At 36.3% G+C, this 230686-nt stretch carries 225 protein-coding genes and 1 tRNA gene (2 of these 226 cut by a window edge); 96 read left to right on the top strand and 130 right to left on the bottom strand.

Going from position 1 to position 230686, the window contains the following annotated elements; translation table 11 throughout:
• The 7 genes from BMW64_RS06735 to BMW64_RS06705 all read left to right on the top strand — a co-directional run.
• A protein-coding gene (locus tag BMW64_RS06735; protein ID WP_089999238.1) for a 3-hydroxyacyl-CoA dehydrogenase/enoyl-CoA hydratase family protein crosses the window boundary here: on the top strand, positions 1 to 1899 show its 3' portion. The gene continues 498 nt to the left of window position 1, outside the view; only the last 1899 of its 2397 coding nucleotides appear in the window; its start codon lies beyond the left edge, outside the window; its stop codon occupies positions 1897 to 1899.
• A 101-nt stretch (positions 1900 to 2000) separates the two neighbouring features.
• Positions 2001 to 3182 carry an acetyl-CoA C-acyltransferase gene (locus BMW64_RS06730; RefSeq protein WP_089999237.1) on the top strand — a complete coding sequence of 394 codons (1182 nt, stop codon included), beginning with the start codon at positions 2001 to 2003 and terminating at the stop codon, positions 3180 to 3182.
• A gap of 31 nt (positions 3183 to 3213) precedes the next feature.
• Positions 3214 to 3573 (top strand): four helix bundle protein, encoded by a 360-nt coding sequence (locus tag BMW64_RS06725; protein ID WP_089999236.1) that lies wholly within the window; start codon positions 3214 to 3216, stop codon positions 3571 to 3573.
• 51 nt (positions 3574 to 3624) lie between these two features.
• On the top strand, positions 3625 to 5412 hold the full coding sequence (locus tag BMW64_RS06720; protein WP_089999235.1) for an acyl-CoA dehydrogenase family protein: 1788 nt from the start codon (positions 3625 to 3627) through the stop codon (positions 5410 to 5412).
• A gap of 181 nt (positions 5413 to 5593) precedes the next feature.
• On the top strand, positions 5594 to 5878 hold the full coding sequence (locus tag BMW64_RS06715; protein WP_089999234.1) for a hypothetical protein: 285 nt from the start codon (positions 5594 to 5596) through the stop codon (positions 5876 to 5878).
• Positions 5879 to 5987: 109 nt separating this feature from the next.
• A complete protein-coding gene (locus tag BMW64_RS06710) occupies positions 5988 to 6434 on the top strand; it encodes a phosphohydrolase (RefSeq protein WP_089999233.1) in 447 nt (148 codons plus the stop codon).
• 6 nt (positions 6435 to 6440) lie between these two features.
• Complete coding sequence (locus tag BMW64_RS06705; RefSeq protein ID WP_089999232.1) at positions 6441 to 8543, top strand: M48 family metallopeptidase; 2103 nt, start codon at positions 6441 to 6443, stop codon at positions 8541 to 8543.
• Here the strand turns inward: BMW64_RS06705 and BMW64_RS06700 are convergent.
• Both BMW64_RS06700 and BMW64_RS06695 read right to left on the bottom strand, forming a co-directional pair.
• The gene (locus tag BMW64_RS06700; RefSeq protein WP_089999231.1) at positions 8485 to 9207 is read right to left on the bottom strand and encodes a DUF2490 domain-containing protein; all 723 of its coding nucleotides are present in this window, start codon (positions 9205 to 9207) and stop codon (positions 8485 to 8487) included. The genes BMW64_RS06705 and BMW64_RS06700 overlap by 59 nt on opposite strands.
• Positions 9208 to 9282: 75 nt before the next feature.
• On the bottom strand, positions 9283 to 11094 hold the full coding sequence (locus BMW64_RS06695) for a TonB-dependent receptor plug domain-containing protein (RefSeq protein WP_089999230.1): 1812 nt from the start codon (positions 11092 to 11094) through the stop codon (positions 9283 to 9285).
• A 325-nt stretch (positions 11095 to 11419) separates the two neighbouring features.
• Between BMW64_RS06695 and uvrA the strand changes: the two genes are divergently transcribed.
• The gene (gene uvrA / locus BMW64_RS06690; RefSeq protein ID WP_089999229.1) at positions 11420 to 14212 is read left to right on the top strand and encodes an excinuclease ABC subunit UvrA; all 2793 of its coding nucleotides are present in this window, start codon (positions 11420 to 11422) and stop codon (positions 14210 to 14212) included.
• 517 nt (positions 14213 to 14729) lie between these two features.
• Here uvrA and BMW64_RS06685 read toward each other — a convergent pair.
• The 5 genes from BMW64_RS06685 to BMW64_RS06665 form a co-directional block, all read right to left on the bottom strand.
• Complete coding sequence (locus BMW64_RS06685; protein ID WP_089999228.1) at positions 14730 to 15707, bottom strand: IS110 family RNA-guided transposase; 978 nt, start codon at positions 15705 to 15707, stop codon at positions 14730 to 14732.
• Positions 15708 to 16532: 825 nt separating this feature from the next.
• Positions 16533 to 17711 carry an aminotransferase class V-fold PLP-dependent enzyme gene (locus BMW64_RS06680; protein WP_089999227.1) on the bottom strand — a complete coding sequence of 393 codons (1179 nt, stop codon included), beginning with the start codon at positions 17709 to 17711 and terminating at the stop codon, positions 16533 to 16535.
• An 88-nt stretch (positions 17712 to 17799) separates the two neighbouring features.
• Positions 17800 to 18939, bottom strand: coding sequence for a hypothetical protein (locus BMW64_RS06675; protein ID WP_089999226.1), 1140 nt, complete (start codon positions 18937 to 18939; stop codon positions 17800 to 17802).
• Between the two features lie 12 nt (positions 18940 to 18951).
• A complete protein-coding gene (locus tag BMW64_RS06670) occupies positions 18952 to 19866 on the bottom strand; it encodes a TssN family type VI secretion system protein (RefSeq protein ID WP_089999225.1) in 915 nt (304 codons plus the stop codon).
• A 56-nt stretch (positions 19867 to 19922) separates the two neighbouring features.
• Positions 19923 to 20864, bottom strand: a complete 942-nt coding sequence (locus BMW64_RS06665) for a type VI secretion system baseplate subunit TssG (protein ID WP_089999224.1) — start codon at positions 20862 to 20864, stop codon at positions 19923 to 19925.
• A 568-nt stretch (positions 20865 to 21432) separates the two neighbouring features.
• Here BMW64_RS06665 and BMW64_RS06660 point away from each other — a divergent pair.
• Positions 21433 to 22224, top strand: coding sequence for a S1/P1 nuclease (locus tag BMW64_RS06660; protein WP_089999223.1), 792 nt, complete (start codon positions 21433 to 21435; stop codon positions 22222 to 22224).
• A 561-nt stretch (positions 22225 to 22785) separates the two neighbouring features.
• On the top strand, positions 22786 to 23652 hold the full coding sequence (locus BMW64_RS06655; RefSeq protein ID WP_002979276.1) for a sigma-70 family RNA polymerase sigma factor: 867 nt from the start codon (positions 22786 to 22788) through the stop codon (positions 23650 to 23652).
• A 160-nt stretch (positions 23653 to 23812) separates the two neighbouring features.
• Here the strand turns inward: BMW64_RS06655 and BMW64_RS06650 are convergent, their stop codons facing one another.
• The 4 genes from BMW64_RS06650 to BMW64_RS06635 form a co-directional block, all read right to left on the bottom strand.
• A complete protein-coding gene (locus BMW64_RS06650; RefSeq protein ID WP_089999222.1) occupies positions 23813 to 24286 on the bottom strand; it encodes a DUF3347 domain-containing protein in 474 nt (157 codons plus the stop codon).
• A gap of 126 nt (positions 24287 to 24412) precedes the next feature.
• Entirely contained in the window at positions 24413 to 26632 is a 2220-nt protein-coding gene (locus tag BMW64_RS06645) for a TonB-dependent receptor plug domain-containing protein (protein WP_089999221.1), read from the bottom strand.
• 115 nt (positions 26633 to 26747) lie between these two features.
• On the bottom strand, positions 26748 to 27557 hold the full coding sequence (gene kdsA, locus BMW64_RS06640) for a 3-deoxy-8-phosphooctulonate synthase (protein WP_042720039.1): 810 nt from the start codon (positions 27555 to 27557) through the stop codon (positions 26748 to 26750).
• Positions 27558 to 27818: 261 nt separating this feature from the next.
• Complete coding sequence (locus BMW64_RS06635) at positions 27819 to 27998, bottom strand: SymE family type I addiction module toxin (protein ID WP_089999289.1); 180 nt, start codon at positions 27996 to 27998, stop codon at positions 27819 to 27821.
• A gap of 212 nt (positions 27999 to 28210) precedes the next feature.
• Here BMW64_RS06635 and BMW64_RS06630 point away from each other — a divergent pair, with 212 nt between their 5' ends.
• From BMW64_RS06630 to BMW64_RS06615, 3 genes are all read left to right on the top strand, one after another.
• On the top strand, positions 28211 to 28435 hold the full coding sequence (locus BMW64_RS06630) for a helix-turn-helix domain-containing protein (protein WP_228400864.1): 225 nt from the start codon (positions 28211 to 28213) through the stop codon (positions 28433 to 28435).
• 77 nt (positions 28436 to 28512) lie between these two features.
• A complete protein-coding gene (locus BMW64_RS06625) occupies positions 28513 to 28743 on the top strand; it encodes a helix-turn-helix domain-containing protein (RefSeq protein WP_228400863.1) in 231 nt (76 codons plus the stop codon).
• A gap of 695 nt (positions 28744 to 29438) precedes the next feature.
• Positions 29439 to 29948 carry a pyridoxamine 5'-phosphate oxidase family protein gene (locus BMW64_RS06615; protein WP_089999288.1) on the top strand — a complete coding sequence of 170 codons (510 nt, stop codon included), beginning with the start codon at positions 29439 to 29441 and terminating at the stop codon, positions 29946 to 29948.
• Between the two features lie 897 nt (positions 29949 to 30845).
• On the opposite strand, the gene BMW64_RS06610 is transcribed toward BMW64_RS06615, so the two are convergent.
• The 16 genes from BMW64_RS06610 to BMW64_RS06540 form a co-directional block, all read right to left on the bottom strand.
• Entirely contained in the window at positions 30846 to 31502 is a 657-nt protein-coding gene (locus tag BMW64_RS06610; RefSeq protein WP_089999217.1) for a DUF6766 family protein, read from the bottom strand.
• 10 nt (positions 31503 to 31512) lie between these two features.
• Positions 31513 to 33036 (bottom strand): FAD-dependent oxidoreductase, encoded by a 1524-nt coding sequence (locus BMW64_RS06605; RefSeq protein WP_089999216.1) that lies wholly within the window; start codon positions 33034 to 33036, stop codon positions 31513 to 31515.
• A gap of 21 nt (positions 33037 to 33057) precedes the next feature.
• Positions 33058 to 33225 (bottom strand): hypothetical protein, encoded by a 168-nt coding sequence (locus BMW64_RS20615; protein ID WP_177175246.1) that lies wholly within the window; start codon positions 33223 to 33225, stop codon positions 33058 to 33060.
• 24 nt (positions 33226 to 33249) lie between these two features.
• Positions 33250 to 34002, bottom strand: a complete 753-nt coding sequence (locus BMW64_RS06600) for an SDR family oxidoreductase (protein ID WP_089999215.1) — start codon at positions 34000 to 34002, stop codon at positions 33250 to 33252.
• A gap of 6 nt (positions 34003 to 34008) precedes the next feature.
• On the bottom strand, positions 34009 to 34806 hold the full coding sequence (locus BMW64_RS06595) for an SDR family NAD(P)-dependent oxidoreductase (protein ID WP_089999214.1): 798 nt from the start codon (positions 34804 to 34806) through the stop codon (positions 34009 to 34011).
• Positions 34807 to 34810: 4 nt separating this feature from the next.
• Positions 34811 to 35311, bottom strand: a complete 501-nt coding sequence (locus tag BMW64_RS06590; RefSeq protein ID WP_089999213.1) for a CinA family protein — start codon at positions 35309 to 35311, stop codon at positions 34811 to 34813.
• Between the two features lie 31 nt (positions 35312 to 35342).
• Positions 35343 to 36521, bottom strand: a complete 1179-nt coding sequence (locus BMW64_RS06585) for a zinc-dependent alcohol dehydrogenase (RefSeq protein ID WP_089999212.1) — start codon at positions 36519 to 36521, stop codon at positions 35343 to 35345.
• A gap of 38 nt (positions 36522 to 36559) precedes the next feature.
• Complete coding sequence (locus BMW64_RS06580) at positions 36560 to 38701, bottom strand: catalase (RefSeq protein WP_089999211.1); 2142 nt, start codon at positions 38699 to 38701, stop codon at positions 36560 to 36562.
• A gap of 113 nt (positions 38702 to 38814) precedes the next feature.
• The gene (locus tag BMW64_RS06575) at positions 38815 to 39441 is read right to left on the bottom strand and encodes a ferritin-like domain-containing protein (RefSeq protein ID WP_089999210.1); all 627 of its coding nucleotides are present in this window, start codon (positions 39439 to 39441) and stop codon (positions 38815 to 38817) included.
• 77 nt (positions 39442 to 39518) lie between these two features.
• Entirely contained in the window at positions 39519 to 40367 is an 849-nt protein-coding gene (locus BMW64_RS06570) for a KGG domain-containing protein (protein WP_089999209.1), read from the bottom strand.
• A gap of 216 nt (positions 40368 to 40583) precedes the next feature.
• Positions 40584 to 41198: a Crp/Fnr family transcriptional regulator gene (locus tag BMW64_RS06565; protein WP_228400862.1), complete on the bottom strand. Its 615-nt coding sequence runs from the start codon at positions 41196 to 41198 to the stop codon at positions 40584 to 40586.
• 56 nt (positions 41199 to 41254) lie between these two features.
• On the bottom strand, positions 41255 to 41851 hold the full coding sequence (locus BMW64_RS06560; protein ID WP_089999208.1) for a Crp/Fnr family transcriptional regulator: 597 nt from the start codon (positions 41849 to 41851) through the stop codon (positions 41255 to 41257).
• 459 nt (positions 41852 to 42310) lie between these two features.
• Positions 42311 to 42907, bottom strand: coding sequence for a Crp/Fnr family transcriptional regulator (locus BMW64_RS06555; protein ID WP_089999207.1), 597 nt, complete (start codon positions 42905 to 42907; stop codon positions 42311 to 42313).
• The gene (gene ytxJ, locus BMW64_RS06550) at positions 42907 to 43284 is read right to left on the bottom strand and encodes a bacillithiol system redox-active protein YtxJ (protein ID WP_089999206.1); all 378 of its coding nucleotides are present in this window, start codon (positions 43282 to 43284) and stop codon (positions 42907 to 42909) included. The genes BMW64_RS06555 and ytxJ overlap by 1 nt, the downstream gene beginning before the upstream one ends.
• Positions 43281 to 43742, bottom strand: a complete 462-nt coding sequence (locus BMW64_RS06545) for a DUF1569 domain-containing protein (protein ID WP_228400861.1) — start codon at positions 43740 to 43742, stop codon at positions 43281 to 43283. The genes ytxJ and BMW64_RS06545 overlap by 4 nt, the downstream gene beginning before the upstream one ends.
• Complete coding sequence (locus tag BMW64_RS06540; RefSeq protein ID WP_089999205.1) at positions 43736 to 44272, bottom strand: YfiT family bacillithiol transferase; 537 nt, start codon at positions 44270 to 44272, stop codon at positions 43736 to 43738. The genes BMW64_RS06545 and BMW64_RS06540 overlap by 7 nt, the downstream gene beginning before the upstream one ends.
• A 110-nt stretch (positions 44273 to 44382) precedes the next feature.
• Here BMW64_RS06540 and pncA point away from each other — a divergent pair, with 110 nt between their 5' ends.
• The gene (gene pncA / locus BMW64_RS06535) at positions 44383 to 44988 is read left to right on the top strand and encodes a bifunctional nicotinamidase/pyrazinamidase (protein ID WP_089999204.1); all 606 of its coding nucleotides are present in this window, start codon (positions 44383 to 44385) and stop codon (positions 44986 to 44988) included.
• Positions 44989 to 45057: 69 nt separating this feature from the next.
• Here pncA and BMW64_RS06530 read toward each other — a convergent pair whose 3' ends face one another.
• Together BMW64_RS06530 and gyrA are read right to left on the bottom strand one after the other, a co-directional pair.
• A complete protein-coding gene (locus BMW64_RS06530) occupies positions 45058 to 46092 on the bottom strand; it encodes a tetratricopeptide repeat protein (RefSeq protein WP_089999203.1) in 1035 nt (344 codons plus the stop codon).
• A 27-nt stretch (positions 46093 to 46119) separates the two neighbouring features.
• The gene (gene gyrA / locus BMW64_RS06525) at positions 46120 to 48696 is read right to left on the bottom strand and encodes a DNA gyrase subunit A (protein WP_089999202.1); all 2577 of its coding nucleotides are present in this window, start codon (positions 48694 to 48696) and stop codon (positions 46120 to 46122) included.
• A 148-nt stretch (positions 48697 to 48844) separates the two neighbouring features.
• Here gyrA and BMW64_RS06520 point away from each other — a divergent pair, with 148 nt between their 5' ends.
• The gene (locus tag BMW64_RS06520) at positions 48845 to 49159 is read left to right on the top strand and encodes a DUF4286 family protein (protein ID WP_089999201.1); all 315 of its coding nucleotides are present in this window, start codon (positions 48845 to 48847) and stop codon (positions 49157 to 49159) included.
• 274 nt (positions 49160 to 49433) lie between these two features.
• Here the strand turns inward: BMW64_RS06520 and BMW64_RS06515 are convergent, their stop codons facing one another.
• From BMW64_RS06515 to BMW64_RS06495, 5 genes are all read right to left on the bottom strand, one after another.
• Positions 49434 to 49625 (bottom strand): hypothetical protein, encoded by a 192-nt coding sequence (locus BMW64_RS06515; protein ID WP_089999200.1) that lies wholly within the window; start codon positions 49623 to 49625, stop codon positions 49434 to 49436.
• 123 nt (positions 49626 to 49748) lie between these two features.
• Positions 49749 to 50261: a DUF421 domain-containing protein gene (locus BMW64_RS06510; protein ID WP_089999199.1), complete on the bottom strand. Its 513-nt coding sequence runs from the start codon at positions 50259 to 50261 to the stop codon at positions 49749 to 49751.
• Positions 50262 to 50414: 153 nt separating this feature from the next.
• Complete coding sequence (locus tag BMW64_RS06505; RefSeq protein WP_089999198.1) at positions 50415 to 50549, bottom strand: protein with bacteriocin-type signal sequence; 135 nt, start codon at positions 50547 to 50549, stop codon at positions 50415 to 50417.
• 86 nt (positions 50550 to 50635) lie between these two features.
• Complete coding sequence (locus tag BMW64_RS06500) at positions 50636 to 51547, bottom strand: carbohydrate kinase family protein (RefSeq protein WP_089999197.1); 912 nt, start codon at positions 51545 to 51547, stop codon at positions 50636 to 50638.
• 18 nt (positions 51548 to 51565) lie between these two features.
• Entirely contained in the window at positions 51566 to 52564 is a 999-nt protein-coding gene (locus BMW64_RS06495; RefSeq protein WP_089999196.1) for a LacI family DNA-binding transcriptional regulator, read from the bottom strand.
• A 344-nt stretch (positions 52565 to 52908) separates the two neighbouring features.
• Between BMW64_RS06495 and BMW64_RS06490 the strand changes: the two genes are divergently transcribed.
• Entirely contained in the window at positions 52909 to 53325 is a 417-nt protein-coding gene (locus BMW64_RS06490) for an NUDIX domain-containing protein (RefSeq protein ID WP_089999195.1), read from the top strand.
• Between the two features lie 35 nt (positions 53326 to 53360).
• Here BMW64_RS06490 and BMW64_RS06485 read toward each other — a convergent pair whose 3' ends face one another.
• Complete coding sequence (locus BMW64_RS06485; RefSeq protein ID WP_089999194.1) at positions 53361 to 54065, bottom strand: DUF4294 domain-containing protein; 705 nt, start codon at positions 54063 to 54065, stop codon at positions 53361 to 53363.
• Positions 54066 to 54116: 51 nt separating this feature from the next.
• Here BMW64_RS06485 and chrP point away from each other — a divergent pair, with 51 nt between their 5' ends.
• Together chrP and rpe are read left to right on the top strand one after the other, a co-directional pair.
• Positions 54117 to 55190, top strand: coding sequence for a chryseobasin maturation metalloprotease ChrP (gene chrP / locus BMW64_RS06480; protein WP_089999193.1), 1074 nt, complete (start codon positions 54117 to 54119; stop codon positions 55188 to 55190).
• A 315-nt stretch (positions 55191 to 55505) separates the two neighbouring features.
• Positions 55506 to 56156: a ribulose-phosphate 3-epimerase gene (gene rpe, locus BMW64_RS06475; RefSeq protein ID WP_089999192.1), complete on the top strand. Its 651-nt coding sequence runs from the start codon at positions 55506 to 55508 to the stop codon at positions 56154 to 56156.
• 295 nt (positions 56157 to 56451) lie between these two features.
• Here rpe and BMW64_RS06465 read toward each other — a convergent pair whose 3' ends face one another.
• The 8 genes from BMW64_RS06465 to BMW64_RS06430 all read right to left on the bottom strand — a co-directional run bounded on the left by BMW64_RS06465 (position 56452) and on the right by BMW64_RS06430 (position 64422).
• Positions 56452 to 56868 carry a nucleoside-diphosphate kinase gene (locus tag BMW64_RS06465; protein WP_089999190.1) on the bottom strand — a complete coding sequence of 139 codons (417 nt, stop codon included), beginning with the start codon at positions 56866 to 56868 and terminating at the stop codon, positions 56452 to 56454.
• Between the two features lie 334 nt (positions 56869 to 57202).
• Entirely contained in the window at positions 57203 to 58129 is a 927-nt protein-coding gene (gene rsgA / locus BMW64_RS06460) for a ribosome small subunit-dependent GTPase A (RefSeq protein WP_089999189.1), read from the bottom strand.
• Between the two features lie 122 nt (positions 58130 to 58251).
• Positions 58252 to 59331: a chorismate mutase gene (locus tag BMW64_RS06455; protein WP_089999188.1), complete on the bottom strand. Its 1080-nt coding sequence runs from the start codon at positions 59329 to 59331 to the stop codon at positions 58252 to 58254.
• Positions 59332 to 59756: 425 nt separating this feature from the next.
• The gene (locus BMW64_RS06450; RefSeq protein ID WP_228400860.1) at positions 59757 to 60098 is read right to left on the bottom strand and encodes a hypothetical protein; all 342 of its coding nucleotides are present in this window, start codon (positions 60096 to 60098) and stop codon (positions 59757 to 59759) included.
• A 278-nt stretch (positions 60099 to 60376) separates the two neighbouring features.
• Entirely contained in the window at positions 60377 to 61462 is a 1086-nt protein-coding gene (gene dnaX, locus BMW64_RS06445) for a DNA polymerase III subunit gamma/tau (protein WP_089999187.1), read from the bottom strand.
• Between the two features lie 99 nt (positions 61463 to 61561).
• A complete protein-coding gene (locus BMW64_RS06440) occupies positions 61562 to 62191 on the bottom strand; it encodes a TetR/AcrR family transcriptional regulator (RefSeq protein ID WP_089999186.1) in 630 nt (209 codons plus the stop codon).
• A gap of 6 nt (positions 62192 to 62197) precedes the next feature.
• On the bottom strand, positions 62198 to 63454 hold the full coding sequence (locus BMW64_RS06435) for an aminotransferase class I/II-fold pyridoxal phosphate-dependent enzyme (RefSeq protein WP_089999185.1): 1257 nt from the start codon (positions 63452 to 63454) through the stop codon (positions 62198 to 62200).
• Between the two features lie 206 nt (positions 63455 to 63660).
• A complete protein-coding gene (locus BMW64_RS06430; protein WP_089999184.1) occupies positions 63661 to 64422 on the bottom strand; it encodes a response regulator transcription factor in 762 nt (253 codons plus the stop codon).
• 96 nt (positions 64423 to 64518) lie between these two features.
• Here BMW64_RS06430 and BMW64_RS06425 point away from each other — a divergent pair, with 96 nt between their 5' ends.
• The gene (locus BMW64_RS06425) at positions 64519 to 65166 is read left to right on the top strand and encodes a DUF1349 domain-containing protein (protein WP_089999183.1); all 648 of its coding nucleotides are present in this window, start codon (positions 64519 to 64521) and stop codon (positions 65164 to 65166) included.
• Between the two features lie 399 nt (positions 65167 to 65565).
• Positions 65566 to 65895: a hypothetical protein gene (locus BMW64_RS06420; RefSeq protein WP_089999182.1), complete on the top strand. Its 330-nt coding sequence runs from the start codon at positions 65566 to 65568 to the stop codon at positions 65893 to 65895.
• On the opposite strand, the gene BMW64_RS06415 is transcribed toward BMW64_RS06420, so the two are convergent.
• Complete coding sequence (locus BMW64_RS06415) at positions 65881 to 66123, bottom strand: hypothetical protein (RefSeq protein WP_089999181.1); 243 nt, start codon at positions 66121 to 66123, stop codon at positions 65881 to 65883. The genes BMW64_RS06420 and BMW64_RS06415 overlap by 15 nt on opposite strands.
• A gap of 279 nt (positions 66124 to 66402) precedes the next feature.
• Here BMW64_RS06415 and BMW64_RS06410 point away from each other — a divergent pair, with 279 nt between their 5' ends.
• Entirely contained in the window at positions 66403 to 66822 is a 420-nt protein-coding gene (locus tag BMW64_RS06410) for a hypothetical protein (protein WP_089999180.1), read from the top strand.
• Between the two features lie 63 nt (positions 66823 to 66885).
• Here the strand turns inward: BMW64_RS06410 and BMW64_RS06405 are convergent, their stop codons facing one another.
• The gene (locus tag BMW64_RS06405; RefSeq protein ID WP_089999179.1) at positions 66886 to 67689 is read right to left on the bottom strand and encodes an HAD family hydrolase; all 804 of its coding nucleotides are present in this window, start codon (positions 67687 to 67689) and stop codon (positions 66886 to 66888) included.
• A gap of 205 nt (positions 67690 to 67894) precedes the next feature.
• Between BMW64_RS06405 and BMW64_RS06400 the strand changes: the two genes are divergently transcribed.
• Positions 67895 to 69298, top strand: coding sequence for a tetratricopeptide repeat protein (locus BMW64_RS06400; protein ID WP_089999178.1), 1404 nt, complete (start codon positions 67895 to 67897; stop codon positions 69296 to 69298).
• A 299-nt stretch (positions 69299 to 69597) separates the two neighbouring features.
• Positions 69598 to 70965 (top strand): T9SS type A sorting domain-containing protein, encoded by a 1368-nt coding sequence (locus BMW64_RS06395; protein WP_089999177.1) that lies wholly within the window; start codon positions 69598 to 69600, stop codon positions 70963 to 70965.
• Positions 70966 to 71076: 111 nt separating this feature from the next.
• Here the strand turns inward: BMW64_RS06395 and amyA are convergent, their stop codons facing one another.
• On the bottom strand, positions 71077 to 72555 hold the full coding sequence (gene amyA, locus BMW64_RS06390) for an alpha-amylase (protein WP_089999176.1): 1479 nt from the start codon (positions 72553 to 72555) through the stop codon (positions 71077 to 71079).
• Between the two features lie 167 nt (positions 72556 to 72722).
• On the opposite strand from amyA, the gene BMW64_RS06385 reads away from it, so the two are divergent.
• Positions 72723 to 73325 (top strand): hypothetical protein, encoded by a 603-nt coding sequence (locus BMW64_RS06385; protein WP_089999175.1) that lies wholly within the window; start codon positions 72723 to 72725, stop codon positions 73323 to 73325.
• Between the two features lie 142 nt (positions 73326 to 73467).
• Here BMW64_RS06385 and BMW64_RS06380 read toward each other — a convergent pair whose 3' ends face one another.
• Positions 73468 to 74235 carry a succinate dehydrogenase/fumarate reductase iron-sulfur subunit gene (locus BMW64_RS06380; RefSeq protein WP_089999174.1) on the bottom strand — a complete coding sequence of 256 codons (768 nt, stop codon included), beginning with the start codon at positions 74233 to 74235 and terminating at the stop codon, positions 73468 to 73470.
• Positions 74236 to 74408: 173 nt separating this feature from the next.
• On the opposite strand from BMW64_RS06380, the gene BMW64_RS06375 reads away from it, so the two are divergent.
• The gene (locus BMW64_RS06375) at positions 74409 to 74990 is read left to right on the top strand and encodes a YciE/YciF ferroxidase family protein (protein WP_089999173.1); all 582 of its coding nucleotides are present in this window, start codon (positions 74409 to 74411) and stop codon (positions 74988 to 74990) included.
• Between the two features lie 192 nt (positions 74991 to 75182).
• Complete coding sequence (locus tag BMW64_RS06370; protein WP_089999172.1) at positions 75183 to 75776, top strand: Crp/Fnr family transcriptional regulator; 594 nt, start codon at positions 75183 to 75185, stop codon at positions 75774 to 75776.
• A gap of 106 nt (positions 75777 to 75882) precedes the next feature.
• On the opposite strand, the gene BMW64_RS06365 is transcribed toward BMW64_RS06370, so the two are convergent.
• Together BMW64_RS06365 and BMW64_RS06360 are read right to left on the bottom strand one after the other, a co-directional pair.
• Positions 75883 to 76344, bottom strand: coding sequence for an Lrp/AsnC family transcriptional regulator (locus BMW64_RS06365; RefSeq protein WP_089999171.1), 462 nt, complete (start codon positions 76342 to 76344; stop codon positions 75883 to 75885).
• Between the two features lie 307 nt (positions 76345 to 76651).
• Entirely contained in the window at positions 76652 to 77818 is a 1167-nt protein-coding gene (locus tag BMW64_RS06360) for a cytochrome-c peroxidase (RefSeq protein WP_228400859.1), read from the bottom strand.
• A 175-nt stretch (positions 77819 to 77993) separates the two neighbouring features.
• Here BMW64_RS06360 and BMW64_RS06355 point away from each other — a divergent pair, with 175 nt between their 5' ends.
• Together BMW64_RS06355 and BMW64_RS06350 are read left to right on the top strand one after the other, a co-directional pair.
• Entirely contained in the window at positions 77994 to 80171 is a 2178-nt protein-coding gene (locus BMW64_RS06355; RefSeq protein WP_089999169.1) for an outer membrane beta-barrel family protein, read from the top strand.
• A 190-nt stretch (positions 80172 to 80361) separates the two neighbouring features.
• The gene (locus BMW64_RS06350) at positions 80362 to 80634 is read left to right on the top strand and encodes a hypothetical protein (RefSeq protein ID WP_143052650.1); all 273 of its coding nucleotides are present in this window, start codon (positions 80362 to 80364) and stop codon (positions 80632 to 80634) included.
• Positions 80635 to 80702: 68 nt separating this feature from the next.
• Here the strand turns inward: BMW64_RS06350 and BMW64_RS06345 are convergent, their stop codons facing one another.
• The 6 genes from BMW64_RS06345 to BMW64_RS06320 are packed head-to-tail and all read right to left on the bottom strand — an operon-like array spanning position 80703 to position 87989.
• Positions 80703 to 81065 (bottom strand): response regulator, encoded by a 363-nt coding sequence (locus BMW64_RS06345; protein WP_042721135.1) that lies wholly within the window; start codon positions 81063 to 81065, stop codon positions 80703 to 80705.
• Between the two features lie 32 nt (positions 81066 to 81097).
• A complete protein-coding gene (locus tag BMW64_RS06340) occupies positions 81098 to 81682 on the bottom strand; it encodes a chemotaxis protein CheB (protein WP_089999167.1) in 585 nt (194 codons plus the stop codon).
• Entirely contained in the window at positions 81682 to 82512 is an 831-nt protein-coding gene (locus BMW64_RS06335) for a CheR family methyltransferase (RefSeq protein ID WP_089999166.1), read from the bottom strand. The genes BMW64_RS06340 and BMW64_RS06335 overlap by 1 nt, the downstream gene beginning before the upstream one ends.
• Positions 82513 to 82878 (bottom strand): response regulator, encoded by a 366-nt coding sequence (locus tag BMW64_RS06330; RefSeq protein ID WP_177175245.1) that lies wholly within the window; start codon positions 82876 to 82878, stop codon positions 82513 to 82515. It abuts the gene before it with no gap.
• Between the two features lie 15 nt (positions 82879 to 82893).
• Positions 82894 to 86508: a response regulator gene (locus BMW64_RS06325; protein WP_089999164.1), complete on the bottom strand. Its 3615-nt coding sequence runs from the start codon at positions 86506 to 86508 to the stop codon at positions 82894 to 82896.
• Between the two features lie 5 nt (positions 86509 to 86513).
• Positions 86514 to 87989 (bottom strand): hybrid sensor histidine kinase/response regulator, encoded by a 1476-nt coding sequence (locus BMW64_RS06320; protein WP_089999163.1) that lies wholly within the window; start codon positions 87987 to 87989, stop codon positions 86514 to 86516.
• A gap of 617 nt (positions 87990 to 88606) precedes the next feature.
• Between BMW64_RS06320 and BMW64_RS06315 the strand changes: the two genes are divergently transcribed.
• From BMW64_RS06315 to BMW64_RS06305, 3 genes are all read left to right on the top strand, one after another.
• A complete protein-coding gene (locus BMW64_RS06315) occupies positions 88607 to 89203 on the top strand; it encodes a Crp/Fnr family transcriptional regulator (RefSeq protein ID WP_089999162.1) in 597 nt (198 codons plus the stop codon).
• A gap of 70 nt (positions 89204 to 89273) precedes the next feature.
• A complete protein-coding gene (locus BMW64_RS06310; protein ID WP_089999161.1) occupies positions 89274 to 89603 on the top strand; it encodes a DMT family transporter in 330 nt (109 codons plus the stop codon).
• A gap of 52 nt (positions 89604 to 89655) precedes the next feature.
• Entirely contained in the window at positions 89656 to 90360 is a 705-nt protein-coding gene (locus tag BMW64_RS06305; protein WP_089999160.1) for a T9SS type A sorting domain-containing protein, read from the top strand.
• A gap of 29 nt (positions 90361 to 90389) precedes the next feature.
• Here BMW64_RS06305 and BMW64_RS06300 read toward each other — a convergent pair whose 3' ends face one another.
• The 5 genes from BMW64_RS06300 to gpmI form a co-directional block, all read right to left on the bottom strand.
• A complete protein-coding gene (locus tag BMW64_RS06300; protein WP_089999159.1) occupies positions 90390 to 91157 on the bottom strand; it encodes a class I SAM-dependent methyltransferase in 768 nt (255 codons plus the stop codon).
• A complete protein-coding gene (map, locus tag BMW64_RS06295) occupies positions 91157 to 91966 on the bottom strand; it encodes a type I methionyl aminopeptidase (RefSeq protein WP_089999158.1) in 810 nt (269 codons plus the stop codon). Before map ends, BMW64_RS06300 begins: the two co-directional genes overlap by 1 nt.
• 105 nt (positions 91967 to 92071) lie before the next feature.
• Positions 92072 to 92500 carry a BT0820 family HAD-type phosphatase gene (locus tag BMW64_RS06290; RefSeq protein ID WP_089999157.1) on the bottom strand — a complete coding sequence of 143 codons (429 nt, stop codon included), beginning with the start codon at positions 92498 to 92500 and terminating at the stop codon, positions 92072 to 92074.
• A 92-nt stretch (positions 92501 to 92592) separates the two neighbouring features.
• Complete coding sequence (locus tag BMW64_RS06285) at positions 92593 to 93573, bottom strand: acyl-ACP desaturase (RefSeq protein ID WP_089999156.1); 981 nt, start codon at positions 93571 to 93573, stop codon at positions 92593 to 92595.
• A gap of 141 nt (positions 93574 to 93714) precedes the next feature.
• On the bottom strand, positions 93715 to 95256 hold the full coding sequence (gene gpmI, locus BMW64_RS06280) for a 2,3-bisphosphoglycerate-independent phosphoglycerate mutase (RefSeq protein ID WP_089999155.1): 1542 nt from the start codon (positions 95254 to 95256) through the stop codon (positions 93715 to 93717).
• Positions 95257 to 95394: 138 nt separating this feature from the next.
• Here gpmI and BMW64_RS06275 point away from each other — a divergent pair, with 138 nt between their 5' ends.
• Positions 95395 to 95718 (top strand): translation initiation factor, encoded by a 324-nt coding sequence (locus BMW64_RS06275; RefSeq protein ID WP_089999154.1) that lies wholly within the window; start codon positions 95395 to 95397, stop codon positions 95716 to 95718.
• 297 nt (positions 95719 to 96015) lie between these two features.
• Here BMW64_RS06275 and BMW64_RS06270 read toward each other — a convergent pair whose 3' ends face one another.
• The 3 genes from BMW64_RS06270 to BMW64_RS06260 form a co-directional block, all read right to left on the bottom strand.
• On the bottom strand, positions 96016 to 96915 hold the full coding sequence (locus tag BMW64_RS06270) for a leucine-rich repeat domain-containing protein (RefSeq protein WP_089999153.1): 900 nt from the start codon (positions 96913 to 96915) through the stop codon (positions 96016 to 96018).
• Positions 96916 to 96974: 59 nt separating this feature from the next.
• On the bottom strand, positions 96975 to 99119 hold the full coding sequence (locus BMW64_RS06265; RefSeq protein ID WP_089999152.1) for an alkaline phosphatase PhoX: 2145 nt from the start codon (positions 99117 to 99119) through the stop codon (positions 96975 to 96977).
• Positions 99120 to 100153: 1034 nt separating this feature from the next.
• The gene (locus BMW64_RS06260; protein ID WP_089999151.1) at positions 100154 to 101989 is read right to left on the bottom strand and encodes a cytochrome-c peroxidase; all 1836 of its coding nucleotides are present in this window, start codon (positions 101987 to 101989) and stop codon (positions 100154 to 100156) included.
• A 224-nt stretch (positions 101990 to 102213) separates the two neighbouring features.
• On the opposite strand from BMW64_RS06260, the gene BMW64_RS06255 reads away from it, so the two are divergent.
• Positions 102214 to 103068 carry a nucleoside phosphorylase gene (locus BMW64_RS06255; protein ID WP_089999150.1) on the top strand — a complete coding sequence of 285 codons (855 nt, stop codon included), beginning with the start codon at positions 102214 to 102216 and terminating at the stop codon, positions 103066 to 103068.
• 100 nt (positions 103069 to 103168) lie between these two features.
• On the opposite strand, the gene BMW64_RS06250 is transcribed toward BMW64_RS06255, so the two are convergent.
• The gene (locus tag BMW64_RS06250; RefSeq protein ID WP_089999149.1) at positions 103169 to 104362 is read right to left on the bottom strand and encodes a hypothetical protein; all 1194 of its coding nucleotides are present in this window, start codon (positions 104360 to 104362) and stop codon (positions 103169 to 103171) included.
• A 176-nt stretch (positions 104363 to 104538) separates the two neighbouring features.
• Between BMW64_RS06250 and BMW64_RS06245 the strand changes: the two genes are divergently transcribed.
• On the top strand, positions 104539 to 104838 hold the full coding sequence (locus BMW64_RS06245; protein WP_089999148.1) for a hypothetical protein: 300 nt from the start codon (positions 104539 to 104541) through the stop codon (positions 104836 to 104838).
• 118 nt (positions 104839 to 104956) lie between these two features.
• Positions 104957 to 105772 carry an enoyl-ACP reductase FabI gene (locus BMW64_RS06240; protein ID WP_089999147.1) on the top strand — a complete coding sequence of 272 codons (816 nt, stop codon included), beginning with the start codon at positions 104957 to 104959 and terminating at the stop codon, positions 105770 to 105772.
• Positions 105773 to 105902: 130 nt separating this feature from the next.
• Here the strand turns inward: BMW64_RS06240 and BMW64_RS06235 are convergent, their stop codons facing one another.
• From BMW64_RS06235 to BMW64_RS06205, 7 genes are all read right to left on the bottom strand, one after another.
• Positions 105903 to 107342 (bottom strand): glycoside hydrolase family 30 protein, encoded by a 1440-nt coding sequence (locus BMW64_RS06235; RefSeq protein WP_089999146.1) that lies wholly within the window; start codon positions 107340 to 107342, stop codon positions 105903 to 105905.
• A 67-nt stretch (positions 107343 to 107409) separates the two neighbouring features.
• A complete protein-coding gene (locus tag BMW64_RS06230) occupies positions 107410 to 108216 on the bottom strand; it encodes a glycoside hydrolase family 16 protein (protein ID WP_089999145.1) in 807 nt (268 codons plus the stop codon).
• A gap of 80 nt (positions 108217 to 108296) precedes the next feature.
• On the bottom strand, positions 108297 to 110519 hold the full coding sequence (bglX, locus tag BMW64_RS06225; RefSeq protein WP_089999144.1) for a beta-glucosidase BglX: 2223 nt from the start codon (positions 110517 to 110519) through the stop codon (positions 108297 to 108299).
• A gap of 163 nt (positions 110520 to 110682) precedes the next feature.
• Entirely contained in the window at positions 110683 to 112161 is a 1479-nt protein-coding gene (locus tag BMW64_RS06220; protein WP_089999143.1) for a glycoside hydrolase family 30 protein, read from the bottom strand.
• An 18-nt stretch (positions 112162 to 112179) separates the two neighbouring features.
• A complete protein-coding gene (locus BMW64_RS06215; protein ID WP_089999142.1) occupies positions 112180 to 113040 on the bottom strand; it encodes a hypothetical protein in 861 nt (286 codons plus the stop codon).
• A 12-nt stretch (positions 113041 to 113052) separates the two neighbouring features.
• Entirely contained in the window at positions 113053 to 114600 is a 1548-nt protein-coding gene (locus tag BMW64_RS06210; RefSeq protein ID WP_089999284.1) for a RagB/SusD family nutrient uptake outer membrane protein, read from the bottom strand.
• Positions 114601 to 114613: 13 nt separating this feature from the next.
• Positions 114614 to 117523 carry a SusC/RagA family TonB-linked outer membrane protein gene (locus BMW64_RS06205; protein WP_089999141.1) on the bottom strand — a complete coding sequence of 970 codons (2910 nt, stop codon included), beginning with the start codon at positions 117521 to 117523 and terminating at the stop codon, positions 114614 to 114616.
• A 159-nt stretch (positions 117524 to 117682) separates the two neighbouring features.
• Between BMW64_RS06205 and BMW64_RS06200 the strand changes: the two genes are divergently transcribed.
• The 3 genes from BMW64_RS06200 (at position 117683) to BMW64_RS06190 (ending at position 121002) form a co-directional block, all read left to right on the top strand.
• Positions 117683 to 118888 carry an MFS transporter gene (locus BMW64_RS06200; protein WP_228400858.1) on the top strand — a complete coding sequence of 402 codons (1206 nt, stop codon included), beginning with the start codon at positions 117683 to 117685 and terminating at the stop codon, positions 118886 to 118888.
• Between the two features lie 23 nt (positions 118889 to 118911).
• Complete coding sequence (locus BMW64_RS06195; protein WP_089999139.1) at positions 118912 to 119703, top strand: NUDIX hydrolase; 792 nt, start codon at positions 118912 to 118914, stop codon at positions 119701 to 119703.
• Positions 119704 to 119823: 120 nt separating this feature from the next.
• On the top strand, positions 119824 to 121002 hold the full coding sequence (locus BMW64_RS06190; RefSeq protein ID WP_089999138.1) for an acyl-CoA dehydrogenase family protein: 1179 nt from the start codon (positions 119824 to 119826) through the stop codon (positions 121000 to 121002).
• Positions 121003 to 121091: 89 nt separating this feature from the next.
• Here BMW64_RS06190 and BMW64_RS06185 read toward each other — a convergent pair whose 3' ends face one another.
• From BMW64_RS06185 to BMW64_RS06165, 5 genes are all read right to left on the bottom strand, one after another.
• Positions 121092 to 123785 carry a PD-(D/E)XK nuclease family protein gene (locus tag BMW64_RS06185; protein WP_089999137.1) on the bottom strand — a complete coding sequence of 898 codons (2694 nt, stop codon included), beginning with the start codon at positions 123783 to 123785 and terminating at the stop codon, positions 121092 to 121094.
• Positions 123786 to 123790: 5 nt separating this feature from the next.
• Positions 123791 to 124318 (bottom strand): DUF922 domain-containing protein, encoded by a 528-nt coding sequence (locus BMW64_RS06180; RefSeq protein WP_089999136.1) that lies wholly within the window; start codon positions 124316 to 124318, stop codon positions 123791 to 123793.
• Between the two features lie 6 nt (positions 124319 to 124324).
• Positions 124325 to 124732, bottom strand: coding sequence for a hypothetical protein (locus tag BMW64_RS06175; protein ID WP_089999135.1), 408 nt, complete (start codon positions 124730 to 124732; stop codon positions 124325 to 124327).
• 58 nt (positions 124733 to 124790) lie between these two features.
• Positions 124791 to 125426, bottom strand: a complete 636-nt coding sequence (rsmG, locus tag BMW64_RS06170) for a 16S rRNA (guanine(527)-N(7))-methyltransferase RsmG (protein WP_089999134.1) — start codon at positions 125424 to 125426, stop codon at positions 124791 to 124793.
• Positions 125427 to 125510: 84 nt separating this feature from the next.
• Positions 125511 to 126329 carry a GLPGLI family protein gene (locus BMW64_RS06165; RefSeq protein WP_089999133.1) on the bottom strand — a complete coding sequence of 273 codons (819 nt, stop codon included), beginning with the start codon at positions 126327 to 126329 and terminating at the stop codon, positions 125511 to 125513.
• 128 nt (positions 126330 to 126457) lie between these two features.
• Between BMW64_RS06165 and BMW64_RS06160 the strand changes: the two genes are divergently transcribed.
• From BMW64_RS06160 to BMW64_RS06140, 5 genes are all read left to right on the top strand, one after another.
• Positions 126458 to 127651, top strand: a complete 1194-nt coding sequence (locus BMW64_RS06160) for a pyridoxal phosphate-dependent aminotransferase (RefSeq protein WP_089999132.1) — start codon at positions 126458 to 126460, stop codon at positions 127649 to 127651.
• 35 nt (positions 127652 to 127686) lie between these two features.
• Positions 127687 to 130626, top strand: a complete 2940-nt coding sequence (locus tag BMW64_RS06155; RefSeq protein ID WP_089999131.1) for a M16 family metallopeptidase — start codon at positions 127687 to 127689, stop codon at positions 130624 to 130626.
• Between the two features lie 147 nt (positions 130627 to 130773).
• Positions 130774 to 131406 (top strand): peroxiredoxin, encoded by a 633-nt coding sequence (locus tag BMW64_RS06150; RefSeq protein WP_089855172.1) that lies wholly within the window; start codon positions 130774 to 130776, stop codon positions 131404 to 131406.
• Positions 131407 to 131526: 120 nt separating this feature from the next.
• Positions 131527 to 131832, top strand: coding sequence for a thioredoxin family protein (locus tag BMW64_RS06145; RefSeq protein WP_089999130.1), 306 nt, complete (start codon positions 131527 to 131529; stop codon positions 131830 to 131832).
• Positions 131832 to 132080, top strand: coding sequence for a DUF6952 family protein (locus BMW64_RS06140; protein WP_089999129.1), 249 nt, complete (start codon positions 131832 to 131834; stop codon positions 132078 to 132080). The genes BMW64_RS06145 and BMW64_RS06140 overlap by 1 nt, the downstream gene beginning before the upstream one ends.
• Positions 132081 to 132213: 133 nt before the next feature.
• On the opposite strand, the gene BMW64_RS06135 is transcribed toward BMW64_RS06140, so the two are convergent.
• Genes BMW64_RS06135 through BMW64_RS06125 form a run of 3 tightly spaced genes read right to left on the bottom strand, consistent with a single transcriptional unit; the run spans position 132214 to position 134464 of the window.
• Positions 132214 to 132900, bottom strand: a complete 687-nt coding sequence (locus BMW64_RS06135; protein ID WP_089999128.1) for a Bax inhibitor-1/YccA family protein — start codon at positions 132898 to 132900, stop codon at positions 132214 to 132216.
• Positions 132901 to 132942: 42 nt separating this feature from the next.
• Positions 132943 to 133392: a hypothetical protein gene (locus BMW64_RS06130; protein WP_089999127.1), complete on the bottom strand. Its 450-nt coding sequence runs from the start codon at positions 133390 to 133392 to the stop codon at positions 132943 to 132945.
• 37 nt (positions 133393 to 133429) lie between these two features.
• Positions 133430 to 134464: an acyl-CoA reductase gene (locus BMW64_RS06125; protein WP_089999126.1), complete on the bottom strand. Its 1035-nt coding sequence runs from the start codon at positions 134462 to 134464 to the stop codon at positions 133430 to 133432.
• Positions 134465 to 134523: 59 nt separating this feature from the next.
• Between BMW64_RS06125 and BMW64_RS06120 the strand changes: the two genes are divergently transcribed.
• The 6 genes from BMW64_RS06120 (at position 134524) to BMW64_RS06095 (ending at position 141372) form a co-directional block, all read left to right on the top strand.
• Complete coding sequence (locus tag BMW64_RS06120; RefSeq protein ID WP_034682968.1) at positions 134524 to 134874, top strand: 4Fe-4S binding protein; 351 nt, start codon at positions 134524 to 134526, stop codon at positions 134872 to 134874.
• Between the two features lie 121 nt (positions 134875 to 134995).
• Entirely contained in the window at positions 134996 to 136066 is a 1071-nt protein-coding gene (gene serC / locus BMW64_RS06115; protein WP_089999125.1) for a 3-phosphoserine/phosphohydroxythreonine transaminase, read from the top strand.
• Between the two features lie 109 nt (positions 136067 to 136175).
• Entirely contained in the window at positions 136176 to 137138 is a 963-nt protein-coding gene (locus tag BMW64_RS06110; protein WP_089999124.1) for a D-2-hydroxyacid dehydrogenase, read from the top strand.
• Positions 137139 to 137141: 3 nt separating this feature from the next.
• Positions 137142 to 138386, top strand: coding sequence for a DUF1015 domain-containing protein (locus BMW64_RS06105; RefSeq protein ID WP_089999123.1), 1245 nt, complete (start codon positions 137142 to 137144; stop codon positions 138384 to 138386).
• A 54-nt stretch (positions 138387 to 138440) separates the two neighbouring features.
• Positions 138441 to 139847 carry a M28 family peptidase gene (locus BMW64_RS06100; protein WP_089999122.1) on the top strand — a complete coding sequence of 469 codons (1407 nt, stop codon included), beginning with the start codon at positions 138441 to 138443 and terminating at the stop codon, positions 139845 to 139847.
• A 169-nt stretch (positions 139848 to 140016) separates the two neighbouring features.
• Positions 140017 to 141372, top strand: coding sequence for a M20/M25/M40 family metallo-hydrolase (locus tag BMW64_RS06095; protein WP_089999121.1), 1356 nt, complete (start codon positions 140017 to 140019; stop codon positions 141370 to 141372).
• A gap of 372 nt (positions 141373 to 141744) precedes the next feature.
• Here BMW64_RS06095 and BMW64_RS06090 read toward each other — a convergent pair whose 3' ends face one another.
• The 6 genes from BMW64_RS06090 to BMW64_RS06070 all read right to left on the bottom strand — a co-directional run bounded on the left by BMW64_RS06090 (position 141745) and on the right by BMW64_RS06070 (position 147015).
• Positions 141745 to 142908, bottom strand: a complete 1164-nt coding sequence (locus tag BMW64_RS06090) for an aspartyl protease family protein (RefSeq protein ID WP_089999120.1) — start codon at positions 142906 to 142908, stop codon at positions 141745 to 141747.
• A gap of 213 nt (positions 142909 to 143121) precedes the next feature.
• On the bottom strand, positions 143122 to 143697 hold the full coding sequence (locus tag BMW64_RS06085; RefSeq protein WP_089999119.1) for a hypothetical protein: 576 nt from the start codon (positions 143695 to 143697) through the stop codon (positions 143122 to 143124).
• 247 nt (positions 143698 to 143944) lie between these two features.
• On the bottom strand, positions 143945 to 144982 hold the full coding sequence (locus BMW64_RS06080) for a peptidylprolyl isomerase (protein WP_228400857.1): 1038 nt from the start codon (positions 144980 to 144982) through the stop codon (positions 143945 to 143947).
• Positions 144983 to 145063: 81 nt separating this feature from the next.
• The gene (locus BMW64_RS06075) at positions 145064 to 145573 is read right to left on the bottom strand and encodes an FKBP-type peptidyl-prolyl cis-trans isomerase (protein WP_089999118.1); all 510 of its coding nucleotides are present in this window, start codon (positions 145571 to 145573) and stop codon (positions 145064 to 145066) included.
• A 91-nt stretch (positions 145574 to 145664) separates the two neighbouring features.
• A complete protein-coding gene (locus BMW64_RS20610; protein ID WP_177175244.1) occupies positions 145665 to 145814 on the bottom strand; it encodes a hypothetical protein in 150 nt (49 codons plus the stop codon).
• 130 nt (positions 145815 to 145944) lie between these two features.
• Entirely contained in the window at positions 145945 to 147015 is a 1071-nt protein-coding gene (locus BMW64_RS06070) for a branched-chain amino acid aminotransferase (RefSeq protein ID WP_089999117.1), read from the bottom strand.
• An 84-nt stretch (positions 147016 to 147099) separates the two neighbouring features.
• Between BMW64_RS06070 and mnmD the strand changes: the two genes are divergently transcribed.
• Entirely contained in the window at positions 147100 to 147774 is a 675-nt protein-coding gene (mnmD, locus tag BMW64_RS06065; RefSeq protein ID WP_089999116.1) for a tRNA (5-methylaminomethyl-2-thiouridine)(34)-methyltransferase MnmC2, read from the top strand.
• An 83-nt stretch (positions 147775 to 147857) separates the two neighbouring features.
• Here mnmD and BMW64_RS06060 read toward each other — a convergent pair whose 3' ends face one another.
• Genes BMW64_RS06060 through BMW64_RS06050 form a run of 3 tightly spaced genes read right to left on the bottom strand, consistent with a single transcriptional unit; the run spans position 147858 to position 150524 of the window.
• A complete protein-coding gene (locus BMW64_RS06060; RefSeq protein ID WP_089999115.1) occupies positions 147858 to 148343 on the bottom strand; it encodes a DUF4385 domain-containing protein in 486 nt (161 codons plus the stop codon).
• A 1-nt stretch (position 148344) separates the two neighbouring features.
• Positions 148345 to 149517, bottom strand: coding sequence for an ergothioneine biosynthesis protein EgtB (gene egtB / locus BMW64_RS06055; protein WP_089999114.1), 1173 nt, complete (start codon positions 149515 to 149517; stop codon positions 148345 to 148347).
• 17 nt (positions 149518 to 149534) lie between these two features.
• Positions 149535 to 150524 carry an L-histidine N(alpha)-methyltransferase gene (locus BMW64_RS06050; protein ID WP_089999113.1) on the bottom strand — a complete coding sequence of 330 codons (990 nt, stop codon included), beginning with the start codon at positions 150522 to 150524 and terminating at the stop codon, positions 149535 to 149537.
• 221 nt (positions 150525 to 150745) lie between these two features.
• Here BMW64_RS06050 and BMW64_RS21065 point away from each other — a divergent pair, with 221 nt between their 5' ends.
• Genes BMW64_RS21065 through BMW64_RS06040 form a run of 3 tightly spaced genes read left to right on the top strand, consistent with a single transcriptional unit; the run spans position 150746 to position 152109 of the window.
• Entirely contained in the window at positions 150746 to 150997 is a 252-nt protein-coding gene (locus BMW64_RS21065; RefSeq protein WP_317048314.1) for a hypothetical protein, read from the top strand.
• Positions 150998 to 151006: 9 nt separating this feature from the next.
• The gene (locus tag BMW64_RS06045) at positions 151007 to 151750 is read left to right on the top strand and encodes an SDR family oxidoreductase (protein ID WP_317048313.1); all 744 of its coding nucleotides are present in this window, start codon (positions 151007 to 151009) and stop codon (positions 151748 to 151750) included.
• Positions 151751 to 151788: 38 nt separating this feature from the next.
• On the top strand, positions 151789 to 152109 hold the full coding sequence (locus BMW64_RS06040; RefSeq protein ID WP_089999112.1) for a hypothetical protein: 321 nt from the start codon (positions 151789 to 151791) through the stop codon (positions 152107 to 152109).
• A 55-nt stretch (positions 152110 to 152164) separates the two neighbouring features.
• Here the strand turns inward: BMW64_RS06040 and BMW64_RS06035 are convergent, their stop codons facing one another.
• On the bottom strand, positions 152165 to 154324 hold the full coding sequence (locus BMW64_RS06035) for a glycoside hydrolase family 97 protein (RefSeq protein WP_089999111.1): 2160 nt from the start codon (positions 154322 to 154324) through the stop codon (positions 152165 to 152167).
• Between the two features lie 188 nt (positions 154325 to 154512).
• On the opposite strand from BMW64_RS06035, the gene BMW64_RS06030 reads away from it, so the two are divergent.
• Entirely contained in the window at positions 154513 to 155019 is a 507-nt protein-coding gene (locus tag BMW64_RS06030; protein WP_089999110.1) for a hypothetical protein, read from the top strand.
• Between the two features lie 18 nt (positions 155020 to 155037).
• Here BMW64_RS06030 and BMW64_RS06025 read toward each other — a convergent pair whose 3' ends face one another.
• The 3 genes from BMW64_RS06025 to BMW64_RS06020 all read right to left on the bottom strand — a co-directional run bounded on the left by BMW64_RS06025 (position 155038) and on the right by BMW64_RS06020 (position 158324).
• Complete coding sequence (locus tag BMW64_RS06025; protein ID WP_177175243.1) at positions 155038 to 157074, bottom strand: PAS domain-containing sensor histidine kinase; 2037 nt, start codon at positions 157072 to 157074, stop codon at positions 155038 to 155040.
• A 181-nt stretch (positions 157075 to 157255) separates the two neighbouring features.
• The gene (locus BMW64_RS20605) at positions 157256 to 157417 is read right to left on the bottom strand and encodes a hypothetical protein (protein ID WP_177175242.1); all 162 of its coding nucleotides are present in this window, start codon (positions 157415 to 157417) and stop codon (positions 157256 to 157258) included.
• 142 nt (positions 157418 to 157559) lie between these two features.
• Positions 157560 to 158324 (bottom strand): Rossmann-fold NAD(P)-binding domain-containing protein, encoded by a 765-nt coding sequence (locus tag BMW64_RS06020; RefSeq protein ID WP_089999108.1) that lies wholly within the window; start codon positions 158322 to 158324, stop codon positions 157560 to 157562.
• A gap of 251 nt (positions 158325 to 158575) precedes the next feature.
• On the opposite strand from BMW64_RS06020, the gene BMW64_RS06015 reads away from it, so the two are divergent.
• Together BMW64_RS06015 and BMW64_RS06010 are read left to right on the top strand one after the other, a co-directional pair.
• On the top strand, positions 158576 to 160075 hold the full coding sequence (locus tag BMW64_RS06015; RefSeq protein WP_089999107.1) for a PAS domain-containing sensor histidine kinase: 1500 nt from the start codon (positions 158576 to 158578) through the stop codon (positions 160073 to 160075).
• A 1-nt stretch (position 160076) separates the two neighbouring features.
• Positions 160077 to 160439 (top strand): response regulator transcription factor, encoded by a 363-nt coding sequence (locus tag BMW64_RS06010; RefSeq protein ID WP_089999106.1) that lies wholly within the window; start codon positions 160077 to 160079, stop codon positions 160437 to 160439.
• A 72-nt stretch (positions 160440 to 160511) separates the two neighbouring features.
• Here BMW64_RS06010 and BMW64_RS06005 read toward each other — a convergent pair whose 3' ends face one another.
• Positions 160512 to 161366: a cyanophycinase gene (locus BMW64_RS06005; RefSeq protein WP_089999105.1), complete on the bottom strand. Its 855-nt coding sequence runs from the start codon at positions 161364 to 161366 to the stop codon at positions 160512 to 160514.
• Between the two features lie 203 nt (positions 161367 to 161569).
• Here BMW64_RS06005 and BMW64_RS06000 point away from each other — a divergent pair, with 203 nt between their 5' ends.
• Complete coding sequence (locus BMW64_RS06000; protein ID WP_089999104.1) at positions 161570 to 162166, top strand: Crp/Fnr family transcriptional regulator; 597 nt, start codon at positions 161570 to 161572, stop codon at positions 162164 to 162166.
• A 19-nt stretch (positions 162167 to 162185) separates the two neighbouring features.
• Positions 162186 to 162803 carry a DNA-3-methyladenine glycosylase gene (locus tag BMW64_RS05995; RefSeq protein WP_089999103.1) on the top strand — a complete coding sequence of 206 codons (618 nt, stop codon included), beginning with the start codon at positions 162186 to 162188 and terminating at the stop codon, positions 162801 to 162803.
• A 78-nt stretch (positions 162804 to 162881) separates the two neighbouring features.
• Here the strand turns inward: BMW64_RS05995 and BMW64_RS05990 are convergent, their stop codons facing one another.
• Positions 162882 to 163499 carry a DUF4142 domain-containing protein gene (locus BMW64_RS05990; RefSeq protein ID WP_089999102.1) on the bottom strand — a complete coding sequence of 206 codons (618 nt, stop codon included), beginning with the start codon at positions 163497 to 163499 and terminating at the stop codon, positions 162882 to 162884.
• A gap of 189 nt (positions 163500 to 163688) precedes the next feature.
• On the opposite strand from BMW64_RS05990, the gene xth reads away from it, so the two are divergent.
• The 8 genes from xth to BMW64_RS05950 all read left to right on the top strand — a co-directional run bounded on the left by xth (position 163689) and on the right by BMW64_RS05950 (position 173182).
• Positions 163689 to 164459 (top strand): exodeoxyribonuclease III, encoded by a 771-nt coding sequence (gene xth, locus BMW64_RS05985; protein ID WP_089999101.1) that lies wholly within the window; start codon positions 163689 to 163691, stop codon positions 164457 to 164459.
• A gap of 135 nt (positions 164460 to 164594) precedes the next feature.
• Entirely contained in the window at positions 164595 to 164990 is a 396-nt protein-coding gene (locus BMW64_RS05980; RefSeq protein WP_089999100.1) for a Fur family transcriptional regulator, read from the top strand.
• Between the two features lie 290 nt (positions 164991 to 165280).
• Positions 165281 to 167305: a hypothetical protein gene (locus BMW64_RS05975; protein ID WP_089999099.1), complete on the top strand. Its 2025-nt coding sequence runs from the start codon at positions 165281 to 165283 to the stop codon at positions 167303 to 167305.
• Positions 167305 to 168345: an HlyD family secretion protein gene (locus tag BMW64_RS05970; RefSeq protein ID WP_089999098.1), complete on the top strand. Its 1041-nt coding sequence runs from the start codon at positions 167305 to 167307 to the stop codon at positions 168343 to 168345. The genes BMW64_RS05975 and BMW64_RS05970 overlap by 1 nt, the downstream gene beginning before the upstream one ends.
• A 10-nt stretch (positions 168346 to 168355) precedes the next feature.
• Complete coding sequence (locus BMW64_RS05965; RefSeq protein WP_089999097.1) at positions 168356 to 169309, top strand: TackOD1 domain-containing metal-binding protein; 954 nt, start codon at positions 168356 to 168358, stop codon at positions 169307 to 169309.
• Between the two features lie 8 nt (positions 169310 to 169317).
• Positions 169318 to 170625: a glycosyltransferase family 2 protein gene (locus tag BMW64_RS05960; RefSeq protein ID WP_228400856.1), complete on the top strand. Its 1308-nt coding sequence runs from the start codon at positions 169318 to 169320 to the stop codon at positions 170623 to 170625.
• A gap of 46 nt (positions 170626 to 170671) precedes the next feature.
• On the top strand, positions 170672 to 172699 hold the full coding sequence (locus BMW64_RS05955) for an LVIVD repeat-containing protein (protein ID WP_089999096.1): 2028 nt from the start codon (positions 170672 to 170674) through the stop codon (positions 172697 to 172699).
• Positions 172700 to 172810: 111 nt separating this feature from the next.
• Positions 172811 to 173182, top strand: a complete 372-nt coding sequence (locus BMW64_RS05950) for a response regulator transcription factor (RefSeq protein WP_228400855.1) — start codon at positions 172811 to 172813, stop codon at positions 173180 to 173182.
• A gap of 97 nt (positions 173183 to 173279) precedes the next feature.
• Here BMW64_RS05950 and BMW64_RS05945 read toward each other — a convergent pair whose 3' ends face one another.
• From BMW64_RS05945 to BMW64_RS05930, 4 genes are all read right to left on the bottom strand, one after another.
• Entirely contained in the window at positions 173280 to 174752 is a 1473-nt protein-coding gene (locus BMW64_RS05945; protein ID WP_089999094.1) for a TolC family protein, read from the bottom strand.
• Entirely contained in the window at positions 174745 to 177906 is a 3162-nt protein-coding gene (locus BMW64_RS05940; protein ID WP_089999093.1) for an efflux RND transporter permease subunit, read from the bottom strand. The genes BMW64_RS05945 and BMW64_RS05940 overlap by 8 nt, the downstream gene beginning before the upstream one ends.
• A 15-nt stretch (positions 177907 to 177921) precedes the next feature.
• Positions 177922 to 179007 (bottom strand): efflux RND transporter periplasmic adaptor subunit, encoded by a 1086-nt coding sequence (locus BMW64_RS05935; protein ID WP_089999281.1) that lies wholly within the window; start codon positions 179005 to 179007, stop codon positions 177922 to 177924.
• 95 nt (positions 179008 to 179102) lie between these two features.
• Entirely contained in the window at positions 179103 to 179498 is a 396-nt protein-coding gene (locus tag BMW64_RS05930) for a hypothetical protein (RefSeq protein ID WP_089999092.1), read from the bottom strand.
• A 355-nt stretch (positions 179499 to 179853) separates the two neighbouring features.
• Here BMW64_RS05930 and BMW64_RS20410 point away from each other — a divergent pair, with 355 nt between their 5' ends.
• Complete coding sequence (locus BMW64_RS20410; RefSeq protein ID WP_143052649.1) at positions 179854 to 180249, top strand: hypothetical protein; 396 nt, start codon at positions 179854 to 179856, stop codon at positions 180247 to 180249.
• Positions 180246 to 181058: a class I SAM-dependent methyltransferase gene (locus BMW64_RS05925; protein ID WP_089999091.1), complete on the top strand. Its 813-nt coding sequence runs from the start codon at positions 180246 to 180248 to the stop codon at positions 181056 to 181058. Before BMW64_RS20410 ends, BMW64_RS05925 begins: the two co-directional genes overlap by 4 nt.
• 132 nt (positions 181059 to 181190) lie before the next feature.
• Here BMW64_RS05925 and BMW64_RS05920 read toward each other — a convergent pair whose 3' ends face one another.
• Both BMW64_RS05920 and BMW64_RS05915 read right to left on the bottom strand, forming a co-directional pair.
• Complete coding sequence (locus tag BMW64_RS05920) at positions 181191 to 181685, bottom strand: GNAT family N-acetyltransferase (RefSeq protein WP_089999090.1); 495 nt, start codon at positions 181683 to 181685, stop codon at positions 181191 to 181193.
• A 168-nt stretch (positions 181686 to 181853) separates the two neighbouring features.
• Complete coding sequence (locus BMW64_RS05915) at positions 181854 to 182411, bottom strand: NADPH-dependent FMN reductase (protein ID WP_089999089.1); 558 nt, start codon at positions 182409 to 182411, stop codon at positions 181854 to 181856.
• 186 nt (positions 182412 to 182597) lie between these two features.
• On the opposite strand from BMW64_RS05915, the gene BMW64_RS05910 reads away from it, so the two are divergent.
• The 3 genes from BMW64_RS05910 (at position 182598) to BMW64_RS05900 (ending at position 184442) form a co-directional block, all read left to right on the top strand.
• Positions 182598 to 182682: transfer RNA gene (locus BMW64_RS05910), tRNA-Ser, on the top strand.
• Between the two features lie 424 nt (positions 182683 to 183106).
• The gene (locus BMW64_RS05905; protein ID WP_089999088.1) at positions 183107 to 183631 is read left to right on the top strand and encodes an SLATT domain-containing protein; all 525 of its coding nucleotides are present in this window, start codon (positions 183107 to 183109) and stop codon (positions 183629 to 183631) included.
• A gap of 4 nt (positions 183632 to 183635) precedes the next feature.
• Positions 183636 to 184442, top strand: coding sequence for an SMODS domain-containing nucleotidyltransferase (locus tag BMW64_RS05900; protein WP_143052648.1), 807 nt, complete (start codon positions 183636 to 183638; stop codon positions 184440 to 184442).
• A gap of 65 nt (positions 184443 to 184507) precedes the next feature.
• Here BMW64_RS05900 and BMW64_RS05895 read toward each other — a convergent pair whose 3' ends face one another.
• Complete coding sequence (locus BMW64_RS05895; RefSeq protein ID WP_089999086.1) at positions 184508 to 184774, bottom strand: hypothetical protein; 267 nt, start codon at positions 184772 to 184774, stop codon at positions 184508 to 184510.
• Positions 184775 to 185290: 516 nt separating this feature from the next.
• Between BMW64_RS05895 and BMW64_RS05890 the strand changes: the two genes are divergently transcribed.
• From BMW64_RS05890 to BMW64_RS05875, 4 genes are read left to right on the top strand one after another with little or no spacing between them, the layout of a single operon-like run.
• Positions 185291 to 186754 (top strand): hypothetical protein, encoded by a 1464-nt coding sequence (locus BMW64_RS05890; protein ID WP_143052647.1) that lies wholly within the window; start codon positions 185291 to 185293, stop codon positions 186752 to 186754.
• Positions 186755 to 186759: 5 nt separating this feature from the next.
• A complete protein-coding gene (locus BMW64_RS05885) occupies positions 186760 to 187872 on the top strand; it encodes a hypothetical protein (protein ID WP_089999084.1) in 1113 nt (370 codons plus the stop codon).
• Between the two features lie 10 nt (positions 187873 to 187882).
• On the top strand, positions 187883 to 189061 hold the full coding sequence (locus BMW64_RS05880; RefSeq protein WP_089999083.1) for an RHS repeat-associated core domain-containing protein: 1179 nt from the start codon (positions 187883 to 187885) through the stop codon (positions 189059 to 189061).
• A complete protein-coding gene (locus BMW64_RS05875; protein ID WP_089999082.1) occupies positions 189061 to 189519 on the top strand; it encodes a hypothetical protein in 459 nt (152 codons plus the stop codon). The genes BMW64_RS05880 and BMW64_RS05875 overlap by 1 nt, the downstream gene beginning before the upstream one ends.
• A gap of 352 nt (positions 189520 to 189871) precedes the next feature.
• Here BMW64_RS05875 and BMW64_RS05870 read toward each other — a convergent pair whose 3' ends face one another.
• The 7 genes from BMW64_RS05870 to BMW64_RS05840 all read right to left on the bottom strand — a co-directional run bounded on the left by BMW64_RS05870 (position 189872) and on the right by BMW64_RS05840 (position 195575).
• Entirely contained in the window at positions 189872 to 190687 is an 816-nt protein-coding gene (locus BMW64_RS05870; protein WP_143052646.1) for a hypothetical protein, read from the bottom strand.
• Positions 190674 to 191240: a hypothetical protein gene (locus BMW64_RS05865; RefSeq protein ID WP_089999080.1), complete on the bottom strand. Its 567-nt coding sequence runs from the start codon at positions 191238 to 191240 to the stop codon at positions 190674 to 190676. The genes BMW64_RS05870 and BMW64_RS05865 overlap by 14 nt, the downstream gene beginning before the upstream one ends.
• Before the next feature lie 19 nt (positions 191241 to 191259).
• Entirely contained in the window at positions 191260 to 191661 is a 402-nt protein-coding gene (locus BMW64_RS05860; protein WP_143052645.1) for a hypothetical protein, read from the bottom strand.
• Positions 191662 to 191673: 12 nt separating this feature from the next.
• Entirely contained in the window at positions 191674 to 191958 is a 285-nt protein-coding gene (locus BMW64_RS05855) for a hypothetical protein (protein WP_228400854.1), read from the bottom strand.
• Between the two features lie 354 nt (positions 191959 to 192312).
• Complete coding sequence (locus tag BMW64_RS05850; protein ID WP_089999077.1) at positions 192313 to 193668, bottom strand: hypothetical protein; 1356 nt, start codon at positions 193666 to 193668, stop codon at positions 192313 to 192315.
• Positions 193669 to 193949: 281 nt separating this feature from the next.
• Positions 193950 to 194225: a helix-turn-helix domain-containing protein gene (locus BMW64_RS05845; RefSeq protein WP_089999076.1), complete on the bottom strand. Its 276-nt coding sequence runs from the start codon at positions 194223 to 194225 to the stop codon at positions 193950 to 193952.
• Between the two features lie 24 nt (positions 194226 to 194249).
• Positions 194250 to 195575, bottom strand: a complete 1326-nt coding sequence (locus BMW64_RS05840; protein ID WP_089999075.1) for a phage integrase SAM-like domain-containing protein — start codon at positions 195573 to 195575, stop codon at positions 194250 to 194252.
• 701 nt (positions 195576 to 196276) lie between these two features.
• Here BMW64_RS05840 and BMW64_RS20845 point away from each other — a divergent pair.
• From BMW64_RS20845 to BMW64_RS05800, 8 genes are all read left to right on the top strand, one after another.
• Positions 196277 to 196705, top strand: coding sequence for a phage integrase SAM-like domain-containing protein (locus tag BMW64_RS20845; protein ID WP_089999074.1), 429 nt, complete (start codon positions 196277 to 196279; stop codon positions 196703 to 196705).
• Between the two features lie 751 nt (positions 196706 to 197456).
• Positions 197457 to 197654: a hypothetical protein gene (locus tag BMW64_RS20595; RefSeq protein WP_177175241.1), complete on the top strand. Its 198-nt coding sequence runs from the start codon at positions 197457 to 197459 to the stop codon at positions 197652 to 197654.
• A 280-nt stretch (positions 197655 to 197934) separates the two neighbouring features.
• Complete coding sequence (locus BMW64_RS05820; RefSeq protein WP_089999071.1) at positions 197935 to 198792, top strand: NAD(P)-dependent oxidoreductase; 858 nt, start codon at positions 197935 to 197937, stop codon at positions 198790 to 198792.
• Between the two features lie 46 nt (positions 198793 to 198838).
• On the top strand, positions 198839 to 199702 hold the full coding sequence (locus BMW64_RS05815; protein WP_089999070.1) for a helix-turn-helix domain-containing protein: 864 nt from the start codon (positions 198839 to 198841) through the stop codon (positions 199700 to 199702).
• 110 nt (positions 199703 to 199812) lie between these two features.
• Positions 199813 to 200355, top strand: coding sequence for a YbhB/YbcL family Raf kinase inhibitor-like protein (locus BMW64_RS05810; protein WP_089999069.1), 543 nt, complete (start codon positions 199813 to 199815; stop codon positions 200353 to 200355).
• A 53-nt stretch (positions 200356 to 200408) separates the two neighbouring features.
• Positions 200409 to 200927 (top strand): DinB family protein, encoded by a 519-nt coding sequence (locus BMW64_RS05805; protein WP_089999068.1) that lies wholly within the window; start codon positions 200409 to 200411, stop codon positions 200925 to 200927.
• Between the two features lie 152 nt (positions 200928 to 201079).
• Positions 201080 to 201235: a peptidylprolyl isomerase gene (locus BMW64_RS20405; RefSeq protein ID WP_143052644.1), complete on the top strand. Its 156-nt coding sequence runs from the start codon at positions 201080 to 201082 to the stop codon at positions 201233 to 201235.
• A complete protein-coding gene (locus tag BMW64_RS05800) occupies positions 201216 to 201743 on the top strand; it encodes a hypothetical protein (protein WP_089999067.1) in 528 nt (175 codons plus the stop codon). Before BMW64_RS20405 ends, BMW64_RS05800 begins: the two co-directional genes overlap by 20 nt.
• 90 nt (positions 201744 to 201833) lie before the next feature.
• Here BMW64_RS05800 and BMW64_RS05795 read toward each other — a convergent pair whose 3' ends face one another.
• From BMW64_RS05795 to BMW64_RS05785, 3 genes are all read right to left on the bottom strand, one after another.
• Positions 201834 to 202382 carry a serine hydrolase domain-containing protein gene (locus BMW64_RS05795; protein ID WP_089999066.1) on the bottom strand — a complete coding sequence of 183 codons (549 nt, stop codon included), beginning with the start codon at positions 202380 to 202382 and terminating at the stop codon, positions 201834 to 201836.
• A gap of 224 nt (positions 202383 to 202606) precedes the next feature.
• The gene (locus tag BMW64_RS05790; protein ID WP_177175240.1) at positions 202607 to 203500 is read right to left on the bottom strand and encodes a GNAT family N-acetyltransferase; all 894 of its coding nucleotides are present in this window, start codon (positions 203498 to 203500) and stop codon (positions 202607 to 202609) included.
• Between the two features lie 34 nt (positions 203501 to 203534).
• Positions 203535 to 203909, bottom strand: coding sequence for a VOC family protein (locus BMW64_RS05785; RefSeq protein WP_228400853.1), 375 nt, complete (start codon positions 203907 to 203909; stop codon positions 203535 to 203537).
• A gap of 215 nt (positions 203910 to 204124) precedes the next feature.
• Here BMW64_RS05785 and BMW64_RS05780 point away from each other — a divergent pair, with 215 nt between their 5' ends.
• The 3 genes from BMW64_RS05780 to BMW64_RS05770 are packed head-to-tail and all read left to right on the top strand — an operon-like array spanning position 204125 to position 205501.
• Complete coding sequence (locus BMW64_RS05780; RefSeq protein ID WP_089999064.1) at positions 204125 to 204475, top strand: ArsR/SmtB family transcription factor; 351 nt, start codon at positions 204125 to 204127, stop codon at positions 204473 to 204475.
• A complete protein-coding gene (locus BMW64_RS05775) occupies positions 204447 to 204914 on the top strand; it encodes an SRPBCC family protein (protein ID WP_089999063.1) in 468 nt (155 codons plus the stop codon). Before BMW64_RS05780 ends, BMW64_RS05775 begins: the two co-directional genes overlap by 29 nt.
• Positions 204915 to 204919: 5 nt before the next feature.
• Positions 204920 to 205501 carry a YdeI/OmpD-associated family protein gene (locus BMW64_RS05770; protein WP_089999062.1) on the top strand — a complete coding sequence of 194 codons (582 nt, stop codon included), beginning with the start codon at positions 204920 to 204922 and terminating at the stop codon, positions 205499 to 205501.
• Positions 205502 to 205570: 69 nt separating this feature from the next.
• Here the strand turns inward: BMW64_RS05770 and BMW64_RS05765 are convergent, their stop codons facing one another.
• A complete protein-coding gene (locus tag BMW64_RS05765; RefSeq protein ID WP_089999061.1) occupies positions 205571 to 206284 on the bottom strand; it encodes a hypothetical protein in 714 nt (237 codons plus the stop codon).
• Between the two features lie 275 nt (positions 206285 to 206559).
• Between BMW64_RS05765 and BMW64_RS05760 the strand changes: the two genes are divergently transcribed.
• Positions 206560 to 208902, top strand: coding sequence for a TonB-dependent receptor domain-containing protein (locus tag BMW64_RS05760; RefSeq protein WP_089999060.1), 2343 nt, complete (start codon positions 206560 to 206562; stop codon positions 208900 to 208902).
• Positions 208903 to 209252: 350 nt separating this feature from the next.
• Here the strand turns inward: BMW64_RS05760 and BMW64_RS05755 are convergent, their stop codons facing one another.
• Positions 209253 to 209669 carry a pyridoxamine 5'-phosphate oxidase family protein gene (locus BMW64_RS05755; protein ID WP_089999059.1) on the bottom strand — a complete coding sequence of 139 codons (417 nt, stop codon included), beginning with the start codon at positions 209667 to 209669 and terminating at the stop codon, positions 209253 to 209255.
• Positions 209670 to 209920: 251 nt separating this feature from the next.
• Here BMW64_RS05755 and BMW64_RS05750 point away from each other — a divergent pair, with 251 nt between their 5' ends.
• Both BMW64_RS05750 and BMW64_RS20840 read left to right on the top strand, forming a co-directional pair.
• On the top strand, positions 209921 to 210508 hold the full coding sequence (locus tag BMW64_RS05750; protein WP_089999058.1) for a Crp/Fnr family transcriptional regulator: 588 nt from the start codon (positions 209921 to 209923) through the stop codon (positions 210506 to 210508).
• A gap of 67 nt (positions 210509 to 210575) precedes the next feature.
• Positions 210576 to 211235, top strand: a complete 660-nt coding sequence (locus BMW64_RS20840; protein ID WP_228400852.1) for a hypothetical protein — start codon at positions 210576 to 210578, stop codon at positions 211233 to 211235.
• Between the two features lie 53 nt (positions 211236 to 211288).
• On the opposite strand, the gene BMW64_RS05740 is transcribed toward BMW64_RS20840, so the two are convergent.
• On the bottom strand, positions 211289 to 211660 hold the full coding sequence (locus BMW64_RS05740; RefSeq protein WP_089999057.1) for a winged helix-turn-helix transcriptional regulator: 372 nt from the start codon (positions 211658 to 211660) through the stop codon (positions 211289 to 211291).
• 85 nt (positions 211661 to 211745) lie between these two features.
• Here BMW64_RS05740 and BMW64_RS05735 point away from each other — a divergent pair, with 85 nt between their 5' ends.
• Positions 211746 to 212288: an NAD(P)H-dependent oxidoreductase gene (locus BMW64_RS05735; RefSeq protein ID WP_089999056.1), complete on the top strand. Its 543-nt coding sequence runs from the start codon at positions 211746 to 211748 to the stop codon at positions 212286 to 212288.
• A gap of 53 nt (positions 212289 to 212341) precedes the next feature.
• Here BMW64_RS05735 and BMW64_RS21030 read toward each other — a convergent pair whose 3' ends face one another.
• Entirely contained in the window at positions 212342 to 212467 is a 126-nt protein-coding gene (locus BMW64_RS21030; protein ID WP_262484197.1) for a hypothetical protein, read from the bottom strand.
• Between the two features lie 201 nt (positions 212468 to 212668).
• Between BMW64_RS21030 and BMW64_RS05730 the strand changes: the two genes are divergently transcribed.
• Positions 212669 to 213442, top strand: a complete 774-nt coding sequence (locus BMW64_RS05730) for an SDR family NAD(P)-dependent oxidoreductase (protein ID WP_089999055.1) — start codon at positions 212669 to 212671, stop codon at positions 213440 to 213442.
• 53 nt (positions 213443 to 213495) lie between these two features.
• Positions 213496 to 214416 carry a helix-turn-helix domain-containing protein gene (locus tag BMW64_RS05725; protein WP_089999054.1) on the top strand — a complete coding sequence of 307 codons (921 nt, stop codon included), beginning with the start codon at positions 213496 to 213498 and terminating at the stop codon, positions 214414 to 214416.
• Positions 214417 to 214809: 393 nt separating this feature from the next.
• On the opposite strand, the gene BMW64_RS05720 is transcribed toward BMW64_RS05725, so the two are convergent.
• Together BMW64_RS05720 and BMW64_RS05715 are read right to left on the bottom strand one after the other, a co-directional pair.
• Positions 214810 to 215985, bottom strand: a complete 1176-nt coding sequence (locus tag BMW64_RS05720; RefSeq protein WP_228400851.1) for an MFS transporter — start codon at positions 215983 to 215985, stop codon at positions 214810 to 214812.
• Position 215986: 1 nt separating this feature from the next.
• Positions 215987 to 216991, bottom strand: a complete 1005-nt coding sequence (locus BMW64_RS05715; RefSeq protein WP_228400850.1) for an alpha/beta hydrolase — start codon at positions 216989 to 216991, stop codon at positions 215987 to 215989.
• Positions 216992 to 217082: 91 nt separating this feature from the next.
• On the opposite strand from BMW64_RS05715, the gene BMW64_RS05710 reads away from it, so the two are divergent.
• Positions 217083 to 217463, top strand: a complete 381-nt coding sequence (locus BMW64_RS05710) for a winged helix-turn-helix transcriptional regulator (protein ID WP_089999053.1) — start codon at positions 217083 to 217085, stop codon at positions 217461 to 217463.
• Positions 217464 to 217528: 65 nt separating this feature from the next.
• Here the strand turns inward: BMW64_RS05710 and BMW64_RS05705 are convergent, their stop codons facing one another.
• The 3 genes from BMW64_RS05705 to BMW64_RS05695 all read right to left on the bottom strand — a co-directional run bounded on the left by BMW64_RS05705 (position 217529) and on the right by BMW64_RS05695 (position 221831).
• Complete coding sequence (locus BMW64_RS05705; RefSeq protein WP_089999052.1) at positions 217529 to 218767, bottom strand: erythromycin esterase family protein; 1239 nt, start codon at positions 218765 to 218767, stop codon at positions 217529 to 217531.
• Positions 218768 to 218832: 65 nt separating this feature from the next.
• Positions 218833 to 219729: an alpha/beta hydrolase family protein gene (locus tag BMW64_RS05700; protein WP_089999051.1), complete on the bottom strand. Its 897-nt coding sequence runs from the start codon at positions 219727 to 219729 to the stop codon at positions 218833 to 218835.
• 104 nt (positions 219730 to 219833) lie between these two features.
• On the bottom strand, positions 219834 to 221831 hold the full coding sequence (locus BMW64_RS05695) for a M4 family metallopeptidase (RefSeq protein ID WP_089999050.1): 1998 nt from the start codon (positions 221829 to 221831) through the stop codon (positions 219834 to 219836).
• A gap of 359 nt (positions 221832 to 222190) precedes the next feature.
• Here BMW64_RS05695 and BMW64_RS05690 point away from each other — a divergent pair, with 359 nt between their 5' ends.
• Positions 222191 to 222631, top strand: a complete 441-nt coding sequence (locus BMW64_RS05690) for a DUF305 domain-containing protein (RefSeq protein WP_089999049.1) — start codon at positions 222191 to 222193, stop codon at positions 222629 to 222631.
• Positions 222632 to 222844: 213 nt separating this feature from the next.
• Here BMW64_RS05690 and BMW64_RS05685 read toward each other — a convergent pair whose 3' ends face one another.
• Both BMW64_RS05685 and BMW64_RS05680 read right to left on the bottom strand, forming a co-directional pair.
• Complete coding sequence (locus tag BMW64_RS05685) at positions 222845 to 223273, bottom strand: GNAT family N-acetyltransferase (RefSeq protein WP_089999048.1); 429 nt, start codon at positions 223271 to 223273, stop codon at positions 222845 to 222847.
• Positions 223273 to 223725 (bottom strand): carboxymuconolactone decarboxylase family protein, encoded by a 453-nt coding sequence (locus BMW64_RS05680; RefSeq protein WP_089999047.1) that lies wholly within the window; start codon positions 223723 to 223725, stop codon positions 223273 to 223275. The genes BMW64_RS05685 and BMW64_RS05680 overlap by 1 nt, the downstream gene beginning before the upstream one ends.
• A gap of 110 nt (positions 223726 to 223835) precedes the next feature.
• Here BMW64_RS05680 and BMW64_RS05675 point away from each other — a divergent pair, with 110 nt between their 5' ends.
• Positions 223836 to 224270, top strand: coding sequence for an Lrp/AsnC family transcriptional regulator (locus BMW64_RS05675; protein ID WP_089999046.1), 435 nt, complete (start codon positions 223836 to 223838; stop codon positions 224268 to 224270).
• 15 nt (positions 224271 to 224285) lie between these two features.
• On the opposite strand, the gene BMW64_RS05670 is transcribed toward BMW64_RS05675, so the two are convergent.
• The 5 genes from BMW64_RS05670 to BMW64_RS05650 all read right to left on the bottom strand — a co-directional run bounded on the left by BMW64_RS05670 (position 224286) and on the right by BMW64_RS05650 (position 227717).
• Entirely contained in the window at positions 224286 to 224909 is a 624-nt protein-coding gene (locus tag BMW64_RS05670; protein ID WP_089999045.1) for a histidine phosphatase family protein, read from the bottom strand.
• A 45-nt stretch (positions 224910 to 224954) separates the two neighbouring features.
• On the bottom strand, positions 224955 to 225596 hold the full coding sequence (locus tag BMW64_RS05665) for an alanyl-tRNA editing protein (RefSeq protein WP_089999044.1): 642 nt from the start codon (positions 225594 to 225596) through the stop codon (positions 224955 to 224957).
• A 63-nt stretch (positions 225597 to 225659) separates the two neighbouring features.
• Positions 225660 to 226292: a type B chloramphenicol O-acetyltransferase gene (gene catB, locus BMW64_RS05660; protein WP_089999043.1), complete on the bottom strand. Its 633-nt coding sequence runs from the start codon at positions 226290 to 226292 to the stop codon at positions 225660 to 225662.
• Between the two features lie 114 nt (positions 226293 to 226406).
• Positions 226407 to 226874 (bottom strand): YbaK/EbsC family protein, encoded by a 468-nt coding sequence (locus BMW64_RS05655; protein ID WP_089999042.1) that lies wholly within the window; start codon positions 226872 to 226874, stop codon positions 226407 to 226409.
• Positions 226875 to 227027: 153 nt separating this feature from the next.
• Positions 227028 to 227717, bottom strand: coding sequence for an HAD family hydrolase (locus tag BMW64_RS05650; RefSeq protein WP_089999276.1), 690 nt, complete (start codon positions 227715 to 227717; stop codon positions 227028 to 227030).
• A gap of 77 nt (positions 227718 to 227794) precedes the next feature.
• Here BMW64_RS05650 and BMW64_RS05645 point away from each other — a divergent pair, with 77 nt between their 5' ends.
• Complete coding sequence (locus tag BMW64_RS05645) at positions 227795 to 228373, top strand: Crp/Fnr family transcriptional regulator (RefSeq protein WP_089999041.1); 579 nt, start codon at positions 227795 to 227797, stop codon at positions 228371 to 228373.
• Between the two features lie 179 nt (positions 228374 to 228552).
• On the opposite strand, the gene BMW64_RS05640 is transcribed toward BMW64_RS05645, so the two are convergent.
• The 3 genes in view from BMW64_RS05640 to BMW64_RS05630 are tightly spaced (at most 17 nt apart) and all read right to left on the bottom strand, a layout consistent with a single transcriptional unit that may run on beyond the window.
• Positions 228553 to 229467, bottom strand: coding sequence for a helix-turn-helix domain-containing protein (locus BMW64_RS05640; RefSeq protein ID WP_089999275.1), 915 nt, complete (start codon positions 229465 to 229467; stop codon positions 228553 to 228555).
• A gap of 17 nt (positions 229468 to 229484) precedes the next feature.
• The gene (locus tag BMW64_RS05635; protein WP_089999040.1) at positions 229485 to 230222 is read right to left on the bottom strand and encodes an SDR family oxidoreductase; all 738 of its coding nucleotides are present in this window, start codon (positions 230220 to 230222) and stop codon (positions 229485 to 229487) included.
• A 10-nt stretch (positions 230223 to 230232) separates the two neighbouring features.
• Positions 230233 to 230686: the 3' portion of an aldo/keto reductase gene (locus BMW64_RS05630; RefSeq protein ID WP_089999039.1), read on the bottom strand. It continues 524 nt past the right edge of the window; 454 of the gene's 978 nt are visible here — the last part of the coding sequence; its start codon lies beyond the right edge, outside the window — the gene reads right to left on this strand; the stop codon is at positions 230233 to 230235.

Genomic DNA, 230686 nt, shown 5'->3' with positions numbered 1-230686 from the left:
TATTTACCTCTTTTAGAAATTATACCTACTCACGATACGCTTCCTGAAGTGATTGATTTCTATATGAGTTACGGAGCGAAGTTCTTAGGAAAAACAACCGTTTTAGCCAAAGATACACCAGCATTTATCGCTAATAGAATCGGGGTATTCTCCATGATGGATTTACTTCATAATGTTCAGAAATTAGGATTAACCGTTTCTGAAGTAGATAAATTAACAGGTCCTGTCATTGGCCGTCCGAAATCTGCGACATTCAGAACTGCGGATGTTGTTGGTTTGGATACATTGGTCATGGTTGCCAACGGTGTTCGTCAAAGCGGTGCAGAAGCAACAAATAATTTCAATGATGTTTTTGCACTTCCGGATTACATCCAGAAAATGGTTGATAATAAATGGCTGGGTTCTAAAACTGAACAAGGGTTTTACAAAAAAGTAAAAAATGCAGAAGGAAAATCAGAAATTCACGGGCTAAATCTTGATACTTTAGAATATGAACTTCAGGGGAAATCTTCATTTCCAACTTTAGAATTAACTAAAAATATTGACAAGCCGATTGATCGATTTAAAGTATTAATTGGCGGAAAAGACAAAGCCGGAGAGCTTTACAGAAAATCATTGGGAGCATTGTTTGCCTACGTTTCGCATAAAGTCCCAGAAATTTCAGATGAAGTTTACAAAATTGATGACGCAATGAAAGCCGGTTTCGGTTGGGAAAACGGACCGTTTGAAATCTGGGATGCAGTCGGAGTACAAAAAGGTTCTGAATTGGCTAAAGAGGCAGGTTATGAAGTTTCAGACTGGGTGAAAAATGTAGAGTCTTTCTATAAAGTCAATGAAGAAGGACAAAGTATCTATGTTGATAAAGATTCTCTAGAGTACAGCAAAATTCCGGGACAGGACTCTTTTATTATTTTAGATAATATCAGAAAAAATAAAACGCTTTGGAGTAATTCCGGTGCTGCCATCGAAGATTTAGGTGACGGAATCATCAATTTTGAAATCCGTTCTAAAATGAATTCTTTAGGAGGCGAAGTGTTGGATGGATTAAACAGGGCAATTGATTTAGCTGAAAAGGAATATGACGGTTTAGTGATCGGAAATCAGGGAACCAATTTCTCTGTAGGAGCCAATTTAGCCATGATTTTAATGATGGCGATCGAACAGGATTGGGATGATCTGAATATGGCGATCGCCTATTTCCAGAAATCCATGATGAGGGTTCGTTACTCTTCTATTCCGGTGGTGGTAGCTCCTCATGGAATGACCCTGGGCGGTGGTTGCGAAATGACCATGCATGCCGACAGAGTGGTCGCTGCTGCAGAGACTTACATCGGACTGGTAGAAACCGGAGTTGGTGTAATCCCTGGTGGTGGTGGAACGAAAGAACTGACGCTGAGAACATCAAGAGAATTCCATAATGACGACGTGAAAAATAACAGGCTTCGTGATGCTTTCATGAATATCGCTATGGGTAAAGTGGCAACTTCTGCTTATGAAGCTTACGATATGGGAATTCTTGAGCATGGTAAAGATATTGTTGCCGTTGACAAGAGAACTCAGATTAAAACCGCGAAGATGCTGGCAAAAAGTCTTGCAGAACACGGTTATACGCAGCCAATCGAGCAGAAAGTAAAAGTGTTGGGGAAAGATGCATTGGGAATGTTCTATGTCGGAACCGACCAGATGCTTACCGGAAATTATATCTCTGAACACGACAAGAAAATTGCTGACAAATTAGCCAACGTTATGGTGGGAGGAAATCTTTCTGAACCTACAGTTGTTACCGAACAGTATTTATTGAATCTTGAAAGAGAAACCTTCCTATCGCTTTGTGGAGAAAGAAAAACACTGGAAAGAATTCAGTACATGTTACAAAATGGAAAACCTTTGAGAAACTAATAATAAAGGTAAACTAAAAGTAACCAGGTTTTTGAGCCCTGAAAGGGCGAAAAATAATAGAATCGGGTAAAACCCGGTTAAAAACAAATAAAAAACAAAAAATGTCAAAAACAGCATATATCGTAAAGGGTTTTAGAACTGCCGTTGGAAAAGCTCCAAAAGGAAGTTTAAGATTTACAAGACCCGATGTAATGGCGGCAACCGTAATTGAAAAATTGATGGCTGAGCTTCCGCAATTAGATAAAAACAGAATTGACGACCTTATCGTAGGAAATGCAATGCCTGAAGCTGAACAAGGCTTAAATGTGGCGCGTCTGATTTCCCTGATGGGTTTAAATACAGACAAAGTTCCGGGAGTTACGGTAAACAGATATTGTGCATCGGGAAGTGAAGCGATTGCTATTGCTTCTGCAAAAATTCAGGCCGGGATGGCAGATTGTATTATTGCCGGAGGTACAGAATCCATGTCTTATATTCCGATGGGAGGTTACAAGCCGGTGCCGGAAACGGATATCGCCAAAACAAACCCTGATTATTATTGGGGAATGGGCTACACGGCAGAAGAAGTGGCCAAGCAATATAAAATCAGCAGAGAGGAACAGGATCAGTTTGCTTTTGAATCTCATATGAAAGCATTGAAAGCCAATAAGGAAGGCCGATTTGCGAGCCAGATTGTTCCAATTCCTGTGGAATATAATTTTTTGGATGAAAACCAGAAAATGCAGACAAAGAAATTTGATTTCTCCGTCGATGAAGGTCCAAGAGCAGATACTTCATTGGAAGGTTTGGCTAAATTAAGACCTGTTTTCGCCAACGGAGGAAGTGTGACAGCTGGAAATTCTTCTCAAATGAGCGACGGTGCAGCTTTCGTCATGGTAATGAGTGAAGAAATGGTAAAGGAATTAGGTTTACAGCCCGAAGCAAGATTAGTAGCTTATGCAGCAGCAGGTCTTGAGCCAAGAATTATGGGAATGGGGCCAATTTATGCCATTCCAAAAGCATTGAAACAGGCGGGTATGGAGTTGAAGGATATTGAATTAATCGAATTAAATGAAGCATTTGCTTCCCAGTCTGTTGCTATTAAAAAAGAATTAGACTTAAATCCTGATATTTTGAATGTCAACGGAGGAGCCATTGCTCTTGGTCACCCACTGGGATGTACCGGAACAAAATTGACTGTCCAGCTTCTTGACGAAATGAGAAAGCGCGGAAACAAATATGGAATGGTTTCCATGTGTGTAGGAACAGGCCAAGGAGCAGCGAGTATTTTTGAACTACTTTAATTAATTATAGATTTTAAATTATAAATTTTAGATGAATAGCTACAAGGAAGATAATCTAATTCAATTAAAAACATTCAATTTTGCGCTAAGAATTATTAAATTTTATACTCAGTGTAAATCTCAAAATGAATTTATTTTATCCAAACAAATACTTCGCTGCGGAACTTCAATTGGAGCAAATGTAGAAGAAGCAATTGCAGCGCAGTCAAAGAAAGATTTTATTTCAAAACTTTCAATTGCAAATAAAGAAGCAAGAGAAACCAGATATTGGTTAAGACTTTATCAATTATCAGATTTAGTTCAAATCGAGATTGATACTTATTTGAAAGAAATTGAAAGTATAATTAATATTTTAACTAAAATCATCAAAACTTCATCCGAAAATTTATAACCGGAAATCAATAATTTAAAATTTATAATCTAAAATTTAAAATCATAAATAATGACTACAATTAATAAAACACTTAAAGGCGGTGAATTCCTCATTAAGGAAATTCCTGCCAATGAAATTTTCAGTCTTGAAGAACTGAATGAAGAACAAAAAATGCTTCGCGATTCTGCGAAAGAATTTATAGACAGAGAAGTTGTACCGCAAAAAGAGCGCTTTGAGAAAAAAGATTATGCATTTACGGAAGAAGTAATGCGTAAGCTCGGCGAAATGGGACTTTTGGGAATTTCTGTTCCTGAAAATTATGGTGGTCTTGGGATGGGATTCGTGACAACCATGTTGGCCTGTGATTACATTTCAGGAGTTACAGGTTCATTGGCAACGGCTTATGGTGCACATACCGGAATCGGAACATTACCAATTGTACTTTACGGAACAGAAGCTCAAAAGCAGAAATACCTTCCGGATTTAGCGGCAGGAACAAAATTCGGAGCATACTGTTTGACTGAACCGGATGCAGGTTCTGATGCCAACTCAGGTAAAACAAGAGCAAAACTTTCTGAGGACGGAAAACATTATATCATTAACGGACAAAAAATGTGGATTTCCAATGCTGGATTTGCCGATACTTTTACTTTGTTCGCAAAAATTGATGATGATAAAAATATCACAGGATTTGTAATCAATCGTTCGGAACTTGAAAATCCTGAAAGTCTGACTTTCGGTGAGGAAGAACATAAGCTCGGTATTCGTGCCTCTTCTACCCGACAGGTTTTCTTCAATGATATGAAAATTCCTGTTGAGAATCTTTTAGGGGAAAGAAATAACGGTTTTAAAATCGCTCTGAATGCATTAAACGTTGGCCGTATCAAATTAGCAGCTGCTTGTCTTGATGCACAAAGAAGAATTTTAAATCATTCAATTCAATATTCAAACGAAAGAAAACAATTTGGCGTTTCTATCTCAACGTTCGGAGCGATCAGAAAGAAGATTGCTGAAATGGCAACCGGAGTTTTTGTGAGCGAAGCAGGTTCGTACAGGGCTGCAAAAAATATTGAAGATAAAATTGAAGAATTGGTTGCCGGAGGAATGGATCATCAGGCTGCAGAACTTAAAGGTGTTGAAGAATTCGCTGTTGAATGCTCAATCCTGAAAGTTTTTGTTTCCGATCTTGCTCAGCATACGGCAGATGAAGGAATTCAGGTGTACGGCGGAATGGGATTCTCTGAAGACACCCCAATGGAAGCAGCGTGGAGAGATTCAAGAATTTCAAGAATTTATGAAGGGACTAATGAAATCAACAGATTACTTTCGGTAGGGATGCTGATTAAAAGAGCAATGAAAGGTGAATTAGATTTATTGTCTCCTGCCATGGCAATCAGCAAAGAGCTGATGGGAATTCCATCATTTGATGTTCCTGACTATTCGGCTTTCATGAGTGAAGAAAAAGCAATTATCGCTAATCTTAAGAAAGTTTTCTTAATGGTTTCCGGTGCTGCGCTTCAAAAATACATGATGGATATTGAGAAACAGCAGCATTTACTATTGAATGCTTCTGAAATCCTGAACCAAATCTACATGGCAGAATCTGCGGTTTTAAGAGCTGAAAAACATTTTTCTCCTGATTCTGTTGAAGCGGCAATGGCTCAGCTAAACCTTTATAAGGCGGTTGAAAAGATTATTGCGGCTGCAAAAGAAGGAATCGTTTCTTTTGCTGAAGGTGATGAGCAGAGAATGATGCTTTCGGGATTAAGGAGATTTACAAAATATACAAATCATCCGAATGTAGTGGCATTAACTGAAAAAATTGCAGCATATTACATCGAAAAAGGAGCTTATTAGTCTTTTATATATAAATTTGATTTCAAAGCGTCTCATTTTTGAGGCGCTTTTATTTTTGTATTTTAATTAAAATTTCATTCTTCAATTTAATAAAAAACTAAAATGTAGTAAGTGATGTAATATAATTGAATCCTGAATTGTCTTGTTATCACAATGGCTATCATTTAATGTAAATTTTATTATGAGAATAGTATTAGTTTCAGTTATATTTATTTCAACTGCGGTTTCAGCACAGCAAAAAGACAAAAAGACTGTCTTGCCTAAAATGGATACAACAAAGGTAAAAACATTTACTTTGCCTGATCAGAATCTTAAACCTAAAGATCTTCAAAAGGAAATGTATAAAATGCCTTCTGCAAAGCCTGATGAATCGTTATATTCCAGCCTTAAGGACAACAGAAAAGACTCCACCGATTATAAAATGCTTAATGCAATGATTCCAGAAAAGAAGGAAGATGATAAATAATTGTCTGTAATTATTTTAATGTCTTAAGAATTCGTATTTAACAAAATTATTATTAAAAAATGTCTCAAATCTTGGGGCATTTTTTATTTTTGTACTCTACTTATTTACGATGACAAAAGAAGAACTGCTCAACAGAGCAATAAAAATAGCCGATAAGGCACACAAAGGACAGACAGACAAATATCATGCACCGTACATTGCCCACGTTATGCGTGTAATGGAATACGGAAAAACCCTGGATGAGAAGATTGTAGGGGTATTACATGATGTTGTTGAAGACCATCCACAGGAATTCAGCCTTGATTATCTTCGTAGTGAAGGTTTTCCGGAATATATTATTTTTGCGATCAGTTGTCTAACCAAGTTTGATCCAGATGAAGATTATGATGATTTTGTAAGAAGAACTGAACGTTCTCCATTAGCAGTTGCTGTAAAGCTTAATGACCTGCGTGATAACATGGATCTCCGCCGTGTAAACAGAGAGTTGACTCCAAAGGATATCAAAAGATTTAACAAATATCTTAAAGCGTATCGTTATCTGATTGAAAAATATTAAGACCTTATGACTAATAACCTACCTCCTATTTCCAGAGCATACCAGTCTAAGCTGATTTCAGCCATTGTATCGATTTTAGTATTTTTCACTGTATATTTTGTATTGATTCTGATTTCGCTCGGGTTGATATTTCTTTTGGGATATGCAGCGGTAAAGATTATTGCTTTGCATGCAAATTATCTTACGGTCCTTCTTGCCCTTGGATTATTCAGTGTCGGACTTGTCGTATTCTACTTCCTGATTAAATTTATTTTCATCAAAAATAACTATAGCACAAGACATCTTATTGAAGTCAACCGTAAAAATCAGCCTGAACTTTTTGCTATTATTGATGAGATTGTTGCAGAAACAAAAGTAAAGATGCCCGGTAAAGTATTTTTCTCTCCCGAGGTAAATGCAAGTGTGAGCTATAATTCCCTATTCTGGAGTATGTTTCTCCCGGTGAAAAAAAACCTCACAATCGGAATCGGCCTGGTAAATTCCTGTACGGTCGGCGAGCTTAAATCTGTTCTTGCTCATGAATTCGGACATTTCTCCCAGAGAAGCATGAAAATCGGCGGATACGTCAATCAGGCAGAGAAAATTATTTTTGATACCGTTTATAACAATAATGATTATGAACAAACCATAAAACATGGTTCGGGTCATTGGGCATTTCAGCTTACAGGTATGATTTCCGTTGGCTTTATCAATGCATTTAAATATATTCTGAAGTTTTTTTCAGATTTTATCTTTAAAAATAATGCATCTCTCAGAAGAGAAATGGAATTTCATGCAGATGCCGTTGCTACATATGTTACCAATCCTGAAGAGCAGATTTCATCTCTTTTGAGACTTGAGCTCAGCAGTACGGCATTTGAAAGTGCTTTTAGTTTTTACACCCAGAGTGAGGGAAAATATCTTCCCGAGAATCTTTTTGATAATCAGACGGCTTTGATGAAAGTCTTTAGTGAGAGAAATAATCACGTTTACGAAAATGATTTACCTAAGATCACTGAGGATGAACTGACCCGCTTCAACAGGACAAAGCTGGAAATTGAAGATCAATGGGCATCTCATCCCGAGACTACGCGTAGAATTGAGATGATCCGTAAAAATGAAACAAAGAACCGTCCGAAAAATAATAATCTGGCCAAAAACATTATACGGGGTTTTGATGAAATAGGTAAGGCATTAACAAGCAAATATCTGACCCTTTACGAGGTTAAAAATGTCGGTGAAACCATTCATAACAACGAACTTTTCGCAGAACTTTATAAGAAAAAGTATCCGCTCCACATGATGAGTATCTATAATAATGGTTATTATGAAAGACATAATCCGGTTTTGGAGAATATTGAGGGTTTGCAAATAACCTCAGAAGTTTCATCCGAAAAGCTTTTCAGTGATGCAATGGTTTCTCTCGTCTACGAAAAGACTGGTCTGGAGAACGATCTTTCGATACTTAAGGAAATCGTGGCAAATCCGAAAGTGGTTAAGACATTTAAGTACGATGGAGTACTATATCCGTCAAAAGATGCGAGAATTTTAACTTCAAGACTTACTAAAAAACTGGAAGAGATGAAACTGGCATTGTCTGACAATGATAAGCAGATTTTTAGTTATTATTACAGCTTAGCAACAGATGCGGATAAGGAAATTCTTAAAAACACATATCTCACATTTGCCTCAATTAATCGTGAATACGATATGTATGAAAATGTACTAAATCATTTCGCTGAAGGATTAGCGTTTATGACGGTAACTTTACCTGTAGAAGAAATCCGTAAAAAAAGAAGCATTTTACTTAAAAAAGAAAAAGCTTTTAAAGATGTTCTGAAGAAATTTAACGAAGAATCATCATACAAAGATTTTTTAACGTCCGAAAACAAAAAACTGATTATAGATTTTATAGATTCCGAATACATATATTTTAATCATGATAAATACATTATGAAAGAAGTAGAATCTTTATTCTCTTTTGTTGGAGAATATCGCAACCTATTAAATAAAGCGTACATCTTCAGCAAAGAGCAACTCATCGGTTTCCAGGTGAAACTTGAGAAATCGGTTAATCGGCTCCCGGAAAATGGTAAGTTTTGGCAGGAGGATTTGTATCATCAATATTGATATTTAAAGCAAGGTATACAAAATGAAAGTTTTTATTGCCTTTTGCATCAAATTCTCTTTGCCACAAATATCCGCCCAGAACACCGAAGTTTTCATCGATCTGGTATCCTAAACCTCCATATACCCTGTTTCTTGCAAAAGCAGGTTTTATAGGAGATACAATGAATATTTCATCATAAGCATTGGCAAACAAAGTTTTAGGGCCTATTTTTTTCGCATTTAAAGGAACCGAAATATTCAGACGATAACGGTAACGCATTCTCTGCGAATTTTTATCTGTTTGAGGCTCGTAAAACCACGATTTTTCCGCACGGAATCGGTTTTCAAATTTCACAACACCTTTTTTGAAATCAATGACATCCTGAAGCCAGATTCTGAATTCCTCTTTATTGATCGCGTGATCTTTATAGGTGGCATATCTCCCCAACCCGACAAAAGGCTTGTGGTTTTTGGTAAGATTATATCCCAATCCACCTTTTATTTCGTAATAATCAGGATACGTATATTCTTCAATCCCTCTCGATTGGCCTTCTGCATATAGAAAAAACTTCGGATGAAATTTATAAGTTATCGTCAGTGCATTAAAGCTGGAAATATGTTCCTGCGCTTTGATAAATATTGTACTTAAAAATAAACTCAGACCTAAGGCTACTGACAGTTTCATTCAAAAAAAATTTTTGCAAATGTAAATGAATTAACAATTTCTTAATATTAACTTTAATTCATTATCAATTAACAATTATTTAATATTGATATTATAAGATAACCCAATATGGAACCATCTTTGAGGCATTGCAACACCAAATGTTTCTGTATATGAAGTATTTGTTAAATTATTAATAAGAATATATATCGAAAAGTCTGTTTTAACAAAACTTAATTTATCATCCAAAAGGTTATAACTGCCGCTATTCAATCTTTCATTATAACGATAAATAACTTCATTAGTAAAATTTTTCAAAAATCTTGTTTCCAGTTTTGTAATGAACTGATGTTTTAAATTATCCAGAGCATACCTTGCCAAAAAATCACCGGGTTTATTTAATTTATTATCCAGATAAGTATAGCTGACCGTGTATTTCAGCCAGTTGTTGATGCGATGATTTATCTCTGCTTCAATCCCTTTGATTGTGGTTTCTCTGATATTCTGGGCATACCATACCGGGTCGTTGTTACTTATTTTGGTCCAGTCGATGGCATTATCAGAATCTCTCAGGAATCCGCTCAGTTTTGCCAGTATATTTTTTGTCTGAAACTGATAACCTATTTCGGCATAAACCGCATTTTCAGGCAATAAATTCTGATTACCTTGCTCGGTTTTGCTTACATAATACAGATCTGTGAAGGATGGAATTCTGTGAACTTTTGCAATGTTTCCATAAATTTTATTGTTCTGGTCAAAGCTGTAGCCAACGTCTAAACCGGGATAAAAAAAGTTTCCTTCATTAGAATAATTTGCCCATGAAATTCCCGGACTGATGTTTAGTTTGTTGTTCAGCAGTGAAAAATGATGTTCAAAGAAAACCTGGGAAACAAACCGGTTTCTCTCTCCAAGGTTATTGCTTGCAAGAAATTCCTTTCTTACCTCTACGCCAATTCCTGTAGTTCCCAATCCCCATTGATAGCTGGAATTCACTTCTCCGCCCACATTATTACCAATATGCATATTTCGGTAGACTTCAGGTTTTTCCCTGTTATAGAGATACATATCCTGCCCTCTTCTCCAATATACGTTTGAGTTTAATTTTAATTTTCCAAAGGTTTGTTGATGAGCCAGACTTACGATGGAAGCCTGTGTTTCTTCATATTGTTCTGTGGCAGCTTTTGAGGAATAAAAGCCATTGGCACCGAATTTCTTTTCAGAAAAGCCCGCCTGAAGTCTTATATCTCCATCTTTAATGTTAAGCTTACTTTGATAAAAAACATTTCTGATTTCATAATCGGTATTGTACATATATCCCTGCGAACCGGAAGAATTGACCTGTAAAGAATTTGAGAATTTTTCATTTCCCAGCTGGGCATTCAGGCCTAAACCATACGTTTCGTAATCTCCGGCTTCAGCTTTTACTCTCACTCTTTTTCCCGGATCTGTTTTTGTAATAACATTGATAACGCCCGCATAGGCATTTTGTCCGAAACGTCTTGCTGCAGGACCTTTAATAACTTCTATTCTTTCTACATCATCAAGGTCGACAGGCAGATTCATGGTGTTGTGACCGGTTTGTGAATCATTCATCCTGATTCCGTTCAGGAGTAAAAGAACCTGTTCAAAAGAACTTCCCCGGAAACCAATATCACTTTGTACGCCGTTAGCACCTCTCCTTCTGATGTCCATTCCGGCAATCTGTTGCAGCACTTCGTCGATACTTTGCGCAGGAGAATTGAGAATTTCCTCTTTGGTGATAACGGTAATGTTTTGATTCGCGCTTTTATACGGCGTGGAAAAAAGTTTTCCCTGAATTTCAATAGTTTCTATATCAGTTGATTTTTCCTGTGCGTGTGCGAAAAACAATGTTCCGAGAAAAAAAATACTTCCTGCTTTTTTGATCATACCTTAAAATTATACCGGTTATTTTTACTGAGCCCAAAAGTAGTGGAGTTCGCTAACACCTACAAATGATAGTTGTCATAAAAAAATGCAGTTGGGTAAAACTGCATGTGGGAAATATCGTTGTTAGCGCTTTCTCATCAAATGTGCAATCAGATCTCTGAAAAACTTTCTCATTCTGTTGCAAATTTATCTGTGCAATTTAAATAATTCTATGGTATCAAAACAATACATGGAGAATATAATGATGATAACGTGTCGTAATTTAGCTTTAATTGCATAAAAAAATCCATCAGAATTTCGTAATTTTGTTAGTCTTAATTTTACTATGGCTAATACAACAGATATAGATATTAAAAAACAGATTTTCGTTAAGAATGCACACCTTAACAATCTGAAACACATCGATGTTCTCATCCCTAAAAATAAACTGATTGTCATCACAGGAGTTTCCGGAAGCGGAAAATCTTCATTGGCTTTTGATACGATTTATGCGGAAGGACAAAGAAGATATGTAGAGAGTCTCAGCTCTTATGCACGTCAGTTTTTAGGCAAGCTCGAAAAGCCTAAGGTTGATGATATTAAAGGGCTCGCCCCTTCCATTGCTATTCAGCAGAAAGTAATTTCCTCAAACCCGAGGTCAACGGTGGGGACTTCAACGGAAATTTACGATTATCTGAAGCTTCTTTTTGCAAGGATCGGGAAAACATTTTCTCCCGTTTCAGGTGAAGAAGTAAAGAAAGATTCGGTTTCTGATGTGGTAGATTTTATTAAAGATTCAAAAAAAGATTCATCATTTTTACTCACGGCTCCTTACGAATATGATGCAGAAAACTTTGCAGAAAATCTTAATATTCTCAAGCTTGCCGGATTTACAAGACTTGAGATCAACGGTAATGTAGCAGGAATTGAAGATCTGGAAAGCTTCGGATTTACTCCCGAAAAAGGAATGGAAATCAATCTCATGATCGACCGTTTTTCTTACGAGGAAGATGAAAGCTTCCTGCAGCGTCTTGCGGATTCCATACAGATGGCATTTTATGAAGGTCGCGGATACTGTTATCTGAAAAATACAGATACAGGAGCAACAAAAGAATTCTCCAACAAATTTGAACTTGATGGCATAGAGTTCCTGGAACCGAATATTCACTTTTTCAGTTTTAATAATCCTTATGGTGCCTGTCCGACCTGTGAAGGCTACGGTAAAGTGATCGGTATTGATGAAGATCTGGTAATTCCCAATAAAGCTTTATCTATTTTCGAAGATGCGGTAGCTTCATGGAGAGGAGAAAGCATGAGCGAATGGAAGAAAGATTTCATCAAAAAAGCAAAAGATTTTCCGATTCATAAACCTTATCATCAGCTGACTAAGGAACAGAAGAAATACCTTTGGAAAGGTGACGGCAAAAGCACATTCCCATCCATCGACAACTTCTTCAGAATGCTGGAAGAAAATCTTTATAAAATACAGTACCGGGTGATGCTTTCCAGATACCGTGGAAAAACCCTCTGCCCTACCTGCGAAGGATTAAGACTGCGTGAAGAAACAACCTGGGTAAAGATCGACGGACATAATATCCAGTCGATGATTGAGCTTCCTTTGGATGAACTGTTCCCTTTGATTAACAGTTTAAAATTATCAGAACATGATCAGGAAGTAGCCAAAAGATTGCTTTATGAAATCACTACCCGTATTGAATTTTTATTAAAAGTTGGGTTGGGATATTTAACGCTTAACCGTACCTCCAATACCCTTTCGGGAGGAGAAAGCCAGAGAATCAATCTTGCTACAAGTTTGGGAAGTTCGCTGGTGGGTTCCATTTATATTCTGGATGAACCTTCGATCGGACTGCATTCCAGAGATACGGAAAATCTTATCGGAGTTTTGAAAAATCTGCGCGACTTAGGCAATACCGTAATTGTTGTGGAGCATGATGAAGATGTAATGAAAGCCGCAGATTATATTATTGATATCGGCCCTGAAGCAGGATATTTAGGAGGTGAACTGGTATTTGCGGGAGATTATAAAGAGCTTAAAAATGCTGATACTTTAACATCTAAATACCTTACCGGAAGACTGGAGATAGAAATTCCCAAGGACCGAAGGAAAGCAAAAGAATGGATTAACATCAGAGGCGCCCGACAGAATAATCTCAAAAATGTAGATGTAGATGTTCCGTTGGAAAATCTTGTTGTCATTTCAGGAGTTTCCGGTAGTGGAAAGTCGACTTTAATGAAAGAAATTCTTACCAATGATATCCAGATTCAGCTGGGTATGGGCGGAAAGAAAGGAGATTACGATTCGGTTGAGTTTCCAAAAAAGCTGATTAAGCATATCGAACTGATCGATCAGAACCCCATAGGAAAATCTTCACGTTCAAATCCTGTTACCTATCTGAAAGCATACGATGACATCAGGGATTTGTTTGCCAAGCAGAAAGTAGCAAAAATGATGGGATATAAGCCTAAACATTTCTCCTTCAACGTAGATGGCGGAAGATGTGATGAATGTAAAGGCGAAGGAGTCATCAATGTATCGATGCAGTTTATGGCTGATATTGAGCTTCAGTGTGAAGTCTGTAAAGGAACCCGTTTTAAGAACGAAATTCTTGAAGTCAAATATGACGAAAAGAATATCTCCGATATTCTTCACATGACGGTAGACGATGCCCTTGAGTTTTTTAAAGATAATCATGAAGATAAAATTGTAACCAAGCTGAAACCGCTACAGGAAGTAGGACTCGGATACCTGCAGCTGGGACAGAGTTCTTCGACTCTTTCCGGAGGTGAAGCGCAACGTGTGAAGCTGGCCTCATTCCTGGTAAAAGGGGTTACTACTGATAAGACGCTGTTTATTTTTGATGAACCTTCGACAGGTCTGCACTTCCATGATATCAAGAAATTACTGAAATCTTTGCAGGCATTAATTGATCTTGGACATTCTGTCATTGTGATCGAGCATCAGCCGGATATCATCAAATGTGCAGATTACATCATTGATATCGGTCCTGAAGCGGGAAAACATGGTGGTGAAGTGGTATTCACCGGAACACCGGAAGAGCTGGCAAATGACAAAAAATCTTACACAGCCAAGTATATCAGAGAAAAGCTGGAACAATAAATTTAAAAAAGGCTGTCCTAAAAGTTGGGGCAGCCTTTTTTTAGCATTAAAGATGGATAAGTAAATTTTGCTCAGTATGAGCAATATCTGTGTAGCAGAAAAAACGATAGAACATACAAGCACGCCGGAGGTGTGCTATAATGAGATAGAACTCCTCCGGAGTTCTCATATTACAAGAAACTGACGAAGGTCTACACAGATATTGCTCCTTCCGGAGCAAATTAAAATCATGACTTCACGCCATTTGCTGTAAAATGATAATTAAAAAAGGAGCAAAGTTTTAAAATAGAGACTATCCAAAATTTTAGGATAGCTTCTTTTTTATTGGTAGATAATGTATAGCTTTTGTAGGCGTAACTTTCGTCAATTCGAGTGAAATTCTGAAAGAATTTGTATCGGAAATGGAGGTTTTCATTACAGGTTCTCGATACGGTTTTCTCCATTACATTTCGAAAAACCTACTCGAACTGACGTGCTGATTAGAGAATTGATGATAAACATGACGTCAATTCGATTTCTATGACATCTGCAAGTTATTTTCATACACAGAATTATTTTTTATCAAAGCATAAACTCTGTGTATGATTTTATTTCTAATTGCATTTAAAACAGACATCTTATTCTTCCCTTCTAAAACTTTTCTTTGAAAATATAAAGCGAGATCATTCTTTAATCTTATGGAACTCAAGGCAGCTAAATGTAAAATCTTTTTTAGTTCTTTATCAGCCATTGTAGAGATTCTGGGTTTATAATAAATTGACGAACCAGAGCGATGATCAAATGGAACTACACCAGAATAGCAAGCCATCTTTCTTGCCGATTGAATTTCCGTAAACCCATTGGTCTTAACAATGAGCATAGTGGCCAATACTCTCCCAACACCCGGAACGGTCTGGATTCTTATATATTGATCCTTTAGTTCTGTGTTTGATTCAATAATCTCTACAATCTTTTTTTCAATTGTTTTAATCTGTTTATCTAAAAGTAAAATCAATTGCTTGTTAAGCTTTATAATTTCCTTATCTGTATGATTTTTAAGAAAGCTTAAATCTTTCATCTGTCTCAATAAACCTGCTCTTATTTTCACTCTGTGTCTGCGTTCCGTATTAAGTAAGTTTATTTTTTGAATATCCAAGGATTTAGGGATCCACGGTTGTAGATCCATGTAATTTTTCTCCAAAAACGCACAGATTCTTTGACTGTCCAATTTATCATTTTTACCTCTTAAAAGACCGATGCTTTTCTTTAAATGAAGTGGGTTTATAACAAAAACCGGAATGTTCATACTACTTAAAACTTCGTACAGTTCAAAATTGTATCTTCCTGTATTTTCCATGCCTACAACGGTATTTGCATCATTGGAGAAGCTTTTAAAAAACTTTTTAATCGCTTTTGAACAATTTTTAATTTGATAATGTTGTGTTTTAGAGCAACTGTTAACAAAAACATCCAGAGTTAGCTTACTAATGTCAATTCCAATAAAAACTTTTTCCATAAATTTGTTTGATTAATAAAGAGAAACTTATCATCATCTCAACTCCTTAATAATGGGCTCCAATCCCGAATTTCTATCTGAGTTTTTGATAAGAAAGTGTTTAAGTCTTAATCGAACTATGAGTTTTTCTCTGAGTGAATCTTAGTTTACTTAAACACTTTTCTCTTGTTAATAAATGTATTGATTTCTTTTACAAATCTAAAGGAGTGAAATTCTGAAAGAATTTTGTATCGAGAATGGAGGTTTTCATTACAGGTTCTCGATACGGTTTTCTCCATTACATTTCGAAAAACCTTCTCGAACTGACGCTCTCTAATTAATAGAAAAATTAAACAGTTTGTAAATCTTTAAAATTCTTAAGCTGTAATTTCAAAAAATAATTCTTTTTCTCTGATTAATTTTAGGAAGCTTGCGATCTCCGTTTTTAATTCATACCAATCGTTGAAAAAAATGATCAGGATAAATCTGGAAAATTATGCTGGTAATTTTCCCAATTCATCCTGATAATTTGTTCAGTTTATCCTGATAAATTTTAGAGCTATCCATTTTTAAAGTTTAAAAATGAATATATATTATTAAAATACAATGTGTTATAAATATTATTAATGTCTTATTTATATTAAAGAATTATATTTGTTTCGCATTGTAACAAAATCACTGCTAAGAAATTATTTTTCATCAGTTCTTGATCTTCTTTTAAGTATAAGTATTAAAGAAAGATTATGATTTTCTGACTTTATGAAAATTAAACAGTGAAATATATTTTAAGTTGAACCGATATTATATGTATCAAGGTTGTATCTTAAAAACGGTTTATTTATGCATCTAAAGCAGACTTTGCTTTAATAGCTCTGATACTGTTTCAATTTCCTCTCGTGTATTGAAATAATGTGGTGACAGCCGTACAATTCCACTGATATTTTTCCTGGTAAAATCAATTAATGCTGAATTTTTATAGGTTACCGAAAAGAATATATTATTCTCTTTCAAAACTTTCTGAATGTTCTCAAGATCTCCTCCTGGACCGGAGAATGTTATTATACTGCTTAAATGATTACCCAAATCCCAGACGTGAAATCCACTGTTTTGAAGATTACTGCGGAGCGTTTGTGACAGTTTTTTATTGTATTCTTCAATATGATTCATGCCGATGGTATTGGCATATTTTAAAGCTTCGGTAAATCCGAGCAAAGAGGCATAGGAAAGTTCCCAGTGCTCGAATCTTTTGGCGGAATCAAAAAGCTCATAATCGTCAAATGCTGACCATTTTGCGCCCCTCATATCTAAAAGCAGAGGTGCATAGTTTTGTTCAAGCAATTTATCAGAAACATACAGAAATCCTGTTCCCCTTGGGCCTCTCATGAATTTCCTTCCGGTTGCCGTAAGAAAATCACAGCCAATTTTTTGTACATCAACAACCATTTGTCCGACCGACTGACAAGCATCAACAAGATACAGAATGTCATATTGCCGGCAGATTTTCCCTACCCCTTCCACATTCTGAATCAATCCTGAATTGGTAGGAATATGAGTCACGGCAACAAGTTTGGGATTGTATTTTTTAATTAATATTTCCAGATCGTCGAGATCAAGCTCATAATCCTGCAGATTTTTCATTCTGATGACTCTGATGTTCATTTTCTTCTGCAGGAAAATAAAGGTGATCTGATTGGAAATATAATCATCGGCCGTCGTAATAATAACATCCCCTTCTTTAAATACAATACTTGACAATGCCATCGTATACGCTTCGGTAGCGCTTGTGGCAAAAGCAATATTGGAAGGTTTAGAATGAATTAATGTTGCTGTTTCATCATAAAATTCTTCCAGGTGCTTTGCGTTCCGATCCGCAACTTCATAACCTCCCAGTTGCTCTTCCTGCTGTAAATAATTGATCATAGAATCAACAACTACGGATGGCATTAACGATGATCCTGCATTATTAAGAAAAATTTTCCCGTCTGAAAGTCCTCTGATGTCTTGTCGTATTTTATCTGTATTCATTTTTTGGTTTATCCTTTATGAAGCAACAATTTTACATAAAAAATCCCGAATAAAAATTTCGGGATCAGTATTTTTAAAGTTTTTTAAATTAATCTAAAACACTCCAGCCTCTTTTCGGGTTGTTGTTATTCGAAACTTCCTGTTCGTTGACAATGATATTTTCTTTTCGCTGTCCGATATAATCCAGTTCGCTCAGCTTGGAGAAAATCGTTTCGAGGCTTCTCAGCATCTGCTGGATATATAATAAAGGCTCGCCACAGTTGTGATGATCATAATTTGTTTCTGCCACAATAGACAGTTGATTAAGTAACGTATGTGGAGCAATCTCACTCCATTCAAGGCTGTAATTAAGCATTTCCTCAAGCTCTGCAGGAATGAGAATCTGGGTCGCATTATAAAGACGTAGCGCCAGTTTTGCAAAAGATTCGATCAAAAATACCGGTGGCTGATAAGGAGTAATATTTCTGAATTGAAAATACATATCTCCAAAGGTATTGATCATGGTATTGCACAAAAACTTTACGTTCTGTGCCAATGCGGTATTCTGATTTTTATGCGAAGCTTTCTGAACAATTTTGAAAGCATATTGCTGAAGATTACCGATAGATCTCGCAAAATTGTTATAATAATCAAGCAGCGCCGGATGGCTTTGGATGGAAGTACACGGTGGAATAAAATTAGAATCTACCTGTGCGATATTTCCTTTTAAGTCTACTTTACCGATGATCAGGTAATTTCCTCCGGAATAGCTGCTGTTCAGAGAGGTTACGGGTAGAAGTTCAATATGATGATTGGGCTGTGTATTCGGATGACGCGGCGGAATTTCTTCTGGATCAATATCTCCGAATGGCACTTTATCAAAAGGATTTACTGAAATTAAAATATAGTAATCTCCGTCTGCCTGCTCATCATTCATCAGCTTCGCAAGTGATTTGACGCTGACTCTTCTGTCATTTAGCTCAATTCTGTAGCCCGCAAGGGTAACAGCACTGCAATGCTTGATAACGAGCTGTACATCGTTGGTTGCCGTATTATGAACATCAAATATCGTACGGTCTGTAAAATCATTCGATATCGGCAATAATCCGTAATTATATGTGGTAATGCCTAATGAATTGGAGTCTCTTATATTATCAATCAAAAAGTTATCCTGATCGTTAAGATGTCTCTGGGAAACTTTCATCCCGTCAACCCAATTGATGGCAAAATGCTTAATAGGCTGTATCATATTTAATATTTTTTAAAATGGGTGTGTTTGTGTTCTTCGTAGTCCTTCTTCTTCGTGCTGTATTACTCTTTTGCAGATAACAACATCATTTTCCGCGATTCTGTTTTCTGTAATATCCTGGTCAAAATCAATATACTTCCTAAAGCTGAAGAACGATTTTTTAGTGTAAAAAATCCAGTAATAAGGCTCGCTTTCCTGATCAGACAAATGAATTACGGAATTCGGGTTCTTGTGATTATAGTCATCCACAACCCTGTAAAACCAGTCACCGAAAGTCACTCCTGTTGGTAGTGTCTTCGCTTTAATTCTAAATCTGTTGGCGTCTTCGAGATTTTTGCTGAGTTCAACATTAAGTACCATCAATCTGTCGAAATCTGCGCCTTCAAAATCAGGAAGCTTCTGATCCGGCGAATATCTCCAGGTCTTATAAATATCTACAGGAATACTGATCAATTGTACATAGCAGTAATGGAATACCAACGGAACGAGAAAAGTTAAAATACTCGTGGCCGCCATTATAGGATATCCGGTTCCTTTACTCATCCAGTTAAAGATAAGATAAAACAGATACCCTCCAAAGCCGATACACGTTATAGATAATATAGATTCAAACAGGATACTTTTTGTAAGAGAATTAAAATGCTTTTTAAAATATCTGTCTGAGAGGTTTACATGGATGATGCCCAAAATAAGATAAATGATTTGCGCAATAAGGTACCAATACGGATTAAAAAGATTTCCCGCAAAGCCGAAAATCCCCGGAATGGCCAGACACAAACTGCACAACAAAACATAGATGATAATGGTTTTGATCTTTATGGCAGGCTTATTTCTTCTGATAATTCCCAGAATTACCATCATTATAACCGCAAACAAAGGCATCAGAATATACCTTAAAAAGATTCCCTTTACTGAAGAAATTTCCATGTGTCTTTTTTCGAATTAATATTTTTAATTGGTGAAGTAAATATAGTTAAAAATTTTCAGAGGAATGTTGAGTATCCAAGCCTGTTTGCATTTCTTTCATCATCTTCTAAAGCGAAAGAATATTCTTTTTTTTCAGTGATGAAATTTTCTTCAATATCAACACTTACCGGCAGGAAATAATCATACATCGCCTGAAGCACCTTCCGGAAAGGACTACCGTTGATATATTTTTTCATTTCCGCATAAGGAATCGGCCCAATGTTGACGACCCAGTTTCGCTGTCCGTCCATGTGATTTCCGCTGGGAATATAAGTGACTCCCAGCCGTGAATTACCCAACAGCATAGAATCATTTTCCTCTTCAATACCTGCGATGATATTCGGTGCGAAAGTTATCTGCACAGGAATTTGAAGAAAGGCGGTCATGCATCTTTCAAACCAGGCTTTATCACCGCGTATCTGATGAAAAAAGGGCAAAATATAAATGAAAATATAAGCATTCTGCTGATCCATCATTTTAATCAGGGGCCACAGTTCGCTTACTGTATCCAGCAGCGCATCTGTATCGCTGGCAATTTCAAAATCGAATTCTTTAAGAAGAGCGCTTATTTCAGTGAAAAATATTTCCAGTTCAAAAGGCTTGAAAAATTTTCGGGCGTCTTCTTCTACTCTTTTCTGCTTACGGATTTCCCGGACAACATTTTCTACATTTTTCCTGGTTGCACCTAGTGAAGGCGGATGGAAAAGTCCTTCCGGAAGATAATCGTAAATACCTTCCCTATATGTTTCTATAGTGAAAACCTCTTCATCGAATCCGAGGTAGTCACTTGTGATGCCCTTAATATCCTTAAGATAAGCACGGTCGTTAATGCCGATCCGTTCGATAAAAATATTGCTTACTGCTCTGTGATATTTCAAGAGATTGACTGCTACAGCTTCCGCTTTGAAGTCTGTCTGCAGTTTATTGTAATGCATTTCTACAATATTATTCTCATACATAGTGTTTGCTGTGATTTTGGCCTGTAAAAATAATATTTCTCAAATTCTTGAAAAAATATTTTACAATTAATTTTATTCTAAAAATAGTAAATAATTGTGATTAAAAGAAGAAAAAGAGAAAAATATGGTTGAAGGTAAGGCTGAGACTAAGATTAAGGTTGAGGTTAAGGCTGAGGTTGAGGGTGAGAGTCTGTTTAAATTTGATTAAATGTTACAAAATCATCATTCATTTTTGGCGCAAAGATTTTATTTGAAGACTTAATCTTTTAAGTGAGCAAAGAAGAATCAACAAATTAATTGATAAAGCTGCGTTTCCAAGGCTTAGCAATTTTTAATTTGCTTTGATTTCTAAAAATAATATATAAGGTTGAATTAGAACTTTACACTATAAATAAAGAATTATTAAATGAATAAATCAACGTTACAACCTGACTAAACCTTAGTCTCGGCCTCAACCTTTCCCTTCTCCACTGAAATTAAGATTTGATTAAATTTCCTGATCCTTCTTTCAACCTTAATCTGAACCTTAAAATTAACCGTATCTTTGCAGCCTGAAAATGTTATTACAATGAAAAGTATGTATTCAAAAATCCTGGTTATGGCGTTCATCGCATCTTCCCTTTATTCATATGCATGGGGGTTGACAGGGCACAGAATTATTGCAGAAATTGCGGAGAACCATCTTTCCGGGAAAGCGAGAAGAGAGGTTAGAAAAATCATGGGGAAAGAACGTCTTGCGTACTGGGCCAACTGGCCGGATTTTATTAAATCTGATACTACCGGCGTATGGAAACAGGCTTCTTCATGGCATTATGTGAATATTGACCCGCAAACAGATTTCAAAGTTTTTGAAGAGAAGCTTAAAGCTCAGGCAGGACCAAGCTTGTATACTCAGGTGAATGTTCTTTCCAGTCAGCTCAAAGACCAAAAAACTTCTGAAAAAGACAGAAAAATTGCTTTGATTTTTCTTATCCACATCATGGGAGATCTTGCCCAGCCTTTACATGTAGGAAGAGCTGAAGATTTAGGAGGGAATAAAATTAATGTCACGTATTTCGGAGAAAAAACAAATTTACATTCTGTATGGGACGGGAAACTGGTGGATTCTCAAAAATACAGTTATACAGAATATGCAAAACTGTTGGACATTAAATCTGATGATGAAGTAAAGCAAATCCAGAAAGGAACACTGGAAGACTGGTTGTATGATTCACACAAAATTGCCAACAAGATCTATGCACAGACACCGATGGATTCTAAGTTGTCTTACGACTATCAGTACAAATTCAACGATACGATGGAAAGACAGCTTTTGTACGGCGGCTTAAGACTTGCAAAATGGTTGAATGAGCTTTTTTAAAGAATGAATCATGAATTGTGAATAGTCAATTTTACTATTCATTATATATTATAAGCGGAACTTCGGTTTCGCTTTTTTTTGTTAAAGAATTAGTAAATCGGTGAATGAGCTAATAATCAATAGCGACTCGATCGGAAATAATAAGTTAATTTTCAGCGGTATTAAAATTCCCCTCCTCTGGAGAGGTGGCGAAAATTCGAAGAATTTTTGTCGGGGTGGTTTTATGAAAGCGAATATGCTACGCAATTGAATGATGAATTCTTTATGACGTCTAGTTGTAATATTTTTGACCTCTATCCTAGCCCCGATTGCAGTGAAAATCCTTTTTTGAAAAAAAAGATTGCAACGGAAAGCGGGAAAAAGCTTCAAATAAAAAAAATATTGCTTTTCAATTAATAACTCCTTATAAAATAAAACCTGCTATTTATGTTGTAAGAGCGATAATTTACAACTAATTTTTCAGATCCGATTTAATTAAATAAAAAATTATTGAAAAGATTGTAACCTTTTTGATATCTCATACGTATAATATATAGAAACTCTTTTTTGAGGAAATAATAGATGAGACAATTAAAAATCACTAAGCAGGTAACCAACAGGGAAACTGCTTCATTAGACAAGTATTTGCAGGAAATTGGTAAAGTGGAACTAATCACTGCGGACGAAGAAGTAGAATTGGCACAAAGAATCCGTGCGGGCGACCGAGCAGCGCTGGAAAAATTAATCAAAGCCAACCTTCGTTTCGTAGTATCGGTATCCAAACAGTACCAAAATCAGGGTCTTTCTTTACCGGATTTAATTAATGAAGGTAACTTGGGACTTATGAAAGCGGCAAAAAGGTACGATGAAACTAGAGGTTTCAAATTTATCTCTTACGCAGTTTGGTGGATCCGTCAGTCGATTTTACAGGCTTTGGCTGAACAGTCGAGAATTGTAAGATTACCATTGAACAAGATCGGATCGATCAACAAGATCAATAAAGCTTACGCTCACCTTGAACAGGAAAATGAAAGACCACCTTCACCGGAAGAATTGGCTGAAGTTCTTGACATGAGCGAGGAAGATATCAAGGAATCAATGAAAAACTCTGGAAGACATTTGTCTATGGATGCGCCTTTGGTAGAAGGTGAAGATTCCAATCTTTATGATGTATTACGTTCAGGAGAATCTCCAAGCCCGGATAAAGATCTAATGCTTGAATCTCTTCAAATCGAAATCGAAAGAGCATTGAATACGCTGACTCCAAGAGAAGCGGATCTTGTAAGATTGTATTTCGGTTTAAACGGGAAACATCCAATGACCTTGGAAGAAATCGGTGAGACTTTCGACCTTACGAGAGAGAGAGTACGTCAGATCAAAGAAAAAGCGATCAAGAGATTGAAACACAATACCAGAAGTAAGATTTTGAAATCTTATTTAGGTAAATAATTTTTAAGTTAAAAATAATAGCGGAGCTTGATTTTCAGGTTCCGTTTTTTTATTTTGTAAACAAGAAAAGAAATCCAAAACTGAATTTCTTTTTATATTTTATTAAAGTTATTATTGTTTTAAAATATGTAAGTAGCAAATAATCTATAATTTATGGGGTTTATTTAATTGTAGACTTTACACTTCCGCAAGACAGCATCGATTTTCCATAATAAGGATTAATAATCTTTGATTCATCGCTCAGCCAGCTTCCATCAGCCATCGGGCAATATTGAACGTAAACTGGATTTTGTGATAGCTTAAACTCCTTTGCAAGTCCGATCATGTGGTCAGAAAGTTGATGAAAAGTCTGCCTTTGTGACGAGATATTCTTATTGTCTGCAATAGTTTTAGCATCTTTTCGAAGAATATTTAATTCCTTTTCAGAAATAATCTTATTGTTGATTTTAGAAGATGTTTCGACAAATTCTGAAGCCGCTTTTGACGTTTTAGCAGCATCATCAGAAGCCAAAGCAGATTTAATAGCAATATAATGGTGATACAATTCTGAAACCTGAGCATCTTTTTTAGTTTGTGCTGATATCGAAATTATTGAAAATACAGACATTACTGCCGTAATAATATACTTTTTCATTTAAACGGATATAAAATTATTTAACACACAAATTTAAAAATATATGTGATATTGTTGTTATAAAATTCTGGAAGGTTGTTACAGAATCAAAAAGAACCTCTGAATATCCAGAAGTTCTTTTATTATTTATTTAATTTTAAATTCAAGCTTTACATTGAAAAATCGTCCTGTAAGACGTACCGGAACAGGATACATAAAATTGGTATTTGCATCCGTAATCCACTGGTTGGCTACTGTATTTCTGATGTTAAACGCATTAAAAACCTGTACGCCTAAAGTCAGCTCATCAAAATTACCCCAGAATCCATATCCTCCTTTCTTTTCCTTCGGATCTATAAATACATATGATAATCCCAAATCCACCCTTTTGTAGGAAGGCAATGTTTTCTGATATTGATAAGGATCTGTAAGCACCGGTGCTCCTGTAGGAAGTCCCATCGCATAGGTTAATGTAAGGTTGACACGCATTTGTGGAAATGCCGGCATATAATCCTGATAGAACATCGCGAATCTGAACCGCTGATCGGTCGGTCTAGGGATATTCCCTTTATCATCAATGTTTTCGTATACTCTTGCATAACTTGCCGACAGCCAGGAATCTATACCCGGAACAAATTCCCCGAAGAGTCTTGTGTCAATTCCATATGCATATCCGGAAGCATTGTTTTTACCGGTATAGCGGATTCTGACATTATCCATATAATACGGAATAAGGTCATTCATCTTCTTATAATAAAGTTCTGTCGTCAGTTTAAAAGGACGATCATACATATAAAATTCGTAGTCATTGGCCAAGATAGCCTGAATGGATCGCTGAGATTTTATAGAGGAATTGAAATTTCCATCAAGATCTTTTATTTCTTTGTAAAAAGGTGCCTGATAATAAACTCCTCCTGAAAGTCTGAACAACATATCTGTATCCCAATCCGGTTTGATGGCAAACTGAGCTCTTGGTGAAAAGATCGTTTCATTGTTAAAGCTCCAGTGGGCAACTCTCGCTCCGGCATTTACGAAAACTTTATTGCTGCCCCAGAAAAACTTCTGAGAATATTGAGCATAAGCAGAAAATCGTGTCGGCTGTATATGGTTTTTGCCTGCAATGTTGTACATCAGTCTAAGATCTTCAGCGTCCCGTGGAACTATAAATTCCTCATGCGGAAGACTATATCCTGCGGAATCCACCAGTTTCCATTCGTTGGTAAGATCCTTTAAATTTTCTTTTTCATATTTAAAGCCAAGTTCGATATCGGTATTGATGTTTGGTGAAAAACGTGTCCTGAACTGTGCTCCGTAAGTTTTTACATATAAATCGTTTCTTGCATGCTCTATCTGGCCTCCTGAATCATACGAAGTAACGGGAGCGCCGGTTACCGGATCAAAAGTTTCTAAAGAATACCTGGAATTTATAGTATAATATTCTCGTTCACGATTCTGATAAGCAAAAGCATCAAGGGTAAAACGCCATTTATCCGACGGTTTAAAGTTCATCGATGCTGTTCCCATCATATTCTTATACTTATCGTCTTCGCGCCCGATGTATCCTACATTCAGTTTAAGCGGCTGCAAAAGACTTCCGAAATCAACTTCTCTTGTTTTCGGAATCATTTCGTAGTCATTATTTGAATAATATCCTATAAATGACAACGTTAGTTTTGGACTGAAATGATAGTTGAGATACGTCTGAAAATCCATATACTTAGGATTAAAATCTGTATCTTCTTTTAACGTGTTGAGAACAAGGTTTGTATTTCTGTATCTCCCGGAAAATAAGGCAGTAAATTTTCTGTTGTCATCTTTATCTTTGCCTGCTGCAAACCCTGTGGTAAGTCTTCCGCCAATTAAGCTTCCTTCTCCTGAAAGCTCAAATTTTTCAGGTTCGCGATAGTAGATATTTAATGCTGAAGACATTTTATCGCCGTATCTTGGTTCAAAACCTCCGGCAGAGAAATTCACCGTAGAAACCATATCCGGATTAATGATACTCAAACCTTCCTGCTGGGAATTCCTGATCAGGAAAGGCCGGTAGATTTCAATATCATTAATGTAGATCAGGTTTTCGTCATAGTTTCCGCCACGAACCATATACTGTGAAGAAAGCTCCGTATTGGAGTTTACGGAAGGTAAGGTTTTGATAATTCCTTCAATACCTCCGGAAATGCTCGCTACATTCTGAGCATCTTTAGCTGAAATTTTCACAGTGGTAAGATCATTGGTTCTTCCTGTCACCTTTTTCTGAAATACCACTTCTTCAATCGTGGCGGTTTTCATTGTATCCTTCTTTTTTCTTACCTGGGAGAATACTAATGCAGGAACCATAAGGCTCAATGGTAAAACTAGTTTTTTCAAAAGAAATGTTTTAGAATTTCAAACGTGAATATATAAATTTTATTTTAACTTATTTAAACTTTATTAACATTTGTTAAGATACCTGCAAAACGTTTAATAAAAATAAAAGAATAAATTAAAGGATTGCTTCTCTTACTCTGGTTAATTTTTGCAAAAGATCTTCCAGCAGATCAAGTCTCAGCATATTGGCACCATCGGATAAAGCGGTTTCCGGAGTCGGGTGTGTTTCTATGAAAATTCCGTCTGCTCCTACTGCGATTCCGGCTTTAGCGACAGTTTCGATAAGATCCGGTCTACCTCCTGTAACGCCTGAGCTCTGATTGGGCTGCTGTAAAGAATGGGTCACGTCAAGAATCACCGGAGCATAATTTCTCATCGTTGGAATACCCCTGTAATCTACGATTAAATCTGTATATCCGAATGAATTTCCTCTTTCGATGATGGCAACTTTCTGGTTGTTGGAATCAGTAATTTTCTGAACGGCAAACTTCATGGATTCCGGAGAAAGGAATTGTCCTTTCTTTAAAGTTACACATTTTCCTGTTTCTGCAGCAGCCACCAGAAGATCTGTCTGACGAACGAGAAATGCAGGAATTTGCAATACATCCACATATTGTGCAGCAAGGGCTGCATGCTCATTCTCATGGATATCCGTTGTGGTAGGAATATTGAATGTCTCTCCTACTTTTTTAAGGATTTCAAGAGATTTTTCCTCACCGATCGTCGTAAACGAATCTACCCTGCTTCGGTTGGCTTTTTTAAAGCTTCCTTTAAAGATATAAGGAATATTGTATTTATTAGTCAGTTCAACTACCTTTTCGGCGATTTTAAGCGCCATATCTTCACCTTCGATGATACAAGGTCCTGCAATCAGGAAAAAGTTTTTGGAATCTTTGTGATGAATATTATCTAAATACTGGATCATTTTCTTTGGTATTAAAAGTTCAGTAAAAATACTGAGAAAGTTTCAGAATCAGAAATAATTTAGAGCAAATACCGAATTCACCTGCTTTTGGTAAAAATTTGCGCACCTTTTAGTCAAAACTTAACGAAGGAGGTCTTACCGTAAGCCGCGGGAAACCAAAAGCACTTGCAGGAGGTTACAAACACACTTGTTTTAAACTTCCGGAGGACTACGGAAGTCTTGCGCAACATGTGGGAAACCAAATACTGTTTCTAGGTTTTGCTATTTCGCAACAGTGATCGTCAGTTTGTTTTTATTTTGTTTGATGTTTATTGTTTTCCCTTTTTCGAAACCGAGCTTTTCAAGCCATTTCCCTTTAAGCCGGATTTCGGAAACCGTTATCATCCGGTTACTGCTTTTCTGGTACGTTGTGTTGATTTTAATTCTTCTTGAATTCATCATGATCATGTTTTTTAGTTTTTGTTGGCTGTAAAGGAGGAAGTTTGAAAATGCCTGAACTTCCTGCCTATACAAGCCAAGGTAATATGATAGATTGTGTTTTATCTGACTGAGTAATTTATGTGACAAATGTAAAATAATTTTCGATATGTAGGTTAATTAAACTACAATATTTTATGATAAACTTTCCAAATTGCTTTTATAACATATCTATAATGGATAAAATTGAATTTAGAGTAGCTTTTGGAAAAAGAGTCGAAAATTTTAGAAAGAAGTTGGGATTGAGCTATCGGCAGTTAGCTCAAAAATGTGACATTGACCATAGTAATATCAGTAAAATTGAAAAAGGAGAAGTTGATCTAAGAATTTCAACTATACAGGAACTGGCTAAAGGCTTAGAAGTTCATCCGCAAGAATTGTTTGATTTTAAAATGGATTAGTAATCTAATAAAAGTTGGACTATGTCTTACAGACAATTATTATAAAAATGGATAGTAAGCACGTTTTAAAATTGTATATGAAGGCTTTTTCTGAACATCTTAAAGAGATCAGGAAGGATAAGTATAATTCTATGGATGCTGTTGCGCAAAATTCTGCTTTTGATTCCAGCAATTATAATAAGTATGAAAATGGAAAAGGCAATCCAACGATAGAAACTCTTCTTAAAATGGCTTCCGCATTTAATATTCCGCCGAAAGAATTATTTGATTTCGACTTCGATATAGAAAAGTATAAAATTGATGAATAACTTAGCTGTTTTTTGTATAAACTGTTAATAGATGGACGTTTACAAGATGAATTATTAAAGAAATTTGGTGAGCATGTCAAAGAATTAAGGCTTAAATCTCGGCTTACTCAAGATGATGTCGTTTTAAACAGCTCAAAAATTACTAAAGCTACAATAAGCGACATCGAAAATGGAAAACGAAATTTTGCATTTACTGCTCACCTTTTACCTAAAACCTAGGCAGCTTTTGATCAAAACCTAAGCACCGATTAAGTAAAACCTGCGCAGGTTTTTTATAATACTTCCGCATCCTTAATATGCTAAAATTATTTATCAATGAATTAATGCTTCAAGCTAAGGGCCTGTTTAAATTTATAATATATTTTTAACATTAAGGAATTAAGCCCGTTTAGCTTAAAAAGCTTAATAAAATTAATTTATTGATTCCTTAACTTGAATAAGTCTAACTCGCTAAAACCCTAATTTTAAATAGAAGAATAAACAAAGTTTATTTAATTTAGAAAAATTAAGGAAGAAACTATAAAGTTATTTAGTAAAATTTAAACAGGCTCTTAGTATTTCAATTTTTAATTGAAAAAGAATATTTATAAATGCTTACTTATCGTATGTAAATTTTGAATACACCGTTCACTATGGTCGGATTTTTGAATAGTAATCAGTACTTTTTATTTATCAAATCACTAAAATATAAAATTATGTCAACAGAAAATCTTACACATCATGACGCTGTAAAAAAAATTAAGGATTTATCGGAAAGTGCAAAAATCTGTATGTTCTGTACAGAACTGGAAACACTTCCTATCAATTCAAGACCGATGACCTTACAGGAAACCGACGATGAAGGGAATCTTTGGTTTATCAGCAGCGATACAAGCAACAAAAATTTTGAAATTAAAGATGATAAAAGAGTCCAGCTGTTTTTTATGAACAATGGAGACTATCAGTATCTTTCGGTATTCGGGGATGCTACCATCTATAAAGACCGATCAACCATTGAAGATAAATGGTCGCCAATGGCAAAAGCATGGTTTGAGGACGGAAAAGACGATCCAAACGTTTCCATCATTCGTGTGGAACCAAGAGAATCTTATTATTGGGATACAAAAGTGGGCAAACTGGTAAGTCTAGTTAATTTTGTCACAGCAGCCGTTACAGGAAACACCACCGATAATTCAGACGGTGTGGAAGGAAAAGCAAAAATTTAAAGATCTTTAGATAAAGAATTGATAGACTGTCCGAGAGTTTGGACAGTCTCTTTTTTTTATCCGGAATGAACAAAGTAATCTTATGCTCCGTAGGAGCAATATCTGTGTAGCAGAAAAAGTAAATAGGATAATCACAAGCACGCCGTAGGTGTGCTATCATAGGATAGAACTCCTATGGAGTTCCGGTATTACAAGCAACTAATAAAGTTCTACACAGATATTGCTCCTTCCGAGCAAATTAAAAATATACTTCACTCTTTATGCTGTAAAATTATTATTAAAATAAAACTCAAAAGAGCCAGTCCAACTTTTTTGGACAGGCTCTTTTTTTTCTACCAGAAATAAACAAAGTAATTCTATGCTCCGTAGGAGCAATATCTGTGTAGCAGAAAAAGTAAATAGGATAATCACAAGCACGCCGTAGGTGTGCTATCATAGGATAGAACTCCTATGGAGTTCCGGTATTACTGGCAACTATAAAGTTCTACACAGATATTGCTCCTACGGAGCAAATTAAAATATATTTGACTCTTTATGCTGTAAAATTACGATTAAAAGAAAACTTAAAAGCGGCTGTCCGAACTTTTCGGACAGCCGCTTTTTTTCTGCCAGAAATGAACAAAGTAATCTTATGCTCCGTAGGAGCAATATCTGTGTAGCATAAAAAGTAATAGGATAATCGCAAGCACGCCGTAGGTGTGCTATCATAGGATAGAACTCTTATGGAGTTCCGGTATTACAAGCAACTAATAAAGTTCTACACAGATATTGCTCCTTCCGAGCAAATTAAAAATATATTTGACTCTTTATGCTGTAAAATTATGATTAAAAGAAAACTCAAAAAGGGCTGTCCGAAATTTTCGGACAGCCCTTTTTATGGTATGAACTCAAATGGTATTAAGGTGTCTCGTCGTGAGGCATATCTACAGGTTTAGATTCCGGAGAGCCTTTTTCCCGAAGCCAGATGGAAAGAATTACCAGAGATGCAACGGCGAGAAATTCGCTTTGCCAGTTCTGAAAAGATTCAAACCAGAAACGGGATTCTGTGATATACTGTGATGCACTGATCGTGGGTTTTTCTTTTGAAATCTGTTCTTCATTATAATCCTTCAAACTTCCGTAGAAATGAAGGGAAAAACTGAGGATGAACAAGATTGCAAAGGCTATTGATAAAGAATGCTTATAAATGGTAAGCCATATTCCCCCTTTTTTTACCGGCCATGGTGCATCAGGATGAGGAACAGGTTCTTTGTCGACATCTTCTTCCTCTTCCAATGATTTTGATTCACTGGAACCTTTCTGACGAAGCGAAATCGTTAATAACACATACAGCATCATCTGAAGAAATTCACTTTCCCAGTTTTCAAAAGTTGCCTGAATAAAATGCCCGCTGTGAATGTATTGTCCCAGACTTAATGCCGCATCCCCGTTCTCCATAAGTTCTTTATTTTCTGTTTTCCAGCCTGTAAAAAACTGTGCGGCAAGACAGGTAATCATGAAAATAATCAGAACAATGCTTAAGCTGTTTCTGTATAAAAACCCTTTTTTAGACATAACTTTAGAATTAAATTTCTGAATCGGTATCTACACGGGGAAGATCTCTGACCGTAGGCCCTGTAAGCAATTTCCCGTTAACATTAAAACGTGACCCGTGACATGGACAGTCCCAGCTGAGCTCTGCACTGTTCCACCGTACTTCACATTTAGCATGTGGACAGGTACTTTTTACGAGATGTACTTTTCCATTGGATTCTTTATATAAAGCATAGGATTCGCCTTCATATTTCACCACTTTTGCTTCTCCTTCTTTCACTTCTGTAAGTGAATTGATTTTTTCAGCAAAAAGTTTGTCTTTAATGAAATCATAAGCTACGACCGCATTTTCTTTTACAAAATCGGCAAAGCCTGCAATCGGCTTAATTCGTGACGGACTGAAAGCATCTTCATACTTACTGCTTCCTGTAACGATCAGATCAGACAAAATCTGTGACGATATGGTTCCGAATATCATTCCGTTTCCTCTGAAACCTGTAGCAGTAAATATTTTACCATCACTTCCTGGAAGCTTGCCGATATATGGAAATCCATCCACCGGTTCGTAATACTGGCTTGACCAGCTGTAATAAACCGTTTCTACATCAAAATATTTTCTGACATAATTTTCAAGTCTCGAAAAACATTCTCCGGTATCTTCTTCGTGCCCGGTTTTATGGTCTTCTCCTCCGGCGATCAAAAGTTTTTGTCCGTCAATTTCCTGAACCCTGTAATAATGATAAGGATCGATGAGATCGTATCCCAGGCCCTCCGGATATTTGCCGTCTTTCAGACTGAACGCCAGAGCATAGCTTCTGTAAGGTGCATTGGTGATATGCAGAACACTCATTCCCGGAGGAATATGAGTAGCATAGATCACATTTTTGGCTTTAATTTCTCCTCCTGACGTTTTCAGGATAACATGATTTTGCTGCTCATCATGGCTTTCACTGCGGCAATCTTCGATGATAACACCGCCCAAACCAAGAAAAGCTTCACATAAACCTTTAATATATTTTACAGGATGAAACTGAGCCTGATCCGGAATGCTTACCGCCTCCTTAAACGGAATCGGAAATGGTATTTCTTCTACGTAAGTCATCTCATGGCCTACTTCAGCTGCCCCTTCTACAATATCTTTCAGTTGCTTCTGTTGTTGTTCATCCAAAGCAAAAAGATAGCCTGTTTTTCTTTCAAAATCACAACCGATACCGAATTGTTGAATATTGTTTTCTATGAGGGCAATAGCTTCCCTACCTGCATTGGCAAGAAGTTTTGCGTTATCTAACCCAAAATCGTTAATTGCTTCTTTAAAGGTGGTGTCGAAAAAATCGTTAAGATGTGCGGTTGTTCCGCCGGTTGTTCCGAAACCGATATTGGCAGCTTCCAGAAGGATGCATCTTTTACCTGCCTGTTGTAGTTTCAGGGCAGTAGAAACGCCGGTGATCCCCCCACCAACTATTGCTACATCATATAGCTGGTGGAGGTCGGCTTCCGAGGAAAATTTCCTTATTTCTTCCTGCCATATACTTTTTCTTGCGCCGTCTCTGTGCATGACTTAGAATTTTAGTTAAACTTACTTGATCTGCAGCGTATCACTTTCCGGTGTTCCGGTTTTGTTCTGGCTGCTGTCGGAATTATTTCCGTCATATTTATTTCTGGGCTCGTCTTCATCAAAGCCGCATCTGCAAGATGAGAATACGAAAAGACTTAAAATTCCCAAAACCAATGTGGCTGTTTTCATAATCATTATATTGTTTTTTTTAGTTTATCCATTAACGACAATTCCGCCATTAGGATGAAGAACCTGCCCGGTGATCTGGGCTGCATCATCACTTGCCAGGAATAGGAAGCTGGTTGCTACTTCTTCCGGAGTTGCATTTCTTTCGAAAGGTGGTTTGTTCGGATCGTCTTCTTCCTCACCAAAAGTCTCTTTTGTCAGTGGTGTGGCTACAGGGCCGGGTGCTACTGCATTTACGCGAATACCTTTTGGTTTAGATTGTAATGCCAGCGAACGGGTGAAGGAAACAATTGCTCCTTTTGTAGCCGAGTAATCCAATAATTCCTCATGCCCCTGGTAAGCAGTTGCCGAAGTAGTATTAATAACAGAGCTTCCCTGTTTTAAATGAGGGAAAACAACTTTTGTAAGAAGAATCATTCCTATAATATTAGAATTGAAGGTTGCTCTGATATTTTCTTCTTCCAGATCAAGGATATTATCAGCAGGGAACTGTACGCCGGCATTATTCACCAAAATATCAATACCACCAAATTCGGATACAACTTTCTTTGTTGTTTCTTCGCAGAATTTATAGTCATTAACATCTCCCTGAAAAATCGAAGCTTTTCTTCCCAGGCTTTCAATTTCTGATTTTGCTTTTTCAGCATCTTTATCGTCGGAATAATAAATGATTGCAATATTTGCTCCTTCTTTTGCAAAAAGTAAAGCGACTGCTTTGCCGATTCCGCTGTCTGCTCCTGTGATCAGTACAGTCTTATTTTCTAATTTTAAGTTCCCCATAAAAATCTATTTTTCATTTACCGGTTTTTGCATTTCTGCCATTCTGTGTGCAGCCATACTGTCTGTTGCGATATTCGACATGGCTACGGTCAGTTTATTTTTTAATCCTGAAACCACTTTATCATCCCCATTCATTAAAGCATTGTATCCATCAAGCGCCACTTCTTCGGGCGAAGAAAAATTGTCTTTATCTTCCATGATTTTGCTTTCATTCATGTCGGCTTTATTAAAGAAATCGGTGTCGGTAGGTCCCGGCAGAAGTGCCGTTACCGTAATTCCTGTATCTTTAAGCTCTTCACGTATTGCCTCAGACCAGGATAGGATAAATGCTTTTGTCCCGTGATATACCGAATGCCAAGGACCGGGGGCTTTACTTGCAATAGAAGCAAGATTCAGGATTTTCCCTGATCCTTTTGGTAAACGGTCTTTCAAAAACATTTTTGTCAGAATAATGACAGAAACAATATTTAAATTAACAATATCAACTTCTCTGTGAATGTCCGTATCCTGAAACTTTCCGTACACGCCCTGTCCTGCATCATTGACAAGGATGGAGGGACTGATTCCGTTGAGTTTCAGTTCAGAATATAAAGCGTAGGCATCTTCTTCGATAAAGAGATTCTTAGCAATGGTAATTACATTAACTCCACAGCTTTTGAACTCATCTGCCTTGGTTTTCAGTTCGTCATGATTTCGGGCCACCATGACAAGATCATATCCGTTCTTTGCAAACTGTTTTGCAAGCTCATAGCCGATCCCGCTGGTTGCTCCCGTAATCAGCGCGTATTCATTTTTTTTATTCATCACCTTATTTTAAAATTAATAATTGATTAATTTCACTTTTAAAGCATCCCAGAATAAATTCCGTATAATAAAGCTGGGCATTTAATGCCTGGGTTTTAGGATGCAGTTCCAGTTTTTTCGTCAAAATGATTTCGCCTTTGTAAGAGAATGAAAAGAATGCAAAAATTTTATATGAAGAATTGCGTATTGGTGTACAATAACCGGTTGTAGCAATTGACCAGTCGGACTCGAAAAGTTTTGCTACATTCAGGGCCATTGTTTCCGCAATATTTTCTGACACACAGTCGCATTCTTCTGCTTCGTGTGCATCAACATTCAGTAATTTTACTTTTTCCTGCAATGTATAGGCTGTAAGTCCGCCTTTATAAAACATTGAGGCATTCGGCATCTGTGAAAACGCCAGCTGTAAACAGCCGGATGTAACGCTTTCTGCTACTGAAATGGTTTCATCTGTAGTCATTAAAGACTGGCTGATATATTCCAGAAGATTTTTTTGAAATTCCATACTTTTAATATTTATGTGTTTGTGTGTATTTTTAGAGACTTGAAGCCTTCCACGGATCAAGAACAACCTTTACACATCCGTCCTGTTTCTTGTCAAAGATTTCATAACCTTTAGAAACATCTTCAAGAGAAAGACGATGGGTAATAATGTCATTCAGCTGTACCCTGCCGCTCTGTACATGATCCAGCAATTCATCAATGATTGCGTGAACATTGCATTGTCCGGCCTTTATAGTAATTCCTTTATCAAAAATCTGTCCAAGTTTAAAATTATCATAGTTTACAGGATAAACTCCAAGGATGGACACGATTCCGCCTCTTCTTACGGCACTCATGCAGGCTTCCAGAACTTTAATGGAACCTTTTTCAAAATTGATCACGGCTTTCGCACGGTCGATGAGGTTTCTGTCCGGTTCAAAGCCTACAGCATCAATACAAAGGTCTGCTCCTCTACCATCCGTCATATCACGGATCTGGTCGATAACGTTCTGGCCGTCTTCCCATAAGATGGTATCGCAACCGGTGAGATTTTTAATTTGATCAAGTCGGTATTGTTGGGTATCTACAACGATTACTTTTTTTGCATTATGCAGAATCGCTGATTTTACCGACATTGAACCAACCGGTCCGGCTCCAAAGATGGCCACTGTTTCGCCTCCTTTTAATTCTCCCCATAAGACACCCATGTATCCGGTAGGGAAAATATCGGTAAGGAAAAGAACCTGCTCATCGGTAAGATTATCCGGAACTTTCCGAGGACCGAAATGTGCATAAGGAACCCTTACATATTGTGCCTGGCCACCGTCATAGCCGCCGTAAAGATCTGAATAACCAAAAAGTGCTCCTCCTTTATCGGTAAGAATTCCGCCTTCTGGGCCATAATGTTCGGGATTACTGTGTTCGCAGGCTGTTGGCAGATCGTGCTGACAGAAATAGCAGCTTCCGCAGGAAATCGGAAACGGAACTACCACCCTGTCTCCTACTTTAAGATTGGTGATGTGCTGTCCCACTTCCTCAACAATCCCCATGAATTCATGCCCCATCACCATAGGTCTTACCTGGGGAATTCCTCCTGAATACATATGCAGGTCGCTTCCGCAAATGGCTGTTGAAGTTACTTTCAGAATAATGTCATTTGATTCTTTGATGATGGGATCGTCGACGGTATCACATTTGATAAGGCCTGGCCCGTGGATAACTGCTGCTTTCATAATTTTAATATTTAGTGTGTTGGTGTGAAGGTGCTTATTTAATTCTGGGCATTTCGCTCTAATTCAAGATCCCAGACTCTGTGATTGGCAATGGCCGTAATGAACTTATCGGAAGGATTTTCGTCTTCTGCAATAACGATAGCGGGGTCGATGTGACTTTTCATGCTGACATTACTGTTCATATAAAGAGGTTCCGTTCCTTCTCCGAAGTAAATAGCCTTACAGTGTTTATACGCTTCGTTTACGAAACTTAATGCATGAGGCTTATTTTCCGGAGTAAGAAGCTCTTTCGTTGAGTTTTCTCCTGCCGCTATATAAAGTGCATCAAAAGAGACGCTGGAATTGCTTGTTAAAGAGTGTTTGGGAGTCAGTAAAGATCCATCATCCGTTTTCACAGGAGCCATACTTGTACCGATAATTTCCACGACGGCATTTTCAGCTTCCAGTTTGGTTTTTAAATCATTAACAGAACCGGTATCAGCGCCATTTGCCATAATGAAGCCTATTTTTCTACCCATAATGGTATCTTTAACGGTATTCTGCATGCTTAACGCTTCTGAAATTTTAGTATCAGGCTCTCTTTCTTCACTCTGCAAATCTTTTGGATCTGCATCTGCAGGAATACTTTGATTCGGTAACTGAAGTTTTTTGACTTCAACGCCTGTTTTTTCTGCAACTTTTGAAGCAAGATCTTTATTAATGAAAGCAAGTTGACCTACCACTCTTTCTCTGATTTCAGGAATTGTTACCTTCGAAAGCTCAAAGATCAATGCTTTCTGAAGGTGCATCTTTTCCGGAGCAGACTGGCTGTTATAGAATAATTTTGCTTGTGAATAATGATCCACAAAACTTTTGCTTCTTTCTCTCACTTTTGCTCCCGAAACTCTTGATTCCTGGGATACAAAACCTCCTTCTTTCATCATTGCCTGGAAAGGGCATCCTCCACCGATAGAATTCGGTTCGTAGCTTACTTTTCCTTTAGCAATCTGCTGTCTCATGTAACCGTCTCTCTGGTTGTTGTGAACAGTATTTACAGATTTATTAATCGGAATTTCATGGAAATTCGGGCCTCCAAGTCTAATCAGTTGTGTATCTGTATAGGAAAATAGTCTTCCCTGCAGCAACGGGTCATTGGTGAAATCGATTCCGGGAACAATATGTCCGGGGTGAAACGCAACCTGTTCTGTTTCTGCAAAAAAGTTTTCCGGATTTTTATTTAATGTTAAGGTTCCGATAAGCTGTACCGGTACCACTTCTTCAGGAACAATTTTGGTTGGATCGAGAAGATCAAAATCATATTTAAATTCATCTTCTTCAGGAATCAGCTGTACTCCAAAATCCCACTCAGGGAAAATGCCGTTTTCAATAGATTCCCAAAGATCTCTTTTATGAAAATCGGGATCTACCCCGGAAATTCTCTGCGCTTCATCCCAGGCAACCGAATGTACACCCAGTTTTGGCTTAAAATGGAATTTAACGAAATGAGCTTTTCCTTCATCATTAATCAATTTAAAGGAATGTACTCCGAATCCTTCCATTCTTGAAAAGCTTCTTGGGATTGCCCTGTCGCTCATCAGCCACATGATCATATGCATGCTTTCAGGCATTAGAGATATAAAGTCCCAAAATGTATCGTGAGCAGACTGTGCCTGCGGTATTTCGTTGTGTGGTTCAGGCTTTACGGCATGAACAAGATCAGGAAACTTAATGGCATCCTGAATAAAGAATACGGGAATATTATTCCCTACAAGATCGTAATTTCCTTCGTCTGTGTAAAATTTTACGGCAAATCCACGAACGTCTCTTGCGAGATCGGTGCTTCCCCTGTTTCCGGCAACAGTTGAAAATCTTACAAAAACAGGCGTTTCTTTACCTACTTCCGACAGGAAATTTGCTCTTGTATATTCTGCAAGACTTTTAGTTAATTTAAACACTCCATGTGCGCCGGAGCCACGGGCATGTACTACCCTTTCAGGAATTCTTTCGTGATCGAAATGTGTAATTTTTTCTCTAAGAATAAAATCTTCAAGTAAGGTAGGACCTCTGTCTCCTGCCTTCAGTGAATCCTGATTGTTGTTGATTTTCAGTCCCTGATTGGTTGTCAGTTTTTCATTTTCATTGGAAGTCATGTGAGATTCCAACTGGTTAAGTTTTTCGTTGGTCGGTTTGTTGTCTTTCATAATTCTTATTGTTTGTGATGTAGTGATAAAGTAAATGTCGCGGGAAACATAACTTTGGTTTGATATTTTAAAAAGCCATATAGACAAGCACTACATGGCTTTATATTTTAAAATTAATCTTCCTGTTCTGCATCAAAATTGATGTAGGTTTCGGCGATTTCTGTCAGATCATAATCTGTATCTTCTTCCTCCTGTAATGTTTTTTCGAGAAGATCGGCCGCCTTATCATGTCCCATGGTGATAGCCAGTTGGGCAAGTCCGCCGTAGGTTGCGATTTCGTAATGTTCAACTTTTTGGGCGGCAATGATCAATGCTGCATCACGCGTCATAGAGCCTTCTTCTGTAGACTTTATGATTTCTTCACCTTCTTCGATGATTCCTTTGATGGCTTTGCATTCTTTTTTCTCAGGGGTTTCATTAATCAGTTTGAAGACTTTTTCAAGTCTGCTTACATGTTTCTGAGTCTGAAGCTGGTGGTCTTCAAATGCTTCTTTCAGCTCTTCCGTAGTGGCAGCTTCCTGCATTTTTCCCAATGCTTCAATGATCGCGTTTTCTGCGTAGTAAATATCTTTAAGAGCAGAAACAAAAAATTTATGTAAAGGTGAATTGCTCATCTCGTTTTTGTCTACCGTAGCATTATCAACGGATGCTGTTTTTTTTGATGAGCCTGTCGTAGATGTAGATGAGGTACCTGTACCTGTTGTACTGTTGTCTTTATTATCTAATGTTTTCGTTGCCATAATGTGAAAGTGGTGTTTGGTTTTATAAAAGATTACCCCTTTACTTAAACAATAAAGAGGTAATCGTGGAAAAAGAATTATGAATTATTACGTCTGCCTCCAAATCCGGATCTGCCGGAACCTGAAGATCTTCCGCCACCATGAGATGCCTGTCCGCCCATACGAGCAATTCTCGTACGTTCAGATTTGCTCATTGATGCAAAACCTCTTCTAGATGTTCCTGAACCAGAACCTGAGTTGGAACTTCGACCTGAACCGCCGTTATTTCCTGATCTGGAGCCGCCTCTGCTGCTACCTGATCCTGATCTTCCTGAATTTGAATTTGAGCTGGAGCCTGATCCTGAAGATCTTCCACCTCCGTTTCTGCTTCCTCTCGGTCTTCCCGGATTATCATGTCTGTGATCATAGTTGTCACTGTTTGAATTGGATGATCCTCTCGAAGACCTGCCTCTTCCTCCAGATCTTGATCCCCCGGATCCTCCTGAGTTTCTTCCTCTTCCTGAGCCAGAGTTTGAACCCGAACCAGAACCACGTCCTGATCCTGATCCTCCACGTGAACCACCTCTGCCGCTTCCGGAAGTAAATCTTCCCTGGCTGTCTCTCTGCTGGTTTCCGTTACCTGATCTTCCTCTGCCTCTTCCTCTATTATCATCTTCGTCGTCATCATAGTCTTCATCGTCATCATCATAATCATCGTCGTCGTAATCGTCATAATCTTCATCATCATAGTCGTCGTAATCTTCATCGTCATCATCATAGTCTTCGTCGAAGTAATCTTCATACTCGGAGAAGTCATCGTCATATTCTTCGTCCTGTGACGCATCGTTATAACCGTGGTCATAACCTAATTGATAAATTTCTTCAAGATTGCTTGATGAATCTGAGTTTCCTCTGGAACTACGATTTCTTGAATTTCTAGTGTTCATAACTGAATTTTTTATATTAATATTATAGTGATGGTATTGCCGGCCGTGACTAGTATTAGACAGCAATGAGTTTTGGTTAATTGATATTGAACAAAAAGCTAAAAGAGCTTAACATGTACCTCCTGCCGAGGCTTTAAGAAATATGGATGAATTATTTAACTCAAATTTACGTTAGAATATATCACCAATTTATGACCCAAATCATGTTGGAAGGTATTAATATAAAATTTTCCGGTCTTTTATTTTAAGCTTGCCTTCTTTTTCCATCTTTTTGAGAGTCCTAATAACAGTTTCAACTCTCAGTCCCGTAAGATTGGCAATCTGCTGGCGGGTAAGTTCTACGGGAAAGCACTGCTCGCAGTCACCGTCATGATAACTTTTTAAATAATTGAGTAAACCTTCCAATCTTACAGCCGGATTTTGAGAAGACATATTTTGAAGCATGATAGCCTTGAAGTATAACCTCTGTGAAAGGCAGGCATTCATTTCAAGAGAAATTTGAGGATTGTTTTGTAGCAGCTCAAGAAAATTGTTTTTGGGAAGCCTTATCATTTCAGTTGCTGTAAGGCATATGGCATTCATTACATAAAATTTTTCGATAAAAAGTAATGAATCTCCGAAGCTTTGTTTTTCGCCTATAATATTATGGATGAATTCTTTTCCTTCTTCATTATAACTGTTCAGCTTGATTTTACCTTTTATAATCTGGTAATAAAAGGCTGCATGATCTCCTTCTCTGTATATGATTTCATCTTGATTATAAGATTTATTTTCGGCTCCGAATTTATAAAGAATTTCGGGATCGATATTCATGCAACTGATTGTTTTCATTTTCTACAGTTATTTTAGGATTAAAAAGTTCGTAAAAAATTAGTACTGATGCAAGATTAATATAAAATTTTACGATCTTTAATTTTTACTATTTTTTCTTTCTCCATGACTTTTATAGTTCTGATTGCCGTTTCCACCCGAAGTCCTGTAAGGCTTGCCATTTGTTGTCTGGTCAAAGGAATCATAAATGAATACGGAGACTGTTCTTTCTGAAAGCTTTTTAAATAATCCATTAAAACTTTAAGTTTGGCGGTCGGGCTCTGTGATGCCATGTTTTGTGCCATGATAAGCTTAAAATACAGTTTTTGCGAAAGCGTTTTATTCATATTAAAAGATACTTCCGGGTAAAGCTTTATAAGGTCAAGGAACATAGCTTTAGGAAGTCGTAAAACCTTACATTTTGTAATGGCGACAGCATTCACGGGATAGAGTTTGTCGATGAAAAGTAATGACTCACCTATGCTTTGTCCTTCTTCCAACAGTGTTTGTATAACTTCTTTTCCATCGTCAGTATAATTGTTCAGTTTTGCTTCTCCGGAAACGATCTGGTAATAGTATTTAGGAATATCCCCCTCATTAAATATAATTTCCGAGGGTTGATAATGTCTTATAATTGCTCCTACTGAATGCAAAATTTCTTCTTTAATAACCATGTGAGTTGATTTTGATGTTTTAGCATTCCTAATAAAATAAAATTGATAGTTTGTTTTGTGAATGCAAATTTCACACCTTGCTATATTCTAGACAGATAATTATAATTATCTTTAAAGAACTTTAACTTCTGACAATGTAATTAACAAATTAGTATTTTATAAAAAAATGTCCCGTTACTCAAAGATAAACGGGCATATAAATCTATCAGAATTGTAAAATAAGTTTTGAGTTTATATCAGGACATCTTGCATCTGATATAAGTGAGATCGTCAATGCAACGGACTTTATAGGTCTGGAAATCGGCTTCGCATGATATTGGAGCCTTCAACGAGTTAGAATTTGAAAATTTCATAATATTATGTGTGTGTGTTTAACAAATGTAAACCAATATTATGAATATAAACATGACTACAGTCATATTTAGACTTAATGTATGTTAAATTAAAAATAAAGTATTCTTATTTACTGTCCGGAACGAAATTTTTTCTTGCAAGCTCCTTTCTTACACGGCTAAGGCTTTCCGGAGTAATTCCAAGATAAGATGCAATCATCCATTGGGGAACTCTTAACAGGAGATCAGGATACATTTTGATAAATTTCATATAGCGTTCTTCCGCTGTCTCTCCCAATAAAGAATTGATCCTGTCCTGAAGACTTTTGATATGTTTCTGCAGAAGAATATCACTTTTTTCAAGACTGTTTGGAAACTCACCGATCAGCTTATTGATAAAATCAGGATGCAGAAGCAAAACTTCAGAATCTTCTACCGCTTCAATATAATAAATGGATTTTTCGTTAAAATAAAGACTGCTTCGATCCGAAATAAGCCAGCTTTCCGGGGCAAACTGAATGATATGCTCCTTTCCGTTTTTGTCGATAGAATACATCTTAAGAAGTCCTTTTTCAACAAAATAAATGTACCTGCAAATTTCGCCGTACTGCAAAAGAAACTGATTTTTCTGAATTTTCTTTACTTCATAATGCAGGCTGCACATGTTTACTTTATCAACGGGAACATCCAGAACTTTGGATAAATAATTATTGATATTCTTCATTATACAATTTGTTCTGCTGAAATATGTTGGTGAGATGCATTGTTAATTACCTTTCCGTTTTCAATAACCAGAAATTGAGGGCTTTCATGTCGTATTTGCAGATCTTCAGCAATTTTATTTGAAATTGCTCGGTAAGCCAGCAAATCCAGAAAATATAATTCAGGCTTTTGGGCCAGGTTTTGAATTTCTTTTTCAAAATTCCTTAATACTGTTTTACTGATAAAGCAACTTGTGGAATGCTTAAAAATTCCAATTTTCTGAGTGAAAGAGCTTTCAATTGCTTTTTTCAGATCTTCCTCAGATTCTATATATTTCCAGACCGGACTCTTTTCAGATTCTTCTTCTTTTCCTCCGAATATTTTGTCAAAAAAACTCATACGCTAAATTGTTTTAGATGATGATGAAGATGTTTGTATTCCAGAAATCCCCAGTCTTTGCTTTGCATTTTACCAAAAAGAACATGATGATCCGGGAGATTTTCATTTTTAAAGCATACATGGTACTCTTCAAGTGTTCTTAAAAGGCTTTCCTTTTCTTCTTCAAAATCACACTCAAAATTAATAATAAGTTTTTGAAAAGTCGGCATATTTCGGGGAATTCCGTTATTAAAAACCTGAATCTCCCATTTGGTTATAATTCCGATTGCTGTAAACAGACGATTAATTTCAGGAAGCTCAATTTTTCTGAGAGGTACCTGAAGAACATGATTACAATGTCTCATCATCTGACAGACATTCATTTTTCCCCATCTTGGCTTTGAATGTTGCTGTAAATTGTGAATTCTATTTATAATCTCGTCAAAAAAAACCGGATTATGAAGACTTTTTTTTACCAACCCTTTTCTTTCTTAAGATTTTCTATATGAGCAAAATGATGATTGCAATGCCAGACATAAATGGCAAGACAATGTCGGAGATCGTAGTTCTTATTGTGCTCGGGATGATGAAATGTTCTTTCAAACTGTTTATTCGTCATGCTTTTCAATAATACCGTCCATCTTTGATGAGTTCCTTTGATCATTCTCATTGCGGGTTTTACAGGCATATTCTGGCTGTCCTGAAGTTCCGCCCATTTTGCTTCATCATAAGGCTTTATTGTTGGATTGTCTTCCGTTAAAGCCAATTTAAATCGGGTAAAGCTGTTAATATGGCTGTCTGCAATATGATTTACGAGCTGGCGCACTGTCCAGCCGCCTTCTCTGTATTGTGTGTCAAGCTGATCATCTGAGAAATCTTCAATTAAATTTTTCAGTCTTCCGGGAAAATCTTTGATGACTTTTATATATTCATCCAATTTGATATCACAGATATTTTCAGGCACCTCAAACCTGCCTATTGGATACTTTTTTTGTTCTATAGTGTTCATTTTTATTTTTAAAAGATTTTCGTAATGTCTATTTGTCCGATAAATGTTATTTGGACAATTTTTTGAATATTAGTTTTTGTAAATTTATCAAAAATTCGAGAATATTAAATATGAAAAAAGCGTTAATAATCGTAGACGTACAGAATGATTTTTGTGAAGGAGGAGCATTGGCAGTTCCGGATGCAAATGAGGTAATTCCATACATCAATGCATTAATGGAAGAAAACGAATACGATCAGATTGTTTTGACTCAGGACTGGCATCCTGCTAATCATAAAAGTTTTGCCAGCAATAATGGCAGAAAGGTTGGTGAAAGTATTATTTTAAATGGCATTCCACAGTTTATGTGGCCGGATCACTGTATCCAGGGAACTTTCGGAGCTGAGTTTCACAAAGATCTTAACAGAGATAAAGTAACTCATATCATTCAGAAAGGGAAAAATGTTGAAATTGACAGCTACAGTGGTTTCCAGGACAATAATCATTTTATGAAAACCGGATTGGATGATTTTCTGAAATACCACGATATTCAGTTATTGGAAATTGTCGGTCTTGCAATGGATTATTGTGTGAAATTTACCTGTATTGATGCGGTAAACAGCGGATATATCACCTGTCTTCATTTCAACGGAACAAAAGCGGTAAATGTAAAACCGGATAATGGCAGAGACGCCATTTATGAAATGATTCAGAAAGGAGTAACCGTTCTTGGTTAGGAGATTAAATCTTATCAGGATTTTAAACATAAAAAAACCGGAACTTAAATGTTCCGGTTTTCTATTAATTTATTTTGGCTGCTTTGCCTGAAGTTCAGCTTCTTTAGCTTTCATTTCATTGTATTTAGCCGTATTTTTTGTCGTGTTATAGACATCTTTCATTACCTGAACAGCGGTAATATCATTTGGCATTGCCTGAAGCCATTTTTCTCCGTAAGGTACCGATTTATTGAATCTTTCTTTTCTCGCTTCAATAAGTTTGGTTGCTTCGTCCGGCTTTGTCTTTCTCAATGCATTAATTTCACTGACAGCTTTTTCATCATCACCAATTACCGTGTAAACTAAATTTTGGTAAGCATTCGCAAAATCAGGTTTTAGCTCAATAGCTTTTTGGAAAGAAGTGATCGCGTCATTTACCGTTTCCGGATTTTTAGACTGAAGAACCCCAAGGTTGTACCAGTTGGTCGCATCATTAGGATTTTTTGCTAATTGCTCCTTCAGGTTTTGCATAAATTTATCCGTATTACCGGAAGCATATAATGCACTACCCTGATATTCTTTCAATTTAGCATTGTTAGGAAATTTCGCAAGTCCTTTTTCAATAATCGCTAAAGCTTCGTCATTTTTCTTCGCATTCAACAGAAGAGTTGATAATGTTTCGTAAAGATCAGCTTCAACACTTTTAGACTGTTCTGTTTTGAAATCAGAATAATCTTTTGAGGAAGTTTTCTTTAAAAGTTCCCAGGTATTTTTGTCGTAGCTTACAACCTGTCCTGTTTTGTTCTCTTTAGCAGTGTAAGTTGTTTCAACGCCCGTGTATCCTGAATTGATAAGGTCTGTATATATTTTTGTAGCCTGAGGAATATCGTTTGCCAATGCATAATTTAAACCTGCATAATACATATATACTTTATTATCCTGTCCGCTCGTTTTTAGTAAGTTATAAACTTCCATAAACTTAGGGGCTGCTACAGCATAGTTTTTCGCGTTGTACGCATCCATTGCTACTTTGTTGGCTTCTTGTAGCTGAGCGTTCACATCGCCTTTTTGTCCGAAAACCAAAGCTGATGCTACGATAGCCATACCTAAAATTAGCTTTTTCATAATCACTATTTTATATTAGTTATACAATTATTCTTCCGAATCAGAATTCTCATTTTCCTCAGCATGATCTGTCTGCGGAGTTTCTGTATCGTTTTCTTGGTTATCAGCTACAGTTCCTTCTATTTCTTCGATTTCTTCAGAATCTTCTACTTCTTTGTCCATTTCAACTTTGGCAATGGCGGCAATTTCATCGTTTTTCTTAAGATTGATGAGTTTTACACCTTGTGTATTTCTACCCATTACTCTCATTTCATCCATTCCCATTCTGATGGCAACGCCAGATTTATTGATGATCATTAATCCGTCTTCATCTGTTACGTTTTGGATGGCAATCAGATTTCCTGTTTTTTCAGTAATGTTTAAGGTGATTACTCCTTTTCCTCCTCTATTGGTAATTCTGTAGTCTTCAACGGCTGTTCTCTTTCCGTATCCCTTTTCAGATACTACAAGAACGGTTTCCTTTTCTACATCATTTACTACAATCATACCGATTACTTCATCATTATCATCCATGGCAATACCACGAACACCAATGGAACCTCTTCCTACTTCTCTTACTTTTTCTTCTGGGAAACGGATACATTTACCATTTTTAGTAGCAATCATGATCTGTGATGTACCATTCGTTAAGTATGCTCCTAACAACTGGTCATTATCCCTGATTTCGATCGCATTTACCCCATTTACCCTTGGTCTTGAATAAGCTTCCAATGAGGTTTTTTTGATCGTACCATTTTTGGTTACCATCACGACACTCATTTGATTCACATATTCAGAATCTTTAAGGTTATTGGTTCTGATGTAAGCTTTAATTTTATCATCAGGTTCGATGTTAATTAAATTCTGTACCGCTCTTCCTTTTGCTGTTTTAGAGCCTTCAGGAATTTCGAATACCCTCAGCCAGTAACATCGTCCTTTTTCAGTAAAGAACAGCATATACTGGTGGTTGGTAGCAGAAACAATATACTCAAGGAAATCTGAATCCCTTGTTGTTGCCGCTTTATTTCCTACACCGCCCCTACTTTGAATTTTATATTCTGAAAGTGAAGTTCTTTTGATATATCCGGCATGTGAAATGGTCAATACTACAGATTCGTTCGGGATGATATCTTCGATAGACATTTCACCTCCGGAATAATCGATTTCGGTCCTTCTTTCGTCGCCGTATTTTTCTTTAACTTCAATCAATTCATCTTTAATGATCTGGAATCTTCTTGGTTCATTAGCCAGGATATCTTCAAGATCAGCAATTTCTTTCATGATCGCATCGTATTCATCACGGATTTTATCAAGCTCCATTCCTGTAAGACGCGCAAGACGTAGATCAAGAATTGCCTGAGCCTGAATTTCAGAAAGTTCAAAAGCTTCAATTAATCCTTCTTTTGCAGCCTGCGGATTAGCAGAGTGACGAATGATAGAAATTGCTCTGTCCAGGGAATCCTGAGTTCCGATCACCTTCATGAAACCTTCCAAAATATGAGCTCTTTCTTTTGCTTTTCTAAGCTCAAATTGGGTTCTTCTTACAATAACTTCATGTCTGTGCTCCACAAAATGGTGGATAATGTCTTTCAGATTTAATTGTTCCGGTCTTCCATGTACCAAAGCAATATTATTAACACTGAAAGAGGTCTGAAGCGCTGTATATTTATATAATAAGTTCAGAACAACATTCGGAATTGCATCATTTTTCAATTCATAAACAATACGAAGCCCCCTTCTATCCGACTCATCTCTGATTTCGTAAATTCCCGGGATTTTTTCTTCCTTCACCAATTCTGCGGTTCTGGCAATCATCTCGGCTTTGTTTACCTGATAAGGAACTTCATTGACAATAATGGCATTTCTGTTTCCTATTTCTTCAAAGGCAACTTTAGCACGAAGCACTACCCTTCCTCTACCCGTATGGAATGCATCTCTTACACCGTCATATCCGTAGATAATTCCACCTGTAGGAAAATCCGGGGCGATGATGTGCTGCATTAATTCATCAATGGTAATCTCTTTATTATCAATATATGCGCAGATTGCATCTACCGATTCAGATAAATTGTGCGGGGCCATGTTTGTGGCCATCCCTACGGCAATACCGGAAGTCCCGTTTACCAGAAGATTAGGAATTTTAGAAGGCAAAACAGTAGGCTCCTGTAAACTGTCGTCGAAGTTATTCTGAAAATCTACCGTTTCTTTGTCTAAGTCTGAAAGCACTTCATCAGAAATCTTTTTCAATCGTGCTTCGGTATAACGCATAGCCGCAGGCGGATCACCATCCATTGAACCGAAGTTACCTTGGCCGTCTACCTGAGGATAACGAAGACTCCAGTCCTGAGCCATTCTCACCATTGCATCGTATACAGAAGAATCTCCGTGAGGGTGGTATTTACCTAAAACGTCTCCAACAATTCTAGCAGATTTTAAATATTTTCTATTAGAAAAAACCCCTAATCCATACATACCATACAGTACTCTTCTATGAACGGGTTTCAAGCCGTCTCTTACGTCAGGTAGCGCTCTTGAAACGATAACAGACATTGAATAATCAATATAAGACGACTTCATTTCATCAACAATATTGATGGGAATCAGTCTTTCTCCTTCTTTTTGCATAAACAAATTTTATTATAATGACAGTCAGACCCTTAGCTGTACGTCTGAAAATTATTTTTTTTGAATTTTTATTAACGGGCTAATTTACGAAAAATTTGCCGATTTTTGCCTTAGAATTTTACTCAAAATATTAAAAAAATCATAAAATATGAGCGTATTAAGCATAACTTTCCACTGTACGAAAAGCAATCTGGAGGAATGGGAAAATTATATCGACGAAACATTGATTTTAATGGCTGAAAACTTAATGGATGTCAATAAATATATTCTTTCGGAAGTGGATAGCGACTATATTGAAGAAGGGAAAAATTATAATCTGCTGCTGGTTTTTGATAATGATGATCTTAGAGAAGATTTTGTGAAAAGTGAGCTTCAGAATATTGCTGAACGTGTAGAAGATAAATTTGGACAGGAAGTAATGATCTTTAATACTTTTTTAAATCCAAAGAAATCAAGATTTTGAACTAATTTTTTAAAATATTTTTTTCTAAATAAAAAAGCCCGGAAAATTCCGGGTTTAATTTTTACCTTCTGTGCGGAGGTGCAGGCGGTCTTGGCGGAGCCGGCGGTCTGTGCAGACAAGAAGATAGCACAGCAAACATAGCCAGTGCCAGTAACATTTTGGATAAGTTTTTCATAAATTTTTGTTTGTGATTGTAATATATTTATCAAGCTGGATGCCAAATATTAGTTAAAAAACAAAAGCACCGAAAATTCGATGCTCTCTATTTTTAATTTTACCTGTGACGTCCATGTCCATGTCCTTTATGGTGACCATGTCCTGGTCCGTGGCCTCTCTTTTCATAGATATACACTTTTTTTGCATGTCCCGGAGGCATCCCTCTTCTCCCATGATGTTCATGAACAATACATGAAGTCATCATCAGCATAACTGTTGCAACCCCAACAATTTTAATCAAACTTTTCATTTTTTCACTTTTCAAATTTCCGGATATATGGAACAATGTTGATGCCAAAAAAGTGAATTAAGTTATTTAAATCTTTTGAAATATGCTTTAATACTGACTTTATACAAATATTAATTTTGAAAATTAATGGTATTTGCGTTTATATTTTCTTTTAATTCTGGAATAATGTGTTTGCTTATTTTGTTCGTCTTCGGATACTACGCTTATATTTCCATCAACTTCAAGGATGGAAAGCTTCACTTTATCTATACTGTCAACACCATGCTCGCGGATGGCTTCTTCCAGTTCATCTTTGTTGATTTTTACCTTATCTAAAGCATCTTGATCTACTTTACCGTCTTTCACTAAAATTACAGGATTATCCTCAAGAAAACTGCTTAATTTTCTGTTGGAAAACATTAATCTTTTAACAATAAAATTGGCAATAAAAAGTACAAGTGCTGCAACAAGCCCACCTTCAAGAGAAGTGTTTTCTCCAACCATAGCATTCTGAACAGCGTTGGAAATAAGCAAAAGCAGAACAACATCTCCGGCATTCAGCTGTGAAAGCTGATTTTTACCAAAAAGCCGAATCGCGACTACCATAAAAAGATAAACGCAAAGTGATCGTACAACGACATCTAAAATAGGGTTCACAAGTTTTTATTATACCATCAAATGTATTAATTTTTGTTGTATAATATATGGTTATTGCCTTTAAGTTTTAACAGAATAGAATTATTAAACAATAAAGAATTATAATTAAATAAAAAATGAAAAACCGCCTCAGAAAAGCGGTTTCATAAGTTGTTAAGGACATTGTGCGATCGGGACTTCACTGCAAACTGTTTTATTTAATCTTTCACAGTATACGCAATACTTTTTTGGTTGTCCGCCGTACGTTGACTTAAGTTCTGTTTTTGTCAGTTTCTTTAAATTTTTCATATCGCTTTAATTTTGTTGGTTAAATATAAAACGAAGTTTATTCATGAATATTACAGTTTTTTAGTAAAATATTCCATGATTTTCATTTATGTGGTAGAAGCATTTATACTCTTTTTAAATTCCTGAAAATCGGAATACTCATATTCAGGACACGCGCCTGATTTTGAAGTAATAAAAGCTCCTAATGCGACAGCTTGTTGAAGGATTTCTTCAGGACTTTCATCATAAATTCTTTTTGATATAAAACCTGAAAGAAATGAATCCCCGCTTCCTACGGTATCGACAACCGTCACTGGCACAGCATCTGCGGTGTACACTTTTTCACCTACGAAATATTTTGCTCCTTCACTTCCCTTGGTTAAAACAACTTCTTTAATCTGAAAACGTTTCTGAATATATTGTACAGCCTCTTCTTCCGTCGTATATTTTTCGCCGGTAAAATCCAAAATTTGTTGTAGTTCGGATTTATTGATTTTTACAATGTCGGCTTTATGTAAAAGTGTTTCAATATGCTCTGTATCAATAAAAGGAGGCCTGAAGTTGACATCAAAAATTTTGAGTTGAGCCTTTTCCAAAAGCTGGAGCAGTGTGTTTTTTGTCTTTTCATTTCTTGAAGAAAGACTTCCGTATACAAATGCTTCAGCGTTAGAAATCAAATCATTGTGTTCAGGAAGATATTCAATATGATCCCATGCAACATTATCAATAATTTCATATGTTGCTTCGTTATGTTCATCAATTTTAGCGATTACAATACTGGTCGGGTGTATATTGTCGTTTTGTATGAAATCTGTTGAAATACCCCAGTTTTTTATTTTCTGTTTTAACTCGCCGCCCAGCTCATCATTTCCTGTTCTGCTGAGTACTTTTACATCAATCCCCGCCTTATGAACGTGATAAGCTACATTAAATGGCGCCCCTCCTGCTCTTGAACCTTCTGGGAAAATATCCCAAAGAACCTCCCCAAAACATACGATATAAGCATTTTTATCTTTCATATTGTCATTTAAATATTATTATTCTACAGAGTTACGTTCCATAAATTTTGCCTGCAAAATCATTCTTTCTCCTTTCGGATTGTAATTGTTAATTTGGTTATCAAGAAGTTTAACAGACTCTCTTGCCATTTCGGCCAGCGGCTGTTGTACAAAACTTACTTCACTAGGAAAAAGATAATAAGCTTCTGTCTCATCAAAAGCAACCAGTGACACATCTGCAGGCACCTTTATCTCATTGTCGATAAGATATCTCAGCCCGGCAATTCCCAATTTATTACTTGAAAAATAAATGGCCGTTTTTTTAGAAAGATCGAGGTTTGCTTTCAGCTGATGGTGCACTTCTTCCGTAATATTATGAATGCCCGTTAAAATTCTTTTTACTTTAACATCTGATTTTTCAATTCTTTTTTCAAAACCATTTTCTCGGTCAAGCAAATGTGGTAATTCAGTATCATATCCGACATAAATAAGTTCTGTAAAGTTTTTCTTTAGCAAATAATCACAAATCTGTTCCGAGATTTCTGAATTATTGATCATTACCCCAGGAAGATCTATATTTTTAAGATACCTGTCAATCGTTACAATAGGATATTCTTCTCTGATCAGCTTGTTGATGGCTTCATCTGAATCTACTACAGGAGCAATGATCATCCCATCTACCTGCTGCTCGGAGAACAATTCCGTAAGTCTTTTGAATTTTTCCGGATTTTCGTCGCAGCTTCCGATCAGAAGAGTGTAACCAAGTTTCATGGCTTCGTCTTCAATGCTGCGGGCGATATTAGAATAAAAATCATTGGAAATATCCGCCACAATAAGGCCTATCAATTTGCTTTTTCGCATTTTAAGGCTTTTGGCAATTTTATTGGGTGTATAATTGATGTTTTGTGCGACTTCCAAAATCCTTTTTCTAGTAGCTTCACTTATTCGGCTTCCCTCTTTCTGATTGAGAACATAGGAAACAGTCGCGACAGAAACTTCTGCCAATCTTGCAATATCTTTTATAGAAGCTCTTTTCATTATGGTTGACTTTACCGCAAAAATATCTCATAAAAGCACTAAAAAACAATAGCATTATTTTTTGGACATTTAAAAAATAATTGTAGTTTCGCGGCTTTTTAAATAATTATTTTTTTGTTCCTTAAAGTTTTGATTATTACATATTTAAATTTTAAGTATTATGAATCGTTATAATGAAATATTCGAAATTATGATACTTTCTTGCTTTTTTGGTTAAACGTTTATCCATCTTAATTTAGTTAAAATTATTTTTAATTCAAAATTATATTCAAAATTGGATTATCATTCTGTTGTATTGTCCTTTTAACCATAATTGCTTATTTTAGCTTTACAAATTATTATATATGATAGACAAGATAAACATTAGGGTTTATGCATGTGCTGTAAAGGACAAAAAAGTTTTGGCTTTATTTGAGGAATATGCAGGTGAGCCACTAATGAAATTTCCGGGTGGTGGCCTGGAATTCGGTGAGGGAGTAATAGAATGTCTTCATCGTGAATTTGATGAAGAACTAAACGTAAAGATAAACGTGGTTGAACATTTTTACACACAGGAAAATTTCCTGGTCTCACGTTTCAGAGAAAATGAGCAGCTGCTGACGATTTATTATCTCGTAGATATCATCAATGAAGAAGATTTTCTGATCCTTGATCCGTGCATCGAAAAGACCGAATGGACTGATATTGATACCCCTGAAAATCCTTTTGTTTTGCCCGTCGATAAAATCGTTTTTGATAAACTGAAAGAAAAATTCCTGTAAGAAAATACTTACAGGAATTTTAATTATGCTGATTATTATTTGTAAACTTTGAAATTATTTGCTCCCGGATAAGGCTGAAGGTAGCCTGAGTTCCAGTTTGACTGAAGCAGTGACTCAAGGTATTGATCGGTAGTTTTATTGTGCGGATCATATTTGTCTTTGAGATCGATATCTGCCATTTTACCTTTAAGATTCCACCAGAATGCACTCCAGCCGCCTCTTAGCTCCTTAATAATTTCATACACATTTTTTCCGGTAGCTCTGTTCATCAACTTCGCAAAAATCTGTCCTTCTGTTGTGGTCAAATCCCGAAGCTGCTTCTCATATTGGTCCGCAAGGATATTCTGACGATCTTTTATGTATTTTCTTTTTGCTTTACTGTCAAGATTATTCATTTCTCCCTGAATGTCTCTATATTGCTGCAGAGCAGTTACAAACAGTGGATAAACCCTGTATAGTTTTTTATTTAAAAAATAGTAATAATTCCTATCGAGCTGATTGTTGAATTTCGGTTTGTTAAGCAAAATCAATTCATCCATTACAACCACCGTCTCGCCATTTATTTCATAGATTTTCGCTTTCTGCCGTTCATCATAAAAATATTTATTTCCGAATTCGTCTACCTTTAAAAGTTCCTGAGGGTATTGGCTTAATGGCTTTGCAATAACAGAATCTTTCTGACCAAAAACACTCACCCCAAAAAAGAAAAGATAAAGACAAAAAATCTTGCTAAATTTCATTATTTTTACACCTATTATAAAGAAAATTAAACGCAAAAATCATTCCTTTTTATGAAATTTGATAAGAAATCTTTGAAATTTTTAGAAAAATATTTAAATACTTCTTCCCCTACCGGATATGAGCATGAAGGCCAGAAAATCTGGATGGATTATATAAAATCTTATGTTGACAAAACTGAGGTCGATCATTATGGTACATGCTATGGTATTATCAATCATGAAGCTGAATTTAAAGTGGTGATCGAAGCCCATGCAGACGAAATTTCATGGTACGTGAATTATATTACAGATGACGGATTGATTTATGTAATCAGAAACGGCGGTTCAGATCAGACGATAGCTCCTTCCAAAGTTGTTCACATTCATGGAGAAAACGGAATTGTAAAAGGTGTTTTCGGATGGCCGGCTATTCATACCAGAACGAATCAGAACGAGCCTACTCCTAAAATTGAAAATATTTTTATCGACTGTGGGGCAACTTCAAAAAAAGAAGTAGAGGAAATGGGAATCTATATCGGGTGCATGATTACTTATCCTGATGAATTTTTTGAAATGAACAACAGGTATTTTGTCTGTAGAGCTTTAGATAACAGGATCGGAGGTTTCATGATTGCTGAAGTGGCACGTCTTTTAAAGGAAAATAAAAAATCACTTCCTTTCGGTTTGTACATTACCAATTCTGTTCAGGAAGAAGTGGGATTGTATGGTGCTGATATGATTGCAGATACGATAAAGCCAAATATTGCAATCGTAACAGATGTTACCCACGATACTTCTACTCCGATGATCGAAAAGAAAAAAGAAGGTGATCAGAAATGTGGTGACGGACCGGTTGTATTTTTTGCACCAAGCGTTCATCATACGATCAGAGAATTGATCATAGAAACAGCAAAAACTGAAAAAATTCCTTTCCAAAGAGCTGCTGCAAGCAGAATGACCGGTACTGATACGGATGCTTTTGCACACTCTAACGGTGGAGTTCCAAGTGCACTGATTTCATTGCCGTTACGGTACATGCACACGACGGTAGAAATGGTTTCTAAAGAAGACGTAGGAAATGTGATTAAGCTGATTTATGAAACTCTTCTTAAAATTCAACCGGAAATGAAACTTAAGTATCATTAAAATGAGCAATTTCTTGAATCATCTTGTCAGTAAGCCGACATTTGTATCCGTTTTGACAGCATTATATTTTAGTTATGTTCTTTTTTTGATCGTATATAAATGGTTTGATCCACCGAAAATAGGTTCGGCATATAAAATGATTCTCGAAACTTTACTCGTGTGCAGCGTAGTACCTTTGGTATTATTCATCGTTGACCGATTACTGGTGCTCAAATTCAGTAATATTAAGTTAACAGTCATTGAAACAATTATTTTAGGAAGTGTTTTTGTGTATTGTTTGATTCAATAATATAATAGAAAAGTATAAAAGTAAAAATGAAAACAAAACTTATTGCTCCTTCCCTGTTGGCTGCAGATTTCGGAAACCTGCAGAGAGATATAGAGATGATAAATAATTCACAGGCCGATTGGCTTCATGTGGATGTAATGGACGGAAGATTCGTTCCCAACATCTCATTTGGTTTTCCTGTGATGAAGACAGTTCAGCAGCATGCCAAAAAGTTTGTTGATGTGCATCTCATGATTGTGGAACCTGAAAAATATGTGGAAGAATTCATCAATCAGGGCGCTGATCTTGTTTCTGTACATTATGAAGCTTGCACCCATCTTCACCGAACCATTCATCATATTCAGAGTTTGGGAGCGAAGGCTGGCGTTGTCCTGAATCCTTCCACTCCTGTACTGATGCTGGAAGATATCATTGCAGATGTTGACCTTGTGTTGCTTATGAGTGTAAACCCAGGTTTTGGCGGACAAAAATTCATTGAGAATACATACAAGAAAATTGCAGAAACCAAAGATCTTATTTTAAGTAATAATTCTACCGCTCTTATTGAAATTGACGGGGGGATAAATATCGATAATGCAGCTAAACTTTTCGAGGCCGGAGCAGATGTATTAGTAGCTGGAAATGCTGTATTTTCAGCAGAAAATCCGGAAAGGACAATAGAACTTCTTAAAATTTAAATCCGACCAAAAAATATGACAAAAAGGCAGCTTATTAAGCTGCCTTTTCCTTCTTCACTGAAATTAAGTCCTTACGGTTATTAGTTTTAAATTTTCCTTGTTGTTTTAACACTGTAAAATTGCAAAAAAATACCACAACAAACATCCGTATAAATACTGAATTTATCATTGCGTATAAATACGGAATCTTAATTGTTGATCGATGCTTTAGCATGATTTATAGTTAATTATTTATGGACAAAAAAAATCCGGAGAAATATTTTTCTCCGGACATATATTGTTGAGTGAATTTTTCTTAGAAAATTTCTCTTCCTGAAAAATGAAATTTAGCTTCAATAAGAGCGTTTTCATCAGAATCAGAACCGTGAACAGCATTCTCTCCGATGCTTCTTGCAAACATTTTTCTGATTGTGCCTTCTGCAGCTTCAGCAGGGTTTGTAGCACCAATTAAAGTTCTGAAATCTTCAACAGCATTATCTTTTTCAAGAACTGCTGCAACGATTGGTCCTGAGCTCATAAATTCAACCAATTCTCCATAGAATGGTCTTTCAGCGTGAACTTCGTAGAATTTTTTTGCATCATCAACGGTAAGCTGCGTTAATTTTAATGCTTTAATTTTAAAACCTCCTTCTGCGATTTTCCCTAATATAGCACCGATATGTCCGTCTGCAACAGCATCTGGTTTAATCATGGTGAATGTAATGTTAGACATATATGTATATTTTTTTAATGGCGCAAAAATACAAAAAAAATCTGTTACTTATATTTTAAACAAATTTTAACATAAAAATAACATTTGTTAAGAAATAGTAAATAAAACTTTGGCACAGTAATTGTTTCTAATATTCCGATTCTCATGTTTAATTTGAGTTTTCATGGTTATTAGTTTTTACCCAGCTTCGGCTGGGTTTTTTATTGTGCATGTTTCAAGGATTTCTTATCATAAAAAATAATAAGGAGAATATAACGTTAATGAAATCAATAGATTATTGCTTCATTTTAAATCAATGAAGGTTGAAATGAATTATTTTTAACTAAATCTTGAATTATTTCTGAACGGATTCTTCGGCTTCCTCCATCAACTTAATATAAGTGGAATATCTGGAGTGCTGAATCTCTCCTGTTTCAAGCCCAGCAATTACAGCGCACTTTGGTTCATTAATGTGAAGGCAATTATGAAATTTACATTCTTCTCTTTTCTTGAAGATTTCAGGGAAGTAATGTTGTACTTCTTCTTTTTCTATATCAATCATTGCAAATTCCCTTACTCCTGGCGTATCGATCACATTACCGCCAAAATCCCAGAAATGCATTTGGGCAAAAGTTGTTGTATGTTTTCCTTTTAGATGAGTATCGGAAATTTCGGATGTTTTTAAATTTAATCCGGGCTGCAATGCATTAACCAGCGTAGATTTACCACAACCGGAATGTCCGAAAAAAACAGAAGTTTTATCTTTTAGCAATTCCTTTAGCTGGTCGAGGTTTAATTTAGAATATGAAGAAATTTCAAGAGATTCATATCCTATTTCGCTGTAGAGAAATTCAATATCCTTTACAATTTCTATTTCTTCTTCATGAAGAACATCAATTTTATTGAATAAAATAAGTGGTGTAATATTGTAAGCTTCACAACACGCCAGAAATCGGTCTAAAAAACCAAGAGAGGTTTCTGGGTGCTTTAAAGTAAAAATAAAACAAGCGAGATCAATATTGGAAGCGATTATATGAGCTTCTTTTGAAAGGTTTACAGATTTTCTGATCAGATAATTTCTACGGGGTTCAATTTTTGTAATCCATGCGATATCATCCTGTTCAAGCTGAAATTCCACAAAATCACCTACAGCAAGTGGATTGGTAAGTCTTGTTTTTATCAGTTTAAATTTACCGCGAATCCTGGCTTCAAAGATTTTGCCGGTTTCCGTTTCCAAAACCTGATACCAACTTCCCGTAGATTTAATAACTTTTCCTTTCATATCGTAACTTGATGCAAATATAACGAATTAGGGCTTAGAATTTAGAATTTAAGCAATTTACAGCGAAATGTAAAAGTTAATTTCTAAGTTCCAAGCCCTTGAAAAATTTATAAACAGTGCTTTTATCTGTTGATCATAATATTATTCTGAACTTCAATAGATTCTTCGTGAATGGCTTTAAAAACCTTTTCAATAAATTCTTTAGACATTCCTGTTTCTACAGCTTTCTGTATTGCATATTCGGTAATCACTTTCCAGCGTTCCGGTTGAAATATGGCAATATCATTTTCTTTTTTAAGTCTTCCGATTTTCTCTGAAATTTTCATTCTTTGTGACAGTAATTCAATAAGTTGAAAATCAATGTCGGAGATTAATGTTCTGTGTCTTCCCATATCACCTTCAAAGCCCGCAAGATCTGTATTTCTCATTTTCAGATTACCAATTAGCTCTGCCAGAATTTCCGGTGTGATCTGTTGTGCAGCGTCGCTCCATGCCTCATCAGGATTTGCATGCGTTTCAATAATAGCTCCTTGGTAACCTACATTCAGGGCTTCCTGAGTAATATCTGCCAAGCCTATTCTATTTCCACAGATGTGAGAAGGATCGATAAGCATCGGGATATTGGGAAACTGGCTCTTAAAATCCAGGGCAATCTGCCAGTTTGGATTATTTCTGTATTTTGTTTTCTGATACGTTGAAAATCCTCTGTGAATAACTCCCAGGTTTTTTATTCCCTGGCCTAAAAGTCTTTCCAAAGCACCGATCCATAAAGCAAGATCCGGATTAACAGGATTCTTTACCAAAATTGTTTTTTCTGTACCTCGTAATGCCATAGCGATTTCCTGAACAGTAAATGGATTCACAGTAGAACGGGCGCCGATCCAAAGAATATCAACATCTGCTTCCAGTGCTGCAAAGACATGGTGGGCATTGGCAACTTCGGTAGCTGTTTTAAATCCGTATTCTTCTTTTACTTTCTTTAGCCAGTTTAGACCGATCACTCCTACCCCTTCAAATCCGTTTGGCTTGGTACGTGGCTTCCAGATTCCAGCACGGAATATCGGAACATTAGCATTAGTTTCTTTAATTCTTCGGGCTGTTTCCAGCATCTGAGATTCGCTTTCCGCACTGCATGGCCCCGCAATCATCATCGGTTGCGAAAAAGCGTTGATCCAGTCGTTCTGTAATTCTTTTAGATTCATTTATTCTTAATTATTTTATTCTTATTTGTTTATATACATAGCAGTAGCATTATAAATTTACTTTATAATTCTTTCTAAAAAATGCCGTTAAAATTTTTATTAAGGAATCAGGAAATGGAAGCCATTGATCCTGTTATTTTTTGGAAAGAAATTCAGTTAGCAATACCAATAAAATCGATAATTTCTTTCTGAACTTCCAAAATAAGTTGAAGAAAAGCTAAAATAACCGCTAAAATATTCAGCGGGCGCAGAAACAGATATAAATGGTTTTACCAGATTTTCCACTATTGATCGTTTATTTATGAGCTTTTCTTTTTAATTTGCTATTATTGAAAAAAGATTTTCTGTGCAAATGTTTAGCAAATATATAAAATTTATTTATATGGTAGATTGAATTTTATAAAAATCTGTTTTTGCATTGGGGCCTATGTAAGATCAAATCTCATGAGATCATCAAGATCTTTTAATAAAGGATTTTTCTGAACAAATTTTTCAAAGATTTTTCTTTTGGTCATCACTTCGATCTTCAGATTTTCAACGTCACGCTGATAAACAATCTCAATGGAAAAATTATGAACTTTAGTTTTAAAATGATTAAAAAATTCGCGGCTCACTTTGTCAAATTCTATCTTGGCAGAATCTGAAGGGAACATTACTGTAATCTGGTTTTCACCTGATTTTACAAGCTTAAATGATTTAATGGCATTAAAAACAAAGGTATCTTTCTTTTGCAGCTGCTTCAGTAATAAATTCCATTCTGCCTGCAAATCTGTATCCGTAAAATGGTTTTGAGGAAGACTTTCTGTTTTTATAACGACAGTTTCCTCTTCTTCAGATTTTTCATCCTTATTTAAAAAAGCATTAATGCTGAATCCGGAGGAAACTACCTGCCTGGTTAATGGCTTCGTTGTCTTTTTTATTTCCGTTTCGTGAGGTTTATTCAGCTCTTCTGTTTGCGATTGGCTGATTTTTACCTCTATTTTTTTTTCAATAGCTTTTTCAGGAAGTTTTATTTCCTGCTTCTCATTGAGAAACGGAGCTAATATTATAAACTTTTTTTTTTAGAAATATCAGAATTCGATGTAATAGAAGTTAATTGCATTAATGCAATTTCTATGGTAAGTCTTGGATTTTTAGAATTTTTATAATTGATATCTGCATGGTTACAGATTTCAATAGCATCGATGAGCTGTTGAGCGTTCCAGTTCTGAGCCTGCTGTACAAATTTGGATTTAGTTTGTTCTCCAACTTCAATAAGATCAATTGTAGCCGTATTTTGGGCCATCATAAGGTCTCTGAAATGACTTCCAAGTCCTGCTATAAAAATATGGGGATCAAAACCTTTTTTCACGATTTCGTTGAATGCCGCAAGCACTTCCGGAATCTTATTTTCTTTGGCAAGATCTACAATTTTCAGATATTGATCATAATCCAGAATATTCAATACTTCAGCAGCTTTTGCCAATGTAATATTTTTCTGCGAAAAAGTGGAAAGTCTGTCAAAAATAGACAAGGCATCTCTCAATGCACCATCAGCTTTTTGAGCAATCAGATAAAGAGCATCGTCTTCATATTGAATGTTCTCTTTCTGAGCGATGTTTCTTAAGTGTCCCTGAATATCTTCAATTGTGATTCTTTTAAAATCGTAAATCTGACAACGTGATAAGATGGTAGGAATGATCTTATGTTTTTCGGTTGTTGCCAGAATAAAAATGGCATGCGCAGGTGGTTCTTCCAGTGTTTTAAGGAAAGCATTAAAGGCTGCAGAAGATAGCATGTGTACCTCGTCAATGATGTACACTTTGTATTTACCAACCTGAGGAGCAAAACGTACCTGATCTATCAGTTCGCGGATATCATCTACGGAGTTGTTTGAAGCAGCATCGAGCTCATAGATATTATAGGCAAAGCCGTCCTCTGAAACGGAACCGTCTTTTTCATTGATTTTTCTGGCGAGGATCCTTGCGCAGGTAGTTTTACCTACACCTCTTGGTCCGCAAAATAGCAAAGCCTGAGCGAGCTGATTTTCTCCGATTGCATGTTCTAAAGTATCCGTAATGTGAGATTGCCCGACAACAGTGTCAAATTGTTGTGGACGATACTTTCGTGCAGATACGATAAAATTTTCCATTGGCCAAAAGTAAGAAATATAGTTGTAATTTGAAAATTTTCAATTTCAAGTTATCCACAAAACTCATTATTGGTCAATAGGAAAATTTTTTCTCATCATTTATCTTTCAGAATACGCAAAATCAATGATCTCACTAATCGCTTTTTCGATCTCATTTCTACCTTCATCAGATTTCAGATCAATACCACAGAACGTACTTGCGTTATAAGCTGTATAAAGATTCAGATAATAGGCCCCTGATACCAAAAGCGCTGCTATGGCACGATATCTTGTTGATTTTTCTTTAAAATGCGGATCTACAATGTTTTTAAACAGCAATTCACCCATTTCTTCTCTTTCATCTGCTATCTTTTTCAGGAGTGGCTTACTTTCTGAAAGTCCCCATAGAATGATCTTCTGAAGTTCTTTGTTCTTCTTGATCTGCTCATATTGATTTAAAATTGCCATCTTGGAAAGTTCTTTTCCGCCATCAGAAATATCTACTTCGATATTATCCTGATTCATTTTGCTCCAATAATCCTGAGTTCTGATATATTCATCAATCAGTTTATCGGTGCTTCCGAAATACTCGTAAATAAGTTTTTTGTCAAATCCTGCTACAGCGGCTATCTTGCTGACTTTCAGTCCGGCATAGCCTTTTGTTCTTAAAATTTTTCCAACTGCTCCAAGCAGCTTTTGTTTCGTCTTTTCTTTATCCCTAATAGGGCCTTGTACAACTTTTCTAGCCATTTGTAATTATTTTTTTGCAATATGCAACTTTTTATTGATATCCTCAAATGCATTGAGTGTTTGATCAAGATGTTCCTTTTCGTGTGCTGCCGTAACACTCATTCTGATTCTTGCATCCTTTCTTGATACTGCGGGATACATAATCGGATTTGTATAAATACCTCTTTCTAAAAGCATTTTACCACAATCCATAGTGACATGCAGATCTCCAATTTTTACAGGAACGACCGCAGAGCATGTTGTTCCTGTGTCTAATTTCAAATCATTGAGCCCTTTTTTGAAATAATTAATATTTTCCCAAAGTTTCAGGCGCCAATGCGGTTCTTCGTCAATTAAATCAATTGCTTTAATAGTGCCTGCTGCAGTTCCAGGAGTGATTGTAGCTGAAAATATCTGCTGCCGAGACTGGAATCTGATAAAATTTGTAAGTTTTTTGTTTGCAATGACATATCCACCGAGATTCCCAAATGTTTTACTGAATGTTCCGGTGATAATATCAACTTTATCCAACAATCCTGTGTCTTCAATAGTTCCTCTTCCTGTTTTTCCTAAAATCCCTACTCCATGTACATCATCAATCATAAGGTAGGCTCCGTATTTTTGCACTAATTTATAAATTTCTTCAATAGGTGCAATGTCTCCATCCTGAGAATATACACCATCAATCACTACCAATTTTGTACGAAACTGATTTTTAGATAGTTTTAAAATCTGTTCCAGTGCTTCTAAGTTATTATGAGGAAATGTTTTTCTATTGGTAAGCAGACATCCTTCATAAACGCTTGCATGTACCGCCATATCAATAATTGCAATATCTTCTTTTTGCAGTAAAATTTGCAGAGTAGCGCTATTTGCAGTATATCCTGTAGTAAAAGTTACCGCTTCATCTGCCGAACGCCCAAAAAAACTTGCTATTTTCGATTCGAGATCATTATGATATGAATAATATCCTCCGATAAGAGGAGTTGCAGCAGAACCTGTACCAAACTTTCTGACACCTTCTATTGCAGCTTCCTTTACTTTTGGATGCTGCGTAAACCCTAAATAATCACTTGTAACGAAACTTATGAATTCTTTTGTTACATTTTCCGTGCCGACCTTCATGACAGAGCTACAGCCAGTGTTGTTCTGTAATCTATATCTGTGACCGTTTTTTTTCATATATTCCAGAAAATCATAATAAATATCCGCTCGTTCCATCATATCCATTCCAGGGATATTTTCGAAATCTTTAAATGTTGCCGTTGTAAAATTAATATTCATCCTTTAAATGTTTGTTGTTGTTATAACAAATATAGGATTTATTTAAAATAAAATCAATTTTTCATTAAAAAAAATACAATGATTGAATTATTTTTTATTAAAAAGTCATAAAAGTGTACCACATTCTCAATATTCACCACTAAATAGAATAAAAAAGGCAAATTACGTAATATTTGTTAATATATTTTAAATAGTTATTAATCAATTTAGTATAAATTTTTATCTTTTTTTATTTCATTGACGGCACTTACTGAATTTTTAACCTTCAGTTTTTCGAGAATATTCTGTCGGTGTCGATGTACCGTATTGATACTTATGGATAGATGATCTGCAATTTCTTTACTGGTATAGCCTTCGCCAACATACTTAAGAACTTCAACTTCGCGTTTAGAAAGAATACTATTATAATCCAATTTATCATCAATTACAATTTCCCCTTTTACGGAGTTTATAATTAAAAATTCAGAGGATGACAGCTTTGATTGATCCAGATCGATGTCATAAAGGCATAGGGCAAACCTAAGCTTTGCATTATAAGATGAGAAAAAATAAAACATTCTATGCCTTATAAACTTATAGATTTCATTTTTATCTTTCATTCTGATCTTTGAAAGAACGCTGAATTCAGAACGTTTTTCATGCTGTACTGATTCTGAAAATTTAAAGAATCTGAGTTCATGAACATATTTTTTCAGTTTATCATCCGGATGAATTTTTTTAAGAATTTCTTCTTCCCATATAGAATTGATAACCGTTGGATAATGCGTAAAACTTAATCCAAGCTCCGATGCTGTCCTAGAACTAAAAATATAGCTTTTATTGAGCTGCATATCACTCAGAACTGCAAGTGAATTTTCGGCTTTGGTGTAAGCTTCTGCAATAGACTTATATGTTTCAACATCCATCAGACAAAGTTTATCTTCTTGATGTTGCAGCAGAGTCTCACTAAGTTTCTTTACAATTTTCATAAAATGGTTATTTTTCAGTATTGAACCAAATACCTTTAAATAATATTTTTGCTAAATTAATAATAATTACACGTGGATTAATCCGTGAGATTTAAAATGAAGAAAATATTTTTAAGTTTTTGTGTATTGGGCATGGTTAATAAAATCGCTGCACAGACATTAGAAAAAATGATATGGTTTAATGAGCCTTCGAAATGGGAGATTAAAAATAATACGTTAAGCATGTTTGTGACCCCTCAAAGCGATTACTGGAGGATCTCACATTACGGATTTACAGTAGACGATGCTCCATTTTTATACTCAACGTATGGTGGAGAGTTCGAAGCTAAAGTGAAAATAAAAGGAAATTACAAGGCAAGATTTGACCAGATGGGCATTATGCTGAGGATTGATAAGGAAAACTATATAAAAGCAGGAATTGAATTTGTAGACGGGAAATACAATCTCAGCACAGTTGTTACCCATACGACCAGTGACTGGAGTGTGATAACATTAGATAAAACACCATCCGATATGTGGATAAAAGCGGTAAGAAGACTTGATGCCGTGGAAATATTCTATTCTTTTGACGATAAAAACTATATCATGATGCGTAATGCCCATCTTCAGGATAATTCTCCTGTTATGGTGGGCCTTATGGCTGCCTGTCCGGATGGTGATGGATTTAATGCTGTTTTTGAAAATTTCAGTGTGAAGCATCTACCTGATGAACGACGACTCAAATGGCTGAAAAACAACAAATAGATTGAATTAAATTCAATATACAAGTCAATTTTATTAACCTCTCCTGATCAGAGAGGTTTTTTATTTTTTTAGTTTACGATTTACAGATACCACAAAATTGCATTTTTAAATAAATAATTGCATTTTTCGGTAGTTTTATTACAATTATTTAATATTTTTAAAATAAAATTAATATTTGGTTAGATATTTGAATGAAAAGTTTTGAGTATAAAATCAAAGATATTTTATCATTTCACACACCAACCATTAAAATTTATTATGATGTCAACTCACTTTATAACACCGAAAGACAGCCTTATCAAGGTATTGAGGAAGTCCTTTCCTATTCCCGTCAATTGATTTTTTACAATCATTAAGTGTTTTGAACCATTTTTTAAATTATTAACACCTTTAACGATCATGATTTTTGAAGATGACCATTCTGTAATGCAGGATAATCACAACCTTTCTTTTGTAAAAAACGTTGTGAATTTTCACGGTGATAAATCCTTTATTCTTAATTCTTTACAAAAAATAAAGAACAATACCTTGTGTAAAATGAAGAGAAAAACGATTAATAAACTTATTAAAGATTATACTCGTCATCTCAATTACATTGAAAATGAGGATATTAATTCTAAGCCTGACAATTATGAGCTTTCTCCTGTCTATGCACGGCAGTCATATAATAAAGTCCTTAAAGAAGACGAATATCTGCAGAAAGTCCTGGTATTTTTAATGAATCAATAAAATCCTTTCTTCCTCCAGATCAATTTTCATGAGGTGCTTTCGAATAAGATCTTCATCGAAATATTGCTTTTCATCATGATTTTGCTCTATAAGCCATGCCCTTTGAGCATCAAGCAGCTTTAAGTATGCCTCTTTGGTCTCGGAAGAAAGTTTTATATCAGAATCTTCATTTATTTTAGCCCCTGAACAACGAGAGTTGTAAGGATAACAAAAATTAAATAAGTCCATATTCCATATATCATAATTAAATAAGTCACTTTAAATTGATAAATAATAAAAAGATTAAATCCTAACATACCACACGTGTACCACATTTTTAACTTTTTAAATATTGTTTAGTTATTGCTGTTAGCCTGTTTTAAAGGGATTATAAGGCTTACAATCGTAGAATAGATTAAAAAGTATTATCTGTTTAATTTGTATTCAAAACATAAGGCATAGTATTTGTAAATATTAATACACAACATATCACCCAATTTGGATAATAACTCAAACACACAAAATATCATGAACGTTGCAGATTTAAAGATCAAAAATTTAGTAGAATACAAAAATCAGATTTATAACATCACTGAAATATTTCAGGATCATAATGAAAAAGATTATTTTGTGAAAATTGAAAATGACATTCATAGTTTTTCTGTTCCGGCAAACTCTATAAAGCCGATTCAGATTACAGAAGAATGGCTGGAAAAATTCGGTTTTTTAAGAACTTACAGCTCTGATCAGCGTATCAGATATGAAAGACCGGAAGCATTTATAAAATATGATATTGATCTTAGCTCAAAGAAGATCGTAGAGGGATTGAAAATCTATGGAAATTCTATCAGATGTAAATACATTCACGAATTTCAGAATATCTTCTCTTGCCTGTTTGGCAAAGAACCGGCAACTATGAGCTACGGATTAGTAGGCACCGAATCTTAATTATAATATATTTTCCAATCAGAAAGATGCTGCTTCATAAATTGAACAGCATCTTTTTTTTGCCTAATTACTACTATTAAGATAGTCTTTAATAATTTTTAAAACACCAAAATTATCATTTGAGCAGGCTTCAAAATGGGCTGCCTTTTTTACAGACGGATGTGCATTTTTCATCGCGTAAGAATACTTGGAATTTTTGAGCATTTCGATATCATTCATATAATCGCCAAACGCCATGGTTTGTTGAGGAGAAATATTCAAGGCTTCCTGCAGTTTTTCCAAGGCATTTCCTTTATTGATATTTTTATTCATGATATCCAGCCAGTACTGGCCCGAAACGACAACTTCAAGATTATATTTTTCAAATTCTTTCAGAAAAGGATAAACGTTTAATTCAGAACCATCGGGATGATAAACAGCAATTTTAAAAATACTGTCATCGTTTTCAGCAGTAAGGTCTTCTACCACTTCATTGTCGGTATAAAACTGTGATATATAGTTAATGAAATCCGGATTGTATGTTTCTACATAAGCTTTCTTCTTTCCTGATAAGACAGCTGTTGCACCCGAAATGTTCCGGATGGCTGTAATAATTTCAGCGATATATTGCTGATCCATCTTATCTGCAAAAAGTTCTTCGTTTTTATAGATCACATAGCCGCCGTTTTCCGCAATAAAAGCCATTTCGTTTTCAAGATCTCCGAAGTATTTTGTAATTCCGAGCATCTGCCTGCCACTGGCGGGTACAAATAAAATATTTCTTTTTTTAAGTTCTTCATAAACCTTCGGAAAGTCCGGGCTTACCTCATGTTCTGAATTGAGAAAAGTTCCATCCATATCCGTTACAATCATCCTGATTTCATCCATAAAAATATTTTTCAGTGTTTAGAAATTCATCACAAATATATAGTAATAATTTTTAATGTGACTGTCCTGATCATATTTAAGTATTTATTATTAATGTTTAAAAGTGTTGTGTTTATGCCTGTTTAATATAGAAATGTATGCAAAATAATAATTTTTTGACTACATTTACATAGAATTCCTAATCTAAAATTGTTGTATCCAAGAAATGAAAAACGTCAGGCTGGCATTTTTGTTTATTTTATTTTTTAACTCTCTGATATACTCTCAGTCACAAAAAAATCATGATGAATTTAAAAATAAAGTAAAGGCCAATTCAAAACTTTTCACTTCTGATATCAATAAAGCTTACAGCGAACTTAACTCACTTATTAAAGCTTCCAGAATACTTAAAGACTCCCTTTCGGAGATGCAACTGCTGGAAAAGAAATGCAGATATTTTTACAATAAAAACCTGGTTGATAGTCTTATAATTTCTTCAGAAGAGCTGCATAAAGCTTCAGACAAATATAAAAATGTATATTATGAAGCGATGGCTAATGTTTATATTGCTGAAACCTATTCGGTGAATAAATTATATGATAAAGCAATTATTCATCTTAATAATGCCTATTCCATCCTTAAGCAGGATCAGTCTGACAGTAAAAAAATATTTTACGCAAAGGCCAATGTGCTCAGCAGTTTTGCTAATGTTTATCTGGATAAGGGTGAACCCAGAAATGCTGCAAAAAAAATTCTGGAGGAAATAAAAAGTGGAAAGCAAATAAAAGAAAAAAGTGAATTCGAAGAATTTCAATATCTGAACTATTCTAATCTCTCCAGTATTTATGCTGAATATAATCTCGATTCTGCATTTTACTTTGCCAAAAAATCTATTGAAATAAGGCCAACAGGTATTTCAGAAGAAAAATCTATGATTTCTAATTTTACGGTGATTGGTAAATATTATAAGAAACGAAAAGAATACGAAAAATCAATAATAAACTTTCATAAAGCCCTGAAAATAAGTCGGCGTACAGGTATTGAACTGAATATCAATGATACTTACAAATCTCTTCATGAAATTTATCGGGAAACAGGCAGAAAAGACAGCGCAGATTTTTATGAAAACAAAATTAAACAGAATGATCTGCAGATGCTTCAGAGTAAATATAATTCCCTACAGGAAGTTATGAATAAGGATGAAGAGGAGCAAAATAAAAAATTGACGCTAAATTTTTTCATTTTGGGAATTTCAATACTTATAGTTTTGGCTATTTCAGTTTTCTTTTATGTAAGGTTAAAAAAGAAAAAAGTGGTTGAAAACAATCAGAATCTTCACGATCTGTATCAGCATCTGATAGCTCTTCTACAAAATAACGACCCAGGATTCATGTTTGCTTTCGAGAATGCTTTTCCCGAGTTTTCTGATAAACTGCTAAAGATTAATCCAGAACTTCAACAATCGGAAATAGAATTTTGTGCACTCCTGAAATTGAAACTTACCACCAAAGAGATTGCAAAATACACTTTCATAGAAACCCGGACAGTTCAGAATAAAAAATACAGAATTAGAAAAAAACTTGAAATTCCTCAATCGGTTGATATTTATAACTGGATTGATAATATTTAAAATTATTGGTTTAGTTTTCATTAAAACATATATGGGCTGGAAATTTATTTTCAGTCTTTTTTTATTTAATTTCAAAAATTGATACCAATTTAATATTGTTAATAATTCAAATATAACGACATATAATAGGGTAAAGTATCAAATGAGTACCTTATTTTTTATCATATATTCAATTAATCGATCATTTCCTTAAATCAATTCATAAATTTGTTCAAGAAATTTAATCCTTCAAAACACCATAAACCCACATCATATTAAACTAAAAACTTAGAATTCAGATTTATTAAACATTATTAATTATGGTAAAAAACTCTTCTTTTAATTTCAAAAAGGCTATTGTGCTGTTAGGATTAGGACTTTCTTTTTTAGCAAATGGCCAGTCGTGGGAATACGTAGGTTCGTCGGCCGCTATATCAGCGGGAAATTCCAGTTATAATAATTTAGCAATTGATGCTGCGGGTAATTATTATATTTCATATTATGATGTTTCTGTAATAAAAGGATCTGTACAGAAATTCGACGGGACTTCATGGTCATATCTCGGTGGATCTGCCGGAATCACAACCAGCTTTGCCACTTTCAGTGCATTGACAACAGATAATCAGGGAAATGTGTATTACAGTAATCAGGCCAGCTACCCTTCTACCGGTATGGAAGTCAGAAAATTCAGTACAGGATCATGGAGTCTTATGCCGCCGGCTAGTACAACCAGTCTTACTTATCAGGCTTTAGCTGTTTCATCTTCTAATACTCTTTTTGCTTATGGATCAGACGGATCCGGAACGGTAAGAAGGTACAATAACGGAGTTTGGGAGCAGGTAGGAAATGCAGGCTTTGCAGGTGGAGCTACCTTTGCAGAGATGATGGTTGGGTCAGATAATAATATTTACACCTGTCAGGTTGCCAACGGCTCTGTGAGTGTCTATAAAATCAGTGCGAATGCTTCATCTACAGATTCATGGACATTAGTTGGAGGAGCTCCTGTAGGAAGTGCTTACAGTTCAGATAATTCTTATTCAGATATTGCATTATACAACGATACACCTTTTGTGGTTTACGTTTCCAGCACAGCAGAGGGAAGAAAACTGAATGTAAAAAAATTTGACGGAACCTCATGGGTGCAGGTTGGAAATGCCAACTTTTCCGACACTGTAGTCAACAACACAGCGATTGCAGTTTCACCAAACGGAACGCCATATGTAATTGCGGGCATCTGGGACAGCTCTTATTCAGATCATGGAAGAAACTTCGTATATACATTTAATTCATCTACAGGAAATTGGGAAAAGTTGGGGGGTGATTTTATTTCATCAGGAGTTTGTACTTTTAATGATATTGCCGTAGATCCTGTTAACAACTATCTTGTTGTCGCATATACACAAAACGGAACTGTTATAAAAAGAATTTCGTTAAATTCTTTAGCTGTAAGTGACGTTAAAAATAAGGATACATTCACGGTATACCCGAATCCTACAATGGGAGTAATTAACATCAAAAATGACAAAAAAATAAGATCTGCAGAAGTAACAAGCGCTTCAGGACAGACGATGAATGCTAAAATTACGGATCAGAAAGTTGATATTTCCGGTGCTCCAAAAGGTGTTTATTTCCTTAAAGCAACTTTTGATGATGGCAAAACCTCAGTAAAGAAAATTATAAAACAGTAAGAAATAAATTTAAAAAGTAAAAAGTAGATTTGGTAAATTAAAGAAATCCTGGAAACCTCGAACTGAAGTTTTCAGGATTTTTGTTTTTGGAAAAATCATTTTAAATTTGGCTTATATCGTATCAACCTTAACCCAAACACTTACCGAACATGGATTTACCCTGAAGATGGCTTTTCCATCTTCATCGGTTTTTATTTCTTCTTGTCTTTGATTAAGGAAATCTTTAAATGTTGAGTTTGCATTTTCCTTTCCAAGGCTGATTTCTTTAAAACCCTCATCGCTGTTTGAAATTATTGTTACACAACCGAAAACATCATCATTTCCTTTTCTTATCCATGCAATACAGTTGGGATGATCAAAGTATCTGATCTGTTCTCCGACAGCAAAATGTTGTCTGGCTTCTAGCAGTTTAGGTAAAAGCTCAATTTTAGGCATATTGATTTTAACATCTTTATTGTCTACAGTATCGGTATATTCGGCTCCGAAAAGATCCGGGTAAAATATACAGGGATATGCATCTTCCGAAAGTAAAATAATCGCATAAGCAAGAGGCTTGAACCAATTTTTAACAGCAGATTCCAGCGCCTGCAGTTTTTGGGTATCATGATTTTCAACAAATGAAACTGAAAACACCGGTTTTTGATCTAAAAAGCTTCCTTTCAAAATTTGTGAAAGATCATAATCCCTTGCCTCTTGAGATGCCTTAAAGAAATTATAGTGCAACGGTGCATCAAAGCAGGATATCAGATCATTCATTTTATCAGAAAAATCAGCGATTTTTTCTACATCATCTTTCCAGAATTCGCCTAATACAAAACATTCAGGATTTACTTCTGTTTTTATATACGTAATCCACTCTTTCAGGAAATCAGAAGAAAGGTGTTTCAGAGCATCAAGTCTTAGTCCATCTGCTTTGGTCGTTTCAAGATACCATTTGATCCAGTTTTTCATTTCCTGGATTACATGGGGATTACGGTACTCCACATCTGCTCCCATCAGGTAGTCGTAGTTTCCGAACTGGTGACTTACGGCGTCTGTCCATTCCGTACCATATTCATTGTGAATTTTAAAAATTCCATGGAGTTCTTCACCATTTTTTTGAACGACATCAATACCGCTGAAACAATGATAATCCCAAATAAATTCTGAATATTTTCCCTTCCGTGCAGGAAAAGTAAACTTTGTCTGAGCCAAAACTTCAAATGTATCGGAAACAACAAGGTTACGATTTTCCTCATCTACTTTATGAACGTTTATTTTCTCGGCTTCATCACCACCCATTCTGTGGTTAAGCACAATATCGGCGTATACCGCAATTCCCTGTTCATGAGCTTTTTCAATAGCATTGATATATTCTTCTTTTGTACCATAACGGGTTGGAATTCCTCCCTTCTGGTCAAATTCTCCAAGATCATAAAGATCGTATACATCATATCCTCTTCCCTCAAGTCCCAGATTGCATTTTGTAGCAGGCGGAAGCCATGCTGCTGTTATTCCAAGATCTTTTAAATAGCTTACATTTTCTGCAAATTCATTCCAAAGATTACCGTTATAATACCAGTGGAAATATTGAATGATTACTCCGTTCATAATTAATAAAAGTTACACTTATTCATTGATCTAAACGAATTTCGAGAATAAAGTTAACAAAATATATGATTACACTCAATTGTGAAATATGGTTTATTGTGATTCTGCTCATAACAATTGTATTCTATACCAACTATCTTTGTTAAGCACCTACATAAGATTATCATATGAAACCTAAACAGATTCCGGGAGTTCCTGCGCAAAAAAGCGGAGGGTTTCACGATACTGAAAGCAAAAAGCAGTATAAAGCTACTGAGATAAATGCCAAATTTGAGATCCTCAAAAAGCGTCTTTTTTCTATTAATGAATGGAAAGACTACTGTGGGAAAGCATCATCTGAATTTAAACATTTTAGTGAATCCGGGCAGCCGGTTAATAGAACTCCTCAAAGGGGAGATTTTATAAGAATCGGCATTCCTAGCCCGGGTACAAAAGAAGCAAATGGGTACGACTGGGTAGAAATTACCAATATTGCTCACAGGCAGATTGATAATTACGAATCATATCTCATAACCTGCAAACCATCAAAAGATCCGAACCAGCCGAAAGGGCGTATTGCTCACTTTTATAGAATTTCTGCTACATCCAACATCATGATTGCTAAAGAAGGAGATTTATTAAAAGCAGGCGTTTATGGAAGAAATGAGAAACCTAATTTCAATGCCGGACTTCTGGATAAAATAAGAAATTTTATGATTGCCATTGGTGGGATGATCGGCATTGCCAAAATCCAGTGGAAGCTGCTGACAGACGGGCTTCTTGATTTTTAAAATAGAATAAAAAAATCATAGTTTTAATATTAATTGTTTTTCACTCCATTTTACTTTCCTGACTCCTCATCATTGAGGAGTTTTACATTCATATTAAATCTTTTAAAATAGTAGCATAAGAAGCCGATTATGAAAATGTGGATTATTTTGTAGTGATCCATGCATTCATGTATTCCCTGTTCATCCTGGCGATGTTGTCGAGTGAAATGTTTTTGGGACACTCCACTTCGCAGGCCCCGATTACAGAACAGTTGCCGAAGCCTTCCTCGTCCATGGCCTTCACCATATTCAGAACTCTTCGTCTTGCTTCTACCCTTCCCTGCGGAAGCAGTGCAAAATGAGAAACTTTAGCACCAACAAAAAGCATTGCAGCACCGTTAGGACAGCAGGCAACACATGCACCACAGCTTATACAGGCAGCTGCATCCATAGCTTTGTCTGCATTTTCTTTAGGAACGGGAATAGCATTGGCATCCAGCGTATTTCCTGAAGTATTCACAGAAATAAATCCTCCTGCAGCCATAATTCTGTCAAAAGCACTGCGATCGGTAATCAGATCTTTAATCACAGGAAAAGCAATACTTCTCCACGGTTCTACGACAATTGTTTCGCCGTCCGTAAACATTCTCATGTGAAGCTGGCAGGTGGTAATTCCTGTATCAGGTCCGTGCGCTCTTCCATTAATGTATAAAGAGCACGTGCCGCAAATTCCCTCACGGCAATCGTGATCAAAAGCTATGGGTTCTTTGTTTTCATTGATGAGTTGCTCATTAAGAATATCCAGCATTTCCAAAAAAGATGAATCAGTGGATATATCAGAAACTTTATATATTTCAAATTGTCCTTTGGTTTTTCTGTTTTTCTGTCTCCAGATTTTCAGGGTAAGATTTAAAGTTTTTTTTGTACTCATAAAACTATTTTAAATTGGTGATTTTAAATATACAGTTAAAAGTAAATTCATTTTATGAGTCACATCATAGAACATTATAATTCTTTTAGATACCACATATCAGGTTTTTAATTAAAGATGGTCTTATAGTTGCAGATTCATCACCAATCAATAATCACTAAATACAATTTATTATGGAAACTAAAACACCAGCTAAAAAAACGGCGGCAAAAACAACAGCTTCTAAAACTACATCAAAATCAACTTCAAAGACTCCGGCTAAAAAAAGTGCGGCAAAAGAATTAAAAGACCTGTTTGAAGATTCATTAAAAGATATTTATTGGGCTGAAAAAGCGTTGGTAAAAGCATTACCGACCATGATGAAAAATGCTACTGATGAAAAGCTGAAAACGGCGATAGAAAATCACCTTGCTGAAACAGAAACCCATGTGGAAAGATTGGAAGAATGCTTTAAAGCATTGGGTAAAAAAGCTCAGGCAAAAAAATGTGATGCTATGCAGGGGCTTCTTGATGAAGGGAAAAGCATCATTGAAGAAACTGAACCCGGAACAGTAAGAGACGCCGGTATTATAGCAGCGGCCCAGAAAGTGGAACATTACGAAATTGCAACGTACGGAACACTTGCTGCTTTCGCAAAAGTATTACAAGAAGAAGATTGTCTTAAGTATCTTCTGGAAACGTTGAATGAGGAAAAAAAATGTGATGAGTTGCTGACAAAAGTTGCTGATACAAATCTTAACAGCAAGGCAATGTAAGAACAATTTTTAAAATAAATTTGAGAGAGGTCATTAAAGGCCTCTTTTTTTATAATTTTTGGTTGGAATTCTATAAAATTTACAAAATGTGGTATTTTTTTAAACATAAATAATCTTTTATGGTTTATTATTTGATTTTAAATAATCAAAATTCAACTAAAATATTCATTGTTGAACCATAATATTTAATATATGATAATTAGTGAAGATTTACTACTGGCATATGGAGGTTTTTATGAAACCTATGAAACGAATGATACCATCTTTTATGAAGGCACTATGCCGAAATTCTATTTTCAGATTATCACCGGTATCGTAGAGCTTAACAACTATCACGAAGATGGAAAAGAATTTACACAGAATATTTTATCAGATGGGCAGAGCTTCGGAGAGTCTTTTTTATTTGATGATAAATATTATCCTACCAATGCAACAGCAAAAACAACCTGTAAAATCCTGAAGCTTCCTAAAGGTGATTTTTTCAATCTTATGGATCATAATCCTGAAGTCTCTCTGAAAATGTTTCAGTGTCTGGCAGATATTCTGCATAATAAATACATTATGCTCTTCAATATTTCTTCTTCCGATCCTATTTTCAAAATTAAAACGGTTATGGATTGCCTGAAAGGTAACAATGACGATCACAAATACTCTTATCAGGTCCCGCTTACGAGACAGCAGCTTGCCAATCTTACAGGACTACGGGTAGAAACCGTCATCAGAACAATAAAGAAAATGCAGGATAATAATCTTGTAAAAATAGAAAACAGAAAAATTTACTATTAATCTATTATCAAAAACAGAATTTTACTTTTTTATAATTAATGTAATTAATGAGATTTCATCATCAGCATGAAATCTCATTATGATTTTTACAGAACAAAACTATTATTTAAATAGTCAGTCCGTAAGTATTCTTTACCTGAGCCATTACAAAAGTACTGTGTGTACTTCCTATAGAGGGTACAGCTCCCAGAATATTAAATACAAAATTCTGATATTGTTTCATATCGCGTACATAAACTTTCAGTAAAAAATCAAAATCTCCGGAAATGCTGTAACATTCAGCTACTTCTTCAATTTCAAGGATTTCACGTTCAAATTCTATAGCGAGATAGCTGTCATTGCTTTTTAACTTAAGCTGGCAATATACCGTTAATCCAAGATTGAGTTTTTCAGCGTCAAGTAATGCGGCATATTTTTTTATATATCCTTCCTGCTCCAGTCTTTTTACTCTTTCAAAAACAGGCGACGGTGAAAGGTTTACTTCCTTTGCTAGTTCTTTAACCGTTAATTTTGCGTCTTTTTGAAGAAGTCTTAGAAGCTGCAAATCTTTATCATCAAGGTTGTCCATAGAATAATATTCTTTAAATGCTGATATTTCAACAAATATAGAGAATTTTATTCTAGACAGGTTATTGTAAAAAGTATTTTTAACTTAATTTTTAATGATCTGTCAATATATTATTCTTTATTTCTATTTTTACTCAAGACAAAGGCTATTAATTAGCTTTTGACAATAATAAAAAGTAAAAGGGAATATTTTATATGAGAGACGCTCCTATCTTGGAGTGCTCTCTTTTTCAAAGAATTAAAATTACAATTAGTATATTAATCTTAGGGGAAGCAGTTTTACAATGTTTTGTATAGCTGCTTTTTATTTATTGAGGTAACTCAGGAATAGAAACTTTTTCTGTCTTAGACGATAATGTCCTTAAAAAAGCTTCCAATTGTGAAATTTCCAGATCTGACAACTCCAGCATCCGTACCATTCCGGATTTTTCTGATTTTAATGTTTTACCATCATAGACTGTTGAGCGCTTCTGGGAATGTTCAGGATTTCCTTTGCTGTAAAATTGGATTACTTCCTCTAACGTAGTCATTGAGCCATTATGAAAATAAGGTCCGGTACGGGAAACTTCTCTCAATGACGGAACACGAAACCTTCCTGCATCATCAGGGTCTTTAGTAATGAGATATCTCCCAAGATCCTCTCCTTTTTCACCCAATAAAGCCGTCCCTATATTTTCAAATTTATTATTGGAGAAGTATCCGGAATTATGGCAGTTGATACACTGGGCTTTGGTTCTGAAAAGATGTAATCCCATCAGCTCATCATCGGTATAGATTTCGGCATTTCCATTAATAAACTGATCAAATTTACTTGCCGAGCTTCTGACTTTTCTTTCAAAAGTCGCAATAGCTTTTGAAATACGCTCTTTCGTAACAACCTTATCACCAAATGCTTTTTCAAATAAGATTTCATAACCTTTTATGTTAGCAATTTTACCAGCTGCCATATCCATATGCTCTCCCATTTCACGATGATCCTCAATGGGCATTCTTGATTGCTCTTCCAGTGATTTCGCCCTGCCATCCCAGAATAAAGCTTTGGCATAAGCAACATTAAAGATACTCATTGCGTTGCGATTTCCTAATTGACGGTCGTGTCCAAAAGAAAAAGTTCTGCTGTCGCACCAACCCAATTCAGGATCATGGCATGATGCACAGGCAATCTGATTTGATTTTGAAAGTCGGGGATCAAAAAAAAGAGTTTTTCCCAAGGTCTCTTTTTCGACAGAATACGGATTATCAGAAGGAAAAGTAATTTCCGGTAAATGACCAATTTCAGCATATGATGAAACAGATTCCGGATCAAGAATAGGTTTCGGCCATTTTGAAGAATCACCTGAGGAATATAATTTCCTGAGGTTTTCCATTATCGCAAGTTTTTGTTTCATTTCTTTCTTTACTGAATTGTTCAGGCAGTTATTTAAAACTGAAACAAGAAGAAATAAAACAAGAATCCAGCTTAGTGCATTCTTCATAGCCATTATAATTTTAGCAAAAATATAATATTTTTTACATTTGATTATAAATGGGTGTTTTAAAATAAATAAACAGGCTATAAATCAGGCATAAAGAAAAAATGTGGTAGAATTAATTCTAGTAATGTAACAATAATACACTCCGAAGTGTCTTATATGTAAAACCTAGTTTTAAATGAAAACCATTTTAACACCTATCGCCTTACTGGCAGGAATTCTGACTTTTGCACAAACAGAAAAAGATACTATAAAATCTAAAGAGAAGGAAATTGAAGGAGTAACGCTAACCGTAAGAAAGCCCACTGTAGAATCTAAAGTAGACCGTACTGTATTTAATGTTGCCAACAGTTCGATCCTGGCAGGAAATACGACATGGGATGTTTTAAGAATGACACCTCTTGTAAGTATTGACAACAATGATGCGATAAAAGCGGAGGGAGAATCGGTCACCGTTTATATCAACGACAGAAAATCTGTTTTCACTGGTAAGGAGTTAAAAGAATATCTAAAGACAATTCCAGCCGACAACCTTATGAAAATTGAGGTGATCACCAGCCCTTCTTCACGGTATGAGGCAACAGGAACCGTTATAAATATTGTCCTGAAAAAGCGTGATGATGAAGGAATGAAAGGAAGTATAACGCTCAACAACCGACAGAATACAAAAAATTCACAATACACCAATTTTAACCTGAATTATCATAAAAAGGATTTCACCCAAACGCTTATCGGTAGCTACAGTGATAATACGTATGTTCAGAAAGATTCAAGTTTTTATTCTTGGTATGCAGACAATTCTACGAACCAGATCGACAGCTATGTGATTGGAAGAAGCAAAAGTCCGTCTTTATCTTCCACATCAGAATTTGAGATTGACAATAAAAATACTGTAGGGGTAATCCTTGAATATTACCAGAGTAATTCAACTTCCAACTCCGAAGCCAGTGGAAGCGATTATCTTAATAATGTATTCAAAAGTTCTTTCGATCAAAACCAGAATTCAACAGGACTAAACCGTAACCTGGGTACCAATATTTTTTATAAATGGTATGATAAAGAAAAGAATAGAATTCTGGATGTAAATCTTGGGACAAATTATTACGGACAGTCGGAAGATAGCTATTTCAACAGAGACATTCTTTCTGTAGAAAATGGTGCTTCAACCCAGACTCTCGGAGCTTTCACAGATACAGAAAATCGAAATTATTATGCAAAGATCGACTACACGCAGCCTTTGGGAAAATCAGGAGCAAATTTTGAAGTCGGTGCAAAAATTAATTTTAACAATAATGTTGTACCAAATAATTTAAATGGAAATATGCTGAGCGGACTGAGTGATCATGATATTTTCCATTATGAAGATAATATTACATCAGTGTATGCAAACTACAGCAGAACTTTCTTTAAAAAGCTCGAAACGAGGATCGGGCTTCGTTACGAATATATTGATTACAAAATGCGCCAGGATATTGCGGGAGCTTCAAGAAAAGATTCTTACGGCACCTTCCTTCCTAATATTTTGTTGAAATATACATTCTCTGATAAATATGATTTAAGCTTAACCTACAACCGTAATATCTGGAGACCCTGGTATGCGGAGTTTAATCCTTTTATGACGCCAAATACCAACGGAATTTACAGCCGGGGAAATATTGATTTGGATCCTAATCCAAGTGACAGGCTTTACATGAAACTCGGGATTTTAAAGAAATATTTTATTTCTGCGAGATACATGTATACGGATCAGGATTACTGGACGGATTATCTTAAAGAGGATATTGTTGTTAATGGGAAAGCGCAAACAATTAATATCACCCAGCCTTCCAATTTCAATGGAAAAGTTCACAAATATTATCTTTATGCCAATACGAACCAGACGTTCTTTAAGAATAAATTTACAGTAAATCTTGGACTTGGCTGGTATTATATTGACAACAGTGATTTTAATGCAAAAAATGATATTAAAGGAGATCCTTACATTAGCTACCTTAGTGCTTCCACCAATCTTTCCTATACCAATCTCTTCAATAAAAATATTAATGTAAGCGCATGGATGGAAATATCCAATCAGAATAATGGAAATTCTACCACCAATAAAGCCAATGTATTTCATAATATTTCGGTGACGAAGATATTTCCTAAAACCCAAATGGAAGTCAGCCTTCAGCTGATGAATATTTTCCAGAGGCCAAATTATAACGCAACAACATATAATCAACAAGGATTTGTAAGAAGTTCCTCAAAATGGGACTGGTACGGGGCTTCGATATCTTTCGTAAAGCGTTTCGGAAACCAGAAAGTAAAAGAAAATACGAAAACCGATGTTGAGAAAAACGGCGGTGGCGGAAAATAAAATATAACATTCCTCATTTAGCAAGCGGACGATACAGCCTTACAGCTTTATTGTCCGTTTTTTATTTTAAGTAAAGATTTAAATATAATAAAAAATGCTAAATATTTCATATCAGATCATTTGTGGCACAGATATTTTATATTGATTAATAAAATACCAAACGATGACAACAAGCACCGAAATAAGAAAGATGATTAAAAAATATTTAACGACTAGTGTAAAAGCCCAGTTCAATATTGACATAGATTTAGAAAAGGAATATGCATTAACAGAAAATATCGTTTCGAAAAAGCCAGTTATAGCGCCTACCTTTACACAGAAAATATTGTCGAAACCAGCAATTAAATTGTTTTTAACTTCCTTAATAAATGAAATTAATTATGAAAAATGCAGTTGGGATTTCATTAAATCAAAATTAAGATCTCTGCAAAACTCAGATCCTCAAAACATACAGATGACATAAAAATATATCCCGGTAATTTTATACCGGGATTTTTTGTTAATTAAGTTGGTAGATATTTTTCATAGTTTTTACTGTAAAAAATTGGCTACCTTATTTTCAAGATCTTCAAGATTGAATGGTTTAGCAACATAATCATCGGCCTGTGCCTGCTTTGCCAACGCTACAATATCGTTGTTAGCCGTCACATAAATGACCGGAATGTGCTTAAATTCCTCATGATTTTTCAGGAGTTTTGTTGCTTCCACCCCACCGATTTTTGGAATCCAGTTATCCATAAGAATAACGTCAGGCTTATATTGAGCCACTCTCTCCAAAATATCATGTGAGGTTTCTGAAATTTCCACCTGATAACCATTTTCTTCAAAAATGATGCTGATCACTTCAAGGATAGTGGTGTCGTCATCAAAAATCAGGATTTTCTTTTTGTTCATATTCTTACGTAGTTGTTAGGGATTACTCTTTTTTATTTATATAGTTGATTGATATATGTTGGCAGATCACCTGGCTTGATGATCATATCATAGGCTACTTCTTCAACGGCATGTCTTGGCATATAATCTACTTCAGCTGTCTCAGGATCCTGGATCCATACTTTTCCGCCGTTTTTTTTAATGTAGGAAAGTCCTTCCACTCCGTCAGCATTAGCACCTGACAAAAGGACTCCGATAAGATTTTCCTGGAAGATCTCAGCTGCCGATTTGAAAGTAACATCAATTGACGGACGTGAATAATTCATTTTTTCGGAACTGTCCAGCGACATTGTTTTTTTATCTTCAAAAAGCAGGTGGTAATCTGCGGGGGTAATGTATATTTTATTAGATTCAATTTCTGTTTTATCATCTATTTCTATAACTTCCAAAGGGGTAAGCTGCTGAAGCAGTGCCTGAAGAATATTATTAGAATGTGCTTTACGATGCAACACCAATAAAATGGGCACGGCTATTTTATCGTCAAGTTTTTTGATCATTTCAAGAATGACCTGAAGACTTCCTGCAGAACCTCCGATGATTATCAATTCTGTTTTTATATTTTCTTTTTCCAATATCATTAATTATGATCCAATTTTTTCCATATTCGCTGATCGTCGACCTGATGATAATTTTCATCTAATTTAGAAAATCTTAGTGTTTCTTTCGCTCCTAATGCTAAAAAACCTAAATTTTCTAAACTATTATCAAACAATCGGAAAACTCTTTCCTGCAGGCCTCGATCAAAATAGATCAGAACATTTCTGCAGATAATCAGTTGAAAGCTGTTGAAAGAGCTGTCTGAAACCAAATTATGGGTTGATAAAATTAATTTTTCCTGTAAGCTTTTGTCAAATTTTACACTGTCATAATTTGCAGTATAATAATCCGAAAAATCTTTTTTTCCTCCTGATGCAATATAATTTTCAGAATATAATTTCATTTGCTGCAGTGGAAATACTCCTGATCTTGCTTTTTCCAATACGGAAGGATTGAGATCTGTTCCGTATATCAGTGATTTATGGTAAAGGTTGGCTTCTTTTAACAGAATCGCTATAGAATAAGCCTCTTCCCCTGTAGAACAGCCCGCTACCCATATTCTTATCAAAGGATAAGTTCCCAGCTGAGGCAGTATTTTTTCTCTTATAGCTTTAAAAAATAGCGGGTCACGGAACATTTCCGTCACGTTTACCGTAATTTCCTCGATGAAACGTTTCAGATATTCCGGATCATTGAGAATGGTATACCGAAGCTCGGCAAAGCTGGTAAAACGGTCGATAAGGCAGATGCGATTTACCCTGCGTTTGAACGACGCCCTGCTGTATTCGGAAAAATCGTAGCCATACATATCATAAACATCTTTAATCAAGTATTCTACCTCCTCATCTTTTATGATACTAGGCTCCAGCATTTACGGTAATTTATGTAGTGCTTTAATTAACTGATCCACATCTATAGGCTTTGATATATAATCATTCGCCCCTGCATCCAGGCATTTCTGTCTGTCTTCCGGCATCGCCTGTGCGGTCACGGCAATCACAGGCACTTCGCTGATGGAAGGTGTCTTTCTTATTATTCTTATGGCTTCATAGCCGTCCATTTCGGGCATCATCATGTCCATAAGAACAGCACTGAACTCATTATCCTTATTCAGAATATCAATAGCTTCCTGGGCCATTGTACAGCTTTCAATCTGATATCCCTTTGATTTAAGAGTCAGCTTGAGGGCAAATATATTTCGCGGATCGTCGTCCACTATTAAAACTTTTTTATTCATCAGAATTTTAGCTGTTTAAATTTCATATAACCAAACTCTTAGCAAGGACAATAATTGATCTATATCCACAGGCTTCGAAATATAATCTGAAGCTCCTGCGGTAATGCACTTCTCACGTTCTCCGATCATCGATTTTGCGGTGATGGCAATAATCGGTAATCTCGTAAACATTGGCATTTTTCTGATCTGCTTTATCGTTTCGTAGCCGTCCATTTCTGGCATCATCATATCCATCAAGATAACATCTACATCAGGATGTTCTTTTATCTGCTGTAAGGCGTGTTTTCCGTCCATGGCAACCACCACTTCCACCTTATATTTCTCCAATGCTTTTGTCAGAGAGAATATATTCCGTACATCATCGTCGGTGATGAGTATTTTCTTGCCACTCAATACTTCCGTTAAAGACCCTAAAGTTTTACTTCGCACCGTTTCAATAGAGTTGTTTTTTTCCTCAACAAGATGTAAAAACAAACCTACTTCATCCAGAATTCTTTGGTAAGAATGTGCCGTTTTTACTACGATGGAATCAGCATACTGCTTTATTTTTAGTTCTTCTGACTTAGACAAATTCCGTTCCGTAAATATGATGATCGGAAGATTTTCCAGGCCATCATAGCTCTTGATTGATTCAATGATTTGATATTCATCTCCTTTTAAAGATCCAATATCCAGAATTACACAGTCTACGTGATCGGCCGTAAGAGCTTTCACACTATCTTCCACGTTATTCTCTACCGATAATGAAATATTGAAATTACCTAAGAAATAAGACAGTGCGCTGGCATGCTTTGCATTTTCTTCAACAATTAAAACTTTTTGTGGAGATTTGCTGAGTACTTCTTCAATCTTTCTAAATACTTCAGTCATCTTATCAAGCGCTACCGGCTTGTTGATAAAATCAATAGCACCTTTCATAAGACTTTCCTTCTTCACATGCAATACGGACATCATATGTACCGGGATATGCTTGGTTTTAGGATTTGATTTAAGATCATCCATTACCTGCCAACCATCTTTTACAGGAAGCTGGACATCAAGTAAAATAGCATGCGGACGGTATTGCAACGCCGCAGAAAGACCGTAATCTCCTCTCACAACTACTACTGCTTTATAGTTCTGCATGCGTGCATATTTCAGTAATGCTTTGGCAAAGTTAATATCATCTTCGATGATTAGAATTACTTTATCGCCGTCCTTAATACTTTCTCTGTCATCTGCGACATTTTCAGGGATTTCCAGCGTGATATTATTATAATATTCTTCTTCTCCGTCATCAAGGATATTTTTTATTTCCACGACATCTTCACGGATGATTTCCACAATATCCTGATCTGTCTCTATATGCTCAATTTCAGATTCAGCAATCGCTTTTACCGGAATAATCAGGCTGAACTCACTTCCTTCATTAACCTTACTTTCTAATGTAAGTTCACCACCCAGAAGTCTCGCAATTTCTCTGCTGATCGAAAGACCAAGACCGGTACCCCCGAATTTTCTTCTCGTAGAACCGTCTGCCTGTTGGAATGCTTCAAAAATAATTTTCTGCTTGTCTTCCGCAATACCAATTCCTGTATCTTTCACAGAGAAAATGATGAAATCTTTCTTTTTTGGATCTTTTTTAATATTTAGATTAATGCTTCCTTCTCTTGTAAACTTTAATGCGTTTGACAATAAATTTCTTAAAACCTGATCAACCCTTAAACGGTCGGTTTCAATTGTTTTATCTAGATCATTGTCAATCTGTACATTAAACTGAAGCCTTTTTTCCTGGAAGATAGGATTAAACAAGCTTTTTAGATCTTTCACAATATCACCGATTGGGACTTCCTGATATTCAAGCGTCATTTTACCGGATTCAATCTTCGCAAGATCCAGGATCTCATCAATCAACGTCAGCAAACTGCTTCCGGAACTCTGAATAACTTTTGCTGATTCTATCTGATCTTCGTTCAGGTTTTCTTCAGGATTTTCAGCCATCAGACGAGACAGCAGAAGAATTGAATTCAGTGGTGTGCGCAGTTCGTGAGACATATTTGCCAGGAACTCCGATTTATATTTTGTACTTAAAGCAAGCTCTTCAACTTTTTTCTGGATCTCATTATTCCGTTCGGCGATCAGGTGATTCTTTTCTTCCAGTAATCTTGAGCGTTCTTCCAGTTCTGCATTGGCCTGCATCAGCTCTTCCTGCTGCACTTTCAGTTCCTCCTCGGAAGCCTGTAACTTCTGAGTCTGTGCTTCAAGCTCTGTATTCAGGTTTTCAAGTTCAGAATGCTGTACCTGAAGCTCTTCAGATTGTGCCTGGGTTTCTTCCAACAGCTGCTGTTCTTTTTCACGACTTTTAGCGGCACTTAGTGCAACACCAATATTTCTGGTACATTCGATGAAGTAGTCAATTCTGCTTTCATCAAAATTATGGGTAGATCCTAATTCCAGAACACCTATGATGTTACCATCGGCAAAGACAGGAAGCAATAAGATTCCATAAATCTTTATGGTGCTGCTTGCAAATGTCACAACAAAATCATCTTCATGAAGATTGTTATAAACCTGGGTTTTCTCACTGATGAAAGTCTGACCAACCATCCCTTCTCCCGGTTCAAAAACCTTTTTCATATTATTTTCAAGACCGAAAAAAGCTTTCAATTTCAGCAAACCTTCATCATACATATAAAGTGACCCATTAATGCATTTTCCATATTCGATGATTTGGTGAAGTGCATTATCTGAAACTTCCTGTACAGATTTATTGCCCATTAATGATTCATTAAGTAAGGCTAATCCTTTCTGGCGCCAGTCACTGGCATTTATTTTATCAAAAGATATTTTCAGGGATTCGGTCATGTGATTTAATGATTCTGCTAAATCTCCAAGGTCATCCTGAGAATTATCGGTGGCCCGTTGACTGTAATCTCCGTTGGCTACTCTGTTGGCAATCTGTTGGATAGCGCTTACGCGTCTGCTGATCTCAATATCTTTATTCTGAAGTGCTTTTTCAAGCTTATCTCTTCGGATAAGGTCTGCTCTTAATTTAAGATAAAAGAATGTTGTAACAACAATCGCGGCAATGGCAGAAAATAGAATGAATAAAACAGTCGTATTTGAGGATCTGTTCAGATCTTTATTTTTCAATGCAAGCTGAACTTCTTCATATTGTACGAATTCCTGAACAATCTTCCGGCATCTGTCCATATAGATTTTGCTGGAAAGGACTTGTTCCTGAGTCATTGCAATGCCTTTCTTCCTGTTGTCTACAAAGTGTTTCAGATTTGAAATATTGGTATTGACATTTCTTTCAAGATCATGAAGACGACTGAGCTGGCTTTTATCAGTTATGTCTAAATTTTTAGCACTTTCAATAGCTTTAGGAAACTCGATCAGGCTTCGGTTGTATGGTTCAAGGAAATTTTCTCTGCCTGTAAGCTGATAGCCTCTGTTACCCGTTTCGGCATCGAGCAATGCAACTAATACATCCTTTACTGCGGTAATTGCTCTGCGGCTTTTTGAAAGGCTCTCCCGGTTATCCATCTGTTTTTGTATACTTACATATGAGGCAATTGAGCTCGCAATAAGGATAACTAAAGAAAGTCCTACTCCAAACTGAAGATTTCTTATGATTTTTTTCGGCATTGAAATTAATTTAATGGTAATGTGAAATAAAACGTAGATCCTTCATCTACTTTACTGGAGACACCAATATTTCCATGATGCTGTTTGATGATTTCTGAACATATGAATAAACCTATTCCCATGCCCTGGAATTGCAGCGAAGATTCTTCTACGCGGTAAAATTTGCGGAAAACGGCTTCTTGTTTGAAATCAGGAATTCCGATCCCGAAATCAGTGACATTTACTTTCACTTCCTGCTCTTCTTCGTCTACAAAAGTGGTTACAATAACCTGATTGTTTTTAGGAGAATATTTAATAGCGTTTGTTAAAAAGTTGATTAATACCTGTTCTATACGAATCTCATCAAGTGGAATAAGAATGTCGGGCTTAATACCGTCTCTTTTTATTTTAACACGGTTTTCATCATGGGTCTGAAGAATGGTATCAATGGCATTGCTGATGACATTTTCCAGATTGGTAGGTTTTTTATTGATCTTTAATTTACCGTTTTCGATCTTGGAAACATCAAGCAAATCGGTAATCAATGTATTGAGTTTTTCGATCTGATCCTGAACTTTGGTAACAAAACCTGCTTCGGCACTTTCTTTATCAAGTTTCAATTTCCTTTCCAGAAGCTGAACGTACGCCTTGATACTCGTTAAAGGTGTTTTTAATTCATGGCTTGCAATACTCAGGAATTCATCCTTTTCCTTTTCAACTTTTTTCTGATCATCAATATCTGTAAAAGTACCTACCCAGTTTTTAATTATATCTCCGTCATAGACTGGTGTGACACGAAGAAGATGATATCGGTAATTTCCGGATTCAATATTTTTGATTCTGATTTCCAGCTCCAGGGCGGTCCCTTTTTTTCTGCATCGCTCAAATTCTTCTCTGATATTAAAGTCATCAGGATGAGTTTCCGGAAATTCTTTTGCCGATTTAGAGTATTGATACCATTTGCAATTCACAAAATCTACAGTACCTTTTTCCGTAAGGGTGAAAGCAATTTGCGGCAGAGATTCCAGCATCAGATGAAAATAATCAATCTGAGACTTCATAGTCACCTGAGATTCTCTTCTTCCTTTTACTTCCAGTTCCAAGCTCTGCTGCGTTTTCTTCATCGCGAGATTATGCTCCTGAAGGTTGTAAAATGTTTTTACTTTCAGCAAAAGAATTTCAGGATCTACGGGTTTTGTTACATAATCCTTCCCTCCTGATGCATATCCACGGGTAATAAATTTCTTTTCCGTATTTACGGCGGACAAAAATATAATGGGTACTTCTTTTGTTTTGCTGTAACCTGCGAGTGTTTCTGCAACCTCAAAGCCGTCCATGTCAGGCATCTGTACATCTAAAATAATTAAAGCATAATCATTTTTCAGTGCTTTTCCCAATGCTTCCTCTCCAGAATCGGCTGTATCTACCTGAAAATCTTTTGATTCCAGCAGTTTTTTCAGGGAATAAAGGTTGCTCTGGTTATCATCAACAATTAAGATCATAGAAATTTAAAAATCAATAATTAATTATATTTAGTTTAACCTCAAAAATACTCACAATATTCCGAAAAACAGTAATGTTTTCACGATTATAAATACACATACCACATTAATATGATTATATTTTTAAGGCTAAAAAAAATTTCTAAACACGCAGCAATATTTATTCCACTAAATCAATCTTTTAGAAATAATATTAACAAAAATTAAAAAGATACCACATATTTTTCTTTCAAGATTATAATTCACGGCACAGTGTTTGAATAAAGATTGACAACACTTTTTCACTTAAATATATACTTTCAATTTTTAAACCTCTGTATTTTCAGAGGTTTATTGTTTCATATCTAAAAAATACTTTAAGCCAATATTTTAACTTCTAAATTGTTGTTTAGCATCACTCTGGCTTTTTATTTAAAAGCATTAAGTATTTTGAAGATCTCTAAACTTACCGAATAATTGATAATAACTTTATCACAAGGATCACAAGTAATTTGTTAAACATAAGGTTTTATTGCCTATCTTTATGATCTAAATCATAATGAACCCATAATTCAGATGATTGTTTTTACATTATAGTATGTGTTTTATGTACTGTATAACAAAATCACTACATTTTTATGTTAATTGAAGAAGAACTTTTACTTTCTTACGGTGCAGAAATAGAAGATTTCAAACCCTCGTACATCATTTTTGAAGAAAATAGTACCCCAAAATATTACTATCAGATAATAAAAGGCAGAATAAAACTTAATCATTATAATGATGAAGGCAAAGAACTTATTCTCGCTATTTTGGGTAAAGGATTGAGCGTATGTGAACTTTTATTATTTATAGATGAAAAATATCCTGTCAATGCTATTGCATTTGAGGAAACAACCGTATTAAAATTACCCAAATCAGATTTTGTGCGGCTTCTTGATGAAAATCAGCAGACTTCCAGGGATATCAACAAATTCTTGTCAGAACGTCTTTATCAGAAGTATATTATGCTCGAAAACAATGCTTCCCTACGTCCTGATGTGCGGATAAAAGGTGCTCTTAACTATCAGAAAAGTTTCAGTGATGACGGCTCCAAATTTTCTTTTGAAGTACCGCTTACAAGACAACAGATCGCATCCATAACAGCTTTACGGGTAGAAACAGTAATCCGTACCATTAAAAAACTTGAAAAAGAAGATTTTCTGAAAATTATCAACCGGAAAATTTATATTTAATTTAATATTTTTCATTCTGTGTTGACTGAATTGTTTTTAAATTCTGAACTTTGCATCAGAAAATAAAAAAATGAATTGGATTATCTTAATTATTGCCGGACTGTTTGAAGTAGCCTTTGCATCATGTTTAGGAAAAGTGAAAGAAACTTCCGGAACGACCATGTATCTTTGGTTTGCCGGCTTTCTCATTTCCCTTACAATCAGTATGCTTTTGCTTATTAAGGCGACACAGACATTGCCCATCGGTACTGCGTATGCGGTCTGGACAGGTATCGGCGCTGTAGGAACTGCTTTAATGGGAATTTTCTTTTTTAAAGATCCGGTGAGCTTTTGGAGAATATTTTTTATTATAACGCTGATTGGCTCCGTTATCGGGTTGAAAGCAGTTTCTTCACATTGAGTTTAAATTTGAAGAAATTAATTTTAGTATCTTAGTAACAAAATTAATAACTATGAAAAAAGCTTTACTATTTCTACTGTCGGGCGTTTTAATAGCTGCACAGAATACCTCCCAATTACTGAATACCAATTGGTATATTTCACAGATCTCAATAGGAACCCAAGCAACTACAACTCCAATTATGGATCAATCACTTCAGCCGTCTGAATTCATGTTTGTAAGTGATAATTACGTTTTCAATTCTAAATATTTTAATTCAAGTGTTGTGCCTATTACATTTTCTACAGCAGCAGACTCATTTTCGAAAACAAGTTCCGGAGGATGTACACTGTTAGATTATTGGGGAAATAATATGGCCGCTGTACAGACCTATGACCAGAAGAATTGTGACTTTTATGGAAAGCCTATTGGTCATGTGTTTAATTATCAGGTTATTCCAAATGGTTCTGGTAAAACACTTATTATTACAGACAGTGCAAACGGTGATAAAATTTATTACAACAGCTTTTTCTTAGAGAACAAGGAAGTTTCCGGAAAAGATTCTTTTTTGATTTCACAAAATCCTGTTAAGGAAAAACTTATAATGAAAAATTTAGAAAAAGGACTTTCTTTTCAAATCATAGATGTCGCGGGGCATGTGATTTTTGAAGGAAAAACTTCAGGAAAGGAAACTAGTATTGATACAGGTAGTATTGTTAAAGGTCAATATTTTTTGATTGTGCAAGGAAGAAAGCCTCAGAAATTTATCAAAGAATAAAAAAACGTCTCCATAATCGGAGACGTTTTTTATTTTTTATAAACCAAAGGCAGAATTTCATTTTTTCTCAGGCCGTATTTTATTATTTCGTCATCAGAAAACTGTTGTGAATAGAAGTTGATTTCCGTTTCAAAACCGGCTTTCCGCAGCCTGTCAAAGTAATCCATCCCATACCATCGGACATGATCATATTGACCGAAATGCTTCTGACGTTCCTTTGGATCTTTTATTGTAAAATCCTCATACGTTTTTTCAAGAGAATTCTTCATAGGAACCTGCAGAATGCCCCATCCGCCGGGCCGTAATACCCTATATAACTCACTCATGGCCTTTGCATCATCTTCAATATGTTCCAAAACATGATTACAGAAAATAATGTCAAAACTTTCATTTTCGAAAGGAAGATCCAGAATGTCTGCTTTCACATCAACAATAGGAGAAAATAAGTCAGCAGAAATGTAATTGAGATTTCGCATTCTCTTGAATTTCCGAAGAAATTCCTGCTCGGGAGCGATATGAAGAACTTTATAATTTTTAATGAAAAATTCGGTTTCATTTTGGAGATACAACCACATCTGACGGTGTCTTTCCAGGCTTAAAGTACCCGGCGACAAAGCATTTTCTCTTTGCTTTCCGTAGCCGTAAGGAAGAAATTTTCTGTATGATCTTCCATCGATAGGATCAACAAAACGGTCACCTTTAAAAAGCTGATAAATCAGAGGTCTCGCCCAAATGCTTATTTTAATCAGCATAGGACGTGGAATTTTATTTAATAAAAGTTTAGCAACCTTTTTCATTAAAAATCCAATTGAAAAGCTTTCTCTTCATCACTTTCAATACCTAATGCATCATAAATATACTGGAAGGTCGAAAGCAATACTGGTTTTCCGTTAATTACCGCCACATCATGTTCAAAATGTGCTGAAGGCTGATTATCAAGAGTTGTAACCGTCCAGCCATCATTATGGAATTTTACTTTTTCGGTACCCAGATTGATCATCGGCTCAATAGCGATTGTCAGTCCGTCTTTAATCACCTTTCCGCTTCCCTGTCTTCCATAATTAGGAACCTGCGGATCTTCATGCATTTGTCTTCCCACTCCATGTCCTACAAGTTCTCTTACTACCCCATAGCCTTCTTTTTCACAGTGAGCCTGGATGGCATGAGAAATATCGCCGATTCTTTTTCCTCTGATGCATTGCTCAATACCTTTATAAAGTGATTCTTTAGCTACTTTTAGAAGTTTTTTGGCTTCCGGTTTTACTTCACCGATTTCAAAAGTATAAGCATGATCTCCTACAAAACCATTTAAAACGGCACCGCAATCCACGGATAAAACATCTCCTTCTTTAATTTCCTCTTTACTTGGAAAACCATGAACAACCTGCTCATTTGGTGAAATACACAATGAATACGGAAATCCTCCATATCCCAAAAATGCAGGCTCTGCACCATGATCTTTAATGAAATCATGTGCCAGTTTATCTAAATACAAAGTGGTAATTCCCGGTTTGATTTCTTTCGCCAACATTCCTAATGTTTTGGAAACTAACTGAGCACTTTGCTTCATAAGACGTAATTCGTCTATTGTTTTTAATTGAATCATTTTTTAATTATAAAATGTAACAATATAACAGTATATCAGTGTAACAATGTCCTGTATATTCTGATTGGTAGATTGTTATATTGGTAAATTGTTACATCGGATATTCTACCAGAACAATCCTTTTTTCTTTTCTTTTTTAAGTTTTGAATATGCCAAAACCTCTTTTCCTTCCACACGGAATTCTATTCTTTCCTGAATAATGTTATAGATTTCACCCCAACCTGGAAAACCTCCCAGATTCCTGTCATCGATAAACCAATCAGCATCAATTTTTCTTGATTGATTTTCAGAATCAAAAATTTCACCTTCAAAACTGGAATTCACGGCATAAAATTCAACACCGTGCTTTTTGCAAAATTCTACAGCTTCGTCCAGTGTTTTCCCATGACGGTATGTCCAAAGTATCAGTCTGTATCCTTCAGCCTGAAGTTTTTTTAATGTTTCAAAAGCAAAAATTTTTGGTTTGCCAATCGCCGGATAAGTATCATCAACAATAGTCCCGTCGAAGTCAACAGCAATTTTTTTATTATTCATTCTGTGAATTTGTTTTAAAAATGCAAAGATACAAATAAAAAGAGTGCCAGAAATAATTCGGCACTCTTAACTTTTATAATTTAAGGTTGAAATTAACTTTTTACCCAGCTGAACTGGAACTGAAGGTCAGGCGTTGAAATCCTGTCCGTAATTTTCTGAAGTCTTGAAGGAAGTTTCATCAGATATTCCTGAGCTTTTTCCGCTTTTTCATTAAGACCTTTTACGTGTTCAATTTTCCACTCATCCAAAAGATCTTTCAGAATATTGATATAATCCTGTCCTGTATACACCATGCATCTTTGTGCAGCATCTGAAAAATGTCCCCATAATTCTCCTGCTTTCTGCCCTGACTGCCTCATCATGTGAGCAGGCATTACAATTTTCTTACGCATCATATCTTCAAAGGCAAGGATCATTTCAGAAGGATCGATCTCAAGAATTTTGGCTACAAAATGCTTGTAGGCTTTTGCATGTCTGGCTTCATCTGCTGCTATTACACCACACATTTTAGCCAGTTTCCCGTTACCGGATTGTTTTGCAAGAGTTCCTACTCTTCGGTGGGAAATATTGGTAGCGGTTTCCTGAAAACTTGTATACACGAAATTTCTGTACGGATCCATACTTGTTCCTAAGTCGAAACCATCGTTGATAAGATATTGAGTCGTTACCTCAACTTCTCTCATATTCACTCTTCCGCAAAGATAAAGATACTTGCTCAGAAGATCTCCGTGTCGGTTTTCTTCAGCGGTCCATGCTCTTACCCAATGTGCCCAGCCGACTTCTCTCTGCTCCTGGTCAACACCATCTACGCCCATCAGCCATGATTCGTAAGAAGGTAATGCTTCTTCCGTAATACAGTCTCCGATCAAGGTTACAAAAAGATCGTAAGGCATTTCCCGTGCAAATGTCTGGATCTCTTCCAGATCATATTTGAATTCAGTGCTTGAAGGATCTGGAAGATAATCGGAAGGCTGCCAGATCTTTTCGATTGGCGTTAAAAATTTATCCAGAAAAGAGCCCACTTCCTTTTCCAAAATTCCCATTACTTCTTTCCTTACAAGCTTTTGATACATTTTTTAAATTTAGGTTTAATTTGCAAATTTAGAGTTTTATTTATTATTTAAAACATAATATTCTGTTAATTCTTCTGATATTAGTCATAAAAAATTGCCGTCATAATTATATAACGGCAATTAATATTTAATATTCTCTTATTAGCTCACTAATATATCTCCGGTCATAATTTCAGGAATTTCAATTCCCATGACCTTTAAAATGGTTGGTGCTACATCACCCAGTTTGCCTGGTTTCAGATTCCAGGTATGATCTTTATCCATTACAATAAAAGGAACAAGATTCGTGGAATGCTGGGTATTCGGCGTACCATCCGGATTGATCATGACATCAGAATTTCCGTGGTCGGCCAGAATGAAAACGGCATACCCATGCTCATAAGCGGTTGTCGCTACTTTTTCAATACACTTGTCTACCGTTTCTGCCGCTTTTACTGCCGCTTCAAAAACACCTGTATGGCCTACCATATCAGTATTTGCAAAATTTAAACATACAAAATCTGCTGTTTCGTTTTCAAGTTCCGGAACGATGGCATTGGTAATATCGTAGGCAGACATTTCAGGTTTAAGGTCGTATGTAGGAACATCTTTCGGACTCGGGCAAAGTAATCTTTTTTCCCCGTTGAAAGGTTCTTCTCTTCCTCCCGAAAAGAAGAAAGTTACGTGAGGATATTTCTCTGTTTCTGCAATTCTGATCTGTGTTTTTTGATTTCTTTCTAAAATTTCCCCCATGGTTTCATGCAGAACCTCTTCATCAAAAACTACGTGTACATTCTGGAAGGTTTTATCATAATTCGTCAGTGTCACATAATACAATGGCAGCTTTCTCATGAAATATTCCGGGTGGTCATGTTGTGTGAGGACCTCTGTGATTTCACGACCTCTATCTGTACGGAAATTGAAGCAGATTACCACATCATGATCAGTGATTTTAGCTACGGGAACAACATTTCCGATGGCTGTAGAATCGATCATAATGATCGGTTTCATAAACTCATCAGTGATATTTTCGTCATACGACTTCTGAATTTCCAGTAAAGCATTGGTCGTCTGAGCTCCTACGCCTTCTACCATGGCATCATAAGCAATTTTCACACGCTCCCATCGCTTATCCCTGTCCATGGCGTAATATCTTCCCACTACGGAAGCCAGTTTACCCACTGTTTTTTCCATATGCTGCTGAAGATCTTCAATAAATCCTTTTCCGGAATGCGGGTCACAGTCACGGCCATCAGTGAAAGCATGAACAAAAACGTTTTCGTGTAATCCAAATTCATGGGCAGCGGTTAAAAGACCTTTCAGGTGATTGATGTGAGAGTGAACTCCACCATCAGAAACAAGCCCTATGAAGTGAAGTTTTTTGTTTTCTCTTTTAGCATATTCAAATGCATCCTGAATGACTTTCTGTTGACCTAATGAACCATTTTCAACAGCCATATTCAGCTTTACAAGATTCTGGTAGACTACCCTTCCTGCACCGAGGTTCATGTGTCCTACTTCAGAATTTCCCATTTGCCCTGCAGGCAATCCTACGGCAAGTCCACTCGCTTCAAGCGTAGTATGTGGAAAATTTTTAAGACAGTTATCTATAAATGGAGTGTTTGCTTTGTCAATGGCTGAAACGTCCGGATTCATTCCCAATCCCCATCCGTCAAGGATGGCCAATATTGCTTTTTTTGACATTTTGTATAAACTTTTGTATTACAAATTTATCTATTTTGAAATGAATTGAAGAATTGAAGGGCTTAAAATTTGTTTAAAATCAATTTCCGCAGAACTTTATAGAGAGAAAGTTTAGATAAATATTTATAATTTTGCGATATGGATTTAAGAGATCAACTAAAAAACCTTTTTCCTGAACATGAGGAGCAGGATTTTGAAATGCCTGAAGAAGAATTTAAGCAGAAAGAACCTCTGGTGTGCAAATTTGAGAAGAAAGGCAGAAATGGTAAGCCCGTGACCATTGTTGAAGGCTGGGAAGGAAGTGAAGAGGAACTTAAGAAAATATCGAAAAAAATAAAAACCACCTTAGGAATCGGTGGTTCAGAAAAGGATGGGACGATCATTATTCAGGGGGATAATCGTGATAAAATAATGAATATCCTTAAAGAAATGGGGTATAAAACCAAAAGAGTTGGTGGATAGGTTTGCTTTAGTAGATAATTTTGTTTCAAACGCAAGGATCGCAAAGATTTATTTAACTCTGAGTATTTATTGCGTTTGCAAGGGCACTTCGTTCAGCAAATGATAATAGAAAAGAAGTTTTTGCGGTTTAAATTTTAAGAGTATCCGTATTTGATTACGTTGAAGTCTCTAGTTTCACTTGATTTTAAGTATTCTGCTATCATTTGCTGAACGAAGTGCCTTCGCGATCGAAATGTACGCAATCATTTCAACTTAAATCCTTGCGCTCCCTGCGTTAAAAATATATTCCAATATTTTTCAAAAATAAATCTGCGTCTCCGGCATTATTTTTTTCAATCTTTCAATGGTTGCTTTTTCCATCGGATTTCCAGTTAATATCAATGTTTTAAGATTTTTCAGCTTTGAAAATTCATTGGGGAGATCTTTCAGATTATTGTTTGCCAGATTCATGCTGACAACGTTCTTCAGTCTTTTTATTTTGGGAGAAATTTCCTGAATATTGTTCTGACTGACATTTAAAAACTCAAGATTTTTTAATCTGAATAATCCGTCAGGAAGTTTTCTGATGGAATTCTGCTGTAATTCCAGGTATTTTAACTGTTTCGGAAATTCCAGTTCGCCCAGATCGTTTAGCTGGTTGGCCGCAAGATTTAATGATCTTAAATTTTTAATTTCATCAAGATCTTTCGCAATAAAACTGATCTGGTTTCCCTGTAGATTAATTTCTTCCAGACTCGGTATTTGTAATAATGCCTCCGGAAAAATATTCAGATTATTAGCATCCAGATGAATGACTTTTAATTTCCGGAGTTTTGAAAGATTAGGGTTAATGCTTGTCAGACTATTCAGATTAATCGAAAAACTCTCCAGTTTCTGAAGTTCTGCAATCTCATCGGGAATGTATTTGATGCTGTTTTCATTCAGATTTAATATCGATAATTCTTTCAGCTTAAAAATAGACTCATCCATTTTCTCAAACTTATTTTCCATTACATTTAAAAAGAAAATAGAATCCAGCTTCTGAATTTCGGAAGGAAGATTAAACATCGTTTTCCCACGGAAACTCATGCTGTATATGGTTTTCCCGCTTTTCAATGCATCATCAATATTGGTGTAAGTAGGATATTTCACTGGATCAATCTGCGCTTTTACCAGTGAAAGGATAAGTAACGAAATAGAAAAAAATAACTTTTTCATAGAATAGAAAAAGCTACCGGCAACATAATATTACCGGCAGCTGTATAAATATTAATAATTTATTTTTTCAACAGTTTTACGGTCTGTTGGAATCCTCCTTCTGCTTCGATGTTTAAAATCAATACTCTGGAAGTTTCAAGCTGTTTTGTAAAATCCAGATCTAACATTTTGTTCAACCCTGAATATTTCTGAGTGAAAACGATTTTACCGTCAATGCTGTAGGCCGTTACTGCAATATTCTTTAATCCTTTCGGAGAATTGATTTTCACGATTCCTGAGGTAGGATTTGGCGCAACAGTTACTGTATTCTCAGCATGGGTATCGATAGTTCCCAATGTTCCGGCAGTTCCTAAATTGTTTTTCAGAGCGATTACTACCGTTGCAGATTTTCCTCTGTAATCAATGGTGTTTCCTGTAGCATCAATATCGGTAGAAATGGTAGCATCGGGATGTTGCACAGAGAAGAATCCGAATTTATGATCCGGTGTAAAGGTAAGGCCTGTCGGTTCCGAACCTGCCGGCATGGAAGCAAATAATCTCACTTTAGGATTAGCCTGCGTATGATCCGGAGCAATTACCCAGATGTAATTTTTACCTCCATCCTGCAACACCCAAAGATTTCCAAGCTCATCAAAAGTAAGGTTGTCGTTTCCGTCTCCCCATGCTTCCGTTTTTGTTCCCTCTGCAGTATCGAAAGAGTAATTTGTTGTAAGACCTCCTACGAAAGTTTCCACTTGCGAAGCGGTCATTCCGTCGTCTTTTAATCTGTAAACTTTATTCAATCCTTTAGCTGTAAAATATATTTTACCATCAATCGGACTGATATCCACATCTTCAACGCCGTTGAAAGAAGTTCCTCCTAATGATAATGCAAGAGAAGCCGTATTATTCTGATCTGCTTTCATTTTATTAGGAACCTGAACCCATGTTGCCGTTGTTGCCACAGGATCTCCACCGCTTAATCCCTGATCCAGTTTTAATACATAAAGATTTCCTGAAGAAAGATTGTTCGGCGTATCCATTACATATTTGTATACCATGTGCGTTCCGCCATCTTCACCGTAATAGGCTATGGTTCCGGCGTTGTTGATTACAACATTTTCGTGATTCATGATACCCATCTGCCAAAGTTTTCCTTTAGAACCGTCTGTATTCTGAGAAATAACCTGAGCCGTTGCAGGATCGATTTCTACCAGCCATCCGTAGTCCTTCATTCCATCTGCATTCACGTCATTGGAAGTGGTCTGCTCTTCTGCCGTAACGATGGTTCCCCAAGGGGTAATACCTCCCGAACAGTTTCTGATCGTTTGCACAAGGCTTGGCGCTGAAAAGCTTACTGCTCTGGATCGTGTCAGCTCCCAAAGTTTAGTCGTCGCATTGTAGTTGATCTCAGCCATCGTAACACCACCAGGATTGGTTTCATGGTTTACGGAAAGATAACCGTTGGTACTGCTTGCGTTTTTCGCAACGTATGCTGTGAAGTCATTCTGTCCGCCTACTAATCCTCCTCCTTCGGTATAGTTGTCTCCTTCTTTAAGGATCAACTGATATTTATGTTCAGTAGGGATGATCAGTTTTCCGGTTTGTGCTGTTGGTACGATAGAGGTAAAGCAACTAATATGAGTAGCATTACAAGAAACAGGATTCACTGTAGTTGTAGTCTTAAGATAGGCATCTATTCTCAGATCCGAACTTTCAGCACCTCTGTTGTGAAGCTCTATAGAGATTCTGTTATTTCCGTTTACAAATTTAGATTTAGGAATTGTAAAAACATTATAAACATTTTCTGCAGAGCCGCTGATGGTCGTACTTGACCAGGTAGTGAAATCGACTGCTCCTGACGGCATATTGTCTCTTACGACTTCTTCACCGTTAAGATAAACAATAATACCATCGTCTCTCATTACTCCCAATTCCATATTTGATGACAGATCATTAAGATTTACGGTAAAATCTTTAGCAAAATAAGCTGTTATAAGCCCGTCAGCTGTCGTTGTTGTTACAGGATCACCATACCCCAACGGGCCGTTACCCTGTGACCATGCAGATACATCATAATTGGCATTTTTCCATTGTGAAGCCAATGCGGTGTTGGTGTCATTGTATCTCCAGGAAGAATTCTTGTTGAAGATAAAGGTCTGTGCATTCAATAATGAACCCGTGACCATTGCAAGAGCTGCAACTGTTAGTAGTTTTCTTTTCATTTTAAATTTCGATTTATTAAACACGACAAAGCTATTTTTTTACTGTGAATCCCCTATTAATAGGAGTTTAAATAAACCTGTACAAATATTAATTAATGGAAAACTTAATGTTAATGGGGTTAAGTTTGTGTTAATGATGTTCCTGATTTTATGGTTTTAAACAAATGAGTCACATTGGATTTTAGATTGATGGCAAAGACAATAAGAGAACACATAAAAAAAGTCCATTTAAAATGTTTGGGCAACCTCTTTTTCTACGGCTGAAATTAAAAAAGTAAATTTTTATGCTCCAGGAGGAGCAATATCTGTGTAGTAGAAAAACATTGGCATATCGCAAGCACGCCGTAGGTGTGCTATGATAAGATAGAACTCCTCTGGAGTTCCGGTACAAGATGCTGATATTGATCTACACAGATATTGCTCCGACGGAGCAAATCCTACACTGCACGTTGTTGATGGTTGTTTTTTATGAATTTTGCTTTCTTCACATGGCTAATGTCGTATCTCACTTGGATTTCTCCTTACTTCATGTGGATGATGGCTCTTTTTCATCAATTATTCCTTACTGCATATGGATAATGGCATTACTTTACCAGGATTATTGTCTACTTCACATGGTTAAAGTTGATTTGCACCAGGTAAATAACGTTTTGCAGTAGATTAATGGCAATTACGCAAGGTAAATAGCTGTTTGCAACAGGTTAATGGCGTTTTACATATGATTAAAATCGATTTGCAGTAGATTAATGGCGATTATTCAAGGTGAATATGGCTTTGCAGCAAGTAAATGGCGTTTTAAATATGATTAAAATCGGTTTGCAATAGGTAAATGTTCTTTATATCTAGCTAAAATGGAGATGAATGTGCGTCCGTCTGTTCGAGTGTTTTTTGGGGTGAAGCGGAGAAAAATGTATCGAGAACTTATGGGTGCTACCGATAGGCAGTCCAATTTCTCGATACGATTTTTTCAAAATCTACTCGAAGTGACGAAAATAACTGGATACACTACTATGTAATCTTAGAGGTATGTATCATTAATTAACCTTCGTTTTACTAATGTCGGTAAGTGAATTTAGAAATGCGATGATTTGTTTAATTTCAGTCTTTGAAAGATTCAGCTTTTCGGAATCGAGGGTTTGATTTTTCATTTTTAAACCCAGGCCTTCTCCCCCACCTTCGTTGTAAAAATCCAATACTTCTTCCAACGTATTGAAAGCTCCATTATGGAAATACGGTTTTGTGAGGGCAATATTTCTTACGGTAACCGTCTTGAAAGAGTTTTCATAAATCCATGAGTTTTCTTTTCTTACCGGACTGTTTATTCTTCCTTTGTCAGCATCGAGCTCAAGTGGTTTTTGATTAATAGGTTTTGCGGTTACGCCAAGCACTTCAGATTCATTTTCATTAAAGAATGGTGGAACCAACCCAGAGAAGTTGGGTGCAAAGTGGCACGTAGCGCAGTTGGCTTTTCCCATAAACAAATTGAACCCTTTTTGCGCATCTTGAGAGATTTCTTTTTCATTTCTCATGAACTTATCAAAACCACTTTCGTAAGAATATAATGAAGCAACATATGAACTTAATGCTTTAGAAAAATGCTCGCGGCTAATGTCACTTTTTCCGAAAGCGGTTGTAAAGGCTTTCTTATATTCCGGTTTAGATTTTAATTTTTTAATGATATTTTCGTAGCTGGTATTGAATTCATCTTTATTATAGATGACATGTTCGGCCTGTTGTTCGAGGTAAAAAGCTCTTAGGTCATAAAAGAATCTTTTGGCAAAAACGGCATTATATAGTGTTGGCGAATTTCTCAATACGGTCTTTCCATCGACATTGCTTTGGGATTTTGCTTTAAGATCTGTGAAAGCATTTTCTGGAAGATGGCACGTGGCACAGCTCATTTTTCCATTGTCACTGATGGCCTGATCATAGAAAATCTTTTTTCCCAGTTGTCTTAAGGCTTCGTTGTCTTCTTCTTTTTTCAGCAACTTATAAAAGTAAGGATCAAGGAAATCACTGCTGAAAAATTCTGTGCTTCCTGCATTCCATCCGGAAAATTCTTTGAGATCGTCGCTTCTTCCATCCCAGCTTCCGAGTTCTTTGTACAAAGGCTGGATATATTTTTTGTAAAATTCTATCCGGTCGAATGTTTCAAAATCGGTATGGACTGAAAGATATTGTATTCCTGAACTCAATAACTGATCGGCCTTTTCAGTATTATAATTTTTAAAATAGGAATCATCATTAATATATTTTTTCATTCCTGAAAAAGCGTGGCTGGCCTCTTCGGAAATATTAAGGGAGCCGGGCGTATCAAAACCGGTGACACCTAAACTGTATATCCGGATCAGTTCGATTCTTAAAGGCAAAGTCTTATTGTTTCCCTGGCTTAATCCATTTTTTATTGAACTTAAATAAAAGCTTGCATAGCTGTTAAACAGAAAGTCAGTGATTGTTTTAATTTCTTCTTTATTTTCTTCTGCTTCGTCGGAAAATATCAGTTCATCCAAAACCTGGAGACCTTCCGGAGGAAGTGTGTAGGAAGTTGTACCCGCCGCTTCAATATGAAATAAAGGAGCCGCATTGAGATGTGTTTTAGTGAATTCGGGATAATGGTAGGCAACATAGAATTCTATTTCCTTGAAAGCGTTTCTTGTCTCTTTTAATGTTTTGCGAAGATCTTCAAGGGATATTTTATTTTCAGAAAATCGATAAGCATCTGATTTTAAATGATCAAGTTTTGTTTTAAAATCCGTTAAGCCCTTTGTGATTGTGGAATTTTCGATTTCAACACCTTTCTGCACAGGATTAAAAGACATTACGGCAATGCCCAGCAAGATAAAAATAACAGCTAACGGATAAAACTTCATTTCATTTTTTGCGCAAAACTATGGATAGGGAAACATTCGTAGGTTACCACAATTTTAAATTTGAATTAAATAATGTTTACGTTTCAAGTAAAGGAATTTTTATTAATTTTAAACCCCAAAATCACATTCATGATTAAATGATCCGTTTCTATACGATCTTTTTAAATGGAGGGGGATATTTGGGGAGGATTTATTCAAATTTTTAATTCAAATAAAAACATAATATGCTTAATAAACTTGCTGCTTCAGAACTTGTTCTGAACGAAGACGGAAGTGTTTATCACCTTAATCTTCTACCTGAAGATATTGCTGAAAAGATCATTCTTGTAGGAGATCCGGACCGCGTTGCGAAGGTTTCAAAATATTTTGACACGGTTGAAATCCGTAAAAACAAAAGAGAATTTTATACTCACACAGGAACGCTTCGTGGGGAAAGAATCACAGTAATGTCTACCGGCATCGGTACGGAAAACATTGATATTGTCATGAACGAGCTTGATGCTCTGGTGAATATTGATCTTAAAAATAAAGAATTCAAAACTGAACATTCAAGTCTGCAACTGTTCAGAATGGGAACCTGCGGAAGTGTAAATCCGGATGTGCAGGTTGACAATATGCTTGTAACGCAAAACGTGGTAGGTCTTGACGGACTGATGCATTTTTATCAGGATTATAAATTTGAGAACGAGTTTTCAAAAAACTTTCTGGAAAAGTTTCCATATTCTACAATTAAACCGATGCTTTATTTCTCAGAATGGTCTGAAGAACTGGGAAACCTATATAAGGATGCCAGGTATCACGGAAATACGGCGACATTCCCGGGATTTTATGCTCCACAGGGAAGACAATTGCGTTTAAAATCCTTAGATGATCAATTCCTGGAAACCTTAAACGATCTTGGTATTACCAATTTTGAAATGGAAACTTCCGCTATTTATGCTTTTTCTAAACTTTTAGGTCATAAAGCCATCACCGTAAACAATGTGATTGCTAACAGAAGACGCGGAGAATTCTCTGCCGACCATCATGCTTCTGAAAAGAAATTGATTGAATGGGTTTTAGAGAGAATCATTAAGTAGACTTTATATTTAAAAGAAGATAATAACGAAAAAGGATTTCAATTTGAAATCCTTTTTCCATTAACAAAAAAACAAAAACAATTATTATTAACAAATCCTCCTAAAATTCATTAATTGTTACATAAAAATGCGCGGAATTTAAACTCTCTGCGTTACCGGCTATATTTGTCAGATTAATAGTGATATTGGAAGTCGACGTTAATCTCGGATTTGATATTGAAAAGGTAGAATTTCCTGCAAAGTCATTCGCAGGTGTAACATTAATTGTAGCTTTTGTCGTGGAAGGAATAAACCCTGTTGGAATGGTAATATTCAAAGTTGTCGTTTTGCCTGCCGGGAGATTGTTGATTGAAACACCTGGCCAGACTTCAAAACTGATCTGATTTTTTTGTACCGTTCCTAAATTCCCCAGCTTATACTGTCCATTAACATCCAATTTTGCAGTAGTGTTGGGTGTGCTGGTACCAATACCAACATTAGCATTGTTATCTCCTATAACAATTGCATTATATTGAAAGGTTGATGCATTATAGCCTATTGCACTAGAGTTCTGACCCTGAGCTGTTGCTCCTGAACCTAAAGCAGTGGAATTCTGTCCTGAAGTTTTAGACTGAAAACCAACAGCAGTTTCGCCGTTGGAAGCTGTTTGTGCTCCATACCCTATCGCAAGAGACTGGTAGCCGCTAGCAGTTGTATTTTTGCCTATAGCTGTAGCTTCATTATTATCTGCTTTCGCTGTATATCCTATAGCAGTTGCCTGATAAGCCGCATTAGAATTATTACCAATAGCAATAGCATTTTGCGATGCATTTGACGAACTTCCGAAACCTATGGAATTATTAGCTCCCAATCTTCCGGCAATCGCTGTATTTACTTTAAAAATAAGATCATCATTAGTAGAGGTTCCGAGTGATAAATTGGTATTAGCACCACTATAAGTTCCTGCGTTATTTCCTGAAGTACTCCAGCTGCCAGAACTGGGAGGTGCTGTAGTAACTGTAGCCATTTGATTCCATTGGGAGTTGTTCCAGAAATAAAATCCTGTTGCAGAAACACCGCCCAACCCGTTATTCCATATTAATAAACCATTGGCAGGTGATGGAATTGTAGCAACATCTGTTGTGGAAGTCAATGCTATCCTTGGTATGAGAAGGCCTTTGTTTCCGGCAGTAATATCCAGCATTGCAGAAGATACCGGATTTGGAGTGCCTATTCCAACCTGAGCCTTATTTAAATTTGAAAATAAAAACAATATACTTGTTAATATTATCAAAAGTTTGGTTTGTTTTTTCATCTTTCGTGTTTATTTTGGTCTGATTCACAAATATAATAATTGCTAACAAATAAAAATTAACTGAATAAAAAAAATTAGCTAAAAATCAGATTATTTTTTATGAAAACTTTAACAGTGCAGTATGGGTTTAGGAATAGTTATTGTTAAATTATTATCATCACTAAAATATTTTTATTATGAATAATTCAGAATACAACAAAGCAGAAAATGCAGTAGATCATACTGAAAACTCTTTAAAAAATGCAGCCGATAAAACAAAGTGGAAAGTTGAAGAACTTGCTGACAGAGCTAAAGATTATATCAATGAAAAAAGAGCAAATGATGAAGAAGCAAGACATGAAGACTGGCTGGACAGAGCAAAGAATAATGTATCAGACGCATGGGAAAATGTAAAAGATAAAGCAAATGATGCATGGGAAAAAACCAAAGATGCAGCAGAAGATGTGAAGGCAGAATGGAACAAAAAAACAAATTAAATTTCAGTCATATAAATATTTTCAAGAAAAACGGGGTCTTTTTATAGAAGGCTCCGTTTTTTATTATGTAATAAACACAAATATTGCTACATTTGTACATTAATAAACATTAAAAAATATGTCATACGGTTTACTTAAAGGCAAAAAGGGAATTATATTTGGAGCCCTTAATGAACAATCGATCGCTTGGAAAGTTGCAGAAAGATGTCACGAAGAAGGCGCTGAATTTATCTTGTCTAATGCTCCAATTGCTTTGCGAATGGGAGAACTAAACGGATTAGCAGAAAAAACGGGTTCTGAAGTAATCGGTGCAGATGCAACTTCTTTAGAAGATCTTGAAAAACTTTTTGATGCCGCTGTTGCAAAATTTGGTAAAATCGATTTCATTCTTCATTCTATCGGAATGTCTATCAATGTAAGAAAAGGAAAACATTATACAGAAATGAACTACGACTGGTTAGAAAAAGGATGGGATATTTCTGCCGTTTCTTTCCATAAAGTAATGCGTGTGGCGTGGGAAAAAGACTGTATGAATGAATGGGGAAGCATTCTTGCTTTAAGCTATATTGCTGCTCAAAGAACGTTCCCTGATTATAATGATATGTCTGACAACAAAGCTTATCTTGAAAGCATTGCAAGAACTTTCGGAGGTTATTGGGGAGAAAGAAAAGTGCGTGTAAATACGGTTTCTCAATCTCCTACTCCCACTACTGCCGGTAGCGGTGTAAAAGGCTTCGGAGGTTTCCTAGGATATGCTGAAGATATGTCTCCTCTGGGAAATGCCACGGCTCTTGATTGTGCCAACTACTGTGTAACGCTTTTCTCTGATCTTACGAAGAAAGTAACGATGCAAAACCTTTTCCATGACGGAGGTTTCAGCAGTTCAGGTGTTACTCAAAAAGTAATCAGCAAATATGATTCTGAAAACAATTAAAAATTGTTTTAAAGTATAGTAAACCGGGAATATTCTTCCGGTTTTTTTTGTTTTAAATTATAGAATAGAAAATAATTTCGGCGGCATCTTCGATGCCGCCGAAACATTAAAAATAATGTTAATATGAAGTTTATAAAATTACGGTCTGTATAGAGTGTGCAGGTGCTGCCAGTTTTGCAGACATTCCTTCAATCCAGAGATTGGCATCAATATCATTATCGGAATCATTCATAATTACCGTTACCAATTGTCCGTTCTCATTCATGAACGTGGTGGAAGTAAGCGCTACCCTATTTGATGAACTTCCGATTCTTTGCGCATTAGGCTTAATGAATTTTGAGACGTGCCCAACATAATAATATTCATAAGTATAGTGCACTTCACCTGTTTTTGTATCGGCAATAATGGGTGCAAAGCAGAAATTTCCTACATGATTTGGCCCTCCGGTTTCATCGAGAAGAACATTCCAGTCGGTCCATAAAGCGGTACCTTTGTTAAAGTCATTCAACATATTTCTTCCGTACAGCTCACCCAATTTTACGTCATAAATTTTAGACATATCAAACTGTTCTTTACATCCTTCTGTAAATGCCAGAAATTTGTCTGGGAAGGCTCTTTGGGTTTCAGAAAGGTTATCAAAAAGTTGTGTTTTATTGTTCCAGGTTTCATACCAGTGGTATCCTATTCCGGAAGCATATTTTGAAGTTTCAGGATCACTCAAAGTTGTGGTTGCTCTTTGATATATCAGGTCACGGTTGTGATCCCAAATCATTACCTTTTTATCTTTAAATCCGTTCTTCCAGAGCGTCGGTCCTAAATTATTTTTAAGAAAATCTCCTTCCTCTTCGGCCGTGTAGATACATGACTCCCAGGTCTGCGTTGCCATGGGTTCATTTTGAACTGTCAATCCCCACACATTTATTCCTCGTTTTTCGTACTCTTTTATGAATTTAACATAATAATCTGCCCAGGTCTGATAAAAAGCATTTTCAAGTCTTCCGCCTTTCAGCATACTTTTATTTGATTTCATCCATGCAGGTGGACTCCATGGCGAAAAATATAACGTAAAATCTTTTCCTATTGTTTTCTGAGCCTCCTTAATCATGGGTATCTTATACTTCTCATCATGAGAAACATTAAAGGTCTTCAAAGAAGTATCATTATCCTGCACATAAGTATATGAATCACTTGAGAAATCACATGAATTCATATTCGTACGCACCACAGTATATCCCAATCCGTTCTTCCCGTAGTAGGCTTCAATGATTTCTTTCTGTTTATTTTTTGGAAGTTTATAGAATGTTTCGGCTGCAGCATCCGTAATAGCGCCGCCTATACCGATTAATTTCTGGTATTTAAAATCCGGATCTACAAAAATACACGCATCAATTTCTTTAGGTTGAGCCATTTTTTCAAACTTCACATTTCCTTTATCAACCATTTTTTCATTGGTTTTAGAATTGGTAAGAAAAACTTTTGCTGTTTTCCCTGCATTCTTTTTCCAATAATTTTGTGCATTGGCATTAAATGCAACACCTATCACAAAGCAACTTACAATTAGCTTTTTCATTTATTTCTTCTTCTTTTTTCTATTCTTTTTATTGTAATTTATGTGGTCTAAATCTTAACCTTTCACCTTATTTATTTTGGTAAACCCGTACATAATCGATCTCAAACTTCTGAGGAAAAACAGTATCATCGATTCCTTCTTTACCGCCCCACAATCCTCCTACGGCGAGATTTAATATTATAAAATAAGGTTGGTCAAAAGGCCAGGCACCATAGGTTTTCTCCTTATTTTCATAAGTGAAAAATTTCTTATCATCAACATAAATATCGATCTTTTCAGGCGTCCAGTCTGCTTTGTAAACATGAAAGTTTTCACTGACATCCTTTACGAATATTGTATCTGTTTTCTGGGTATTAATTTTATGGTTATAATTTTTGGTATGCGCCGAAGCATGGATGAATCCCTGGTTATATCCCACATGTTCCATAATATCCAACTCACCGTCATCCGGCCATCTTTTCATTTTTTCACTCATCATCCAAATGGCTGGCCATGTGCCACGGCCTTTAGGTAATTTAGCTCTAACTTCAACAGTTCCGTATTCAAAAGAAAATTTACCTTTTGTAAGAAGTCTTGCTGAAGTGTATTTGTTTTCTTCCCAGTTTTCTTTTTTTGCTTCGATAATAAGGTTTCCTTTTTCTACTCTCGCGTTTTCGAGACGGTTTTTGGTATAAAACTGTAATTCTTCATTTCCAAATCCGTGACCTCCGATATCGTAATTCCATTTGGTGGAGTCAGGTAATCCTTTATAATTAAACTCATCCGACCATATCAGTTTCTGGCCAGGATGCTTGTTAGCAGTGCAGTTTAATAAAGAGAAGGCAAGACTTCCTCCGATGACTACATTAAAAATATATTGAAGTTTAATTTTCATATTGAAAGTTTTGTTAAAAACATCTGTTTTTTACCACCAAAAGCGGGTATTATCCCGCTCTTAGTAAAGTAAACTATTTATTATTTAGACCAATTAATTCTCTTTGTCTGGACTTCCTGTGAATTGGTTCCTACCATGATGTCGAAGTCGCCACTTTCCCAGTCGAAATTTAATTCATCATCATAAAATTTCAGATTTTCAGGTGTTAAAGTGAAATTTACTGTTTTGCTTTCCCCTTTTTTAATGAAAACTTTCTGAAAGCCTTTCAGTTCTTTCACCGGTCTTACCACTTTTCCGAACAAATCTCTTATGTATAGCTGAACCACCTCTTCCCCATCGTAATTTCCGGTATTGGAAACTCTTACACTGATGTTTAATGTCTGATTGCCTTTAAGATTCGTTGAACTTACACTCATATCCGAATAAGTAAATTTAGTGTAGCTTAGGCCATATCCAAAAGGGTATTTCGGATCATTGTCCAAATCAATATAAGCAGAAACATAATTTCTGTCTGTATTGTTCTTGGCTGGTCTTCCCGTGTTGTAATGATTGTAGTAAACAGGTATTTGCCCTTCTGTTCTTGGAAAACTCATTGGAAGTTTTCCTCCTGGATTCACTGCACCAAAAAGGACATCTGCAATAGAATTGCCTGCTTCCGTACCCAGCCACCATGTATACATAATTGCCGGGATATTGTCTGCAGCCCAGTCAAAAACCAAAGGTCTTCCTGCATTGATCATTAAAACAATCGGCTTTCCTGTTTTTGCAATTTCTTTTAAAAGATCTTCCTGAACTCCGGAAAAATGGATATTGCTTCTGCTTTTCGCTTCACCGCTCATTGCATGACCTTCACCTAAAGTCATAATGACAACATCTGCTTTCTTAGCCGTTTCCACAGCTTCTGCAAACATGGATCTGTCCTGATCATCAACATTTGCACCTTTTGCATACAGTAATGTTGAGTTTTTATCAAGTTGATTTTTAATCCCGTCAAATTGTGTTACAATTCTTTGATTATCATCTTTAAATGCAACCGACCAGAATCCGTGGTTGGCAGTAGTTTCTTTCCCGAAAGGACCAATCAGGGCGACCGTTTTTGTTGATCTCGAAAGAGGCAGAATATTTTTTTCGTTCTTTAATAAAACAATACTTTTAGATCCGAATTCTCTGCCGAATTTTCTGTTTTCATTATTATTGGTCTGCTCTTTTTGTCTTTTTTCGTTGCTGAAACGATAAGGATCATCAAATAATCCCATTTCGAATTTCTTAACTAAAATTCTTCTGGCAGCATCATCAATGAATTTAGGATCAACTTTTCCTTCCTGAACTAATTTTGGAAGTTCAGTCATATAGGCACGGCTTTCCATATCCATATCACTGCCTGCCGTAATTGCTTTTTCTGCAGCTTCTTTATTGTCTTTTACATATCCGTGGTTCACCATTTCGCCAATACTTCCCCAGTCAGAAACGACAAATCCTTTGAAGTTCCATTTTCCTTTTAATAAATCTCTTAAGATATATTTGTTGGCCGTGGCCGGTATTCCGTTGATGTCATTAAAAGAGTTCATGAAAGTTGCAACACCGGCTTCTGCCACAGCTTTGAAAGGTGGTAAATAGGTTTCGTTTAATTGTCTTAAACTCATATCTACCGAGTTGTAATCTCTTCCTCCAACAGCTGCTCCGTATGCCGCGAAATGCTTAGCACACGCCATGATGGCATCGAGATTTCCAAGTCCTTTTCCCTGAAAGCCACGAACTCTTGCCAGACCGATCTGTGTACCAAGATAAGTGTCTTCACCCGAGCCTTCCATTACTCTTCCCCATCTCGGATCTCTTGCGATGTCTACCATTGGTGCAAAAGTCCAGTGGATTCCGTAGGCTGATGCTTCGGTGGCTGCAATTCTTTCAGATTTTTCGATTAATCCTAAATCCCAGCTTGCCGCCTGTCCAATATTTACGGGAAAGGTTGTTCTGTAACCATGAATTATATCTAAACCAAATAATAATGGAATTTTTAATCTTGAGTTTAAAGCTAATTCCTGAAATTTCCTGGTTTCTTCTGCTCCCGCTACGTTGAGCATCGAGCCCACTTTCCCTTGTTTTATTTCATTTAATACATTCGCAGAGTTGGAATTTTGTGGTCCTGTGGCATATTCAAAACCACTGTACTGAACCAACTGTCCTACTTTTTCTTCCAATGTCATTTTCGACAACAATTCGGAAACCTTTTGATCGATGGTCTTTTGTCCGAATGCATTCATTCCAAACGCTGTCATTGCCAATAAGAAATAAGCTCTTTTCATTTATAATTTTATTTTTGATTATCCGCTTTTGCTGTTTTGTTAATACAAAGTTCGCAAAGATTCTTTTATTAACTGATTGTTTTAAAGTTTACAAAGACATTCTATTTAACAAAAGAACAAGAAGTTTTTATTCTTTACAAATTTCAGATAATCATATTTTAACTTAAAAAATATAAGTTGCTGTTGAACTTGCCGGAATTGTTACCGGAGCTGTTTTCTGATTATATTTAATATTAAATGCTTTATCCGCTGAATTGCCATTTTGAACGATCAATACAGTTTTTCCAGCCGGTGTTTTGAAAGCTACTGTTGAAAGATTATCTCCTTGTGTAGATTCAATTCTCTGAGAATTTGCCGGAACAAATTTCGAGGCATGAGCGATAATATAATAGGCCACATTTTTTTCATAGTTGCCAGATCCGTTTATGGTAACAGCGCCCTTACATTGTGTACATCCGCCTGGTGTATGAGGACCGAATGAAGCATCATTTGCCACATTCCACTCCAATGCTGTTCGGCTCCAGTTTCTCATAGATCCAATAATAATATTTTTAGTATGCCAATCCAAATCTCCTCCGAAATTTCCTGTAGAGCTTGTCCATTGTTCTGTAAAATACACATTTTTACTAGGAAATAAGTTGTGAACTGTACTTAAAGCCGAAATATCCCCCGCATATAAATGAAAAGCTGATCCGTCAACATATGGATTTGCACCGGAATCATTTAAAACAGCCAATGGATAAGCAGGATTGTCACAGTTGTGATCGTACGCAATAATTTTTGTAGTAATATTCGCAGCCTGAAAAGCTGGGCCCAAATTATTTTTAATAAAAGTTGCCTGCTGTGTAGCTGTCATATACATACTCGGATTATTTCCCGGATGCAAAGGTTCATTTTGAGGCGTAATCGCATCAATTTTAATTCCCTGCGCCTGCATGGCTTGAATGTATTTTACGAAATATTGTGCATAGACACCATAAAATTCAGACTTTAGGCTCCCTCCGACACTATTTCCGTTATCCTTCATCCAAACCGGTGGCGACCACGGTGTTGCCAATATTTTAATATTCGGATTGAGTGCAAGAATGTCTTTTAGCATCTGAATTACCGCCTGATCTTTCGTCAAACTAAATTGAGCTAATGTAGGATCTGTCTGTCCTGCAGGCATATCATCATAAGAGAAAACTTCACTGTTAAGGTCAGAAGCTCCGATACTTATTCTCAGATAACTGACACCAATACCTGAACTGCTGAACAGATCGTTAAGTAATTCTTGCTTTTTGGCAGCGCTTAACTGATTAATTACCTGCACACTTCCGCCCGTCAAAGTATATCCGAATCCATCAATCGTCTGGAAAACCTGTGAAGCATTCACTTCAATAGATGTTCCTGAAGCTGAATTTCCGGAAAAATATGCTGTATTCTGTTGCTGCAATTTTATTGACTGATCTCCTTTCGTGACCCAAACCTGTACAGGATCTCCGGATGTATTTCCACCTCCGTTACTTCCTGAATTATCGTTATTATTGGCCAGATCAGAAGACGTACTGCTGCAGTTTAAAAAAGAAAGAAGCGCTACACCGCAAAGTGCAGCACTTCTAAGTACGAAACTATATGAATATTGTGAATATTGTAATTTCATTAATTTAATTTAGGTTGATTAAGTAGTTTTTCTTATTTCAACTTTATCAACACTTAAGCTGTTGACTGTTTTTCCACCACATTTAATTACTAAATAGACTGTTCCAGTAGTTGTTGCAGTATAAACACCGCCGTTCTTACTAGCATTACAACCTATTGCAGAAACTTTCCCTCCAAATGCCGTTTTGCCACATCCGTCCCAAGTATTAATATTTCTGTAAACACTACCACTAACGTCATTCCCCGGCGCTGGTAAGCTGTTTAACATATAAACCTCAAACCATGTATCTTCCAGACCCGTTGCAGATGAAGCTACCATATCTATAGCATACTTCTGTCCTGCTACGACATCTATGGCCTGATAAAAAGCTTGCTGATTACTATTTGAAGCAACAATTATAGCTTTTCCATTGGCAAAAACCCATTGCGCGCCGGTAGAGCTTATTGGAAAAATAGTCCATTTTGAAACTTCATCAGGAGTATCAAATCTTCCACCTTGGATAATATTTCCCGCAACAGGATCTGAAGTAGGAACTACAATAGTTTGGCTAGTCATACCCCCAGACTGTCCGCCAATACCAACAGCACTATGCTGAACGACATACGTACCGGCATCTGGCAGGAAAATATCCATTTCATTTTTTCCATTTACAAAACCATCACCATCAATATTCCATTGTGAATTGATAAAACCAACATTATTATCATTCACTCTTTTTAAATGATAATGATTCTCACTTGTTTTAGTAATGGTAAACTTTGCATCAACGGCTGGCTGTGTCAATCCGTTTCCCTCTTCTACCGAATCAGGAGTACAAGCCGCCAGAAAAAAAGCAGCAGAACCTATTAAAAGACTTTTATTGATATATTTAGTTATCATACCTTAATTTTTTTAATATCCAGGGTTTTGTTTAAGTTGTGTATTTGTAAGTTCGTTGAAAGGAATTGGCAAAATTTCATTCTTACCTGCCGTAAATCCTCGTGATCCTAATACTGCAGGAGCATCACCCCATCTTACCAAGTCAAACCATCTGTGACCTTCACCTGCTAATTCCCTTCTTCTCTCATCTTTAATCGCCTGCATTGAAACGGGAACAGAAGTAAGTCCAACTCTTGCCCTAACTGCATCTAATAGCGCCTGAGCCCTGGAGCCTGAGCCTCCAAGCGCCTCTGCTTCCATTAAATAAGTATCTGCTAAGCGTATTGCTATATAATTTTGACGGAAATTTAGTTCTACAACTCCTGGTAAAGTAGTCTCATCTTCTGTTCTTGGTAGATATTTATTTAAAAAATATCCCGTATCTCTGAATCCCGGTGAGTAAGTAACCTTGTTTTGCTGAACCAATGCTTTTGCATTAAAAATCGTAGCATCTAATCGAGGATCCCCTTGCATAAATGTGAATAAAGCTTCTGTTGCGGGATTGAACCCCCAGCCTTTATGGATACTTGGAGCCGTATTTACAATTGGCGAAGTATCTACTTTGCCATAAGAAATAATTCCTACCATCTGATTTACAGAATTTCCTTCATCTTTTCCTGAACCCCAGAACCCCCAATCTGCATTACTGCCATTCGTATGCATTACTTCTAGAATGGATTCTGACGTGAATTTATTATCGATTACCCAAAGATCTGCAAAGTTCTTTACCAATTTATATCCATATTGACTTGTACTTCCAGGAGTTCCGTTAACTTGAGCAAATTCTGCAGCAGCCTGTGAAAACTTTTTATCATAAAGATAAATTTTTCCTAAAATAGCCCTTGCTGACCCTTGTGTAATTCTTCCCAACTCAGCTTTATTAGCTACAGGAATAGTCATCGGAAGATCATTAATAGCTGAGACAATATCACCTTCTATCTGGGTGTAAACATCTTCAGGTTTCGCCTGAGGAATGTTATAATAATCATCTGTTACTAAAATCGGCTTTAAAACCAATGGGATATTTTTGAACATTCTAAGCAATTCAAAGTAGTATAATGATCTCAAAACCTTAGCTTCTGCAACGAATCTTTTTCTTGTTTGATCATTCATGTTTGCATTAGGAATTCTATCTAATAATAAATTAGCCTTAGCAATTCCTTGATAATAATCCTTCCAGTAACTTGCGGGCATAATAACAGAATTGATTGAATAATTAGAAAATCCTTGAATCCCTGCACCATCTGAAGAATTTCCACCTCCTGAATAGAAGTCATCTGAAGCACCATTAAAAAATGTTACCATATTTTCAAATCCGCCGGAATACTTTCTCAGCATATCATATGTGGCAACAAGCCCAGAATAAGACTGTTCTTCATTTTGAAAATAATTACTTGAATCAAAAGTTCCTGTATTTTGCACATCTTCCAGATTGCTGTTATTACAAGAAATTGTTCCTAAACCAATTCCTGCAAGCATTAGAACTGAGACACTTTTATATATAAATCTTTTATTTTTCATTTTTCTCATTTAATTAAAATTGGACATTAGCACCGAAAAGAAAGGTTCTGGCTTGAGGATAATAAGCTCTATCAATACCAAATGTATCCCCTCCTGCAATTTCAGGATCATAGCCTGTATACTTTGTAAATGTCACTAAGTTTTCTGCCGTTACATAAAATCTTATCTTGGAAGCACCAATAGTCTTTGCTACATCTTTGGAAAGTGTATATCCTATTTGCACTAATTTTAAACGAAGATAATCTCCTTTCTGAAGATAATAGTCAGACATTCTTGTATAATTTTGATTAGGATCGTCTTTTGTAAGTCTTGCAATTGTATTAGAAGTACCTTCACCTGTCCAGCGACCAAGAATTGCGGTCTGATAATTAGCTTCAGGAATGTCAAGTCTTCTTAGTCCTTGGAAAATCTTATTACCTGCTTGCCCTTGCGCAAATACCATAAGATCGAAGTTCTTATAATTCATATTTAGCGTAAAACCAAATGTATATTTTGGAACAGAGTTACCAAGATTAACATAATCATTTTCATCTATTTTGCCATCTCCATTAGCATCTAACCTTTTAAAATCACCAGGTTTTGCATTAGCTTGAAGTAATCCTCCATTAGAATTTCTGTAAGCATCAATTTCTGATTGATTTTGAAAAACACCTAAGTTCTGATATCCATAGAAAGAACCGTAGGATTGACCAACCTGTAATCTTGAAACAGTTCCTAGAGTTTGGAATGAAGCAAAATTAACGTATTCTTTTCCACCTTCTAATCTCGTGATCTCGTTCTTTAAATAAGAGAAGTTACCGTTTGCTGAAATTCCAAAATCTCCCCAATTCTTTTTATATCCTAAAGTAACTTCAATACCATCATTATTCATATCCCCGATATTTCTCCATGGATTATTAATTAATCCTAAATAACCAGGCACCTCAACCTGTCTTAAAATATCTGTACTTTTCTTTCTGTAAACATCAATGCTCAAATCAAAATTTCTGAACAACTTAAGATCTGCTGCAATATTAAATTGAGAAGTTCTTTCCCATTTCAAATCTGGATTTTCTAAAGTACTTGGTGCATACCCGACATGAATAATGTTATCCCCGAAAGTATAATTACTTCCTGCAACCAGGAAGTTAGCAAATTGGAAATCTGAGATTGCATCATTTCCTAAAACTCCGTATCCACCTCTAAGCTTTAGACTGTTTAATACATTATTTTCTGGCCAAAAATTTTCATTAGATACATTCCATCCTAATGACATTGCCGGAAAAGTTCCCCAATGATTATTTTTTCCAAATTTTGAAGATCCATCTCTACGGACAGTTCCTGTAAAAAGATATCTATTATCGTAATCATAAACAACTCTTGCAAAATAAGAAGCTTTATGTGTTTCTTTTCCATCCCATGCGTTTGATGTTTTGTCTGATGGAGCTATATCAAAGTTGAAAGATGCTTCTTGCCAATCATTTGTCGGAAGATTTTTATACGTTGTATTTTGTCCGTAAGAAATATTGTACTCATAATAACCTTGTCCCAATAATACGTTTAGGTTATGTAAACCAAATTTGTTTTGGTAAGTAAGTGTATTTTCTGTATTCCATTCAAATTTCTTTTGGATTTCGCGGAATAAACTATTTGTAGAGTTTGAATTAGCAGAACTCAAATAAGATTTAGGGGTAAATGCCTGATTTCCCCAATAGGACAGTTTACCATTTATACTTGATTTAAAATTGAAATTTTTATTAATTTTTAAATCACCAAATACGTTAGCAACAATGTCATCGGACCATCTGTATCTTCCTCTTTGTGTTTCTTGAAACGCCAAAGGGTTTGTCATTTCCTTACTTACGTAGTGTGATATTCCATAAGGGTTTCCATTTGGATCTCTTATAATATTGGCATTGTTTGTATAGTCACTTGGAAAAGGCTGGCTAGAAACATTATCAACTATAACAGGAGTCGTAGGATCTAGGTTGATCGCAGAACTCAAAGGGCCTCCAAACTCGTTATTATCACTAATCCCCTGTGCTTTTACATGGGTATATGCAAAAGTTTGACCTATAGTTAAAAAGTTGAAAACTTTGTGTGTTGAATTAAATCTAGCATTAATTCTTTTGTAATTTGAAATGTCTCTTAATACAATACCATCTTGGTCATAGTAACCAAATGACGTATAAAATGTTGATTTATCATTTCCTCCATTAAGACTAAATTCATGTGACTGACGTTGAGCACTATTGAAAATTTGTTTTTGCCAATCACTCCCTACTCCATAAGAGTTTGGATTGGAGAACATTGGTGAATGATTATCATTTACATTTGCCTCATTCATAATGGTTGCATATTGGGTTGCATTTAATAAATCTAGTTTTCTCGCGGCACTTCCTACTCCAAAAAAACCGTTATACGCAATATTCATTCTTCCCTTGGCACCCTTTTTAGTAGTAATTAGAACTACACCTTTTGCTGCAGAAACACCATAAATTGCAGCAGAAGCACCATCTTTAAGAATTTCCATTCCTTCAATATCAGATTGATTTAACCATCCAATATTATCTACTACAATACCATCAACTACCCATAAAGGATCATTACTTCCTGCCCCGAAACTTGTGATCCCGCGAACACGTATTGTAGGAGCACTTCCTGGTTGTCCAGAATTTGAAATTACAGAGACACCTGCTGCCCTACCTTGTAGCACCTGTTCGGGTCTGCCAGCTACGGGCGCATTGTCAATATCGCTGGCTTTAATACTTGAGATCGCACCTGTCACGTTACTCTTCTTCTGGGTACCGTAACCGATCATTACCACTTCCTCGATTTTCTGCTCTTTCGGAAGGGTGTCACTCTTTGTGTTCTGGGCATTGAAATTTGCAGTAAAATAGAGCACTGCAACCATTCCCAAACTTCTAGATATTCTTACATTCATATACAGTTAGTTTTTTAATTCTCAAATTGAGACAATAAAAATATATTTTTTTTCTTTTATTTAACATTTTATTAATAAATATTTTAATTTTTCGTTTATTTTTGGGGGTTTAAAGGCATAATTTTTATCTTTAAAACTGCAAATTTTCCTCAAAATTTAATGATAAGAGTCCCCAAAATGATAAGCAACCATTCCAAAATATCACTTCCTTTGAAGCTTACTTTCCTGATTTTTTCAATCGTGCTCAACTGTATGGGCATCGTGATTCTCCAGCTTTCGGAGGCAAAAGTTACGTATGAGAAGCTTGGATTTCTGGAATCATTTAAGGATCTTCCGATAGCTCTTATTTCACTTTTTGCAGTGAACTTTATCAGCAGATTCGGAACAAAAAAGTCACTTATTCTCGCTTTAACAATTGTTGGGATTTGTTCCCTTATTTTACCCTTCGTAGAAGTTTTCTGGTTTTATAAGTTATGGTTTGCCATTATCGGAACATGTTTTGCCATCGGAAAAATATGTGTTTTTGGTATTATCCGGAATAATATTTCAGAGGAAAAGTCGCTGGCAAAAACGATGAACAATGTCGAAGCATCCTTTATGATAGGGATTTTCTTGGTCAATACAGGTTTCGGATGGTTGATTTCGAGTCAGTTTTCCCAATTCTGGAAATTTGGTTTTTTATCTGTTTCGATATTATCTGCCATCGCGATTTTTTTGTTTTTGAAACTTCCGATAGCTGAACCGGCAAAGATTGAAAAAGAAAATATCATAAAAGATCTTTCAACATTATTCAATCCGTTATTGATCATTTTTTTAGCGATCATCTTTTCAATCGTTTTTCTCGAACAGAGCTTTAATTCCTGGCTGCCGTCCTTTTATAAAAAACACTTGAAAGTAAATTCATTTTTTGCACTACAGGCTTCTTCTTTTCTGGCATTGTTTTCATATATAGGAAGAACGATCACCGCAAATATTATTCATCGGTTTTCATTATCAAAATATTACATTTTTTGTATATCATTAATTGTGATAGTATTAGCAATCATCATCGGAATACAGTTTGTAGATACACAGGATTCAAAAGCGTTACTCTTTCTATTTCCCGTTATTGGATTGTTTTTGTCGCCACTCTACCCTGTTATCAATTCTAAAATGATTGCTAAAATTGATAAATCTAAAGCCAATCTTTTTACTTCCCTAATTGTTATTTTCTCTTCACTGGGCAGTTCTGTGAGCTCAATTATGATGGCTGCTTTGTTTGGAAACCAATTATTAAGTTTTTATTCTGTATATATTTTATCTTCTGTGCTTGTGATATTTATAATTAGCTTAATTTATTTTAGATTTGCAGATGAAAAAATTTAGAAAATAATTTTATTTTTACTCCCATGAAAATCAATACCGAAAAAAACAAAGAAACACTTCAGGAACTCATTGATACAAAAGACTTTGTTGCCCATGTATCTGTAGACTGCACTATATTTGGTTTTCATAATAACATTCTGAAAGTTCTGCTTCTGAAATACCACGATCTCAATTTATGGGCCCTTCCCGGAGGTTTTGTATTCAACGATGAAGATCTTCGGGAAGCAGCAGCACGTGTTTTATACGAAAGAACGCATTTGAAAGACATTTTCCTGAAGCAGTTTCATACATTCGGGAGAATCGACAGAACAGAGAATAATATCCACCAGATTTTATTAGAAAATAAGGGAATAGAGGTTCCTAAAGACCACTGGATCTTTCAGCGATTTATTACCGTGGGATACTGCAGTCTCATCGATTTTTCAATTGCCAACACTTTCCCCGATGCTTTCAATGAAACCTGTGAATGGGTGGAAGTCAACAATTTACCCAATATGGCTTTTGACCACGACAGAATTATTGAAACCGGATTGGAATATTTGAGAATGAACATCAATACAGAGGTTGCAGCCAGTAATCTTCTTCCTGAAAAATTCACGATGAAAGATCTTCAGTGTCTGTATGAGACGATTTTAGGTGAAAAATTCCGAAGAAATAATTTCCAGCGTAAAATACTTAGCTTAAATATATTAGACCGACTTGAGAAGCTCTATGACGGTTCTGCCAATAAGGCACCCTATCTGTATAAGTTTAAAAACAGAATTTATAATCCTACCAGCCAATATCCTATTTCCAACGAAGCGGCGGAAAACTGATTTTTAATTAAATGATTAAGTTCTACATTTAAAATGCTAAAAATCAACAAATAAACGACATCGAAAAAAAATTTTTCTGAATACCTTAAAAGTCTTATTTTTAGAAAAATTAAAAATATAATGTCATATTATTCCCTTACAAGCATTCCCGATTATTACGGGATTGATTCCTTACTTACCGAAGAACATAAACTTATCCGACAGTCAATAAGAGACTGGGTAGAAAGTTTTGTAATGCCTCAGATAGATCATGCTGCACAAAACCATACCGATATTCCTAATTTAATGAAAGAATTGGGACAAATCGGAGCTCTTGGTCCTTACATTCCTGTGGAATACGGAGGTTCCGGGCTTGATCAGATTTCCTACGGATTAATCATGCAGGAGCTTGAAAGAGGTGACTCTGCAGTGCGCTCTGCTGCTTCTGTACAAAGTTCTTTGGTGATGTTTCCCATTAATGAATTTGGTTCTGAAGAACAAAAAAGAAAATATTTGCCTAAATTGGCTGCCGGAGAAATGATCGGTTCTTTCGGCCTTACCGAGCCTAATCACGGGTCAGATCCCGGTTCTATGGAAACGAATTTCAAAGATATGGGAGATCATTATCTTTTAAATGGTGCTAAAATGTGGATCACCAATTCGCCACTTTGCGACATAGCAGTAGTCTGGGCAAAAAATGAAGAAGGTAAAGTGCAGGGACTTATCGTAGAAAGGGGAATGGAAGGCTTTACCACTCCTGAAACCCACAATAAATGGAGTCTAAGAGCTTCAAAAACAGGGGAATTGGTATTTAACAATGTAAAAGTGCCTAAAGAAAATCTGCTTCCTGGTGTTACAGGCCTTAAAGGCCCTTTATCTTGTTTAAATTCAGCTAGATATGGAATTTCCTGGGGTGTAATCGGAGCTGCTATTGATTGCTATTGTACAGCAGTTCAATATGCTAAAGAAAGAAAACAGTTCGGAAAGCCAATCGGATCTTATCAGCTTCAGCAGAAAAAACTGGCAGAATTCTTAACAGAAATCACTAAAGCCCAGTTACTTTGCTTACAGTTAGGTAATCTTAAAAATGATCATAAAGCAACACCGGCACAAATTTCTATGGCCAAAAGGAACAATGTAAAAATGGCGATTGATATTGCAAGAGAATCCCGTCAGATCCTTGGTGGAATGGGAATCATGGGCGAATTTCCGATGATGAGACACGCGGCTAATCTTGAGTCCGTGATCACGTATGAAGGAACGCATGATGTTCATTTATTGATCACTGGTCTTGATATTACCGGAATAAATGCATTTTAATTATAAATGGTGATTCGAGAAACTCACTGTAACTCTCTGTAAATCATATTACACACAAAAAGGTGGCTGAGGACTTCGAAGTCACCTTTTTAATTGGAATATGCTTTAATCTCCTCTACAAAATTAATCTCCGGATTCAGGATTTCTTCAATCAAACTTTTAACAGATTTCATGGCATCCTCAATATTTCCTTTTTCAAACTGTAACGAAACAACGCCTTTTTTTGCTTCAGCAAAACTCCATATTCCCGTTTCGACAGGCATGCCCCAGAATTCGGGTAAATTTTCGACCACATATTGATAAATACAAAGCTGTAAAGCCTGTTTTCTATCACTGTTATGAAAATATTCGTCGATTTTATCTTCGTCAATTTTCACAATAAGATTTTTTATTTTAGCCGTTTTATAATCAATAATTCTTAGCGTTCCGTTCAGTCTGTCGATTCTGTCAATAAATCCGAAAAAAGAAATTTTATCTGTTTCATTTAAATAAAAATCTACCCCTTGAAAACGCTTTTCGATATCAATAATCTCTAATATATTACCTGCTTTTACCAATTCTAAATCATGATTAAGAATTGTTTCAATCACTTTTTTAGCTATCGCTTTATGAATGAAATTCATGCCTTTATCGTAAAATTCAGGCTGGTGTTTTAATTTGTCAATAGCGATTTCAATATATTGATCTATAGCTTTAATTGAGTTCTTTAAATCATTCTCTTTTAAAATTTTACCTTTTAAAGATTCATATACTTCTTGAAGTGAATAATGAACCAGATTGCCATAATTTCTGACGGAAAGTTCTTCCTCAATTTCATCAGTTTCTGAAGTATTCAATATCTTGGAAAGATAAAAATCAATCGGATTATAAAGATAGCTCGTAAGATGTGAAGCAGAAACTTTTGATTTCCATTTTTCAAGTCTTTCTAAAACAATTTCTGTCTTCTTAATTTCGATTGGTTGCGTAATAATTGGTTCAGATGAATTTTCAATGATCAGGTGCTCAATTTGATGGGAGCTTTCCATTTCGATCTGGGTAATAAATCTGCTTTTTTCCCCTGTATTAACTCCTGAACTCAACGCATTAAACAACAAGTGAACATTCTTAGAATCCTGGATTAGACGGTAAAAATGATATGCGTATATGCTGTCATTTTCTAAAAAAGTATGAAGATCAAAAAACTTCCGTACATCAAAAGGAATATAAGTATTCTGCGAATTTCCCAACGGAAGCTTTCCTTCATTCACAGATAATAAAATGACATTTTCAAAATTCAGAAGACGCGTTTCTAAAAGCCCCATAATTTGAAGTCCTCTTAAAGGTTCGCCTTGAAAATCAATACTTTCAGAATTGATATGCTGATTAATAAGAATTTCCAGCGTTTCCATTCGGATCTCAAACTGATACGGAGCCAGCTGGTTTTTAATGATCCTGAACGCATTTTCAAAATGAGATACATTTTCATATTGAATATCATCAATTTCAAGCCATTTTATCTGTCTGCAAAATGCAATCAGTGCATCTAAATAGTCATTAGTTGAAACAGCTTTTTGAAGCAGATTAAAATAAGAAAGGTTGTCTAAAAGCTCATTCATAAGCTTTTTAGAGATATAAACTATATTTCTTTCTTCAATTTTAGTTTTAAAATTATTGATAATCAGCTCATCCTCAGTAGATTTCGGAAGCTCTTCAAGGATAGGGAAAATATCTCGGTAGTAATAGGATGATTTGTTTTTCTCCAGTTGTTTCTGAAGATAAAAAAGCTGTTTGACAGCATTTGAAAAGGAAAGATTTTTCAATGGAAAACCCATTGTAATATTCAGATTCTGAATCCCATACATGACATCTAAACTTGCAGGAAGCAAATTTTCGTCCAATAAAACAACGGCTGTATTCGAATATGTTTTATTCTCGATCTCTTTAAAAATTTCAGGCAAAATTTTCGTCTGGGTAATATTTCCTGAAACTTCGTAGACTTTTATATTTTTAGGTTGATTAAAATCGTCTTCAATCCAATTGAAAAGACGGCTGTCATTAAATTCTTTCCAGGTTTTATGATTTCTGAGAAATTTTCCTGCTTCCTGCCTTTCATCATCAAAATAGTATCGGTCGGCCTGGAAAAAACACTGTCCTTTATTCCATTGTAAAAGGGTTCTTACCAGCTTTTCTTCTACTGGAGTAAAGGCATTGAATCCACAGAAAACGAATTGTTCTTTTGTATTTTTGGCAAATTCTTCAATTCTTTTTTTCGCTGTTTCATGAATCATTCCGGAAGTTCCCCACTCTTTTTCCTGCAGTTTTTTCTTCAATACCGGAAGAAAAACATTCATATTTTTCCAGAAATTAAGGAATTTTTTTCTCGGCACATCATCGTTTTCTCCAAGATTTTGTGCCCAGTCTTTGATCCTTTCTTCATCAAACATATATTGCAGAACAGCCTGATCATTTTCCGAAAATTTCATCATGTCATCCCAATCTTTCTGCAAGGTAGGGAACCACTTCAAGAATTCAGAAAAATCATCATTTGGGATAAGGTTCAGACTTTTATAGACATCAAAAGCAAAAAGCCACAATGAAATCCCCTGAATTTCCTGTTTATCTGCAATCCGGTGAATTAATTCCTCAACTGTAAGAAAATCAGGAAGAAAGCCCGAATAATTTCTTTCTTTTAAAATCTCACGGATAAAAACAATTGGTCTTTTTCCGGGTAGAACGATACTGAACCCTGAAAGATCAGTGTTTTGGGCAAGAAGTTCATCAATAATTTTGTTCAGGAATTTCAAGACGATTAATAGCTTTTATATTTTTCCAATCCTTCAGCAATAATACGATTATATTCCGACTGTTTATCTTCCAGCATTCCATTTTTTGTTTCGCCGTCATAGGTCCTTTGAAAATCCTGATATTCTTTTAGATTCCTATTATAAATCGCTTTAAAATATTTATCAAAATCTGAAGATGTTTTTATTTTTTCCGCCACTTCCTTGCGAAGTTTTCGGGCGTATACTTCAGCCACATCAAAATGCTTTTGCTCATGCAGAAGTACATAATCGTTGATTCTTTTTACATCTTTCCAAGACTTATCTTCATTAAAAACAGTCTGAATTTCTATCTTGATTGGTGCTTTGGGATTGGAAGATTTTACATAAGAATAAATCCAGCCGCAATTGGTATATGCTACAACATTGGCACCCCGCTGGTTGTTTATTTTGCTTTTGAAGTTACTCCAGTTTAACTTCACGTTTTCTGCCCAGTATATTTTCTGCCCGAATACAATATGGGAAATCAGAAAACAAGCTAAAAAAATCCATTTCATTTGCTTCTATTCAACTACAATTGTTCTGGTAATCCAGTTATTTCCACCATTCCAGAATTTAAAAGTATAAGTGCCAACCTGTTGCGGACTAAAATTAATCTGGTTGGCAGAGGTATAATTTGCCTGTGTACAAGGTCCGCTGGTAGTGTATTTATATGATGTAACCGTTCTTGTCAGATTATCATTCGGAACATAATCATACCCGTAAAAACCCTCGCAGTGAGATGGATACGTAGAATATGTTTTGATACTCTGAATACTGAAAACATCCATCGTGTCATTAACAATCTTTACACTGTCAATTTTGATTTTATCAATTGATTCAATGGTTTGGTAATCATCATCGTCATTACACGAAATAAAAAATAATCCTAAAAAAAATGCAGAAAAACCAAAACGGAAAAAATTTTTCATAACTACAAAATTTTGATTATTACTATATTTTCATCAAATGGTATTCCTTAACGCTAATTTAAGAATTAAAATTCCCTTTTGATACATAAACTACTTTTTTCGTATCAAAAAATTCTTCATCAAAATAGTTTTTAAGATTAAAAATCTCACATTTGAGTCCGGCGAGTTCTTCAGCAAGGTCACCGCCTTTTAAATATAAAATTCCGTTATGCTTGACATTAAACTGATCTTTTTCAAATTTTCCTTTCAGCCATCTCAGAAATTCCGGCATCTGTGTTACTGCACGGCTTACTACAAAATGAAATTTCTCTTTCAGTTTTTCGGCTCTTCCGTGAACTGCCGTTACATTTTGCAATCCGGCTCCTTCAGCAACTGCTTTTACAACATTTATCTTTTTTCCGATAGAATCAATCAAAGTAAATTCTGCTTCAGGAAATAAAATCGCCAATGGAATCCCAGGAAAGCCGCCGCCCGTTCCGATGTCCAAAACTTTTGTTCCGGGAGCAAATTCCATTACTTTCGCGATTCCGAGAGAGTGCAGGATATGCTTTTCATACAGAGATTCCATATCTTTCCTTGAAATTACGTTGATTTTTTCATTCCATTCATGGTATAAATCTTCCAGTTTCTGGAACTGCTCAATCTGTTTTTCTGTAAGATCCGGAAAGTATTTTAGTAGTAACGTTGTAGACATGTGAAATATTATAGAAAGCAAAAATAAGTTTTTATCGGCTTAATTCAAATTCAAAAAAAATAAGATTGCACCATACTGTCATTTTTAATTTCTTTCAATATAATTATTCGTCCTTTTTAAACGCTGAAGAATTTTTTCATCCAACTTTCCTGACTTCATTTCATCGAGTCCAATCCTTACAAAATATCCATCCTTTACCTGAATATCTGCTTTTCCTGTTTGCTTGTTAATGCTCAGGCTTTCAATATCGTCTGTGGTAAAAGTAAAACTACCCATCGTCTTTTTATAATCAGCAAAAGTCATTTCTTTGGTAGATTTCGGTAAAAGTGAAAATATTTCGTTGATTTTTTTGATTTGAATTAAATTAAAAATATGATTATTTTCTGAATCTTTTATACTAACAATAAGTCCCGGAAGTCCGGAAAACTTGTACGGTCCGTCATTTACAGGATAATCTTTACTGAACCAGGCTTCCCAACTTCTCCCTTTAAAATTTGCGGTGGCTTTTTGGCAGTCAATATTATTGATCTTTAAAAATTCTTTCTCAATTTTCCATTCAGGAATTTCACGCTCGCGAATCAGCAGGTTGACAGTCTTGAATTTATCATAGAATTTTACAGTCTTTGCAACATAATCTTTTTCAACAATATAGCTGAGATTTTGGTCGTAATTTTTAGACAAAAGCAAATCCTTGTAACTTTTTGTTGCAGCGTACGTCGAATCTCTTTCATATTTTACAGCATTATAGAAATAAGACTTCTTACCATCGGTATCAAGATTCATAACATCGGTAATGATAGAATCTTTTTTGTTGACATCAGGCTTCATTCTGTATTCGTACACAAAACGGTAATGCTGAGCGGAAACAAATGACATTATAATAAGAAAAAGGAATTTGTACATTTTCAGGTATTTTATTTAAAATTACATTGAATAACTACAAACATAGTGATAAACTTTAAACTGAACAAAACCTTTTAATTTCCTTCAAATATTTTTTATTAATATATTTGTTAAAATTGAATAATTAAATGGAGAAACTTTCAGAAAGAGTAAACAGACTTGGTTACTCACAAACTTTTGTTATGTCAAATAAGGCCAGAGAAATGAAAGCCAACGGAATAGATGTCATCAGCCTTACTTTGGGCGAGCCTGATTTCGATGTTCCGGACAATATAAAGCAGGCTGCTTTCGATGCCATCAACCAGAACTACAGTCACTACTCCCCTGTCCCAGGATTTCTTGAGCTGCGTCAGGCTATCGCTCAAAAATTAAAAAGAGACAACAATTTAGAATATAAACCTGCACAAATTTGTGTTTCAAACGGCGCCAAACAGGCGATTATAAATGTTCTTGCGGCACTTCTTAACGATGGTGATGAAGTTATCCTTCCAAATCCATACTGGGTAAGCTATGATGAAATGGTAAAGATGATGGGCGGAGTTTCCGTAATGCTGCCGACTTCATACGTTACCGATTTTAAAATTACGGCAGAACAACTGGAAGAAGCCATTACCGATAAAACCAAAGCTATATTGTTCAGCTCACCTTGTAATCCTTCAGGTGGATACTATACCTATGATGAATTGAAATCCCTTGCTAAAGTTATCGCTAAATATCCTCACGTAACCGTCATTTCAGATGAGATCTACGAATACATCAACTACGAAACAAAAACAACTTCAATTGCCCAGTTTCCTGAAGTGTATGAACAGACGGCTGTAATCAACGGAATGTCAAAGGCTTTTGCGATGACAGGATGGAGAATCGGTTATTCTGCATGCCCGGAATGGCTGGCAAAAGCCTGCGAAAAAGTTCAGGGACAAATGACAAGCGGCGCAAATACTGTCGCTCAAAGAGCTTCAATTACCGCTTTACAGGCAGATCCTTCAGAATACAAATATATGATCGATGCCTTCAAAAAAAGAAGAGATCTGGTATATGATTTAATGAAAGATATTCCCGGATTCAAAGTATTGTTGCCAAAAGCTGCTTTTTATTTCTTTCCGGATATATCATTTTACATAGGAAAAACGTTAAACGGAACAGAAATCAAAGACTCTGACGACTTTGCCATGTTCCTTCTTGAAAATGCACATGTAGGATGCGTAGGCGGCGTTTCATTCGGAAGCCCTGAATGCATCAGGTTTTCTTACGCTGCTTCAGAAGAAGAGCTTACTGAAGCCATGAGAAGAATTAAGAGTGCCTTAGAAAAATTCAGCTAATAAACATTTATAAATAAAACTAAAAACTCCGACAAATGAATTTTTTAAAAAGAATTACCATTGTAACGAGCATTGCCGCAGCCAGTTATTGCGGATATGCTTACGGGCAGGATTTCCAGTGGAAGGAAGCAAAATCAAATGGCTACACCTATAAATATGTAACCAATGATCCTACTGCTGCAAGATATTACACCTTAAAAAATGGTCTTACCGTTATTTTAAGTCCGACAAAAAAAGATCCGAGAGTACAGACTTTCATTGCTACAAAAGCCGGAAGTAAAACCGATCCTTCAGATCATACAGGTTTGGCACATTATCTGGAACATATGCTTTTTAAAGGTACAAATCAGTTTGGTTCTAAAGACTGGGCAAAGGAGAAGCCTCTTTTAGACCAAATCGATGCGCTTTATGAAAAATATAACCAGACCAAGGATGAGGCAAAAAGAAAGGAAATTTATAAGGAAATTGACAAAATCTCAGGAGAAGCCGCAAAATATGCCATTGCCAACGAATACGATAAAATGATGTCTGGAATGGGTGCAGACGGAACCAATGCATTCACCTCTTACGAACAGACAGTCTACACGGAGGATATTCCTGCGAATGTGACCGATAAATTCCTGGCAGTACAGGCTGAAAGATTCAGACAGCCAATTTTAAGGCTTTTCCATACGGAACTGGAGGCTGTTTATGAAGAGAAAAACAGAGGCTTGGACAATGACGGAAGAAAAGTTTATGAAGCGATGTTCGCCGCTATTTTCCCAAATAACAATTACGGAAAACAAACGACGATAGGAACAATTGAGCATCTTAAAAATCCTTCTCTGAAAGCAATCCGTGAATATTACAATAATTATTACGTTCCGAATAATATGGGAATTATCATGTCGGGAGATTTCAATCCTGATGAGATGATTGCCAAAATTGACAAGGCATTTTCTTATATGAAGCCAAAGGCTATTCCTGAATATAACGTTGGACAGGAAAAACCTATTACAGAGCCTATTTCAAGAGAGGTTTACGGGCCAAATCCTGAGAATATAATGATTGGATTCCGTTTTCCGGGGGCTACCACAAAAGATGCAAGAATGCTGAATTTCATCGGAAGCATGCTTACGAACGGACAGGCGGGATTGATCGATCTTGATCTCGTTAAAAAACAAAAGCTGTTGAGCGCTTATGCTTATCCGTATGTTTTAAAAGATTATTCTGTTCTTTTGTTACAGGGAAATCCTACGGAAGGACAGTCTCTGGATGATGTGAAAAGCCTGCTGATTCAGGAAATTGACAAACTGAGAAAAGGCGAATTTTCTGATGATCTGATGCAGTCAATCGTGAATAACGAAAAAAAGAATGTGATTCAGAAATACGAAAAATATACATCACGTGCTGAATCTCTGATGGATGAATTCACTTCTGAAGTAGATCATAAAACACAGCTGGAATACATAGAAGAAATTTCAAAGCTGACGAAAAAAGATATCATGGATTTTGCTTCCAGATATCTTAAAGATAATAATTATGTAGCAGTTTATAAAAGGAAAGGCGAAGATAAAAACATCCTAAAAGTTGAAAAGCCAGCTATTACTGAGGTTTCAGTAAACAGAGAAGATCAGTCTCCGTTCCTGAAAAAGATTGATCAGATGCCGGAAGCACCGATCTCTCCCGTTTGGCTGAATTTTGATAAAGATATTGCGAAAAGTAAAGTAAAATCCGTCGATGTTCTTTCTGTAAAAAATACCGATAATGATCTCTTCAGATTATATTATTACTTCGATTCAGGTAGATGGAATAATAAGATATTACCTCTTGCCGCTGAATATCTGCAGTATTTAGGAACAAAAAACAAATCTTCAGAAGAGATCAGTAAAGAATTTTATAAACTGGCGTCAAGCTTTAATGTAAGTGCCGGAAATGAAGAAACTTATGTTTCGCTGGAAGGTTTAAATGAAAACTTTGATAAAACGGCTGCTTTGTTTGAAGATTTAATTAAAAACTGCCAGCCTGATCAGAAAGCGCTTGACTCATACAAAGCAAGATTGAAAAAAGCGAGAGCCAATGCAAAACAGAACAAAGGCTCTATCATGAGCGGACTCAGAAGCTATGCACAGTATGGTCCTCAAAATCCGTTTAATAATGTGCTGAGTGATGCAGAATTAGATGCATTAAAAGCGGAAGACCTGGTGAATGTGCTGCATGATTTATTTAACTATAAACATAAAATACTTCATTACGGTCCGAAGTCTGCGAATGAGGTATCATCTGCTTTAACCGTGATTCATAATGTTCCGAGTTCACTTAAAGAAATGCCTAAATCTAAAACATTCAAGCAAATTGCAACGGATAACAATAAAGTGTTGTTTGCTCATTATGATATGGTACAGGCAGAAATTTTCTGGGTGCGAAACAGTGATCCTTATAATGTGAGTATTACGCCTACAGTGAATTTGTTCAACAACTACTTTGGCGGCGGAATGGGTTCTGTAGTTTTCCAGACCATTAGAGAATCAAAAGCTTTGGCCTACTCTACATATTCTTATTTCTCGCTTCCCGGCAAGAAAGAAGATAAGGATATGATCATGGCTTATGTGGGAACTCAAGCTGACAAATTCAACGATTCGACAACTGCTATGAACGAGCTGTTGACAACGCTTCCAAAATCTGACCAGTTATTTGAAACAGCAAAAAGCGGATTGAAAAAAACAATTGCTGCGGAAAGAATCACGCAGGATGATATCATCTTCACCTATCTGCGCGCGCAAAAACTTGGAAACAGTACTGATATTAGAAAAGATGTTTACGAACAGGCTCCAAAGCTTACCTTTGCAGATATCAATAGTTTCCACGATAAGGAAATGAAAGATAAAAAATATACCTATTGTGTAGTTGCTTCTCAGGATAAAGTGAATGAAGCAGATATGCAGAAACTTGGAGAAGTGAAAAAATTAAACTTAACCGAGATTTTTGGTTACTAAAAATAACTTAAAGCCCTGAATTCAGGGCTTTTTTATTTATTATTAAGCTAAAACAATAATAGATTTTATTAATCAATAATGATTTGTTTGATAGATAAATCATTTCTATATTTGCATCAGAAAATTTAAATATAAAAACAAGAAATTATGTCTTTAGTAGGAAAAAAATTCCCGAATGTAACCATTGACGCAATGTCTGAAATGGGTGATGATCTTAGAATTAACGTTTTTGAAGAGGCTACTGCAAATCAGCAAAAAGTTCTTTTATTCTGGTACCCGAAAGATTTTACTTTTGTGTGCCCTACTGAGCTTCATGCTTTCCAGGAGGCTTTAGGTGAATTTGAAAAAAGAAACACTAAAGTGATCGGTGCATCTTGCGACACAAACGAAGTGCACTTTGCATGGCTGAATGTTTCTAAAGATAACGGCGGTATTGAAGGAGTTACTTATCCGCTTTTAGCTGATACACACAGACAGCTTGCTAATCTGTTAGGAATTGTTGATCAGGATTTTGAATATAATGACGAAGGAGAAGAGGTTTTCACAGGTTCAAACGTTACCTACAGAGCAACATATCTTATCGATGAGACAGGAAAAATTTTCCACGAGTCTGTAAATGATATGCCTTTGGGAAGAAATGTAAAAGAATATTTAAGATTAATCGACGCTTATACTCACGTTCAGAAGCATGGTGAAGTTTGCCCTGCCAACTGGGAAGAAGGAAAAGAAGCAATGAAAGCTGACAGAAATTCTACCGCTGAATATTTAGCGAAAAACTAAATTTTTAATCTAGCAATGTATCAATCTAATAATGTAACAATGATGCAGAAGAAGATGATTGGTAAACTGTTACATTGTTTTATTGGTACATTGTTAAATTTTAAAATAAAAATTTAACTTATGTATACAGAATTAACAGAAGATACGCTGCAGAATATTGTAAGCGAAAATGAAAAAGTAGTCGTTCAATACGGCGCAACATGGTGTGGAAACTGTAGAATTATGAAGCCAAAATTCAAAAAATTAGCTTCTGAAAACGACAGTATTCCTTTCCTATATGTAGATGCTGAGAAATTGCCGGAAAGCAGAAAACTGGCTAAAGTAGATAACCTGCCGACTTTTGCAATTTTCAGAAACGGTGAACTGGTAAATCAGGTTCAGACCAATCAGGCAGACAGTTTAATTAACTTATTTAACGAATTATAATGAAACTACCGGTAATAAGACAGTTTTATCAGAATCAGACTTCTGAAAACCTTGAAAAAACACTGGAAGTCCTGGAAAGTTTTTCAGAGTTCAGAGGAGTAAGTGAAGAAGATTTGAACGTTGTCGGAGAATTGATCACTAACATCTGCGGCGCACTTGAAGTTCATGCCAACGTACAAACAGGAATGAGTGAAAAAGACGCTTTAAATTCTTTTGCACAAAAGGTTTTAGGATCGATTGACAAATAATGTTTAACACAATTCCATGGAATTAGTGTTTAAATAATCAAAAATAAAATCCCGATGAAAAAACATCAGGATTTTTTGAATTTATGAAAGTTTTGAAATTCTTAACTCAAAACTTGTAATTTATAACTTACATTTAGTTTCTTCTGCTCATCAAAATACTTAAGATATACCAGAATAAAAGCATAATCGAAGCAAAAAGCTGTAAAGAAGCGCCAACATATTGATTGGTACTGTAAGAATCTTTCAATTTGCTCGTCTGATACAGAATCGTTGCAGAAGCAAGAATTACCATTCCTACAGAGAACCAGAGGCCGAGATTAAAGCTAAAAATCATTCCTCCTACAATTAATCCAAGAGAAATAAATCCTCCGATAACAATGATATTTCTAAGGAAAGAAAAATCCCTTTTAGAAGTGAAAGCAACTGTTGAAATCCCTGCAAACATCGCAATGGTAAGCATTGCTGCCTGATAGATCACCTGTGGTCCGGCATACAATGTTGCGATCTTGATCAGTGGAAGAAAAATAACCGCTTCCAGCAAAATATAAAATCCTAAGCCAAAATATTGCGTTGATTTACTCAATGAAAGTGACCATTTTGTAGCTAAAACTGAAGCCAACCAGAATACTCCGATAATTAAAAGCCAGATATACCGCTGGGCAAACATGGCAAAGATCAACTGATCCGGAACGGTTTTCAACAAAACACTTTCTACTCCAATAAATGCAAGAATAGACAATGCTACATGCAAATACGTTTTTTTGTAAAAGTCAGCTTTCTCCACATCAGAAGAATGCGCAACCAAAACATCTGTCATCATAGTTTTAATATTATTTTTTTATAATTGTTTATTGCTCATGGGCTATTCCGCGTATTCAGGCTTTACTCCGAGAATCTTTCCGTCGTTTTCAAAAATTACTGTAATAATATCCCGTGGCGGATTCTGTTGATCATCGGAATATTTATATTGAATAATCGGATAGGTCTCGTTTTCATACAATTTCTGATATCCCGATTTGTATACGTCCATTTTCCGGTCAAAACTGATTCCCCCTGATAATTTTGAGATGATATCGTCAGACATATAATACGCTATCTTATCCGAAACAAGTGTTTTAATTTTTTCTTTATCAGAAGATTTCAATGCAGCGACAAATTTCATAAATGCCTGATTGTATAGATCAATTTTATCCTTGGGAAGTTCGGAGGTTAGCTCAATTTTCTTGCTTTCAACTACTTTTATTGTACTTTTCTGCTGGGAAATTGCCCAGTGAAAAGCAAAAAATGCACATATCAGAAGTATTTTTTTCATATGAATCAATGATTGGTTGACAGCAAGATACGAAGAATTATATTACCGATAAAAATTTCATAGTATCAACATTATCAGCATACGTGTCGAGGCCAGGATTCTGAGCTTCGCCAAGAGCTATGGAATCCAATCCAAGTTCTTCTTTTGCCACGATACACTGGATATTTTCTTCATTTTCAGCAATAAAATTTTTAACTTCATCCAATGAAGAATATCTACTAAAATTAATAACCGAAAGCGGACTGAAAAGCTTTTCATCTTCTTTCAGCATTACAAAATTATTATCCCAGAATGTTTCCTGATTGAGAAGATAAACCGCTCTGTTGTAATCGTAATTATTGGCATATTTATTATGGTTAATAATATCCTGGAAACCAATAAAACTCTCAAACAATCTGTCAATAACGTAATTCTGAGGAATAAAAAGTCTCGTTACATTCCGGCAACCCAATCCGAAATACCTGAAAATATCTTCCGCAAGAAGTTTCAGTTCTTCTTCGGTTTCATCCCCTTTTAAAACTGCTACTGAAGTTCTGTTTTTTCTGATGATATGAAGATGATTCTTAAAGTAATATTCCAGATATCTTGCGGTATTATTACTACCTGTAGCGATGACTGCATCAAAATTTTCAAGCCTTTCCACAAATTCATACCTGACATTTCCCCCGGAGAATTCATTCCATTTTTTCAACAGAAAGGGGATCATGTATCGGTCTTTCGATGATAATTTGATTATTGGAATATGATTGCTCAACACTACCGAAATCACATCATGAAATCCTACCAAAGGAATATTTCCCGCTAAAATAAGCCCTACTCTTTTTGATGTTTTGGAGATAGAATATTCTTTAAGCCAGTTATTTATATTTTGTTCGGTAAGAAGATTCGTCCACTGTCGTAAAGCAAATTTCTGATTTTCAACCGTAAACCACGGATTCTCAATTTCAGACTTTTTAATTAAAAGTTCAAAATCAACATCATTTTCATTGTAATCTTCGCTTTTCTTTGCCAAAAACTCCGATATATAACGACTAAGTTCTATAAGTCCTAAAACTTGATTTTCAATATTCATAAGTACTGTAAAATTGGGGAATATTTTGTAATTTTGTGCAAATTTAAAAAAAATTAGCGATGGCTATTAAAATAACTGATGAATGCATTAATTGCGGGGCCTGCGAACCAGAATGTCCAAATAATGCAATTTATGAAGGAGCAGTAGATTGGAAAGCTTCAGAAGGTACCGAATTAAAAGGAACCGTAACATTGCCATCAGGCCTTACAGTTGATGCAGATGCACCACAGGAGCCTGTAAGTGACGATGTATATTTTATTGTGACAGATAAATGTACAGAGTGCAAAGGCTTCCACGAAGAGCCGCAGTGTGCAGCAGTATGTCCTGTAGACTGCTGTGTGCCAGATGAAGATCATGTGGAATCTGAAGAAGCACTGCTAAATAAAAAAGCATTCTTACACGGAGAATAAAAACTGCCGTCTCATACATCATGAGGCGGTTTTTTATATACGAAATCTGTATTTATTTACCAACCAACTATAAATGAAGCCGTAAGGATTTACTATACGGCAAAGCAAAAAAATAAATGATATGAGCAAAAAACACAACTTTAGCGCAGGACCATGTATCTTACCTCAGGAAGTTTTCGAAAAATCAGCACAGGCCATTCTGGATTTCAACGGAATCGGGTTATCACTTCTTGAAATTTCGCACAGAAGCAAAGATTTTGTTGCGGTAATGGACGAAGCCCGCGCCATCGTAAAAAGACTGATGAACTTAGGTGATGATTACGAAGTTTTATATTTAGGAGGCGGTGCAAGCCTGCAGTTTGCAATGGTTCCATACAACCTGATGAAAGTAGGCGGAAAAGCAGCTTATCTTGATACAGGAACATGGGCTGCGGGAGCTATTAAAGAAGCAAAAAAAGTAGGAACGGTGGATGTTGTAGGATCTTCAAAAGAAGAAAATTATTCATTTATTCCTAAAGATTATAAAGTAGGCTCAGAATATGATTATTTCCATTGCACTTCCAACAATACCATTTATGGTACTCAGATGAAATCTTTTCCTGAAGTGGATACGTTAATGGTTTGCGACATGAGTTCTGATATTTTCTCAAGACAATTGGATTTCTCTAAATTTGACCTGATCTACGCCGGAGCACAGAAAAATATGGGACCAGCTGGAGTGACGTTGGTTGTTATTAAAAAAGAAATCCTGGGTAAAACAGGAAGAGAAAATATGTTCTCTATTCTGGATTATTCTCAGCATATTGCCAAAGAATCGATGTATAATACGCCGCCGGTTTTCCCTGTGTATGCATCTTTACTTACATTACAGCACCTGGAAAACAACGGAGGAATTGCCGGTGCAGAAGCAAGAAATGAAGCTAAAGCAAAACTTCTTTATGACGAGATTGACAGCAATCCCCTGTTTGAAACTTTCTGCGTAAAAGAAGATCGTTCTTTAATGAATGTTTCCTTTAAAATTACCGATGAGAACAAAAAAGAAGAATTCGACAATGCATGGAAAGCTGCAGGTATCAGCGGTCTGAACGGCCACAGAAGTCTTGTAGGTTACAGAGCAAGTCTTTACAATGCCTTACCAATTGAGAGTGTTCATGTTTTGGTAGATGTAATGAAGTCGTTCAATAAAAATTAGAAATACGGAATTAAAGATCACGATCATTATTTTAAATTTTCTTAATTTGCGCAACTATTTAAATTTTTAATAATTCATCTTTAACTATTTAAATTAAATAAAAAGATCCATGAAAGTTTTAGCTAACGACGGTATTTCCAAAGCAGGAGAAAAGGCATTGAAAGATGCCGGGATAGAAGTTCTGGACAACAGAGTTGCACAGGATCATGTTATCAGCTTTATCAATGACAATAAAGTTGATGTTCTTCTTGTAAGAAGTGCCACCAAGGTGAGACAGGAACTCATTGATGCCTGTCCGGGGCTTAAAATCGTCGGGAGAGGCGGCATCGGAATGGATAATATTGATGTAGAATATGCTATTGAAAAGGGACTTTATGTTATCAATACTCCTACTGCTTCATCAAAATCCGTTGCAGAGCTGGTTTTCGGGCATTTCTTTTCACTGGCGAGGTTTCTTCATGAGTCCAACAGGCTGATGCCTTTGGAAGGAGAAACTCATTTTGATGCCATGAAAAAATCCTTTAGCAAAGCATACGAACTTTCAGGAAAAACATTAGGGGTGATCGGCTTTGGAAGTATCGGTCAGGAAGTTGCAAAAATGGGAATTTCCTTAGGAATGAAAGTAATTGTCCTCACCAGAAAACCTCAGAAAAAAGTCCTTACGCTTGAATTTTTCGATGGGCAATCCCTGAATTTCGAGATTACTTCCACCAATGATATGGATGCATTTCTTAAAGAAGCAGACTTTATCAGCATCAATACCCCTAAAACAAATGAATATATCATAGACACTCCTCAGTTTGAAAAAATGAAAGATGGAGTCTATATTGTTAATACTGCAAGAGGCGGCGTGTTGAATGAAGTAGCCCTGATCGATTTTATCGAATCAGGAAAAGTAGCCGGTGCCGCACTGGATGTTTTTGAAAAAGAACCCAATCCTGAAGTACTTCTGCTGATGAATCCTGCCCTATCACTTTCACCGCATGTAGGCGGAAACACCGTAGATGCCCAGGAAAAAATCGGAGTAGAGCTTGCAGAACAAATTATTAAGATAAAAGAAACTATAAAATAAAATATGCCTGTTTTTAAACCTTTTCGCGGAATAAGACCTCATAAAGACTATGAGAGCACTTTCCCTACTCATCCTCTGGACAATTTCACGCAGGAAGAGATAGCGGAAAAAGCTCAAGTTGAAGATACTTACATCAATATGATCAAGCCATACGTTGTCAGTAAATCTAAAGATATCGATAGGAATTTAAGAAAGATCCGGTCGACGTTTGAAGAATTGATGGATGAGAACAAACTCGTTCAGGACAATTCGGCGTATTATCTTTATGAGCAAATCTATCCCGATAAACAGGTTTTTAGAGGGCTGTTGGGGCTTGCCAGCATCGAAGATTTCTGGAACGGAAAGATCAAAAGACACGAGAGTACCATTCCGCAGAAAAAAGAAAAACTGGCCCATTATCTTGAAAAGGTAAATCTGCAGGCAGAACCGGTATTGCTTACCTATACCGCCAACTCCAAAATTGAGTTGCTCATGAATCATGAAGAGAAGAATGTTCCGATCTTCAATCATGTAGATACAAAAGGAATCAGGCATAAGATTTGGAGAATTGACAATCGCCTTAAATTACAGCAGTTTAAAGAAGTAATCGACCAGATCGATTCATTCTACATTGCAGACGGTCACCACAGAATCGGGTCTACCGCCCTGAACGCCAAACATCAGAAAGATAAAAACAAAAGACATAACGGAACAGAACTTTACAACTTCGTCTACAGCTTCATCGTATCCAACCAGTCTATTAAAATCCATGATTACAACAGAATCGTGACTGATCTTAACGGACTTTCGAATGAAGAATTTTTAAGCGAACTGGAAAAATATTTCCTCATCCACGAGAAGGGAGAAACGGCATATTTCCCATCCCAGAAGTTTCACATATCAATGTATATGGATGGTAAATTTTATTCACTTCACGTAAAACATGATCTCCGTTCCCAGGAAATGTCACTGGATAATCTTGATCATCATCTTCTTGATAAATATGTGTTTAAAAATATCTTAAAAATAGAAGATCCTGACAGTTCTGAAAAGATAGATTATATAAAAGGTACCTCCAACATTGAAGGAATTAATCAGCTTAAGGAAAGAATAGACAGCGGAGGAGGCAAAGCAGGATTCGGAATCTACCCTGTAAGTTTCAATGATATGATTAAAATTTCCGATCTGAAACTGAGTATGCCGCCAAAATGTACATTCATTGAGCCAAAACTTGTTACCGCCCTTCTGATGTACGATATGAAACAGTAAAAACTAACCAATTTTTCCTTACTTTTAGCATAGAAAAAGAAAGGTAAATAATAAATGAAAAAGATCTTCATTATCATTCCACTCTTTTTGGGTGGATTTTTATTTTCTCAAAAAAAGCCGTTGAAAAAGCCGGTAAAGAAAACAGGCATCACTCAGAAACTCAACTATCATGATGAGTTTAAAAAGATTTCGGATGAAATCATGATGAACGGAGCCGCCTACAACAATCTTGGCGAACTTACCAAAGGGATCGGCCCAAGATTCAGTGCTACACCGGGATATATGAAAGCCGTAGAATGGGCCGAAAGAAAGCTTAAGGAAATCGGTATTGAAATGATCTGGAGACAGGAAGCCAGAGCACCGGTATGGATTAGAGGAAAAGAATCACTTCAGATAAAAGCAGGCAACGGTGAATGGAAAAATATCAGGATGCTGTCTTTCGGAAACTCTGAAGGGACAGGAGGAAAAGATCTTACGGGTGAAATCGTTCTCATCAACACAACTTCTGAGCTCAATGCAATGTCCGTCGGGCAATTGAAAGATAAAATCGTTTTTGTCAACCTTCCTATGGATCCAAGGATTATCAATACCAGTTATTCTTACCTGATTACAGCAAAATCAAAGCTGATCTCCCCTTCCGTAATTGCTAAAACGGGTGCAAAAGCTTTAATCATACGATCATTAACCACAGCAAATGACGACACGCCTCATGCAAAAATGATCTATTATGAGCCTGATGATAAAGTAAAAATTCCAGCCTTGACCATCGGCGCAAGATCTGCAGATGAGCTTGAAAAACTACTCAAAAAGCAGAAAGTGACCGCAAAAATTAATATGACCGCCGAATCGAAGGGCGAAACAACCAATCCCAATATCATCGCTGAAATACCGGGAAAGAAAGATTCTAAAGTGATTGTTCTCGGCGCCCAGCTCGACTCTTGGGATTTCGGGGAAGGAGCCATTGACGACGGAACCGGTGTTGTGCAATGTATAGAAGTACTAAGAACAATAAAGGCACTTGGTATCGAAAATAATCACACGATCCGTGTTGTGCTGTATGCCAACAGTGAGAATGGCGGACAGGGCCGGGAAATGTACGCAGCTTATGTAAAGAAGAAAGAAGAAAAGCATATTTTTGCGCTCGGAACGGACGCCGGAGGGTATTCTCCAAGAGGGTTTTCGCTGGATATGTCACCTCAAAGAAGAAGGCAGATCTTTGAATGGAAAAATTATTTTCTTCCGTATGGGGTCTATGATTTTGACCAGACCGAAGCGATTCAGGATATCTCTCCGTTAAAAAAGCTTGATATTCCATTGGCTGAATTGGTCGTTGATACACAACGGTATTTTGATTACCATCATTCCGTAGAAGATACTTTCGATAAGGTGAATAAACGAGAACTTCTTCTGGGCGCAGTCGCGATGACACAGATGGTGTTTATGATCGACAAAAACTGGTAGTGTACTTTCGTTTATTCAGGCAAAACAAAATACTGTTTATCATACGTATTCAAAAAACAATATATAGATTCGTATGAACTATAATAGATATGATTGTCAAATTTAAAATAATCGGCAAACTTAGTATTTCTTTATTAAAATTTAAACTAAAGAATAAAAGGAGAAGAAAATGAAAAACATTATAGCAGCTGCAATATTGCTGGGTACTATGGCAGTTTCTGCACAGAAAAAAGAAGATTCATTACAATTTGCAGAAATTTCTACGGAGATATTAAATAAAGGAAAAAGCTATACCGAACTTCGGGAGTTGACAAAAAATATCGGACACCGTCTTAGTGGTTCTGACTCTTATGAAAAGGCTGTCCAGTGGGCCGAACAGAAATTACGTGATGCAGGAGCAGATAAAGTGTGGCTTCAGGAAGTAATGATTCCGGTCTGGGTAAGAGGAAAGGAATCGTTACAGATCAAGACCTCCAACGGAAAATGGAAAAACCTGAAAATGCTTTCCCTCGGAAATTCGGAAGGAACCGGCGGAAAAGATGTATCCGGAGAGATCATTATGGTACGTTCGATGGATGAGTACGAAAAGTTGTCTCCTCAACAGGTAAAAGATAAGATTGTTTTCTTTAATTATCCATTTAGTCAGTCTTATATTGAAACATTCAAAGGATATAGTGATGCTGCGAAATACAGAACCACGGCCGCTACCTTAACGGCAAAAAAAGGCGGTAAGTTTGCTATTATCCGTTCGCTTTCTTCTGCTTTTGATGATGTTCCGCATACGGGAGCCATGCGATATGGAGACGATAAGAAAATCCCTGCGGTGGCTATCGGAAGTACAACGGCTGATGAACTGGCAACTCTTTTGACTTCACAAAAAGTAACCGCCAAATTAAACTCTAATTGCGGAATGAAAGGTGAAAGACTCTCCCACTCTGTTATCGGAGAAATTACCGGCAAAAACGATCAGAGTGTAATTGTCGTGGGTGGACATCTTGATTCGTGGGATGTGGGTGAAGGTGCTCATGATGACGGAGCAGGAATTGTTCAGAGTATTGAGGTATTGCGGACTTTCAGAAATTTAGGAATCAAAAACAATCATACCATTCGCGTTGTCTGTTTTGCTAATGAGGAAAACGGCGTAAAAGGTGGTGTTCAATATGGGAAAATGGTCAAAGAGAATAATGAAAAACATCTTTTTGCCATTGAAACAGATGCCGGTGGATTTACTCCGCGTGGAATTTCTTTAGACATGGACAATGAAAAAAGAAAGCAGATTCAGAGTTGGTCAGAGCTGTTCCTGCCTTATGGTATTTATGATTTTAAAAACACCTATTCCGGAACAGATCTTTATCCCCTTCATGATCTGGGAATTCCGGCCGCAGAGCTGGTTCCCGATTCTCAACGGTATTTCGACATCCATCATACGGAAGAAGATACTTTTGAAAAGGTAAATCGACGTGAACTCCTTTTGGGAGCCGTTGCGATGACACAGCTTATTTATATGATTGATAAAAACTGGTAATATACTCAACCGTTCCTTTTTGGAGCGGTTTTTTTATGAAATGATCGCAACCTTGTATTGCTTTCCGAAAAGCTGTCGCAACCTTGCAATGACTTTTCTGGTAACCCAGAAAGTGTGTTGCACCTCGCAACAAGGTTTCCCGATAAAGTGCAATACAATATAAAGAGAGTACAAATTCTGGTTACCTCTTTAAGTTTAAATTTTTAACGCAACGTTCGCAAGGTTTTATTTTGAATGATTGCGCATATTTCCGTTCGCAAAGGCGCAAACGCTCAGCTAATGACAGCGATGTTTTAAGCATCAATTAACGAAAGCTAATACATACGATGACTTCTCAAACTTCTTTTTTCCTTGCGTTTAAAGCAAAATATCCTACGTCAAAAAAATTTTTTTATCAAGCTTGACATCGATGATACTCCCACCCCTCTTGATCTTTATACTGAGAGTATTCTGATCTTTTTCCACGCGGTTGATAAAATAGCGACAGACCATATCTTGATCGAGGTTCTCAAGCTTTATACCGTTGATGCTGATAATTGCGTCACCCATTTTAAGTGGAAAATTTTCTTCTTCAAAAATAAATGTGACCATCGCATTTCCATTCACAAAGCGATAACTGAAACCAAAAGATTCAAGGGTAGATGGACTTGTACCTATCCTTTTCATGTAAATTTTGTTATTGTTCCAGTCCAGTATAAAAACAAAGTCTTTAAAAAAATCGTTGCCGATATAATCTGTTTTTCCGGTAGCCATTATTTCATCTTTAAACATTGTGTTTCCCATCTTCATAGTATCTACGCGGAAAATATATCCCGATGCAGGCATGGCTGTTCCGAAAGCGCCGGTGGTACGGGTTCCGAAAGTCTTTACTAAATGCTGAAGTGTCTTCGGATCTATATTATTACTCACTACTTCCAACCTGCCGGAAAAGCCAGTGTCGAAAGTAAGTTTTATTTCTTTGTTCAGTACTGAAGTCTGCACTATCGGAGTTTTCTGTAGCTGGCTTTCAAAAGGAATTACAATCTCATAATCCCTGATATCAAAAAGTGAAAGATCTTTTGATGCTTCCAGAGAATTCTGTGAATAATTGACTTTCCAGAACAGTTTAGCCATCTGATTGGCTCCGATAATACCATCGACTTTCAGGCAGTTAAGTTCCGCAGAATTGAGATCGAGAACAACAGCACCTACATTTTTAAAAACCAACTCATCGATCTTCATTTCCGGAAGTTCGGTGAAGATCTGCTGCTGCACCTTTTCATCAGAATCTTTGATTGATTTTTTATACTTTTTCTTAAGATTGAGTTCGTTGTAGATCGCTTGGGAAATCACGGTCGGTGCTCCGGTATCAAAAAGAAAATTATAGAATTTTCCGTTGATGCTCACCTTCACAAATGGCAGATTATTTTCAAACTTCAGGTTTACTTTTTCTACCGCATGCGGCATCTGCACCTCTCCTTTTTCAAAAAACCTTTTAGGTTGTCCGAAAACTGTAATTGCAGAGAATATGAAGAGTGCGTATAGGATTTTTTGCATAGACTTATTTTATGGCTAAAATAAGGGTTTTTATGGTGATAAGAAAATGAAACAGTACATGTGGAGGAAGCTTAAAGCATTAAAGTCTAGTTAACTTATATTTTTTCAAATATAAATGTAAAGTAACATCCTCTTACGGCTCTCCATATTTTCCCTGATTTTTTTAACAAAAAAACCATCCAACAGACGGCTTTTTATAATACATTAAAAATTCTAAATTTTATCCAGCACCTTTTTCGGGAGCACTTTTACCAGCTGTGGTTTATATTCTTTTTCGAGGACCACGAACTTCCATGATTTACGGTCTTTAGAGACAGCGCAGGCTTTCATAGCGGCATTGATGATATAGACGCCTTCTTTCGAAAGATACTGTACATTGTTTTTTCCGTATTTTTTTGAAAGCATGGTATTGATCTGTTTTTTCATGTCGTCATTCAGAGAACCCATATTGCACTTCATGGTAAAATAATAATGGGCTATGGAAAAATATTCACCGTTGATGAGTTCCGGTTTTTCAATATTTCCAAACTTTAGATTATTAACTTCGATCTTTATGAATGGATTATTGTATGTCATGTTAAGGATCTGCGTCATCTGGTCTTTCGGTACGATCGTGAAGAATTTAGGATAAATACAATTCACTGCCTGGTCGATCTTTTTAGTTATGACCGAATTCATGAAATAAGTAAGATTTTTTTTGATGGCTGCATCATCGGGGTTGACTTTGCCCTGTGCAAATGACAGGAAAGAAAGCAGTGAGAACAGCAATAGAAATGATCTGATTTTCATAATTTAATTTTAAACTGTATTTACGGCAGGTTAGAGTATTTTTCGTAATAAAATGAAAATTATCGAGATATTTTTTGAGCTTATTTAAATAAACTTTTCGATACGATTTTCTTAAAAAATCTACTCAAGTGACGTTGTTTCTGAATCTGTCGCTTGATTTAGTGAAATCGTTACAAAAGTATTTTTTACGCTGTGAAAATTGAAAAGCCATCCTTGCGGACGGCTTTTCAATATATTTCAGGTCTGATTATTTAACTTTCACAAGCTCAACATCGAAGATCAACCATGCATTTGGCGGGATCACGCCTCCTGCACCTCTTTCTCCGTAGCCCATTGCAGGCGGAATCAATAACGTAGCGGTTTCACCTTCTTTTAACAAAAGAATTCCTTCATCCCAACCTTTGATTACTCTTCCCATTCCGATAGGAATTTCGATCGGCTCATTTCTTTTGAATGAAGAATCGAATTCAGTACCGTCAACCAACTTCCCTGCATAATGTACAGAAACATTATCACCTGCTTTAGGAGCTTTTCCGTCAGTGGTTTTAGTAATCTTGTAGTAAAGTCCGGATTCTGTTTTCTGCATTCCTGCTTTTAAATCTTCTACCATTTTCTCCTGGTTTGCTTTAAACTCTTCTTCTTTTTTCTTTTTTTCAGCTTCTTCTTTCGCTAAATAAGCTTTGTTATTTTCTGCGATTTTTGCTTTTCCTTCTGTGAAAGTCTTAGCAGCATCGTAATTTTTGTACTCGTCTCCTTTGCTGAAAACAGAAACTTTCTCCAAAACAATATCCGTTTTAGGTTTATCCTGAGGGCCTTTTTCTACATTGGCAATCGCATCGATTACATCTTCTCCTTTTACCACTTTTCCGAAGATCGTATGTTTTCCATCCAACCAAGGTGTGGCTACTTCAGTAATAAAGAACTGGGAACCATTGGTATTCGGTCCTGAATTTGCCATAGAAAGAATTCCTTTTCCAGTATGTTTAAGGTCGTTTCTTTCGTCCTCGAATTTATATCCAGGATCTCCCATTCCCGTCCCCTGAGGATCACCTCCCTGGATCATAAAATCTTTGATTACTCTGTGGAAAATCGTTCCGTCATAGTAAGGAACTCCTTTCGCTTTTGCCTTGTTGTCGATTTTCCCTTCTGCAAGACCAATAAAATTGGCTACAGTTACAGGTGCTTTTTTGTCTTCAAACTTCACGATCATATTTCCTTTCGTTGTCTGAAGGTTTGCATAAAGTCCGTCATTAAGACCTTCGTAAGTTTCTTTGTCTACGTTCATTTTTTTATAAATTGGTGTACAACTCATGAGCGAAATACTTGCCGCTGCCAGAATTATATTCTTGTTAAACAATTTCATTGATTATAATGCTTTTAATTTTATGATTAACGGGATATCGTTGTCTATTTTCTTCTCATCTCCATACGTACCATATGCAAGAGCTGACGGAACCAAAATTGTAACTTCCTCACCATCATGGATAAAACGCAAAGCATCTTCTACCGCTTTCAATTCGTCAAAGTGCCCGAATCTGGCATCTCTTCTCTCGATCGGCTGATCGTAAATTTTAGTCTGATCAAAGTCATAAAGATCATAAGAATAAGAAATAAAGCTTTCATCCTGTCTTCTCTGTCTTTGATCAAATCCCTGAATATTCACCCAATAATTAAGCTGGGTAGGATAAAATTTCACAGGCTGATTATTGATCCATTCCTGAATATGATATCTTTCCTGCGCATTCAGGTTTTTCATCCGTTGCCTGGAAACATCAAGATCATTCTTGCTGAGAACTCCGCCAACTGGTGGATGTGTCTGCGTATTCTTACTGCAGCTTAAGAAGCTGAGAACCGATATGAAGAGTATTTTTCTCATAAACTTTTGCGAAAATACACATTTCGGGAATGATTAACAAAACTTGTAAACTAAAGTTTAAACATTTTCGCCCTCATTTTAAGCCGAACTTTTAAATGTGCCAGTCTGTTTTTCTTTGAAGCTTTATCCGGCTTTCCGCACTCGCTATTTTCTTGGTTTTGGTTGCGGCGGCTTCGCCGCCGCAACCAAAACCAAAAATGAGCTCAAACAAAGCTGCAATCCGGGCTAGGGTTGAGATCATCTTTTGTTATTATGATCAAAAATATCATCAGTATGTTGTTTGTCACTACACTATGTTTTGTTCAGCGAGATATTAGTTAAACGGAAAAAGCCGGGAAATCCCGGCTTGTATATATTTTTAAGTATTAAAATTAAACAGTTTCCAATACATGATCTACCTGAACTCTCCATCCGAAAGGATCTTCTGAAAGATTACTCTGGATGCTAACAAGGTCATTTTTAAGTAATTCTGCATAGCTTTCTTCATCAGATAATCTTGGCAGTTGAAGTTTTTCACCATTGTATCCCAAAGCCTGGAAAACAGTTGTCACCACAGCTGTTCCAACGCCCCAAACTTCTTTTAGGGTTCCGTTTTTCTGAGCTTCAATAACGTCTTTTACTTTAATAGGCTCAACTTTTACTTCAATTCCTCTCTTTTTAGCTAACTGAATAAAGCTGTCTCTGGTAACACCATCAAGAATTTTTTCTGATGTTGGCGGTGTATAAATAGTATCGTTGATTCTTACAAATACATTCATCGTTCCGCTTTCTTCAAAATATTCGTGGGTAGCATCATCTGTCCAGATGATCTGCTCATATCCTTCCTCGATTGCCAATTGTGTAGGATAAAAAGATGCAGCATAGTTTCCTGCAGCTTTTGCAGAACCTACTCCACCGCTCGCAGCTCTTGAATAGTGATCTGAAATTTTCACTGACACAGGCTCTGTATAATAACTTTTTGCCGGTGTTGCCACTATAGCAAACATATATTTATTAGAAACCCTTGCTTTAAGTGCTTCTTCAGTAGCAAAAATCAATGGTCTGATATACAATGACATTCCTTCTCCGTATGGGATCCAGTCTCTGTCAATGTCTACCAATGCTTTTAAACCGTCTAAAAACATTTCTTCCGTTACTTCCGGCATTGCAAGACGCTTCGCCGATTTGTTGATACGCTCAAAATTCTTTTCAGGCCTGAAAAGGAAAACCTGTCCGTCTTTGTCTTTGTAGGCTTTCATACCTTCAAAACAAGCTTGTCCGTAGTTTACACCCATCATAGCAGGAGTAAACATCAAAGGACCATAAGGAACCAATTTTACATCACCCCATTTTCCATTTTCGTACTCACATATAATCATATGATCAATAAAAGTATTTCCGAAAGAAAAATTGTTTGGGTCGAATGTAGAAATTCGGGAGTTTTCAGTTTTTTGAATTATCATTTCTAAAATTTTTTATGATGTTCTACAAATTTAACATAATTTTCTAAATATAAAAATTTTAAAGTAAATTTGTAAAAAAATAGCTTGAAAAGAGAAATTAAAACCACAAACGACGGTAGTAAAACACTATATATCAATGATTTAAATGAAAACTACCATTCGCATCACGGAGCACTCCAGGAGGCAAAACACGTGTTTATCAAAAATGGATTAAATCTTTTAAATGATTACGAAATTAATATTTTAGAACTCGGTTTTGGAACAGGTTTGAACGTTTTGGTGACAATTAATGAATATTTAAAAACTGACAAAAATCATATCATCAATTATTTTACGCTCGAAAAATATCCAATAAATGAATCAGAAATGAACAATTTGGCATATGATGAGCTTTTTGATGACCCGGAATTTAAAAATATTTATCAAAAAATTCACAAAGCTGACTGGGAAAAGCAGACTGAAATTATTAGTGGTTTTACCTTAAAAAAAATACAATGCGACTTTTTTGATCTGAAAAACATAGACTTACCAAAAATAAATCTCGTATATTATGATTGTTTCGGCGCAAGAGTACAGCCTGATCTTTGGGAAAAACCGTTGTTTGAAATGGTTTCTGACAAAATGGCGGTTAACGGATTGTTAACAACCTATTCTTCTAAAGGAAGCGTGAGAAGGATTCTTCAGGAACTTCATTTTGAAGTGGAAAAAAAGCAGGGACCGCCGGGTAAAAGAGAAATGATCAATGCGGTGAGGAAATGAACTTATAATGTATCAATCTACCAATGTACCAATTTAACAACGATGACTGGATAACTGTTACATTGGTACATTAATAAATAGATTTATCCAAAATTCTTTTTCCAGTCTTTTTTCATCCGTGTATATTTCTTATCAGATTCGGCTTCCTTCCATTTTTTAAAGAATATATCCGCTGATTTTTCTTTTTCGGGATCACCTGTCCCACGTTTCATCATTTTATAATTATCCTCTGCATCATATTTTTTGCCTCCTTTATAGTTGAAATATCTTCTTGCTCTCGTAAAGCCCATCTGCAAATATTTTCTAGCCATATCGGCTCCGACAAAATCATTTTTACGAAGATATTCTTTAAATAGGTCAAATATTTTCCCTGAACTTTCTTCCGCAATATCGGCAGTTTTGAAACGCCAGAATTTTCCTATTTCACTTTTATAGGGCTCGCATATCAAAACTCCTTGCTCTCCTTTGCCCACACGGTATCTTTCGGGATGCTCACGATAATCAATATCAGGCTTCCAGAAGTATTTTTCTGAATCAAAATTGAGGTAAGTAGGTTTCTGGTCTTTCATTTTATTTAGCGAGCCTTATCCCTGTAAACTGCCACTTCAGATCGGGCTGAAAAAAATTACGGTAGGTATCCCTGCTGTGTCCCGGTGGTGTAGCGACAGATGCGCCTCTTAGCACCATTTGATTAACCATGAATTTACCGTTATACTCACCTACTGCTCCGGCTTCTTTTTTGAATCCGGGATAAGGGAGGTATGCACTATTGGTCCATTCCCAACGTTTTCCCCATTCAAAATGAGGAGAAGCCACTTCCCATTCCTGTTCGGTTGGAAGGCGCATTCCTTTCCAGGAAGCATAAGCTGAAGCTTCATAGAAATTTACATGGCAAAGTTCACCGTCAGGATCAATTTCTTCCAGTCCACCCAAAGTATAACACATCCATTTTCCATCGATTTTATGCCAATACAAAGGAGATTTAACCTTATTTTCTTTCACCCAGTTCCAACCGTCAGAGTGCCAATATCTAAAATCAGAATATCCTCCGGATTCCATAAATTCAAGATATTCTCTGTTGGTTACCAAACGATTTGAAATTCCAAAATCATGAAGATAGACTTTATGCCTGTTTAGTTCATTATCAAAGCAAAATCCCAGACCCTCGAAGCCAATTTCATAAATTCCTTCCGAGAATCTGAGCATCCTCTTCTCTACCGTTGTTTTATGAGTATTTTTAATTTCTTTTTTATAAATAGGAAAAAGTGGATTATGACCAAGAATATATTTTATGTCAGTAATTAAAAGTTCCTGATGCTGCTGTTCGTGATTGAGGCCCAGCTCTAAAAGCGGTAGAATGCTGTCATTCATATGATGGCTGTTGAGGAATTCAGTCATTTTTTCATCTACATATGCTCTGTATCTGTAAATATCAGAAACTGAAGGCCGGCTGAGATTTCCACGATCGGTACGGATTACTCTTGCCCCAATAGTTTCGTAATAGCTGTTGAATACAAAATTATACTGATCATCAAAAACTTCATAAGAAGGAAAATTGGGAATAAGAATAAATGTTTCAAAAAACCAGGTGGTGTGGCCTAAGTGCCATTTGGGAGGACTTACATCAACAATTGGTTGAACAACATAATCTTCAATTTCAAGGGGCTGACAAATATTTTCCGAACGTTTTCTGATGTCACGGAATTTTCTTACCAAAGGATTTATAATTGTATTGGCTTCCATTTTTTTACATTTAATTATTAACTCACCTTCCAGATACTATCAATGAACCAGTCTTTAGAATCAGCAATTTCACCGGTGATTCTAAAACCAGTTTTTTCAGCCAGTTTTCGTATTTCTGATCTTGAAAACTTCTGTGATACTTCCATGTCAATAACTTCATTTTCTTCAAATGAAATGAGTTGGCCTGCAATATTTACTTTCTGATCTCTAAGGCTTATAAGAAAACTTTTGCATGCACCCGTAATTGGGTCATACGATTCGTAATGCTGAAAGTCAGCAATATTAAAATTACCGTCAAGCTCACGATTGATTCTTGATAAAAGATTCAGATTAAATGCTGCCGTGATTCCTGACTTATCACTGTATGCGTTCAAAACGGTATAAGGATTTTTTTTAAGATCAAAACCAATCAGAACAATATCTTCCTTATTTAATAACTGGTAAAGAGCTATGCAAAACTTTTCAGCTTCTTTCCTGCTCATATTTCCTATGTTTCCTCCTAAAAATAAAATGACTTTTCTTCGTGACGAAAGTGTCATGGCTTTTTCAAGCATCTCAAAATATTCTCCTTCTAAAAGCTCAATATCTATTGCCGGAAGCTGCCTTTTCAAATTTTTCTCCAGTACCGAAAGAATATTTCCTGAAATATCGATTGGCATATAGGTAAAATCAGTTCCTATTTCACTAAGATGTTTCAGAAGATATGTAGATTTCATCGCATCTCCCGCTCCGAGCTCAATAAGATCAAAAGGTTCCTGATCTGCCCTGATACCCTTTGCAATTTCTGAAGTTTTATTCTTAAAAATATCAAGTTCACATCGCGTAAGGTAATATTCAGGCATTGCCATTATTTTCTGGAACAATTCGTCACCTGTCTTATCGTAAAAATATTTGGATGACAAATGTTTCGGGGTACTTTGCAGTCCTGTAAGAACATCATTGAGAAAATGATCCGTATGATCTTTTTCACTACTTTTTTTTGATTCTTTGATTAATTGCAGATTCATATAAGTTGTCATTTGGTTTTAAAAATTCTACAACTATCTTGCCGCTATTATAAAATTTTTAACAAAATACTTCTTTACATCGATTTTATTTCACCTCATAATGTAAAATAATTATCATAAATCTTTTTAAAAAACAAAAGTTTTCAAAGCTTGGAATATTCATTGCTATATATTCATCAGAATGGCTTCCAGAGCCATACCACACCACAAATCTTAATATTATGGAAAAATCAATCACAAGACGAAATGCTATCGGTAAAATAGCAGCAACCCTTGCTGTTGCCGCAGTTTCACCATCAGCATTCGCACAATCTCAAAATCAAAAACCTCAGAATTCTACAGGCCCGGATCTTACGGATCCTACGACAAAATATCCACGGCCTCCTTTTAAAAGCCAGTCTCAGCCTTTTCCGGGCTTAGCAAGTAAGATGGACCCGGTTCCCGATCATGGAGAAAAAAGCTATGTAGGTTAAGGAAGACTGATGGGAAGAAAAGCTTTAATTACGGGCGGAGATTCCGGGATAGGTCGTGCCGCTGCGATTGCTTATGCCCGCGAAGGAGCCGATGTTGCCATCAATTATTTGCCTGAAGAAGAACCCGACGCAGTACAAGTTATTGATCTTATCCGGAAAGCCGGCCGTAAAGCCATAGCAATTCCCGGGGATATCAGAGATGAGTCATTCTGCAAGAAACTCGTATCACAGGCTGTACAACAGCTTGGCGGACTTGATATTCTTGTTAACAACGCGGGTCATCAGAAAACCCATGAATCGATTCTGGATATCAGCACAGAAGAGTTTGAAAGAACGATGAAAACCAATATATATGCACCATTCTGGATTATTAAAGCAGCACTTCCCCATCTGAAACCAGGCTCCAGCATTATCGGGCTTTCTTCAGTTCAGGCTTATGATCCTTCTGAAAACCTGTATGATTATGCGCAAACCAAAGCGGCAACAACAAGTTATGTTAAATCATTAGCCAAACAGCTTGGCCCAAAAGGCATAAGAGTAAACGGAGTGGCGCCGGGACCCGTGTGGACAGCACTTGAAGTAAGCGGTGGACAAACTCAGGAAAATCTTGTTAAATTCGGAGCCGATACCCCTCTTGGCAGACCGGGACAGCCTGCCGAACTTGCCTCGATATTCGTACAGCTCGCTGCCAATGACGCCAGTTTTGCTACAGGACAAATCTACGGTGCCGCCGGAGGAAGCGGACAGCCTTAATTAATAAAATATCTTTAACCAAATTAAATTACAATATTATGAATAACAAAATAAAAGTTGCTCTAGCACTCATAGGAGCAGGAACAGTAGTAGCCTGGAGAATGAACAGGAAAAGCAAAGGAAAGCTGAAAAGCTTTACAGCTCCCGATGGAAATACTTATCAGGAAAACCAACTTTACAGGACTTTTGATAATAAACTTTATAAGAATGGTAAACAAATCCATTTTGAAACTCCGGAGACGAACCAGAACAGTGCCGGAAATCACACATTCGATGAACATGCTGATCATCTCCCTAAAAACTACGAAACGGTAAATAAGGATATCACTTATCATCAGAAAGGTGTAAGACATCATTAAAGTTTAAAAGGCTCAGGTTATAATGCCTGAGCCTTTTATTTTATATGAATTAATATTACTTTACGATTGGTTTAATCGTAATTGCAAAACCGCCGCTTCGTGCCATTTTAAAATTGATTTTAGACTTGCTTGTAATCTGTTTTTTATAGATATGATAGCTTTGAGGATTGTCGATGTAATCTGCATCTTTACCGTCTTCATAAATTGTCGCTTCATATTTTTTGCCTTTATCCAGGAAAGAAAAATCTACGGAATAATCACGTTTATCTTCATCCGTAATACCGCCTACAAACCAGTTTTCTGTTCCTTTCGCTTTTCTTGCAGTGATGATATAATCTCCGGGTTCAGCTGATAAAATTTTAGTATCGTCCCAATCGGCCGCTACATCCTTAATAAACTGGAAAGCATCCATATGTCTTTTATAATTCTCTGGTAAATCAGCAGCCATCTGGAGTGGCATGTACATCACCACATAGAGCGCTAACTGCTTTGCTAAAGTTGTTTTTACAAAACGTTTATCTCCTGGAAAATAGTAATCCAGTTTGGTCTGGAAAATCCCTGGTGTATAATCCATTGACCCGCCTATCCATCTTGTAAAAGGAAGAATAGTTTGGTGGTCGGGATTGTTTCCCTGAAAAGCTTCATGTTCTGTTCCACGCGCTGCTTCTGCTGAAATCCAGTTCGGATAGGTTCTGCTCTCTCCTCCCGGCCTTACCGATTCGTGAGAATTGACCATAATTTTATACTCATTGGCTTTTTCTGCAATTCTATAATAATGATTAATAGTCCACTGAGAATAGTGATGTTCTCCACGAGGAATCATGTCTCCTACATAACCGGTTTTCACGGCATCATAACCATATTGATTCATTAGCTGAAAAGCTTTATCGGCCCATCTTTCATAGTTAGTTGCCGAAGCAGAAGTCTCGTGATGCATGATCAGCTTGATGCCTTTTGAATGCGCATATTCATTCAGCATTTTGATATCAAAATCAGGATAAGGGGTGATGAAATCAAAAACAAATTCTTTATTGTGCCCAATCCAGTCTTCCCAGCCGATATTCCAACCTTCAATTAAAAGCCCCTGGAAACCGTTTTCTGCGGCGAAATCGATGTATTCCTTAACTTTCGTGTTGTTGGCACCGTGTTTTCCGTTAGGTGTTAATTTAGAAAAATCCGTCACTCCGATATGAACATTATCAGCCGTAGAATAAGCCCACTGTGATTTACCGATGATCATTTCCCACCATACGCCCATGTATTTTGTAGGATGAATATAGGAAGTGTCGGTATATTTTGTAGGTTCATTCAGGTTAAACATCATTTTAGAATCGAGTATTTCTTCTGCCTTTGGAGAGACAATAATCGTTCTCCACGGAGAAACTGTAGAAGTCTGAATATATCCTTTTGCACCTTGCTTGTCAGGAGTCAGATGTGTTTTAAACTTAAAATTAACAGCATCCACTTCAAGATGAGAAGCCGAATAATCCAATACAGCAGCTTCTCCAACATTTACATATAAAGGATTTTTTCCTTCTTTTTTCAGCATTAAAGGGGTCTGAACCGCATTTTTTATTAGTGTTTGGGAAGAATGCTTATCAAATGCCTGATCCCAACGGCCCGGAATTTCAGAGATTTTTGTTGTTTGGGGCTGATATTCCTGCGAATCATAATCGGCAACGATCCACCAGGCTTTCATATCGGTCGGGAAATCAATCTCAGAATCTTCTTCACGGATCACAAAATAATTCAGGTTTTTTTGCTGTGGGAATTCATATCTAAAACCTAATCCATCATTAAAAAGTCTGAACTTAACGATAATATTTCTGTCAGTAGTATCCTGATGAAGCGTAACCGCTAGTTCATTATAGTTGTTAATATAATTTTTCTTTTCTCCCAGAACCGGCTGCCAGGTTTCATTTTTAGAATCCCGCTTTTCTTCTGTTTTTGTAAAGCCGTTATTCAGGTCAAATTTTACATCTTCAGGTTTAGCAATTTCAGACGCAAATTTGATGGAAGTATCTTTGAATAATCTCAGTCCCAGCTTTGAATCTTCAACGACAATGTCGCCATTGTATTTCAGATTGTAATACGGAACACCCTGCTTGAGCTGGAAATTCATTTCAAATTTTCCGTCCGGCGATTTTAAAGATTGTGCACTAACGCCCGCAAACATCATTGAGAACAATAATGCTCCAATTGTATATTTTTTCATATAAGTAATTTGGTTTTATAAAGTTAAAGAAAGTTTTACCGAACAACAATGTTTTTACGCATAAATCATTTACAAACAGATTTAATCATTTATAAATAAGATTTCATTAATAATTAATATTTTTTTCGCAAACCGTTACACATTTTGATTATTTTTAAATTAATAAACCATATCAAAAAATATTATTTATGAAAAAACTAATTTCACTTTCAATTTTTTCTCTTTCAATGGCATTTTCTCTCATTAGTGCACAGAAAATCAAAGATGGTGAAACACTTGATGTCAATGGTCTTTCGGTTACATTTAATATCCTGAATAAAGAATCGGTAACTGTTGGCGGCAAAGACTTTGACCGCTATAAAGTATCGGCAAAAGCAGTAAATAATTCCCAGAAAAGCTATAATATACGCTTGAGTAATGCTCCCCAAATTGTGAGTAATATAACGCTTGTGGAACTTAACTGCATTAATGCTACAGGATCTAAGCTTACTTCAAAAAAAATTGATCTTAAGCTTAAACCACAAAATGTGAATGTTACATACTGGGCTTATACAAAAGATGGAAAATACCAAAGTTTTGTAATCCCAATTGTAACTGGATATTATTTTGATAACGGCGATTCGGTGAATGATGATGCCATATTTATTGTACCAAAAGGAGAAACGCCGGATGTTACAGTCAGAAGCTTACAGTAATTATATTTAATTCAAATATCAGCTGGCAGCAACTTCTGCTTTCTCATATTCAGCATTTTTCGGAATGGTAAACCAGAAAGTACTTCCCTCACCTATTTTGCTGTTTACCCCGATTTTACCGGAATGTTTTCTGATAATCTCCGAACAGATATATAAACCAAGACCGAGCCCTGAATAAGATGTTCCCAGATAATCAGCGCGATAATACCTGTCAAAAAGATGAGGAATTACAGATTCAGAGATTCCCTGTCCGAAATCCTGTACAGAAATTTTCACATGGTCATCAAATGATTCGGTCAGAATATGAATTTCCCGCGAATCTTTTGCGTATTTCACGGCATTGCTGACAAGATTTACCACCACTTGCTCTATTCTGTGCTCGTCTGCATATACCTCAAGATATTCATTGCCTTTCAGAATCAGCTGATATTTGTCTTCAAGTCTTATATGATGGCAGCTTTTACTGAGCATTTCATGTAAATTGAACGTATTATATTGTAACATGAGCTGATCTTGTCCCAGCCTGCTCATATTTAACAGATCGTCGATCAGCATGCACATTTTCTCTATGCCTTTGTCAGATTGTTCGATCAGCCTTACATGAGTTTGTGAGTAAGGTTTATCTTTAATCCTGTTCAGCAGTTGAATAGAAGCCTTTACAGCCGTAAGAGGAGTTTTGAGTTCGTGGCTGGCAACACTTAGGAAATCATCTTTACGTTGCTCTGCGAGTTTTTTATCGGTAATTTCCGTTGTCATTCCCACCATTCTGTCTGCTACTCCATTATTGTCGTACCTAGGACGGCCGTGTGCCTGTATCCAGTGAATTGAACCGTCTTTCCATTTCACGGGATATTCTGCCTTGTAAATTCCGTTGGTAAGGATGGCTTCTCGTACCAACTCCCGGATATGTTCTCTGTATTCCGGAAGAATAGCATTGTAAAGATCAGAATAATTAAATTCTTCATCTGCCGAATATCCAAAATTATATTTAAACTGAGGAGTACTTTCCATATTGCCGGTTGCCAGATTTACTTCTGTTGATCCCATTCGGCTTGCATCCATTGCAATTTCAAGACGGTTTTTGAATTCCACGACAGATTCTCTAGCCTTTACCTGTTCGGTAACGTCACTTGCAACGACGAGAATGGAGGTACTCTTTTTATTCTCATCAAAAATAGGCTGATATGCAAAATTGAGATAGTGCTCAACTAAATCATTCCCGTTTTGAATCAATGCTTTAATTTCTTTACCATAATAGGGCTGTCCGGAGGTATAAACTTCTGTAAGTATATCAATAAATGCCTGTCCCTTTATTTCAGGCAGAGCTTCCTCTAAAGGTTTTCCGATGATCGAACGATCTTTATTCCAGATCTGAAGTACCATATCATTCACAATATCCACCTCAAAATTTTCACCTCTTAACGAAGCCATTGCAACAGGTGATTTTTCAACCAACGTTTTAAATCTTTTCTCATTTTCCGCTAAAGTGTGATTTGCCGTAAGTAATTCTTTTCTGATTTTAAGAAGTTCGTTGTTGGCAATAAAAAGTTCTTCATGCTTCGAAACAAGATCTTCATTAGTTGTAAGATATTCTTCATTTAAAGCCGAAAGATCATCGATAAGTTTTTGTTCAGATTTCGATTTTTCCTCCACCATACTCAGGGCGTTTTGCCTTTCTGTAACTTCAAATGCTGTATGAAGAATATATTCAGTTTTTCCTTTATCATCCAAAATCGCTTTATATTCGAAATCAAAATAAAATGTCTGAAAGGAACCATTAACCAGCAGATCCGCAGGATAATCTTTCGCAGTGAAGGTTTCTCCCGAATCCCAGACGTTTTTCAAAATATCAAAAAAAGGCTGATCATTAAGCTCAGGCAGTACAGTTCTGAAATCTTTTCCTATGATGCTTCTGTCTTTTCCCCAGAAATCCAGCATTGCCTGGTTGGCAGTTAAGATTGTAATATCACCACCTCTGTAAATGGCAGTAGCATTAGGAGAATAAAAAAGTACAGACAGTAACTTTTCTGCATCTATTTGTTCCGGAGAGTTCATATTCATTAATATTCAAATATAATTATAAAATATTCTGTTATTCGGCATAATAAGGTATTTTTTTAAAATTCTTTTCTATATGAATAACCATTAAAAATAAACCATAACAGAAAACTGCTATGGCTTAATTTATTATTTGTATTCCTAGTCTTTATGTTAAAAAGAGTATTCAATACATTTATTAAAAAAGATCGTTAAACTTTGTGCTTCCTGTAGCTCCTTTAGGAAGAAAAACAACTTTTCTTTTAATCATTTTTGCTTTCTCAAGAGCTTTAAGGGCTTTCTGACGTTCGATCTCTCTATTAAGCGACGGGGAATTTTCCCATTGAATAAATTCTTTCATAATTTAATATTTTAAGGTGTTTGTGTAAGTGTAAGTTTTAAAGTAACTTATTATTGTCTTAGCATAAAGCAGACCATTTTTAACAGAACCTCAATAAATTTTGATTAAATATTAAAATAAATTATGAAATTAATTCATATCACTATATGTGGAAATATTTTGGATCAGGATGTTCAAATGTAAAATCGAGTTCTGAAATCAATTTTTCTGAAGAAATAATTCTCTGTTTTTTATCATATTGAATCTCTTTTAAAGAGATATTATTCTGAGCTGCTATCACCTCCCGTTTTGCAGGATGAAGCGGTGCAACAACATTATAAATCTTTGAGTGAACTTCTCTTTCAATCATCAATTGGATTATTGTTGAAATATCTTTAAAATGAATGTGGTTGACAACAGCGTCAAGATCTGAAATGTTAAAATTTTTCAGAAGCCGAGAATCTCCCATTAAACCGCCAAGTCTGAGAATATTAATCTGTGGAAATGCTTTTCTCATTAAATTTTCAATAAAAACATTCTGAGGCAAAACCATTTCTTCTGTGAAAGTTCTGGGTTCATCGGGATAAATACTCGTCGAACTTGTAAAAAAAATCTGCTTTTTATAGTTTTCTATGAATGAAAATAGTTTTGAAAGCTTCAACTGCAGTGATTGACGAGATGCTCTCCTTTCTGAAAAAGGAACTGTTATAATGATCGCATCTAATTCAGGAGCAATACTCCAACAACGACCGGGAGAATTTTTTTCAGCATCATCGAAAACTGCGAGTTCAACATAAAACCCTTCACTCTCAATCTGTTGGAGCTTTTCCTGCGATCTTGTTGTTGTATAAATTTCAAAATTTTCTTTTATATCTTGTGCAATCCTGGAACCTAACCACCCAAATCCGATAATGCCAATTTTTCTCATATCATATTATTATGGAAGAATATTTTCAATATGTCTGATAAAGGTATTGGTTTTATTAACTACCCTAAAAGATTGAGATCTAGAAAAAATACTATTTTTTTTAATAAATTGATTAATAATATTTAGTGAAGGCATATTATTTGCGTCTGATATTTACTGAATATGCAGATTTGGAAAACATGATGCTTTTTCCCATATTTGTATATCAATGAAAGTTTAAGTTTGGAACTTGACAAAACAGCTATAATCCGATGAATAACAACATTGAACTATATATACAGGCACTGGATTCGGCTAACTGCGGTATTATTATAACGGACAATACGCAGCCCGATAACCCAATTGTCTATTGCAACAGAGCCTTTGAGACAATTACAGGATATTCGCACGACGAGATCATCGGGCACAACTGCCGGTTCCTGCAGGGACAGGACAGATCTCAGCCTGAAAGAAGTTACATCAAAAAATGCATCAGCGAAGGAAGAGACTGTAAAATCGAAATACGAAACTATAAAAAGAACGGAAATCTCTTCTGGAATGAACTTTACGTTTCTCCCGTAAAAAACAGCGAAGGTGTAGTCACGCATTTTATCGGGGTTCAAAATGATATTACAGAACGTAAAAAAGCCGAACATGAACTGAGGGAAGAAAAATCTTCAGTGGAAAGAAAAATACAGGAAAGAACTAAAGAACTTGTAGACAGTGAAGCGTTTCTTTCAAGTATTGTTCAGACTGTAAGAGAAAGTTTATTGGTTCTTGATGCAGATTATAAAGTACTTAGTGCCAACACACATTTTCTAAACTCCTTTAAAGTTACTACAGAAGATACGGTAGGGAAAGTTCTTTTCGAACTTGGAAATCATCAATGGGATATCGAAACCTTGAGAGAGCTTTTGATGAAAATTTTACCGACCAATAATCCGGTAATTGATTATGAAGTAGAGCATGACTTTCCACATATTGGTAAAAAAGTAATGTTACTCAATGCTTACCGTATTGAATTTGAAGGTCAATATAAAGACAGAATACTGATCGCTATTGAAGATATTACAGAGAAAAAAGAACTTGACCGCAGAAAAGATGATTTCTTATCAATCGCAAGTCACGAGCTCAAAACCCCTCTTACCACGATTAAAGGCCTTGTACAGCTTCTTCAAAGAATGATTCCTAAAGATTCACCGGAAAGATTTAATGAAACCCTGGATAAAGTTTCGGTGTATGTCGACAGGCTTAATGTTCTCATTTCAGACTTATTGGATACTTCTAAGATACAATCAGGAAACATAGAGCTGCATGTAGATCCGTTTGAAATTGATAAAACCATTCGTGATACTGTCGAAAACTTATCAGTATCAGCACCGAATCATAAAATATCATTATCAGGATCTACCAACGCTGTTATTCTTGGTGACGAACTTCAGATTTCACAGGTCATTAACAATCTGATTTCAAATGCCATAAAATATTCTCCGGGATCAGATAAGGTTGATGTATATATTAACAGGGTCGGAAGTTTTGTAAAAGTTTCGGTAACCGACTACGGAATGGGTATAAGTTCACAGGATAAGGCAAAAATATTTGACCGTTTTTTCAGAGCGAGAGATATACAGAAAAAATTTCCGGGGCTGGGAATCGGCCTTTATATTTCACATGAAATCATTGCCAATCACAACGGAACCCTTTGGGTAGAAAGCGAGGTGGGCGAAGGATCGACATTTAGTTTCACATTACCCATAATGAAAAATCACTGAAATGAATAGCAAAAAGATAATGGTTTGTGATGATGATCAGGGTATACTGGATGTCCTCCAAATGCTTCTGGAATCAGAAGGTTTTACAGTTTTCACCGAAATAAACAGTACGAATCTCATAAAGCAGATTCAGGTTGATCACCCTGATTTGATATTATTGGATCTGTGGATGCCGCTTCTCTCCGGAGATCAGGTATTAAAAGCAATCAGAAGTACACAAGGTATTAAAGATCTTCCTGTCATTGTACTGTCTGCCAGCGTAGACGGTGATGACATTGCCTCCGATGCGGGAGCAAATGATTTTGTAGCCAAACCTTTTGATCTCGATGTCATTGTTTCAAAAATCAATGGTTTACTCGCTTAAAATTCAGACTCACTCATATATGATAAAGGAATATGCAATATTTTTAAGCATATTCCTTTACTATTTAATCATTTAATGATCGGCAGCGGTAAACTTGCCGGACTGAAGATCAACTGAACAGCCTTCAGTTATAATATGTACCGTTAAATTTTCTCCATATACAGGATGTCCCTTTTTTACAGTGTCTGTATTGGTTTTACCAAGATGCTTGGCATTTATTCCAATAACCATTCCGGAGCCTTTGCAGATTGCTTTGTGACCATTTTCAATTAAAAGCGCCGTATCTTCTCCCAAACCGATTCCGAAACATTCCCGTTTAATCATTACAGCGTGCGCCAATCTTCCGAATCTTCCTCTGTGAATGAAATGCGTATCGACAATAAAACCGGATAAAAGGCCCAGTCCTGATGCCAGTTTGATATCATTTTCCAATATAGCCTCATCCTTTTCAGCCTCATCGATAATGATTTCAGGCATACACATTGCCCCTGCACTTGTTCCTGCAATAAGAAAATCTTTCTCATTAACGTATCTTTCACGTAAAATTTCGAGTATTGAAGAATTATTAATTTCATTGCAGATTCTATTCTGATCCCCTCCTGTAAAGAAAATAGTTTTACTGTGTTTGATTCTTTCAAAATACTGATTTTCATCCTTGTCTGTTAAATGAATAAATCCAAAATTGGTAAATCCGATTTCTTTAAATGTTTTCGTGTATGTTTCTCTCATACTTTCAGGTTCGGAACTTGCTGTGGTAATCACTTCTATCCTATCGCGCTTATCAGATACGAGCAGCTTTAAGATTTCATGTGGCGAAAACTCTTCATTTTTATTTTTTATTTCAACTTTTGTCCCGTTTCTGTCTTCTTTTCCTCCGATGATCAATAATTTACCTTTCGGGCTTACAAATTTCTCCTGCGTATTCATATTTTGTTTGATGTATTCTGTGAATATCGAATTTAAAAAAGATATTAAGAATTCACATTGACTCAAATCAACAACAATAAATTTATTTTCAATATGATATGGGTCATAATTTTTTATTTTTTATAATGATAATTTCGGAATGAGTAATGAATTTTAAAAGATCATCCGACTAGATACACCATCTTTAAAACCTAAACAAACTTATGCTAATCGAAGAAAAACTTTTACTGTCTTATGGTGCCGAAATTGAAGATTTGAAGACTGCCGATATTATTTTCAACGAAGGCGACACCCCGAAAGCATTTTATCAGATAAAGAAAGGAAGAATAAAATTAAACCATTATAATGAAGAAGGTAAAGAACTTATTCTTGGAGTTCTGCATAAAGGACTCAGTGTATGTGAGCTGCTGCTTTTTATTGATAAAAAATATCCCGTTAATGCCATTGCCATAGAACCTACAACCATCGTTACACTTTCAAAAGGAAAGTTCATGCAACTTCTGGATGAAAATCCTGATATTTCCAGAGATATTAACAGCTTTTTGTCTGAGCGGCTTTATTTTAAATATATTATGCTGCAGAATAATACTTCGCTTCATCCCGATGTAAGAATCAGAGGGGCTTTAGAATATCATAAAAGCTTCAGTGATAATCAGGCAAAATTTTCTTTTGAAGTTCCTTTTACACGGCGCGAATTAGCTGCAATAACCGGATTGCGGACAGAAACAGTAGTAAGGGTTATTAAAAAACTGGAACAGGAAAATTACCTTAAAATTATTGACCGGAAAATATATGTTTAAAGTTAAATTTGTTATATAAATGAATGCAAAAAAGCTTCAGAAACAATACTTTCAGAACCCTAATGTCATTTTTCTTGCCAAAGATTTATTAGGTAAAGTGATATTTACAAATAAGCATGGAGAAATCACGGCCGGGATCATCACAGAAACAGAAGCCTATTTCGGGATAGAAGATCGGGCTTCTCATGCTTACGGCGGTCTTCAAACAGCACGTACTGCAGCAATGTATCAGCCGGGAGGGATTGCTTATATTTATTTGTGTTACGGTATCCATCATCTTTTAAATATTGTTGCTTCAGATTATGATGATCCTAAAAGCATTCTTATAAGATCCGTTCAGCCCTATAAAGGAATATCGGTTATTGAGCAAAGGAGAAATAAACCCTTATCCGACCCTTCCATTTCGTCAGGTCCAGGATCAGTTTCAAAGGCGTTGGGAATTGATCTTTCTTTCAATAAAAAGTCCTTAGCCGGCGATGAGATATGGATTGAAGATTTAGGAATGAAATACAATCTCAATGAAATAGTTTCCGCTCCGAGAATTGGTGTTGCCTATGCAAAAGAGCATGCATTGCTCTCACTACGGTTTTATGTAAAAGAGAGCCAATATGTTACTCATCCATTAAAACCAGTTTAGTTATCAATAAAAATTCCGGAGATATGTTCAATCTTCCGGAATTAATTGGATTTATATAATGAATAAATAGTATTCTGATTACTTTACGGCACTCTTCGCTTTTTCAGATTCCATCAGATGGTGTTCCAGTGTAGGAAGCGTGCTGCTCGCAAATGATTTCAGAGAGGCTTCTGATCCTTCCGATGCCTGCTTTTTGAATGCAGCAATATCTTCTTTATGATCTGCTACCATAAGATCAGCATATGCACGATCAAAATCAGCTCCTTTTTTTGCTTTCAGATCATCATATTTTTTCTGTTTATCAGCATCCAGGCTTGTAGGCAAGGTATATCCTGAAGCAGATGCCCATTTTTTAAGTTCGTCATTTGCTTTTCCGTGGTCTTTTACCATCATGGCGCCTAATGATTTTACAGTTGCATTGCTGGCATTCGTAGCGGCAAGCTGGCCAAGCATTACTTCCATCATTCCACCTTTTGCTGCTGCATCTGCAAATGATTTATCCTGCGCACTCAATGTAGCCGTTGCTGTGTTCGAGCTTGAAGCAGTAGTTGCAGAATCTCCTGTTGCCATAGAAGTATCAGCCGGTGCAGACATTGATGTTGTAGTGTCTGAAGACTGATCGGCAGTCGTAGTTTCATTTTTCTTGCAGGCTACCATAGCGGCAACTGCCAGAATAGTTAAGATTGAATTTTTCATAATATATTGTAAATGGTTAAAAATAAATAGCAATCATTATTGCTCACGCAGATAGTAACAATTTATTTGCCAAAGTCTTACCAAATCAATCTTTATAATACCACATCAGCTTGTATTTTATTATTAATGCTTCATTTTCCCATCCATGGAACGGATATTGTGTAGTTTTTAAAAATTAAATAATAAACAATGAAGATCGCAACTTATAATGTAAACGGGATCAACGGCAGATTGCCCGTATTGCTCCGGTGGCTTGAAGAAGCACAACCTGATATTGTTTGTCTTCAGGAGTTGAAAGCCCCACAAGAACGTTTTCCTATAGACGCGATCAATGCTGCAGGCTACAATGCGATCTGGCACGGACAAAAAAGCTGGAACGGTGTTGCCATACTTGCCCGCGATATGGAGATCACAGAAGTTCAGAGATCGCTGCCGGGTGATCCGGAAGATCAGCAGAGCAGATATATTGAAGCGATCATTAACCAGATTGTAATCTGTTGCCTTTATCTTCCTAACGGAAATCCTTATCCGGGGCCAAAATTTGACTATAAACTTTCTTGGATCAAACGCCTGAAGAAAAGAACCAATCAATTTATTGATATGGATCTTCCGGCAATCCTGATCGGAGACTTTAATATCATTCCGACGCCTCTCGATGTCTATAAGCCAGAACGTTGGGAAGACAATGCATTATACCGGATAGAAGTAAGAAAAGCATACCAACAGTTGCTTAAAAAAGGTTGGCTGGATTCTATTCGCTCACTCTACCCTGACGAACAAATTTTTACTTTCTGGGATTATTTGTATAAATCTTATGATCGCAATGCGGGTATGCGTCTGGATCATATTTTATTAAGTCCTTATATCGCCGGTCGGCTTAGCGGAGGAAATGTAGATAAGCATGTTCGTGGTTGGGAAAAAAGCAGTGACCATGCTCCGGTATGGATTTCGCTTGAATGATATTTAATAATTAGCTTCGGCTTTAGATAAAAAGTTAGACATAACTCAAAACTATGAGTGAAACATGGAATTAAAATCTTATTGTAACTTTGTTGCACAAATTATCCGAATTCATTAAAGCATTATATTCTTATCATGAAGCAAACACGAAACACCCAGGCAAAAACAGAAATTTTAAATCTTTTAAGCACTGCCGGCACTGCCTTATCGCATCATGAAATAGAACTGAAACTGAACGGACTTTGTAATCGGGTTACTATCTACAGGGTTCTCGAACGTCTTGAAAATGAAGGAAAGATCCATAAGATTGTTAATGTAGACGGAGTTGTTAATTATGCTAAATGTCATAATTGTAAAAAAGAAAATCATTCCCATAATCATTTACATTTCAATTGTGAAAATTGCAAAGAGGTTACCTGTATTGAAAACGTAGTGCCTGAAATAAGCCTTCCGGAGAATTTTATAGCCTATCAATACAATGTTGTCATCAGCGGAATTTGTCCGAAATGCAAATCTATTTTAGGATTATAATGAAAAATTAAAAAGATAAAATACGCGCTTCTTTTTTAAATAAAGTTTAAAAAAGAAATTTACACATCAAATCAACTATAAAATAAAATGTTTAGATAAAATCTATAACTATCACAAAACCATTACATAATTAATCAGAATAATTATCAATACCTTACATAATCAATATTTAAGCTTTTTTTCACACATTAAAGACCTTTTAAAAATTTATTAAAATTTACGTAACATAGCAAATAAACAGTAATAATTTAAATTCAAATCTCTAAATTTGCAAAAATTACCCACACCATATGCGAAAAACGTTACAGATTATTCTATTATTGAATTTTTTTATTTTCTTTAATGCTCAAAACAAATCGACATTAAGCATAAGTTCGAAGTCTTTGAGTGTTCTTACTGCAGAATACAATAAAATATACGAGGCTGCCAAGGAAATTATGGCGAATCTTTTAGATGATAGAAAAAATCACACGGAAAATAGCCATTTGGATTTTTCAACTAACAATGCTTCACTGAGCAAAAGCGAACTTAATATTGATTCAAAAAATACGGAATATAAAAACAAATTGCACCTGAACTGGGTTTCGGATATGAGCTATAATTTCAGTCCCGGTTTTAGTGATGACGACAATATCTTTTACCGTGCCAGAGTATCTTCAGGGATAGACTGGCTTGCTTTGGGAGAAGGAAGTCTGAAGAACCTGAAAATCCAGAATTCTTTAAATGAAAAATTGAGAAGAATAGATCTTTTAGAAAAGGTAAAATATAAAAAAGAACTTGATTACAGAGCAAATATTGACAAAGTAAGATCAGCTTTTGATGAGAAAAAAATAAAACTTTTATCAGATTATGAAAGACTTTTAAAATTACAGAATGAATTCACTGTAAACCAAAATAAAGTCGGATTGAAAAATGACGCTGAAACTGCACAGTCAAAATACCGTCTTGACAAAATTGCCATTGAAAAAAAATCATTGGAAAGCCTTCATAAAACCAATGAAAGAAATCCTTTTACTGGTGAAATCCTAAATTCTGATATTCCGGATCTTACACCCGTTGAAAATATTGATCTCAGCCCTTTAGTAAAAGATAAGGAAACCGCTTTGAAAATGGAGAAGGAAATCGCAGATATGAAACGTAAAAGAGACAAGCAACTGGATCTTAGATTAAAATTGAGATACAATTATTATTCTGCTTTGTCAAGAGACCGCAATTTTGCAAGTGTAGGAGCCACCATCAATCTTCCTGTAAGCAGAAGCAAGACGGATTACGAATCTGAAAGCGATCTTAAAGTAAAGGAAAATGCTCTGCAGGATATGCAAATGATCTACCGCGACAGACTTACAACATTATTCAGAGAATATTATCTTCTGAAATCTGAAATCGAGGTGTTGGAAAGTGAAGTAAATTATCTTGAAGCTGAACTTAAAGTGAATTCCAGCAACGAGAAAAGCAATACTTTCAGTCCTGCAGCTTATCTTGCTACGGTAGAAAAACTTTTAAATAACCAACTACAGATCTGTGATAAAAAAACTGATCTGTATGAAAAATATCTTGAATATAAAATGATATCAGGAACCGACACCCCAACAAACACTCTTCAGAGTAAGCTGAATGATGATAACGCAGGTAATGAAACGTATATCTGGAGCAGTTTCTTTACGAACTATTCCAATTCGTACATCATCGATCTGATGAATCATTGGCACATCAACAGGGTTTTCCTGTCTCCCGGTAAAGTTTATGATCTTGCGAAAGTAAATGACTTTATGGCGCTGGCCGCTCAAAACAACATCCAGGTATACCGCCTTATCGGAGAAAACTCATATGCTAAAACGGATGATGGTTTTACAGATCTTCAGGTTGCATTGCAATCCGCGAAAGATATGGGATTCGCAGGAGTTCATCTTGATATTGAGCCTCATACTTTTGATGATTATAAGGCGAATGTTGATCTTTATGCACAAAGACTTATCAACTTGTTTACCAATTCAAAGACATGGTGCGACCAGAACAATATGGATCTCGGAGTAAGCGTTCCAATGCAGCTTCCGGCAGAAGTAGCAACCGCTTTATATGACAACAGCATTATGGCTTATATCATGGCCTATGATGTCTTAACTCTTGATAAAAAATTAAACAAAACAGCCCTCATAAGAAGCATATTAACCACAGACTATTATGTATGGGTATTCCGTATTAACGATTTTCAGGCTTTCGGTGATCTTTTGGATGCAGAAGCTTATGTACAGGCTGCTGGAGTTACAAAAATCGGATATTACGACTTATCACAAATGAATAATTTTAAACCATAATGGAAATCAATTTTAACGACGATAAAATAACAGAAGAATCGTACGAGAAGCCGATAAAAAAACGCAGATGGGATCGCTGGATTTACTTCGCCGTTTTACTTTTGATTGCATTTTCCGTACTGAAATGGCTCATCTCATCCTGGATTTTTGACTATGCCGACGGATTCCTGAAACAGCAGCAGTTTGATGTGAAATTCACTACTGATATAAGAATTTTAAACTACTACGCAAAGGAAGGTTCGCCCATAAAAAAGGGAGATACTCTTTTCAGTTACGAATTTTACGATACCAATATTCGTAGAAACAGCCTGCAGGATTCCCTGAAAAATCTTGTTGATAATACCACTTTTGAAAATCACCTGGCATCGATCAGCGCTCAGGTTTTAAAAAAGAGAGGTCTTGTTGCTGATCTCAAAAAAAGAGTTGCGTTCTGGGAAAGTGAGAAAAAAAGAAAGGAAAAACTGGTATACATTGATCAGATCACTCCTAACGAACTGGCCAATGTAGACCGATCTATCGACGACCTCAAATATGAAATTGCATCCTTAAATGCTGATATTAAAGCATTAAATGATGAAATTGAAAAAACATCGCTGATTAACAATCATAAAAATCTTCTGGCAAGCGAGGAAAACAGAGCTTCCACGATACAAAATTATTATGTTTCTCCGATCAATGGAAATACAGACCGTTTTCGTGTAACCGACGGGCAGGTTGCTTATAAATCAGACATTATAACATCCATAGTCCGTAAAAGACAGTTTGTACAGGCGTACATTGACATCAGCGATCTGGATGAGTTTCACGAAGGGGATCATGTAGCCATTAAACTTCCTTATGGATTTAATAAGACGCTTACAGGACAGGTAAAAAAAATCTACTCTATATCAGAGATAAAAGATAATACCTTGATTAATAAAACTTTAAATGATAATAAATACGGAGTTGTGATCGATATTGTACCCATAGACGGAAAGTCTTGGGAAGCAGTAAAAATCAGTAATATCCCGGTGAAAGTTAGAAAATTGAAATTTACATAAAAAACACATTATGCCTGAAAGAATATTGAATCTCGAAAACGGGATCATCGCACAACTTTTAGAAGATTGTGTGGACAGAAATGAAATCCCTGATCCCACTAAAGCAAGTATATGGATCATCAATAATGATAATGCAATAAATGTAAGAAAATTCTTAATCTCCGTGATCAGACATCCTGATCCTAAGGTTTTTCTAAAACCCGTTTTCCTGCAGAAAAGTTTGAAAAAACATTATAAAGAATATAAAAGCTATAATCTCAAACATTTATGTGATGGCTATATTCAGGATGTAAATATTCAAAATAAAATACCTTATATAAGATTTATTTTAAATTTTATACAAAAACTGAACGGTTCTTTGCTTCTTCAAGATGATGAACTATTGAAGAGAACGATGTTGTATTATTATTCAAGAAATAAAAATATTGAATTTTATGAGAGTGCCGGTTCGCTCAACGGATATTCTTACCCGAGAATAGAAGCATATTATGACAGCTCCGAAGATTCATACATGTATGGAAGAGCTTTGCTCAATGGGGCTTACAAAAATGATTATCTCCGCAGGAATTATGTGGATACCTCTCATATATGTAAAAAATGCAGTTCGGGTTTTTTGAACTATCGGGAAGAATGCCCTAAATGCAAACAGCACAACCTTCAGGTGAGGGTTCTTATACATCATTTCAGATGTGCCTATGTAGCTACGGAGCAGAGTTTTCAGCAGGGAGACAGACTGATTTGTCCAAAATGCAGCATGGAGCTGAAAAACCTCGGCGTAGATTATGATAAGCCCGGAAAAGTGTTTTATTGTCTGAATGATAGATGTAGAAACGAATTTCAGAAACCTTTGATCGGTGTACACTGTATCAACTGCAAAACAGAACAAATGCCTTATGAACTGAAACTGGAAAAGATCTACAACTACGAGCTTACCCAGAAAGCAATCAATGAAATCCTCAATTAAGACCCGACGTGGAAAATTTTTGGGAAATCATTTACTCTAATTTAAAATATTCGGACTGGTCTACAATTCTGAACTGGGGATGGTATGTTTTTATCATCGATATTCCGAGATTTCTTATTCTGGAGATTATTGTACTTTTTGTGACCTTCAGGAAGCGGTTTATCAATGAAGACAAATGGAAACTGGCACACGGAAAACTGATGAGAGAATTTCCATTGGTTACAGTTTTGGTTCCGGGACACAACGAAGGCAAACATCTTCACAAGATGGTAGTTTCCATGCAGAAGCAAACGTATAAGAATATTGAAATTATTGTCGTTGACGATGGCTCTACCGATCATACCGGAATTATCGGAAGATCTTTTGAAAAGAAAGGTTTTATCACCAAATTTCTTCGTTCCGAAATACGGGGCGGAAAAGCATCAGCGGCCAATCTTGGCTTAAAATATTCAAAAGGGAAATTTGTAGTTCACATTGATGCAGATTCATCTTTAGATAATAATGCCATTGAAAAAGCACTGCTTCCTTTCTATGTGCGTAAGAATATCGGTGGTGTCGGCGGAAACCTGATGGTAAGGAACGATGAGGACTCCCTCACTTCAACGATGCAGTATCTGGAGTATCAGCAATCGATCAGCATTTCAAGAATTGTCCTTTCCAGTCTTGGAATTTACAAGATCATTTCGGGAGCCTTTGGTGTTTTTCCGAGAAAGGTTCTTGAAAGAGTTGGAGGCTGGGATGTAGGCCCTGGTCTTGATGGAGATCTTACCGTAAAGATTCGTAAGATCGGCTACCAGATTCATTTTGAGCAAACAGCAGTCTGCAATACGCACGTTCCTGTAAAATGGGGAAAACTTGCCAAGCAGCGTTTACGCTGGTCACGTTCGCTTGTACGTTTCAGGCTTAGAAAACATTATGATATATGGATTCCGAACAAGAATTTCCGATGGTCAAACTTTTTCTCTTTTTTTGAAAACGTCTTTTTCGGACTTGTGCTTGATATCACCTGGCTGATTTATATGCTAAGAATAATAATTGAGAACCCCGAATTCTTACTTTTTTGGCTGCCATTCAAATATTTAGTATATTTGCTGCTGTATTTTACACAGTTTCTGATTTGCTTGTTAATAGTGAAAAATAAAAAGAAATATTTATCAAAAATAATCTATGTTCCGCTTTACCCATTGTACATGGGCTACTTTATGCGTATTGTAAGAACGATTGCTTATTTTGATGAATTATTTTTTTACGATTCCTATAAAGACCCCTGGAACCCTCAGAAAACCTCTAAAAAAGCCCGTGAGTTCGGTGCATAATTACTTTGCTAACAACAACCCCTTATAAAATAAAACTTAACCCTTAATGACAAAAAAACTAAGCGTAGCAATGGGATTTTTCCTTCTTGTTGCTGCAACCGGATGTTCGTCTGAAGACAATCTGCTTCCTGAAAACAGTGAAAGTTCACAATCTATTACCAATGGTGACATCACACTCCGTTACGGAAGCGGAGATCTCAGCAAAAGTATTGAAATGAAAAATTCTGCGGTGGACTTTGTAAAATTTGACCCAAACAGTCAGAAATTCTCAGCCGCTCAGAAAACTGTTACTTATACCCCAAACCTTTCAGGTGCAATTGCTGCTACAGGAAGTAACTGGTATAACATTAACAACGGAGAAACTTACTACATTCCTGAAGGAACTACTTTTACAGGAGGATTCAACTTCAATTCTGCCGGAAAAATCATCGTTCTCGGAGAACTTGGCGGATCAAACTGGATCAATGTTCCTAACGGTGGTAAAGTAGAGGTCGGAAACTACGGTAAAATCTCCAGTTCGGCTAACTTTCACCTGAATTCAGGAGGTAGATTAGACAACTATGGATTTGTAACGTATACTACAGGATCTGTTGATGGTATTATCAACAATTACAACAACTTAAACTTTAACAATTCTGAGAGTCTTAACGGAAGTTCTACGGTGAATAATTACTGTAGAATGGTATTTAATGCTCAGAATAATTATCTTAATGCAAACCTGAATAATGAAGGATATCTTACATTTGAAAAAGGTTTCCATATCAATGGTTCAGGAGTACTTAATCTGAAACCTCAGTCATACACTGAAGTAACTGGCGGAAGTGTATCTATAGACGGTAAGGTAAGCAACAGCGGAAGCAGCTTTGCGAGAATGGATTTTTCTAATATGTCTTTCAGTAACCTTAATGCATCTCCTGCATTTACAGGGCTTATTGATATGAACTTTGTTAATACTTCTTATGCTGTATTACAAAGCAATAATAAGATCAACAATCAGGTTACTTTAAATACAAACACGTATATTGCTGCCGGAGAATGTACACCTCAAAAAGGTATTGCGCCTTGTTCGGACAACCAATTACAATTCACATTGGTGGCGAATGTGGTAAGTCCTTCCATCAGTAATACGACATTAAGTGCTACAGGTGTTACCATAAACAACGGTTTCGCTTACGTATCTTATCATACCAATGATGCCGTTGCAGGAAGTACTACAAAAGGTGCAATCAGAATCTTTAATGTTACTGATTATAATGCTCCTTCTTTGGTAAATGAAGCATTATTCAATAATATTGAGTTCAATAATGTTGATGTTGTCAACAATAAGCTGTATGCTGTTGGTGGTGATAAAAACGGAGCAAAATTAGTTACCTCTCCGCTTACGAATAATGTATTCAATACTCAGGATCTATCTTCATTCCTGAACTATCAACTTCCTAGCTCTACAGCAAAAAATTCTTATTTCTATAATAATTATTTATACGCTTCAACAGGAACAACCGGTGGAGGATTCTTTAAACTGGATCCGAACAATGGATATTCTGTATCTGAGCAGTTCAATTTTGCAGGAGAAAGAGCTAAATATGTTGCCCACAATAATACATACCAGGTATTCTTTGCAACTCAGGCAAATGGTGCATCTCTAAGAGTTGCCAATAACGACGGATCAAATCCACACGTATACAACTATCCAACCCTTACACAGTCTGTTACCGATGGTAAAAATGTGATCGTTCTGGATAATGAATATGTTTACCTTGCATTAAGCGATAAAGGGGTAGCCAAAATCCGATTAAGTGACGGACAGCTGATGAACAGTTTCGTTCCAAGAAACTTCAAAGTGAACGATCAAAATGTATTCAGTCAGACAGGTCTTACCAACGCTGTTGCAGTAAACAACTGTTACCTGTATCTTGCGAATGGTACCGATGGCGTTATTGTATTAAACAAAAATACATTCAAAGTAGTTGGATATTACAAGCTTAGCGGTTCTGCCAACTATATCTACATCAATAATAATTTGGCGTTTGTTGCTACAGGACAGTCAGGATTAAATATCCTTAAGATAAATTAAGTCTCAGATAAAATTTATTAATCATATATAAATCCGGAAGTTTTTCCGGATTTTTTTGTTATTTAATGTAAACGTATAACAGATTGGCTTTGTTTTTGCGATGCAAGAATTATGAAAACAATTTTTATACTTGAAGATGAGACAGGCATCAGAGATGCATTACAGCTACTCCTGTCATTTGAAGATTATGATGTTCGTTCTTTTTCTACCGTAGAAGCATTCAACAACAGAGATCGCTCGGTTGTTCCGGATATCTTCATATTGGATGTAATGATGCCTGACGGCTCAGGAATTGACGTATGCAATGAATTAAAATCACAGCCTGAAACGGCCAATACTCCTGTAATGATCATGAGCGCCCATGCGAAAGATCATGAAGTGACCAGCAGATGTAACGCAAATGAATTTGTAAGCAAGCCTTTTGATATTGATGCGGTTTTGCTACAGATTGAAAACCTGTTAATACCCACTAGTTCAAATTAACATTTTATAGATTACTTGTCTATCAATTTAAAATATATCAAAAGAGCTTACCGGTTTTCGGTAAGCTCTACGATTAAAGAATTGGTATGAAAAGATATTATTTTTTAATAATGTCAGGCGGTACCAGAGGATTCTGATCCCATCCTCCACCGAGTGCTCGGTAAATCGCAACACTGGCTTTTAGCTGATTCACTCTTTTCTCTACAAGCTCAAATTTTGACTCAAGAGCGTCACGTTGCGTCAGCAGAACTTCCATATAGTCAGCCCGTGCATATTTGAAAAGATCATTGGAGATGTCAATAGATTTTGTTAAAGCATCCACTTCCCTAGCCTTGATATCATAGCTGCTGTTCAGGTTTTTAATTTTAGAGATCTGATTGGCTACTTCAATATAAGCACCCAAAACAGTCTGCTCATAATGGTATACAGCCTGCACCTGTTTTGCATTTGCGTTGTAATATGCGGCTTTTATAGCATTCCTATTGATAAGTGGTGCTGTAAGCTCTCCGGCTAATGAAAAAAGAAATGATTCAGGTTTAATCAGATACGTCGGATTAAATGCCTGCAATCCAAAACCTGCGCCTATATCCAGTGATGGATAAAATCTTGCTTTCGCCGACTTAATATCGAGTTTTGAGGCGGCAAGTTCATACTCAGCCTGCTTGATATCCGGACGGTTTTCGAGCAGCTCAGAAGGAATCCCCGTATAAACAACCTGCGGAACCACTTCATCAAAATTATCATGACTGCGTTCTACCGGCTGTGGAAATCTTCCGACCAGGTAATTGATTTTATTTTCAGTTTCTACAATTCTCTGCTGAATATCATACTGCATTCCCTGGGTTTTCAATACCTGGGCTTCAAATCTTTTCACAGCCAGCTCGTTAGACCGGGCATTCTTTTTTAATTCCTTAATAATGCTGAGTGCATCATTTTGAATTTTAATATTCTGATTCAAAATAACCAACTCATTATCCATAGCAAGCAGCTCGTAATAAGAATCGGCGATTTCTGAAATCAGGTTGGTCATCATAAAGTTACGGCCTTCAATACTGGCCAAATACCTTTGCACCTGAGCTCTGGTAGCATTATGAAGCTTTCCCCAGATATCCGTTTCCCATTTAGCCTGAACACCAACCCCAAAATCAAAAAGAGGATCCGGCATTTCTCTTCCCGGCTCTATTTCCGTATTGGCCTCCATGGCTCCGATATTGGTATACCGGCTTACCTTGTCAACCCCTGCACCGGCTTTCAGGCCTACCGATGGGAGGTACTCCCCTTTTCTGCCTCTGATCTCATTTTTTGAAATTTCAATTTCCTGAAGCATGATATTCAGCTCCTGATTATTTTTCAGGGCTTCATTGATAAGTGCCTGAAGATTTGGATCACTGAAATATTCATTCCATTTCAGTTTTCCTGAGTTGCTGGTATTTTGATCTTCAGAAGTATATTTTTCAGGTACGGTTCTGTTTTCGGCACGTTGCTGTATTTCTACCGGTTTACATGCCGCAACGCTGAGCAGCAGCAAAACTGCTGTATACTGATATATTTTATTTTTTCTCTTATTCATAATGGATCATATCTTCGCTTAATGGTGATTCGTCTTCATCTTTAATCATCTTTCTGCCATCTGATAGCTTGGCAAAAATGTAATAGAGTCCCGGGATAACAATTACCCCGAACAGCGTTCCGATAAGCATTCCTCCTAATGCAGAAGCTCCGATGGTATGATTTCCGATCGCTCCGGCACCGCTGGCAAAAACCAAAGGAACCAATCCTGCAATAAAGGCGAAAGATGTCATCAGAATCGGTCTGAAACGAGCTTTTGAGCCTTCAATTGCTGCCTCAAGGATAGAATCTCCCGACTGCCGCCTTTTAACAGCAAATTCCACGATAAGCACGGCATTTTTTCCTAATAATCCGATAATCATAATGAGTCCTACCTGCGCGTAAATATCATTTTCCAGTCCCATCGCCTTCAATAGTAAGAAAGATCCAAAAACCCCTACCGGAAGTGATAACAATACGGCAAAAGGAATGATAAAACTTTCATACTGGGCGGCAAGCACAAGATATACGAAAACAAGAACCACCAGGAATACATAAATAGCTTCATTACCACGCTGTGCTTCGTCATAAGATAAACCTTCCCACGCTACTTTATAGCCGTGAGGCAGACTCTTGGCAGCGGTTTCATTAATAGCCTGAATAGCGTCAGCGGTCGTATATCCCTCAGCAGGAAGTCCACGGATGGCTGCTGAATTATACATGTTGTACCGGGTAATCTCATTCGGTCCCTGGGTTTTCTTTAGGGTCATAAATGCCGAATAAGGTACCATCTCGTCATGATCATTCTTTACATAAAGATTCATGATATCCGAAGGAAGCCTTCTGAATTCCGGAGATGACTGAACATAAACTTTAAAGAACTGTCCGAAACGGATGAATCCCTGTTCGTATGTACTTCCGATCAATATGTTAAGATTATCCATTGCCTTACCGATAGAAACGCCTTTCTGCATGGCCGCATTGTTATCAAAAACAAGCTCATACTGAGGATAATTGGCAGCGAAGAATGTAAAAACCCCGGTGAGTTCCTTACGTTTTTTAAGCTGAGCAATAAAATCTTTATTGACTTTATCAAAATCCTGGTAATTAGTGGTTCTGTTGAGATCAAGCAATCTTACGGAAAACCCTCCTGATGATCCGAATCCGGGAACTGCCGGCGGTTCAAAAAACTCTATGGTAGCCCCGAGATTCTTAGATTTTTCCTCAAGCTCTTCCATAATTTCTTTCACATTATGCTTACGGTCGCCCCAGCTTTTAAGGTTGATGAGGCAGGTTCCGGCATTGGAACCACGTCCTTCTGTCATGATCTCATATCCGGCCAGCGAAGAAACAGATTCAACGCCGTCTACGCCCTGACATATTTTCTGTAAAGCTCTTGAAACTTTATTGGTCTGCTCCAGTGTAGATCCAGGAGGTGTCTGAACGATTGCATAAATGGTTCCCTGGTCTTCGTTAGGAATGAATCCTCCCGGAAGTGTTTTATTAACGATGAAAATACCTACACAGAAAGCAGCCAGAATTCCCCAGGTAACTACTTTACGGGTAACAATCTTTCTCAGAAAAGATGCGTATTTACCCGTAATCTTATCAAACCCTCTGTTAAATGAATCCATCGATCTTGTAAACAGGTTTGATTTTTTAGGTTTTCCATGGTTATTTTTCAATAACATCGCTGCAAGAACCGGCGTCAGGGTAAGAGCAACGACTGCAGAAATTACAATAGAACTTGCCATCGTGATAGAGAACTGACGATAGAATGTTCCCACAGGTCCCGTCATAAAAGATATAGGAATGAATACCGCTACCATTACCGCGGTAATAGCAATGATGGCTCCTGCAATCTCGCCCATTACTTCTTTTACAGCCTTGTACGGAGAAATATCGCTTTCTTCCATCTTGGCATGCACGGCTTCTATTACCACAATGGCATTATCCACTACAATACCGATGGCCAATACAAGCGCAAAAAGCGTTACGAGATTTATGGATAATCCGAAAAGCTGGATTACAAAGAAAGTCCCGATCAGGGAAACCGGAACGGCAATAATCGGGATTAATGTCGAACGCCAGTCGCCCAGGAATATAAACACAACAATCGCTACCAGAATGAAAGCATCCCTTAAAGTGTGCATCACCTGCTCCACCGAAGCATCCAGGAATTGAGAAACGTCATAACTGATCTTATAATCTACTCCCGGTGGGAAGTTCACTTTCATTTCTTCCAGCTTTGCTTTTACATCTTTAATGACGTCATTGGCATTACTTCCGTAGTTTTGCTTTAATACAATTGAAGCAGAAGGATGCCCATCCAGATTTGAATAAATATCAAAAAACTCGCTTCCAAGCTCTACTTTCGCAACATCTTTCAGCTTAATATTTTCTCCCTCTGAGTTGGAGCGGACAATGATGTTTTCATATTCTTCGGGTGTATTATACTGACCTTTGTATGTGAGTACGTATTCCAGCGACTGTGCGGCAATTCCCGAACTCTGCCCGATCCTTCCGGGACGACCGATGATACTCTGCTCGCCGATCGCTTTCATGACTTCATCCACCGAAAGATCATAAGCACGCATCCTGTCGGGGTTTAACCATATTCTCATGGCATATCTTCTACTTCCGAGAATCTGTGATTTGGCAATCCCGTGAATACGGTTTATTTCCGGGATGATATTTACCGTCGCATAGTTATACAGGAATTTTTCATCCATGTCCTTACTGGTACTGTACAGGTTGACATACATCAGCATACTGGGCTGAATTGGGTTTACCACTACCCCTTCTTTCTGTACCAGCTCAGGAAGCAATGGCATTACCTGATCGACTCTTGTCTTTACCAATACTACCGCAGCATTGGGATCTGTTCCGGGATCAAAAACCACGTTAACTGTCGCTTCCCCGGCACTGGTAGCATCCGTCGTGATATACCGCATCCCCTGCACCCCGTTGATGGCGTTTTCGATGGTAATTAATGATGATTTAACCAAAACATCGGCACTCGCACCCGGATATGCAATGGAAACAGCTACGGTAGTCGGTGCAATTTTAGGGAATTGTTCTGTAGGCAGCTGTTTGATTGCCAACCCTCCGATAAATAAAATAACTACCGAGATCACAATCGCAAAAACCGGTCTGTGTATTACTTTTTTAAACATAATTCAGCTTTTGGGTTATTCTGCGTACAGATCCAGATTAGACATTACTTTTTCAGGCTTCTGGTATTTTGACGTGATCTTCTGGTTTTCCTGAACCAGTCTCAATCCATCCAGAAGTATCTTTTCATCTTTACCTAGGCCAGAAGCTACGACATAGATATGGGGTAATTCAGCAGCGATTTTAATTTCGCGGGCTTTTACTTTATTGTTTTTGGTAATTACGTAAACATACTTTTTTTCCAATTCTTCAAAAGTGGCTTTCTGAGGAATCATAACAGCGTTTGCATATGGTGAAGTGATGAGAATATTTCCTGTTTCACCATATCGTAAAAGTCCGTTAGGATTTGGGAAGGTGGCCCTGTAAGCAATATTTCCGGTCTCATTGTCGAAATCAGATTCTATAGTTTCTACGACACCGTCCTGACTGAATTCTTTCCCGTTTGCCATTTTTAAACGAACGTGTAATGGTTCATTACCTTTTCTCTGATCCATCTGATTCAGATATTCGGCTTCAGGAACATTGAAATAAACCCACATTTTGCTGTTGTCAGAAAGCTCTGTGATAAGTTCTCCATCATCAACAAGACTTCCTTTACGCACATGGAGCTTTCCTACGATTCCTGAAAATGGTGCGCGGATTTCTGTGAACTGAAGATGGGTATTGGTAGATGACAGTTCCGCTTTAGCCTTTTCGTAACGGGCTTTAGCCATCGCCATTTCCTGTGGGGCCACAATATCTTTGTCGGAGAGATTTTTGGTATTCTGATATTCAATTTCGGCATATTTTGCTTCTGCTCTGGCACGGTTGACATCAGATTCGTAAAGATTAGGCATAATCTTAAATAACAATTGTCCTTTATGAACAAATTGCCCTTCATCTACATAAATGGACTGAATATATCCTTTCTCCTGAGCGCGAAGCTCAATATGGTTGATGGATCGGATCTGCGCTACATATTCTTTGTCTATCAGTGTATCTTTTACCAGAGGATTGGTAACGTTGAATGTTGCTGATTCGGTTTTTTCTTTTTTCTCGGAATTACAGCTTATGCACCAAAGAATAAGGCACAGGTTTACATACATGAGACTTTTCTTGACCATGATCATAATGTTTTATAATAATTTAAATTTGAAAAATAGAATTACTGGCCTTCAGTATGAAAGCCGTTATATTGTTCGTAAAAAGAATTATAATCTCACAGTCGGATGACCCTGTACTGAAGGTACAAGTCATCATGAGGGGAATTTAAAAGTTCAGTATTTAAAAGAGAAATTGCAATTTTCCTGTCGTGGAATATGGTGACACAATCTGCGAAGGAATGACCAAATTCGTCTCTGGCGATCTTAAGCAGATCCGTTGATCCCGATGATTCTGTATTATCATCGTTATCATTGTCACTTTCGGAAAGGTTTGCTCTTAATTTATTGTAACGGGGATGGCTGCTGTTATAATGAAATGCGGTATTTTTTTCAGTAAAAAGAAATGAATCTGTTGTTTTCTTTTTTACACTATGAATATCAGTAAGGAATTCTATATCAGAAGTATTATCATCAGAAATATACTGCTGGACCTGTCCGTAATACCAACTCATAACGGTTGACAGGACAAACAGTACGCTGTATAAATATTGATAAACCCTTGCCTTCATTGCTGTGACAAAGGTAATAACTTAAAAATAATCTTAAATATAAAATGAGATTAAAAAAACGTTAAAAATAATATTTTAATTCAAGACTAACCCTCGTACAGCCTAACTTCTCTTGAGTATTATTCTACTTTTCCTGGATAACATTCCACTGATCTTAGGTAACGGCTCACCTTGGGTAATGGTCTACTTCACTATGGTAACGCTCTACTTCACTACGGTAATACTCTACTTCACTACGGTAACAGTCTACTTCACTACGGTAACAGTCTACTTCACTACGGTAACAGTCTACTTCACTATGGTAACAGTCTACTTCACTACGGTAACAGTCTACTTCACTATGGTAACGGTCTACTTCACTACGGTAACAGTCTACTTCACTACGGTAACAGTCTACTTCACTATGGTAACGGTCTACTTCACTATGGTAACGTTATACTTCACTACGGTAACAGTCTACTTCACTACGGTAACGTTATACTTCACTACGGTAAAAGTCTACTTTACTATGGTAAATGCTTTACGGACCTTGAATAATATTCTACTTACCGTGAGTCATTTAAACAAATTATATATATTTGCAACATCACAATTGTTTCTTAAATATCATGAGACGCTTCTGCGTCATTCTCATCCCGGTTTTTCTTATGACCGGATGTTATTTTATTTAATACTATCAAAAGAAACAAAATGAATCTTATTGACCCATCTATAGATCGCTTCTATACTAAAAAACAGGAAGAAGCAAGACTTTCAGTAGGCCTGGGACCACTGGAATTCGAAAGAAATAAACTAATCATTCAACGTTACCTGAATAAGCATTCCCACATCGCTGATATCGGCGGCGGTCCGGGACATTATGCGGAATGGCTTGCCGGTTTTGGCCACGATGTTGTATTGATTGACCCGGTAAAAAAACATATTGATCTGGCCAGGAAACGCTCAAGACAAAATAATCGTTTTACATGCATTCTTGGCGAAGCTTGCAACTTACCATTAGATGATGCAAGCCAGGATCTGGCCATTTTACACGGTCCTTTATATCACTTACAACAGCAGGAAGACCGATTGGCGGCGATGGATGAGGCTAAAAGAGTTTTGAAAAAAGACGGAATTGTTTTAGGATTTGCGATAACGCATTCTGCTTCTGCTATTGCAGCTTTGCACAGTGGACTCATTCACAACACTGAAATATTTGCTATGTGTAAAGAAGAATTATCTTCCGGCATTCATCATCCCCCCGAAGAGTTTCCTTTTATGCTCGCAGATGCCTTTTATCACAGGCCTTCGGAATTAGTTTCAGAATTTGAAATGGCAGGCTTTGAGCCCATTGAATTACTTCCCGTAGAAGGAATTGCATGGCTGGATGGCAATTTTTTTGAAAGCTGGGCAGATCCTGTTAAGCATAATCGACTTTTACAATTGGTTAAATTCACGGAAAAGGATACTGAATTACTCAGCTTCAGTCCACATATTGTGCTTGCAGCCAGGATTAAAGATTGAAGATATTAATTAATAAAAAAGCTAATTATGAATCAGAAAACTGAACGATTTTATTGCTAATGAAGCTTTATTTTGTTCAGTTCTTCTGGTATATTAACTATTTAAAATTTAATATAAGCAGATAAATTCAATCTAAAGATCATCAAGACTACGAATCATCCATAACGTACATGAATGATGCCCGGAATTACCCAATGGTTTATCCAATAGCTTAAAACCCATGTTTTCATACATTTTCACAGCTTTAGAAAACTCCGGCAGACTTTCAAGGTAAAGATCATGATATCCGAATTCTTTTGCACTTTTTATACTTTCATTCATGAGCATTTTTCCTAAACCTTTACCCCTGGACGAAGGTTTAAGGTAAAATTTTACCAATTCAGCACAACCGGCAGGCAAACCTTCTGTAGGATAAACGCCACAGCAACCGGAAATAACACCGTCGATCTCTCCTACCCAAAGTACAGAACCCGAAACTCTAAACAATTCGTAAAGCGCAAATGTTGTAGGGTCTGAGTACACGGTTCCCTCCTTTGGTGCATTATGTTCTTCAAAAGTATCCCTGATCAGTTTTGCGAGTGCTTCGTTGTCTGATTCCTTTACTTTTCTTACCGTTATATTTTCCATATTATAATATTGCAATAAAATTAAACATATAAATTAATTTCATGTGCAATCAATTTTATTTTAAAACATATCAATCAGTTCTTTTTCTTAAAAAAATGAATTGATTTAAAATCTTTTTTGACTTGTAAATAAAAAATCCTGTTAACTAAAACAGGATTTATAAATTGATTATTCTTTTAATCTGTTAAACCATTTTACATAAGCATCTACAGACGATTTCAGAAATTTTTTGTTTTCTTCATCTTTTATATTGTCATTATCATCAAACCATTCTGAAATATTGGCTATATAAACCTCCGGCTGCTGCATGGTCAGTAAATTGAGGTAAACAAAACATTGCCTTAAATGATGATTGGCACCAAAAGCTGAAATACTTCCGGGCGAACTGCTAAAAATAGCTGCAGGTTTATTATCCCAGAAACTTTCTCCTGTTGGTCTAGATCCCACATCGATTGCATTTTTCAGCACAGCAGGAATAGAACGGTTGTGCTCAGGAGTAATGAAAATAAAACCGTCATATTCCTTCATCTTTGTTCTAAAAGTCTTGTAAGACTCAGGCACGTCATTCAAATCGTCAAAATCCTGATTGTAGATCGGAAGATTATCAATGGATACAATTTCGAACGAAATTCCTTCCGGTTGTAAATCAGCCACTGCTTTTGCAATCTTTTTTGAAAATGATTCCTTACGAAGACTACCTGCAATAATTCCTATTTTGTTGTTCATAATCTGTATAATTTATTTGAAATTCTTTCAATAACCAAGCCATAAAAACCTGACGATGAATTACAATCTGAAAAACTTTACATAAAGATTTTTATTTATCAATTTGCTTTAAAAAATTATTTTGTCGGTATTAAAAAATATTTCTATATTTGCACCACTGAAAACGACGATATCATCGGAGTTTCTGGAGAGTTGGCAGAGTGGTCGATTGCGGCAGTCTTGAAAACTGTTGACTGTAACAGGTCCGGGGGTTCGAATCCCTCACTCTCCGCAATAGTTAAATATAAACCTACTGATAATCAGTGGGTTTTGTTTTTTATTAAAGTTTTCTTCCCCACATTTTCCCTACATTTCTTATATAACAAAGATAATGATTTCTTATCTCAGTACCTCATTTAGTAAATTTTCAGGAGCAAAACTTACTGCTGTAGCTCTCGAAAAATCTCCAAACTAAAAATATTTTATCTTTTTCCAGATAAACAGAGGTAAGCCCGATTTCAAAAAGAGGGGGTACTACCAAAACTAAAACAAAAGGAGGGGCTTGTTGTTCATATAGGTAGTTGAATTACATATAAAAAGCTACTTCCTGATTTAAAATAAGGTTTCATATTCTGGATAGACTCGGATTTAGATTAATGAAATAGGATTTGTGTTCTAGAAATTTTTTTTTTTATATTTAGAGTTTAATAAACAAGATGATGCAAGATACAATAGCACTTATAAAAAGAATTAAAGTTGATGCTTTATATGGCAAAAAGAAACACTTTAATGCAGCAGACCGTAAAGAAAAATATCATTATTGGATTGGAATACCACTACTAGTATTAAATATCATTTCGGGTTCGATTCTTTTTTATGTCCTTACAGATGGAGTTGAAGGATGGATTAAGTATGTGCCATTATTCATCACTTTGCTTACAGCTTTACTTTCTGGTTTTCAAACATTTTTAAATCATGAAAAGAAAGTTGAGGGACATAGAAGAGTTGGTAATAAGTATCTATCTATAATGAAAAAAAGTAAAAGACTTGAATCTTATTTAAAAGATAACGTTCTACCTAAACCAGAAATAATCAAGAGATTAGATAGTCTTGCAGATGAAATTGAAAGTGTAAACATTGAGGCAGAGGTATTTCCAACCAATCAGCAAGATTATAATGATGCAAAAAAAGGGATTGAAGATGGTGAGGAAACATATACAGTTGATGAGTTAGATACATAAAAAAATGGCAGTAACAATAAATAATTATTTAAGGCAATTATCCTCTGATATTTATTTGAAAAATGATTCTATAGAGGTAATCAAAATAGAAAACTCAATAACCAATCTTTTCAAAAATCTTAATACAGATTTAGGCTCCCTAATGAATAGGAGTTTTATTTTTGGTTCGTATGATAGAGATACAATTTTACCAAGGAAATATGACTCCAAATCTGATGTGGATGTTATGGTTGTTTTCAATCATACTGATGATGAGAGGACACCAGAAACATATAGAAGTTGGCTTAAGCTTTTTGCAGATAAATATTACAAGGATAGATATGGTTCAGAAGTAATTAAAGATTTTCCAACTGTAACTATTAAGTTAAATAATATTAAGTATGATTTAGTGCCTGCCAAAGAAGAAAAACTTATTTATTCATCTATTTTATATATACCAGGAGATTATGGGTGGCAAACTACAGACCCTACCGATGTTAAAAATGAATTAACTCGTGTGAATAAACAATATAATAGCATTGTTAGACCTATAATTAGATTATTAAAGGCTTGGAATTGTAAAGCTGGATACCCTATGGAATCCTATGATTTGGAATTACAAGTAACTAAAATGAACTTTTTTGGAGACAATATTGAAAAAGGTTTTTTGTGGGCAGCTAATAGACTGTCTATATCTTCTTATTCAGCACAATGGAAGAAAGATAAATTAACAACTCTTTCAAATAGTTCTTATAAAATAGAAAAATTTTTAGAGAGTGATGATGTATTTAATGCTATAGGTGAATTACATAAGTTGCTACCATATTCATAATTGTTTTGATGTAAAAAGGTTAGCATAAAAGTAAGTTAAAGAGCCACAATTAAGTGGCTCTAACATTACAGATTCTTTTTTAACCAATCACTGACTGTAGGGTCTAAATTTCTCCAAGCTCCTTCACCACCTGATTTTACAACAAAAAGCCCATCATCACTATCCATCACTGAAGCTAAGTGGTTTCTTACTTCAGCAGCAGTTTTTGTTGTTACAATTGCCCAGCAGGATTTTAAAACCTTTGCCCATGTCCCGTAAGACTTTATGGCTTTAAACAGGCTTTCATAATCTTTGGAGTTATTCAAATCGTAGTTAATTATATAACAACTCATATATATTGATTTTTGTACCTCTCAACAAAACGGGTGAGATTGAAATCCCGTTTGCTAGAACCTTTAGAAGTTGTATATTTGCTTTGCTAATTAAAGATACCTTCAAGGTTGTCTGCAACTCAACCACCCTTGTTCTGTCAATAGTGATACCATTTACAATTTGGCTTAGTGGTTGAGTTATTTTTCTTGCCCGTGTGACATAATGTCTTTTAATTTTACTTTTGTATGACAATGTTTCTGGTTTTAATTACTCTACCACTTAGTGAGATAATGAGTGATTTTTTGGTTGATACTGTTAAAATGTATTCTCACATTCTGGATAAAATAAATGCTCTCAACATATAATTTTCATAATAACTTTAAATTAAATTTAAATGTGACATGTTTTGTCGCACCCTTCACATAGATTTGCCTAATAATATCATAAATAACTATATGAAAGGTTTTAATTTTCACAATTCATTGAATTTTCGTAAAATTGCACACCTTTAATAGGCATAAAAACTAATATGTACGATGAAAAAGCTACAAGTTTTGCCCTTGTTGTGTATCAGTATATGTGGATTGGGACAGATTCCGAATTTCCCTACTTCCCAAGCTGCTATCCCAAGCAATCTGGGAAACTTTTCAAATTCAAACTACGGAAGTTCAGCAAGGTCTGTTGTCCCCTCTGTTCCTCATGGTGGCTTATACAATCAAAGCAGTTCAGAGATAGAACAGCAGAACATGAAAATGGTTCAGGAAGATTTTAAGAGAGCAGCCCAAGAACAGCAACTCAGAAATAAACAGGAGAACTATGACAGGCAACAAGCCTTAGAAGATTCTTATTATAACCTCCCTTCATTTTCAGGAAAAACAGGAACACAATCCTATTATGATGCTTACAGTCAATTAGCCTCACTCAATACTGACAATTACTCCGTAAGTGAAGCCAATTTTATTGTGGAAAATGCTTACTATGGGAATAAGCAAAATTATAATCAGTTCAAATCTGGTATTCAGAAAACAGCAAAACAGCTCTTGCAGAAAATGAAAGAAAGAAATCAGGATACTGAAAGCAATCCAGATAAGAACCTGATGATTTTTGAGTACCTATCTAAAGGTATGAAACTGGGGGGAGTCCAGCACAAAGCCATCAAATATGATTTTGAAGATTATATGGGAGCAAAGGATTGGAGCAAAATGTTTATTTCCAAACTTCTTAAAACAGGCTCTGGGCAATGCCATTCCATGCCTTTGTATTATTTGATGCTGGCAGAAGAAATGGATACAGAAGCCTATTTAGCTGTTGCCCCCAATCATACGTATGTCAAGTTTAAGGATGAAGAGGGAGAATGGCAGAATTTGGAGCTTACCAATGGTATTTTTACAGCCAATTCCTTAATACTGGAATCGGGCTACATCAAATCTGAGGCTTTGCAAAACGATATTTATATGAAAGAGTTGAGCAAAAGAGAATTATTAGCCCAGTTCTATGCAGATTTAGCCAATGGCTATGCTCATAAATACGGAATGGATGAGTTTGTAGGAAAGACTTTAGACAAAGCTCTGGAATATTCACCCAATAATATTTATGCTAACCTGCTAAAATCAACTTTCCAACAAGTTAAGTTAGGATATGTAGCAGGACAATTGGGAATTAAAAACCTTGAAAATCCTGAGGAACTGCAAAACATTAGATTTTATCCAAGAGCATTAGCATTACTACAGGAGACTAAAGCCCAGTTCAATAATATTGATAATTTGGGTTATGTTCCGATGCCTGAGGGTGCTTATGAAGAATGGTTGGGTAACATGAAAGGTAAAGCCAACAGGCAAAAAAGTGAAGCTCTTGCTGAAAGAATGAAACAGATTAATGCTGAAAAGCAAAAGCAGAAACAACAGGAAGCTTTAAGAAAAGCCCAAGAACAAAAGAAAAGAGAATCCGAGCAGTCTAACGAGAAAGCCCAGTATTTCCCTATAGACCCAAAACATTTATAACCATAATGAAAAGATATTTATCCCATAAAATTATATCCCTTTTATCCTTAGCATTGGTATGGCTAAATTCAGGAATAGTTAAAGCCCAAAATAACCAGTTTTATAATGATGCCTATCAGACCATTGACAACATGCTGAATGATAAGCAAAAATATAGCTTTAAAGATGCTGTATTCAGTGTAGAGAATGCATATTATCAGGGAAAACTGGATACTGTACAACTCAATAATGAAATCAGGTTTTTAACAAAATTTGCCAAAGCTATTGTAGCTAACAGGGATTTAAATTACAAACAGTCTGATAAAGACAAAGTAAGTAAATATGCAGCAGTGTATTCCATTATGTGCCAGACACTGCCTATTGCTATAAAAGACACCGTAATACAGTATAAGCCTTTTAATTATGATTTTAACGATGTATTTGGGCACAACGATATTACCAACTTATTTGTATCAAAATTATTGGCTACAAAGAAAGGGAATTGCAACTCTATGCCTTATCTATACAAAATATTAGTAGAAGAATTGGGAGAAACAGCCAATTTAGCCCTTGCCCCTAACCATGTATACATCAAACACCAGATTAAATCTGATGGGTGGTATAATACTGAGCTTACCAGTGGGATGTTTCCTCAGGATTCATGGTTGATGGCTTCGGGGTATATCCATTTGGATGCTATCAAAAATGGTGTGTTTATGAAAGCTTTAAATGATAAGGAAAGCCTTGCACTATGCCTATTTGATTTAGCACAGGCTTACAACAGGAGTTTTCCTGGCAATGATGGGGAGTTTGTTCTAAAAACAATCAACAGGGCAATAGAGATTTATCCCAACTTTGCCAAAGCTCTTATCCTTAGGGCTGAAACTCACAAACAACAGTTTGAAAAATTGATGGATAAACAGAATTTGAGTTCCACTAATCCTGAAAACATAAAAAAAGCCCAACAAGACCCAAAAGCTAAGGAACTCATGGAGCTAATGACAGAGGAATACGGACATATTTATGATATTGGTTTCAGGCAGATGCCAGAGGAAATGTATTTAGACTGGCTTGTTTCTTTAAAAAGAGAAAGGAATAAATATGAAAATAAAAAACTAATGAATAACTTTACTAAATAACCAAATGACTATGAAAAGAATTGTATTGGCTGGTTTTGTTCTTCTTACTGGAATTACACAGGCTCAGGTCAAGAAAACTCAAACCAAGCCCAAAGCTGAAAAGAAATGGGTAAATCCTGTAAAACTTACTAAAGAAGAAAGAAACAGACCCTATATGGATGAGGTTCTAAAGACCAGAGATTCGATTACTCCTGAAGAAGCTGAAAGAAGAAGAAAGAATATTGCTATTGGGAATCCTTTTAAAGACCGTGGCTATTATCCCAAAATTGCTACACTCAGCAAAGGGAAATACTTAGAATTTCATGACATGGATGCTGTTGTTAACATAGGTTCTGTAAAGTACAACAGGAAAACCAAAGAAATTACAGAGTTCAGGGAAATAGATTTAAGTGACCCAGATGCACAACCCTACTTAGATACAGCAGGTAGATGGTTTTCACCTGACCCTTTAAGTGAAGAGTATTCGAGCTGGTCTCCTTATAACATGGTTATGAATAACCCAATAAAAAATATTGACCCTGATGGAAGAGGTGTTCTTGATAATTTCCAGTTACTTCAAAATGGGCAGGTTAAGTTAATAGAAAAGACAAATGATAAAACTGATACATTGTTTGCATCAGATAGTAAGGGTAATGTAGATAAAAGTAAGAGTGTTACGGTACAAAAAGGAATTGTTGGACAGTTACAATATTATAGAGATGGAAATACATCAGACAGTTACCCAGCTTATCATCAGGCTATAAAAGAACATACTGCATCTACTGAGAGTGATATGACAAGTCTGTTTGATTTTTCAGCTAAGAATTCTAAAGTTGAATTTTCATTGACTGACTTTAATATAAACGATAAGAGGTTTATATCTCTCCAAACATACAATTCAGATGAAAAGTCACCAGGCATGAGCCAAATTGGTGTTGCAGAAGGAAGTGAAAGAAGGCTAACACATAATCATCCTAGCAAGGATACTTATGACAGTAGTTTTACAGAAATAAACTCAATGGGTTATAAATCACAAAATGGAAGAACAAAAATTTCTGGAGATTATTACAATGTAAGAGGAAATGGTACTGGTGAGCCAATCAATTACAAATATCAAACTTATTTCCCTAATTCAGGGAATCTTTACAATATTACTCCTCAAGGTATTAAACTCATCAGAAAAATTAACAATAGTAAAGATTTACAATAATGAGAATTACAATAATTTTAGCTTTTATTTATTTCTTGTTTACATCATGTGAAAAGAAAAAAAACAAGACAGATTTAAATGATAATTTGTATAATGTTTTAATAAATTATCAGAAAAAAAATCCATTTAAAGAAACTCCTGAGAATTCAATTTATGTTTATGAAGTTTATTTTTATCAGGACAGCACTCTATCTGTTACTCTTAGTCCTATTGGAGTAAATCGTGAGGAGAAAAATCTCTATGGTATCTATAAAGATGAAACTTTAAAAGCTACCTACATTATAGATAACAGCAGAATTGGAAAAAACTTTGTAAAAAAATATTTTCAAAAAGACTTGGAAAAATTTACTCAAAAAGATTTTGTAATTAACGATGCAATATACCAAGAATATATTTATCAAATTAATGGAAAAAATCTAATATTGAAAGACTCTGTAAGGGGGAATGTTCACAGGTAAAATTGTATTAAATATTTAGATTGATAATCAGAAGCTTGATATTAGTGCAAATAGTAGTCAATAAGAGATAATTAATAGTAAGTACTTTACTTAATCTTTGGGGTAATTATTCTCTCTTATAGAACTTAACAGTTACATCATTTGAGTATATTTTAATCAATTAAACAGTTAAAAAAGTGGCTGAAATCTGAATCTTCCTTTTGTTTTTAATAAGTCACTGAAAATCAGATTTTTAATATACAAAATAACGAATGTATGTCATTACATATATAGAGAAATAAAAATTCCCTCCATTTTTTGAGGGAATTTCTCTTTTCTAAAAACCTCATATAAGGTCTATGCCTGTTTCTATTTATAAAGAATTTTGCTCGGTTACAGTGACTTTATAGTTTGGAATAGTCTGAATTTCTTTAAAATATTTGTCATACCTACGATTTAAAGGAACCATTTTTACAAAGTCTTTCATTTCACCATTAGCCAACTCAGCAAAATGTTTTTCAACAGCATCTCCTAAAGATTCCCCTACAAGTTCTCTGAGATGAGGATTTATAAAATAATTAATACTTAACTTGCCAAAAGTATTAACATTTAAACTTAACTTTGTAAAAGAAGTTATGAATTCCTCTACTCTGAAACGGTTATTCCAATTTTCAGTTTCAGTAAAATTACACTCAATTCGGGTTCTTAAATCAAGAGCCTCAAAATAACCTTGAATTTCAATTAAAAAACCCCTTGTGGTATCGTAGTATTCCTTTGTGATTTTATTCGATTTCTGAGTTTCTAAAGTGGCAAATTTGGCTAGTTTAATATTATGGTACTGCTCTTCATAAAAATTAGCAAACATTACTGGATTCAAATCAGGAATATTTAATTTCATTTCCAGAAACTCAGAAACTATAAGTTTTTCAATATACATACCGTTTGCAAAACCACACTCTCTAAGTGCTGTTCGGTTTTCCTGTATTTCAGTAAGGGCTGGATAAGCCTTTTTATTGGTCACATTTCCTTTTTTATCAATCCCATTCCAAGTTAAATAATCTAACATTACCTTTTGAAAAGGTGAAGGATTGTAATAATGGCACGATGAAACGGGTAAAATGTCACTTTCGTGTTCATCTACTGGAAACAACAAATTTTGAAGCTTGTTATAAAAACTATTCCCTGTCATGGCTATTGTTAGTGTTTTTCTGGCTGTTGGTAACTAATGCTCCGATAATTCCAGCACCAACAATAAGAATAACTACAATCAAAACTGTATTATCGTTACCTTGCTTTGGTGTGTCTAAATCTTTTCTGATGTATGACCCATCTTTTTGCTGGTTGTAATACTGGTCTACATCAATTCTTTCACCCTTAAAAGAAGGTGTATTGTCATCTGGAGAACTAAATGGGTAAACATCACTATTTTGATTGCTGGACTGTACGTTACCAGATTGGTTGTAGTTTCTGTTTTCAGAAGGTTGTGTAGGTTGGTAAACATCATCAAATTTTGGTGTTTCCAGATTTTCAACCATTTCCTGAGACTTTTCTAATTTTTGTCCAATTTTACTCGGTTTATTATTTTTCAAAATCTCATCATCAGCCCTCACACTTTCACTCTGGGTTTCTTTCATTCCAATTACTGGGTCTATTCCAGAAGGTGACTGATTGTAATAATCCTGCTGTGTTTGTGCTTTAACAAGGGCTGTAAACAGCAGTATAGGTAATAATAACTTTTTCATATTCAGTGATTTTAAATTATTATTCTTTGTCTAAAGTAATGTTATTAACCCCATTCAGCCATTGAATTTTAGTAGCACTAATCTTTTTGAACTTATAAGAACCACTGGAAGCACCTGCTGTAATGATAAAGTTATAATCAGTATTTGTTATTGTCTCATCAACTTTGGCAGTTTGTCCCGTACTTGCTGCTTGTTCTAAAACAGTTTTGTAACTGGTGTATGGAGTTACCAGAATAAAGTCATCATTTTTAAAAATAAAATAACTTGTTGTAGTTCCAGTAATCCTCCATGTGCCTACATATTCCTGAGGAACGTGGAAGTATTGAACTGTGGTATTCTGTTGAACTGTACTGTCATCATCACTACTGGAACAACTAATAAAAGACATTCCAATGAAAAGTGTAAATAAAATCTTTTTCATTTTGTTTTGATTTTAGTTACCTGAACTTTGCATTATCGTTTGCATTTTTGAAGATTCCATAAAGGTAGTTCCAGCCTGTTTGTAAACCATTCTCTTACCACAAACCTCTAAGGCATAAGAACCACTTCCTAAACCTTTAACTTTGTCAATAATCTTAATGTTTTCAACAGGACAACCCTGTTCAACTGATACGATTTTGATTAGTTTACTTTCAGTAGTTCCTGTTGTTCCTCTGGAAATTGCTCCACATGAAGTAATAACGAATGCAGTTGTAACTGCAAGAAATAAATGTTTCATAAATTGAATTTTATTGTTCATAATTTTTTAGTCATAAACAACAAAAAAAGCAAGGGAAAATCCATGCTTTAGTTTAGAGGGCTCTGCAAAGCCTGACACATAAAACAGGACACCCTTGCCAGATATGACAGGGTGTTAACTGTTTCCTTTTTTGTGTCAATATGAATTTGCAGATTCTCTAAACCAAAAGGTAACCGTTTACACTTTTTTCGTTGAAGTAAGCAACAAAGATAATCAATTATTCAATTCAATTTTTATAAAATAACTTTTGTGTTGTTTTCAGAATGATAGAAACCTTTTCATGGGAATTTCTTAATACTGGAATCCAGCAACAGAAAACTTAATAATCATGTTTTAACTGTTTATTTGAGGTTTAACCCCGTTTGCTTCCAGCATCATGGATTGAATGAGTTCTTTTAAATGGGTTCTTTCAGCCCAGTATTCAGTTGTCATAATGCTGTCATGTATTGTAAATAAAGGCATTTTGGGGTATAGCTGGCTTAGTTTTTTGGTTACTACATCTAAAATGCAATGAGCTTCCTCGTTTTGCATTAACTTGCTTAGATACTTGTAGTTGTTCTTTTTCAACTCTTTCAGGAAGGCTGAGAAATAAGGAAATTTTTCATCAAATATTTTAAGGTCTGAATCATGCTTGTACAGGTGACTGTTGGTATCTATGTAGAATAATCTCAGGATAAGTTTCTTTGTTAGCTCCCTTTCATTTTCATAGGTAACTGTTTTCTTTTCCCTGTTTTTACCTCTTCCAACCCACTCATTCCTTGTCAGTGCTATTTTTCTTCCCTCAAATAATACTTTTGATATTTCAGTGTAAAAGTCCTCATTAAGAATCCAGTTTTTAATCTTACTATACTCCTTTTTAAACCCTGATAAATAGAGGTGGTTTTTAACATTCTCGAACATTAGGGTATCTATTGTAGAATATAACCTCTCCACAAGTACTACCAGAAAGTAGGGCTGGCTACACCTAATATCTAGGTTAACCAGCTTTTCTCCATCAAATTTAAGGAAAGGTCTTAATTTTTTTGACAAATTTGTCAAAGGGGTGTGCAATCTGTTATCTGAATATTTGTTTCTAGTGAACCAATATTCATTATTTTTAAGCTTTTCTATTCCCAGAAGGTAAGATTGTCTTTTTAGAAACTCAGGCTCTTTTTGAGCTTCTAAAATGGCTTGTTCGGAATCAATTTCCAGACCTTCATAAAACCATTTCACTAAATGAGTGCATTTCTCATCGTTTCCCGTGTGCTTTTCAATGAGTTCAAAGTTTTTTAAATTTCGTAGGTTGCTTACATCTATTTTTACGAACTCATTGCAATCAATTTCCGAATCGTAAATAAACCTGAAGGAATTGGCTCTGTTCTTATTTGTGGAGTAAATTCTTTTTTCCAGTATTCCATTGTCTGTGAAATATCCAAAGTACTTTCTGTAATTATAGAAATAGTGTTCCAGCAATTTGGAATCCAGAGAAACGAATCCCCCGAAACACTCATCAAAATTGGGGTTTATAAACCTTCTGATAGCAATTAGATTTAGGAAATAGAATGCTAAAGAATTGTTAAAATTGAATGTTGGTGGGTTATTCAGAATTGAGTTCTCCAATTTACTGACAATGAATTTTGGTAGAGATATGTATTTAGTTATTCTGGCAGGTCTTTTCTCAAAACCTCGTTTTGTTTTTATCTTGTTCATTTTGACTTCTTTTGTTTAAAACAAAAGCCTAACCTCCTTGAATGTTGAAATTCAAGGTTTTTGACTCTTTTTTATAATTGTTTAAGAAAATTTTAAGAGAAAAAAGACATAGCATTGGCTGTACAAAGTATTTTACTATGTCTTTTTGTTGGTTTAAATTTGAGTTAAAGTGTTGTTTCCAATGGTAGGGATTAGGTGAGAATCATCATTAAAAATGGGTTCTCTCATACTGGAAACAAAAAAGGAATCCCACAGACAATGAAGTGGAATTAAGCAGTTTTCTAATTGATAGCAACTAAAGCTCCTTGAATATCAATGTGTTTATAATACACCCTATCCCCAATGCCAAAGGCTTTAATCTTTCCTTCTTTAGTCCATCGGGTCAAAGTACTGGGGCTAATCCCTAGGTACTTAATTGTCTGCTCTCTTGTGTAAATTCTATCTTCATCAATTATTCTTGATTCAAACCAGTGTGCCCACTCGATAAGCCCCTTTTTTACTTCTTCTCTAATGATTTCTTGAATGTTGTTTTTGTTTGTTACGATAATGTCACTCATAATAATAAATTTGTTTTTTAATGTTTATAAATATTCTGCTAGTGCTAATGATTGTTGCTCCTCAATTTTCCCAATGTACTTTAGTAGCATGGCTTCTGATGAATGCCCTGTAGCTCTCATTAATAAGGGTGTTGGGATTGTTCCGAAGTTGTTGGATGCAAAGCTTCTCCTTCCTGTGTGGCTACTGATTAATTTGTACTTAGGGTACATTCCTTTTACTTTTCTTCTTTTGTTCTTTGATTTTAAGGTCTGTATTTTCTGTTTAGAATCTTTGCCTTCCTCAATAGATAAAGAACCTTCAACCTCTTCATCAATACCAACGTATTCACAAACCTTTTTGATGTGCTCATTGTATCGGGGTTCTGACATCTTTCGGGGGAAATCCCAGTCCCTTTTCTCTAAGATTTTAATAATTTTCTCATGGAGAGGTAAAAGCATTTGCTTTTTTGTTTTTTCCTGAACGAACTCTATAAAATATTTTTCTTTGTCCAGAATATACTTTTTGGTTATCATGCTGGTATTGAATCTCATAAAATCAGAAATCCTTTGTCCTGAATAGCAGGAAATTAAAAGCCAGTCCTTTGCTGCTTCCAGATGTTCATCAGAAAATTTACTTTCCTCAATAAGTTCAAGTTCCTGTGGAGTCAGTATAACAAACATTGTTTTCTCTGTCACACATTTAATTCTACTCAAACCGTGATAAATAGGATAACCGTTGGCTTGTGCATGGTATAAGATTGTTTTAATGAATTTAAAATTCCTCTCAAAATAGTTTGCTGAGTACTTTTCTACATTAAGACAATACTTTTCAAAATCATTTTTGAAATCAGTGTCAATGTCCATCAATAGTAAGTCTTTGAGTTTTTTAAACTTGCTGTAACGTTCAATAATAGCCTTAATGCTGTTAACCTTTGTAACATAGTCCTCACTTATACTGGAACCTTTCGAGTTAATGAAGGTCTCAAAGTAGTCTACAAAACTCTGTTTGCTTAAATCCTCTGTTTCTATAACAACTGGAAATATCAGCCCTTTCAAAGTCTGGGCATTAAATGTCTCTGAGGCTTTATAAACATCCTCAATCTCTTTCCTTAGCTCTGATAACCTATAATTAACTTTTGTGTTTTCAAGAATCCTCTTTTTGATTTCAGCACCCCTACGGTCAACCATTTTGCCATTTTTAAGCTCCTTAAAGCTCTCCAATAGATAACCTTCTTCCGAATTCCAATCCGAAAGATTTGTTACTTCTTTAGTGGTTGATACCAAATCGAGCTTTCTCCCAGCTCTTACTCGTACATAAATTGAATTTGAAACCTCCTTAGGATTTTTAATAAAAAATTTCACTTTTAACATATAATATAATTTAAAAAATTGTTTTCCTGTATATTCTTTAACATAGAGGTGGAGAATTCTTTAAACTTTTATATGAAAAGTTTACAGAGTAAAAATCTGCACCTTTGTTGATTCGTTAGAACCTTGCTTGTTAGCCAAATCATTGTTCCACCTTGCCAGTTTGGTCTGGTAGGTTGGCATAACATAAGTGATTACTTATGTTAACTCTAAAGATTTAATGAAAGAACATATTCTGTATCTTAAATACGGATGCAAATATATGAAAAATCATTGAATTGTGCAAATTTTTAACAAAATTTAACTTAAAACATTTTGTCAGATTAATTAATCTATTATATTATAGCCAGATTGTATAATCTAATAAAAAATCAAATGTCTAATACTTATTTTTATGTTGAAAGAAAAGATGTCTTTACCCACCGTATTCCCACATTTATGATTAGATATACATTTATATGAATACTCATCATCTAATGAAATCTACCATAACGTTGATTAACAGGGCATAAAAGGTAATAACTAACTTATAAAAGTCATCGTATTAGAACCTCACTCTCCGCCAGGTTAGAAACCAAAATAAGCTAAAACGCTGTAAGCATCAATGTTTACAGCGTTTTTTGTTTTAACGCAGTATCAAAAAAAACCAAAATAGGTCACGATTTATATGACCTATTTCGTGTCCCATTCAAAAAAATACAAAAATGGGTCACGAAAAATCAGGGAAAGCCCGACCAATAGGCAGTCTAACGATTGTACATCTTGCAAAAAGTGGTCAGGATTATGCCCCAGGAACATTGGAGCGTTATAAAACATCTTTAAAACAGACACAGGAATTCATCACTTGGAAGTACAAGGTTTCTGATATTGACATCACAGAAATCGATCACGGTTTTGTCAGTTATTATGATTTCTGGCTACGCAGTGTGCGTAAATTTGGAAACAATACGGCTATGAAATACCTTAAAAATTTCAAAAAGATCATCCGATTATGTATGGCGCACGGTTGGATCACCAAAGATCCTTTTCTAGGTTACAAAGCAAAGATCAAAGCTGTGGAACGTCCTTACCTTACTAAAGAAGAAATTAAGATGATCTATGAAAAGGAATTTACATCAGACCGATTGAACTAGGTTCGGGATATTTTTCTTTTCAGTTGCTACACTGGCCTGGCTTATGTGGATGTCAAGCAACTGTCAAAATCTAACATAAACGTCGGAATTGATGGCGACCAATGGATTTTTATCCATATCAAAACTACTCAGCATTATGCAAAGATTTTGGATAAGAAAGTGAGTGTTGATATGGCGGTTTTAAGTTTTTTACACAGGGATTGTATGATGAGGTTGAAGTTAAAGCAATCAGGTTCTTTACACTAAAATTTTTAATGAACAAGCATCCGGTTAACAGTAAACTGTACAATCTGAAGATTACAATATTTGAGAGAAAATATACAATATTCGTATTTGCTCTGGCGTTCCTTTTTGAGCTTTTAACTTTATAATAATAAAAATAATTACTAAAAATATAATATTATGAACCCGATCTTAATCGAATTTTATTTCTATAAGACGCAGTCTATATTCCCGACATATCAATAGGATTACGAGAACTATCAAAAAATATATGATACTTTCTCATTTGATACAGATTTTAATAATTCTGTTTTCAATAATTTTACTAAACCATTCTCGTTTTTTTTCGAGAATCAACAGTTAGCGACTTTTACAATTCTTGGATAATGGAAGGATGTGGAGATCACGTAAAATTCCACGTAGAATTTGACAATGTCCTATTCTTTTATTTATATGGCTCGATAAAAAGTTATCTTCCAGAATTTTACGATTCTCTTTGGAGGCAAATTTTGGACAATATATGACTGAAATGGGTTATCATATACCTATAGAGTTCTACAGAGAACGTTATATTTACCTAAAACTCAATCCTACGATTTTCGAAGTTTTTAAATTCCTTATCGAAACAAGAAGCAATTTTTCAAAACAACAGCGCGAATATGTGATCCTTAACATTGACCTTTTGAGATCTTATGATTTAGAATTCGCAAAATATAAATTTATTTAACTGAGAAAATTGCGGCAAGGCTGTAGAGGGTTTATACTTTCAAAGGTTCCTGCTCGATGTAAACTAGGTTCGATTTAAGATGGTTTTTATGAAATTTTAATTAAACGCAAATTCCTATCTGTTTAAACTCAACAAAATATAAGTAGCACTGAACTTCCAGCAACACTTTTCGACCGTTCAGCACTCTGTTTCATCAGATAAAACATCTATCTTTACTGTTGGTTTATTTGAGTTGATAAGCCTAAAAAAATATAGAATACCACTTTTAGATAAAATAGCAATGAATATAGGATGGATCGGTCTAGGAACGATGGGAAAACCAATGGTCAAAAGATTACTGGAGCAAAACCATCATGTTACGGTTTTTAATCGTACAATTGAAAAATCAGCTGAGGTCGTAGATTTAGGCGCATCAGCAGTACAAACTCCTTTAGAAGTTGTGTCAAAAAGTGACTGCATTTTCATTATGGTTTCTGATGATGAAGCTGTACACGAGATTTTTTCAGGCGCGGACGGATTGCTTACAGGAGAGCTTTCAGGCAAAGTATTCATCAATATGAGCACGGTATCGCCGGGTATCAACAGATCACTTGCGGAAATTGTAAATGAAAAGGGAGCAACACTTATTGACGCCCCGGTGTCGGGAAGCGTTATGCAGGCCGAACAGGGACAGCTGGTCATTCTGGGCGGAGGAGACGAGAAGGTATTTGACGAGTTAACCCCTCTTTTTGATATTCTGGGAAAAATGTCAATATATGTTGGACTGTCAGGATCCGGAAATGAGCTGAAACTCATCATCAACAGCTTACTGGCCATCATCACTCAAGGGTTCGCAGAAGCGTTATTGGCAACAGAGTCTAAAGGTATCGAACTTGATAAGTTTTTGACTCTGATTAACAACAGCGCCCTTTCCAATATCTTTTTAAAAGCCAAGGGCGATATGCTCACCAGCGGAAATTATAATGCTGCTTTTGCACTCAAGCATCTTGCCAAAGACCTCAATTTAGCAAAACAAGAGAATATTCTTAGGGATATGGGAAATCTGGCATTACAGAACTTTCAATCAGCAGCCGTTCATTACGGTGATCAGGATGTGATTGCCATCAAGAAGTCTTTGGATGACAACAACGCATCTTAACAAAATTCAGAACGATCCGTTTAATTAGAAATATAACTTTCTTACTATGGCAGAACTCATATTACCTAAGGGTTTAAGCTCTCAGACTAATGCCGAAAGGAAGGTGTTTGCATTTTCATATGAATCTAAAAAACCGAGCATCAAATCCCGCATCATTCTGGACTGGCACCTGTTCAGTTTTCTGTTGGAAGGTGAAAAGGTGGTCAGCTATGCATCCGGAACAAAGGGCATTGATAATACTTCATTCTTTTTTCTGCCTTACGGCAACTGCCTGATGAGTGAGAAACTGGCTCAGGACGGGCAATATAAAAGTGTATTGTTATTTGTGACAAAAGAGGTTTTCAAGGATTTCTTTAATAGCTATCCGGCATCAAAAAATTCTAATGTAAAGAGCTATCATCAACTGGAAGTAGAACCGAGATCGATTAAGAAAGATGATTATATCGACAACTTTATTGCCGGTCTCCAGATTGTCCTGAGCAATCAAAATTTAAATACCGACCATGTTATGCGTCTGAAGTTTGAAGAACTTATGATGTATCTTATACAGCAGGATGAATCCCTGCTCCCCTACTTCCGATCGATATGTGAAGAATGGGACGAAGATGCATTGATCAGAAAGATCGTTAATATCCACATGGATAGTGGCGTAACCGTGGAAGAATTGGCCTTTCTCTGTAACATGAGCATCTCCACATTCAAGAGAAAATTCAACAAGATCTTTAATGACGCTCCCAAACAATGGTTTTTCAAATCCCGTATGCAAAAGGCCGCCGGACTACTGAAACAGCAAGGATTAAAAGCCAGTGAGATCTATGAGGATCTCGGATATGAAAATCTATCCAGCTTTGTACAGGCTTTTAAAAAAGTATATGGCGTTACCCCTAAACAATACCAACTCTCAGAATGAGCTTTCAGCAACACTTTTTGAATTGTTAGCTCAATAAGATCAAGAATTTAGGTCTGTAACTTTGTTAAATATTAGTCATTAAACATTTAACAAATTAAAACAGATCAAAAATGAGAACATCATTCTTAACATTCGTGATAGCTGTTATCATGACCACAGCCACATTTGCCCAAACATTTACCCTTAAGAGCAAAGAACTGGGAGGACAGCTCACCAACAAGCACTATCTGAACGGAATGGGTTATACCGGTGAGAATAAATCTCCGGAACTCTATTGGGAAAATGCTCCTGAAGGAACAAAAAGCTTTGCAGTAACCATGTACGATCTTGATGCGCCTACGGGCAGTGGTTTCTGGCACTGGGTGGTTTTTAACATTCCTGCCAATGTTACCGAGTTGAAGTCTGACGCCGGAAATATTTCTTCAAAACTCATGCCTGCACAGGCCATCCAGAGCAATACGGATATGGGAACGCCAGGCTATGCCGGAGCAGCACCGAATGAAGGTCCAGCCCACCGATACCTGATCACCGTTTATGCATTAAACAAAACATTGGATCTCAATAAAAATGCTACACCGGCCTATGTAGGGTTCAATATGTTCTTTTCTACCATCGAAAAAGCATCCATAATCGTTTACGGAAAAAAGAAATAAGTAATGCTAATGGCGCAGCAACTTGTACTTTCAACCCATTAAAAATTTAAGAAATGACAAAAAAGTATTTTACAGAATTAGTTAATTACAATAATTGGACAGATGCAAAGATCATGGAATGGTTGAATCAGATCGACGAAGAGCAATGGACACGACCAATTTCAAGTAGCTTTAACAGTATCAGAGAAACAGCTATTCATATGGTAAGTGCAAAAAAGATATGGATAGACTTTTGGAACAAAGCTTCTGATCCGGTGTACTTGTCTAAGACGTTTGAAGGTACTAAGGAGGATCTGATTAAAGTTTGGGAAAAATTATCGGTCGACTTACGAATGGTTATTAAAAACTATCCGGAAGAATTATATATGGATCCTGTTACGTTTATCTATCCTAACGGAAAACAGAGTCAGATGATATTTTGGGAAACGTTTCTCCATTTCATCAACCATGCCACTTACCATCGTGGGCAATTGGTAACACTTTTAAGACAAACAGGTTTTACCAACTTTGCAAATACAGATCTGGCAACTTATTTCATCAACACAGGTATTAAATCATCCGATTACAGATAGCAGAATAAGCAATAACCGTTTTGGTTAGAAATAACCATTGATCTGATATCGCTGATTATGATATCTTTGCTTTTAGCAATGAAGAAATTGTCTATCCACAGATATTTTGATGTAGCGTTACAAAACGGTAAAGGAGGTAATCAATCACTTGAATGACGGACCCCAATATCGACTGGTGGCCTAATGCAGCCGGCAGTCATTTTTTCCTAACCGATGCCGGGGGAAACTCAGCAACGATTGCCTTGCTGAACGGTAAGTATACGGTTTCTAACCAATCAGGACATGCCGATGCCCCTCCTTTGCAATAACCAATACCATAAGGATCTGACAGCTGCTAAAAAGTTTGATTTTCTTGGCGGACATGAAAAGTTTGATTTTGAACAAAGTAAAAAATGGGAAGACCGCTATAACCGCGCTTATTATATGCTGAAAAATTATACGTATGATGAAAAGCCTGTAGTCTATGCCTGGAATATATTAAATTCAATACATCCCGGCGAATGGCAGACGGTTATCGATACCAGGACCATGAATCTGTATTTCAGATCGGATCTTAAAAAGGAGATAAAGACCATCGATATCAAAAAGCTGAATTTTTCCAAAAGTGCTGCTGTAAAGTATTTAGATATTCATACTGATCAAACCGGACTGGTCAACGATCGATTTCAAAATCTTACGGTTGATAAAAATAATGAATATGTTGAGAAAGGATTTCCAATTGGTTATGATAATAAAGAGTTTGGAAATTCAAGCCTATTCGAAAATCTAAAAAAGAACATTGCCGAATTTTTTACTACCATTTTGCCAAAATCTTGAAGCCTGATTCTTGCAATAATGTAAAAGATAACTGTTAAATCAGCGACAGCTCGTTTTAATTATCCCATCGGAAAGCAAAAAAGCTACTAACTATTTCTTGAAAGAAGGCAGAATATACTTTTCAATCAGCTCATCACTCGGAGACTGGGAATTATAGTTTCCGCCGGTAATTACCACCACCATATCCAGGTCCTGAAAAATGTAGATCTTCTGTCCGCCATTTCCCTGCGCACCGTCCGAATCAAGATATTTGTTCCACCACAGATAACCGTAGTTAACACCCTGCACCACTGAATGCTTTTTCAGGGACTGCTCTACCCATTCTGAAGAAATGATCTGCTTTCCATTCCAATTTCCTTTATTTAAATAAAGCTGCCCGAACTTCACCATTTCCCTTGGTGTAAGGTACAGCTGGCAAAATGTTTCTGCGCTCGCTTTTGTCGGTTCAAAGTTCCAGACGTAATTATCAATGCCAAGCGGTTTAAATAGATTAATTGCCATAGGATTTACCGGCTCCATAAGCATATCTTCCTTTAGATAAATCAGGTTGACGGTAACATTGAGCTTAAGTGCATTACTGAAAATCCCAATGACTGATGTGGGAGAATATACCGGATAATTAGTTTCCTGTTCTGACATATGATTGAATATCCTATATGAAGATGCATAACAAAGATATTGTTATTTACAATGAAATAAAAGTTATCGGAAGCAAGCTCCGACATTCCTGTACTTAATCTGGATCATCAAATGAACGGAAAGTCAAGATATTTCTGGTCACACTTTATTAATTTAGCAATAACACCTACCTACGCCAGATATTAAATAATAAACAGAAATTTTGTAAATAACTCAATTTCTGATCAAGCATTATGATCTCCGTCTTCCCAGACCACATGTGCGATTTTCCAGCCGTCACCATTCTTCACAAAATGAAACAACTTATGGCCGCTGCCTTCAAAGACATTTCCGTGCATTAATCCCTTTTTCCTGAATTTTGAATAGCGTTGCGCTATATTCCCTGTAATTTTGGTTTCATGATCTATTTCAAATTCAGTGAACTGCTGCAATGTCCCATCCGTCAGTATTTTTCTCCTGGGTTCGACAAAGGATTCCAGACTATAAATCTCTGAGTGCCTACCCGTTTGTTTAATAATGCCTGCAGAAGACGTACACATTTTAAATATCCGCCTAAGATCCGGTTCTCCAGAAGTATTGTCGAAGAGACTGAAGAAAGAACGGGTGAGTTTCCCGATTTCTGCCCGATCTGAACTTAGCGCGTATTTGACATACGTTTTTCCGCCTTCATTCAAAATACCTTCATAACTGAAACCGAGCTTTTCAAGGAGCCTGATTGACCGGCTGTTATCTTCGGTGGTAATCGCAAGTAGTTTATCCATCATTACCTGCTCAGGAAGCGCATCCAAAATACTGGTGGTCGCTTCGAAAGAATAACCCTTACCTGTATATTCCGCAAGGAATGCAAATCCTATATCATAATAATCCAGATAGTCCCGTTTAACAAGTGTGATAATTCCCACGGGCTGGGCATCTGTTCTTTGCCTGACTGTCCAATACCTTACTTGTGGATTATCAATAATCTTTTTAACATAGGTAATTGCATCTTCTAAGGTTCTTATATTTCTGTCACCGATAAATCCCAGCCATCTCGGAGAGTTGACCAGTTTAAAAATAAACTCGTGATCGTTGTCATGAAGTTCATGGAGTAAAAGTCTCTCCGTTAAAATTTCTTTCATTGCTGACATAAAGCTGTAGATATATGTTATACCATTATTTCTTGTTATCCGTTTTGTGCTGGAGGACATTTATGAGTTTCCCGAATGGGTCACGAACATAAATCCGTCGCACATTCCACGGTTCATCTGCCGGTCCATACTCAACAGAAAATCCTTGTTTCTTCATATGCTGATATACTGCATCAACATCATTCACCTCTATAGAAAGATCCGGAACTTCAGTCCCGGAGCCGCCTTCTACTGCGAAGCTCAGCTGCACATCCATCTTTTCATCACTGCCGTATGTTGTGATCCATCCATGGTCCATCAAGATGTCGAGCCCGAGTATGTCACCATAAAAAATTTTGGCAGCTGTCGTTTCAGATGTTCTGATATTGGCAACAATCCTTTTTACAATTATAGATTTCATGTAAAATACAATTATAAAGATTAGTGTAACTAATATAGCTATTTCTTATCATATTGCATCGAACGAATATGATTTGTATCCGTAACATAAGTCTATACACTCCAGGGTTAAGCGTTTATTTTGACGTTGATGATCTAAAATACATGTAATGTAATAATAAAATTATTTGTGTAGTCAAATAACTACATTTATATTTGTAGCCAAATGACTTCATAATGAATTTAAGACGGGATGTATTTCAAGCCATTGCGGATCCTACGAGAAGAGCTATACTGCTGATGCTAGCATCACAATCGATGACCGCCGGAGCTATTGCTGCTCAGTTCAACACTGCAAGACCAACAGTTTCAAAGCATCTACAGATTCTTACAGAATGTGAACTGTTAGAGAAAAAACAGTCAGGCAGAGAAATCAATTACCAGATCAACGCGGCAGGAATGAAGGAGGTAGCAGCCTTTATAGAGCCTTTCCGGCAAATGTGGGACGACAGATTTAACAAATTAGAAACAGTAATGAAAAACTTTAAAATAAATAGCAATGGAGAAAAAAACGGTAGTAAAAGCTGAAGAGAACAAACAGGAACTTGTCATTACCAGGGAATTTGATCTGCCTGTCGAGCTGCTGTTCAGAGCTTACAGTGATCCGGAACTTTTGGAACAATGGATGGAAACAAAGGTGCTGAAGATGGAGAATAAGCAGCATGGATCCTACATATTCGAAACATCACGCAATGGAAACGTAGTCTTTCGTGCCAATGGAACTATTCACGAATTTTTACCTGACGAGAAAATAACGCGGACATTCGAGATGGAAAACACATTATTCCCCGTTCAACTGGATTTCTTACATTTTGAAAAGTTAACCGAGGATACCAGTATGTTGACCATACATATGCTGTTCAAATCTGTCGCTTTCAGAGATCAACTGATGCAAATGCCTTTTGCGCAAGGTATCAATTGGGCACATAACAGGTTACAGGAAATTATAAAAGACTACAAACAATAATAGAAATGAAAAATCCTAAAGTTGAATGGTTTTTTGGTAAACAGGGAGAATGGCAGGCATGCTACAGATCTTTAAGGGACATCGTATTGCACTTTGGCCTGACCGAAGAGCTAAAATGGGGCTGCCCCTGCTACACAAATGAAAAAAATAATGTTGTTTTAATACACGGTTTCAGAGAATATTGCGCACTGCTGTTCATGAAGGGTGCATTAATGAGTGACCCCGAAAACATTTTGGTGCAACAAACGCCAAATGTTCAGTCTGCAAGACAAATGCGATTTATAAACCTTGAATCAATTATCAAAAACAGGAAGTTAATTGAACTGTACGTTGAAGAAGCAATTAAAATTGAAAAAGCTGGCTTGAAAGTATCAAAGAAAACCACATCCGACTATGAAATACCAGAGGAATTCCGAACGGTATTAGCAGATAACCCTTACGTAAAGCAAGCATTCGATAAATTGACGCCGGGAAGACAGCGTGGTTATCTCTTATATTTTTCAGGAGCTAAACAAGCGAAAACGAGAATGGAAAGAATTACTAGATGCATCTCTAATATTCTTGAATATAAGGGCTTAAATGATTGATGCTTATCGTTTAGAGATTTACTGACAGATCAGACAATCGCAAGGTGAATAGTACTTTGAACACTTTGATTACTTCTCTTTCACATTACCATTTTCATCCAAAGCCTGAAATATCGGTTCATTTTTTTTATCGATGAAGATGCGTAACCTTGGACGGCCTTTTGTGTCGGTGAGGAATAGTCCAACTTCACCACTCTTGTTTTTCCCAAGGAACATCCTTTGGGCAAGGTGTCCTTCTGCTTTAAACCGCCTGAGTCCCTGCGCATATGCACTGGTATCTTTCAACTTTTTAAGGGAATCAAAATAGCTGATCTGACCCGAAAGCGGCAGCTCGTCACGGTCATTAAGAGTAAATCCATAACTTCTGGCGGGTTTACCGGAACTGTTTTCCTGATCGTAACTTATGGTCATTATCTGGTCGTTCTTGTACTGGTCCATAGTCATAAACATGGCTGCCTCTTTCTTATTGCCGTTATAACCCAGCCCTCCGCATTCATCGCCTTCATCATTAAAAAATAAAAGTCCGGCAGGCCGATCTCTTTCCGGAAGGTCTTTGTTATCCATACGCCCCGGATGCTGACGGGCGCGGTTACTGATAACCATACGTAGCGTGCCATCCGCTTCGACAATATTTATTCTTTCAACAGTTAGCTCTTTATTGTTGCTGCTTCCTATGAAATAACATACCGAAATCATTGCAAATAATAAAATAGTGACGCAGATACAATATCTTTTCAATATGGTAACCTGTTTTGATAATTCTTCAACAGATGTATTTCGCATAAATGATCTTAATAAACTGAAATATACAAATTTAGATCAATGTCAGCAAAAATGGAAAACCTTAATATGAAATCAAATTGACCACTTTCCAATTTAAGGTTTACACTTATTTGATTTTCAATCAAAGATCCCCAAATTTTTAATGTGTCTGAAAATTCATTTATCTTTCCCATTTAGTGAAAAGGAAGAAACCATTGTCAATTACAAAAAATAGGGAGTTGCATGTAACAGGGAGTTGCTCAGAATTGTCATAATAATGAACTATTAATACAATCATGAAGAAGACATTGCTTTCAGTTATTTTAATAACTCCTTTTCTCGCTTTCTCACAAAGTATCACAGGAAAGATCACACGATCAGGGAATGAGGTTTCATATGCAGAGATCATTGCCTCTAAAAATCAAATCAAGCAAACTATCATCTCCGACGAAAAAGGAAATTTCACTCTGAAACTTCCTGAAAATGGAATTTATCAAATAGTTTGTATTCTTGACGGTATCGAAGTTTTAAAAGATGATATCACGGTCAACGGCACTACAAAACACGATTTTGCTCTTGAAAATAAGCCCGAAAAAGAGATCGAAGGCGTAGTCGTAACGGCGAAAAAGAAATTGATTGAAAGAAAAGCGGACCGGTTGGTCTTTAATATTGCCAGTTCTATTGCTTCGCAGGGAATGGATGGCATAGAAGCGCTCAACAACACACCACAGGTCAGAGTGGATGAAAATACGGGCATCTCCATGGTCGGGAAAAGCGGGATTGCAGTGATGATCAATGACAGGATGCTGAACCTTACAGGAACTGAGCTTATCAATTACCTTAAAGGTCTGCGTTCGGAAAACATCGAAAAAATAGAGGTCATTACCGCACCGCCGTCCAAATATGAAGCTCAGGGGAATAGCGGACTGATTAATATCGTTCTGAAGAAAAACCAGAACTTGGGCTGGAGCGGCAACCTGACAACCAGTCTTTTTCAGACCACCTATGCCGGATTTTCCAATTCCGCAACGGTCAATTATCAAGGTGAAAAACTAAGGTCATCACTGAAGCTCAGGCAATATGACAGCCAGAAACATTCGTACGAGAACTACAAGATCGCAGGTATTGACGGAATGACAAGCTCAGATGACAGGAGAGATTTCTGGAACGGCGGCGGACTTAATTATAGCATAGACTACGAGCTCAATAAAAAATCAAGTCTGGGGTTGGTCTACGATTACGGAATAGGAAACTCCGGAATGGATATAACGAACACTTCAGATTATTTTCAAAAAGGGAACTATGCCAACACACTCTCTACTTACGCAGAGCATCGCACCAAAAATAAAAACAACACCATAAGCGCCTACTATGACCTGAAATTCGGAAAGCGGGATAACAAATTGAGTATTACAGGAAATTATTTTTCCAATACGCCCGAAAGCAATATCGATTTCACAACGGTAGACAATTCCGGCAATGCCTTCACAGTAAAAACACCATCTGAACTCAATTATAAAATATATTCCGGTCAGGCCGATCTCACGTTTCCGTTTGAATTTGCAAAGACAGAGGCCGGTATTAAATTCACCACCTTTGATAACAACTCTGACATCAGATACCAGAATCTGATCAACGGAACCTATATTACAGATCCGCTGAGAACCAATCTGTTTAATTATAAAGAAAAGAATTATGCTGCATATATGAGTCTGGAAAAGCAACTGGCAGAAAGATGGACTGTCAAAGCAGGCTTAAGATATGAATATTCGACCGTCAACGGTGTATCAGCCTCCACCGGGCAGCAGACAGAAAATTCTTATGGTAAACTGTTTCCAACCTTCTATCTATCATACAAAGCTGACGATGACAACACTTTCAATATCAATTACTCAAAAAGGATCAACCGGCCGGGCTTCCGTGCCATCAATCCATTTCGATGGTATACTAATATTAACTCCTACTATTCCGGAAACCCGGCTTTAAATCCTTCGATCAATCATAATTTTGAACTTTCTTACCTGTATAAAGGGAAATTTTCTGCCTCTGCGTATTTTCAGAGAGAATTAGATGCTTTCAGCCAGCTCGTAGTTTTAGATGGAGAAAATAAGACCAGCAACTTCTATAATTTCTTTAATAAAAACAGTACCGGCATTTCCGTAAGTTTTTCAGACACTTTATTCAGTTTCTGGGAATTAAATTATTCAGGTGATTTCTCTCATATGGAAACGCAGGTTTTTGCGACCGATGCAGCTTCCAGAAAAGGAAACAGCACGACTTTCAATCTCCAGAATAGTTTTGCCTTAAAAAAAGACAAAACAATCCAGTTTTTTATGAATTACTGGTTCCGACTGCCTTCAAATATGGGTAATGTTTATTCATATTTTGTCGGAAATTTCACATCCGGCGTCAAATTAAATATAATGAACAAAGATCTTCAGATGAATGTATATGTTTCTGATATATTCCGCCAGGCTAAAAGTCACGGGGAGATTTACTATGAGAGCTCAATCCACTCATTCAACAATTACTATGACGGACGGAACCTGACCGTTTCGTTGACCTACAGTTTTGGAAATAAAAAAGTAAAAGCACAGGATCGAAATGTTAAATTTGAGGAAAAGAACAGAGCGAATTAAGAATGATCAATTGGCTTATATCTTTTAAAAATCATAATAAGTAAAATTTAACAGGATTGGCATTAAATATGAATGATTTAGATTATTAACCTTTAAATTTATTGTCAATGGGAATTAAGCCAGGTCCAAAAAAGACAGCGGAGTCAACAGGCAAATTAGACCAACGCCAGAGAGATAATAAGGAGACTCCAAAAAACAAAACTGCTTTGAAACCTCATCACCATAAAAAAGGTGATTAGATCAAGCATACTAAAATTTTTATTTCATAACAAATCCCGACATTGGTCGGGATTTGTGTTATTCAATACGTTTATTCTCTAGTCCATTTCAGGTAATGAACAATAATTTAATTATGCAATGTATTCACCTTCTTCCTCTTTGTGCCAGAATCGAACCCTGCTTGCTCGCACTTTGATCAGACAGATACCTGGAGTATCGACGCCTTCCGGAAACCATTGGTCTAGGCCTTCAACCCATTTTTCTTTTAGTGTATCCTTATTCTTTATAATTTCACCGGTACCGGTACATTCGATAAATAACATATCATCAGTCTGGTATATAAGATTGACATGCTTATTTTCTTTAATCTGGTCGACTTTATGACTATCTTCATAGGTGAAGAACCAGGAGTCGCCGTCATACTCAACTTTACCGTTATTGCTCATAGGCCTTGAATAAGAGACTTGTTGTTCGTCCTGTGTGACCATCATACAGAAATCGAGATTCTTCATTCTTTCTGCAATGGTTTTCAATGATGCTTTTTTCATAATAATATCTTGGTTAAGTGGTGATCATATCCTGAGCTCACAAATAGCAAGGATATCGATCTGATTTATTTGCACAGACCAAAATCCGTACCGATACATGATCGCTCGTTCGTTACCATTCTTTATTATTGTCGCATCTTTTCTGTAAGATTGTCTGGCAATTCCATTTCCTAAAATCACCATGATCTTTTAAAAGCGTTTTAAACAGTATCATTAAATTAGTTATTTTTAAATATAAAACATCTGTCAAAATGATAAGCCCAACCGATCCAAAACCATCAGATTTTTTTCAATTCGTAGAACATCATTGCCGATTGGATGAAAAAGCCGGCATTGCATTACATTCTAAAATTAGAGAACAAGCATATAAAAAAGCGGATATTCTTGTAGAGGAAGGGAAGATCTGCAATAAAATATACTTTTTAAATACTGGACTTGTAAAAACAACATTGACTACTGACAGCCGGGAATTTACGATGCGCTTCTTTTCGGAGGGCAATGTGTTTTCAGTGTTAGATAGTTTTATTCAACAAAAACCTTCCATTTACGATATTGTAGCACTGGAAGATTCTATGGTAAGCTATATTCTCTATGATGATCTTCAAACATTATGTCAGGAGTATCACCAGATCGAAACATTTTACCGCAAGGTCCTTTCTATGGCAGTTATTGAAATGATGAGCCGTGTGGGCCATTCGCTGGAGGAAACGGGAGTTGTTGCATATAACAGATTTTTAAAAGATCAGGGGCATCTCCTACAGCGGATCAGTCTGGCCGACCTTGCCTCCTATCTGGGAATTACCCAAGTTTCCTTGAGCAGGATCCGGAGGGTGAAATAGCGATTTTATCATTTGATAAATGCAGGCTCTAAGCGGATATGTAATTTGGCCAAAAATTCATACCGCTATGATTCATCCATTGTTCTTTAATAAAAAACTCAGCGTTGCTTTAGTACTCGTCATTACCATTGTTACCCCGATAGCAGGATATTTTTCCATAGGACTTCCACCGGTCATTATCGTTGGCGGCTCAGCACTTATCGCATTTTTTTGCTGGCATAGGACCTATCTACGGAATCCTGTCAGTCCATCATTGATGTTACCACTCTTTGTTCTTACGGTAGCCGCATTGCAGATCCATATTATTGAAGAATATCAGATGGGCTTCGCTCCCGCAATGAGCCGCCTATTCGGAATTCCATGGAGTGAAAAAAGTTTCCTCATGGTGTTTGCGCTGGTAGGACCTACCATTTATACGCTGACCTCCTTGGGTTTATATTACAGAATTCCGATCGCCGGATTTGTAGCCTGGTTTATTTTCATCGGTCCTGGTGTCGCTGAATTTACGCACTTTATTTTTCCATTAATCGCGCCTGATCTTTTTCCACATAACCCCCATCCCATCACGGGTTCAATTAAAGGATCTGTGATCGAAAACATGCCTAATTTTTACTATAAGACGACGGGAAAATACTACTTTCCCGGGATGTGGACAGCCATTCTGCCGATGATCCCGGGATGTTTTGCTATTATTAAATTACTTACATTCCGGAAGAAGACCCGTTAATACTATTACAGATAGGTTAAGTCAAGCTGAATGTAGAAGATTTCTTTTTGCATTCAGCTAGTGATAAATTTGCCTTTGTCAATAACGACTTTGTTTCCCCACTCTGTTATCGCTTCCAGGACAGGAACAAAACTTTTACCAAATTCAGTGAGACTGTATACCACTTTGACCGGTGGTTTCTCGCCATAGACCTTTCTCGTGACAAAGCCGTCTTTCTCCAATTGTTTTAACTGAATACTCAGGGTCATTTCAGTGACCGACGGCATTTTCCTTCGGAGCTCACTGTATCTTTTCACTTGATCTTTTAGATGGTAAAGTATAACTGCTTTCCATTTACCACCTATTAGATCCATTGTAAGACTAACGGTGCAGGGATATATTTTTTCATTGACCTCCACCATATTGGCTAAGCATTCTGTCTTCATAATGGTTTTATTTAACCTATCTGTTTCGATAGTTATTGCAGATGCAATATACTAAAAATACCTTTGTAACTATAAATATTATAGTATGGCATTAATTATCTTAGCACATCCAAAGTTTGAAAGTTCGGTTGCTAACAAAACAGTTGCGGATGAACTCCAAAGCGGTACGGATATCGAAATCAGAAATATCCATGACCTGTATCCGGATTATAAAATTGATGTAAAAGCGGAACAGGATGCGCTTTTAAGACACCAGACCATCGTATTTCAATATCCTTTTTACTGGTATAATATGCCTGGCATTTTAAAACACTGGTTTGATGAGGTATTTGAGTATCAGTTTGCCTACGGATCACGCGGAGACAAACTTAAAGGTAAAAACTTTATTCCAAGCTTTACGGTGGGCTCATCAGAAAGCAGCTACAATATTTTGGGATCACAACATTTCAGGGTTTACGAGTTCTGCAAAAACCTTGAACAAACAGCCCTTTTTGCGCAAATGAATTATATAGATCCTATGTATTTTTATGAAACTTCCATAACAGCTGGGTTTTCAGAAGAGGATATTAGAAACAGGGCAATACAACACGCTAAAAAGTTACTATCGAGAATAATTGAATTGCAATAGAAACAAATTATCAGTTTTCCTTATTATTTTTCTGACTTTAAACATTTGATAGCCTAGATTTTCTCAAGATGATAACGATAGATGATATTAACCGTTGCATTCAGCTTCAAAGCATTGCTGAAGATCCCAATGACAGAGGCAGGCGAACAAACCGGATACATGATCTCTTGTTCTGACATAGATGAATCATTCAAAAAAATTCCTAACAAAGATATTGTTATTTGTCACTAAATAAAAGGTGTTCGTCTTACAGAAGTTTCAACTTTTCTGTAAAATAAATAAAATATCCTTGATTGGGCTTCAAGTAGTCTCGATTGGGTTACACCAGTTTTCGTTTTAATATCCATCTTTGCTTCATTAATGTTAAAAAAATAAGAATTATGCAAGACAATGAAAATAAAGTGGCACTGGTATCGGGCGCGAACACCGGTGTGGGATTTCAGATCGCTAAAGCCCTTGTAGAAAATGGTTATAAAGTGTATGTCGGATCGCGTGACCTGCAAAAGGGTAAAGAAGCCGTAGAACAATTGGGCGGATCGTCAAAAGCGATCCAGCTGGATATTACGGATTCAGGGTCTATCCATTCCGCGGTGGAGATCGTCAAAAAAGAATACGGATACCTGACCTTATTGGTCAACAATGCCGCAGTCTCCCATGCGGGTACTCCTGGACGGACATTGGAAGAGATCATGAATGCACAGCGTGCGAGCATAGCACCGATCAGCGAACTGAAGAAAGTTTGGGATACCAACGTATTTGGAACGTTAGCTTTGACGCAGGCTTTTTTGCCGCTACTGCACAAGGCCCCAAGTGCAAGGATCGTCACTGTTTCCAGTGCTTTGGGATCACTGACTATTAATTCGAACCCTGAAAACCCTTACCGTTCAAATTTTGATGCCGTATATGGAGCTTCAAAAACTGCGCTCAACGGGATCTTTCTTTCCCTGGCAATCGACCTGGAGAACACCGGCATCAAGGTGCATCTGGTAAGCCCTGGATTTACGGCTACGGCGCTCAATAATTTTCAGGGAACGGATTCTGTAGAGGAAGGTTCGAAGGAACCGATCCGGGTAGCTTTGGCCGAGGACCTTCCGACGGGAAGCTTTACAGGTCCTGCTGATTTCAGTGGTAAGGACCATATCCTGCCTTGGTAGTTTTAACATAAAACCTATGATCGCCGGTCATAGGTTTTTTATACATTTATAGTATGAAATCTAAAGAAGATAAGCTGATACGCTTTATATCAATATCGGAAAGCCATCAGGCGTTCGGACTGCCGGCACCTCAGCACCCTTTGATCAGCCTTGTCCATTTCAATCAGGACAACCCTTTTAATACGTCAATGGCACCGATCTATGATGTCCTGAGTTTTTATAAGATCACCTTTATTACAAGAAACAGAGGAAGGCTGAAGTACGGAAGAAACTATTATGATTACGATGAGGGCAGCATGCTGTTCATGGCGCCTAATCAGTTAGTAGGAAGTACAGAGTACAACAGCGAGACCTATTGTTATATTTTACTGATCCACCCCGATTTTTTGCTGGGTCATCCTATTGCCCGAAAAATAAAGCAGTATAGTTATTTTTCCTATACCTCCAATGAGGCACTCCATCTTTCCGATAGTGAAAGAGAGGTCATTCTTTCCGTTTACAGGATCATGGAACAGGAGCTTAACAGCCGCGTGGATGAATTCAGCCAGGAGGTCGTGATTGCGCAGCTAGAGTTGCTTCTGAGCTACGTCAACAGGTTTTATAAAAGGCAGTTTATCACCCGAAAGGCGGTCAATAACGATATTCTACAGAGAACGGAAACTATTCTCGATGACTACCTCAATACCCAGGCATCACTTCATCGGGGGCTTCCGACCGTACAATACCTCTCGGATCAGCTAAAGATATCACCCGGGTATCTAAGTGACCTGTTACGCTCATTGATCGGACAGAATGCACAGCAGTACATTCGGGGCAAGGTCATTGAAAAAGCAAAGGAGAGGCTAACCAATACTGACCTGACGGTGGCCGAGATCGCTTATGAACTAGGGTTTGAGCATCCGCAGTCATTCAGCAAGATGTTCAGGGTGAGGACCGGCCTCTCGCCTTTGGAATTCCGTACGTCTTTTGATTGATATCTTTTGTAATAACCTGGATATGGCTAATATCTAAGCACTTTATCTCAATTTTTATAAAAAGAAAAATAATTCTGCACACTAAAGTACATCACTGGCTTCAATTCTATTCTAATTATTGTAAGGTTCTTCAGTTATAGTAGCTGTGTTAGCACGGACTTACGTACTTGAACTTGCAAAAGATAGAAGATGCTTTTTCTTGTATCCAATAAAGAACATTTATTTTAAGGTTATGGTAACCAATGACCAATAGCAAGTTTAGGAATTAAACAAGGAATCGTTCTGAAAAAAGGCATAAGTCTCTGGTAATAGTTACTTTATTTTTAATTCCTCATTAACTTCCGAAACAGTTTTTTGACCTTTTTTTTAATTTTTCAATATTAAGAAGTCAAATCAATCTAATTTTAAATTCTCTCTTTTCTCATAAAAATGTCTGAAGATCATCATCAGAAAAGCCAATGCCCCAAACACAAAACTAATCCAAGGATTGTATTCGACACCTCTGGTTATGATCATCCAGCCACCCAAAGTTGTTCCTAACGTTACTCCCAAATTTCCGAATGAAGTTGCCAAACTGTTGGCGAATTCCAGGGAATCGGGAGCTGATGAGATCATATAGGCGGATGCATTGAGAAAACTTGGCGAATACATAAAGCCCCAAAGTCCAACCACAGCAATAATTGATAATAAATTATCATTCGAAAAGTATAACAGGACAGGAACTATTAGTGTTCCGGACAGGAAGAAAGCCATCGTTCCCGTCACATTCTTATTAAGCATTTTACCGGCGATCCATGTTGACAAAACACCGATAATCCCGAAGACAAACAGCATATAACTTATCATGCTTTCGTTCATTCCTTTTGCTTTATTCAAATAATCCGAAAAATAACTGTAGGTGGAAAACCATGCGGTGATCATGAAAAAGTTAGCTGCAGTACTTAGAATAAATGCCGGCTGAGTTAGGATCTTGATTTGTGTCCCATAGGATCTTTTCTTTTTGACAGGCATTGAAGGAAGCATAAAATAGATCACAACTAAGGCAATCAAGCTTATAACCGTCTGGATCATAAAAGAATATTCCCACGACCATAAGCTCGAAATCCAAGTGGCAAATGGTACCGTGGTCACCATTGCAACCGCTACCCCACTGAACACAATGCTCATGAATTCATTTTTTTCATCGTCATTGGCGTTAGAAACAGCAACAGATAAAGCGGTGGCAATATAGACCGGCTGTAAAAATGCAGGAAGGATTCTTATCAGCATCAAAACCCAAAATGGAGGCGAGAACGAGGAGACCAGACCTGTGATCAGGAAAATAGCTATGGAGGCTAGCATGATCTTTTTGCGATCAATTCCTGAGGCCAGCAAGGTCATGAATGGTCCGGTAAGGGCAATGACCAAAGCAAAGGCACTTAAGAGATAACCCGCCTTATCGATGCTTATTTTATAATATTCAGCGATCTGCGGTAAAATTCCAATCACTCCGAATTCGGTAGTAATAACGGCAATAAAGCCCAAACAACCGATATATGCATATTTCTTCATATAAAATTCTCTGGGCATATTACTTTGAATTTTCTTTCGTAAATGCCGCAATATCCTGAGCCGCCTCTCTGGTTTCTTTTAAAATAGCTCCCATGTGCATAAAACCATGGACCATTTCTTTGTAGACAACAGTTTTGACCTGAACACCAGATACTCTCATATTCTCAGCCAGTTGCTGTCCTTCATCTCGCAAAGGATCGTGTTCGGATAATAGAACGAGCGTTGGTGGTGTATTTTTAAAATCTTTGATCAATAAAGGAATTGCTAATGGGTTTTCCTGGTCCTTAGGATTTGCCAAGTACCAGTTCCAGGCTCTTATGCCTTCTTCTTTATTGATGATAGGTCCATTTTCATACTCTTTCCATGATGTTGTATTGAACCTGTTATCCGCCGCCGGATAGATCAACACCTGAAATTTCAGCTGGTCGCCAATCTGCGTTGATAGACTTGCCGCCAAGGCTCCCCCGGCACTGTCGCCAATAACCCCTATCTTATTCTTATCCAGATGTAAATGGTCTGCATTATCAATGATCCATTGAGTGACCGACCGGGCATCATCGAAACCAGCAGGGAAAGGGTTTTCGGGAGCCAAACGATAATCAACAAAGATGATGGCAGCCCCCGTGGCATTGGCCAATTGACGAACAATAGCATCATGGGTCTCAAAACTTCCTGAAACAAACCAACCGCCATGAAGATAAATGATTGCTGACGACTTTTCATTTTCAATTCCGTTCGGCCTGTAAATTCTCACAGGAATTTCGTGATCCTCTTGAGGAATATCAAATTCTTCTATCATTCTAACCGCTTCTTTTTTGCCACCGAGCTGAATAGCCATTGTCTCATATCCTTTGCGGCTCACATCTAAGGGATTTCCGCCTTCAAATACATGGATCTTTTGCAGATTTTCGACTATTTTGGTTATTTCCGGAGTTAATGTAATTTTACTCATTTTGTCACTTTGTTTTATTGTTTTACAGGAAACTAATCCTGCTATCGTTAGCGTTACAACAAGTTTTTTCATATTCTATTTAAAATTTTAGGCAAAATTAAATAGAAGCCATACATTTGTATAGTACACAGCCAATTGTATGGTACAAACAAATTTGTAAGTAATGGGAAAAAGAAAGGAAAATTCAACGAATAGCATCAATGAACAGTATATTATGACAGAGTGCGATCTAACTTATGCTATCTGCAAAATCGGAGGCAGATGGAAATTACTGATCCTGTGCAAACTTGAACATGGAAAACTCCGGTTTAGTGAGATCCGGAATCGCATCACAGGAATTACGGAAAGAATGCTGACATTACAACTTCGTGAATTGGAACGAGAAGGGCTGGTAAAAAGAACAGTGCATGCGGAAGTCCCACCAAGAGTCGACTATGAATTAACAGCAATTGCAAATGAACTCGTCCCCATTTGGAAACAATTAAGTGATTGGGGTAATAAACATAAAAATTTAATCAGGGAAGAAATGCTCAACGACAAGTAATTACATGTTTTTAAGATACGTATGAAATAATCCTGTCCTTCACTTTATCTGTTGTACCTTTCATATCAATGCTCTGTCAATAAATTTGAGTGCGTAGATTTATTGATAAAAACCAAATAGTCAAAAGAATCTGCAATATTTGTTTTTCTAAACTCATTATTTTCAGTTCCAGAGCCGGTTTTACGAAACAGAATCTTTTTTAATATCCATTTTCCCAGTTCATTATTATCTGCCTTTATAGATTTTAAATCTAAAACAAAATAGGGTATATTTAATGAGTTTAAATTATATTCTAAACTACCTTGTGGTGCTGTTTGTGATGTGAATGTTCCTACCTTTTTATTTATGCTTGCCGTGTAATTTCCTTCATAAAATGCAAATCCAAAGTTCACATAATTATTTTGATATTTTTTGTTTATATGAAAGCCCATTGAAAAGGAATTTTCTTTAGAAACATGGAAATTATGAGCAGATACGATTATCTTACTTGGAGTATAGTTTTGTTTGATCCAATCTATATTTTCAGCCATAAATTTATCTCTGGTTACTGAACTGCCAACTTGTATTTTTTGCCTAATGATTGTGATATTCTGTAAATATCTTTTTTTGATTTCTGCATCATCAATATTCACAGCCTTTTGGGAAACTTTATCTAATAAATCATTAATAGTAACTTGATTTTTAGCCGTATACCTTCTTTGACCGCGGTTCTTCTCTTTCAAAACTTTAAACAGATTGTTAAAATCATCCAACTCATAATTATTTGTTTTATAAATATCTCTAATCCCCTGTAATGCTCCAAAATAATGTTGCATATCAAAGCCATCAAATAGTACTTTGTTATTTGTATTTTCATTGTAAATTTTTAACCATTCAACAAAATTTAAGGTTTCCTGGGTTTGCCAAAGCCAAAAATACATTCCGCTTAAAATATGTCGTGGAGAATCTATATTTTTACTAATATAATTATTCATTAAATAACTTTCCGGCATATTTGCTTCTAGAGAAAAAATATTATAGTTTAAATTTTTGATTAAATACTCACTTATACGATATTTCATTTTATACACTTCACTTGAGCCGTGAGTTGATTCGCCTAAACCAACAATTTTAGAGTTTCCGATAAATTTGTCTAAAACTTTTAAATCTTCTTCATTGGCTGTAGATGGTTCATAAGTCGAAAGTGGATAAATAAATTTAGTAATATATTTTTTTTGCTCATCGGTTAATTCATTCCCCTTTTGTGCTTGAATTGCATAAAAAGAAAATATAAAAAGAATTATTAAATAGATTTTTATTTTCATTTATTTAGATCGTTAGTGGTTAGATAGACAGATACCTTTCTTTTTAAAGTTGTAAATAATAAATTTTATAATTTAGTTTTAAACCAATTGGAAATATCTGTCAACAGTTCATCTGTATGACTGTTTATTCCATGATTTTCATCTTCATAGATTTTTAATCTTGCGGAAATATTGTTTTGCGAAAGTTTTTGATATAAGTCAAACGCATTGGAAACGTTTACCTTCTCATCTTTTGCGCCGTGAATAATAAAATGAGAGGAGGATTTCCTTTTCATTTTTTCAATAGCGATTAACGGTGAACGTTTTTCTAATTCCAGTTTCGGATTTTCATTGTAGCCCGGAATCAGTTGCTGATATAAAGACTTCATATCTGCGCGATCTTTTTGGTCAAGGTCTGCGATTCCTGCAATTGAAATACAGGACTTTATTACATCGGTTTCCTTAAGCACCAAAAAATTGGTCATCACGCCGCGACTTATCCCTATCATTCCGATTCTTGACTGATCTGCATTTGGAAGGGTCTTTATGATATCTAAAATGCTTAAAACATCATTAATATCTTTTCCTCCAAATTCATCCTGACCTTCACTCAATCCACTGCCACGAAGCTGTGAGCCCATAACAATGAAACCTTGCTCTGCAATTTTACCCAGAAAATCCGTCATCATTTGTATGGACACCAAACCAAGTTCCCGATTTCCGCCACGATTAAATACAATTACCGGATATTTTCCTTCTTTTTTTGGCTGAATGAGAAATCCTCTGATTTTTAAATTATCGAAAGACTTATAATCAAATCCGTAAAATTGCAGAGAATTTAAATACTCATATTCTTTTTTAAGTTTTTTCTCATTCGTGTCGCGGTATACTTCGTAATCAAGAGGAAGTCTTTCTTCTAACTTTACACTTTGTGAAAAAACGAAATTAGATATCAGAAGGCATATAAAAAATTTATAATTCATGTTTTAAGTGATATGTATATTTTGTATCATAAACGGTTTGGGCCTGGCGATATATTTAAAAAACCAACATTAATCTATTGAAAAACAATTATTTAAAATAAACGTTATTCAAATATTAGTTTCTTGGTAAAAGTTTCATTTGTTTCAGAAACAAATTTTAAGAGATATACACCTGCCTTTATTCCGTTAGCAGAGATTCTGTTTTTTCCCTTGCTCAACTTTTCACTTTTTCTGATTAATTTTCCAGACATATCAAAAATTTCAAAACTCCAATCACTGCTATTGCTATCTATAGTATATATTCCATCCTTTATCGGATTTGGATAAATTTTTATTCCATTTTCAGAAAATAGATTTGTCTCATTCGTTGCAAGTACACCATTTCCAATTCCTACTGCATACCAGGCTTTGACATTTTGATTCTGTTCGTTGCTTGTTGCACCATATAAATCTGTAACAGCTTGCTTGGTTCCGTTATAAGCATCAATATATGAAGAGTTAGGAGTTAAGTAAGTAGTAAGAGTTCTGTAGATTATTTTTTCCGCTTTTTGAATGGAGATCCCGGTCACGTTAAATGCATTTCCAATATCATTGGTACCGGAACCACCCATTGAAAGTAAATAAAACCAATAATTTCCTACTCCACTATTTGTGTGTACACCACCAAAATCGGTTGTATTATCATATGGAGGTGCCGTACTTGCCCAATAAGTTCCTAAATATGTGTCAGGTTGTTGTGACCCCAATACCGCCGGTCCTGAATTCGGATTGGACATACTTCTTATAAAAGTACCTATAACAGGTTTGGGTATTCCTTCTCCAACAGTCCAATTTGGATTAACTCCAGAATAAAATTCAATAGCGGTACCAAACATATCAGCAATAGATTCATTTAATGCACCCGACTCAGCTTGATAATTCAAACCACCCATCCCATTTCTACCAATAATCAGGTGTGAATATTCATGTCCTGCGATATCCAAACCAACTACAGGATTTGAATAAGCCGCCGAGCCATTCACCATCCCATTTCCATAAACCATTGCAACAATGCCCTGTGTATCTATCGCTGCCGCCTGAGCCCCGTTAACAGGTTGGTTTGGCGTATTAAAATTAATATTGTAGTAATTTCTTATTATCGAACCGTTACCATCATAGCTTACCCGGTTATGTTTATTAATATAGTAATCATAAGCATTTTTCATCCCCCAATGTACTTCAACCGCAGGTTTTGTAGCTGTTTCGGTAAAATTCGGTGTATTACTTGTGTATTCTGTGATGTTTCCAGTTAATTCACCTGTAGAAAGATTCCCGTTACCGTCCCAGTCAGTACCATTTAGTGTATGAATATTTCTAGTATTGTCTTTTAGACGGAAACTCCCATTATGTGAGTCAACTGTAATTTGCTGGTTGCCTTTATACAGGGTTGCACTCGTAGAAGGGGTATCAACATGCAATATCTTTGGAAGTTTTTTTACAATTTCTTTAGATGTATTATCGATGAAGTATAAGTAGCTTTTCAGCGGTTTCATAGAAAGTGCATTAATCTGAGAGGTTAAATGCAGCTCGGTTTTCCTATCTTTAATTACCTTAGTAATTACCTGCTCAAAATCGGTGTAAGTTATCTTTGAGGCTTTAAGGTTTTCTGAAACTATAGATTCAACGATACTCTTGGATAATGTTGGAACAATATCAAGTTTAATATTCTGCGAAAGTTCACCATTTACATAAGTCAGTTTCCCATTTTTTGAGTGAAGAAGAATAATTTCGTCGACAACTTTTATACCCTTATAATAATGCTGATAAGCGGCGTGACTAATTCCCAAGTCATCTGTAATATTACTAATTAATGTGTAAGTATGATCACTGTCTGTCCCGAGCCATTTTGAAAAATGATTCATTAAAAAATCTACAGAAGCATCCTCGTTTTGGAAATTTCCATGAAAATTTCCTAATGAACTATCAAAAATAAGTTTAGGTAAATTATTATAGATTTCAGCTTTTTCATTGTTTTGGTTTTGCGCATTTACAAAAGTAAACGGGATTACGCCAAGGGCAATTGTTAGGGATAATGTGCGAATAAATGTTATTAATTTTTTCATAAGATTGAAGATTTGAATATTTAATTTGAGCAAATATGGATTCGCTTATCATTTTTTGTACAATTTAGTAACGTGCTTTCTGAGATCTACGGTTGTGTTTTTGGCGAGTTTAAATTCTTATCGAAATCTCTCATGTACCAGTTTGTATCTGTAAGACGGCAAAATTTGAAAATGGTTGCCCAAAATAAAAAAGTTGCATTTTTTTATTATACTTACTATCTTATATCTTGTAGATGGGCAACTGTTGGATAACTTGAGGATATGGGGCAAAGTTAGCAATTCGGTTACCGACTGGTAAAAAGCATTAGAGAATATAATAAGGTCTGCTATTTGCTGTTAATTAATTAAAATCCAAGATTATGAGCTATAAAAAATTATTCATTACACTCTCAATCTCAGCTGTTCTGATGTATTTGATGATGTTCTTAAACATGAATTCCATTAACGATTATTATACTAGCCTTACCAGAATCTATATGGCACTGATGATGGTGAGTCCTATGGCAATCCTTATGATCATTATGATGGGAAAGATGTATCCCAACAAAAAGTACAATAGTATTATAATCGTAGTTTCAGCCTTAATTTTTGTACTCACTCTCACAGGTCTCAGAATGCAGATACCTATTAACGATGAACAATATCTTAAAGCCATGATTCCTCACCATTCCTCTGCAATTATGACCAGCAGAAATGCAGACATCAAAGATCCTGAGGTCAGAAAACTCGCTGACAGCATCATCAAATCGCAGCAGAGGGAGATTGATGAAATGAACAGAATGATCAAGAGATTACGGTAAGTATTAGCATTTAAGTGAACTGCTTGGCAGAAAAATAAAACCGAGTATATTCTCGAAATTATTGAGTTGCCCGAGATCAATTCAATTTGTTCTTCGGGTAAGATTCCAAATGGTAAGACGTCCATAATTTCTTCCTTGTATAAAACTATCAAATTAGCAGACAATATGATTGATACCACATACCCTTTTCTCATTAACACAATCGTTTAATTGTTATATTTTCTTTAGTGTATAAATATTGCTTTCCTTTCTACTGAAACCCAGCTTTTCATATAAGCTGATGGCCGAAGTTCGGTGCTCTTCGGTAAAGAGCAATACTTCACTCAGCTGCTGCTCGCTGGAGATGGCCATCAGCTTTTCGATGAGCCTCATCCCGATTCCTATTCCACGATAATTCTCATCCACGATCACATCTTCGATCCAGCCCTTCTTACCCGAAATTACCTTATAGATAGCCATGGAAGCAATTCCCACGATTCTATCCTCTATGAAACATCCGAGCAATGTCACTGGGTTGTTCTCCATTAAAATCTCATCCAGTTTAAGCTGTTTTTTGTCAGGACTCAGTTGTTTAAATAGCTCATAAACCTGAGACTGGGTATTTGCGTTGAGACTGGTTTTATTTAAAACGACGATTTGCATTATTCTATATCTTTTAATTTTACAGCTGCTTCTGCTTGTAGGTCCTCAGTTAGATCCATTGTTTTTCCCAGCTTTTGTGACGCATTTATAAAGGCAATGAAAACACATAATTCCGAAATTTCTTCATCCGAAAAATATTCCCTGAGCATCTCAAAATGTGCATCCGAGATAGAACGGTGATCTATGCAAAATAATTCGGCAAAAGAAACCGCCATAGAGATCTTCATCTGTGATTCGTCAAAATCAGGTTTTCCGCCTTTTACCATGCAGTATTCACAACCATTTCCAAAAGCCATTGTTCTTCGAACCTGCTCTAACAAATCCGGGTCCAACAACGTTTTCTTCCATAAGGTTTCCTCCAGATCATTCCACTTTTTAAGAAGATCGGTATTGTGCCCGATAAGTCTTTCAAATGGAGTGTTTCCATTGTTCGAAAATTTTATTCTTGTCATATTTTTTATTTATATCACAAATTTCAATATTTAAACATACTTGATAAAACGGAATTAATGGAATTATTTATTAATTTTGATTGATTCAATTGATAATATTTAATTTTAAAATGAAAATAACTTTAGATGATTTTGACCAAAAGATTCTTCAGATTTTAAGCCAGAATTCAAGGCTTAGTTATGCCGAAATAGGAAGACTAATTTCGCTGTCACAATCTGCAACAAAAGAGCGCGTGATGAATTTGGTTGATAATGGGATAATACGTCAGTTCAGCGTGGAAATAGACCATCAGAAATTAGGTTATGATCTGAAGGTACTGATCAGTATGAAATTTAAAAATGATGATTTCAGAAAATTTACTGCAGATCTGGAGAAATTTCCGGAAGTTCTGAACTGCAAAAGAGTTACGGGCGAATATTGCCTAATTACCGAATGTATCTTACGGGACAGTTTTCACCTTGAAAACCTTATAGACAGGCTAATCCCCTATGGAATCCCAACGACATCCATTCAACTTTCAGAAATAAACCGGCAGAAAATTTAAAACCAAAGAAAAAAACTAAAAAGGCAGCATATATGAAGCATCGCTCAACCTTTTAATGATTTTCTTGCCACTTGATTTTCGGTATAGGAAAGAAACCCCACCGCTGATTCCGGATAGGTCAATATCATTGAGCATTTCCGGATCCAAGCCTAACCACATCACATTAAAGATGCTCAGGGTATCGCCGTGCGAAACAATGATGATATTTTCATTGTCACTTGATATGATCTCATTGTAGAAAGGCAATAGTCTGTTCCAAACATCAAATCTGGATTCCGCATCGCTGAAGCATTTGTCGTAGATTGTTTTTTCTTCGTTTTCAATGTTTTCTTTCAGCCATCGGACAGATTTGCCGATCGCCTTGCCAAGGCTTCTCTCCTTCAGCGCATCGATCAGCTTGGAAGTGCTGCGTAACTCTTTCCCAAGAATTTCGGCAGTTTGTCTTGTCCTTTTGAGAGGTGATGAATAGATTGCAAACCTGATGTCCTGAAATTCGTTCCTGATATTGCGTGCGATGTTTTCCGCCTGAATGATTCCCTTTTCAGTCAGTTCCCAGTCAGTCCATGAGCCGATCATGCCATTTGTATGATGAATGGATTCTGGGTGTTGGATCGTGATTATATTTTTATTTAAAAGCATTGATCTATTGCCGTTTAAAACAAAATTAGAATTATACGCAAATTTTCAGGCCAGATAAATTTCGATCCTTTCTTTATTTTTCCCCTGCCCGCTCCTTTTTAATTTTAAAGAACCAAGCTCACCGGTCTTTTTGATATGCGTTCCACCACAGGCTACCTGACCAAAACCGTCAATTTTCCAGTATCGCCTTTCTTCTGCTTCGTCACTGAACGCGCTTACAATGACCCTATCTGCAAGAACGATCTCTTCTAACTTTTGTTCCAATACCGGAAACATCTCCGAGATATTACTGGGCCATATAAAGTCGATCCTCGATTTTTCTGAGGTTATGTTTGCGCCTATTTTCTCAGGCCTGTCGAAGTGCTGATTCACAAGTTCCAAAACGAGTTCCGCAGCAAAATGAAGCTTCATAATTTTATAACGCTTGTCCCAGTCTATTTTTACTTCTACAATATCGCCAGGTTTCAGATGATGGCCTTCCTCGATCGTGTAGAAGATTTCTTTGCCGGATTTTTGGGCCTTAACGATTTTAAAGCTGTTGATCGTTCCGTCGTCTGACTGTTGTCCACCAGAAAACGCATAGGCAATGGTCTCCTTTAATGTTACCACATTACCGGATACGCCGGTAAGAGTTGTTGTCAACTCAGTCTGATAGGGATCTTCCCAGAATATTTTTCTTACTGTCATGGTTGTTAGGTTGTTTTGTTAAACTTGATTAAAGCCTATCTGTTTATAAGATTGAAAAACCTCTCAGGCATTATCATACTTTTTATAAAAATCATACAGGCCGTCGATATTGCTGTCACATAGCAAAGGGATTGCTTTTTTCAGAAGCTCTTCATCCCAATGCCACCATTGCATCTCCAGGAGCTTATCAATATGTTCATCAGAAAATCTTTTCCTGATCTGTTTTGCGGGATTGCCGCCGACAACCGAATAAGGTTCCACATCTTTGGTTACTAAAGCCCTGCTTCCGATGACGGCTCCGTCTCCGACCGTTATACCAGGCATGATCATGGCCTCACTACCGATCCACACATCATTTCCTATGACGGTATCTCCCGTTCTTTGAAATCCGTCAGCAGCATTTCTAAAATCTTCTTCTGACATATAGAAAAACGGGAATGTTGAGATCCAATCGTGCCGGTGTCCCTGGTTTCCGGCCATGATAAAACTGGCACCGCTCCCTATCGAACAAAAGGAGCCTATAATGAGCTTGTCCACATCGTCCCGGTCGGGCATCAGATATCTTGCACAATCATCAAAGGAATGACCGTGGTAGTATCCCGAATAGTAAGAATATTTACCAGCGATGATATTTGGGTTTTTAATATGATCCTTAATGATTTTTCCCTTGAAAGGACTTTCGAAGAAATTTTCCATTTAGCTTTACTGTAGTTATACAAATTTATAAAAACAAAAAAATCATCCTGCCAAGACCACTTCTATAAGTCAATGCTACATTCGATTTCCAATGGTTTGGCCAGTATAAATCTATCACTCTTTAGTAACGTTGACCCATCTTACATATTCAGAACTCTGTTCCAGCTCTGCAATTGAAAGTTTTATAGCAGAATTGCCACTGCCGCACGCAGGATACACCCATTCAAAATGCTTTAGAGAATCGTCAAGATAAACATTGACTCCCTGCTTTACGCCAAAAGGACAAACGCCGCCGACAGGATGCCCTACCAACAGCTCTACATCTTCGGAGGAAAGCATTTTTGCCTTTAGCCCAAACTCATCTTTAAACTTCCTGCCGTCTATTCTGGCCGTGCCGGAAGCAACGATCAGGATAACACCGCCACTTTTATCGTAAAAGCTGACCGACTTTGCAATTTCGCTGCCTATCACTCCCAATGCCTTAGCAGCAAGTTCGACGGTTGCACTTGACTGATCAAGGATTGTGATATCGTTATCTTTCTTCCACTTACTTAAATGCTCTTTTGCAGTTTCTATGCTCATTGCTTTGATCGAATTTTAATTTTTCCTTTTTGTTAAATAAAGCATTGTTCCAGATTGCTAAGTATGCTGATTAAACAAAAATAAGAAAACGATTTTTGAAAATCAGCCGAACCTGCCAGGGTATTCTTAATTTGTAACATCAATCCTCATTTTCTATAAATAACTTAGAATATCGGCAATACTTTTCAACTCCATAAAATTTTCGTGCTTCAAAACAGGTTCATGCTGCTCGTGAGCCCAGGTGACGTGGTAAGGAATATGTGCTGCATAGCCACCCAGCTCCAGAACAGGCAACATGTCGGATTTAATGGAATTCCCCAACATCAGGAAATTTTCCGGTTTGCAGTCGAGATGTTTTAATAATTTCTGGTAATCGCTTACTTTTTTATCACTCATGATTTCGATATGATGAAAATAACCTTCCAGTCCCGAGTTTTTCAGTTTCCGTTCCTGATCCAGCAGATCACCTTTAGTAGCTACGATTAACCTGTAATTGCCTTTCAGCTTATCCAGAGTTTCAGACACGCCGGATAGCAATTCGATGGGTTTCTGCAATAATTCATGTCCTATAGAGACGATTTCATCAATTAATTTCACCGGAATCGTAGCGTTGGAAATTCTGCTTGCAGTCTCGATCATGCACAGAACAAATCCTTTCACACCATAGCCGTAAAGGTGCAGGTTTTTCATTTCAGTTTTAAACAATTCCTGCGACACAGAATGTTGAGGCAAATAGTCTTCCAGTAATCTGCAGAATTGTTTCTCAGCTTCCTGAAAATAGGGTTCATTGCTCCACAATGTATCATCTGCATCGAAAGCGATCGTTTTAATCTTGTTTTTCATTTCTTTATTTTTGTATTTTGAAAAAGCAAAATTCAGAAAAGCAATAACCTGAAAAAAGGACATTTGTCCCGACCGATATGTTACGAACCAACCAATCTTTTTTGAAATATGTCCAGGAACTTTACGAACAGCAGGTACGTAAGGAAAATATTATGATAAGGCAATATGCCAAAGAACAGAGGTTGTTTTCTCAAAATGAAAACGCAACAAAGGTAATGGTCATCAGAGATGGCATTACCAAATGTTTTTTTACGGAACATAACGATAAGGAATATATCGTCGAATTTTTAGGCACTGGCGAGATCATCGGTGAAATTGAGCTTATCCGGCAGATCGCATGCTTATGCAGCATTGAAGCGGTAACAGACGTCACGGTTTATGCCATCAGTATCGATTATTTTTCACAGCTTATTAATAACAGCCTTCAACTGAACAACCTGTTGCTGGATGTATTTGCCAAACGTATTATAGATACGTCAAGCAGAGCTTCCTATCAGCAGGTCTACACTATTGAACACAGTCTGACTAAGCTTTTAGACCTGCAATCCAAACAGGAAATTTCTATTTCAAAAGAAGATATGGCCTCTTATCTTGGAGTTACTGTTAGAAGTCTGAACAGGACATTGAAAAACATTTGTCATAAAAATATATATTGATTTCATACTGAAAAAACAAAATACTCTTATCTGAATATTTATGTACATCATTATCATCCATGCCAATCGTGATATTGATGGGCTTCTGATTGAGTTCTGCACGCCAATGAACCAATAAAAATGGATAAAACGGCTCAGTGACAGGATTAGGATTTCAGATGTATGAACATCACCAATCTTTAACTAAACGACTGTCTGAACTCCACCGGCGAAATATTGGTCTTGGTCTTGAAAAGTTTACTGAATGACTGTGAATGTTCAAAGCCCAGCTCATAAGCAATTTCCGAAACTGAAAGATTCGTTGTTGATAATTTTTCCTTGGCTTTCTCGATGATGGCATTTTGAATGTACTGTTGTGTATTGAAACCTGTCAATGAACGCAACATGTCACTCAGATAACGCTGCGAAAGCTTCAATTCACCACTGATGTGTTTCACGGACGGCAAGCCGTTTTTCAAACTGTTTCCTTCCTCAAAATAATCATCTAAAAGCTTGTCCAGAGAAGTGATAATATCGTGATTGATTGCTTTCCTTGTAATAAACTGCCTGTTGTAAAAACGATTGCTGTAATTTAACAACAATTCTAGCTGTGATACCAGAACATCCTGACTGAAACTGTCGATATTGCTGTTCAGTTCATCAGCTACAGAAGCAAATAAACGGGCTATAATTTCTTTTTCTTTTGCAGACAGAAACAAAGCTTCAGAAACATCATAAGAGAAAAAACCATATTGGTGTATGGTTTTTCCTAATGGATAAGTTCGGATGAAATCAGGATGAAAATACAAAGCAATTCCTTCATAACTTCCCATATCTTCCGGTGGGGAAACGATCTGTTTCGGCTTTAAAAACGCCAGGCCGCCTTCTTCAAAATCGTAAAAGCCCTGTCCGTACTTTATTTGTCCTTTGAATGTTGTCTTAAAGGATATTTTATAAAAGTCAAGGCTTATTTTTTGCCCTTTTGGAAATGTTTCCATTGGTACATGATGGTAGTCGACCAGCGCGACCATGGGATGCAATGGTGCAGGAAGTTCCAATAGTCGCATCAGTTGCGATATACTTTTAATGTTATGGATTTCAGATGGTGTTTGCATTTCTTTTACGAATGTAATCAATTTTGTTTTGACGGGCGAATCACAATTTCGCCAATTTCAACGTCGTCTGGCTGGCTAACTGCATAAATCACTGCGTTCGCAATAGCTATAGGATCAATAGCCATTTGCTCCATTCCTTGTTGAATGGCTGCCTTCATTTCTTCGTTCCTGATGTTGCTTGCAAAGTCTGTATTCACGTAGCCCGGCGATATTCCTGTAATACGGATCTTCCCATCCGATTCCTGACGAAACGCTTCTCCTATAGTGCGAATGGCGTTTTTCGTCCCGGCATAAACGCCCATCATGGGAGTAATTTTTATACCTGCCGTTGAGATAATATTGACGATATGCCCCGCTTGCTGTTGTTGGAAGACCGGAATTGCAGCCGCCATTCCATATAAAACGCCTTTAAGATTAATGTCGATCATTTCTTCCCAACCTTCAATATCTAGATCATCGATGCGATTTAACTGACTAATGCCGGCATTATTTATCATTACATCGAGTTTTCCGTATTGCTCGACTGCCTTAGTAACCAGTTGAACCAAATCAGCTTTATTCTTTACGTCGATTGTTGTAAAAGAGGCTTCACCACCTTTACTTTTTATATCTTCAACCAATTGTTGCAAGCGTTCCGTTCGTCTTGCACCTAAAACAACTTTAGCCCCTTTTTCTGCTAATTCAACGGCGATGGCTTTACCCATTCCACTGCTTGCCCCGGTAATGGCAACAACTTTTCCTTTAATATTTTGCATTTTTAATTTTTTATCGGTCGATCTGCTTTTCTAAAAATTCAGGATAACGGTCACCTACTATTGTGATTCCACTGACTGTTTTGTCGATTTCTGCCAGTTCATCGGCTGTTAATACAATATCTGTACTGGCAATGTTCTCTTCCAGACGATGTAATTTTGTCGTTCCCGGAATAGGTGCTATCCAAGGTTTTTGAGCCAGAAGCCAAGCCAATGCTAACTGTCCGGTTGTAATTCCCTTTGCTTTGGCAATTTCGGAAAGCGCATCTACTAAAACCAAATTGGCCTGTATATTTTCTTCACTGAAACGAGGAATAATATTTCTTCGGTCGATATCCTCCAGCTTTTTGTTTATGATACCTGTAAGGAAGCCTTTGCCCAAAGGACTAAACGGAACGAAACCAATTCCCAGTTCCTCCAAAGTGGGAATAATCTCATCTTCCGGTTCACGCCAGAATAATGAATAT

It is taken from the genome of Chryseobacterium taichungense, from assembly GCF_900109935.1.
In the GTDB taxonomy this organism is placed as follows: domain Bacteria; phylum Bacteroidota; class Bacteroidia; order Flavobacteriales; family Weeksellaceae; genus Chryseobacterium; species Chryseobacterium taichungense.
This window is presented reverse-complemented; position numbering and strand designations above follow the sequence as displayed.

Bases quoted from the DNA above. Each gene is read 5' to 3' on its own strand.
- BMW64_RS06070 (WP_089999117.1), bottom strand. From the start codon at position 147,015: ATGATAATTCAAAAAACTGAAAACTCCCGAATTTCTACATTCGACCCA.
- BMW64_RS05770 (WP_089999062.1), top strand. From the start codon at position 204,920: ATGAAAAATCCTAAAGTTGAATGGTTTTTTGGTAAACAGGGAGAATGG.
- BMW64_RS05900 (WP_143052648.1), top strand. From the start codon at position 183,636: ATGGCAGTAACAATAAATAATTATTTAAGGCAATTATCCTCTGATATT.
- BMW64_RS20840 (WP_228400852.1), top strand. From the start codon at position 210,576: ATGATTCATCCATTGTTCTTTAATAAAAAACTCAGCGTTGCTTTAGTA.
- BMW64_RS05685 (WP_089999048.1), bottom strand. From the start codon at position 223,273: ATGCAAATCGTCGTTTTAAATAAAACCAGTCTCAACGCAAATACCCAG.
- BMW64_RS20615 (WP_177175246.1), bottom strand. From the start codon at position 33,225: ATGAAAACAGCCACATTGGTTTTGGGAATTTTAAGTCTTTTCGTATTC.
- BMW64_RS05930 (WP_089999092.1), bottom strand. From the start codon at position 179,498: ATGAGTTGGTATTACGGACAGGTCCAGCAGTATATTTCTGATGATAAT.
- BMW64_RS06260 (WP_089999151.1), bottom strand. From the start codon at position 101,989: ATGAAGTTTTATCCGTTAGCTGTTATTTTTATCTTGCTGGGCATTGCC.
- BMW64_RS06595 (WP_089999214.1), bottom strand. From the start codon at position 34,806: ATGAATAAAAAAAATGAATACGCGCTGATTACGGGAGCAACCAGCGGG.
- BMW64_RS06610 (WP_089999217.1), bottom strand. From the start codon at position 31,502: ATGTCTAAAAAAGGGTTTTTATACAGAAACAGCTTAAGCATTGTTCTG.
- BMW64_RS06205 (WP_089999141.1), bottom strand. From the start codon at position 117,523: ATGAATGTAAGAATATCTAGAAGTTTGGGAATGGTTGCAGTGCTCTAT.
- BMW64_RS06380 (WP_089999174.1), bottom strand. From the start codon at position 74,235: ATGAGTACAAAAAAAACTTTAAATCTTACCCTGAAAATCTGGAGACAG.
- BMW64_RS06190 (WP_089999138.1), top strand. From the start codon at position 119,824: ATGTCATATTATTCCCTTACAAGCATTCCCGATTATTACGGGATTGAT.
- BMW64_RS06635 (WP_089999289.1), bottom strand. From the start codon at position 27,998: ATGATGAATTCAAGAAGAATTAAAATCAACACAACGTACCAGAAAAGC.
- BMW64_RS05700 (WP_089999051.1), bottom strand. From the start codon at position 219,729: ATGAATTATAAATTTTTTATATGCCTTCTGATATCTAATTTCGTTTTT.
- BMW64_RS05665 (WP_089999044.1), bottom strand. From the start codon at position 225,596: ATGACAGTAAGAAAAATATTCTGGGAAGATCCCTATCAGACTGAGTTG.
- BMW64_RS06495 (WP_089999196.1), bottom strand. From the start codon at position 52,564: ATGAAAAGAGCTTCTATAAAAGATATTGCAAGATTGGCAGAAGTTTCT.
- BMW64_RS05955 (WP_089999096.1), top strand. From the start codon at position 170,672: ATGACAAAAAAACTAAGCGTAGCAATGGGATTTTTCCTTCTTGTTGCT.
- BMW64_RS06250 (WP_089999149.1), bottom strand. From the start codon at position 104,362: ATGAAAAAACAAACCAAACTTTTGATAATATTAACAAGTATATTGTTT.
- chrP (WP_089999193.1), top strand. From the start codon at position 54,117: ATGAAATTTGATAAGAAATCTTTGAAATTTTTAGAAAAATATTTAAAT.
- dnaX (WP_089999187.1), bottom strand. From the start codon at position 61,462: ATGGAAAATTTTATCGTATCTGCACGAAAGTATCGTCCACAACAATTT.
- BMW64_RS06090 (WP_089999120.1), bottom strand. From the start codon at position 142,908: ATGCAAAAAATCCTATACGCACTCTTCATATTCTCTGCAATTACAGTT.
- BMW64_RS05855 (WP_228400854.1), bottom strand. From the start codon at position 191,958: ATGAAACATTTATTTCTTGCAGTTACAACTGCATTCGTTATTACTTCA.
- map (WP_089999158.1), bottom strand. From the start codon at position 91,966: ATGATTCAATTAAAAACAATAGACGAATTACGTCTTATGAAGCAAAGT.
- BMW64_RS05705 (WP_089999052.1), bottom strand. From the start codon at position 218,767: ATGAAAATAAAAATCTATTTAATAATTCTTTTTATATTTTCTTTTTAT.
- BMW64_RS05915 (WP_089999089.1), bottom strand. From the start codon at position 182,411: ATGAACAACAAAATAGGAATTATTGCAGGTAGTCTTCGTAAGGAATCA.
- BMW64_RS06585 (WP_089999212.1), bottom strand. From the start codon at position 36,521: ATGAAAGCAGCAGTTATCCACGGGCCAGGCCTTATCAAATGTGATACC.
- BMW64_RS06135 (WP_089999128.1), bottom strand. From the start codon at position 132,900: ATGATGACAGATGTTTTGGTTGCGCATTCTTCTGATGTGGAGAAAGCT.
- BMW64_RS05695 (WP_089999050.1), bottom strand. From the start codon at position 221,831: ATGAAAAAATTAATAACATTTATTCGCACATTATCCCTAACAATTGCC.
- BMW64_RS06315 (WP_089999162.1), top strand. From the start codon at position 88,607: ATGTTAATTGAAGAAGAACTTTTACTTTCTTACGGTGCAGAAATAGAA.
- BMW64_RS06540 (WP_089999205.1), bottom strand. From the start codon at position 44,272: ATGAACACTATAGAACAAAAAAAGTATCCAATAGGCAGGTTTGAGGTG.
- BMW64_RS06400 (WP_089999178.1), top strand. From the start codon at position 67,895: ATGAAAAACGTCAGGCTGGCATTTTTGTTTATTTTATTTTTTAACTCT.
- BMW64_RS06220 (WP_089999143.1), bottom strand. From the start codon at position 112,161: ATGAAATTACAATATTCACAATATTCATATAGTTTCGTACTTAGAAGT.
- BMW64_RS05755 (WP_089999059.1), bottom strand. From the start codon at position 209,669: ATGAAAAAAGCATCATTGAAAACCATTGCAGAAAGAATGAAGAATCTC.
- BMW64_RS06440 (WP_089999186.1), bottom strand. From the start codon at position 62,191: ATGGCTAGAAAAGTTGTACAAGGCCCTATTAGGGATAAAGAAAAGACG.
- BMW64_RS06025 (WP_177175243.1), bottom strand. From the start codon at position 157,074: ATGAACTCTCCGGAACAAATAGATGCAGAAAAGTTACTGTCTGTACTT.
- BMW64_RS06175 (WP_089999135.1), bottom strand. From the start codon at position 124,732: ATGAAAAATTTTTTCCGTTTTGGTTTTTCTGCATTTTTTTTAGGATTA.
- BMW64_RS06350 (WP_143052650.1), top strand. From the start codon at position 80,362: ATGATTAAAAAATATTTAACGACTAGTGTAAAAGCCCAGTTCAATATT.
- BMW64_RS06465 (WP_089999190.1), bottom strand. From the start codon at position 56,868: ATGTCTAACATTACATTCACCATGATTAAACCAGATGCTGTTGCAGAC.
- BMW64_RS05640 (WP_089999275.1), bottom strand. From the start codon at position 229,467: ATGCAAACACCATCTGAAATCCATAACATTAAAAGTATATCGCAACTG.
- BMW64_RS05790 (WP_177175240.1), bottom strand. From the start codon at position 203,500: ATGAAAGAAATTTTAACGGAGAGACTTTTACTCCATGAACTTCATGAC.
- BMW64_RS06705 (WP_089999232.1), top strand. From the start codon at position 6,441: ATGACTAATAACCTACCTCCTATTTCCAGAGCATACCAGTCTAAGCTG.
- BMW64_RS06160 (WP_089999132.1), top strand. From the start codon at position 126,458: ATGGAGAAACTTTCAGAAAGAGTAAACAGACTTGGTTACTCACAAACT.
- BMW64_RS05680 (WP_089999047.1), bottom strand. From the start codon at position 223,725: ATGACAAGAATAAAATTTTCGAACAATGGAAACACTCCATTTGAAAGA.
- BMW64_RS05940 (WP_089999093.1), bottom strand. From the start codon at position 177,906: ATGTTTAAAAAAGTAATACACAGACCGGTTTTTGCGATTGTGATCTCG.
- serC (WP_089999125.1), top strand. From the start codon at position 134,996: ATGAGCAAAAAACACAACTTTAGCGCAGGACCATGTATCTTACCTCAG.
- BMW64_RS05670 (WP_089999045.1), bottom strand. From the start codon at position 224,909: ATGCTTTTAAATAAAAATATAATCACGATCCAACACCCAGAATCCATT.
- BMW64_RS06420 (WP_089999182.1), top strand. From the start codon at position 65,566: ATGATTTTTGAAGATGACCATTCTGTAATGCAGGATAATCACAACCTT.
- BMW64_RS06300 (WP_089999159.1), bottom strand. From the start codon at position 91,157: ATGAAAAAGGTTGCTAAACTTTTATTAAATAAAATTCCACGTCCTATG.
- BMW64_RS05840 (WP_089999075.1), bottom strand. From the start codon at position 195,575: ATGTTAAAAGTGAAATTTTTTATTAAAAATCCTAAGGAGGTTTCAAAT.
- BMW64_RS06035 (WP_089999111.1), bottom strand. From the start codon at position 154,324: ATGAAAAAATATACAATTGGAGCATTATTGTTCTCAATGATGTTTGCG.
- gpmI (WP_089999155.1), bottom strand. From the start codon at position 95,256: ATGTCAAAAAAAGCAATATTGGCCATCCTTGACGGATGGGGATTGGGA.
- BMW64_RS06245 (WP_089999148.1), top strand. From the start codon at position 104,539: ATGAATAATTCAGAATACAACAAAGCAGAAAATGCAGTAGATCATACT.
- BMW64_RS06030 (WP_089999110.1), top strand. From the start codon at position 154,513: ATGAAAAAACTAATTTCACTTTCAATTTTTTCTCTTTCAATGGCATTT.
- BMW64_RS05810 (WP_089999069.1), top strand. From the start codon at position 199,813: ATGAGAACATCATTCTTAACATTCGTGATAGCTGTTATCATGACCACA.
- BMW64_RS06195 (WP_089999139.1), top strand. From the start codon at position 118,912: ATGAAAATCAATACCGAAAAAAACAAAGAAACACTTCAGGAACTCATT.
- BMW64_RS06150 (WP_089855172.1), top strand. From the start codon at position 130,774: ATGTCTTTAGTAGGAAAAAAATTCCCGAATGTAACCATTGACGCAATG.
- BMW64_RS06600 (WP_089999215.1), bottom strand. From the start codon at position 34,002: ATGGGGAACTTAAAATTAGAAAATAAGACTGTACTGATCACAGGAGCA.
- BMW64_RS05715 (WP_228400850.1), bottom strand. From the start codon at position 216,991: ATGAAAAAACTTGTTGTAACGCTAACGATAGCAGGATTAGTTTCCTGT.
- BMW64_RS05645 (WP_089999041.1), top strand. From the start codon at position 227,795: ATGTTACGAACCAACCAATCTTTTTTGAAATATGTCCAGGAACTTTAC.
- BMW64_RS06000 (WP_089999104.1), top strand. From the start codon at position 161,570: ATGCTAATCGAAGAAAAACTTTTACTGTCTTATGGTGCCGAAATTGAA.
- uvrA (WP_089999229.1), top strand. From the start codon at position 11,420: ATGGCTAATACAACAGATATAGATATTAAAAAACAGATTTTCGTTAAG.
- BMW64_RS06050 (WP_089999113.1), bottom strand. From the start codon at position 150,524: ATGAATCTGCAATTAATCAAAGAATCAAAAAAAAGTAGTGAAAAAGAT.
- BMW64_RS06370 (WP_089999172.1), top strand. From the start codon at position 75,183: ATGATAATTAGTGAAGATTTACTACTGGCATATGGAGGTTTTTATGAA.
- BMW64_RS06320 (WP_089999163.1), bottom strand. From the start codon at position 87,989: ATGATCTTAATTGTTGATGATAACCAGAGCAACCTTTATTCCCTGAAA.
- BMW64_RS06615 (WP_089999288.1), top strand. From the start codon at position 29,439: ATGTCAACAGAAAATCTTACACATCATGACGCTGTAAAAAAAATTAAG.
- BMW64_RS06720 (WP_089999235.1), top strand. From the start codon at position 3,625: ATGACTACAATTAATAAAACACTTAAAGGCGGTGAATTCCTCATTAAG.
- BMW64_RS05935 (WP_089999281.1), bottom strand. From the start codon at position 179,007: ATGGTCAAGAAAAGTCTCATGTATGTAAACCTGTGCCTTATTCTTTGG.
- BMW64_RS05895 (WP_089999086.1), bottom strand. From the start codon at position 184,774: ATGAGTTGTTATATAATTAACTACGATTTGAATAACTCCAAAGATTAT.
- BMW64_RS05875 (WP_089999082.1), top strand. From the start codon at position 189,061: ATGAGAATTACAATAATTTTAGCTTTTATTTATTTCTTGTTTACATCA.
- BMW64_RS06210 (WP_089999284.1), bottom strand. From the start codon at position 114,600: ATGAAAAATAAAAGATTTATATATAAAAGTGTCTCAGTTCTAATGCTT.
- rpe (WP_089999192.1), top strand. From the start codon at position 55,506: ATGAAAACAAAACTTATTGCTCCTTCCCTGTTGGCTGCAGATTTCGGA.
- BMW64_RS06200 (WP_228400858.1), top strand. From the start codon at position 117,683: ATGATAAGAGTCCCCAAAATGATAAGCAACCATTCCAAAATATCACTT.
- BMW64_RS05975 (WP_089999099.1), top strand. From the start codon at position 165,281: ATGCGAAAAACGTTACAGATTATTCTATTATTGAATTTTTTTATTTTC.
- BMW64_RS06730 (WP_089999237.1), top strand. From the start codon at position 2,001: ATGTCAAAAACAGCATATATCGTAAAGGGTTTTAGAACTGCCGTTGGA.
- BMW64_RS05775 (WP_089999063.1), top strand. From the start codon at position 204,447: ATGGAGAAAAAAACGGTAGTAAAAGCTGAAGAGAACAAACAGGAACTT.
- bglX (WP_089999144.1), bottom strand. From the start codon at position 110,519: ATGAAAAGAGCTTATTTCTTATTGGCAATGACAGCGTTTGGAATGAAT.
- BMW64_RS05795 (WP_089999066.1), bottom strand. From the start codon at position 202,382: ATGTCAGAACAGGAAACTAATTATCCGGTATATTCTCCCACATCAGTC.
- BMW64_RS05655 (WP_089999042.1), bottom strand. From the start codon at position 226,874: ATGAGCATAGAAACTGCAAAAGAGCATTTAAGTAAGTGGAAGAAAGAT.
- BMW64_RS06120 (WP_034682968.1), top strand. From the start codon at position 134,524: ATGGCTATTAAAATAACTGATGAATGCATTAATTGCGGGGCCTGCGAA.
- BMW64_RS06365 (WP_089999171.1), bottom strand. From the start codon at position 76,344: ATGGACAACCTTGATGATAAAGATTTGCAGCTTCTAAGACTTCTTCAA.
- rsgA (WP_089999189.1), bottom strand. From the start codon at position 58,129: ATGAAAGGAAAAGTTATTAAATCTACGGGAAGTTGGTATCAGGTTTTG.
- BMW64_RS21030 (WP_262484197.1), bottom strand. From the start codon at position 212,467: ATGTCAGAACAAGAGATCATGTATCCGGTTTGTTCGCCTGCCTCTGTC.
- BMW64_RS06155 (WP_089999131.1), top strand. From the start codon at position 127,687: ATGAATTTTTTAAAAAGAATTACCATTGTAACGAGCATTGCCGCAGCC.
- BMW64_RS06010 (WP_089999106.1), top strand. From the start codon at position 160,077: ATGAATAGCAAAAAGATAATGGTTTGTGATGATGATCAGGGTATACTG.
- BMW64_RS06490 (WP_089999195.1), top strand. From the start codon at position 52,909: ATGATAGACAAGATAAACATTAGGGTTTATGCATGTGCTGTAAAGGAC.
- BMW64_RS20845 (WP_089999074.1), top strand. From the start codon at position 196,277: ATGGGTCACGAAAAATCAGGGAAAGCCCGACCAATAGGCAGTCTAACG.
- BMW64_RS06235 (WP_089999146.1), bottom strand. From the start codon at position 107,342: ATGAAAAAGCTAATTGTAAGTTGCTTTGTGATAGGTGTTGCATTTAAT.
- BMW64_RS06305 (WP_089999160.1), top strand. From the start codon at position 89,656: ATGAAAAAAGCTTTACTATTTCTACTGTCGGGCGTTTTAATAGCTGCA.
- BMW64_RS05805 (WP_089999068.1), top strand. From the start codon at position 200,409: ATGACAAAAAAGTATTTTACAGAATTAGTTAATTACAATAATTGGACA.
- BMW64_RS06485 (WP_089999194.1), bottom strand. From the start codon at position 54,065: ATGAAATTTAGCAAGATTTTTTGTCTTTATCTTTTCTTTTTTGGGGTG.
- BMW64_RS06180 (WP_089999136.1), bottom strand. From the start codon at position 124,318: ATGAAATGGATTTTTTTAGCTTGTTTTCTGATTTCCCATATTGTATTC.
- BMW64_RS06020 (WP_089999108.1), bottom strand. From the start codon at position 158,324: ATGAGAAAAATTGGCATTATCGGATTTGGGTGGTTAGGTTCCAGGATT.
- BMW64_RS05990 (WP_089999102.1), bottom strand. From the start codon at position 163,499: ATGAAAAATTCAATCTTAACTATTCTGGCAGTTGCCGCTATGGTAGCC.
- BMW64_RS05635 (WP_089999040.1), bottom strand. From the start codon at position 230,222: ATGCAAAATATTAAAGGAAAAGTTGTTGCCATTACCGGGGCAAGCAGT.
- BMW64_RS05860 (WP_143052645.1), bottom strand. From the start codon at position 191,661: ATGAAAAAGATTTTATTTACACTTTTCATTGGAATGTCTTTTATTAGT.
- BMW64_RS20605 (WP_177175242.1), bottom strand. From the start codon at position 157,417: ATGAAAGAATTTATTCAATGGGAAAATTCCCCGTCGCTTAATAGAGAG.
- BMW64_RS06605 (WP_089999216.1), bottom strand. From the start codon at position 33,036: ATGCACAGAGACGGCGCAAGAAAAAGTATATGGCAGGAAGAAATAAGG.
- BMW64_RS06700 (WP_089999231.1), bottom strand. From the start codon at position 9,207: ATGAAACTGTCAGTAGCCTTAGGTCTGAGTTTATTTTTAAGTACAATA.
- BMW64_RS06340 (WP_089999167.1), bottom strand. From the start codon at position 81,682: ATGATATTGGAAAAAGAAAATATAAAAACAGAATTGATAATCATCGGA.
- BMW64_RS06565 (WP_228400862.1), bottom strand. From the start codon at position 41,198: ATGAAAACAATCAGTTGCATGAATATCGATCCCGAAATTCTTTATAAA.
- BMW64_RS06110 (WP_089999124.1), top strand. From the start codon at position 136,176: ATGAAAGTTTTAGCTAACGACGGTATTTCCAAAGCAGGAGAAAAGGCA.
- BMW64_RS05815 (WP_089999070.1), top strand. From the start codon at position 198,839: ATGGCAGAACTCATATTACCTAAGGGTTTAAGCTCTCAGACTAATGCC.
- BMW64_RS05785 (WP_228400853.1), bottom strand. From the start codon at position 203,909: ATGAAATCTATAATTGTAAAAAGGATTGTTGCCAATATCAGAACATCT.
- BMW64_RS06505 (WP_089999198.1), bottom strand. From the start codon at position 50,549: ATGAAAAATTTAAAGAAACTGACAAAAACAGAACTTAAGTCAACGTAC.
- BMW64_RS06335 (WP_089999166.1), bottom strand. From the start codon at position 82,512: ATGCTGGAGCCTAGTATCATAAAAGATGAGGAGGTAGAATACTTGATT.
- pncA (WP_089999204.1), top strand. From the start codon at position 44,383: ATGAAAAAAGCGTTAATAATCGTAGACGTACAGAATGATTTTTGTGAA.
- BMW64_RS06675 (WP_089999226.1), bottom strand. From the start codon at position 18,939: ATGATACAGCCTATTAAGCATTTTGCCATCAATTGGGTTGACGGGATG.
- gyrA (WP_089999202.1), bottom strand. From the start codon at position 48,696: ATGCAAAAAGAAGGAGAAAGACTGATTCCCATCAATATTGTTGATGAA.
- BMW64_RS06330 (WP_177175245.1), bottom strand. From the start codon at position 82,878: ATGAATAAAAAAGTTTTAATAGTGGACGACGATCCGCGAAATATATTT.
- xth (WP_089999101.1), top strand. From the start codon at position 163,689: ATGAAGATCGCAACTTATAATGTAAACGGGATCAACGGCAGATTGCCC.
- BMW64_RS06265 (WP_089999152.1), bottom strand. From the start codon at position 99,119: ATGAAAAGAAAACTACTAACAGTTGCAGCTCTTGCAATGGTCACGGGT.
- BMW64_RS05725 (WP_089999054.1), top strand. From the start codon at position 213,496: ATGAAATCTAAAGAAGATAAGCTGATACGCTTTATATCAATATCGGAA.
- BMW64_RS06310 (WP_089999161.1), top strand. From the start codon at position 89,274: ATGAATTGGATTATCTTAATTATTGCCGGACTGTTTGAAGTAGCCTTT.
- BMW64_RS06385 (WP_089999175.1), top strand. From the start codon at position 72,723: ATGAAACCTAAACAGATTCCGGGAGTTCCTGCGCAAAAAAGCGGAGGG.
- BMW64_RS06410 (WP_089999180.1), top strand. From the start codon at position 66,403: ATGAACGTTGCAGATTTAAAGATCAAAAATTTAGTAGAATACAAAAAT.
- BMW64_RS05970 (WP_089999098.1), top strand. From the start codon at position 167,305: ATGGAAATCAATTTTAACGACGATAAAATAACAGAAGAATCGTACGAG.
- BMW64_RS06725 (WP_089999236.1), top strand. From the start codon at position 3,214: ATGAATAGCTACAAGGAAGATAATCTAATTCAATTAAAAACATTCAAT.
- BMW64_RS05780 (WP_089999064.1), top strand. From the start codon at position 204,125: ATGAATTTAAGACGGGATGTATTTCAAGCCATTGCGGATCCTACGAGA.
- BMW64_RS06105 (WP_089999123.1), top strand. From the start codon at position 137,142: ATGCCTGTTTTTAAACCTTTTCGCGGAATAAGACCTCATAAAGACTAT.
- BMW64_RS06650 (WP_089999222.1), bottom strand. From the start codon at position 24,286: ATGAAAAAGTATATTATTACGGCAGTAATGTCTGTATTTTCAATAATT.
- BMW64_RS06060 (WP_089999115.1), bottom strand. From the start codon at position 148,343: ATGAAAGACCAGAAACCTACTTACCTCAATTTTGATTCAGAAAAATAC.
- catB (WP_089999043.1), bottom strand. From the start codon at position 226,292: ATGGAAAATTTCTTCGAAAGTCCTTTCAAGGGAAAAATCATTAAGGAT.
- BMW64_RS05760 (WP_089999060.1), top strand. From the start codon at position 206,560: ATGAAGAAGACATTGCTTTCAGTTATTTTAATAACTCCTTTTCTCGCT.
- BMW64_RS06575 (WP_089999210.1), bottom strand. From the start codon at position 39,441: ATGGCAACGAAAACATTAGATAATAAAGACAACAGTACAACAGGTACA.
- BMW64_RS06695 (WP_089999230.1), bottom strand. From the start codon at position 11,094: ATGATCAAAAAAGCAGGAAGTATTTTTTTTCTCGGAACATTGTTTTTC.
- BMW64_RS06270 (WP_089999153.1), bottom strand. From the start codon at position 96,915: ATGAAAAAGTTATTTTTTTCTATTTCGTTACTTATCCTTTCACTGGTA.
- BMW64_RS05675 (WP_089999046.1), top strand. From the start codon at position 223,836: ATGAAAATAACTTTAGATGATTTTGACCAAAAGATTCTTCAGATTTTA.
- BMW64_RS05880 (WP_089999083.1), top strand. From the start codon at position 187,883: ATGAAAAGAATTGTATTGGCTGGTTTTGTTCTTCTTACTGGAATTACA.
- BMW64_RS05845 (WP_089999076.1), bottom strand. From the start codon at position 194,225: ATGAGTGACATTATCGTAACAAACAAAAACAACATTCAAGAAATCATT.
- kdsA (WP_042720039.1), bottom strand. From the start codon at position 27,557: ATGATCCAGTATTTAGATAATATTCATCACAAAGATTCCAAAAACTTT.
- BMW64_RS06590 (WP_089999213.1), bottom strand. From the start codon at position 35,311: ATGGAATTTCAAAAAAATCTTCTGGAATATATCAGCCAGTCTTTAATG.
- BMW64_RS06665 (WP_089999224.1), bottom strand. From the start codon at position 20,864: ATGTATGAGAATAATATTGTAGAAATGCATTACAATAAACTGCAGACA.
- BMW64_RS06395 (WP_089999177.1), top strand. From the start codon at position 69,598: ATGGTAAAAAACTCTTCTTTTAATTTCAAAAAGGCTATTGTGCTGTTA.
- BMW64_RS06145 (WP_089999130.1), top strand. From the start codon at position 131,527: ATGTATACAGAATTAACAGAAGATACGCTGCAGAATATTGTAAGCGAA.
- BMW64_RS06360 (WP_228400859.1), bottom strand. From the start codon at position 77,818: ATGAAGAATGCACTAAGCTGGATTCTTGTTTTATTTCTTCTTGTTTCA.
- BMW64_RS06670 (WP_089999225.1), bottom strand. From the start codon at position 19,866: ATGGAAATTTCTTCAGTAAAGGGAATCTTTTTAAGGTATATTCTGATG.
- BMW64_RS20410 (WP_143052649.1), top strand. From the start codon at position 179,854: ATGGTAACAGTCTACTTCACTACGGTAACAGTCTACTTCACTATGGTA.
- BMW64_RS06560 (WP_089999208.1), bottom strand. From the start codon at position 41,851: ATGGTTATTAAAGAAGAAATTTTGCATTCAGTAGGAGCAATTATAAGA.
- BMW64_RS05690 (WP_089999049.1), top strand. From the start codon at position 222,191: ATGAGCTATAAAAAATTATTCATTACACTCTCAATCTCAGCTGTTCTG.
- BMW64_RS06345 (WP_042721135.1), bottom strand. From the start codon at position 81,065: ATGAACAAAAAGAAAATCCTGATTTTTGATGACGACACCACTATCCTT.
- BMW64_RS06015 (WP_089999107.1), top strand. From the start codon at position 158,576: ATGAATAACAACATTGAACTATATATACAGGCACTGGATTCGGCTAAC.
- BMW64_RS06165 (WP_089999133.1), bottom strand. From the start codon at position 126,329: ATGTACAAATTCCTTTTTCTTATTATAATGTCATTTGTTTCCGCTCAG.
- BMW64_RS06095 (WP_089999121.1), top strand. From the start codon at position 140,017: ATGAAAAACATTATAGCAGCTGCAATATTGCTGGGTACTATGGCAGTT.
- BMW64_RS06710 (WP_089999233.1), top strand. From the start codon at position 5,988: ATGACAAAAGAAGAACTGCTCAACAGAGCAATAAAAATAGCCGATAAG.
- ytxJ (WP_089999206.1), bottom strand. From the start codon at position 43,284: ATGAGTTTTTTTGACAAAATATTCGGAGGAAAAGAAGAAGAATCTGAA.
- BMW64_RS06125 (WP_089999126.1), bottom strand. From the start codon at position 134,464: ATGAATATTGAAAATCAAGTTTTAGGACTTATAGAACTTAGTCGTTAT.
- BMW64_RS06040 (WP_089999112.1), top strand. From the start codon at position 151,789: ATGAATAACAAAATAAAAGTTGCTCTAGCACTCATAGGAGCAGGAACA.
- BMW64_RS05730 (WP_089999055.1), top strand. From the start codon at position 212,669: ATGCAAGACAATGAAAATAAAGTGGCACTGGTATCGGGCGCGAACACC.
- BMW64_RS21065 (WP_317048314.1), top strand. From the start codon at position 150,746: ATGGAAAAATCAATCACAAGACGAAATGCTATCGGTAAAATAGCAGCA.
- BMW64_RS05720 (WP_228400851.1), bottom strand. From the start codon at position 215,985: ATGCCCAGAGAATTTTATATGAAGAAATATGCATATATCGGTTGTTTG.
- BMW64_RS05750 (WP_089999058.1), top strand. From the start codon at position 209,921: ATGATAAGCCCAACCGATCCAAAACCATCAGATTTTTTTCAATTCGTA.
- BMW64_RS06275 (WP_089999154.1), top strand. From the start codon at position 95,395: ATGGATTTAAGAGATCAACTAAAAAACCTTTTTCCTGAACATGAGGAG.
- BMW64_RS06530 (WP_089999203.1), bottom strand. From the start codon at position 46,092: ATGAAAAAGCTAATTTTAGGTATGGCTATCGTAGCATCAGCTTTGGTT.
- BMW64_RS06515 (WP_089999200.1), bottom strand. From the start codon at position 49,625: ATGAAAAGTTTGATTAAAATTGTTGGGGTTGCAACAGTTATGCTGATG.
- BMW64_RS06570 (WP_089999209.1), bottom strand. From the start codon at position 40,367: ATGAACACTAGAAATTCAAGAAATCGTAGTTCCAGAGGAAACTCAGAT.
- BMW64_RS05865 (WP_089999080.1), bottom strand. From the start codon at position 191,240: ATGAAAAAGTTATTATTACCTATACTGCTGTTTACAGCCCTTGTTAAA.
- BMW64_RS06555 (WP_089999207.1), bottom strand. From the start codon at position 42,907: ATGAAGAATATCAATAATTATTTATCCAAAGTTCTGGATGTTCCCGTT.
- BMW64_RS05925 (WP_089999091.1), top strand. From the start codon at position 180,246: ATGAATCTTATTGACCCATCTATAGATCGCTTCTATACTAAAAAACAG.
- BMW64_RS06290 (WP_089999157.1), bottom strand. From the start codon at position 92,500: ATGAATAATAAAAAAATTGCTGTTGACTTCGACGGGACTATTGTTGAT.
- BMW64_RS06455 (WP_089999188.1), bottom strand. From the start codon at position 59,331: ATGAATCTAAAAGAATTACAGAACGACTGGATCAACGCTTTTTCGCAA.
- BMW64_RS06005 (WP_089999105.1), bottom strand. From the start codon at position 161,366: ATGAATACGCAGGAGAAATTTGTAAGCCCGAAAGGTAAATTATTGATC.
- BMW64_RS06430 (WP_089999184.1), bottom strand. From the start codon at position 64,422: ATGAAAATTGTAAAGAAACTTAGTGAGACTCTGCTGCAACATCAAGAA.
- BMW64_RS06685 (WP_089999228.1), bottom strand. From the start codon at position 15,707: ATGGAAAAAGTTTTTATTGGAATTGACATTAGTAAGCTAACTCTGGAT.
- BMW64_RS20610 (WP_177175244.1), bottom strand. From the start codon at position 145,814: ATGATCTCAACCCTAGCCCGGATTGCAGCTTTGTTTGAGCTCATTTTT.
- BMW64_RS06630 (WP_228400864.1), top strand. From the start codon at position 28,211: ATGGATAAAATTGAATTTAGAGTAGCTTTTGGAAAAAGAGTCGAAAAT.
- BMW64_RS06435 (WP_089999185.1), bottom strand. From the start codon at position 63,454: ATGAATATTAATTTTACAACGGCAACATTTAAAGATTTCGAAAATATC.
- BMW64_RS05765 (WP_089999061.1), bottom strand. From the start codon at position 206,284: ATGCGAAATACATCTGTTGAAGAATTATCAAAACAGGTTACCATATTG.
- BMW64_RS06075 (WP_089999118.1), bottom strand. From the start codon at position 145,573: ATGAGAAAAATACTCTTCATATCGGTTCTCAGCTTCTTAAGCTGCAGT.
- BMW64_RS06085 (WP_089999119.1), bottom strand. From the start codon at position 143,697: ATGAAAATCAGATCATTTCTATTGCTGTTCTCACTGCTTTCTTTCCTG.
- BMW64_RS06500 (WP_089999197.1), bottom strand. From the start codon at position 51,547: ATGAAAGATAAAAATGCTTATATCGTATGTTTTGGGGAGGTTCTTTGG.
- BMW64_RS06080 (WP_228400857.1), bottom strand. From the start codon at position 144,982: ATGAACGTAGACAAAGAAACTTACGAAGGTCTTAATGACGGACTTTAT.
- BMW64_RS05885 (WP_089999084.1), top strand. From the start codon at position 186,760: ATGAAAAGATATTTATCCCATAAAATTATATCCCTTTTATCCTTAGCA.
- BMW64_RS06215 (WP_089999142.1), bottom strand. From the start codon at position 113,040: ATGATAACTAAATATATCAATAAAAGTCTTTTAATAGGTTCTGCTGCT.
- BMW64_RS05965 (WP_089999097.1), top strand. From the start codon at position 168,356: ATGCCTGAAAGAATATTGAATCTCGAAAACGGGATCATCGCACAACTT.
- BMW64_RS05945 (WP_089999094.1), bottom strand. From the start codon at position 174,752: ATGAATAAGAGAAAAAATAAAATATATCAGTATACAGCAGTTTTGCTG.
- egtB (WP_089999114.1), bottom strand. From the start codon at position 149,517: ATGGAAGCCAATACAATTATAAATCCTTTGGTAAGAAAATTCCGTGAC.
- BMW64_RS05890 (WP_143052647.1), top strand. From the start codon at position 185,291: ATGAAAAAGCTACAAGTTTTGCCCTTGTTGTGTATCAGTATATGTGGA.
- BMW64_RS05995 (WP_089999103.1), top strand. From the start codon at position 162,186: ATGAATGCAAAAAAGCTTCAGAAACAATACTTTCAGAACCCTAATGTC.
- BMW64_RS06140 (WP_089999129.1), top strand. From the start codon at position 131,832: ATGAAACTACCGGTAATAAGACAGTTTTATCAGAATCAGACTTCTGAA.
- BMW64_RS06660 (WP_089999223.1), top strand. From the start codon at position 21,433: ATGAAAAGTATGTATTCAAAAATCCTGGTTATGGCGTTCATCGCATCT.
- BMW64_RS05650 (WP_089999276.1), bottom strand. From the start codon at position 227,717: ATGAAAAACAAGATTAAAACGATCGCTTTCGATGCAGATGATACATTG.
- BMW64_RS06625 (WP_228400863.1), top strand. From the start codon at position 28,513: ATGAAGGCTTTTTCTGAACATCTTAAAGAGATCAGGAAGGATAAGTAT.
- BMW64_RS06680 (WP_089999227.1), bottom strand. From the start codon at position 17,711: ATGAATACAGATAAAATACGACAAGACATCAGAGGACTTTCAGACGGG.
- BMW64_RS06655 (WP_002979276.1), top strand. From the start codon at position 22,786: ATGAGACAATTAAAAATCACTAAGCAGGTAACCAACAGGGAAACTGCT.
- BMW64_RS06240 (WP_089999147.1), top strand. From the start codon at position 104,957: ATGTCATACGGTTTACTTAAAGGCAAAAAGGGAATTATATTTGGAGCC.
- BMW64_RS05850 (WP_089999077.1), bottom strand. From the start codon at position 193,668: ATGAACAAGATAAAAACAAAACGAGGTTTTGAGAAAAGACCTGCCAGA.
- BMW64_RS06255 (WP_089999150.1), top strand. From the start codon at position 102,214: ATGCTTAATAAACTTGCTGCTTCAGAACTTGTTCTGAACGAAGACGGA.
- BMW64_RS05980 (WP_089999100.1), top strand. From the start codon at position 164,595: ATGAAGCAAACACGAAACACCCAGGCAAAAACAGAAATTTTAAATCTT.
- BMW64_RS06425 (WP_089999183.1), top strand. From the start codon at position 64,519: ATGAAGAAAATATTTTTAAGTTTTTGTGTATTGGGCATGGTTAATAAA.
- BMW64_RS20405 (WP_143052644.1), top strand. From the start codon at position 201,080: ATGACGGACCCCAATATCGACTGGTGGCCTAATGCAGCCGGCAGTCAT.
- BMW64_RS06715 (WP_089999234.1), top strand. From the start codon at position 5,594: ATGAGAATAGTATTAGTTTCAGTTATATTTATTTCAACTGCGGTTTCA.
- BMW64_RS06375 (WP_089999173.1), top strand. From the start codon at position 74,409: ATGGAAACTAAAACACCAGCTAAAAAAACGGCGGCAAAAACAACAGCT.
- BMW64_RS05905 (WP_089999088.1), top strand. From the start codon at position 183,107: ATGATGCAAGATACAATAGCACTTATAAAAAGAATTAAAGTTGATGCT.
- BMW64_RS20595 (WP_177175241.1), top strand. From the start codon at position 197,457: ATGGGTTATCATATACCTATAGAGTTCTACAGAGAACGTTATATTTAC.
- BMW64_RS05870 (WP_143052646.1), bottom strand. From the start codon at position 190,687: ATGACAGGGAATAGTTTTTATAACAAGCTTCAAAATTTGTTGTTTCCA.
- BMW64_RS06230 (WP_089999145.1), bottom strand. From the start codon at position 108,216: ATGAAAATTAAACTTCAATATATTTTTAATGTAGTCATCGGAGGAAGT.
- BMW64_RS05735 (WP_089999056.1), top strand. From the start codon at position 211,746: ATGGCATTAATTATCTTAGCACATCCAAAGTTTGAAAGTTCGGTTGCT.
- BMW64_RS06130 (WP_089999127.1), bottom strand. From the start codon at position 133,392: ATGAAAAAAATACTTCTGATATGTGCATTTTTTGCTTTTCACTGGGCA.
- BMW64_RS06045 (WP_317048313.1), top strand. From the start codon at position 151,007: ATGGGAAGAAAAGCTTTAATTACGGGCGGAGATTCCGGGATAGGTCGT.
- rsmG (WP_089999134.1), bottom strand. From the start codon at position 125,426: ATGTCTACAACGTTACTACTAAAATACTTTCCGGATCTTACAGAAAAA.
- BMW64_RS06580 (WP_089999211.1), bottom strand. From the start codon at position 38,701: ATGAAAGACAACAAACCGACCAACGAAAAACTTAACCAGTTGGAATCT.
- BMW64_RS06285 (WP_089999156.1), bottom strand. From the start codon at position 93,573: ATGTATCAAAAGCTTGTAAGGAAAGAAGTAATGGGAATTTTGGAAAAG.
- BMW64_RS06325 (WP_089999164.1), bottom strand. From the start codon at position 86,508: ATGCCGAAAAAAATCATAAGAAATCTTCAGTTTGGAGTAGGACTTTCT.
- BMW64_RS06520 (WP_089999201.1), top strand. From the start codon at position 48,845: ATGAGCGTATTAAGCATAACTTTCCACTGTACGAAAAGCAATCTGGAG.
- BMW64_RS05920 (WP_089999090.1), bottom strand. From the start codon at position 181,685: ATGGAAAATATAACGGTAAGAAAAGTAAAGGAATCAGACAACGAAGCA.
- BMW64_RS05820 (WP_089999071.1), top strand. From the start codon at position 197,935: ATGAATATAGGATGGATCGGTCTAGGAACGATGGGAAAACCAATGGTC.
- BMW64_RS05740 (WP_089999057.1), bottom strand. From the start codon at position 211,660: ATGAAGACAGAATGCTTAGCCAATATGGTGGAGGTCAATGAAAAAATA.
- BMW64_RS06100 (WP_089999122.1), top strand. From the start codon at position 138,441: ATGAAAAAGATCTTCATTATCATTCCACTCTTTTTGGGTGGATTTTTA.
- amyA (WP_089999176.1), bottom strand. From the start codon at position 72,555: ATGAACGGAGTAATCATTCAATATTTCCACTGGTATTATAACGGTAAT.
- BMW64_RS05800 (WP_089999067.1), top strand. From the start codon at position 201,216: ATGCCCCTCCTTTGCAATAACCAATACCATAAGGATCTGACAGCTGCT.
- BMW64_RS06415 (WP_089999181.1), bottom strand. From the start codon at position 66,123: ATGGACTTATTTAATTTTTGTTATCCTTACAACTCTCGTTGTTCAGGG.
- BMW64_RS05710 (WP_089999053.1), top strand. From the start codon at position 217,083: ATGGGAAAAAGAAAGGAAAATTCAACGAATAGCATCAATGAACAGTAT.
- BMW64_RS05950 (WP_228400855.1), top strand. From the start codon at position 172,811: ATGAAAACAATTTTTATACTTGAAGATGAGACAGGCATCAGAGATGCA.
- BMW64_RS06405 (WP_089999179.1), bottom strand. From the start codon at position 67,689: ATGGATGAAATCAGGATGATTGTAACGGATATGGATGGAACTTTTCTC.
- BMW64_RS06355 (WP_089999169.1), top strand. From the start codon at position 77,994: ATGAAAACCATTTTAACACCTATCGCCTTACTGGCAGGAATTCTGACT.